Source organism: Methylobacterium terricola, from assembly GCF_006151805.1.
GTDB classification, from domain to species: Bacteria; Pseudomonadota; Alphaproteobacteria; order Rhizobiales; family Beijerinckiaceae; genus Methylobacterium; species Methylobacterium terricola.
Genome location: NZ_VDDA01000009.1, coordinates 1 through 221,976 on the forward strand (window position 1 = coordinate 1; position 221,976 = coordinate 221,976).

Annotated in this window: 215 protein-coding genes and 1 pseudogene (1 of these 216 only partly in view); 114 read left to right on the forward strand and 102 right to left on the reverse strand. The window is 71.6% G+C overall.

Annotated elements, in window-relative coordinates:
• Positions 1-431 precede the first annotated feature (431 nt).
• Entirely contained in the window at positions 432-1,055 is a 624-nt protein-coding gene (cysC, locus tag FF100_RS19185; protein ID WP_342779015.1) for an adenylyl-sulfate kinase, read from the forward strand.
• A gap of 114 nt (positions 1,056-1,169) precedes the next feature.
• Entirely contained in the window at positions 1,170-1,385 is a 216-nt protein-coding gene (locus FF100_RS19190; RefSeq protein WP_139037294.1) for a hypothetical protein, read from the forward strand.
• Between the two features lie 3 nt (positions 1,386-1,388).
• Here FF100_RS19190 and FF100_RS19195 read toward each other — a convergent pair whose 3' ends face one another.
• Positions 1,389-1,616 carry a hypothetical protein gene (locus tag FF100_RS19195; protein ID WP_139037295.1) on the reverse strand — a complete coding sequence of 76 codons (228 nt, stop codon included), beginning with the start codon at positions 1,614-1,616 and terminating at the stop codon, positions 1,389-1,391.
• A gap of 350 nt (positions 1,617-1,966) precedes the next feature.
• Between FF100_RS19195 and FF100_RS19200 the strand changes: the two genes are divergently transcribed.
• The 7 genes from FF100_RS19200 to FF100_RS19230 all read left to right on the forward strand — a co-directional run bounded on the left by FF100_RS19200 (position 1,967) and on the right by FF100_RS19230 (position 9,750).
• Positions 1,967-3,466 carry an ABC transporter substrate-binding protein gene (locus FF100_RS19200; protein ID WP_139037296.1) on the forward strand — a complete coding sequence of 500 codons (1,500 nt, stop codon included), beginning with the start codon at positions 1,967-1,969 and terminating at the stop codon, positions 3,464-3,466.
• A gap of 14 nt (positions 3,467-3,480) precedes the next feature.
• Positions 3,481-4,425, forward strand: coding sequence for an ABC transporter permease (locus tag FF100_RS19205; RefSeq protein WP_139037297.1), 945 nt, complete (start codon positions 3,481-3,483; stop codon positions 4,423-4,425).
• Positions 4,422-5,327 carry an ABC transporter permease gene (locus FF100_RS19210; protein WP_139037298.1) on the forward strand — a complete coding sequence of 302 codons (906 nt, stop codon included), beginning with the start codon at positions 4,422-4,424 and terminating at the stop codon, positions 5,325-5,327. The genes FF100_RS19205 and FF100_RS19210 overlap by 4 nt, the downstream gene beginning before the upstream one ends.
• On the forward strand, positions 5,324-6,346 hold the full coding sequence (locus tag FF100_RS19215; RefSeq protein WP_139037299.1) for an ABC transporter ATP-binding protein: 1,023 nt from the start codon (positions 5,324-5,326) through the stop codon (positions 6,344-6,346). The genes FF100_RS19210 and FF100_RS19215 overlap by 4 nt, the downstream gene beginning before the upstream one ends.
• The gene (locus FF100_RS19220) at positions 6,343-7,266 is read left to right on the forward strand and encodes an ABC transporter ATP-binding protein (protein WP_139037300.1); all 924 of its coding nucleotides are present in this window, start codon (positions 6,343-6,345) and stop codon (positions 7,264-7,266) included. The genes FF100_RS19215 and FF100_RS19220 overlap by 4 nt, the downstream gene beginning before the upstream one ends.
• A gap of 131 nt (positions 7,267-7,397) precedes the next feature.
• A complete protein-coding gene (locus FF100_RS19225; RefSeq protein ID WP_139037301.1) occupies positions 7,398-8,975 on the forward strand; it encodes a gamma-glutamyltransferase family protein in 1,578 nt (525 codons plus the stop codon).
• Between the two features lie 7 nt (positions 8,976-8,982).
• Positions 8,983-9,750, forward strand: a complete 768-nt coding sequence (locus FF100_RS19230) for a 2-keto-4-pentenoate hydratase (protein ID WP_139037302.1) — start codon at positions 8,983-8,985, stop codon at positions 9,748-9,750.
• A 160-nt stretch (positions 9,751-9,910) separates the two neighbouring features.
• Here FF100_RS19230 and FF100_RS19235 read toward each other — a convergent pair whose 3' ends face one another.
• A complete protein-coding gene (locus FF100_RS19235) occupies positions 9,911-11,155 on the reverse strand; it encodes an amidase (protein WP_139037303.1) in 1,245 nt (414 codons plus the stop codon).
• Positions 11,156-11,423: 268 nt separating this feature from the next.
• On the opposite strand from FF100_RS19235, the gene lptB reads away from it, so the two are divergent.
• The 5 genes from lptB (at position 11,424) to FF100_RS19260 (ending at position 16,265) form a co-directional block, all read left to right on the forward strand.
• Positions 11,424-12,242, forward strand: a complete 819-nt coding sequence (lptB, locus tag FF100_RS19240; RefSeq protein WP_139037550.1) for an LPS export ABC transporter ATP-binding protein — start codon at positions 11,424-11,426, stop codon at positions 12,240-12,242.
• A 628-nt stretch (positions 12,243-12,870) separates the two neighbouring features.
• Entirely contained in the window at positions 12,871-14,436 is a 1,566-nt protein-coding gene (rpoN, locus tag FF100_RS19245; RefSeq protein WP_139037304.1) for an RNA polymerase factor sigma-54, read from the forward strand.
• Positions 14,437-14,755: 319 nt separating this feature from the next.
• On the forward strand, positions 14,756-15,376 hold the full coding sequence (gene hpf, locus FF100_RS19250; protein WP_139037305.1) for a ribosome hibernation-promoting factor, HPF/YfiA family: 621 nt from the start codon (positions 14,756-14,758) through the stop codon (positions 15,374-15,376).
• A gap of 90 nt (positions 15,377-15,466) precedes the next feature.
• Positions 15,467-15,931, forward strand: a complete 465-nt coding sequence (ptsN, locus tag FF100_RS19255) for a PTS IIA-like nitrogen regulatory protein PtsN (protein ID WP_048451812.1) — start codon at positions 15,467-15,469, stop codon at positions 15,929-15,931.
• Between the two features lie 16 nt (positions 15,932-15,947).
• Positions 15,948-16,265: a hypothetical protein gene (locus tag FF100_RS19260; protein WP_139037551.1), complete on the forward strand. Its 318-nt coding sequence runs from the start codon at positions 15,948-15,950 to the stop codon at positions 16,263-16,265.
• A 170-nt stretch (positions 16,266-16,435) separates the two neighbouring features.
• On the opposite strand, the gene FF100_RS19265 is transcribed toward FF100_RS19260, so the two are convergent.
• The 3 genes from FF100_RS19265 to ftsE all read right to left on the reverse strand — a co-directional run bounded on the left by FF100_RS19265 (position 16,436) and on the right by ftsE (position 19,070).
• Positions 16,436-17,200, reverse strand: a complete 765-nt coding sequence (locus FF100_RS19265; RefSeq protein ID WP_139037306.1) for a YdcF family protein — start codon at positions 17,198-17,200, stop codon at positions 16,436-16,438.
• A gap of 176 nt (positions 17,201-17,376) precedes the next feature.
• Positions 17,377-18,333: a cell division protein FtsX gene (locus FF100_RS19270; RefSeq protein ID WP_139037307.1), complete on the reverse strand. Its 957-nt coding sequence runs from the start codon at positions 18,331-18,333 to the stop codon at positions 17,377-17,379.
• Between the two features lie 17 nt (positions 18,334-18,350).
• Entirely contained in the window at positions 18,351-19,070 is a 720-nt protein-coding gene (gene ftsE, locus FF100_RS19275; RefSeq protein WP_139037308.1) for a cell division ATP-binding protein FtsE, read from the reverse strand.
• A gap of 139 nt (positions 19,071-19,209) precedes the next feature.
• Here ftsE and FF100_RS19280 point away from each other — a divergent pair, with 139 nt between their 5' ends.
• From FF100_RS19280 to FF100_RS19290, 3 genes are all read left to right on the forward strand, one after another.
• Positions 19,210-19,950, forward strand: coding sequence for a zinc-ribbon domain-containing protein (locus FF100_RS19280; protein WP_139037309.1), 741 nt, complete (start codon positions 19,210-19,212; stop codon positions 19,948-19,950).
• Positions 19,947-20,516 (forward strand): hypoxanthine phosphoribosyltransferase, encoded by a 570-nt coding sequence (hpt, locus tag FF100_RS19285; RefSeq protein ID WP_139037310.1) that lies wholly within the window; start codon positions 19,947-19,949, stop codon positions 20,514-20,516. The genes FF100_RS19280 and hpt overlap by 4 nt, the downstream gene beginning before the upstream one ends.
• Positions 20,517-20,690: 174 nt before the next feature.
• On the forward strand, positions 20,691-21,071 hold the full coding sequence (locus FF100_RS19290) for a response regulator (RefSeq protein ID WP_139037311.1): 381 nt from the start codon (positions 20,691-20,693) through the stop codon (positions 21,069-21,071).
• A gap of 402 nt (positions 21,072-21,473) precedes the next feature.
• Here FF100_RS19290 and FF100_RS19295 read toward each other — a convergent pair whose 3' ends face one another.
• Positions 21,474-22,379 carry a LysR family transcriptional regulator gene (locus FF100_RS19295; RefSeq protein WP_139037312.1) on the reverse strand — a complete coding sequence of 302 codons (906 nt, stop codon included), beginning with the start codon at positions 22,377-22,379 and terminating at the stop codon, positions 21,474-21,476.
• Between the two features lie 110 nt (positions 22,380-22,489).
• Between FF100_RS19295 and FF100_RS19300 the strand changes: the two genes are divergently transcribed.
• Positions 22,490-23,473 carry a quinone oxidoreductase family protein gene (locus FF100_RS19300; RefSeq protein ID WP_139037313.1) on the forward strand — a complete coding sequence of 328 codons (984 nt, stop codon included), beginning with the start codon at positions 22,490-22,492 and terminating at the stop codon, positions 23,471-23,473.
• 310 nt (positions 23,474-23,783) lie between these two features.
• Here the strand turns inward: FF100_RS19300 and FF100_RS19305 are convergent, their stop codons facing one another.
• Positions 23,784-24,305 carry a TspO/MBR family protein gene (locus FF100_RS19305; RefSeq protein WP_139037314.1) on the reverse strand — a complete coding sequence of 174 codons (522 nt, stop codon included), beginning with the start codon at positions 24,303-24,305 and terminating at the stop codon, positions 23,784-23,786.
• Between the two features lie 103 nt (positions 24,306-24,408).
• Here FF100_RS19305 and FF100_RS19310 point away from each other — a divergent pair, with 103 nt between their 5' ends.
• Positions 24,409-25,563 (forward strand): trans-sulfuration enzyme family protein, encoded by a 1,155-nt coding sequence (locus FF100_RS19310; protein WP_139037315.1) that lies wholly within the window; start codon positions 24,409-24,411, stop codon positions 25,561-25,563.
• An 80-nt stretch (positions 25,564-25,643) separates the two neighbouring features.
• Complete coding sequence (locus FF100_RS19315; protein WP_139037316.1) at positions 25,644-26,108, forward strand: hypothetical protein; 465 nt, start codon at positions 25,644-25,646, stop codon at positions 26,106-26,108.
• A gap of 4 nt (positions 26,109-26,112) precedes the next feature.
• On the opposite strand, the gene mdoH is transcribed toward FF100_RS19315, so the two are convergent.
• Positions 26,113-28,035, reverse strand: coding sequence for a glucans biosynthesis glucosyltransferase MdoH (mdoH, locus tag FF100_RS19320; protein ID WP_139037317.1), 1,923 nt, complete (start codon positions 28,033-28,035; stop codon positions 26,113-26,115).
• Between the two features lie 206 nt (positions 28,036-28,241).
• On the opposite strand from mdoH, the gene FF100_RS19325 reads away from it, so the two are divergent.
• The 5 genes from FF100_RS19325 (at position 28,242) to FF100_RS19345 (ending at position 34,199) form a co-directional block, all read left to right on the forward strand.
• On the forward strand, positions 28,242-29,360 hold the full coding sequence (locus tag FF100_RS19325) for an SDR family NAD(P)-dependent oxidoreductase (protein WP_139037318.1): 1,119 nt from the start codon (positions 28,242-28,244) through the stop codon (positions 29,358-29,360).
• Complete coding sequence (locus FF100_RS19330) at positions 29,360-30,427, forward strand: NAD-dependent epimerase/dehydratase family protein (protein WP_139037319.1); 1,068 nt, start codon at positions 29,360-29,362, stop codon at positions 30,425-30,427. The genes FF100_RS19325 and FF100_RS19330 overlap by 1 nt, the downstream gene beginning before the upstream one ends.
• A 231-nt stretch (positions 30,428-30,658) precedes the next feature.
• The gene (locus FF100_RS19335) at positions 30,659-31,957 is read left to right on the forward strand and encodes a TIGR04295 family B12-binding domain-containing radical SAM protein (protein ID WP_139037320.1); all 1,299 of its coding nucleotides are present in this window, start codon (positions 30,659-30,661) and stop codon (positions 31,955-31,957) included.
• Positions 31,942-33,114 carry a glycosyltransferase family 4 protein gene (locus FF100_RS19340; protein ID WP_139037321.1) on the forward strand — a complete coding sequence of 391 codons (1,173 nt, stop codon included), beginning with the start codon at positions 31,942-31,944 and terminating at the stop codon, positions 33,112-33,114. The genes FF100_RS19335 and FF100_RS19340 overlap by 16 nt, the downstream gene beginning before the upstream one ends.
• Positions 33,111-34,199 carry a CgeB family protein gene (locus tag FF100_RS19345; RefSeq protein WP_139037322.1) on the forward strand — a complete coding sequence of 363 codons (1,089 nt, stop codon included), beginning with the start codon at positions 33,111-33,113 and terminating at the stop codon, positions 34,197-34,199. Before FF100_RS19340 ends, FF100_RS19345 begins: the two co-directional genes overlap by 4 nt.
• A gap of 273 nt (positions 34,200-34,472) precedes the next feature.
• Here FF100_RS19345 and FF100_RS19350 read toward each other — a convergent pair whose 3' ends face one another.
• Genes FF100_RS19350 through FF100_RS19360 form a run of 3 tightly spaced genes read right to left on the reverse strand, consistent with a single transcriptional unit; the run spans position 34,473 to position 37,794 of the window.
• Complete coding sequence (locus FF100_RS19350) at positions 34,473-35,594, reverse strand: M20/M25/M40 family metallo-hydrolase (protein ID WP_139037323.1); 1,122 nt, start codon at positions 35,592-35,594, stop codon at positions 34,473-34,475.
• Position 35,595: 1 nt separating this feature from the next.
• Positions 35,596-36,489: a polysaccharide deacetylase family protein gene (locus FF100_RS19355; RefSeq protein ID WP_139037324.1), complete on the reverse strand. Its 894-nt coding sequence runs from the start codon at positions 36,487-36,489 to the stop codon at positions 35,596-35,598.
• A 15-nt stretch (positions 36,490-36,504) separates the two neighbouring features.
• Positions 36,505-37,794 (reverse strand): MFS transporter, encoded by a 1,290-nt coding sequence (locus FF100_RS19360; RefSeq protein ID WP_139037325.1) that lies wholly within the window; start codon positions 37,792-37,794, stop codon positions 36,505-36,507.
• A 76-nt stretch (positions 37,795-37,870) separates the two neighbouring features.
• Here FF100_RS19360 and FF100_RS19365 point away from each other — a divergent pair, with 76 nt between their 5' ends.
• Entirely contained in the window at positions 37,871-38,653 is a 783-nt protein-coding gene (locus tag FF100_RS19365; RefSeq protein ID WP_171070254.1) for an IclR family transcriptional regulator, read from the forward strand.
• Between the two features lie 3 nt (positions 38,654-38,656).
• Here FF100_RS19365 and FF100_RS37200 read toward each other — a convergent pair whose 3' ends face one another.
• Entirely contained in the window at positions 38,657-38,797 is a 141-nt protein-coding gene (locus tag FF100_RS37200) for a hypothetical protein (protein ID WP_171070255.1), read from the reverse strand.
• Between the two features lie 248 nt (positions 38,798-39,045).
• Between FF100_RS37200 and FF100_RS19370 the strand changes: the two genes are divergently transcribed.
• Positions 39,046-39,309, forward strand: a complete 264-nt coding sequence (locus FF100_RS19370) for a hypothetical protein (RefSeq protein WP_139037327.1) — start codon at positions 39,046-39,048, stop codon at positions 39,307-39,309.
• A 54-nt stretch (positions 39,310-39,363) separates the two neighbouring features.
• Here FF100_RS19370 and FF100_RS19375 read toward each other — a convergent pair whose 3' ends face one another.
• The 4 genes from FF100_RS19375 to FF100_RS19390 form a co-directional block, all read right to left on the reverse strand.
• Positions 39,364-40,545, reverse strand: coding sequence for an alpha-hydroxy acid oxidase (locus tag FF100_RS19375; protein ID WP_139037552.1), 1,182 nt, complete (start codon positions 40,543-40,545; stop codon positions 39,364-39,366).
• A 195-nt stretch (positions 40,546-40,740) separates the two neighbouring features.
• Positions 40,741-42,291 carry a cation:proton antiporter gene (locus tag FF100_RS19380; protein WP_139037328.1) on the reverse strand — a complete coding sequence of 517 codons (1,551 nt, stop codon included), beginning with the start codon at positions 42,289-42,291 and terminating at the stop codon, positions 40,741-40,743.
• 91 nt (positions 42,292-42,382) lie between these two features.
• Positions 42,383-42,601 (reverse strand): hypothetical protein, encoded by a 219-nt coding sequence (locus tag FF100_RS19385; RefSeq protein WP_139037329.1) that lies wholly within the window; start codon positions 42,599-42,601, stop codon positions 42,383-42,385.
• A 329-nt stretch (positions 42,602-42,930) separates the two neighbouring features.
• Entirely contained in the window at positions 42,931-44,259 is a 1,329-nt protein-coding gene (locus FF100_RS19390; protein ID WP_139037330.1) for a flagellin N-terminal helical domain-containing protein, read from the reverse strand.
• Between the two features lie 187 nt (positions 44,260-44,446).
• Between FF100_RS19390 and FF100_RS19395 the strand changes: the two genes are divergently transcribed.
• Positions 44,447-44,854 (forward strand): flagellar biosynthesis repressor FlbT, encoded by a 408-nt coding sequence (locus tag FF100_RS19395; RefSeq protein ID WP_139037331.1) that lies wholly within the window; start codon positions 44,447-44,449, stop codon positions 44,852-44,854.
• Positions 44,855-45,128: 274 nt separating this feature from the next.
• Here FF100_RS19395 and FF100_RS19400 read toward each other — a convergent pair whose 3' ends face one another.
• The 3 genes from FF100_RS19400 to FF100_RS19410 are packed head-to-tail and all read right to left on the reverse strand — an operon-like array spanning position 45,129 to position 47,186.
• Entirely contained in the window at positions 45,129-45,443 is a 315-nt protein-coding gene (locus tag FF100_RS19400; protein ID WP_139037332.1) for a cupin domain-containing protein, read from the reverse strand.
• Positions 45,444-45,456: 13 nt separating this feature from the next.
• The gene (locus FF100_RS19405; RefSeq protein WP_139037333.1) at positions 45,457-46,485 is read right to left on the reverse strand and encodes a histone deacetylase family protein; all 1,029 of its coding nucleotides are present in this window, start codon (positions 46,483-46,485) and stop codon (positions 45,457-45,459) included.
• Positions 46,486-46,502: 17 nt separating this feature from the next.
• Positions 46,503-47,186 carry a GntR family transcriptional regulator gene (locus FF100_RS19410; RefSeq protein ID WP_246102172.1) on the reverse strand — a complete coding sequence of 228 codons (684 nt, stop codon included), beginning with the start codon at positions 47,184-47,186 and terminating at the stop codon, positions 46,503-46,505.
• Positions 47,187-47,421: 235 nt separating this feature from the next.
• On the opposite strand from FF100_RS19410, the gene FF100_RS19415 reads away from it, so the two are divergent.
• The 8 genes from FF100_RS19415 (at position 47,422) to FF100_RS19450 (ending at position 55,610) form a co-directional block, all read left to right on the forward strand.
• Complete coding sequence (locus FF100_RS19415; RefSeq protein WP_139037335.1) at positions 47,422-48,189, forward strand: class II aldolase/adducin family protein; 768 nt, start codon at positions 47,422-47,424, stop codon at positions 48,187-48,189.
• Positions 48,190-48,426: 237 nt separating this feature from the next.
• Complete coding sequence (locus FF100_RS19420) at positions 48,427-49,980, forward strand: ABC transporter substrate-binding protein (RefSeq protein WP_139037336.1); 1,554 nt, start codon at positions 48,427-48,429, stop codon at positions 49,978-49,980.
• A 54-nt stretch (positions 49,981-50,034) separates the two neighbouring features.
• Entirely contained in the window at positions 50,035-51,003 is a 969-nt protein-coding gene (locus FF100_RS19425; protein WP_139037337.1) for an ABC transporter permease, read from the forward strand.
• Positions 51,003-51,881 (forward strand): ABC transporter permease, encoded by an 879-nt coding sequence (locus FF100_RS19430; RefSeq protein WP_246102173.1) that lies wholly within the window; start codon positions 51,003-51,005, stop codon positions 51,879-51,881. The genes FF100_RS19425 and FF100_RS19430 overlap by 1 nt, the downstream gene beginning before the upstream one ends.
• Before the next feature lies 1 nt (position 51,882).
• Entirely contained in the window at positions 51,883-53,502 is a 1,620-nt protein-coding gene (locus FF100_RS19435) for an ABC transporter ATP-binding protein (RefSeq protein WP_139037338.1), read from the forward strand.
• Between the two features lie 228 nt (positions 53,503-53,730).
• Positions 53,731-54,672, forward strand: a complete 942-nt coding sequence (locus tag FF100_RS19440) for a 2-hydroxyacid dehydrogenase (protein WP_139037339.1) — start codon at positions 53,731-53,733, stop codon at positions 54,670-54,672.
• Positions 54,673-54,892: 220 nt separating this feature from the next.
• A complete protein-coding gene (locus FF100_RS19445) occupies positions 54,893-55,126 on the forward strand; it encodes a hypothetical protein (RefSeq protein WP_139037340.1) in 234 nt (77 codons plus the stop codon).
• Positions 55,127-55,379: 253 nt separating this feature from the next.
• Positions 55,380-55,610, forward strand: a complete 231-nt coding sequence (locus FF100_RS19450; RefSeq protein WP_139037341.1) for a hypothetical protein — start codon at positions 55,380-55,382, stop codon at positions 55,608-55,610.
• Positions 55,611-55,656: 46 nt separating this feature from the next.
• Here the strand turns inward: FF100_RS19450 and FF100_RS19455 are convergent, their stop codons facing one another.
• From FF100_RS19455 to FF100_RS19480, 6 genes are all read right to left on the reverse strand, one after another.
• Positions 55,657-55,872, reverse strand: coding sequence for a hypothetical protein (locus FF100_RS19455; protein ID WP_139037342.1), 216 nt, complete (start codon positions 55,870-55,872; stop codon positions 55,657-55,659).
• 76 nt (positions 55,873-55,948) lie between these two features.
• A complete protein-coding gene (locus tag FF100_RS19460; protein ID WP_139037343.1) occupies positions 55,949-56,713 on the reverse strand; it encodes an FkbM family methyltransferase in 765 nt (254 codons plus the stop codon).
• 31 nt (positions 56,714-56,744) lie between these two features.
• Complete coding sequence (gene araD, locus FF100_RS19465) at positions 56,745-58,541, reverse strand: L-arabinonate dehydratase (protein WP_139037344.1); 1,797 nt, start codon at positions 58,539-58,541, stop codon at positions 56,745-56,747.
• Between the two features lie 236 nt (positions 58,542-58,777).
• Positions 58,778-59,641, reverse strand: coding sequence for an ABC transporter permease (locus FF100_RS19470; protein ID WP_171070256.1), 864 nt, complete (start codon positions 59,639-59,641; stop codon positions 58,778-58,780).
• A gap of 35 nt (positions 59,642-59,676) precedes the next feature.
• Entirely contained in the window at positions 59,677-60,441 is a 765-nt protein-coding gene (locus FF100_RS19475) for an ABC transporter ATP-binding protein (RefSeq protein WP_139037345.1), read from the reverse strand.
• A gap of 17 nt (positions 60,442-60,458) precedes the next feature.
• A complete protein-coding gene (locus FF100_RS19480; protein WP_139037346.1) occupies positions 60,459-61,493 on the reverse strand; it encodes an ABC transporter substrate-binding protein in 1,035 nt (344 codons plus the stop codon).
• Between the two features lie 176 nt (positions 61,494-61,669).
• Between FF100_RS19480 and FF100_RS19485 the strand changes: the two genes are divergently transcribed.
• Positions 61,670-62,365: a GntR family transcriptional regulator gene (locus FF100_RS19485; protein WP_139037347.1), complete on the forward strand. Its 696-nt coding sequence runs from the start codon at positions 61,670-61,672 to the stop codon at positions 62,363-62,365.
• A 213-nt stretch (positions 62,366-62,578) separates the two neighbouring features.
• Here FF100_RS19485 and FF100_RS19490 read toward each other — a convergent pair whose 3' ends face one another.
• Positions 62,579-63,028, reverse strand: coding sequence for an Lrp/AsnC family transcriptional regulator (locus FF100_RS19490; RefSeq protein ID WP_139037348.1), 450 nt, complete (start codon positions 63,026-63,028; stop codon positions 62,579-62,581).
• Positions 63,029-63,197: 169 nt separating this feature from the next.
• Here FF100_RS19490 and FF100_RS19495 point away from each other — a divergent pair, with 169 nt between their 5' ends.
• The 5 genes from FF100_RS19495 to FF100_RS19515 all read left to right on the forward strand — a co-directional run bounded on the left by FF100_RS19495 (position 63,198) and on the right by FF100_RS19515 (position 69,285).
• Positions 63,198-64,463 carry a D-amino acid dehydrogenase gene (locus FF100_RS19495; protein WP_139037349.1) on the forward strand — a complete coding sequence of 422 codons (1,266 nt, stop codon included), beginning with the start codon at positions 63,198-63,200 and terminating at the stop codon, positions 64,461-64,463.
• A gap of 279 nt (positions 64,464-64,742) precedes the next feature.
• On the forward strand, positions 64,743-65,471 hold the full coding sequence (locus FF100_RS19500; protein ID WP_139037350.1) for a DUF429 domain-containing protein: 729 nt from the start codon (positions 64,743-64,745) through the stop codon (positions 65,469-65,471).
• A complete protein-coding gene (locus tag FF100_RS19505; protein ID WP_139037351.1) occupies positions 65,471-65,998 on the forward strand; it encodes an NUDIX hydrolase in 528 nt (175 codons plus the stop codon). Before FF100_RS19500 ends, FF100_RS19505 begins: the two co-directional genes overlap by 1 nt.
• A 35-nt stretch (positions 65,999-66,033) precedes the next feature.
• Positions 66,034-66,732 (forward strand): carbonic anhydrase, encoded by a 699-nt coding sequence (locus FF100_RS19510; protein ID WP_139037352.1) that lies wholly within the window; start codon positions 66,034-66,036, stop codon positions 66,730-66,732.
• Positions 66,733-67,002: 270 nt separating this feature from the next.
• Positions 67,003-69,285: a methyl-accepting chemotaxis protein gene (locus FF100_RS19515; protein WP_139037353.1), complete on the forward strand. Its 2,283-nt coding sequence runs from the start codon at positions 67,003-67,005 to the stop codon at positions 69,283-69,285.
• 124 nt (positions 69,286-69,409) lie between these two features.
• Here the strand turns inward: FF100_RS19515 and FF100_RS19520 are convergent, their stop codons facing one another.
• Positions 69,410-70,153: an aspartate/glutamate racemase family protein gene (locus tag FF100_RS19520; protein WP_139037354.1), complete on the reverse strand. Its 744-nt coding sequence runs from the start codon at positions 70,151-70,153 to the stop codon at positions 69,410-69,412.
• Between the two features lie 14 nt (positions 70,154-70,167).
• Positions 70,168-70,899, reverse strand: a complete 732-nt coding sequence (locus FF100_RS19525) for a GntR family transcriptional regulator (RefSeq protein ID WP_139037355.1) — start codon at positions 70,897-70,899, stop codon at positions 70,168-70,170.
• 289 nt (positions 70,900-71,188) lie between these two features.
• Here FF100_RS19525 and FF100_RS19530 point away from each other — a divergent pair, with 289 nt between their 5' ends.
• Genes FF100_RS19530 through FF100_RS19545 form a run of 4 tightly spaced genes read left to right on the forward strand, consistent with a single transcriptional unit; the run spans position 71,189 to position 74,532 of the window.
• Positions 71,189-72,175, forward strand: a complete 987-nt coding sequence (locus tag FF100_RS19530; protein ID WP_139037356.1) for an ABC transporter substrate-binding protein — start codon at positions 71,189-71,191, stop codon at positions 72,173-72,175.
• Entirely contained in the window at positions 72,159-73,019 is an 861-nt protein-coding gene (locus FF100_RS19535) for an ABC transporter permease (protein ID WP_139037357.1), read from the forward strand. Before FF100_RS19530 ends, FF100_RS19535 begins: the two co-directional genes overlap by 17 nt.
• Before the next feature lie 32 nt (positions 73,020-73,051).
• Positions 73,052-73,822: an ABC transporter ATP-binding protein gene (locus FF100_RS19540; RefSeq protein ID WP_139037358.1), complete on the forward strand. Its 771-nt coding sequence runs from the start codon at positions 73,052-73,054 to the stop codon at positions 73,820-73,822.
• A complete protein-coding gene (locus FF100_RS19545; RefSeq protein ID WP_171070257.1) occupies positions 73,819-74,532 on the forward strand; it encodes a maleate cis-trans isomerase family protein in 714 nt (237 codons plus the stop codon). The genes FF100_RS19540 and FF100_RS19545 overlap by 4 nt, the downstream gene beginning before the upstream one ends.
• A gap of 3 nt (positions 74,533-74,535) precedes the next feature.
• Here FF100_RS19545 and FF100_RS19550 read toward each other — a convergent pair whose 3' ends face one another.
• Entirely contained in the window at positions 74,536-75,045 is a 510-nt protein-coding gene (locus FF100_RS19550; protein ID WP_139037359.1) for a ferritin-like domain-containing protein, read from the reverse strand.
• A gap of 231 nt (positions 75,046-75,276) precedes the next feature.
• Between FF100_RS19550 and FF100_RS19555 the strand changes: the two genes are divergently transcribed.
• The 7 genes from FF100_RS19555 to FF100_RS19585 all read left to right on the forward strand — a co-directional run bounded on the left by FF100_RS19555 (position 75,277) and on the right by FF100_RS19585 (position 79,441).
• Positions 75,277-75,462 carry a hypothetical protein gene (locus tag FF100_RS19555; protein ID WP_139037360.1) on the forward strand — a complete coding sequence of 62 codons (186 nt, stop codon included), beginning with the start codon at positions 75,277-75,279 and terminating at the stop codon, positions 75,460-75,462.
• 19 nt (positions 75,463-75,481) lie between these two features.
• On the forward strand, positions 75,482-75,703 hold the full coding sequence (locus FF100_RS19560) for a hypothetical protein (protein ID WP_139037361.1): 222 nt from the start codon (positions 75,482-75,484) through the stop codon (positions 75,701-75,703).
• A gap of 166 nt (positions 75,704-75,869) precedes the next feature.
• Complete coding sequence (bla, locus tag FF100_RS19565; protein WP_139037362.1) at positions 75,870-76,772, forward strand: class A beta-lactamase; 903 nt, start codon at positions 75,870-75,872, stop codon at positions 76,770-76,772.
• Between the two features lie 22 nt (positions 76,773-76,794).
• Positions 76,795-77,265: a Cys-tRNA(Pro) deacylase gene (gene ybaK, locus FF100_RS19570; protein WP_139037363.1), complete on the forward strand. Its 471-nt coding sequence runs from the start codon at positions 76,795-76,797 to the stop codon at positions 77,263-77,265.
• A gap of 51 nt (positions 77,266-77,316) precedes the next feature.
• Entirely contained in the window at positions 77,317-77,667 is a 351-nt protein-coding gene (locus FF100_RS19575) for a hypothetical protein (protein ID WP_139037364.1), read from the forward strand.
• 30 nt (positions 77,668-77,697) lie between these two features.
• Positions 77,698-78,363 carry an aspartate/glutamate racemase family protein gene (locus tag FF100_RS19580; protein ID WP_139037365.1) on the forward strand — a complete coding sequence of 222 codons (666 nt, stop codon included), beginning with the start codon at positions 77,698-77,700 and terminating at the stop codon, positions 78,361-78,363.
• Between the two features lie 55 nt (positions 78,364-78,418).
• Positions 78,419-79,441 (forward strand): MerR family transcriptional regulator, encoded by a 1,023-nt coding sequence (locus FF100_RS19585; protein WP_139037366.1) that lies wholly within the window; start codon positions 78,419-78,421, stop codon positions 79,439-79,441.
• Between the two features lie 33 nt (positions 79,442-79,474).
• Here the strand turns inward: FF100_RS19585 and FF100_RS19590 are convergent, their stop codons facing one another.
• The gene (locus tag FF100_RS19590) at positions 79,475-80,047 is read right to left on the reverse strand and encodes an HD domain-containing protein (RefSeq protein ID WP_139037367.1); all 573 of its coding nucleotides are present in this window, start codon (positions 80,045-80,047) and stop codon (positions 79,475-79,477) included.
• A gap of 131 nt (positions 80,048-80,178) precedes the next feature.
• On the opposite strand from FF100_RS19590, the gene FF100_RS19595 reads away from it, so the two are divergent.
• On the forward strand, positions 80,179-80,352 hold the full coding sequence (locus FF100_RS19595; protein WP_139037368.1) for a type II toxin-antitoxin system VapB family antitoxin: 174 nt from the start codon (positions 80,179-80,181) through the stop codon (positions 80,350-80,352).
• Positions 80,353-80,657: 305 nt separating this feature from the next.
• The gene (panC, locus tag FF100_RS19600) at positions 80,658-81,524 is read left to right on the forward strand and encodes a pantoate--beta-alanine ligase (protein ID WP_139037369.1); all 867 of its coding nucleotides are present in this window, start codon (positions 80,658-80,660) and stop codon (positions 81,522-81,524) included.
• A 26-nt stretch (positions 81,525-81,550) separates the two neighbouring features.
• Here panC and dapD read toward each other — a convergent pair whose 3' ends face one another.
• The 3 genes from dapD to FF100_RS19615 all read right to left on the reverse strand — a co-directional run bounded on the left by dapD (position 81,551) and on the right by FF100_RS19615 (position 84,596).
• Positions 81,551-82,396: a 2,3,4,5-tetrahydropyridine-2,6-dicarboxylate N-succinyltransferase gene (gene dapD / locus FF100_RS19605; protein WP_139037370.1), complete on the reverse strand. Its 846-nt coding sequence runs from the start codon at positions 82,394-82,396 to the stop codon at positions 81,551-81,553.
• Positions 82,397-82,476: 80 nt separating this feature from the next.
• Positions 82,477-82,929: a Crp/Fnr family transcriptional regulator gene (locus FF100_RS19610; protein WP_139037371.1), complete on the reverse strand. Its 453-nt coding sequence runs from the start codon at positions 82,927-82,929 to the stop codon at positions 82,477-82,479.
• A 146-nt stretch (positions 82,930-83,075) separates the two neighbouring features.
• A complete protein-coding gene (locus FF100_RS19615) occupies positions 83,076-84,596 on the reverse strand; it encodes a GGDEF domain-containing protein (RefSeq protein ID WP_139037372.1) in 1,521 nt (506 codons plus the stop codon).
• A gap of 274 nt (positions 84,597-84,870) precedes the next feature.
• Between FF100_RS19615 and FF100_RS19620 the strand changes: the two genes are divergently transcribed.
• Positions 84,871-85,959: an alanine racemase gene (locus FF100_RS19620; protein ID WP_425463327.1), complete on the forward strand. Its 1,089-nt coding sequence runs from the start codon at positions 84,871-84,873 to the stop codon at positions 85,957-85,959.
• Between the two features lie 122 nt (positions 85,960-86,081).
• Here the strand turns inward: FF100_RS19620 and FF100_RS19625 are convergent, their stop codons facing one another.
• Positions 86,082-86,768, reverse strand: coding sequence for a response regulator transcription factor (locus tag FF100_RS19625; RefSeq protein WP_139037374.1), 687 nt, complete (start codon positions 86,766-86,768; stop codon positions 86,082-86,084).
• Between the two features lie 168 nt (positions 86,769-86,936).
• Positions 86,937-87,614 (reverse strand): 3'-5' exonuclease, encoded by a 678-nt coding sequence (locus FF100_RS19630; RefSeq protein ID WP_139037375.1) that lies wholly within the window; start codon positions 87,612-87,614, stop codon positions 86,937-86,939.
• 102 nt (positions 87,615-87,716) lie between these two features.
• Between FF100_RS19630 and FF100_RS19635 the strand changes: the two genes are divergently transcribed.
• A complete protein-coding gene (locus FF100_RS19635; protein ID WP_139037376.1) occupies positions 87,717-88,280 on the forward strand; it encodes a L,D-transpeptidase family protein in 564 nt (187 codons plus the stop codon).
• A 174-nt stretch (positions 88,281-88,454) separates the two neighbouring features.
• Entirely contained in the window at positions 88,455-88,655 is a 201-nt protein-coding gene (locus tag FF100_RS19640) for a hypothetical protein (protein ID WP_093568647.1), read from the forward strand.
• Between the two features lie 10 nt (positions 88,656-88,665).
• On the opposite strand, the gene FF100_RS19645 is transcribed toward FF100_RS19640, so the two are convergent.
• Entirely contained in the window at positions 88,666-89,361 is a 696-nt protein-coding gene (locus tag FF100_RS19645; RefSeq protein WP_139037377.1) for a YggS family pyridoxal phosphate-dependent enzyme, read from the reverse strand.
• Positions 89,362-89,527: 166 nt separating this feature from the next.
• Here FF100_RS19645 and leuS point away from each other — a divergent pair, with 166 nt between their 5' ends.
• From leuS to holA, 3 genes are all read left to right on the forward strand, one after another.
• Entirely contained in the window at positions 89,528-92,119 is a 2,592-nt protein-coding gene (gene leuS, locus FF100_RS19650) for a leucine--tRNA ligase (RefSeq protein WP_139037378.1), read from the forward strand.
• Between the two features lie 263 nt (positions 92,120-92,382).
• Positions 92,383-92,919, forward strand: coding sequence for an LPS assembly lipoprotein LptE (locus FF100_RS19655; RefSeq protein ID WP_139037379.1), 537 nt, complete (start codon positions 92,383-92,385; stop codon positions 92,917-92,919).
• 7 nt (positions 92,920-92,926) lie between these two features.
• Positions 92,927-93,955, forward strand: coding sequence for a DNA polymerase III subunit delta (gene holA / locus FF100_RS19660; protein ID WP_139037380.1), 1,029 nt, complete (start codon positions 92,927-92,929; stop codon positions 93,953-93,955).
• Positions 93,956-93,996: 41 nt separating this feature from the next.
• Here holA and FF100_RS19665 read toward each other — a convergent pair whose 3' ends face one another.
• The 9 genes from FF100_RS19665 to FF100_RS19705 form a co-directional block, all read right to left on the reverse strand.
• Entirely contained in the window at positions 93,997-94,884 is an 888-nt protein-coding gene (locus FF100_RS19665) for a ParB/RepB/Spo0J family partition protein (protein WP_139037381.1), read from the reverse strand.
• Between the two features lie 35 nt (positions 94,885-94,919).
• Positions 94,920-95,768 carry a ParA family protein gene (locus tag FF100_RS19670; protein WP_139037382.1) on the reverse strand — a complete coding sequence of 283 codons (849 nt, stop codon included), beginning with the start codon at positions 95,766-95,768 and terminating at the stop codon, positions 94,920-94,922.
• Positions 95,765-96,406, reverse strand: a complete 642-nt coding sequence (gene rsmG / locus FF100_RS19675; protein WP_139037383.1) for a 16S rRNA (guanine(527)-N(7))-methyltransferase RsmG — start codon at positions 96,404-96,406, stop codon at positions 95,765-95,767. The genes FF100_RS19670 and rsmG overlap by 4 nt, the downstream gene beginning before the upstream one ends.
• Positions 96,403-98,283 (reverse strand): tRNA uridine-5-carboxymethylaminomethyl(34) synthesis enzyme MnmG, encoded by a 1,881-nt coding sequence (gene mnmG / locus FF100_RS19680; RefSeq protein WP_139037384.1) that lies wholly within the window; start codon positions 98,281-98,283, stop codon positions 96,403-96,405. Before mnmG ends, rsmG begins: the two co-directional genes overlap by 4 nt.
• Positions 98,284-98,370: 87 nt before the next feature.
• A complete protein-coding gene (gene mnmE, locus FF100_RS19685) occupies positions 98,371-99,684 on the reverse strand; it encodes a tRNA uridine-5-carboxymethylaminomethyl(34) synthesis GTPase MnmE (protein WP_139037385.1) in 1,314 nt (437 codons plus the stop codon).
• 688 nt (positions 99,685-100,372) lie between these two features.
• The gene (gene rho, locus FF100_RS19690) at positions 100,373-101,686 is read right to left on the reverse strand and encodes a transcription termination factor Rho (protein WP_139037386.1); all 1,314 of its coding nucleotides are present in this window, start codon (positions 101,684-101,686) and stop codon (positions 100,373-100,375) included.
• 589 nt (positions 101,687-102,275) lie between these two features.
• Entirely contained in the window at positions 102,276-102,923 is a 648-nt protein-coding gene (locus FF100_RS19695) for a Smr/MutS family protein (RefSeq protein ID WP_246102174.1), read from the reverse strand.
• The gene (gene mltA / locus FF100_RS19700) at positions 102,920-104,137 is read right to left on the reverse strand and encodes a murein transglycosylase A (protein WP_139037387.1); all 1,218 of its coding nucleotides are present in this window, start codon (positions 104,135-104,137) and stop codon (positions 102,920-102,922) included. The genes FF100_RS19695 and mltA overlap by 4 nt, the downstream gene beginning before the upstream one ends.
• 222 nt (positions 104,138-104,359) lie before the next feature.
• Positions 104,360-105,079, reverse strand: coding sequence for a Tim44/TimA family putative adaptor protein (locus FF100_RS19705; RefSeq protein ID WP_171070266.1), 720 nt, complete (start codon positions 105,077-105,079; stop codon positions 104,360-104,362).
• A gap of 397 nt (positions 105,080-105,476) precedes the next feature.
• Here FF100_RS19705 and secB point away from each other — a divergent pair, with 397 nt between their 5' ends.
• Entirely contained in the window at positions 105,477-105,974 is a 498-nt protein-coding gene (secB, locus tag FF100_RS19710; RefSeq protein ID WP_109960693.1) for a protein-export chaperone SecB, read from the forward strand.
• A 97-nt stretch (positions 105,975-106,071) separates the two neighbouring features.
• Here secB and FF100_RS19715 read toward each other — a convergent pair whose 3' ends face one another.
• Positions 106,072-106,704, reverse strand: coding sequence for a LysE family translocator (locus FF100_RS19715; protein WP_246102175.1), 633 nt, complete (start codon positions 106,702-106,704; stop codon positions 106,072-106,074).
• Between the two features lie 265 nt (positions 106,705-106,969).
• Between FF100_RS19715 and FF100_RS19720 the strand changes: the two genes are divergently transcribed.
• On the forward strand, positions 106,970-107,383 hold the full coding sequence (locus tag FF100_RS19720; RefSeq protein ID WP_139037389.1) for an EVE domain-containing protein: 414 nt from the start codon (positions 106,970-106,972) through the stop codon (positions 107,381-107,383).
• A gap of 167 nt (positions 107,384-107,550) precedes the next feature.
• A complete protein-coding gene (locus FF100_RS19725; protein WP_139037390.1) occupies positions 107,551-107,799 on the forward strand; it encodes a hypothetical protein in 249 nt (82 codons plus the stop codon).
• 24 nt (positions 107,800-107,823) lie between these two features.
• Here the strand turns inward: FF100_RS19725 and FF100_RS19730 are convergent, their stop codons facing one another.
• On the reverse strand, positions 107,824-108,198 hold the full coding sequence (locus FF100_RS19730; RefSeq protein WP_246102185.1) for a PRC-barrel domain-containing protein: 375 nt from the start codon (positions 108,196-108,198) through the stop codon (positions 107,824-107,826).
• Positions 108,199-108,375: 177 nt separating this feature from the next.
• On the opposite strand from FF100_RS19730, the gene mepA reads away from it, so the two are divergent.
• Positions 108,376-109,326, forward strand: a complete 951-nt coding sequence (gene mepA, locus FF100_RS19735) for a penicillin-insensitive murein endopeptidase (RefSeq protein WP_139037392.1) — start codon at positions 108,376-108,378, stop codon at positions 109,324-109,326.
• 49 nt (positions 109,327-109,375) lie between these two features.
• Here the strand turns inward: mepA and msrA are convergent, their stop codons facing one another.
• Together msrA and FF100_RS19745 are read right to left on the reverse strand one after the other, a co-directional pair.
• A complete protein-coding gene (msrA, locus tag FF100_RS19740; RefSeq protein ID WP_139037393.1) occupies positions 109,376-110,038 on the reverse strand; it encodes a peptide-methionine (S)-S-oxide reductase MsrA in 663 nt (220 codons plus the stop codon).
• 154 nt (positions 110,039-110,192) lie between these two features.
• A complete protein-coding gene (locus FF100_RS19745) occupies positions 110,193-110,438 on the reverse strand; it encodes a hypothetical protein (protein WP_139037394.1) in 246 nt (81 codons plus the stop codon).
• A gap of 529 nt (positions 110,439-110,967) precedes the next feature.
• Here FF100_RS19745 and FF100_RS19750 point away from each other — a divergent pair.
• Entirely contained in the window at positions 110,968-112,011 is a 1,044-nt protein-coding gene (locus tag FF100_RS19750) for a PAS domain-containing protein (RefSeq protein WP_171070259.1), read from the forward strand.
• A 19-nt stretch (positions 112,012-112,030) separates the two neighbouring features.
• Here the strand turns inward: FF100_RS19750 and FF100_RS19755 are convergent, their stop codons facing one another.
• The 4 genes from FF100_RS19755 to FF100_RS19770 are packed head-to-tail and all read right to left on the reverse strand — an operon-like array spanning position 112,031 to position 115,612.
• Positions 112,031-112,495, reverse strand: coding sequence for a DUF3237 domain-containing protein (locus FF100_RS19755; protein ID WP_205824965.1), 465 nt, complete (start codon positions 112,493-112,495; stop codon positions 112,031-112,033).
• Entirely contained in the window at positions 112,492-113,712 is a 1,221-nt protein-coding gene (locus FF100_RS19760) for an ABC transporter substrate-binding protein (RefSeq protein ID WP_139037396.1), read from the reverse strand. Before FF100_RS19760 ends, FF100_RS19755 begins: the two co-directional genes overlap by 4 nt.
• Before the next feature lie 14 nt (positions 113,713-113,726).
• On the reverse strand, positions 113,727-114,608 hold the full coding sequence (locus tag FF100_RS19765; RefSeq protein WP_048432025.1) for a beta-keto acid cleavage family enzyme: 882 nt from the start codon (positions 114,606-114,608) through the stop codon (positions 113,727-113,729).
• A 32-nt stretch (positions 114,609-114,640) separates the two neighbouring features.
• Positions 114,641-115,612: a 3-hydroxyacyl-CoA dehydrogenase NAD-binding domain-containing protein gene (locus FF100_RS19770; RefSeq protein ID WP_139037397.1), complete on the reverse strand. Its 972-nt coding sequence runs from the start codon at positions 115,610-115,612 to the stop codon at positions 114,641-114,643.
• Positions 115,613-115,747: 135 nt separating this feature from the next.
• On the opposite strand from FF100_RS19770, the gene FF100_RS19775 reads away from it, so the two are divergent.
• From FF100_RS19775 to FF100_RS19790, 4 genes are all read left to right on the forward strand, one after another.
• A complete protein-coding gene (locus FF100_RS19775; protein WP_139037398.1) occupies positions 115,748-116,539 on the forward strand; it encodes a crotonase/enoyl-CoA hydratase family protein in 792 nt (263 codons plus the stop codon).
• A 383-nt stretch (positions 116,540-116,922) separates the two neighbouring features.
• On the forward strand, positions 116,923-118,137 hold the full coding sequence (locus FF100_RS19780) for an ABC transporter substrate-binding protein (protein ID WP_139037400.1): 1,215 nt from the start codon (positions 116,923-116,925) through the stop codon (positions 118,135-118,137).
• A gap of 4 nt (positions 118,138-118,141) precedes the next feature.
• Positions 118,142-119,947: a feruloyl-CoA synthase gene (locus FF100_RS19785; RefSeq protein WP_139037402.1), complete on the forward strand. Its 1,806-nt coding sequence runs from the start codon at positions 118,142-118,144 to the stop codon at positions 119,945-119,947.
• Positions 119,944-120,402 carry an acyl-CoA thioesterase gene (locus tag FF100_RS19790; RefSeq protein WP_139037403.1) on the forward strand — a complete coding sequence of 153 codons (459 nt, stop codon included), beginning with the start codon at positions 119,944-119,946 and terminating at the stop codon, positions 120,400-120,402. The genes FF100_RS19785 and FF100_RS19790 overlap by 4 nt, the downstream gene beginning before the upstream one ends.
• A gap of 3 nt (positions 120,403-120,405) precedes the next feature.
• Here the strand turns inward: FF100_RS19790 and FF100_RS19795 are convergent, their stop codons facing one another.
• From FF100_RS19795 to FF100_RS19815, 5 genes are all read right to left on the reverse strand, one after another.
• Positions 120,406-120,888: a MarR family winged helix-turn-helix transcriptional regulator gene (locus tag FF100_RS19795; RefSeq protein ID WP_171070260.1), complete on the reverse strand. Its 483-nt coding sequence runs from the start codon at positions 120,886-120,888 to the stop codon at positions 120,406-120,408.
• Positions 120,889-120,982: 94 nt separating this feature from the next.
• Entirely contained in the window at positions 120,983-122,527 is a 1,545-nt protein-coding gene (locus tag FF100_RS19800; protein WP_139037407.1) for an FAD-dependent oxidoreductase, read from the reverse strand.
• Between the two features lie 66 nt (positions 122,528-122,593).
• Positions 122,594-123,841, reverse strand: a complete 1,248-nt coding sequence (locus FF100_RS19805; protein WP_139037409.1) for a cytochrome P450 — start codon at positions 123,839-123,841, stop codon at positions 122,594-122,596.
• Positions 123,842-123,857: 16 nt separating this feature from the next.
• Positions 123,858-125,138 (reverse strand): NAD(P)/FAD-dependent oxidoreductase, encoded by a 1,281-nt coding sequence (locus FF100_RS19810; RefSeq protein WP_139037411.1) that lies wholly within the window; start codon positions 125,136-125,138, stop codon positions 123,858-123,860.
• A complete protein-coding gene (locus FF100_RS19815) occupies positions 125,135-125,344 on the reverse strand; it encodes a ferredoxin (RefSeq protein ID WP_139037412.1) in 210 nt (69 codons plus the stop codon). Before FF100_RS19815 ends, FF100_RS19810 begins: the two co-directional genes overlap by 4 nt.
• Before the next feature lie 307 nt (positions 125,345-125,651).
• Here FF100_RS19815 and FF100_RS19820 point away from each other — a divergent pair, with 307 nt between their 5' ends.
• Positions 125,652-126,218: a Ros/MucR family transcriptional regulator gene (locus FF100_RS19820; RefSeq protein WP_139037559.1), complete on the forward strand. Its 567-nt coding sequence runs from the start codon at positions 125,652-125,654 to the stop codon at positions 126,216-126,218.
• A gap of 13 nt (positions 126,219-126,231) precedes the next feature.
• On the opposite strand, the gene FF100_RS19825 is transcribed toward FF100_RS19820, so the two are convergent.
• Positions 126,232-127,866, reverse strand: a complete 1,635-nt coding sequence (locus FF100_RS19825) for a dihydroxyacetone kinase subunit DhaK (protein WP_139037414.1) — start codon at positions 127,864-127,866, stop codon at positions 126,232-126,234.
• Positions 127,867-128,138: 272 nt separating this feature from the next.
• Here FF100_RS19825 and FF100_RS19830 point away from each other — a divergent pair, with 272 nt between their 5' ends.
• Together FF100_RS19830 and FF100_RS19835 are read left to right on the forward strand one after the other, a co-directional pair.
• Positions 128,139-130,280 carry a PAS domain-containing hybrid sensor histidine kinase/response regulator gene (locus tag FF100_RS19830; protein ID WP_139037416.1) on the forward strand — a complete coding sequence of 714 codons (2,142 nt, stop codon included), beginning with the start codon at positions 128,139-128,141 and terminating at the stop codon, positions 130,278-130,280.
• A gap of 109 nt (positions 130,281-130,389) precedes the next feature.
• Positions 130,390-132,348, forward strand: coding sequence for a methyl-accepting chemotaxis protein (locus FF100_RS19835; protein WP_139037418.1), 1,959 nt, complete (start codon positions 130,390-130,392; stop codon positions 132,346-132,348).
• An 85-nt stretch (positions 132,349-132,433) separates the two neighbouring features.
• Here the strand turns inward: FF100_RS19835 and FF100_RS19840 are convergent, their stop codons facing one another.
• The 11 genes from FF100_RS19840 to mdeB all read right to left on the reverse strand — a co-directional run bounded on the left by FF100_RS19840 (position 132,434) and on the right by mdeB (position 145,600).
• Complete coding sequence (locus tag FF100_RS19840) at positions 132,434-133,711, reverse strand: NAD(P)/FAD-dependent oxidoreductase (protein WP_139037420.1); 1,278 nt, start codon at positions 133,709-133,711, stop codon at positions 132,434-132,436.
• A gap of 279 nt (positions 133,712-133,990) precedes the next feature.
• Positions 133,991-135,229 carry an allantoate amidohydrolase gene (locus FF100_RS19845; RefSeq protein WP_139037421.1) on the reverse strand — a complete coding sequence of 413 codons (1,239 nt, stop codon included), beginning with the start codon at positions 135,227-135,229 and terminating at the stop codon, positions 133,991-133,993.
• 99 nt (positions 135,230-135,328) lie between these two features.
• Complete coding sequence (locus FF100_RS19850; protein WP_246102176.1) at positions 135,329-136,612, reverse strand: hypothetical protein; 1,284 nt, start codon at positions 136,610-136,612, stop codon at positions 135,329-135,331.
• Complete coding sequence (locus FF100_RS19855) at positions 136,606-137,427, reverse strand: tetratricopeptide repeat protein (protein ID WP_246102177.1); 822 nt, start codon at positions 137,425-137,427, stop codon at positions 136,606-136,608. The genes FF100_RS19850 and FF100_RS19855 overlap by 7 nt, the downstream gene beginning before the upstream one ends.
• The gene (locus FF100_RS19860; protein WP_139037422.1) at positions 137,427-138,350 is read right to left on the reverse strand and encodes a vWA domain-containing protein; all 924 of its coding nucleotides are present in this window, start codon (positions 138,348-138,350) and stop codon (positions 137,427-137,429) included. The genes FF100_RS19855 and FF100_RS19860 overlap by 1 nt, the downstream gene beginning before the upstream one ends.
• Positions 138,347-139,315 (reverse strand): VWA domain-containing protein, encoded by a 969-nt coding sequence (locus FF100_RS19865; protein ID WP_139037423.1) that lies wholly within the window; start codon positions 139,313-139,315, stop codon positions 138,347-138,349. The genes FF100_RS19860 and FF100_RS19865 overlap by 4 nt, the downstream gene beginning before the upstream one ends.
• A 5-nt stretch (positions 139,316-139,320) precedes the next feature.
• Positions 139,321-139,746 carry a DUF4381 family protein gene (locus FF100_RS19870; RefSeq protein ID WP_139037425.1) on the reverse strand — a complete coding sequence of 142 codons (426 nt, stop codon included), beginning with the start codon at positions 139,744-139,746 and terminating at the stop codon, positions 139,321-139,323.
• Positions 139,733-140,659 carry a DUF58 domain-containing protein gene (locus FF100_RS19875; protein WP_139037427.1) on the reverse strand — a complete coding sequence of 309 codons (927 nt, stop codon included), beginning with the start codon at positions 140,657-140,659 and terminating at the stop codon, positions 139,733-139,735. The genes FF100_RS19870 and FF100_RS19875 overlap by 14 nt, the downstream gene beginning before the upstream one ends.
• A gap of 2 nt (positions 140,660-140,661) precedes the next feature.
• Positions 140,662-141,657, reverse strand: a complete 996-nt coding sequence (locus FF100_RS19880) for an AAA family ATPase (protein ID WP_171070267.1) — start codon at positions 141,655-141,657, stop codon at positions 140,662-140,664.
• 496 nt (positions 141,658-142,153) lie between these two features.
• Positions 142,154-142,405 carry a hypothetical protein gene (locus FF100_RS19885; RefSeq protein WP_139037430.1) on the reverse strand — a complete coding sequence of 84 codons (252 nt, stop codon included), beginning with the start codon at positions 142,403-142,405 and terminating at the stop codon, positions 142,154-142,156.
• A 462-nt stretch (positions 142,406-142,867) separates the two neighbouring features.
• Positions 142,868-145,600 carry an alpha-ketoglutarate dehydrogenase gene (gene mdeB, locus FF100_RS19890; RefSeq protein ID WP_139037432.1) on the reverse strand — a complete coding sequence of 911 codons (2,733 nt, stop codon included), beginning with the start codon at positions 145,598-145,600 and terminating at the stop codon, positions 142,868-142,870.
• A 364-nt stretch (positions 145,601-145,964) separates the two neighbouring features.
• On the opposite strand from mdeB, the gene gcvT reads away from it, so the two are divergent.
• From gcvT to FF100_RS19910, 4 genes are all read left to right on the forward strand, one after another.
• Positions 145,965-147,110 (forward strand): glycine cleavage system aminomethyltransferase GcvT, encoded by a 1,146-nt coding sequence (gene gcvT, locus FF100_RS19895; protein ID WP_139037434.1) that lies wholly within the window; start codon positions 145,965-145,967, stop codon positions 147,108-147,110.
• Positions 147,111-147,126: 16 nt separating this feature from the next.
• Entirely contained in the window at positions 147,127-147,489 is a 363-nt protein-coding gene (gcvH, locus tag FF100_RS19900) for a glycine cleavage system protein GcvH (RefSeq protein ID WP_139037436.1), read from the forward strand.
• Between the two features lie 249 nt (positions 147,490-147,738).
• A complete protein-coding gene (gcvP, locus tag FF100_RS19905; RefSeq protein WP_139037438.1) occupies positions 147,739-150,588 on the forward strand; it encodes an aminomethyl-transferring glycine dehydrogenase in 2,850 nt (949 codons plus the stop codon).
• 202 nt (positions 150,589-150,790) lie between these two features.
• Positions 150,791-150,976: a hypothetical protein gene (locus tag FF100_RS19910; RefSeq protein ID WP_139037440.1), complete on the forward strand. Its 186-nt coding sequence runs from the start codon at positions 150,791-150,793 to the stop codon at positions 150,974-150,976.
• Between the two features lie 18 nt (positions 150,977-150,994).
• Here the strand turns inward: FF100_RS19910 and dnaQ are convergent, their stop codons facing one another.
• The 5 genes from dnaQ to FF100_RS19935 form a co-directional block, all read right to left on the reverse strand.
• The gene (dnaQ, locus tag FF100_RS19915; RefSeq protein ID WP_139037441.1) at positions 150,995-151,708 is read right to left on the reverse strand and encodes a DNA polymerase III subunit epsilon; all 714 of its coding nucleotides are present in this window, start codon (positions 151,706-151,708) and stop codon (positions 150,995-150,997) included.
• 50 nt (positions 151,709-151,758) lie between these two features.
• Positions 151,759-152,358, reverse strand: a complete 600-nt coding sequence (gene coaE / locus FF100_RS19920; RefSeq protein ID WP_139037443.1) for a dephospho-CoA kinase — start codon at positions 152,356-152,358, stop codon at positions 151,759-151,761.
• Entirely contained in the window at positions 152,355-153,218 is an 864-nt protein-coding gene (locus FF100_RS19925; RefSeq protein WP_139037445.1) for a shikimate dehydrogenase, read from the reverse strand. The genes coaE and FF100_RS19925 overlap by 4 nt, the downstream gene beginning before the upstream one ends.
• Positions 153,219-153,493: 275 nt before the next feature.
• The gene (locus FF100_RS19930) at positions 153,494-154,114 is read right to left on the reverse strand and encodes a Maf family protein (RefSeq protein WP_139037447.1); all 621 of its coding nucleotides are present in this window, start codon (positions 154,112-154,114) and stop codon (positions 153,494-153,496) included.
• Positions 154,115-154,120: 6 nt separating this feature from the next.
• Positions 154,121-154,951, reverse strand: coding sequence for a pyruvate, water dikinase regulatory protein (locus FF100_RS19935; RefSeq protein WP_139037449.1), 831 nt, complete (start codon positions 154,949-154,951; stop codon positions 154,121-154,123).
• A gap of 622 nt (positions 154,952-155,573) precedes the next feature.
• On the opposite strand from FF100_RS19935, the gene hemE reads away from it, so the two are divergent.
• From hemE to FF100_RS19980, 9 genes are all read left to right on the forward strand, one after another.
• Entirely contained in the window at positions 155,574-156,662 is a 1,089-nt protein-coding gene (gene hemE / locus FF100_RS19940) for a uroporphyrinogen decarboxylase (RefSeq protein ID WP_139037450.1), read from the forward strand.
• 307 nt (positions 156,663-156,969) lie between these two features.
• Entirely contained in the window at positions 156,970-157,344 is a 375-nt protein-coding gene (locus tag FF100_RS19945) for a CopD family protein (protein ID WP_246102186.1), read from the forward strand.
• A 10-nt stretch (positions 157,345-157,354) separates the two neighbouring features.
• A complete protein-coding gene (locus FF100_RS19950) occupies positions 157,355-158,230 on the forward strand; it encodes an alpha/beta fold hydrolase (protein WP_246102178.1) in 876 nt (291 codons plus the stop codon).
• Between the two features lie 5 nt (positions 158,231-158,235).
• A complete protein-coding gene (locus tag FF100_RS19955) occupies positions 158,236-158,997 on the forward strand; it encodes an acid phosphatase (RefSeq protein ID WP_246102179.1) in 762 nt (253 codons plus the stop codon).
• Positions 158,998-159,289: 292 nt separating this feature from the next.
• A complete protein-coding gene (locus FF100_RS19960; RefSeq protein ID WP_139037453.1) occupies positions 159,290-159,793 on the forward strand; it encodes a response regulator in 504 nt (167 codons plus the stop codon).
• Positions 159,790-160,149, forward strand: a complete 360-nt coding sequence (locus tag FF100_RS19965; protein ID WP_139037456.1) for a hypothetical protein — start codon at positions 159,790-159,792, stop codon at positions 160,147-160,149. The genes FF100_RS19960 and FF100_RS19965 overlap by 4 nt, the downstream gene beginning before the upstream one ends.
• A gap of 20 nt (positions 160,150-160,169) precedes the next feature.
• Entirely contained in the window at positions 160,170-162,170 is a 2,001-nt protein-coding gene (locus FF100_RS19970; protein ID WP_139037458.1) for an OmpA family protein, read from the forward strand.
• Between the two features lie 3 nt (positions 162,171-162,173).
• Positions 162,174-162,698, forward strand: a complete 525-nt coding sequence (locus tag FF100_RS19975; protein WP_139037460.1) for a Rab family GTPase — start codon at positions 162,174-162,176, stop codon at positions 162,696-162,698.
• A 5-nt stretch (positions 162,699-162,703) separates the two neighbouring features.
• Positions 162,704-163,813, forward strand: coding sequence for a sensor histidine kinase (locus FF100_RS19980; RefSeq protein WP_139037462.1), 1,110 nt, complete (start codon positions 162,704-162,706; stop codon positions 163,811-163,813).
• 398 nt (positions 163,814-164,211) lie between these two features.
• Here the strand turns inward: FF100_RS19980 and FF100_RS19985 are convergent, their stop codons facing one another.
• Both FF100_RS19985 and FF100_RS19990 read right to left on the reverse strand, forming a co-directional pair.
• Complete coding sequence (locus FF100_RS19985) at positions 164,212-164,952, reverse strand: TerC family protein (RefSeq protein ID WP_139037463.1); 741 nt, start codon at positions 164,950-164,952, stop codon at positions 164,212-164,214.
• 15 nt (positions 164,953-164,967) lie between these two features.
• A complete protein-coding gene (locus FF100_RS19990) occupies positions 164,968-165,900 on the reverse strand; it encodes a lipid kinase (protein ID WP_139037465.1) in 933 nt (310 codons plus the stop codon).
• A gap of 377 nt (positions 165,901-166,277) precedes the next feature.
• Between FF100_RS19990 and FF100_RS19995 the strand changes: the two genes are divergently transcribed.
• Both FF100_RS19995 and FF100_RS20000 read left to right on the forward strand, forming a co-directional pair.
• A complete protein-coding gene (locus tag FF100_RS19995) occupies positions 166,278-167,087 on the forward strand; it encodes a hypothetical protein (protein ID WP_139037467.1) in 810 nt (269 codons plus the stop codon).
• Between the two features lie 235 nt (positions 167,088-167,322).
• Positions 167,323-168,441: a thermonuclease family protein gene (locus FF100_RS20000; protein WP_139037469.1), complete on the forward strand. Its 1,119-nt coding sequence runs from the start codon at positions 167,323-167,325 to the stop codon at positions 168,439-168,441.
• A gap of 1 nt (position 168,442) precedes the next feature.
• Here FF100_RS20000 and FF100_RS20005 read toward each other — a convergent pair whose 3' ends face one another.
• Positions 168,443-169,522: a helix-turn-helix transcriptional regulator gene (locus FF100_RS20005; protein ID WP_139037471.1), complete on the reverse strand. Its 1,080-nt coding sequence runs from the start codon at positions 169,520-169,522 to the stop codon at positions 168,443-168,445.
• Positions 169,523-169,670: 148 nt separating this feature from the next.
• Complete coding sequence (locus FF100_RS20010) at positions 169,671-172,532, reverse strand: phosphoenolpyruvate carboxylase (RefSeq protein ID WP_139037473.1); 2,862 nt, start codon at positions 172,530-172,532, stop codon at positions 169,671-169,673.
• 275 nt (positions 172,533-172,807) lie between these two features.
• On the opposite strand from FF100_RS20010, the gene FF100_RS20015 reads away from it, so the two are divergent.
• The 4 genes from FF100_RS20015 (at position 172,808) to FF100_RS20030 (ending at position 174,574) form a co-directional block, all read left to right on the forward strand.
• Positions 172,808-173,017, forward strand: coding sequence for a hypothetical protein (locus FF100_RS20015; protein WP_139037474.1), 210 nt, complete (start codon positions 172,808-172,810; stop codon positions 173,015-173,017).
• Between the two features lie 146 nt (positions 173,018-173,163).
• Positions 173,164-173,502: a hypothetical protein gene (locus tag FF100_RS20020; RefSeq protein ID WP_425463326.1), complete on the forward strand. Its 339-nt coding sequence runs from the start codon at positions 173,164-173,166 to the stop codon at positions 173,500-173,502.
• Positions 173,499-174,224 (forward strand): hypothetical protein, encoded by a 726-nt coding sequence (locus tag FF100_RS20025; RefSeq protein WP_139037478.1) that lies wholly within the window; start codon positions 173,499-173,501, stop codon positions 174,222-174,224. Before FF100_RS20020 ends, FF100_RS20025 begins: the two co-directional genes overlap by 4 nt.
• Positions 174,225-174,313: 89 nt before the next feature.
• Positions 174,314-174,574: a hypothetical protein gene (locus FF100_RS20030; protein WP_139037480.1), complete on the forward strand. Its 261-nt coding sequence runs from the start codon at positions 174,314-174,316 to the stop codon at positions 174,572-174,574.
• A 113-nt stretch (positions 174,575-174,687) separates the two neighbouring features.
• Here the strand turns inward: FF100_RS20030 and FF100_RS20035 are convergent, their stop codons facing one another.
• Together FF100_RS20035 and FF100_RS20040 are read right to left on the reverse strand one after the other, a co-directional pair.
• Positions 174,688-174,963: a hypothetical protein gene (locus FF100_RS20035; protein ID WP_139037482.1), complete on the reverse strand. Its 276-nt coding sequence runs from the start codon at positions 174,961-174,963 to the stop codon at positions 174,688-174,690.
• A 6-nt stretch (positions 174,964-174,969) separates the two neighbouring features.
• Positions 174,970-175,197 (reverse strand): hypothetical protein, encoded by a 228-nt coding sequence (locus FF100_RS20040; protein ID WP_139037484.1) that lies wholly within the window; start codon positions 175,195-175,197, stop codon positions 174,970-174,972.
• A gap of 350 nt (positions 175,198-175,547) precedes the next feature.
• Here FF100_RS20040 and FF100_RS20045 point away from each other — a divergent pair, with 350 nt between their 5' ends.
• From FF100_RS20045 to FF100_RS20060, 4 genes are all read left to right on the forward strand, one after another.
• Positions 175,548-176,291 (forward strand): Crp/Fnr family transcriptional regulator, encoded by a 744-nt coding sequence (locus tag FF100_RS20045; RefSeq protein ID WP_139037485.1) that lies wholly within the window; start codon positions 175,548-175,550, stop codon positions 176,289-176,291.
• Positions 176,281-177,267 carry a PAS domain-containing protein gene (locus tag FF100_RS20050; protein WP_139037487.1) on the forward strand — a complete coding sequence of 329 codons (987 nt, stop codon included), beginning with the start codon at positions 176,281-176,283 and terminating at the stop codon, positions 177,265-177,267. The genes FF100_RS20045 and FF100_RS20050 overlap by 11 nt, the downstream gene beginning before the upstream one ends.
• A 204-nt stretch (positions 177,268-177,471) precedes the next feature.
• Entirely contained in the window at positions 177,472-178,188 is a 717-nt protein-coding gene (locus FF100_RS20055; RefSeq protein WP_139037489.1) for an AzlC family ABC transporter permease, read from the forward strand.
• Positions 178,185-178,505, forward strand: a complete 321-nt coding sequence (locus FF100_RS20060) for an AzlD family protein (protein WP_139037490.1) — start codon at positions 178,185-178,187, stop codon at positions 178,503-178,505. The genes FF100_RS20055 and FF100_RS20060 overlap by 4 nt, the downstream gene beginning before the upstream one ends.
• 75 nt (positions 178,506-178,580) lie before the next feature.
• On the opposite strand, the gene FF100_RS20065 is transcribed toward FF100_RS20060, so the two are convergent.
• The 4 genes from FF100_RS20065 to FF100_RS20080 all read right to left on the reverse strand — a co-directional run bounded on the left by FF100_RS20065 (position 178,581) and on the right by FF100_RS20080 (position 181,509).
• Positions 178,581-179,003, reverse strand: a complete 423-nt coding sequence (locus FF100_RS20065; RefSeq protein ID WP_139037564.1) for an arsenate-mycothiol transferase ArsC — start codon at positions 179,001-179,003, stop codon at positions 178,581-178,583.
• Between the two features lie 133 nt (positions 179,004-179,136).
• The gene (locus tag FF100_RS20070; protein ID WP_139037492.1) at positions 179,137-179,625 is read right to left on the reverse strand and encodes a UPF0262 family protein; all 489 of its coding nucleotides are present in this window, start codon (positions 179,623-179,625) and stop codon (positions 179,137-179,139) included.
• Positions 179,626-179,727: 102 nt separating this feature from the next.
• Entirely contained in the window at positions 179,728-181,017 is a 1,290-nt protein-coding gene (gene hisD / locus FF100_RS20075) for a histidinol dehydrogenase (protein ID WP_139037494.1), read from the reverse strand.
• Between the two features lie 54 nt (positions 181,018-181,071).
• The gene (locus tag FF100_RS20080) at positions 181,072-181,509 is read right to left on the reverse strand and encodes a DUF2948 family protein (protein WP_171070261.1); all 438 of its coding nucleotides are present in this window, start codon (positions 181,507-181,509) and stop codon (positions 181,072-181,074) included.
• A 279-nt stretch (positions 181,510-181,788) separates the two neighbouring features.
• Here FF100_RS20080 and FF100_RS20085 point away from each other — a divergent pair, with 279 nt between their 5' ends.
• Positions 181,789-182,103, forward strand: coding sequence for a hypothetical protein (locus tag FF100_RS20085; protein ID WP_246102180.1), 315 nt, complete (start codon positions 181,789-181,791; stop codon positions 182,101-182,103).
• Between the two features lie 36 nt (positions 182,104-182,139).
• Here FF100_RS20085 and FF100_RS20090 read toward each other — a convergent pair whose 3' ends face one another.
• On the reverse strand, positions 182,140-182,991 hold the full coding sequence (locus FF100_RS20090) for a LysR substrate-binding domain-containing protein (protein ID WP_139037498.1): 852 nt from the start codon (positions 182,989-182,991) through the stop codon (positions 182,140-182,142).
• Positions 182,992-183,133: 142 nt separating this feature from the next.
• Here FF100_RS20090 and FF100_RS20095 point away from each other — a divergent pair, with 142 nt between their 5' ends.
• The 7 genes from FF100_RS20095 (at position 183,134) to cyoD (ending at position 192,246) form a co-directional block, all read left to right on the forward strand.
• Complete coding sequence (locus FF100_RS20095; RefSeq protein ID WP_139037500.1) at positions 183,134-184,171, forward strand: bile acid:sodium symporter family protein; 1,038 nt, start codon at positions 183,134-183,136, stop codon at positions 184,169-184,171.
• 456 nt (positions 184,172-184,627) lie between these two features.
• Positions 184,628-185,863: an O-antigen ligase family protein gene (locus FF100_RS20100; protein ID WP_139037502.1), complete on the forward strand. Its 1,236-nt coding sequence runs from the start codon at positions 184,628-184,630 to the stop codon at positions 185,861-185,863.
• A gap of 128 nt (positions 185,864-185,991) precedes the next feature.
• The gene (gene hisS, locus FF100_RS20105) at positions 185,992-187,527 is read left to right on the forward strand and encodes a histidine--tRNA ligase (protein ID WP_139037504.1); all 1,536 of its coding nucleotides are present in this window, start codon (positions 185,992-185,994) and stop codon (positions 187,525-187,527) included.
• A gap of 678 nt (positions 187,528-188,205) precedes the next feature.
• Entirely contained in the window at positions 188,206-189,108 is a 903-nt protein-coding gene (gene cyoA, locus FF100_RS20110; protein ID WP_246102181.1) for a ubiquinol oxidase subunit II, read from the forward strand.
• Between the two features lie 2 nt (positions 189,109-189,110).
• Positions 189,111-191,114 (forward strand): cytochrome o ubiquinol oxidase subunit I, encoded by a 2,004-nt coding sequence (gene cyoB, locus FF100_RS20115; protein ID WP_139037506.1) that lies wholly within the window; start codon positions 189,111-189,113, stop codon positions 191,112-191,114.
• Positions 191,111-191,803 carry a cytochrome (ubi)quinol oxidase subunit III gene (locus tag FF100_RS20120; RefSeq protein ID WP_139037508.1) on the forward strand — a complete coding sequence of 231 codons (693 nt, stop codon included), beginning with the start codon at positions 191,111-191,113 and terminating at the stop codon, positions 191,801-191,803. Before cyoB ends, FF100_RS20120 begins: the two co-directional genes overlap by 4 nt.
• A complete protein-coding gene (gene cyoD / locus FF100_RS20125; RefSeq protein ID WP_139037510.1) occupies positions 191,800-192,246 on the forward strand; it encodes a cytochrome o ubiquinol oxidase subunit IV in 447 nt (148 codons plus the stop codon). The genes FF100_RS20120 and cyoD overlap by 4 nt, the downstream gene beginning before the upstream one ends.
• Before the next feature lie 101 nt (positions 192,247-192,347).
• Here cyoD and FF100_RS20130 read toward each other — a convergent pair whose 3' ends face one another.
• The 3 genes from FF100_RS20130 to FF100_RS20140 all read right to left on the reverse strand — a co-directional run bounded on the left by FF100_RS20130 (position 192,348) and on the right by FF100_RS20140 (position 194,980).
• Entirely contained in the window at positions 192,348-193,184 is an 837-nt protein-coding gene (locus tag FF100_RS20130) for a class I SAM-dependent methyltransferase (RefSeq protein ID WP_171070262.1), read from the reverse strand.
• A 192-nt stretch (positions 193,185-193,376) separates the two neighbouring features.
• Positions 193,377-194,666 (reverse strand): UDP-N-acetylglucosamine 1-carboxyvinyltransferase, encoded by a 1,290-nt coding sequence (gene murA, locus FF100_RS20135; RefSeq protein WP_139037513.1) that lies wholly within the window; start codon positions 194,664-194,666, stop codon positions 193,377-193,379.
• A gap of 113 nt (positions 194,667-194,779) precedes the next feature.
• Complete coding sequence (locus tag FF100_RS20140; RefSeq protein WP_139037515.1) at positions 194,780-194,980, reverse strand: hypothetical protein; 201 nt, start codon at positions 194,978-194,980, stop codon at positions 194,780-194,782.
• A gap of 241 nt (positions 194,981-195,221) precedes the next feature.
• Between FF100_RS20140 and hemA the strand changes: the two genes are divergently transcribed.
• Positions 195,222-196,505: a 5-aminolevulinate synthase gene (hemA, locus tag FF100_RS20145; RefSeq protein WP_139037517.1), complete on the forward strand. Its 1,284-nt coding sequence runs from the start codon at positions 195,222-195,224 to the stop codon at positions 196,503-196,505.
• Positions 196,506-196,535: 30 nt separating this feature from the next.
• Here the strand turns inward: hemA and FF100_RS20150 are convergent, their stop codons facing one another.
• The 6 genes from FF100_RS20150 to FF100_RS20175 form a co-directional block, all read right to left on the reverse strand.
• On the reverse strand, positions 196,536-196,811 hold the full coding sequence (locus tag FF100_RS20150; RefSeq protein ID WP_139037567.1) for a type II toxin-antitoxin system RelE/ParE family toxin: 276 nt from the start codon (positions 196,809-196,811) through the stop codon (positions 196,536-196,538).
• A gap of 135 nt (positions 196,812-196,946) precedes the next feature.
• A complete protein-coding gene (gene hisG / locus FF100_RS20155; RefSeq protein ID WP_171070263.1) occupies positions 196,947-197,945 on the reverse strand; it encodes an ATP phosphoribosyltransferase in 999 nt (332 codons plus the stop codon).
• A complete protein-coding gene (locus tag FF100_RS20160) occupies positions 197,945-199,087 on the reverse strand; it encodes an ATP phosphoribosyltransferase regulatory subunit (RefSeq protein WP_139037518.1) in 1,143 nt (380 codons plus the stop codon). The genes hisG and FF100_RS20160 overlap by 1 nt, the downstream gene beginning before the upstream one ends.
• Before the next feature lie 111 nt (positions 199,088-199,198).
• On the reverse strand, positions 199,199-202,618 hold the full coding sequence (locus tag FF100_RS20165) for an acyl-[ACP]--phospholipid O-acyltransferase (protein ID WP_139037519.1): 3,420 nt from the start codon (positions 202,616-202,618) through the stop codon (positions 199,199-199,201).
• Positions 202,619-202,757: 139 nt separating this feature from the next.
• Positions 202,758-203,030, reverse strand: coding sequence for a YiaA/YiaB family inner membrane protein (locus FF100_RS20170; RefSeq protein WP_139037520.1), 273 nt, complete (start codon positions 203,028-203,030; stop codon positions 202,758-202,760).
• 40 nt (positions 203,031-203,070) lie between these two features.
• Positions 203,071-203,763 (reverse strand): PspA/IM30 family protein, encoded by a 693-nt coding sequence (locus tag FF100_RS20175; protein WP_139037521.1) that lies wholly within the window; start codon positions 203,761-203,763, stop codon positions 203,071-203,073.
• A gap of 119 nt (positions 203,764-203,882) precedes the next feature.
• Between FF100_RS20175 and FF100_RS20180 the strand changes: the two genes are divergently transcribed.
• Complete coding sequence (locus FF100_RS20180; protein ID WP_139037522.1) at positions 203,883-204,506, forward strand: TetR/AcrR family transcriptional regulator; 624 nt, start codon at positions 203,883-203,885, stop codon at positions 204,504-204,506.
• Between the two features lie 234 nt (positions 204,507-204,740).
• Here FF100_RS20180 and FF100_RS20185 read toward each other — a convergent pair whose 3' ends face one another.
• The 3 genes from FF100_RS20185 to FF100_RS20195 all read right to left on the reverse strand — a co-directional run bounded on the left by FF100_RS20185 (position 204,741) and on the right by FF100_RS20195 (position 209,386).
• Positions 204,741-205,427, reverse strand: coding sequence for an SDR family oxidoreductase (locus FF100_RS20185; protein WP_139037523.1), 687 nt, complete (start codon positions 205,425-205,427; stop codon positions 204,741-204,743).
• A 71-nt stretch (positions 205,428-205,498) separates the two neighbouring features.
• Positions 205,499-208,621 (reverse strand): PAS-domain containing protein, encoded by a 3,123-nt coding sequence (locus tag FF100_RS20190; protein WP_139037524.1) that lies wholly within the window; start codon positions 208,619-208,621, stop codon positions 205,499-205,501.
• A gap of 189 nt (positions 208,622-208,810) precedes the next feature.
• Positions 208,811-209,386, reverse strand: coding sequence for a MarR family winged helix-turn-helix transcriptional regulator (locus tag FF100_RS20195; RefSeq protein WP_139037525.1), 576 nt, complete (start codon positions 209,384-209,386; stop codon positions 208,811-208,813).
• A gap of 226 nt (positions 209,387-209,612) precedes the next feature.
• Here FF100_RS20195 and FF100_RS20200 point away from each other — a divergent pair, with 226 nt between their 5' ends.
• A complete protein-coding gene (locus tag FF100_RS20200) occupies positions 209,613-210,452 on the forward strand; it encodes a creatininase family protein (protein ID WP_139037526.1) in 840 nt (279 codons plus the stop codon).
• 75 nt (positions 210,453-210,527) lie between these two features.
• Positions 210,528-211,490, forward strand: a complete 963-nt coding sequence (locus tag FF100_RS20205; RefSeq protein ID WP_139037527.1) for a CobW family GTP-binding protein — start codon at positions 210,528-210,530, stop codon at positions 211,488-211,490.
• Positions 211,491-211,621: 131 nt separating this feature from the next.
• On the opposite strand, the gene FF100_RS20210 is transcribed toward FF100_RS20205, so the two are convergent.
• A complete protein-coding gene (locus tag FF100_RS20210) occupies positions 211,622-212,200 on the reverse strand; it encodes a ComEA family DNA-binding protein (RefSeq protein ID WP_139037528.1) in 579 nt (192 codons plus the stop codon).
• Between the two features lie 211 nt (positions 212,201-212,411).
• Positions 212,412-213,302: a C40 family peptidase gene (locus FF100_RS20215; protein ID WP_139037529.1), complete on the reverse strand. Its 891-nt coding sequence runs from the start codon at positions 213,300-213,302 to the stop codon at positions 212,412-212,414.
• Positions 213,303-213,575: 273 nt separating this feature from the next.
• Here FF100_RS20215 and FF100_RS20220 point away from each other — a divergent pair, with 273 nt between their 5' ends.
• From FF100_RS20220 to FF100_RS20245, 6 genes and pseudogenes are all read left to right on the forward strand, one after another.
• Positions 213,576-213,935, forward strand: coding sequence for a hypothetical protein (locus FF100_RS20220; protein ID WP_139037530.1), 360 nt, complete (start codon positions 213,576-213,578; stop codon positions 213,933-213,935).
• Positions 213,936-214,114: 179 nt separating this feature from the next.
• A complete protein-coding gene (locus FF100_RS20225) occupies positions 214,115-214,576 on the forward strand; it encodes a MarR family winged helix-turn-helix transcriptional regulator (RefSeq protein WP_139037531.1) in 462 nt (153 codons plus the stop codon).
• Between the two features lie 252 nt (positions 214,577-214,828).
• Positions 214,829-215,308, forward strand: a pseudogene (locus tag FF100_RS20230) (NUDIX hydrolase); the annotation flags it as partial.
• A gap of 227 nt (positions 215,309-215,535) precedes the next feature.
• A complete protein-coding gene (locus FF100_RS20235) occupies positions 215,536-216,252 on the forward strand; it encodes an MgtC/SapB family protein (RefSeq protein WP_139037533.1) in 717 nt (238 codons plus the stop codon).
• 354 nt (positions 216,253-216,606) lie between these two features.
• A complete protein-coding gene (locus FF100_RS20240) occupies positions 216,607-218,061 on the forward strand; it encodes a DUF6212 domain-containing protein (protein WP_139037534.1) in 1,455 nt (484 codons plus the stop codon).
• Positions 218,062-218,082: 21 nt separating this feature from the next.
• Positions 218,083-220,650 (forward strand): glycosyltransferase, encoded by a 2,568-nt coding sequence (locus tag FF100_RS20245; RefSeq protein WP_139037535.1) that lies wholly within the window; start codon positions 218,083-218,085, stop codon positions 220,648-220,650.
• Positions 220,651-220,806: 156 nt separating this feature from the next.
• Here FF100_RS20245 and FF100_RS20250 read toward each other — a convergent pair whose 3' ends face one another.
• Positions 220,807-221,703 (reverse strand): ABC transporter permease, encoded by an 897-nt coding sequence (locus tag FF100_RS20250; RefSeq protein WP_139037536.1) that lies wholly within the window; start codon positions 221,701-221,703, stop codon positions 220,807-220,809.
• Between the two features lie 3 nt (positions 221,704-221,706).
• Positions 221,707-221,976, reverse strand: the end of a protein-coding gene (locus FF100_RS20255; RefSeq protein WP_139037537.1) for an ABC transporter permease. Its footprint extends 678 nt past the window's final position; only the last 270 of its 948 coding nucleotides appear in the window; the start codon falls outside the window, past its right edge — the gene reads right to left on this strand; its stop codon occupies positions 221,707-221,709.

The following is a 221,976-nucleotide window of genomic DNA, read 5'->3' on the forward strand; positions in this document are numbered from 1 at the left end:
GGCGACGACAGGACCAGCGCCTGACCAAGGTCAGGCTCGCCGGCCCAGACTGTCGAAGAGATAGTTCAGCGCCCGGTCCGCTGTCGCGGCCGGCGCCGATGGGTGGTCGTATAGGCCCCCGATTTCGGCCCGTCAACCGGTTTGTGAAACTCTCGCGACAGGCCCTTCCACCGCCCGCTCCAACATACGGCCCAACGGCGACAACGCACGGGCATAGCGATGGAGGCGGATGCGCGCTCAACAGGATAAGAAAATCGTCCTGCAGCCCAATATCTGCTCTTACGTCAACCTACATCGACGGCTTGAAGAGCGCTTGACGGCCCGCGACAACTGCCGGAGAAGCGCTTTTATCGGCTGAATGGCTTAAGCCGAAGGGTAATTACACCGGATCTCGAAAGCGCGATTCCTGAATGGCACTCCGTGGAGACGTCGTGTCCCAACAGACCCCCGGCGATATGAACATCCGCCGAGCCGCCCTCACGCTCGGCAAGCGCGCGCGGGCGGAGCTGAAGGGGCAGAAGCCGCTGATCCTGTGGATGACCGGGCTGTCCGGCTCCGGGAAATCGACGATCGCCGACCGGGTCGAGGACAAGCTGTGGCGGTGCGGCTACCACACCATGCTGCTCGACGGCGACAACCTGCGCTTCGGATTGAACCGGGACCTGACCTTCACGGATAGCGATCGGATCGAGAACGTCCGCCGGACCGCGGAGGTCGCCAGGCTGATGCTCGATGCCGGTCTGATCGTCATCTGCTCCCTGATCTCACCGTTCCGACGGGAACGGATGCTGGCGCGGCAACTGGTCGGTGAGGACGAGTTCGTCGAGCTGTTCGTCGATACCCCGCTCGACGAGTGCATCCGTCGCGACCCGAAGGGCCTCTATGCCCGCGCCCTCGCCGGGGAGATCCCGAACTTCACCGGATTGACCTCGTCCTACGAGCCGCCGGATGCGCCGGAGATCCATCTGCGGACGGACAGGCACGACGTCGACACGCTGGCCGAGCAGGTCCTCGGCGAGTTGCAGCGCCGGGGCGCTATCGCCCGTTCGCGGTGATGCGCGCCTTGCCATCCTCGGATCGCATGCGGCCGATGTGCGGCGCACGCTGGCCGCAACCTTTTCTGGCCCCTATGTTGCAGCGCAACATAGGGGCCGGACGAGGAGCGAACGATGGTCGAGATGATACCCGTGGCGGAAGCGGCCGGTTTCACGGCGGGGTGCCTCGCCATTCACGCGGCCCAGGACTGGGCCGAGGCCTTGACTCCCCTGCTCGCCTACCTGGTCTTCGCGCTGGCGGTTTGCCTGATGATCGTCGCAGGGATCCAGCATGCCTCGGATCCCGAGCAGCTCGTCGCGATGATGACCCAGGCCATGGCGACGTATTGAGCCTCAGGCGGCAGGCGGCGTCTCGGAGGCTGCCTCGGCTTTGGCCTCCTCAGCGCATTTGAGGCAGAGCTGGCGCTTGGCGAGCAGCGCGGCGACCGCGTTCGCGCCCTCGAAGCTGACGACGTGGCCGCATTCGAGCACGTTGAGCACGCGCTGATCGGGATCGTCGCGCTCGCCGGACGGATAGCAGCGGATCGCCGTCACGCGGCGCATCGGGATCTCAGCCTGCATGGCGATGCCCTGGAACCTCGTCCCTGGGCGCGGCAAGAGCAGCCACGCCGCAAGGCCCGGCTCGCGTGCCGGGACCACATCTGGGGGCTCCATAGCACGGACAGGGGCGGCACGCATGGGGTTGCGCCCCGCGTCATGTCGCAGGGGCGGCCCGGACCGGCGTCAGGCTGGCCGGATACGGGGGTCCCCGACAGCGGCCTCGCGGCCGGCATTGCGTCCCGCCCCGATGAACGCGCAGAATACGGGGTGTGATCCGAGGACGCTCGCTGGCACGGATACTGCCTGACCGTAGGCACATCCGGCCGGGGGGATCGAGCTCCCCGTTCACGATCCCTGCACAAGGAAGCGCGATGCCGCGTCTCTTCACCGCCTGCCTGCTCGCGAGCCTCGGCGTCGCCGCCCCGCTGGCGGGGGCTCAGGCCCAGACCCTGCGATTCGGCCTGATGGAGGATCCGGACGCCCTCGATCCGACGCTCGCCCGCACCTTCGCCGGCCGCATGGTGTTCGCGGCGCTCTGCGACAAGCTCGTCGATATCGGGCCCGACCTGAAGCCGGTGCCCCAGCTCGCGACCGAATGGGCGTGGTCGGACGACCGCAAGACCCTGACGCTCACGTTGCGGCCGGGCGTGCGCTTCCACGACGGCGAGCCGATGAACGCCGCGGCGGTGAAGTACTCGCTGGAGCGCCACCTGAAGCTGCCGGGCTCGCAGCGCCGCGGCGAGATCGCGCCGATCGACACCGTCGAGGCGGTTGACGACCTGACCGTGAAGGTCACCCTAAAGACGCCGTTCGCGCCCTTGCTGGCGCAGTTCACCGACCGGGCCGGCATGATCGTCTCGCCCAAGGCCGCCGAGCGGCTCGGCGACAAGTTCGCCACCGCGCCGGTCTGCGCCGGGCCTTACCGGTTCGTCGAGCGGGTGCCGCAGGACCGCATCGTGGTCGAGCGCTTCGACGATTACTGGAACAAGGGCGCGATCCAGATCAAGCGGATCGAGTTCCGGCCGATCCCCGACACCACGGTGCGGCTCACCAACCTCCGCGCCGGCCAGCTCGACCTGATCGAGCGCCTGGCCCCCACCGATCTGGCGCAGGTGAAGCGCGATCCGAAGCTCAAGGTGGGCCAGGCCTACGAGCTCGGCTTCTCCGGCGTGGTGTTCAACACCGGCCGCGAGGGATCGCCGGTGGCCGATCCGCGGGTGCGCGCCGCCTTCGAGGCGGCGATCGACCGCAACGCGATCACGCAAGTGGTCTATAACGGCGAATACCTGGCCGGCAACCAATGGGTCTCGCCCAAGAACCCGAACTACGTGACGGACTACCCGGTGCCGAAGCGCGACGTCGCCAAGGCCAAGGCGCTCCTGAAGGAGGCCGGGATCGAGAAGCCCGCGATCACCATGATGGTCTATGCCAACAACGACGCGCCGCAGGTCGGCCAAGTGATCCAGGCGATGACCCGCGAGGCCGGCTTCGACGTGAAGCTCCAGGCCACCGACTTCACCACCTCCCTCGACCAGGCCGACAAGGGCAATTTTGAGGCCTACCTCTACAACTGGAGCGGCCGGCCCGACCCGGACGGCAACACCTACAGCTTCCTCGCCTGCAAGACGCCGCTGAACTACTCGCGCTACTGCAACCAGGACGCCGATTCGGCGATGAATGCCGAGCGGCTGACCACCGATCCGGCCCAGCGCAAGGCGGCGTGGAAGCGCCTCGCCGACCGGGTGCTCGCCGACAAGCCGCTGGTCTACCTGTTCCACCGCCGGCTGCTCTGGGCCTACTCGCAGCGGCTCACCGGCTTCGGCGAGTATCCGGACGGGCTGGTGCGCTTCACCGGCCTCAAGCTCGACTGATGCCGAGTCTCTAGATGTTGCGATTTCTCGCACGGCGCCTGGCGCTGGCGGTGCCGACCCTGGTCCTCGCCTCGATGATCATCTTCGCCCTGCAGCAATTGCTGCCGGGCGACACCGCCACCGCACTCTCGGGCGAGGAGCGCGACCCCGAGGTGATCGCCTTCATCCGCGCCAAGTACCACCTCGATCGGCCGCTGCCGGTTCGCTACGCCTATTGGGCGGCCGGAGTGCTCCAGGGCGATCTCGGCGAGTCGATCCGGCTGCAGAAGCCGGTGATCGAGCTGATCCGCGAGAAGCTGCCGGTCACCCTCGAACTCGCCTGCCTGGCGATGCTGGTGGCCCTCGTCATCGGCGTGCCGATGGGGATCCTGTCTGCGGTCCGGCCCGGGACCTGGATCGACGGGCTCGCCAACGGGGTCGCGCTCTGGGGCCTGTCGGTGCCCAATTTCTGGCTCGGCATCCTGATGATCCTGCTGTTCTCGGTGCAGCTCGGCTGGCTGCCGGCCTCCGGCTACGTGCCGCCGGGGGAGAGCTTGGCCGAGAACCTGCGCTCGATGGCGATGCCGGCCTTCGTGCTCGGCAACGCCATCGCGGCGGTGATGATGCGCCACACCCGCGCCGCCATGCTCGGCGTGCTGCAATCCGACTACGTCCGTACCGCGCGGGCCAAAGGCGTGCCGATGGCCCGGGTGGTCCTGCGCCACGCGCTGCCCAACGCCGCGATCCCGATCATCACGCTGGGCGCCCTCGAATTCGGCCAGCTCCTCTCCGGCGCGGTGCTGACCGAGCAGGTCTTTTCCGTGCCCGGCTTCGGCAAGCTGATGGTGGATGCCGTGTTCAACCGCGACTTCGCGACCGTGCAGGGCGTCGTGATCTGCACCGCCACGACCTACATCCTGCTCAACCTTGCCGCCGATCTCGCCTCGGCGCTGGTCAACCCGAAGCTCAGGCGCGCATGAGCGAGGCCGGCCTCTCCACCCCGGCCGAGATCGCGGCTCCCGTCGCCGCCCTGCCGCCGGAGCCGGGAGCGTTCCGCGCCTTCTGGCGCCGGTTTAGCCGCCGGCGCGGCGCGCTCGCCGGCCTCGTCGTCGTGGTGCTGCTCGCCGTGCTGGCGCTCGGGGCCGCGTGGATCGCGCCCTACGATCCCACCGCCACCGATTGGGGCGCGGTGCGGGCGGCGCCCGACCTCGCCCATCTCTTCGGCACCGACGAGGTCGGGCGCGACGTGCTCTCGCGCATCGTCTACGGCACAAGGGCCTCGCTCGGGGCGGGGCTGACCTCGGTGGCGCTCGCGGTCGCGCTCGGCCTGCCCCTCGGGATGCTGGCGGGCTATGCCGGCGGCGTCATCGACGGGGCGATCATGCGCCTCACCGACGCGCTGCTCGCGATTCCCTTCCTGATCCTCGCCATCGCGCTCGCGGCCTTCCTCGGCCCCAGCCTGACCAACGCCATGGTGGCGATCGGGCTCTCGGCGACCTCGATCTTCGTGCGGCTCACCCGGGCCCAGGTCCAGGCGGTGGCGGCGGAGGAGTTCGTCGAGGCGGCCCGCGCGATCGGCAACCCGCCCTGGCGCATCGCGCTCCACCACATCCTGCCGAACATCGTGCCGGCGATCCTGGTCCAGGCCACCCTCACCATCGCGGCGGCGATCATCGCCGAGGCGAGCCTGTCCTTCCTCGGCCTCGGCCAGCAGCCGCCCGAACCGTCCTGGGGCTCGATGCTCAACACCGCCAAGAACTTCCTCGACCAGGCGCCCTGGATGGCGATCTGGCCGGGCGTGTCGATCTTCCTCGCGGTGCTCGCCTTCAACCTCGTCGGCGACGGGTTGCGCGACGCCCTCGACCCGCGGGAGCGCCGATGACAGCCTCCCCTCCCCTGCTGGACGTGCGTGATCTGGCCGTCGCCTTCGACAGCGACGGCGGCACCGTCCACGCCGTCAACGGCGTGACTTACGCCTTGCGCGAGGGCGAGACCCTCGGGATCGTCGGCGAATCGGGCTCAGGGAAAAGCGTCCACGTGCTCGCCATGCTGGGTCTCGTGCCGCGCCCGCCGGGCCGGATCACGAGCGGGCAGGTCGATTTCGAGGGTCGCGACCTGCTGGCGATGCCGGAGCGGCTTTTGCGCCGGGTGCGCGGCGCCGAGATCGGCATGGTGTTCCAGGATCCGATGAGCTCGCTCAACCCGGCGATGACGGTCGGCGCCCAGATCGCCGAGCCCTTGCTCCTGCATCGCGGCCTCGATGCGAGCAGCGCCCGGGCCCGCGCCCGCGACCTCCTCGACCTCGTGCGCATCCCGGACGCCGGTCGGCGCCTCGATCTTTATCCGCACGAATTCTCGGGCGGGCAGCGCCAGCGGGTGATGATCGCGATCGGCCTTGCCTGCCGGCCGAAGCTGCTGATCGCCGACGAGGCCACCACCGCCCTCGACGTCACGGTGCAGGCCGAGATCGTCGCCCTGGTGCAGGAACTGAAGCGCGAGATCGGCATGGCGATCGTCTGGATCACCCACGATCTCGGCGTGGTCGCCGGCATCGCCGACACCGTGCAGGTGATGTATGCCGGACGCATCGTCGAGCGCGGGCCGGTCGACGCGGTGTTTTCCGATCCGCGCAACGCCTACACGCTGGGCCTGCTGCGCTCCCTGCCCGACTTGAGCCGTGGCCGGGCCGGACGGCAGCGCCTGCGCCAGATCGAGGGCAGCCCGCCCGACATGCGCCATCCGCCGCCGGGCGATCCGTTCGCAGCCCGCAACCCCTACGCCACGCCGCGCTGCCGCGCCGAGGCGCCGCCGCTGGCGCAGGTGGCGGGGAGCGTGCCGGGCCACCTCGCGGCGGCCTGGTACGACCTGCCGGCCCTGCTGAAGCAGGGAGCCGGGCGATGAGGCCGGTGAAGCCCGAGCCGCTGCTCGCGGTGCGGAATCTCAGCAAGCACTACCCGCTGCGGCACTGGTGGGGCGGCAAATCCTCGGTGTTCCGCGCGGTCGAGGATGTGAGCTTCGACATCGCCCCCGGCGAGACCCTGGGCCTCGTCGGCGAATCGGGCTCCGGCAAGTCGACGATCGGCCGGGCGGTGACGATGCTGAACCCGCCGAGTGCCGGCACCGTCGCGTTCGAGGGCACCGACCTGAGCCGCCTGCCGGCGCCGGAGATGCGGCGGATGCGGCGGCGCATCCAGGTGATCTTCCAGGACCCTTACGCCGCCCTCAACCCGCGGATGAGCGCCGGCGCCTACGTCGCCGAGCCGTTCCGGTTGCACCGGCCGGAGATGGGGTCGGCCGAGCGCCGCGACGCGGTGGCCGGCCTGTTCCAGCGGGTCGGGCTCGATCCGCGCTTTTCCGGGCGCTACCCGCACCAGTTCTCCGGCGGCCAGCGCCAGCGGCTCTGCATCGCCCGGGCGATCGCGCTGAAGCCGAGCTTCATCGTCGCCGACGAGCCGATCGCGGCGCTCGACGTGTCGATCCAGGCGCAGGTGGTCAACCTGCTGCAGGATCTGCAGGAGGAGCTGGGGCTGTCCTACCTGTTCATCTCCCACGACCTGCGGATGGTGCGCTACCTCTGTCACCGGGTCGCGGTGCTGCGGCGCGGGCGGATCGTCGAGCTCGCCGACAGCGACACCCTGTACGAGAATCCGCGCCATCCCTACACGCGGGCGCTGCTCGGCGCCGTGCCGGTGCCCGACCCGGCGGCCGAGCGGGCCCGCCTGCGGGCAACGCGCGAGGCGCCGGCCGTCGCCATCCCGGAGGCCGGGCCGTTGCAGGAGATCGCCCCCGGGCATTGGGTGGCGCAGGCGGTCGGCGCTTAAGCGCTTGCTCGAGCCGACGCGCAATTTCATACCCACCCCGTCATTCCGGGCTCCGCTGCGCGGCCCCGGAATGACGGGGAGGATGTCAGATCCGTCGATCGAACCGATCGACCTTTGAAGGAAACGTCACGGTGAGGGATTTCTCGAGGCCCGGGCGCTCGCCCGTCTACGCCGCCAACGCCGCCGTCGCGACGTCGCACCCGCTCTCGACGCTGGCCGCCATCGAGGTCCTGCGCTCGGGCGGCAACGCGGTCGATGCCGGCATCGCCGCGGTGGCGGTGCAATGCGTGGTCGATCCGCTGATGACCGGCATCGGCGGCGATTGCTTCGCCCTCTACGCGCCGAAGGGCGCCAAGGCGCCGATCGCGCTCAACGGCTCCGGCCGCAGCCCGGCGGCGGCGCACGATGCCTGGTTCCTGGAGCGCGGCATCACCCTCACCCCGACCTCGCCGCACAGCGTCACGGTGCCGGGCGCGGTCGCCGCCTGGGCGAAGCTCCTGGCGGATCACGGCACCCGCAGCCTCGGCGAGCTGCTGCAACCGGCGATCCGCTACGCGGAAGGTGGCTACCCGGTGCAGCCGCGCGTCGCCCTCGACTGGTCGCGCAGCGTCGAGCGGGTCGCCGGCGATCCGGCCTCGGCCGCGACCTTCCTGATCGACGGCCAAGCGCCGACCGTCGGCACGATCATGCGCCACCCGAAGCTCGCCGCCACGCTCCGGCGCATCGCGGAACACGGCCCGCGCGGCTTCTACGAGGGGCCGGTGGCCGAGGACATCGTGGGGCGCCTGCGCGATCTCGGCGGGCTGCACACGCTCGACGATTTCGCCTCGGCGGCGCCCGAGACCGTCACCCCGGTGACCACGCGCTACCGCGGCTACGACGTCTACGAATGCCCGCCGAGCGGCCAGGGCCTCGCGGTGCTGATGATGCTCAACGTGCTGACGCACACCGACATCGCGGCTCTCTCCGAGCTCGACCGGGTCCACCTGTTCGCGGAGGCCTGCAAGCAGGCCTATCACCACCGCGACGCGCTCTTCGCCGATCCGGTGCTGAACCGGGTGCCGGTCGAGCACCTGCTCTCCGAGGCCTGGCGGGCGACCGCCCACGGCGCCATCGACATGACCCGGGCCCAGGAGCCGGTGATCTGGCCCGAGCTCACCCACAAGGACACGGTGTACCTGAGCGTCGTCGACCGCGACGGCAACGCGCTCTCGCTGATCAACTCGATCTTCCAGGGCTTCGGCAGCGGCATCACCGCGCCGGAGAGCGGGGTGCTGCTGCACAATCGCGGCCTGTCCTTCCGCGTCGATCCCGGGCACCCGAACACGATCGGGCCGAGGAAGCGGCCGATGCACACCATCATCCCGGGCATGCTGATGCGCGACGGCGAGACGGTGGCGCCGTTCGGCGTGATGGGCGGGCATTACCAGGCGATGGGCCATGTCGAGTTGCTCACCGGCATCATCGACCGCGGCCTCGACGTGCAGGAGGCCCTCGATGCGCCGCGCAGCTTCGCCTATGGCGGCGGGATCGAGATGGAGGGGGGTTTCGCGGAGGACGTCGTCGCCGGGCTCGAGGCGCGCGGCCACCGCATCATCCCGGCCTCCGGCCCGATCGGCGGCGGCCAGATCATCTGGATCGACCGGGCGCGCGGGGTGCTCGCGGCGGGCTCCGACCCGCGCAAGGACGGCAGCGCGCTCGGCTATTGAGGTGACCATGTCCCAAGAGGTTCAGCCCTTCAGCGTCGACGCCGCGGCGGCGGCGCTTCTCGACGCCCGCCGCTCGGGCACCCGCCTCGACGCCCTCCCCGAGGGCGCCCGGCCGGGCAGCGAGGCGGAGGCCTACGCGGTCCAGGACGTGCTCATCCGCGCGCTCGGCCCGGTGGCCGGCTGGAAGGTGGGGGCGCCGAGCGCCACCGCCACCCCGGCCCGGGCCGCGCTCAATGCCGACACGATCTTCGAGACCGACGAGTTGCCGGCCTCGCTGTTCCACCTGATCGGGGCGGAGGCCGAGATCGCCTACCGCTTCGGCCACGACCTGCCCCCGGAGGCCGGGCCCTACGACCGTGAGGCGGTGCTGGCGGCGGTCGCCACGATGCACCCGGCGATCGAGATCGCCGATACCCGCTTCACGGTGTTCGGCGCCGTCGACGCCCACAGCCAGCGCGCCGACCAGCAGAATCACGGCGTCCTGGTGCTCGGGCCCGGGCTGAGCGAGTGGCGCGACCTCGACCCGGTGACGCAAGCAGTGCGGCTGACCGTCGACGGCCGGGTTCTCCACGACCATGCCGGCGGCAACTCGGCGGTGGACCCGGTGCGGCTGCTGGTCTGGCTCGCCAACGAGGGCGCCCGCTCGCTCGGGGGCATCAAGGCCGGCCAGGTCGTCACCACCGGCTCCTGCACCGGGACGGATTTCGTCGAGGCGCCGACGCGGATCGCGGCGGAGTTTCCGGGGCTGGGGAACGTGGAACTGAAGATCGGGTGAGCTGAACGTCGGCCGCAAGAAAAGGCGCGGGATCCCCTCTCCCGTGTGGGAGAGGGGAGGGCCGCGCATAGTCTTTCTTCGGACAGCCCGGCATCCGCGGAACGAAGAGATAAACTGTCTGAATCTTAATTCCAGCATCCCGTCCCACGACCGCCCTCCCCTATCCCCGCAACGCCCGCTCGATCAGCGCCGCCGCCGCCAGCGCCCGCCCGTCATCCCCGAATCGCGCGATCACCTGCACGCCGACCGGCAGCCCCTCGGCGGTGCGATCGACCGGCAGGGTGACGCAAGGCACGCCCATCAGGGTCCAGAGGCGGTTGAAGCGCGAATCGCCGGTGTGATCGAGGCCGGCCGGCGCCGCGCCAGGCGCCGCGTAGGTCAGGAGCACGTCGGGGCCGTCCTCGGAGAACACGTCCTTCAGGCTGCGGCGGGCGTGGTGGGCGGTGCGGCGGGCCGCATCGTAGGACGCGGTCTCGACCCCCTGCGCCGCGTCGAGGGCATCGCGCAGGCGTGGCGGCAGGGCGTCGCGGTGGGTGGCGTATTCCCAGGCGAGCGCCTGGCGCACCTCGTAATCCTGGATCGTGCCGTGGGCCGCGAAGGCCTCGCCGAACCGGGCGGGCAGGGCGACATCCGTCACCACTGCCCCGGCCCGCTCGGCGGCCCGTGCCGCCCGGGTCAGCGCGGCCTCCGCCTCCGGGTCGGGGGCCGCGCAGAACTCCTGCCGCACGAGGCCGATGCGCGGCGCACCCGCCTCGCCCACCCGCGCGAGGGCCGGGCGGTCGGCGAGCAGCGCGAGCGCATGGGCGGCATCCGCAACGCTCGCCGCGAACAGGCCGAGCGTGTCGAGGGCCCAGGAATAGCACTTCACCCCGACCGTCGGCAGCAGCCGGAACGACGGCTTGACCCCGACGACGCCGCAGAACGCCGCCGGGCGGATCACCGAGCCGCCGGTCTGGGTGCCGAGCGCCAGCGGCAGCATCCCGGCCGCCACCGCGGCGGCCGAGCCCGCCGAGGAGCCGCCGGGCGTGTGACCGGGATGGTGAGGGTTGCGGGTCGCGGTCGGGTCGAGGAAGGCGAAGGGCGTGGTGGTGGTCTTGGCGAGCGGCACCGCGCCGAGGCGCTTCAACCGCGACACGACCGGGGCGTCGGCAAGCGGGCGCCAGCCGTCGTAGATGGGCGAGCCCATCCGGGTCGGCAGGTCGGCGGTGTCGATGATGTCCTTGATCCCGACCGCGATGCCGGCGAGCGGCCCGCCCGTCGGGATCACCGGCGCCGGATCGACGCAGACCAGGGCGCCGATCTCCGGCTCGCGGGCGGCGATCGCCTCGCCGACGAGGCCGATCGCCCCGTCGGGGGTCAGCCGGCCGGCATCGATTCGGGCGCAGAGGTCGAGGAGCGAGAGCATCGGGCCAACCGGACGGGAGGAATCGGGCGAGCACCCTTGTAAGCGTAACGAGGCCGCGTGTTCCAGAACACGCGAGCGCGTGCGGGCCGCGTTGCGGGCAGGGCCCGGCTTCGGCTAAACCGGCGCCGTTCATCCGCTGCACGGCCGCCTGGGGCGGACAAGGCCGGCGCGGCGGAGCGCCGACGCGCCGGGATCCTTCGCCGGCCCCCTTCGCGAGAGAGCCTGCCCCGTGACCGTTCCCTTCGCCCTGCCGCTGCAAGCTCGCGCGATGCCGGCCGCCTCGCGCCTCGGCCGCCTGTTCGGCCGCGGGCGCCAGGCGGCCGAGGCGCTGGACCAGGACGGCGCCGTCGGCGGATTCGGCGGGCCCGGCATCCTGGCGGTGGCCGGCCTGAAGAAGAGCTACGGCGCCCGCACCGTGGTGCACGATGCCGGCCTGACCGTGCGCAACGGCGAGGCGGTCGGCCTGCTCGGCCCCAACGGCGCCGGCAAGACCACGATCTTCTACATGATCACCGGCCTCGTCTCGGCCGATCGCGGCACGATCAGCCTCGACGGGCACGACATCACCCGGCTGCCGATGTATCAGCGCGCGCGGCTCGGCATCGGCTACCTGCCGCAGGAGGCCTCGATCTTCCGCGGCCTCAACGTCGAGGACAACATCCGGGCGGTGCTCGAGGTGGTCGAGCCCGACCGCAAGACGCGGGAGCGCAAGCTCGATTCGCTCCTCGACGAGTTCAACATCACCCGCCTGCGCAAGTCGCCCTCGATCGCGCTGTCGGGCGGCGAGCGGCGGCGCTGCGAGATCGCCCGGGCGCTCGCCTCGTCGCCGTCCTTCATGCTGCTCGACGAGCCGTTCGCGGGCATCGACCCGATCGCGGTCGGGGACATCCAGGAACTGGTGATGCATCTCAAGGGCCGCGGCATCGGCGTGCTCATCACCGACCACAACGTCCGCGAGACGCTCGGCCTGATCGACCGGGCCTATATCGTGCATTCCGGCCGCATCCTCACCGAGGGCACACCCGACGAGATCGTGGCGAACGAGGACGTGCGCCGGCTGTACCTGGGCGAGGATTTCCGGCTGTAGCGGTCGGGGCACGACCGGCGGGACGTCCCCCCGACGCCTCGTCCCGCGGCCGCGCGGCGGAAACCGGGGCGCGATGAACGCTGACGCCGTCATACCCTCGCGCCTTGGCATCGACGCGTCGACGCCAAGGCGTCCGGCGCATCGGCGCCGGCGCCCGTTCGGGCTTAGCCAGCGCCGTCGAACGGATCCGTTCGACGGCGGGGCGGTATAAGATGACGCGGGAGGCGATGCGACCTCACGTCCGGCAGCGGCGGATCGAGATCCCGCATTCTCGCCTGCGGCGAGCCCCGCGATGACGTCGAGGGATATCGGCGCGGGCGGCTCGGGTCGTTCCGCGGCGAATGACAGAATCGGCGATCGTCAAGTTTCCGTTGATCCGACGCTCTGCTTCACCTGAATCCCGACACAACGCCCCTCCCCTGCGTCGCGGCGTGAAAGCGGTCAGGACAAGCCGTTTTTCCACTGGCGTCCCACCCCGCCCTGCGCCACCCTGAGAGAGAACCGCACGAGGGCACCACGTCCGCTTTGACGCGTGTCCCGCTTCGGTTTAAAGCTGCTATGAGATGTCCGAAGCAAGAGTTGTGCCGACCCCGGCGCGAACCGGGGCGTCGCAGGGCGGGGCTGGCTGATGGGTTTGCTGCAACGGCTCGAGATGCGCCAGGGCCAGGCCCTGGTGATGACGCCGCAACTCCTGCAGGCGATCAAGCTTCTGCAACTGTCCCACCTCGATCTCGCCGCCTACGTCGATGCCGAGCTGGAGCGCAACCCGCTCCTGGAGCGGGCCGAGATCGAGGCGCCGGAGCCCGGCGAGGCGCGGGGCGAGGCCGCCGATCCGGGGGGCGACGGCGACGGATTCGACGGCGGCGGGTTTGATGGGGATCCGGCGGCCGAGCCGTGGCTGTCCCACGACCTCAATCCGAGCCGCAGCGAGATCGAGGGCGATCTCGGCACCCGCCTCGACAACGTCTTTCCCGATGACGGCCCGGTCGGGCGCGAGGCGGCTGCCGCCGGGGGCGAGGCCCTGTCGCTCACGCCAGCGCCCTGGAGCGGCAGCGGCGGCAGCTTCGACGGCGAGACGCCGGATTTCGAGGCGACGCTGACCAGCGAATCGTCGCTGCATGAGCATCTCTCGGCCCAGCTCGAACTCGCCACCCGCGATCCGGTCGAGCGCCTGGTCGGCGGCTTCCTGGTCGATGCGGTCGACGAGGCCGGCTACCTGCGCGAGGACCTGGCGGCGCTGGCCGAGCGCCTCGGCGTCGGTCTCGCGGTCGTCGAGCGGGTGCTGGGACTCGTGCAGGGCTTCGACCCCTCGGGCGTCGGCGCCCGCGACCTCGCCGAGTGCCTGGCGATCCAGCTGCGCGAGCAGGACCGGTTCGATCCGGCGATGCAGGCGTTGGTGTCGCGCCTCGACCTCGTCGCCAAGCGCGACCTGGCCGGCTTGCGCCGCCTGTGCGGGGTCGACGAGGAGGATCTCGCCGACATGCTGTCGGAGCTGCGCCGCCTCGACCCCAAGCCCGGCCGTGCCTTCGGCGCCGGCCCGGTCGAGGTGCTGGTGCCCGACGTGTTCGTGCGGCCGGCGCCGGACGGCTCGTGGCTGGTCGAACTGAACAGCGAGGCCCTGCCCCGGGTGCTGGTCAACCAGAGCTACTATGCCACCGTCTCCCGCGGCGCCGCGACCGAGACCGACAAGGCCTTCCTGTCGGAATGCCTGCAGACCGCCAACTGGCTCACCCGCAGCCTGGAGCAGCGCGCCCGCACCATCCTGAAGGTGGCGAGCGAGATCGTGCGCCAGCAGGACGGCTTCTTCGTCAACGGCGTCGCCTTCTTACGGCCGCTCAACCTGAAGACCGTCGCCGACGCGATCGGCATGCACGAATCCACCGTCTCGCGGGTGACCTCGAACAAGTCGATCGGCACCAGCCGCGGCACCTTCGAGATGAAGTACTTCTTCACCGCGGCGATTCCCGGGGCGGCCGGCGCCGCGGCGCATTCCTCGGAGGCCGTGCGCCACCGCATCAAGCAGCTCATCGACGGCGAGGCCAACGACGTCCTGTCGGACGACGCCCTGGTCCAGCGCCTGCGCGGCGAGGGCGTCGACATCGCCCGCCGCACCGTGGCGAAGTACCGGGAATCCCTGCGCATTCCCTCCTCGATCGAGCGCCGGCGCGAGCGGGCGGCGATGCCGGCGCGATAAGGCGCGGGTTCGACTTTTCGGCAAGCTTGCCTCGCAAGGCCGCCTCGCGAGTTTCCCCGCCCGAGGGAAGCGGGCGGGCGGCGTCATGCTGCCCGAGACACGGCACACGAGCCGAAGGTCATTCCCTCGTCGTGACGCGAAGAACGGATGTGCGGCGGCGGGCCCGCGCCGGGCTCGCCGCCGCCGCGCCCCGCCTGCCGCAACTGAGCCGGCTTCGTTGACTTCGCCTTCGGGCGTTCCTAGCTCTTGAGGTGCTGGCCCTTGCGCCGGAGACGTCCCCGGGGCGCGGGCCGACGAACGACGAGATCGGAGGGAGCCGATGGCAGCGTTGCGCGTGTCAGGTCGTGGCATGGATCTGGGAGAGGCCCTGAGAACGCGGGTGGAAGAGCGGGTCTCCGCGGCCCTCGCCAAGTACTTCGACGGCGCCTATCACGGCCACGTGACGTTCGCGCGGGACGGCAGCGCCTATCGCACCGATTGCGTGCTGCACCTGCCCTCGGGCATCACCCTGGAAGCGTCGGGCTCCGCCCACGACGCCCATGCGAGCTTCGACCAGACCGCCGACCGGATCGAGAAGCGCCTGCGCCGCTACAAGCACCGCCTCAAGGCCCACCCGAACGGGCATGCCAAGGACGCCGTGGTCAACGGCGCGGCGGGACCGGTCGATCTCGGCCCGATCGAGGACGCCGCCGTGATGGAGGCGGCCTATTCGGTGTTCGAATCGCCCGAGGAGGATACCGGCGAGCACCCGCCGATCATCGCCGAGAGCACCCGCACCCTGCACCGGCGCACGGTGAGCGAGGCGGTGGTCGAGCTCGATCTCACCGGCGTCCCCGTCCTGGTCTTCGTTCACGCTGGCACCGAGCGGGTCAACGTCGTATATCGTCGGGGCGACGGCGCGATCGGCTGGATCGATCCGCCGGAACGCGGCACTCCGTGAGCGGGTTCTCCCCGCCCCCGGAAGGCCTCCGGTCCTGGAACAAGTGCGGGGCGCGCAGGCGCGTTCCCCGCCGATGAGGCAGCGGTCTCGATGCCATTGCTGGAATTCCTGAAGCCGGAGGCGGTCCTCCCGGCGCTGCGCGCGCAGGGGAAGAAACAGGTTCTGCAGGAGCTGGCCGCCCAGGCGGCCCGCCACCTGCCGGGCCTGGACGAGCGCGAGATCTTCGAGACGCTGCTGCAGCGCGAGCGCCTCGGCTCCACCGGCATCGGCGAGGGCGTGGCGATCCCGCACGGCAAGCTGCCGGGGCTCGACACGCTGTTCGGCCTGATGGCCCGCCTCGAGCGCCCGGTCGATTTCGAGGCCCTGGACGGCCAGCCGGTCGACATCGCCTTCCTGCTGCTGGCCCCCGAGGGTGCCGGCGCCGACCACCTGAAGGCCCTGGCCCGGGTCGCCCGGGTGCTGCGCGAGCCCGGCATCATCGACCGGATCCGCGCCGCCCGCGACGCCGACGCGCTCTATGCCCTCCTGACCCAATCCCCCGCCCAGGCGGCGTGACAAAGCCGGCGTGACGATGCGGACCTCCCTCCTCGCGGCGGCGCTTCTCCTCGCCGCGGCCGTCCCGGCGCGCGCCGTCGACGGCACCTGCGCCCGCGACCTCCTGGTGGCGCAATCCTCGCAGAAGACCGCGATCGAGCGCCTCGAGATGATCGGCGACAGCGACGCCGACCGCTGCCGCGGCTGGCGCCAGCACGTCGACACGATGCGCCGCGCCGCCACCGTCTACGGCCGCTGCCTGTCCGGCTCGGAGCGCAGCGAGCGCCTGGCCCAGGTCCAGGGCTCGGAGAAGGAGTTCTCGGAGTTGCTGCGGACCCGCTGCAAGGGGCGGTGAGGCGGCCGACCTCGATCCGCGCTGTTTGCCCCTGATCGACCGAACCGACACCCCGCATGGCAGTCCGGGGCCGCGACGGCGGAGCCCGGGACGATGCGGTGGGTGTGAATTTTGTCAGGGCAAACGACGCTGCTCGGACCGAAGCGTCACACGGCGGACAGCCGGATACGTCACCGCACCAGCGGCTCGGCCACCATCTTCACCGGGTGGCCGCGGCTGACCAGCACCGCCGCGCTCGAATGCTCGGGATCGGTCTCGAACCGGGTGCGGATCCAGGCGACCAGGAACTTCACGTATTCCGAGGCGAGCAGCCGCACCGCGGCCGGGTGGCGCCACCACTGGCCGGGGTCGATCCCCTCAGGCACGACGGGATGCGGGATCACCCGGTGGCCCTCGGCAAGCGCGTGGTCGAGCTCCACCAGCGTGCGCGGCATGTGGTAGTTCGAGGTGACCACCGCGACGCTGCGGAACCCGTTCTCGCGCATCCAGCGCCGGATCTCGATGGCGTTGCCGATGGTGTTGCGGGCGCGGTAGTCGAGGTCGACGCAGCAGGCGATCAGGTGCTGCTGGCCCGGGTTGAGCCGGGCGATCTCGTCGCGGCTGGTGCGCTCGTTGACGCCGGTGATGAGCAGGCGGCGGCCGTAGCCGCCGGCCAGCAGGTCCATCGCATCCTCGATGCGCTGGGCGCCCCCGGTGAGGGCCACGATGCCGTCGGACGGGCCGAGCGGCATCCGCTCCGAGCGGGCGAGACCGGACACGAAGGCGAGGAAGCCGAGACCGAGCACGAGGCCGCCGACCAGTCCCGCCCCGGCCAAACCGAGGGCCAGGCGGCGGCGCAGGCTCCGGGGCGCGGCCGGCGCTCCGGCCGGGCGCATCCCCGCGGGCTCCTCGCCCGACCAGGACCATCCCACCACGTCGCCGGTTCGCGTCTTCATTCGGCGCTGCATCCGCGAGGCCATCTCACACGTCTGTCGAGCATAGTGCCGATTGCGGCGACCGAGAGGCAACCGTCCCGGGCGCCGATTCGTTCACGGCCCGCCCCCGCCCCCTGTGAAGAGCGGGCACCGTCCGAGGCTAGAGGCCGTGGCTGGCGCCAGGCTGGCCCCCGGGCTCAGTCGAGGAAGCGCCGCACCGTCAGGCGCGAGACGAAAGCGGTGACCACCGAGGCGATGACCCCGATCAGCACCACGCTGGCATAGCCGCGCCAGCCGATGGCGAAGCCGCCGAACAGGGCCTCGATCTCGTCGCCGGCCGGGCCGGCGCGCCACAGTCGGGCGAGCGCCCCGCCGGCGCCGATCACCGCCAGCGCCGCCGCCGCGCCGATCGCCCCGCCGCGCAATCCTAAGCGGAAGAAGCGGCGCTGGAACTCGCGGGCGATGAAATCGGCATCGGCACCGACGAAGTGCAGCACCTCCACCACCTCGCGGTTGCCCGCCATGGCGCCGCGGGTCGCGAAGGTGACGGCGAGCCCGGTGGCGAGCAGCACCAGGCCCACCACGGCGACCCCGACGCCGACCACGGTGTTGGCCATGGTCGAGAGCCGCGACAGCCACAGCGCGTGGTCGTCGAGGCTGGCGACGCCCGGCAGGGCCTCGGCGAGACGTTGGCGCAACGCGCCGAGATCGGGCGTGCCGGCGAGGCGCACGGTGATCAGGCGCGGCACCGGCAGGTCGCCGAGGTCGAGACCGCTGCCGAGCCAGGGCTCGAGCAGGCGCTCGGATTCCGCCTTGGTGAAGGGCCGCGTCGCCGCGATGCCGGGGGTGGCGGCGGCCAACGCCGCCGCCTTGGCGACGTCGGCCTCGGTGTCGCGGCCCGGGCCCGGGCGGATCTGGATCGTCACCTCCTGGGCCACCGAGCCCTGCCACTGCGCCGCGCTCGAGGCGACGATCTCGGCGCCGCCGGCGCAGAGCGCGGCGAGGAAGGTCAGGATCGCGATCACCGCGGTGAGCGCCCGGCCGGCGCTGGTGTCGGTCGGCACCAGCGGTGCGTTGCGGCGCAAGGTGGGCGGCAGGTCGGCGGCCGGCGCCTCGCGCCGCTTGCCCCGCTCCAGGGTGGCCCCGTCGGACATGGGTGTCTCCCCGCGGCTCATCCCTCGATCCGCAGGCGGTTGTTGCCGAGCACGAACCGGCGCGCATCGACGAGGTCCATCAGGGCGAAATCGTGGGTGGCGATCAGCACCGAGGTGCCGAGGCGGTTGAGCTCGACGAACAGGCGCAGCAGGCGCCGGCCGAGCTGGGGATCGACGTTGCCGGTCGGCTCGTCGGCGAGCAGCAGCTCGGGCCGGGCGATCAGCGCCCGGGCGATCGCCGCGCGCTGCTTCTCGCCGCCCGACAGGAGCGGCGGGAGCACGTGCATGCGCTCCCCCAAGCCGACCCAGCGCAGGAGCTCCACCACCTCGGCCCGGTAGCTCGTCTCGGCCCGGCCCTGGACGCGCAGCGGCAGGGCGACGTTCTCGTAGGTGGTGAGGTGGTCGAGCAGGCGGAAATCCTGGAACACCACGCCCATGCGGCGGCGCAACGACGTGAGGGCACCGCTCGAGATGTCGCTCACCTCCTCGCCGAACACCGAGACCAGGCCCCGGCTCGGCCGCACCGACAGCAGGATCAGGCGGAGCAGCGTCGTCTTGCCGGCCCCCGACGGTCCGGTGAGGAACTGGAACGAGTGCGGCGCGATGGTGAAGCTGATGTCGCTCAGGACCTCGGGGCCGACCCCGTAGCGCATCCCGACATTCTCGAACCGGACCACCGGCTCGTCCATGCCGCCGAGCAGGCTGTTTCCGGTCCCCCGGTCCGTTCTCGCGTCCATCCGGTCTCCATTGCGGGTCGCCGCGGCCCGAGCCGCCGCGCAGCGGAATCTCGTGCGATCCGCGCCGCTTTACCACGCATTAAGGCTATCGCGAGAGGAGTCGTGGTCCGGCCCCGGTGCCGCGCCCGACTGATTCGCCATGCTGATCGTCTGCCCTGCCTGCGCAAGCGAATATACGCTCGATCCCGACAAGATCGGCTCGGCGGGGCGCACCGTGCGCTGCGCCGCCTGCCGCGAGCCGTGGTTCGTCTCCGCCCCGGCGGCCGAGCCGGCGCCCATGCTCTCCCCCCCCGGCGAGGCGGTGTTCAGCGCCTCGGAGGCGCCCGCCGCGCCGCCGCGCCGGGCCACGCCGCGCGGTGCGAAGGCGCGGGGCCCCGCCCCGCCCAGGCGCCGGCGCCTGGTCGCCGCGGCGGCCGGGTTGGCGGCCTGCGGCGCCCTCGTGGCCGCCCTGCTGCCGGCAGGACGCGCCGGGCTGGTGCGGGCCGTACCGGCGACCGCGCGGCTCTACGCGGCGATCGGCCTGCCGGTGAACCTGCGCGGCCTCGCCTTCCGGGACGTCGCCGCCTACTCGGTGCCGGACGCTTCCGGGACCGGCCGCCTCGTCGTCGAGGGCAACGTGGTGAGCGCGTCCAAGGATGCGGTGCCGGTCCCCCGGTTGAGCCTGGAATTGCGCGACGAGCACGGCCAGACCGTCTATCGCTGGACCGCCGAGGCGCCGCGCGATCGGCTCGAACCCGAGGAATCCGCCCGCTTCCGGGCCGAGCTGCCGGAGGCCCCGGCGAAGGGCCGCGAGGTGCTGGTCCGCTTTGCCGCGGTTGACAGCGGAGATTCTGCCGTCAGCCTGAGGGCTCCGATGAACGCCCACGACCGAGACCGATGAACTCGCCCCTGCCCCGCGTCCGCGTCCTGTTCGACGAATCCGCCATCGCGCAGCGCAACGAGGAGATCGCCCGCGCCATCGCGGACCAGCCGCTGGAGAACCTCCTGGTGGTCGCGGTGCTGAAGGGCAGCTTCATGTTCGCCGCCGACCTGATCCGGGCGCTGCACCGGGCGGGCCTTGCGCCGCAGGTCGAGTTCATCCACCTGTCGAGCTACCGCGCCGCCACCGTGTCCTCGGGCCAGGTCGCGATCCTGCGCGACGTCGAGAGCGAGGTGCGCGGGCGCGACGTGCTGCTGATCGACGACATCCTCGAATCCGGCCGCACCCTCGTCTACGCCAAGGACCTGCTGATGGCCCGCGGGGCGCGACGGGTGCTCACCACCGTCCTGCTGGAGAAGCCGGGCAAGCGCGCGGTGACGATGGATGCCGATTACGTCGGCTTCGTCTGCCCGGACGTGTTCGTGGTCGGCTACGGCATGGACGTGGCCCACGCCTTCCGGCAATTGCCCTATGTCGGCCTCGTCGATTACGGCGACGGCGAGCCGGACCTGTTCGACAAGGAATAACGGGCGGGGACCGGGGTGCCGGGGCGGTGGCGCGATTGCAACGCCGCCCGAACCTTCTGCCTCGGCGCGCACGAAAGAGGAACCTCGGCCGATGCCGCGGCTTGACCCGAGCCCGCGCGCCCGCTCACACTTGCCCGGTCCGCGGCGCTTCGAGCCCCTGAAAGACGAGAGGACATGGCGCGCATCCTGCTGGTCGACGACGAGGAACCGATCCGCGGCTTCCTGAAGCGCGGGCTGGAGATGGACGGCCACACGGTCGTGACCGCGGTCGACGGCAGCGACGGTCTCGACCGGCTGGCCGAGGCGGCGTTCGACCTGATGCTGACCGACATCCGCATGCCGCTGATGGACGGCATCGCCCTGGCCCTCGCCGCCAAGCGCGACTATCCCGATCTGATCATCCTGCTGATGACCGGCTTCGCCGACCAGCGCGAGCGCGCCCGCGGCCTCGACGCCATCGTGGCCGACGTGCTGACCAAGCCCTTCACCCTGGCCGACATGCGCGCCACGGTCTCCCGCACCCTGCGCGCTGCCGGGGCAGTGGCGGCACGCTAGGGTATTGCCTGCCGGGGCCGATGCCGGCTCGTCGCAGACACGACGGCAAAACCGACGATCGGGAGATCGACCGACCGCAGCGTCGCGGTACGCGACACGGAAGGCTGTTCGATGCGGGCGCGACGGCCGGAAGCCTACCCCTCCCCCCTGCGGAGCAGGCCGGGAGAAGGGCAGGGCGACGCCGATCCAGGGCGATCTGCCGTCATGTAGGGCGGTGACCTCCCCGGAAGCCGCGTCCCCTCTTCCGGCCCGCTCCGGGGGCCCCCCTTCCCCATCACGAATCCGGCTTGCCCACCGTGGATGCGGAACTCGGGCAAGCCCGCGTTCGGGGGGAGGGTTCGCGGCAGCCGTTGCTCCCGCACCCGCGCAGCCTCCCGTGTCGCGGCGTGACGGGCCGATGCGCTAAGGGGTCCCGTCGCGCGCCGAATCCGCGAAATGGGCGAGCGCGAAGTCGATGAACGAACGCAGCTTCGGGGTGATCCGCCGGTCGGGCGCATAGAGCAGGTGCATCGGCCGCGAGACGGGCCGGTAGGCCGGCAGCACCGGCATCAGATGGCCCGCCGCGACGGCATCGCGCATCAGCGCGGCCGGCTGCAGCAGCAGGCCGAGACCGGCAAGCGCCGCGGTCAGCAGGGCCTGGCCGTTATTGACCAGCAGGCGATACGTCACCTCGACCGCCTCGGGACCGTCCGGTCCGACGAAGCGCCACTGATCCCCCGTCGCCATGTAGGCAAAGCCCAGGCATTCGTGCTGCGCGAGATCGGCCGGTACCCGCGGGGCGCCCCGTCCCGCGAGGTAGGACGGGGCGGCGCAGAGGGTGAAGTCCATCGGCCGCAGGGGCCGGGCGATCAGGCCGCTCTCGGCCGGCGGGCCGACGCGGAAGACCACCTCGTACCCCTCCTCGATGAGGTCGACCTTCCGGTCCGAGAGGGTCAGCTCGATATCGACCTGGGGATAGGCCGCGAGATAGGCGGGCAGGACCCGGGCGAGGTCGTAGGCGCCGAAGGTGACCGAGGCGTTGACCCGGATCCGGCCGCGCGGCACCGCCTGGCTGCTCGCCGCGGCGGCCTCCACCGCCTCGACCTCCGCCAGGATGATGCGCACCCGCTCGTAGAGCGTGCGCCCTGCCTCGGTCAGGCTCTGCCGGCGGGTCGTGCGGTGGAGCAGGCGGACGCCGAGATGCTCCTCCAGCAGCCGCACCTGCTTGCCCACCGCCTGCGGCGAGAGCCCGAGCGCCTCGCCGGCGGCCGAGAACGAGCCGGTCTCGACCGCCTTGGCGAAGGCCTCCATGCCGGACAATCGGTCCATCGATTGGAAATCGCTCGTTTCAAATCTCGAATGCGCGGCCGGATTTATCACGCGGACCGGCGGGTTCATACCGGGCCGACGAACGGGGCAGACCAGAGGAGACGCCCACCATGTCGAGCCAGCAGCGCCGCGTCGTGATCACCGAATTCGGCCCGCCGCAGGTCATGCAGCTGCGGAGCGAGCCGCTCCCCGCCCCCGGCCCGGGCGAGGCGCTGATCCGCCAGACGGCGATCGGCTTCAACTTCATCGACATCTACCAGCGCCGGGGCATCTACCCGCTCGATCGGCCGACCGGGCTCGGCTTCGAGGCGGCGGGCGTGGTCGAGGCGATCGGGCCGGAGGTCACGGACCTCGAGGCCGGCGACCGTGTCGCTTACATGAATGCCGGCGTCGGCGCTTATGCCGACCGCCGCGCCCTGCCGGCGGGCAAGCTCGTGCGGCTGCCCGACGGTGTCAGCGACGAGGCCGCCGCCGCGCTGCTGTTCAAGGGGATGACGGCGCAGTACCTCCTGCGCAAGACCCATGCGGTGCAGGCGGGCGACCTCCTGCTGGTGCATTCCGCCGCCGGCGGCGTCGGTCAGATCCTGACCCGCTGGGCGACGGCGCTCGGCGCCACGGTGATCGGCACCACCGGCTCGCCGGCCAAGCGCGACGCGGCTTTGGCCGCCGGCTGCGCGGCGGTCGTCGACCTCAACGATCCCGATTGGCCGAAGGCGTTCCTGGAGGCGACCGGCGGCACCAAGGCCCGGGTCGTCTACGACGCGGTCGGCAAGGACACCCTGCTCAAGTCCCTCGACTGCGCCGCCCCGTTCGGCCTCGTCGTCTCGTACGGCGCGGCGTCTGGGCCGTCGCCGGCGATCGACCCGGAATTGCTGAACAAGAAGGGCTGCCTGTTCCTCACCCGCCCCTCGGTCTTTCCGCACAACGCCGACCCGGCCACCTTCCGGGCCAACGCCGCCGACCTGTTCGACGCGATCGGGCGCGGCCATGTCGCGGTCGATATCGGGGCACGCTTCCCGCTCGATCGGGTGGTCGAGGCGCACGAGGCGGCGGAGGCACGCAAGGTCACGGGCGCGATCGTGCTGGTGCCATGAGGCGACGCGCCGAGGAGGCCAGGCTCGATCGACGGGCCTGACACCCTCCAGATCCCACACCCTCCAGATCCTACACCTTCCAGGTCCTACACCTTCCAGGTCCTCCCGGGGCCGCGCAGCGGAACCCGGGATCCGTAGCCCCTGACGATCCAGTAGGAGGCGGGACGTCCACCGCCTCGTTCTCGAACGTCGGCGTTCATGGATCCCGGGTCCTCGCCTGCGGCGAGTCCCAGGATGGCGTCGAGGATGACGTCGAGGGTTGCAGATCGGCCGTGGTCCGGCCGGCTCCGGCAGCCGGCCGACCGCGACGTCAGTTCATCCACCAGATCGCCGCGTTGAGCGCCGTCGCGTAGGCGACCCAGGCGGCGTAGGGGACGAGGACGAGGGCCGCCACCCGGTCGAGCGGGAACAGGAGCCGGATCGTCCACAGGATCATCACCAGCAGGGCGACCACCACGACCAGGCCGCCGCCCAGGTCGTGGCGGGCGAAGAAGACCGGCGTCCAGGCGCCGTTGAGGGCGAGCTGCACGAAGAACGCCCACACAGCCAGCGTCCGGGTGCGCCGCAGGCCCCCGGTCGCCGGCATGGTGCCGAGCACCCGCCAGCCCGCGAACGCGATCAGCGTGTAGAGGATCGTCCAGGCGACCGGGAACAGCCAGTTCGGCGGGGTGAAGCCGGGTTTCGCCAGACCGGCATACCAGGTCGGGATGTTCGGCGTGGTCGCCAGGCTGCCGACCACGGCGACCGCCGCCACGGGCAGGATCGCGGCGAGGAGGCGCGGCAGCGGAGAGAGGACCGGCTCGGGGCGGGGAAGCGTTGCGGTGGACGGCATCTCGGGCTCGGGTGCTATACCGGGATGGAGGTTGCGCGGCGGCACCGGTTCTGCAAGGCCGGCGGGGCAGCAAAACGTCCCCGTCGCACCCTGGAGTCCCGGCATGAGCAGCGCCCCGCGCCCCTGGTCGAAGAAGAGCCTCGCCGCGCAGGCGCTCGGCCACATCGATCCGGTCACCAAGGCCGTGGTGCCGCCGATCCACGTCGCGACGACCTACCTCCGCGACCCCGACAACCAGTATTCCTCCGGCTACGTCTACGGCCGGCCCGACAACGCCACCGTGCGCGAGGCGGAGGCCGTGATCGCGATGCTGGAGGAGGCGGAGGCCGGCGCGCTGCTGTTCTCCTCCGGCATGGCCGCCGCCACGGCGGTGTTCGGCGCCCTCGATCCGGGCGACCACATCGTGGCGCCGACCGTGATGTACTGGGCCCTGCGGCGCTGGCTGTCCGAGGAAGCGACCCGCTGGGGCCTCAAGGTCGATTTCGTCGCCACCGACGACCTCGACGCCCTGAAGGCGGCCGTGCGGCCCGGACAGACCAAGCTCGTCTGGCTCGAGACGCCCTCGAACCCGCTCTGGACCATCACCGACATCGCGGGTGCCGCCGAGATCGCCCACGCGGCGGGCGCGCGCCTCGCGGTCGATTCGACGGTCAGCTCGCCGGTGGTGACCCGGCCGCTGTCCTTGGGCGCCGACGTGGTGATGCACGCCGCCACCAAGGTGCTCAACGGCCATTCCGACGTGATCGCCGGGGCGCTCGCCGGCGCCAGGGCCGACGACTTCTGGGCCCGGATCCAGCGCATCCGCTCCGGCAACGGCGCGATCCTGGGGCCGTTCGAGGCCTACCTGCTGATGCGCGGGATGCGCACGCTCCACGTGCGCATCGCCGCCCAGATGGCGAGTGCCGGCGATCTCGCCCGGCGCCTCGAAGCCCATCCGGCGGTCAGCCACGTGCTGTATCCGGGCTTGTCCCGGCATCCCGGCCACGCGGTGGCGGCCCGGCAGATGACCGGCGGCTTCGGCACCATGCTGTCGATCCGGGTGGCGGCGGGCGAGGCCGCGGCGATCCGGACGGCGGCGCGGGTGGGCTTGTGGAAGCGCGCCACCTCGCTCGGCGGCGTCGAGAGCCTGATCGAGCACCGCGCCTCGATCGAGGGCCCGAGCACCCCCTGCCCGCCGGATCTGCTGCGCCTCTCGGTCGGCATCGAGGAGGCCGACGACCTGTTCGCGGATCTGGACCAGGCCCTGCGCCAGGAGTGAGGCCGATCCGGCGGGAGCTTCTTGCGATCTCGGCGCGTTGAACCGGCGAAGCTTTTTTCTCCGGTTCACGGGAGATCGCCATGCCCGCCGCCATGCCCCTCGCGCTGCTCAGCGCGCAACTGATCCTCGTCGCGGCGGACGGCCCGCCGCGGCTCGACATCGAGGGCACCTGCAAGTCGCCCGGCCGCTCCTCGGTCAGCCAGGAATCCGGCTCCGACGGCTGCCTGCGCTCCGAGCGCTCGGCGGGCGACGAATTGCGCAAGCGCTGGGGCCAGTTCTCCGGCTCGGCCAAGACCCAGTGCTCGCAGCAATCGGTCGCCGGCGGCTTCCCGAGCTACGTCGAGATGCTGACCTGCCTCGAACTCGCCAGCGGCGCCGTGCCGGTGACGAGCCCCACCAACCGCGCCACCACCGGCCAGGGCAGCCCGACCTCCACCGGCAGCGTCCGCGGCCGACCGGAGGAGCGCGCCGACAGCCTCACCGCCGAGCCGGCCCCAAGCCAGCGCACCGACCCGCTCAAGGTGCTGGGCAAGCCGGCGCGGTGACGTCCTAGCGTGGGGGCAACGCCTTCGCGTCGTCCGTGGCGGTGGCGAGCCAGACCGGGGCCTCGCCGCGCATAAGCGGCAGGCGGACGGAGGCCGGCGGCGCCGCGCGGGCGGCGGCGAGGTCGCGCAGCTCCGGCGCCTGGGCGGTGTCGTCGACGGTGAGGAACAGGCCGCGCCGCCGCGCCGCCTGGCCGAGATCGGCGCGGCTGGTGAGCACGCTGAGCGCCGGGCTCGCCAGCAGGGCGAGGACGAGCGGCGCCATCCACAGCGCGAGCAGCGGATCGGCGGCGTAGGCGAGCGCCGCCGCCAGCATGAGGCCGGCGACCAGCGAATCGACCTGGAGCCGGCAGGCCTCGGACCACGGCACCCGGCGGTCGTCGCGCATCTGGGTGTCCCAGCGCACCACCCGGCCGGCGAAGGTCGTCGCCACGGCGCCGGCATTGAACAGGGTCATGACCGGCCAGAGCAGCACCCAAAGGGCCTGTTCGAGGGCGGCGCTGACGAGCAGGCTTCGGGTGCCGCCGAAGGCGGCGCGGCGCTCCGGCGACATCAGGACGTGGCCGAGGCTGAGGAGCTTCGGAGCCGCCAGCACGGCGAGGCTCACGCTGGCCAGGACCGCTGCCGCCGGTCCCTCGCCGGTGAGCCCGTAGGCGAGCAGCCCGAGATCGCCGGTGCGGATCGCCTGCCAGGTGCCGAGGCCCAGGAAGGCGACCCAGACCGGCGAGGCGAGGTAGGACAGGATGCCGGCGCCGAGGTGCCAGCGGCTGCCGGCGGTGAGGCCCGGCTGGCCGATGATGCCGAGATGCTGCAGGTTGCCCTGGCACCAGCGCCGCTCGCGGCCGAGGAGGTCGGTGAGGTTCGTGGGCATCTCCTCCCAGGTGCCGGGCTCCTCCGGCAGCAGGCGCAGCTCCCATCCGGCCCGCCGCAGGAACGCACCCTCGACCGTGTCGTGGCACAGGATCTCGCCGCCGAGCGGCGCCCGGCCGGGCAGCACCGGCAGCTCGGCATTGGCCGCGAAGGCCGCGATCCGCAGGATGGCGTTGTGGCCCCAATAGCCGCCGTCGGGTCCCTGCCAGGTGTCGAGCGCCCGGATCGACAGCGGCGCGTAGAGCCGCACGGCGAATTGCTGGATGCGGGCGAACAGGGTGTCGCGCCCGGCGGCGTAGCTGACGGTCTGGATCAGGCCGACCCGCGGGTTCTCCTCCATCAGCCGCACGAGGCGGCGCATGGCGGCGCCGGTCATCAGGCTGTCGGCGTCGAGCACGATCATGAAGTCGTAGTCGTGGCCGTAGGTCTCGCAGAACTCGCCGATATTGCCGGCCTTGCGCCCGGTATTCTCCCGGCGGCGGCGGTAGCGGATGGCCGGCAGGCCAGGGCCGGCGGCGTGTCGCCAGGCCTGGATGCGGGCGAATTCGCGCTCCTCGGCCGCGGCGATCTCGGGGTCGCGTGTGTCGCTGAGGACGAAGATGTCGAGGTCGCGCCCGTCGCCGCCGGTGCGGGCGAGCGACCGGGCCATCACCCGGATCGCCGCGAAGACCGCCGCCGCGTCCTCGGCGTGGATCGCCACCACGGCCGCCGTGCGGCTGCGGCCGGTGGCCTGCGGCGCGGTCTCGGCCGCCTGCCGTTCCACCGCCGACATCACCCGGGTCCCGAGGCCCGCCGCGACGGCGCCGTAAAGGTAGGTCCAGGCAATGTAGGATTGCCAGGCCATCGCCAGGCAGAACAGCACCAGCACCGCCGCTTCAAGCGGCCCGTCCGGCACGCCGGTGCTGGCGAGCGCCGCCGCCGCGAGGGCGAGCGCGGTCGCGACCGTCGGCAGGGCAAGCGCCAGGCGTCGCCGGCGCAGGGAGGCGGCATCCTCCCTCCGGGTGAGGTCCGCGCCGGGAGCAGCCGGCACCGCATCGTGCGACGAGGGTACGAAGGACATGGGGGTCGCGTGAACTCGGTGGAGGGGGGCCGGTTACGGGATGCGGCGCCGGACGCCTTGGCTGCGCTATCCCGCTGGCCGTCATGGATCAATCGGGCTGAATGACGCCAGAACGATGACACCTGTTCGCGGGCCCTCGCTCCCATAGATACAGCCCAGATGTATCTGGCCCGGCAGGGCCGGGGCGAGACGAGGGAGCGCGACGGGTGCCGCAGACCATCCTGATCACCGGCGGGGCCGGCTTCATCGGCCGGGCCGTGGCGCGGGCCCTCGTCGCCCGGGGCGACCGGGTGCGCGTGCTCGACAGCCTGATCGAGCAGGTGCATGGCGGCACGGCCCGGCCCGAGGGCCTGCCGGACGCGGTGGAGCTGCGCCGCGGCGACATCCGCGACGCGCGCGCGGTGGCCGATGCCGTGGCGGGCGTCGACGCGGTGATCCACCTCGCCGCCGAGGTCGGGGTCGGCCAGAGCATGTACGACGTCGACCGCTACGTCGCGGTCAACGACCACGGCACCGCGGTGCTGTTCCAGGCCCTGATCGAGCGGCCGGTGCGGCGGGTGGTCGTCGCCTCCTCGATGAGCGTCTATGGCGAGGGGCTGTATCGCGGCGCCGACGGGCGGGTGCGTGAGGAGGTGTTGCGCCAGCCGCGCTCCGGCCCCGACGCGCCGTGGGATCCCCTCGACGAGGAGGGACGCCCGCTGGTGCCGGTGGCGACCCCGGAATGGAAGCGCCCGGCGCTCGCCTCGGTCTATGCGCTGACGAAATACGCCCAGGAGCGCCTGACCCTGATGCTGGCCCCCGCCTACGGCATGGAGGGCGTGGCCCTGCGGCTGTGGAACGCCTACGGGCCGGGCCAGGCCCTGTCGAACCCCTATACCGGCGTGCTGGCGATCTTCGCCTCCCGGATCCACAACGGCGTCCCCCCGGTGATCTTCGAGGACGGGCATCAGCGGCGCGACTTCGTGCAGGTCGACGACGTGGCCCAGGCCTTCCTGCTCGCCCTCGACACGCCGCGGGCCGCCGGCCAGGTCTACAATATCGGCTCGGGCGAGGACCGCTCGGTGCGCGAGGTGGCGGCCCTGCTGGCCGAGGCGATGGGCCGGCCGGACCTGACGCCGGAGATCGCCGGCAAGGCCCGGGCCGGCGACATCCGCCACTGCATCCCCGACATCACCAAGGCCCGGGAGGAGCTGAGCTACCGCCCGGCCCGCGACTTCGCCGACGGCCTGAAGGAACTCGCCGCCTGGGTGGCGGCGCAGGAGGAGGCCCGCGACCGGGTCGAGGAGGCGCGCCGGGAGCTCGACCGGCGCGGGCTGGTGGCGTGATGGCGGATCCCCTCATCCCCGGCCGGCGGCCGGTCCTGATCACCGGCGGCGCCGGCTTCATCGGCGCCAACCTCGCGGATGCCCTCGCGGCGGAGGGGCGGGACGTCCTCGTCTACGACGCCCTGCTTCGCCCCGGCGTCGAGGCGAACCTCGCCTGGCTCAAAAGCCGCCACCCCGAGCGGATCTCGTCGGTCACGGCGGATGTGCGCGACACCGCGAGCCTCGCGGCGGCGGCGGCCGACGCCTCGGCGGTCGTCCACCTCGCCGCCCAGGTCGCGGTGACGACGAGCCTCGCCGATCCGGTCGCCGACTTCGCGGTCAATCTCGGCGGAACGCTCGCCCTGCTCGAAGCCCTGCGCCGGCGCCCCGCCCCGCCGCCGCTGGTCTTCGCCTCGACCAACAAGGTCTACGGCGATCTCGGCGACCTCGAATTCGGCCTGGAGGGCGACGCCTACATGCCGACCGATCCCGGAATCCGGGCCCTCGGCATCGGCGAGGACCGCCCCCTCGACTTCCACACCCCCTATGGCTGCTCGAAGGGCGGCGCCGACCAGTACGTGCTCGACTATGCCCGCAGCTTCGGGGTACCGGCCTGCGTCCTGCGGATGAGCTGCATCTACGGCCCGCGCCAGATGGGCACCGAGGACCAGGGCTGGGTCGCCCATTTCCTGATCCGGGCCCTCGAGGGACGGCCGATCACGATCTACGGCGACGGCTGCCAGGTGCGCGACGTGCTCGACGTCGGCGACGCGGTCGCGGCCTACCGGGCGGCTTTGGCGCGGATCGACGCGGTGAAGGGGCGGGCCTACAATCTCGGCGGCGGGCCCGGGAACGCCGTCTCCCTGCGTCAGGTGCTCGGCGTCATCGAGGCGATCGTCGGGCGGCCCCTCGACCTCGCCTTCGAGGGATGGCGCGCCGGAGACCAGCGCTACTACGTCTCGGACACCCGCCGCGTGACCGCCGATCTCGGCCTCAACGCCCCGCTGCCCTGGCAGCGCGGTCTCGCCCGCCTCGCCGCGTGGCTCGCCGAACACCGGGGCCTGCCCCGTCAGGCCGCCCTGGTCTGAGGCATCGGGCCCGGACCACGCGCGAGACGCGATTCGGTTCCAGACCCGAGCCTGCAGCCCGGGAATGATCAAAGTTGCGCCATGCGCTCGCGTCATGACGAAGGACCCTTTGGTATCCTTCGCTTAACTCTGCCCGGGCGAAAAGGCCTTGTCGTCCGGAGCGGCCCCGCCACTTCCCTCATAGTCGCCCCCAGTACCCGCGATGCCCGTTCCCGGTTCAGGACAGCCGCTTTGAGAATCGCCCTCGTCAACCCGACCTGGAGCTTCGAGAACAGCATCTATTTCGGGTGCCGTTCGCCGCACCTGCCGATCGAGCTCGGGGCCTGCAAGGTGCTCCTGGAGCGGGCGGGGCACCAGACGCTGATGCTCGACGGCGCCCTCGACGGCCTGACCCTGGACGAGCTGGCCGACAGGGTCGCGGCGTTCGCGCCGGCCATGACGGTGGTGACGACCGCCCCGACCTACCTGTTCTGGCGCTGCGCCCAGCCCGAGCTGCGGGTGCCGCGCGCCTTCCTCGACGCGCTCGCCGGCCGCGGCGGCCGCACCGTGGCGGTCGGCCCGCACGGCTCGGTCACGCCGGAGACGACGCTCGCCAAGCTCGCCTGCGAGCTCGTGGTACGGGGCGAGTGCGAGGAGGTGGTGACGATGCTCGCCGAGGGCGGCCTGTCGCGGCCCGGCACGGTCCCGGCCCTGGCCTTCCGGGACGGGGACGAGACCGTCATCACTGGCGGTCCCGCGGCGACCGCCTTCACGGACCTGCCGGCGCTCGCCTGGCCCGACGCGTGGGTGGCGCGCCACGCCCACCATCACCACCGCTTCGACCGCGCGCCGGAGGGGCCGGGAGCCGAGATCGAGGCCTCGCGCGGCTGCCCTTATTCCTGCACCTTTTGCGCCAAGATCGACTTCCGGGACAAGTACCGGCGGCGCGCCCTGCCGCTCGTCCTGGAGGAGGTCGACCGGTTGATCGCGCAGGGTGTCACCTACCTCTACTTCATCGACGAGATCTTCCTGCCGCAGAAGCCGCTGCTCGAGGCCCTGGCCACGCGCCGGGTCGAGTTCGGGGTGCAGACCCGGATCGACCTGTGGAAGCCCGACATGCTCGACCTGCTGGGAGAAGCGGGCTGCGTCTCGATCGAGGCCGGGGTCGAGAGCCTGACCGAGGCCGGCCGCGCGCTGCTCGACAAGAATTGCCGCGCCTCGACCGACGATCTCGCCGAGCGCCTGATCCATGCCCGCCGCTCGGTGCCGTTCGTGCAGGCCAACCTCATCAAGGTGGCGGGGGACGATCCCGAGCTGGTGGCGGCCTGGCGCGACCGCCTGCGCGCCGCCGGCGTCTGGGCCAACGATCCCGTGCCGCTCTACCCCTACCCGTCCTCGCCGGATTACCGCCGCCTGTGGGGCGAGCCGGACGGCGAGGCCTGGGAGCGGGCGCACGACCATTACCTCGGCCAGTTCGACCGCTTCAGCGACATCCAAGAGGAGCGGCCGGCCCCGTTGCGCGAGTTGGAGGCGGCATGCTGCCCAGCCTGACGGTCCCGGCCGGACGCCCGATCCCGCATCGCGGCGCGCCGGCCTTCCACCTGTTCATGACCGTCGATGCGGTCGGCGGCGTCTGGCAATACGGGCTCGACCTCGCCGAGGAGCTGATCCGCCAGGGCGTCGGCGTCACCCTGGCGGTGCTCGGGCCGGAGCCGAACCCGGACCAGTTGCGCGCGGCGCGGGCCATCCGCGGCCTCACCCTGTGCCCCCTCGGGACCAGCCTCGACTGGACGGCCCTGACCCGCCGCGAGGTCGAGGCCGCCGCCGCCATGGTGGCGCGCGAGGCCGAGCGGGCCGGCGCCGACCTGATCCATCTCAACAGCCCGGCGCTGGCCGCGATCACCGAGTTCTGCGCCCCCGTGATCGCGGTGGCGCATTCCTGCGTGGCGACCTGGTGGGCGGCGATGCGGCCAGGCCCGCTGCCGCCGGACCTGGCCTGGCGGGCGGCCCTGGTGGCGGAGGGCTACCGCCGGGTCGACGCGCTCCTGAGCCCGACCCGCGCCTTCGCGGAGGCGACCGCGGCGACCTACGGCGTCGCGCCGCCCCGGGTGGTGCCGAACGGCCGGCGCAAGCCCGCCGACCGCGGCCACCGCACCCCGGCGGGCGCTGCCGCCTCGCCCTTCGCCTTCACCGCCGGCCGGCTGTGGGACGAGGGCAAGAACGCCCGCACCCTCGACCGGGCGGCGGCGCGGATGCACCTGCCGCTGCTCGCCGCCGGCGACCTCAAGGGCCCGAACGCGGCGCAGTTCGCGCCCGAGCATTTGCGTCCCTTGGGCCGCCTGAGCGACCAGGACGTGGCGCGCTGGCTCGCCGGCGCGCCGATCTACGCGTCCGCCGCCCGCTACGAGCCGTTCGGCCTCGGCGTGCTCGAGGCCGCGAGCGCCGGCTGCGCCCTGGTGCTGTCCGACATCCCGACCTTCCGCGAATTGTGGGACGAGGCCGCGATCTTCATCGCCCCCGACGACGATGCGGGCTTCGCCCACGCCATCGAGATGGTGGCCGCCGATCCCGCCATCCGGGCCCGGCTCGGCGCCGAGGCGCGGGCCCGGTCCGAGGCCTTCACGGTCGAGGCAATGACGGCCGGCGTCCTCGACGCCTACCGGGCCGTGCTCGAGGCGCCGCCGCTGCGGGCCGGGGCGCTGGCGTGAGGATCGTCGTCTTCACGCATTCCCTGCGCTCGTGCTGGAACCACGGCAACGCCCATTTCCTGCGCGGCGTGCTGCGCGAGCTTCAGGCCCTCGGCCACAGCGTCGCGGCGCACGAGCCGGAGGGAGCCTGGAGCGTCGAGAATCTGGTTCGCGATCACGGCGCGGCGGGCCTCGCCTCGTCCCTCGCGCCCTATCCCGACCTCGAGCCGACCATCGACCGGCCCGGCTTCGATCTCGATGCGGCCCTCGACGGCGCCGATCTGGTGCTCGTCCACGAATGGAACGAGCCCGCCCTCGTCGCCCGCATCGGCGCGGCGCGGCGCAACGGCGGCCGCTTCACGCTTCTCTTCCACGATACCCACCACCGGGCGGTGAGCGAGCCCGACGCGATGCGGGCCTACGACCTCTCCGCCTATGACGGCGTGCTGGCCTTCGGCGAGACGCTGGCTGCGGTCTATCGCGGCTGGGGCTGGGGTCATCGGGTGTTCGTCTGGCACGAGGCCGCCGATACGCGCCTGTTCCATCCGCCGGACGTCGAGGGTCCCCGCGAGGGGCTGGTCTGGATCGGCAATTGGGGCGACGGCGAACGTAGCGCCGAGCTGGAGCGTTTCCTGTTCGCACCGGCCCGGACGGCGGGGCTCCCGCTCGACGTCTGGGGCGTGCGCTACCCCGATGCGGCGCTGGCGACGCTGCGCCGGTTCGGGGCCGATTACCGTGGCTGGCTGGCGAATGCCCGCGCCCCGGACATCTTCGCCCGCCATCTCGCCACCGTGCACGTGCCGCGGCGCTTCTACGTCGAGGCCCTGCCCGGCATCCCGACCATCCGGGTGTTCGAGGCGCTGGCCTGCGGCATCCCCCTGGTCTCGGCGCCCTGGCGCGACAGCGAAGCGCTGTTCACCCCGGGGAGCGACTTCCTGGTCGCGCCGGACGGGGCGGCGATGGAGCGGCATCTGCGTGACCTGGCGCACGATCCCGGGCTGCGCGCGGCACTGGCGGAGCGGGGGCTCACGACGATCCGGGCGCGGCACACCTGCGCGCACCGGGCGGCAGAGCTGCTGGCGGTGGCGGAGCGGCTGCGGGGGTGAGTGCGCGGCCCGCGCCCTGCGCAGGAACCCTCCCCCGCTGCGGGGGAGGGGACGCCGCTTCCGGAGAGGGCGCGACCCGCATGACGGCGGCTCCCTGGATCAGCGTCGCGCCATCCCTCTCGGCGGGACCTTGTCCCGCTGCGCTCACTCCGTCCGCCCCCCTTCCCGCAGAGGGGGGCTTGGGCGCGGCGCGCTCGTGAGCAATCCCTAACCCTTGTCTCATACCCTCGCGCCTTGCGCCTTCGGACGGATCCGTTCGAAGGCGCGGCGGTATCAGGGCAAAGCACCCAACCGCACCAGCAGGTTCGCCATCACCGCCACCCGCGGCCCCAGGCTGGCGAGATCCAAATGCTCGTCATGGGCGTGCAACCCCGCCCCGCACGGCCCGAGGCCGTCGAGGGTCGGCACGCCGAGCGCCCCGGTGAGGTTGCCGTCCGAGCCGCCGCCCGACACCTCCGCCGACACCGCCACCCCGAGTTCCGCCGCCACCGCCCGAGCGACCTCGTAGATCGCCAGATCGCCCGCCCCTGTCTTCCAGAGGGGGCGCTCGCTCACGAGATCCGCCGCCAGCCTGGCGTCGGTCTCCCCGGCGATGACCGCCGTGATCTCCGCCCGCCGCACCTCGTCGGCCGCGACGCACAGCATCTCGGCGGACGCCCGCTCCGGCACGCAATTGACCCAACGCCCGCCGCCGATCACACCGACGCTGAGGCTCGCGCCCGGCCGGCTCCGGCTCTCCAGGGCCACGATCGCCCGGGCGAGCCGGTGGATCGCCGAGACGCCCTGCCCGGGGTCGCGGCCGGCATGGGCGGGCCGGCCGGTCGCCGCGAGCGCGTAGCGCAGGATGGCGTGGCGGCCGACGACGAGGCCGCCATTGTCGCGGGCGGGCTCCGGCACCAGCACGCAGGCCGCCGCCTTCGCCCGGGCCTCGATCAGCCCGCGCGAGCGCGGCGAGCCGATCTCCTCGTCCGACGTGATCAGGAATTCGACCGGGCGGGCGAGGTGCGGGCCGGCCCGGCGGAGAGCTTCCAGCGCCAGCACGATCCCGCCCTTCATGTCGAGGATGCCTGGCCCGAAGACGCGGTTCCCCTCGATCCGCCACGGGTTGCCGGCGAGTTCGCCGACCGGGTGGACGGTGTCGAGATGGCCGAGGATCAGGACCGGCGGGCCGGCGAGCGCCCCGCCGCGGTCGTAGACCGCCCGCACGGCGCCGGCTGCGTCGAGGCCGGGATCGGCGGGGGCGAGCGCGAGCCCGTCCGCCGCGAATTCGGCCCGCATCAGGGCGAGCCCGGCGGCGAGCGCCGCGGGGTCGTAGCTCGGCGTCTCGCACAGGACGAGGCGGCGCAGGCGGTCGAGGGCGGCGTGAAGCTCCGCCGGGCTCGGGCCGGGAATCACCTCAGAGCGCCGTCGCCGCGTGGGCGGCGATGTCGGCGTGCGTAGCGAACCAGACGTCGCCCTTCGCCTTGGCGGCGCGGATCAGCTCCTCGACGATCCACAGGCGCGAGCGGTAGCCGATGATGTGCGGATGCATGGTGAGCTGGAACAGCCCGCCCTCGCGATAGGCGCCCTCGAACTCGCGCATGAAGATCGAGAGCACGTCCTCGGGGCCGATATGCGGGCGCAAGCCCTCGAACCGGCTCATCATGAAGTACGGCGCGTCGTCCCGGATCCACTCGACCGGGATCTCGACCACGCCAGTCGGCTCGCCGTCCTCCATCAGCTCGTAGCAGGCGTCGTCGGCCATCAGCGAGGAATCGTAGAGCAGGCCCATCTCGCGGATGATCGCCAGCGTCGCGTCCGAATAGTCCCAGGACGGGGTGCGCAGGCCGACCGGGCGCGTGCCCGTGATCCGCTCCAGGGCGTCGGCGCTGCGCAGCATCAGGTCGCGCTCGGCCTCCCGCGGCAGCACCGAGTTCAGCTCGTGGATCCAGCCATGGATGCCGATCTCGTGGCCGGCCGCCACCACGGCGCGCTGCTCGTCGGGATAGAGCATCGCCACCACCGCCGGCACGTAGAAGCTCGCCGGCACGCCGTGCTCGGCGAGCAGCGTCAGGATGCGCGGCATCCCCTGGCGGTGTCCGTACTGGCCCCAGGACAGCCGCCCGAGGGACTTGCCGCCGTCGCGCAGTTCGTTGGTCTCGTGGTCGACGTCGAAGGACAGGGCGACCGCGCACCGCTTGCCGTCGGGCCAGGCCGGCGCCAGGGTGCGGCCGGCCCGGACCTTGTTGACGCGCTGGCGCCAGTGGCTCTCGGGCCATTGCCACGGCTTGAGGGTGGAGGGATCGGTCATGGAGGGTGCTCCGGATCAGGCGAGCCGCGCCTTGCCGGTCTCCGGCATGCGCGCGAGGACGGCGAGCGTCACCGCCGCCATCGGGATCAGGTAGGCGGCGGCCGGCGCGAGCGCCGAGCCGGTCGCCGCGATGAGCCAGGTGGCGACGAAGGGCGCGAAGCCACCGAACACCGCGACCGCCAGCGTGTAGCCGATCGACATCCAGGTCGAGCGCAGGTGGCTCGGGAAGATCTCCGAGATCGCCGCCGGGCCGGGGCCGGAATAGAGCGCGACGATGATCCCGAACACGACCTGGATCGCCACCACGGTGGCGAATCCGGGACCGCCGGCGACGATGCGGAACAGCGGGTAGGACAGGAGAATCGCCGCGACCGCGCTCGCGATCAGCAGCGGCTTGCGGCCGATCCTGTCGGAGAGGTGGCCGAAGACCGGCACCGTCAGCACCATCGCGACGAGGCCGATCGTGTTCGACCACAGCGCCTGCGAGGCGGAGAGCCCGCCGTATTTCTGGGTGAAGGTCGGCATGTAGGACAAGAGCATGTAGTACGACACGGTCCAGAAGATCGTGAAGCCGAAGGCGCGCAGGCCCAGCCGCGGGCCGCTCTCGGTCGCGGGCGGGGTCGCCGCGGCCGTCGCGTCGAACACCGGCGTCTCGTCGACGCTGCGGCGGATCAGGATGCCGACGACGAGGAGCGAGGCGCCGAGCAGGAACGGGATCCGCCAGCCCCAGGCCAGCATCGCCTCAGGGCTCAGGAGCGAGGTCAGAAGGGCGGCGACGCCCGAGCCGAGCAGGATGCCGGACGCGGTGCTGACCTGCTGGAACGACCCGAACAGGCCGCGCCGCCCCTCGGGCGCCCACTCGATGATGAAGGCGGTGGAGGCGCCCCATTCGCCGCCCGCCGCGATGCCCTGGAGGATGCGCAAGGCCACCAGCAGGGCCGGCGCCGCGATCCCGATCTGGGCGTAGGTCGGCAGCAGACCGAGGCCGATCGTGCCGAGCGCCATCATCAGGAGCGTCAGGACGAGGGCGACCTTGCGCCCGCGCCGGTCGCCGAGCCGGCCGATCACCGCCCCGCCGAAGGGCCGCGCCAGGAAGCCGACGCCGTAGGCCGCGAAGGTCGCGAGCAGGGACGCGGTCGGGTCGCTGGACGGGAAGAACGCGGCCGAGATCGAGCCGGCCAGGAAGGCATAGACCCCGAAATCGTACCATTCGAGCATGTTGCCGATGCAGGCGGCGGAGATCGCCCGCCGCGCCCGCGGATCGAGGGTGGAGCGTGGTCCCGATCCGGCGACAATCCCGTGCATCCCGTCGTCTCGCGCTGTCTTGTATTGCCATGCAATACGCTGCATTGCATCGTATGCTGAGGCAGGGGGAGACGCGATGTCAACGGAGGACGGCCTCGAAACGGCACGAAGCCGGCTCTTTGTGCAGTCTGTCGAAAAATGCTTCAGCATCCTGGAAGCATTCACCGGCACCCGCTACCTCTCGTTGCAGGAGATCAGTCAACGCAGCGGTCACGACAAGAGCACCTGCCAGAGGATGACCCATACGCTGGCGCAAATCGGCTATCTGGAACAATGCCCGGCGACCCGGCGCTACGCGCTGTCCGATCGGGTGCTCGATTTGAGCTATCACCTGCTGCGCAACCACCCGCTGATCGAACGGGCGACGCCGATCCTAATGGAGTTGCGCCGCGCCTGCGACGCGCGGGTCGACCTGAGCCTGTTCTCGCAGGCGTCGCTGGTCTACGCGCTCCGGCTGCAGGCACGGGCCGAGCCCTACTACACCAACCTGGTCGGGCGCCGAATCCCGCTTTTCTGCAGCGCCGGCGGCCGGGCGGTGCTGGCAGCCCTTGCGGAACCGGAGGCGCGCAGGCTGGTGGAAGCCGAGGACCGCCGGCCGCTGACCCGGTTCACGCAGACGGAGGTCGCGGCGGTGATGGCCGCGGTGGACGCGGCGCGGCGCGACGGCTACGCGATCGCGGCCCATGAGGTGATCGAGAACGAGGTCGTGGTCGCGGTGGCTTTGCGCGACGCCACCGGGGCGCCCTTCGGCGCGCTCCACGTCGCCGGCGAGGCCGGTCCCTGGAACGACCCGGATGTCACAGGGCGGATCCTGCCCGCCCTGATGCGCGCCGCCGCCCTGGTGAGCGGCGCAGGGTGAGGCTCAGTACTCGACGAACTCGCCGAGCCGGCCGGCGAGGCGGTAGGCGCGCTCGCGGGTGAGGCCGCGCAGGATCACCCGAGACGCGCTGTAGAGCGTGAAGGTGCCGTCTGCATCGGCCTGGATCCTGATACCGTCCTGCATGGCGTCACGCTCCCCGTCGTCGTTGCGGCACCCCGTTCCGGAATGCGGGGGGAAACGCACCAGGATGCCGATGGGTACGGCGCCGGCTCACATTTTTTAAACCATCGGACGCGCGAAAAACGATCGTCCTGCCGGAACCTTCACGGTTGGATGAATCTTTCTCGTCACCCGCCCCGAGCGGGGAAAACCTCCCGCTCCGGCGGGCCGGCTTCGCCGCAAGGCCGCAGCCGTGCATGAGGAGACCAAAGATGAAGAAGATGACCCTGGGCCTCGCGGCGGCTGCCGTTCTCGGCACCCTCACCTTCGGCATCGGCGCGGCCTCCGCCGCCCCGGCGAGCCCGGCCGGCATCCAGGCCGCCCCGATGGTGGAGACGGTGCAGATGACCCGCGGCGAGCGCCGGATGATGCGCCACCACCGGATGCACCGGCACATGATGCACCGCCGCCACATGATGCACCGGCGGCACATGATGCGTCACCGCATGATGCACCGCCACATGCACCGCATGTAAGGATTTCCGCTCCGCCCGGCCCGGATCGTCCCAGGGTCGGGCGGAGCCTTTCTGTCAGAACGGCCGGTTGGCCAAGGCCGGCTTGCCGGCCAGGATCCGCTCGTCGACCTGCCGCACGTCGCGCAGGCCGCACATCGCCATCGTGACGTCGAGTTCCTTGCGGATGATGTCGAGGCACTGGGTCACCCCCGCCTCGCCGCCGGCCCCGAGCCCGTACAGGAAGGCGCGGCCGATGAAGACGCCGTGGGCGCCGAGCGCCAGCGCCTTGATCACGTCCTGCCCCGAGCGGATGCCGCCATCCATCAAGACCTCGATCCGGTCGCCGACCGTCCGGACGATCTCCGGCAGGGCCGCGATCGACGAGATCGCGCCGTCGAGCTGACGGCCGCCGTGGTTCGAGACGATCAAGGCCTCGGCGCCGCTCTGCGCGGCCATCTCGGCATCCTCGGGATCGAGGATCCCCTTCAGGATCAGCTTGCCGCCCCAGCGGTCGCGGATGCGCTTGACGTCGTCCCAGTTGAGGCGCGGATCGAACTGCTCGGCGGTCCAGGACGAGAGCGAGCGCAGATCCCCCACCCCCTGCGCGTGGCCGACGATGTTGCGGAAGGTGCGCCGCTCGGTGCGCAGCATGTTGAGGCACCAGCGCGGCTTCGTCGCCAGGTTGACGATGTTGGGGATCGTCATCCGGGGCGGGGTCGAGAGGCCGTTCTTCACGTCCTTGTGGCGCTGGCCAAGGATCTGGAGATCGAGGGTGAGCACCAGCGCCGAGCATTGCGCCGCCTTGGCGCGGTCGATCAGCCGGTCGATGAAGTCCCGGTCGCGCATCACGTAGAGCTGGAACCAGAACGGCGCGTCGCTGTTCTCGGCCACGTCCTCGATCGAGCAGATGCTCATGGTCGAGAGCGTGAACGGCACCCCGGCCTTGGCGGCGGCGCGCGCGGCCAGGATCTCGCCGTCGGCGTGCTGCATCCCGGTCAGGCCGGTCGGTGCCAGCGCCACCGGCATGCTCACCGGCTGGCCCACCATGGTGCTGGCGAGCGTGCGGTTCGTCATGTCGACGGCGACGCGCTGGCGCAGCTTGATCTGCGAGAAATCGTCCTCGTTCGCCCGGTAGGTGCCCTCCGAGTACGAGCCGGAATCGGCGTAGTCGTAGAACATCCGCGGCACCCGCCGCTCGGCGAGCACCCGCAGGTCCTCGATGCAGGTGACGGGGCCGCTCGTGAAGAACCGCGACATCCAGGATGGCGGCCGCGACGAGGGCATTCGGGTGGCGTGCATGGCGTCTCGCTCGTGCGTGTCTTGGCTCCCGCGCGGGCCATCGGTCGCCCGGGCGCAGGTTTTTCGTCTCAAGCCCGTACGGGATACAATCAACCGTTCCGGTCTGACCATCGTTTTTGCCGTGCGCCCGGCGCGGCCCGGCACCGCGTCCGGTCAGGAAGCCATTTCCTCCCGCGGCGTGGCGCTGAGCTCGGTCCAGTCCAGTTCCTCCTCGAGGCGGAAATAGGCGTCGTCGCCGATCTCCCCGCGCTCGCGCAAATCCAGGATGACGCCGCGGGCGGCCTCGACGGCGCGGCGGCGCAAGGCATCGGCCGGCAGGCTCGACGGGGCCAGCCCCTCGTCATGGGCCTCCGCCTCGCGGATGCCGGCCTCGAATTCCCGCCGCAGCGCCTCGGCATGGGGCGAGTCGTCCTCGGCCAGGCTGTCGCGGGCGGCCCGGTAGGCCGCCGCCCGGGCGCGGCCGATCTCGAGCCCGACCGGATCGTCGTCGCCCAGCGAGAACCAGGCGAGCAGCGGGCGCAAGGTCAGGCCCTGGATCACCAGGGTGCCGAGCACGACGCAGAACGCCGTCAGCACCACGAGGTCGCGATGCGGGAAGTCGCCCGGCAGCGCGAGCGCCAGCGCGATGGTGACCACGCCGCGCATCCCGCACCACGCCACCGTGGCGCCCGAGCGCAGGCCGATCGGGCGCGGGCCCACCGGCCCGGCGAGGCGGCGCCACAGGCGCGCGGCGGCCCGCGCGCCGAGCACCCAGCCGAGCCGCACCGCCACCGTGGTGCCGAACACCGCGGCGGCGACGACGGCGTAGTGGCTGCGCTCGGCCGGGCTCAGGCCTTCCAGGATCGGGCCGATCTGCAGGCCGATCAGCACGAAGGCGAGCACATTCAGCACGAACACCGCCGTCTCCCAGACGGTGTTGGAGGTGATGCGCAGGTGCGCCGGCATGGTCTGGGGCGAGAGCCGCGACACGGTGAGGCCGAAGCTGACGACCGTCAGCACGCCCGAGACCTCGACCCGCTCGGCGGCGAGCCACAGGCCGAAGGTGGTGACGAACTGGAGCACCACGGCGCTCGGCGGATCGGTGACCCGGCGCATCAGCCGGACGTAGAGCACGGCCAGCGCCGGCCCCGCGACGAGCCCGCCGACGATTCCGACGAGGAAGGTCGGCGCGACCTCGGCGGCCGAGAACGACCCGGTCGCGACGGCGCCGAGCGCCAGCCGGTAGATCAGCAGCGACGAGGCGTCGTTGAACAGGCTCTCGCCCTTGAGGATGGTGACGAGGCGGTGCGGCAACCGGAGATGGGCCAGCACCGAGAGCGCCGCCACCGCATCCGGCGGCGCCACGATGGCGCCGAGGACGATTGCCGCGGCAAGCGGCATGTCGGGCACGAGCCAGCGCGCGACGAGCGCCACCGCCGCGGTCGTGACGCCGACCGCGCCGACGACGAGGCCGGCGACCGGCAGCCAGTTGCGCTTCAGGTCGCGCAGGCTGGTATCGTAGGCGGCGTCGAGCAGGACGGGGGCGAGGAACAGGGCCAGCGCCAGGTCCGGATCGAGATCGAAGCGCGGCACCTGCGGCACGAAGGCGAGCCCGACCCCGCCGATGGCGAGGAAGGCCGGGAACGGCGCCCCGAGGCGCCGGGCCAGCCCCGCGAGCAGGACCGCGACGACGAGCACGCCGGCGGTCCATTCGAAGATCAGCATCACCCCTCCGGCTGTCGAAGGGAGGTAACGCGCGGAGGCGGGAGAGGTTGGCGGGCGATCCGTCGCCGGCGGTCGGCCCGGCGCCGTCACGTCAGTCCGAAGGCAGGACGGCCCGCAGCGCGGCGATCTGGCCCGGCCGCAGGATGCGCCCGTCGGCGAGCACGATCCAGGGCGTGCCGGTCGCGACGCGGCCCGCCTCCGCCACCGCCTCGCGCAGGGTCGTGGTCGGGCGCTCGTCGGTGTCGCGGTCGTCCGGCCAGACGACGAGCTGCGCCGGGGCGGTCCAGTCGGTGCGGATGCGGTCGCTCATGGACGCCAGGGGACCACCGCATTGCGGCCGGGCCTGGGCGAATTCTTTGCGGCGGCGTGTCATACCCTCGCGCCTTGGTATCGACAGGTCGATGCCAAGGCGTCCGGCGCATCGGCGCCGGTGCCCGTTCGGGCTTGCCGTGCGCCGTCGAATGGATCCGTTCGACGGCGCGGCGGTCTCAGGGCCAAGATGGGGCGTCGGCCGGAGGCGTCGGGCGCCCTGGAAGCTTTCGAGGCGCGGACTGGCCCGACCGGAGGGCGCCTCAAACGGGAACGGCCGGGGCGTGAGCCCCGGCCGCTTGACGTGTCGAACCGTGACCGACGTGTCGATCAGCGCAGGAGCTGCAGGATGCCCTGGTTCGCCTGGTTGGCGAGCGACAGCGCCGAGATGCCGAGCGACTGGCGGGTCGACAGCGCCTGCGAGTTCGCCGCCTCCTCGTTCATGTCGGCGTTGGTCAGGTTGTCGGCACCTGTGCTCAGCACGTTCGAGAGCTGCTTGGTGAAGTCCTGGCGAGTCTGGACGGTCGCGAGGTTCTGGCCGAGGGTCGAGCTCAACGCCGTGAGGCTCGTCAGTACGTTGGTCAGTGCATCCGCGGCCTTGGACAGATCCGAGTTGTTCTGAACGCCGTAATTGAGGCCAGCCTGCGAAGCACTGCTGTCAACCAGGGTGCCGATGCCAAGATTCGTCGAGGTGATCAACGTTCCCTGCACATCCAGCTTGCTGGCATTGCTACCAGTCTTCTCGTTGAATGCTACGGTCATCTTATCTCCCTGAAGGAGATTGGTGCCGTTGAAGCTCGCATCCTTGGCAAGCTGGTCGATCTGGGTACGAACGTCGTTAAACTGGTTAATCAGGCTCGACCGCACCGCTGAGGTCGTCGTCGCGTTCACGGCGGCGACCTGCGTACCGGTACCGAAGAGGGAGTTCGTGTCGGCTGCAACAGCGGTGAAGGCGCCAGCCGTTGTCTTCGTGCCGGACACCAGCGTCAGGGGATCGGAGCCTTGGCCCGTCACCACCAGCTGACCGTTGTTGTCAACGGACGCCGTCGCCAGACCCGACTTGTTGATGCCGTTGACGAGATCACTGACGGTGCTGGTCGCCGTCATGGTGATTTCGTAGGTGGTGGAACCGGACTGAATGCGGAACACGTTGGTGTCCGAGCCGGTCGCGGCGGCAATGCCAACCACACCAGCGGACCCAGAGGTCGCCTGAGCAGCAGCGCCAATCAGATTCTTGGCGAGCGCGGTATCACGCTGGCTCTTTCCGGTGGCGGCGGCTTCGGTGACGTTCGCGATACCGCTGGCGCCGCCGCTGACGGCAGCACCTTGAACCTTGGGCAGGTTCTGCGCCGCGTTGGACTGCGCCTGCTTGATCGTCGACTGAAGCTGCTTCACCTGCGAGGTGATCGCGTCGATACCCTTCGAGGCAGCCTGGATCGTCTGGATGTTGTTGGAAATGCCATCGAGCAGGCCGGACAGCGCGTCCGCCCGGTTGTTCAGGCCGTTCGCCGTGAAGTAGTTGACCGGGTTGTCGAGGGCCGAGTTGACCTTCTTCCCGGTCGACAGGCGGGTCTGGTTCTGAGCGGTCAGCGAGGCAGCGTCCTGCAGCGAGAGCAGGTTCTGGCGCGAGGCGGCGCTGAGCGTAACGTCGTAATTCATCTTGGCGATCCTATTCGATCTCGAGGCCTTCTATTTTCGAAGGCATGGTCACATTCGGACACGGGCCCCTTCCCATTTGTTACCGCGATCGCCGGAAAGAGCGTCGATCCCGACTTCTGGCTTTTATGATTTACGACTGATTAATCGAAGCGCCCTACTGTCCTTCCGAATTTGGAACGGCACCGGCATGGCCCTGCGCATTGATCTCAAACCGCATGAGCGGCTCATCGTCGGCGACGTCTCGATCCGCAACGGGGATCGCCGGGCGACGCTGACCTTCGAAACGAAGGCGAAGTTCCTTCGCGAGAAGGACATTCTCACCGAGAGCCAGGCCCGGACGGCCTGCGAGCGCCTGTACGTCCTGCTCCAGGCGATCTACCTGACCGACAACGACCAGTCGGTCGAGAACGTGTTCATGGCGCAGGCCAACGATATCATGAGCGCGGTGCCGACGATGACGCCATACATCTCGGAGATCTACGCCAAGATCAGCAGCCGGGATTATTACCCAGCGCTGAAGGCCGGCCAGGAGCTGATCCGGTACGAGCGGTCGTTGAGCGAGATCGCCGCGCAGCAAGCGGAGAGCCACGTATAATGCGCGGCGGGCCAGAGGCGTCGGACATATCCACCGCGGATATCTCAGACTCTCCTCGACCTGGGCGACACTCCTGACACCCTCGCCGTCATTCCGGGTCCGCGCAGGCGGAGCCCGGAATCCAGAACCGCAGGACTTCCAGGATGGGACCGACGGCGTTCCGCTTGATCCTGTCCCACCTGAGTGTCCGGATCCCGGGCTCCGCCTGCACGGACCCGGGATGACTTGGTGGGTGTCAATTCGGCCGGGGCAAGCCAAACGGGCCGTCAGCCCCCTACCCCGCCAACCCCTCGGGCCGCTTCACCTCGATCTCCACGAAGGCGATCGGGTGGTCGGAGCCGTTCTGGACGTCGTGGCGGATGCCGGCCGGGCGGCGGTAGGACTGGCCGTGGGCGAGCGGCACCTCGGTGACGGCGGTGCCGTCATGGACCCGGAGCGTGCCTTCGGTGATCATCACCACGAAGTAGGGCCAGCCGTGCTCGTGCCAGCCGGTGACGGCGCCGGGCGGGAAATCCCAGCGGGTGATGCGGACCGTGTCGTCGTCGACCTGGACGGTCGGGATTGCGGGAATCGTGCAGGCGAAGGCCATGGCGCGACGCTCCTCAGCGGGCGGATTCGAAGCCGGCGAGGACCGCCGTCAGGTTCTCGCCCAGCAGGTCCGAGAGGTAGCCGCCCTCCTGCACCAGCACCGTCGGGAGCTTCAGGGCAGCCAGCGCCGCGCCGATGCGGCGGAAGCCCTCCGTGGTGATGGCGAGCCCGGCGAGCGGATCGTGCTCCGAGGCGTCGAGGCCGAGCGCCACCACGAGCGCGGTCGGGGCGAAGGCCGCGATCGTGCGGGTGGCGACGCCCGTCAGCACGTCGAGATAGGCGTCGTCGCCGGTGCCGAGCGGCAGCGGCAGGTTGAGGTTGGCGCCGATCCCCTCCCCGTCCCCGCGCTCGTGGGCGTAACCCCAGACGAAGGGATAGAAGCCGCGCGGATCGGCGTGGAGCGAGACGGTGAGCACGCTCGGATCGCGGTAGAAGATCCCTTGCGTGCCGTTGCCGTGATGCACGTCGACGTCGAGCACCGCGACCCGGGCGTGCTTGCGGCGCAAATGGGCGGCGGCGACCGCGCTGTTGTTGAAGTAGCAATGGCCCCCGGCCCGGTCGCGATAGGCGTGGTGGCCGGGCGGGCGGCAGAGCGCGTAGGCCGCGTCCTCGCCGTCGAGCACCCATTGCGCCGCGCTCGCCGCGACATCCGTGGCGGCAGCGGCCGCCGCGTAGGTGCCCGGCCCGATCGGGCAGGCGGTGTCGACGGTATGCCAGCCCAGCCGCCCGACGATGTGGGTCGGGTAGGTCGCGGCCTCGCGCACCGGATGGATGTTGGCGATCATCTCCGCGCCGTGGTCGGGCAGGGCCTCCCAGGCCTCCCAGGCCTCGGCCAGGAAGGCGAGGTAGTCGGGGCTGTGCACCTGGGCGCGGGCGCCCTGGCCGTGGCCTTGCGGCGCCACCACCGTATGGTGGCCGGCCCTCAGCCCGGCGAGCAGGCGGTCGGCCCGCTCGGGCTGGTCGGCGGCAGGCTTCACCTGGCCGCGCACCAGGAAGAATTTCGGGTCGTGGCGACGGTGGTCCTCGGAATGGACGGCCTTCATGGGGGTTCCCGTATGTCTCAAGGGGTGAGGGTGAGGCTCCGCACCAGCCGGCCGACCTCCCGGCGGGCGACGCCGAGATGGTGGTCGATATGGGCGACGATCCGCTCCGGGTGGCCGGCCTCGATGGCCTCCAGCACCGGCTCGTGGGTACGGGCAATCTCGTCCGGGTCGTCGTAGAGCCGGCCGATCAGCCCGATCACGATCCGCAATTCCGAGGCCAGCCCGTCGAACAGGCGCAGCATCCGGGCATTGCCGGCAGCCTCGCAGATCAGCCGGTGGAACTGGTAATCGGCCTCGACGATGGCCGCCGGGTCGTCGCGCCGGGCGAGCTCCCGCATCAGGTCGAGCTGGCGGCGCAGGCCCTCCCGCATCGAGGGCGTCAGGCGCCGCGCCGCCTCGACCGCCGCGTGGCGCTCGACGCAGAGGCGAAGATCATAGAGCTCGTCGACGTCCTCCGCCGACAATTCCCGCACGAAGAAGCCGCGCCGCGGCGAGGCCATGAGCAGGCCCTGGCTCTCCAACAGGCGGGCGGCCTCCCGCACCGGCGCCCGGCTGATGCCGAGCTCGCGGGCCACCGCCGCCTCCGCGACCTTGGCGCCGGGCGCCAGCCGGCCCTGCACGATCGCGTCGGTGAGCCGGCGCGCGACCTGGCGCACGAGATCGCTCTCGGCCAGCACCGGCAACCCGACGGGTGGGGACATCGCGCGCATCGCACCTCCGTTGGGGGCCAATGTGCAATATGTGAGCGTCGATTGTCGACACTTTCAGCTTGATCGCCGGGCAGGGCCGGGCCAGTCTAGGCTCATGCCGGGTGATGTCGTGCTTCGCCCGGCCCAGCATCCGGCCGTCGGTGCGCGAGTGTTCGCGCCACGCCGCCCGTACACGCGAAGTCTTCGCGGCCCACGCCGCCGCGGACTTGGTCCGCGAGGAGGTCCGATGTCGTCATCCGTCCATCCGCACTCCGACGAGGTGCAACGCATCCGTGTCGATCTGGCGGCGGCCTACCGGCTGATCCATCGCCTTGGACTCGACGACAGCATCTACACCCACATCTCGGCCCGGCTGCCGGGGCCGGAGCATCGCTTCCTGATCAATCCTTACGGCTTGCGGTTCGAGGAGGTGAAGGCCGGCAACCTCGTCACCGTCGACCTCGAAGGCCGCGTGGTGGACGATCCCTGCGGGCTCGGCATCAACCCGGCCGGCTTCACCATCCACAGCGCGGTTCATGCCGCCCGGGAGGACGCCTTGTGCGTGCTCCACACCCACACGGTGGCGGGCGTCGCCGTGTCGTGCCAGGAGGAGGGGCTGCGGCCGCTCAACCAGTGGTCGATGCAGTTTCATGGCCGCCTCGCCTATCACGATTACGAGGGCATCGCCCTCGACCTCGACGAGCGCGAGCGCCTGGTGGCCGATCTCGGCGCCAAGCCGGTGATGGTCCTGCGCAACCACGGCATGCTGACCTGCGGCCGCTCGGTCGCCGAGGCGTTCAAGCTGATGCACAACCTGGAGCGCTCCTGCCGCGCCCAGCTCGCGCTGCAGGCCGCCGGCGCACCGCTGATCCGTCCCTCGGCGGCGGTGGCGACGAAGACCGCCGGGCAATACGCGTCGTTCTACGACAAGATGGAGACCGGCCAGCTGCCCGATACGGAGTGGGACGCGTTCAAGCGGATGCTCCAGCGCACCGACCCGGATTACACCGAGTAGAGCGATAGAACGCACCCGCTGCCGAATAGATCGCGGGATTCCCTCTCCTGCTTGGGAGAGGGGTAGGGGTGAGGGTGACACGCTTCCGTTCAAGTCTCGACCGTCGCGCTGCCAGCTCTACGCTAGGTGCTTTACACGGGACCGTAGCACCCTCACCCCTAATCCCTCTCCCACACGGGAGAGGGGAACCGCGCGAGTATTTCGATATCGCGACAGGGACCAAGGGGAATTCGACCGATGCTCAAGACGCTCATGGCCGGCACCGTGCTCTCCCTGGCGCTCGCCGGCGCGGCGCTCGCGCAAGGCACGCCGAAACCCGGCGGCACCGCCAACGCGGTGATCCAGCCCGAGCCGCCCGGCCTGATGCTGGCGATGGTGCAGAACGGCCCGACCCAGATGGTGGCCGGCAACATCTACGAGGGCCTGCTGCGCTACGATCCCGCCCTCAAGCCCCTGCCCGGCCTCGCCGAGAGCTGGAGCATGAGCGACGACGGCAAGACCTACACCTTCAAGCTCGTCAAGAACGCCACCTGGCACGACGGCAAGCCGTTCACCGCCGACGACGTGCTGTTCTCGGTCGAGCTCCTGCGCCAGACCCATGCCCGGGCCCGCGGCAACCTCGCTCGCGTCGCGAGCGTGACGGCGCCCGATCCCACCACGGTGGTGTTCACCCTCTCGGAGCCGTTCGGGCCGTTTCTCGGCATCTTCGAGGTCGGCTCGCTGCCGATGGTGCCGAAGCACATCTATGCCGGCACCGATTACAAGACCAACCCGGCCAACAACACGCCGATCGGCACCGGCCCCTACATGTTCAAGGAGTGGAAGAAGGGCTCCTACATCCGGCTCGTCAAGAATCCGAACTACCACGTCGCCGGCAAGCCCTATCTCGACGAGATCTACTGGCACGTGATCCCCGATGCCGCCGCTCGCGCCGTGGCGTTCGAGACCGGCAAGGTCGACATCCTGCCCGGCGGCTCGGTCGAGAATTTCGACGTCCAGCGGCTGTCCTCGCTCAAGGGCGCCTGCGCGACCACCAAGGGCTGGGAGTTCTTCAGCCCGCTCTCCTGGCTCTGGCTCAACAACCGCAAGGGCCCGACCGCCAACAAGGCGTTCCGCCAGGCGGTGTCCTACGCCCTTGATCGCGACTTCGCCCGCGACGTGGTCTGGAACGGGCTCGGCAAGCCGGCGACCGGCCCGTTCTCCTCCACCGTGCGCTACCACGACCCGAAGGCCGCGAAGTATTCCTACGATCCGGCCAAGGCCAAGGCGCTCCTGAAGGAGGCCGGCTACAAGGGCGAGACCGTGCGCCTGCTGCCGCTGCCCTATGGCGAGACCTGGCAGCGCTGGGCCGAGGCGGTGAAGCAGAACTTGGAGGATGCCGGCATCAAGGTCGAGCTGGTGGCGACGGACGTCGCCGGCTGGAACCAGAAGACCTCGGATTGGGACTACGACATCGCCTTCACGTATCTCTACCAGTACGGCGACCCGGCGCTCGGGGTCGGGCGCAACTACGTCTCGTCCCAGATCGCCAAGGGCTCGCCGTTCAACAACGTCGAGGGCTATTCCAACCCGGGCGTCGACGAGGCTTTCACCAAGGGCGCGGTCGCGGTCGGCGACGATCAGCGCCGGCCGATCTACGACGCGGTGCAGAAGACCCTGGTCGAGGACGCGCCGAATGCCTGGCTCCTGGAGCTGCAATTCCCGACCATCACCCGCTGCAAGGTCCACGACCTCGTCACCACCGGCATCGGGGTCAATGACGGGTTCCGCGATGCTTGGATCGAGCGCTGAGGGCTCTTGGATCGAGCCTGAAGGCTCCTGGATCGGGCGCTGAGGGATAACGGCATGGCGGGCTTCATCGCGCGGCGGGTGGGGAAGGGCATCGTGGTGCTCCTCGCCATCGTGGTCCTGAACTTCTTCCTGATCCGCCTTGCCCCCGGCGATCCGGCCCTGGTGATGGCCGGCGAGGCGGGGGCGGGCGACGAGGCCTTCATCGCCCAGCTCCGGGAGAAGTTCGCCCTCGACCAGCCGCTGCCGAGCCAGCTCGGCGCCTATCTCCGCAGCATCGTCGGGCTCGATCTCGGCTACTCGGTGCGCCAGCAGATGCCGGTGGCGACGCTGATCGGCGAACGGCTGCCGGCGACGCTGCTGCTGACCGGCACCGCCTTCGTGATCTCGCTCTCGCTCGGGGTCCTGCTCGGGTCGCTGGCCGCGCGGCGCGCCGGGACGCTCGCCGACACGGCGATCACCGGGCTGGCGCTCTTGTTCTACGCCACGCCGCTGTTCTGGGTGTCGCTGATGGCGATCATCCTGTTCTCGGTCCGGCTCGACTGGCTGCCGAGCTTCGGCTTCGAGACCGTCGGGGCCGGCTATACCGGGCTCGGTCGCGCCCTCGACATCGCCCGGCACCTGGTGCTGCCGGCCATGACCCTGGGGCTGTTCTTCATGGCGGTCTACGTGCGGATGACCCGCTCCTCGATGCTCGAGGTCTCGCGCCTCGACTTCGTGAAGACCGCGCGGGCCAAGGGCCTGACCGAGGGGGTGATCCAGCGCCGCCACATCCTGCGCAACGCGCTGCTGCCGGTGGTGACGCTCGCCGGCCTCCAGGCCGGGACGCTGGTCGGCGGCGCCGTGCTCACCGAGACGGTGTTCGCCTGGCCGGGGATCGGACGGCTGATGTACGAGGCCCTGCTCCAGCGCGACTACAACCTCCTGCTCGGCGTCTTCGTGGTCTCCTCCGCGATGGTGCTGGTCTTCAACCTCGTCACCGACGTGGTCTACCGCGCGGTCGACCCCCGCATCGAGGTGGCGTGATGGCGACCACCGTCCCCCTGGCCGCCCCGGCGGCGACCCGCCGTCGCGGACCGCTGGCCGCCTTCCTGCGCCACCCGGGCGCGGTGATCGGCCTCGTGATCCTGGTTCTCGTCGTCGCGGCGGCGCTCCTTGCGCCGGTCCTCTACCCGACCTCGCCCTGGCGGATGGTGCAGCGGCCCTTCGTGCCGCCCTTCACCCTGGAGCGGGTGCCGCTCGGCACCGACGCGCTCGGGCGCGACATCGCCGCCGGGCTGATGCACGGGGCCGGGGTCTCGCTGATCGTCGGCCTGGTCTCGACGCTGGCCGCCCTCCTGATCGGCGTGCCGCTCGGCGCGCTCGCCGGCTATCTCGGCGGCCGGGTCGACGACGCGCTGATGCGCTTCACCGAGCTGTTCCAGACCGTGCCGAGCTTCGCGCTCGCCATCGTGCTCGTGGCGATCCTGCAACCGTCGCTGTCCTCGATGATCTTGGCCATCGCGCTCGTGAGCTGGCCGCCGGTGACCCGGCTGGTGCGGGGCGAGGTGCTGTCGTTGCGCTCGCGCGAATACGTCCAGGCGGCGATCGTCACCGGCCAGACCACCTTCACCATCCTGCGCCGGGAGGTCCTGCCCAACACCCTCTCGCCGATCGTGGTCCTGGCCTCGCTGATGATCGCCACCGCGATCCTGCTCGAATCCTCGCTGTCGTTCCTCGGCCTGGGTGATCCGAACCGGATGTCCTGGGGCTACATGGTCGGGGCCGGCCGCACGGTGATCCGCCAGGCCTGGTGGATCACCGCCTTCCCGGGCCTGCTCATCCTGCTCACCGTGCTCGCCCTCAACCTGATCGGCGAGGGGCTGAACGACGCCCTCAACCCGCGCCTGTCCCGGGAGCGCTGAGATGGTTGCCGACACAAGACGGATCGCCGCCTCGGTCCGCGACTTGAGCCTCGCCCTGCCGGCAGGCGGCGACCGGGCGCATGCGGTCGACGGCGTGTCGTTCGATCTCGTGGCCGGCGAGATCCTGTGCCTCGTCGGCGAATCCGGCTCCGGCAAGTCGATGTGCGCCCATGCCCTGATGGGCCTGCTTCCCAAGGCGGTGCGGCCGGTCGGCGGCAGTATCCGCCTCGGCGAGACCGACCTGCTGGCGCAGAACGATGCCGGCTGGCGCGACACCCGCGGCCGGCGGATCGCGATGATCTTCCAGGAGCCGATGACGGCCTTGAACCCGCTGATGCGGATCGGCGACCAGATGGCCGAGATGTTCGAGGCCCATGGCCAGCTGACGCCGAAGGAGCGGCGCGCCCGCGCGGTGGCGCTCGCCGGCGAGGTCGGGCTGCCGAACCCGGAGCAGATCGTCCGCTCCTATCCGCACCAGCTCTCCGGCGGGCAGCGCCAGCGGGCGATGATCGCCATGGCGCTGGCGCTCGAACCCGCCGTGCTGGTGGCCGACGAGCCGACGACGGCCCTCGACGTCACGACCCAGGCGCAGATCCTCACGCTGATCCGCGACCTCCAGACCCGCCGCAACATGGCGGTCCTGTTCATCACCCACGATTTCGGCGTGGTGGCGGAGATCGCCGACCGGGTGCTCGTGCTCCGCCACGGCCGGGTGGTGGAGGAAGGCCCGGCCGCCGCCGTGCTCGGCCGGCCGCAGGCCGCCTATACCCGGACCCTGCTCGCTGCGGTCCCGACCATGGACCCGCCGAACCGCCCTCCCCTCTCGGGCCCGAAGGCGGTCGAGGTGGTGGGGCTGCAAAAAACCTACGTCACCGGCGGCGGCCTCTTCCGCGCCCCGCGGCGCACGGCGGCGGCGCGGGACGTCGCCTTCGCGCTGCATCGCGGCGAGACGCTCGGCCTCGTCGGCGAATCGGGCTCGGGCAAGTCCTCGGTCGCGCGCCTCGTCATGCGGCTGATCGAGCCCGATGCCGGGAGCGTCCGCCTCGCCGACACGGACCTGACGGGGCTGCGCGGGGAGGCCCTGCGCCAGGCCCGCAGCCGGATCCAGATGGTGTTCCAGGATCCCTTCGCCTCGCTCAACCCGCGCCGCACCGTCGGTCGGATCATCGCCGACGGGCCGGTGGCCCACGGGGTGCCGCCGGCGGAGGCGATGGACCGGGCGCGCCGCCTCCTCGGCCTCGTCGGCCTCGACGAGAAGGCACTGGAGCGGTTCCCGCACGAATTCTCCGGCGGCCAGCGCCAGCGCATCGGCATCGCCCGGGCGCTCGCCCTCGAACCCGAGGTGCTGGTCGCCGACGAGGCGGTCTCGGCCCTCGACGTCTCGGTCCAGGCCCAGGTGCTGGCGCTCCTCGAGGACCTGAAGGCGCGGCTCGGCCTGTCGATGCTGTTCATCACCCACGACCTGCGGGTGGCGGCCCAGATCTGCGACCGGATCGCGGTGATGCGGCAGGGCGAGATCGTCGAGCTGAAGACCGCGAGCGCGCTGTTCGCCAATCCCGAGCATCCCTATACCCGCGCGCTGCTCGACGCGGTGCCCGGGCGGGTGCGGCAGGCGGCGTGACCGTCGATGGATGTCCGCGACGATTCCGACGCCCCCGGCGTCATTCCGCGGCCGCGCAGCGCCACCCGAGTTCCATGATCGCTGACGATTCAGAACAGGACGGAGCGCAATCCGTCTTGTTCTTAGGATTTGGCGGCCATGAATCCGGGTCTCGACTGCGCAGCACCGGGATGACGGTGCGATTTGTTGATGTGAGTGCCAAGTTACCCTACTAGACAGGTCCCGACGATGAACCGCCTGCCCTGCGTGCTGCTCAGCGCCACGACCGACCTGCGCGGGCTGTTCGGCGCGGCCCTCGCCGAGATTGCCGACCGGGTCGAGATCCTGGATCACCCGGCGCCCGAACCCGAGCGGGTGCGCCTGGCGCTGGGCTGGCGCCCGCCCGCCGACGCGCTGGCGCGCTATCCCAACCTCGCGGCTCTGTGCTCGATCGCGGCCGGCGTCGACAACCTCCTCGCCTGCCCCGGGCGCCCGCCCGACCTGCCGGTGGTGCGGGTCATCGATCCCGACCAGGCGCGGGCGATGTCGGCCTTCGTGCTCTGGCACGTCATCGGCCATCAGCGCCGCTTCGACACCTACGCGGAGAACCAGCGCGACCGGGTCTGGCGCCGCCTCTATCCCCGGGAGGCGCGCGCGGTGCCGGTCGGGATCCTCGGCCACGGCCAGATCGGCCGGCGGGTTGCGGCGGATCTCGCCGCCCTCGGCTTCCCGGTGCGGGCCTGGAGCCGCACGGCGCAAGGCGCCGGTCCCGGCATCCTCCATCATCACGGCCCGGACGGGCTCGCGGCGATGCTCGCCGAGACCGAGGTGCTGGTGAACCTGCTGCCGCTGACGGCGGAGACGCGCGGCCTTCTCGACGGCGCCCTGTTCGCGCGGCTGCGCCCGGGCGGATACCTGGTCCAGGTCGGCCGCGGCGAGCACCTGGTCGAGGCCGACCTCCTGGCCTCCCTCGCCTCCGGCCATCTCGCGGGCGCCGCCCTCGACGTGTTCGCCGCCGAACCGCTGCCCGCCTCCCACCCGTTCTGGGGCCATCCGGCGATCCGCGTCACCCCGCACGAGGCCTGCGAAGCGAGCCCGCAGGCGGTCGCCCGCACCCTGCTCGCCACCGCCGAGGCCGTACGCGAGGGGCGGGTGCCGCCGGGCACGGTCGATGCGGCCCGCGGGTACTGAGGCGTTACGCTCCGTTAACCATCCGGGGCGCAGTCTCGGAACGGAAGGGGTCGTGTCCTCTGGCGGCATGGGACGGGCGCGGGGTCGTCGATCCCCCGGCCTCTCTCCCACATGGGAGAGGGGAGTACCCGCGTCATCTCGTCAGCCTGTGGGCGACTTCGCTTCGGCGTGTTGCGCGGCTAAGCTGTGCCACGGTGGCTCACTCTGAGGGGGATGGGGCATGCTCGGGACTGTATCGGCCTTCCTGGCGATCCTGATGGTTCTCGCCCTGCGCAACATGGCCAAGGCGGCGCTGATGCCGGTCTACGCCGTGCGCGACATCCACCGCGGCCGCTACGTCCGCGGGCTGGTGCTGCTCTCCTGCTCGGTGCTGGCCGCCTGGTCGATCTGGTCGATGAGCCATCCGGGCCGGACCAAGGCGGCCCCGGTGGCGGCGGTGATGTATACCGGCTGACCGCCGGCCCGCGTCACGGCTCTTTTCGCACTGCGGCATCGGCGCTGAGCGCTTCGCGCTGGCGTTCGGCGGCGTTCGGCCCCATATCCTCGCTCGCGTCGCGCGCCCGCCCGTTCGAGGCAGGCCCCCGACCTGGCGCCCGAAGGACCGCCATCGCCCGATCGATCCCCCCTCGCGGCGCGGGCCGCATGTCGCGCGGCCTCAAGCCGCGCTCCGACGCCGTGCGCCCCGCCGCCAAGAAGAGTCAACGACCATGCTGCGTTCGAAGCAGAAGCCGAAGGTGCAGGATACCGGCTTCGTCCTGTTCGACGTCTATTACGAGGACGGCTCGCGCCGCTCCAACCGGCGGGTGCCGCGCACCGCGACCCTCGAGCACGACGCCGATGCCGCCATCCGCCAGGTGATCGAGGAGCAGGACCGCGACATCGCCGAGAAGTCGGGCCGGCCGCCGCTCGCCATCACCAAGATCGTCCGCTCGGCCTGAGCGACCGCCAGGACGGGGCCGGCGGCTTCCCAGGCGACCGGCCCCGTTACCGCTTCGCTCCTCTGGCCGCCGCGGGCATCGTCGACAGCTGGCGGTGGAGCCGCCTCAAGCCGCGATCGTCCCGCGCGCACAGGTCGTGCTGCGTCATGGCGTCGAGCTGTCGTTGCAGACGATCCTGAGGGCCAAGCGCCCCAGCCAGAACCGCGTCGGCCCCCAGCAGGCTCAAGCCCGCCGCAACACAGAATCCGATGCGCCCGATCATGCTCGTCCCCGACCTTCGTGGGCGAAGCGTTGCCCGGAAAGGTAAAGGTCGCCGCAACGGAAGCGGCGCGGCGGTGTCACACCGTCAGGAGCGCGTAGACATCGCCCGAATTCGCCTCCCGCGGCAGCTCCATCAGGGCCGCCGCCATCTCTTCCCGGCCGACCCAGCGGCCGAAATGCAAGGTCTGGCTCTCCCCGAGAGCGACGTCGAAGCCGTAGGCGCCCAGGGCCGCCAGCCGGTCGAGGCAGCGCAAGGCCACCTCGCGGGCGATGGTGGTGAACTCGAAGGACAGGGCCGGCAGCGGCACCGACAATCCCGCCAGGACCCGGTCCTCGACCCCCTCGACGTCGATCTTCACGAAGGCCGGGCGCCCATGCGCTGCCACCAGCCGGTCGAGGGTCGTGGCCGGCACGGTGATCGCTCGGTCCCAGACCTGCCCCTCCCAGCCCGGCGCGCCCGAGGCCCGCGCGACGAAGTCGGCGGAGACCGACGACACGGTCGGGTTCGCCGCGTTGAGATGGAACACGACCTCGCCGGCCGCGTCGCCCACCGCCTCCGCGATCAGCGTCACCGCGGGATCGCGGCCGTGGAGCAGGCGCAGGGCCCGGGCCGGCCCGGGCTGCGGCTCCATCGCCACGACCCGGGCGCCGAGGCGGCGGAACGACGCCACCCGGTCGCCGACATGGGCCCCGACATCGAACACCAGGTCGCCCGGCCGCACGAAGCGGCGGTAGAGCGCGTCCATCGCGGCGCGGGGCGCGCCCTCGCCGCGATAGAGCCGCAGCGAGCGGCCGGTCGCGACGGCGGTTCCCTTGGGGCGGATCACCTTGGGACGGGTCATCGGATGCTCCGGGCTCTTCCCCGGAGCCCTATCAGTAGATCGCCGGCTCGGGCACCGGGGCGCCGTACTCGGTGCGCAGGAAGTCGAAGTCGCAGCCCTCGTCCGCCTGCTGGATGTGACGCGAGAACATCACGCCGTAGCCGCGCTCGTAGCGCGGGGCCGGCGGGGTCCAGGCGGCGCGGCGGCTCTCCAGCTCCTCGTCCGACACCTCCATGCGGATCGAGCGGGCCTCGACGTCGATGCTGACGATGTCGCCGGTGCGCAAGAGCGCCAGCGGCCCGCCGATGAAGGATTCCGGCGCGACGTGGAGCACGCAGGCGCCGTAGCTGGTGCCGCTCATCCGCGCATCCGACAGGCGCAGCATGTCGCGGTGGCCCTCCTTGAGCAGCTTCTTCGGCATCGGCAGCATGCCCCATTCCGGCATGCCCGGCCCCCCCTGCGGCCCGGCATTGCGCAGGACCAGCACGTGGTCGGCGGTGACGTCGAGGCTCTCGTCGTCGATCGCAGCCTTCAACGACGGGTAATCGTCGAAGACCAGGGCCGGGCCGGCATGCTTGAGGAAGCGCTGGTCCATCGCCGCCGGCTTGATGACGCATCCGCTCGGGGCGAGGTTTCCTTTGAGCACCGCGAGCGAGCCCTGGCCGTAGACCGGGTTCGACAGCGGCCGGATCACGTCGGGATTGTGGACCTTGGCGCCGTCGATCACCGCGCCGAGCGTCTGGCCGCTGACGGTCAGGCAGTCGAGATGCAGGTGCTCGCGGATCTCGTTCATCAGCGCCCGGATGCCGCCGGCGTAGAAGAAATCCTCCATCAGGTAGGTGTTGCCGCTGGGACGGACGTTGCCGATCACCGGGACGACCCGGCTGTAGCGCTCGAAATCGTCGAGGCCGACGGCGTGGCCGGCCCGGCGCGCCATGGCGATCAGGTGGATGATCGCGTTGGTCGAGCAGCCCATCGCCATGGCGACCGCGATGGCGTTCTCGTAGGCCTCGCGGGTCTGGATCCGCCGGGGGGTGAGGTCCTCCCACACCATGTCGACGATGCGCCGGCCGGATTCCGAGCACAGGCGGATATGGCCGGCATCCGCCGCGGGAATCGACGAGCCGCCGGGCAGCACCATGCCGACGGCTTCCGCGATCGCCGTCATGGTCGAGGCCGTGCCCATCGTCATGCAGGTGCCGTAGGAGCGGGCGATGCCGCCCTCGATCCCGAGCCAGTCCTGGTCGGTGATCTTGCCGGCGCGCAATTCGTCCCAGTACTTCCAGCTGTCGGAGCCCGAGCCCAGCACCTTGCCCTGCCAGTTGCCGCGCAGCATGGGACCCGCCGGGATGTAGATCGCCGGCAGGTTCATGCTGGTGGCGCCGAGGAGCAGGCCCGGCGTGGACTTGTCGCAGCCGCCCATCAGCACCGCGCCGTCGACCGGGTGGGAGCGCAACAGCTCCTCGGTCTCCATCGCCAGCATGTTGCGGTAGAGCATGGTGGTCGGCTTGACGAAGCTCTCGGAGACCGAGATCGCCGGCAGCTCCACGGGGAAGCCCCCCGCCATCAGGATCCCGCGCTTCACGTCGTCGACGCGATGCTTGAAATGGGCGTGGCAGGGCTGGAGGTCGGACCAGGTGTTGAGGATCGCGATGACCGGCTTGCCCGTCCATTCCTCGGGGGCGTAGCCCATCTGCATCGCCCGCGAGCGGTGCCCGAAGGAGCGCAGGTCCGCCGGGCCGAACCAGCGGGCGGAGCGCAAGGAGGCGGAATCGCGGCGCACGACCTGCGGGCCGTCCGGGATGGCGCCGGGCTCGAGGTCGGGCGGGGGGAGCGGATCGCGGGCCATTTTGTCCAAGGCTCCTGATGGGTGTCGTTCGTTCTATCGCCGGGGCACGCCGCCCTGAACCCTCCCCCCCCTCTGCGGGGGAGGGTGCCCCACGGAGTGGGGCGGGAGAGGGGACGCCGCTTACGGAGAGGTCGCGACCTTCATGGAGGCTGCGATCTGAACCAGCGTGGCGCTGCCCCTCTCCCGGCCCCCATTCGGGGGCCACCCTCCCCCCGCAGAGGGGGGAGGGTTGGGCCTCAGTGCTGCAAGCCCCATTTCTGCACCGTCCGCCGCTCCAGCGTGCGGAAGATCAGGTTCTCGACCACGAGGCCGATGATGATCACGGTCAGCAGGCCGGCGAACACCGCCGGAATGTCGAGGAGGTTGCGGTTCTCGAAGATGAACCAGCCCAGGCCTCCCGCCCCCGACGACACGCCGAAGACCAGCTCCGCCGCGATCAGGGTGCGCCAGGCGAAGGCCCAGCCGATCTTGAGGCCGGTGAGGATCGACGGGAAGGCCGCCGGGATCAGGATCTTGGTGACGTAGGGCAGGCCCTTGAGGCCATAGTTGCGCCCGACCATCCGCAGCGTGTTCGACACCCCGCGGAAGCCCGAATGGGTGTTGAGCGCCACCGCCCACAAGACCGAGTGGACCAGCACGAAGACCAGGCTGCCGTTGCCGAGGCCGAACCAGATCAGCGCCAGCGGCAGGAGCGCGATGGCCGGCAGCGGATTGAACATCGCCGTCATCGTCTCGAGGAAGTCGGTGCCGATGCGGGTCGAGATCGCCAGCATGGTCAGCGTCGCGGCGAGCAGGATGCCGGCGACGTAGCCCATCAGCAGCACCTTGATCGACGACAGCGCCCGGCTCGGGATCGTGCCGTCGATCGTCTGCTGCCAGAGCGTCGTGACGGTGTCGGAGAAGGTCGGGAACAGCAGCGGGTTGTCGAGGATCCGGGCATAGATCTCCCAGACCAGCGCCAGCACGACGATGATCACGGTCTTGCGGACGAAGCCGCTGTTCCACAGGATCTCGGCGGTGCCGAGCTGGCGCTCGACCGCGCCGTCGGCGGCGGGCGCCGCCTCGCTCATGATGATGCGGGCCGGCATGGTGGTGCTCATGGCTTGCCTCTCAGGCGCGATCGATGCAGGCGCGATCAATGATGGGCGGGCTCGTCGGCGAACAACAGGTCGTGGATCTGCTGCTCGAGCTGGCCGGCGCTGCCGTCCTGGGACGACACCTTGTCGACGTCGCGCACCTCGGCCTTGACCCGGCCGGGATGGGGCGAGAGCAGCAGGATGCGGTTGCCGATCTTGATCGCCTCGGCGATCGAGTGGGTGACGAACAGCACCGTGAATTTGGTCTCCTCCCAGAGCTGCAGCAGCTCGTCCTGGCAGGTGCGCCGGGTCAGCGCGTCGAGCGCCGCGAAGGGCTCGTCCATCAGCAGGATGTCGGGCTCCATCGCCATGCCGCGGGCGATGGCGACGCGCTGCTTCATGCCGCCCGAGAGGGTGTGGGGATAGCTGTCGATGGCACGCGTCAGCCCGACCTTCTCGATATAGGCCCGCGCCCGCTCCTCCGCGTCGCGGCGGGACATCTTGCGCGCGTTCAGCAGCGGGAAGGTGACGTTCTCCAGCACCGTCTTCCAGGGCAGGAGCTGGTCGAATTCCTGGAAGACCATCATCCGGTCGGCGCCGGGCTCCTTGACCACCCGGTCCTTGATGCGGATCTCGCCCTCGCTCGGATGCAGGTAGCCGCCGACCGCCTTGAGCAGGGTGGACTTGCCGCAGCCGGACGGGCCGAGCAGCACGAAGCGGTCCGACGTATCGACCCGGAAGCTGACGCGCTCGGTCGCGGTGACCAGCACGTTGGGCGTCTTGTAGCGCAGCGTCACGCCGCGGACGTCGAGGAGGGGGCTCATGATCTCGTGTCCTCCCGTCAGCTGCCGCTGAGGTCGTGGGCGACCGGCAGGTAATAGTCGGTCCAGGCCTTCGGCTTCGTGCGCAGGGTGCCGATGCGCGACAGGTGCTCGGCGAAGCGCATCGTGCCCTGGGGCTGGAGGTTGAATTCCATCATGCCGGGCTCACCCAGATAGCTCAGCAGGTCCTCGGTGCTGGTCTTGTCGCCGGTCACCTCGCGGTAGATCTCGACCGCCTTGCGGGTATCCTTCCGGATGAAGGCCTGCGCCTCCTCGGAGGCCGCACGGATCGCCTGGACGATCTTGGGGTTGGCGTCGGCGAACTTGGTGGTGGTGAAGAACTGGCCCTGCGTCAGCGGGCCGCCGATGATGTCGGGCGAGCGGGCGACGATGTGGGCGCCGGGCACGTTGCGCAGCTCGACGTACTGGAACGGCGGCGCGGCGAAATGGGTCTTGATCTCGTGGGTGGGGTTGGCGAGCGCGATCGCCGCGTCCGGATGGCCGAGCTGCACCGTATTGGCGTCGAGCCGGTTCGCCTGGTCCGCGCCGTAGGCCTCGCCCGCCGCCATCTGCAGGAGGATCGCCTGGGTCGAGACCTTCACGGTCGGCACCGCGACCTTGTCGCCGGGCGCGATGTCCTTGATCGACTTGATCTTCGGATCGCGGCTGACCAGCAGCAGCGGCAGCGCCGAGGTGGCGACGATGCCCTTCACCCCGCCGCGCGTCCGGTCCCAGAGCAGCAGCAGGTTGCCGACCCCGGTATTGACGATGTCGACCCCGCCGGCGAGCAGCGCGTCGGTCTGGCTGCCGCCGCCGGTGAAGGTGAGCCACTTCGTCTTGACGCCGGGCACGCCCAGCCGCTCGGCGTGCTTCTCGATCAGCCCCTGCTTCTCGATGATGTGGGTCGGCAGGTAGATGATGCCGGGCTGGCGCGTGATCGCGATCTCGCTCTTCTGCTGCGCCAGGGCCGGCCCGGGCATGGCCGATCCGGCCAGGAGCAGGCCGGCAGCGACGAGGCCCGCCGCGAAGGCGCGGCGCGCGGGCGAGTGGATCATGGGCGTTCTCCCGAGGCCGCCTCGTCGAGTGCGGCGATGCATGCCGGCCGATTGTTGTCGCGTGGCCTGACCCCCTCACTAAAATGGTAATGCATTAGTATGTCAACCGCGATGGGGCGTGCTAGGCTCCCACCCGGGGGCTGCGGCTCCCCGCGTCGTCTCCTTTGAGTTGAACCATGAACGCCGTCTTCGCCGGTGCCCAGCGTCTCCGCGACCGCTCGCGCCACGCCGCCCCGCAGGTCTTCGACCTCATCCGGGAAAAGATCGTCTCCCTCGATCTCGCGCCCGGCACGGTGCTGTCGCGGCCCGAATTGCAGGCGAGCTTCGGCCTCAGCGCCACCCCGATCCGCGACGCGCTGCTGCGGCTCCAGGAGGAAGGCCTGGTCGACATCTTCCCGCAATCGTCGACCGTGGTGAGCCGCATCGATCTCGCGGCTGCCCGCCAGGCGCAGTTCCTGCGCCGCGCCGTCGAGCAGGAGGTGGTGCGCACCCTCGCTCAAGCGCCCGATCGGGCGCTGGTCGCCCGCCTCCAGGCCTTCGTGAGCGAGCAGGCGGTCTTCGCCGAGGAGGGCGACTTCGCGCGGCTGTCGGCCAGCGACGAGGCCTTCCACCGCGCCCTGTGCGAGGCGGCCTCCGTCCCCGACCTATGGGACCTGATCCGCCGCCGCAGCGGCCATATCGACCGCCTGCGCCGCCTGCACCTGCCGGTGGAGGGCAAGGCGCAGCAGATCGTCGCCGATCACCGGCGGATCGTGGCGGCTTTGGCCGAGGGTGCGCCCGAGGCGGCGCAGGAGGCCCTGCGCGACCACCTGTCGAAGTCGATCGCGCTGGGCGACGAGATCCGGGCGCGGTGGCCGGCGTATTTCGCGTGACTGTTCCAGCATCCCACCCCTTTCCCGGACGACTGGAGCGTCAGCGGAACGAGATCCGGGAACCAGCGTAAAAAGTCGCGAAGCGCCTGCCTTATTACAACGTTGCAATATATAGAGCCGCTTCGCGGCACTTCTTGTGCTGGATCCCGGATCTCCTTCCACTTCGTTTCAGTCGTCCGGGAAAGGGGCCCGTGCAACAGCGGTGATGGCGTCCTACCCCCGCCCCACCACCGTCCGGATCGCGAAGCTCGACTGGATCCGCGCCACCCCCGGCAGGCGCGACAGCACCTCCTTGTGCAGGCGCTCGTAATCGCCGGCATCCGAGACCTCGATCCGCATCAGGTAATCGGACAGGCCGGTCATCAGGTAGCAGTCGCGCACCTCCGGGCAGCGCCGCACCGCCGCCTCGAAGCGGTTGAGCGATTCCTCGGTCTGCCGCTCCAGGGTGATCTGGGTCAGCACCACCATGTGGTGCTCGCGCTCGTCGGCCTCGATCAGGGCGGTGTAGCCGCGGATCGTGCCGTTCTGTTCGAGGAGCCGCAGGCGGCGCAGGCAGGCCGAGGGCGACAGGCCGACCTTGGCGGCGAGATCCGCATTGCTGATCCGCCCGTCGTCGCGCAGGACGCGCAGCATGCGCGCGTCGATCTCGTCCCGTCCGGCCATCGCACAAGTTCCTGTCGTCGTACGGCAGATCCTGGCGTGTCATAGCACGAAGTCGCAGATGCTGCGACGATCCGGCGGGACATTCGGCGATCCTTGCGCGACCATAGGGACACCGATCGGGCGCCGGATCGGGCACGGACACAGCAGGGCGCGACAGGGATTTTCGGCGATGCGCGTTCTGATCCTCGGCGGCGGCGTGGTCGGCGTCACCTCGGCCTACTACCTCGCCAAGGCCGGCCATCAGGTCACGGTGCTCGACCGCCAGCCGGGTGCCGGCCTCGAGACCAGCTTCGCCAATGCCGGCCAGGTCTCGCCCGGCTACTCGGCGCCGTGGGCCGCCCCGGGCATCCCGGTCAAGGCGATGAAGTGGCTGATGATGCGCCACCGGCCGCTGGTGCTGTGGCCGAGCCTGGAGCCGAAGCTCTACGGCTGGCTCGCGAAGATGCTGGCGAACTGCACCGAGGATGCGTATCGCCGCAACAAGGGCCGGATGGTCCGCCTCGCCGAGTACAGCCGCGACGTGCTGCGCGACCTGCGCACCGAGACCGGCATCACCTACGATCACCGCGAGAAGGGCACGCTCCAGCTCTTCCGCACCCAGAAGCAGCTCGACCATGTCGGCGACGACACCAGCGTGCTCGACGAGTACGGCGTGCCCTACGAGGTGCTCGACCCGGCGGGCTGCATCGCGGCCGAGCCGGCGCTCGCCCGGGTCGCCGGCAGCTTCGTCGGGGGCCTGCGCCTGCCGGGCGACGAGACCGGCGACGCGCATCTCTTCACCCAGCGCCTCGCCGCGATCTGCGAGAGCATGGGCGTCACGATCCGCTACGGCGCCACCATCACGTCCTTGCGCCAGGAGGGCGGCCGCATCGCCGGCGTCGGGCTCGCCGGCGGCGAGGTGCTGACGGCCGATGCCTACGTCGCCGCCCTGGGCAGCTACACCCCGATGATGCTGAAGCCGCTCGGCATCGAGCTGCCGGTCTATCCGGTGAAGGGCTACTCCCTCACCCTGCCGGTCATCGACGCCAAGGCCGCCCCGGTCTCTACCGTGATGGACGAGACCTTCAAGGTGGCGATCACCCGGCTCGGCGACCGCATCCGGGTCGGCGGCACGGCGGAGCTCGCCGGCTTCAGCCAGGCCCTGCGCGGCCCGCGCCGGGCGACCCTGGAGCGCTCGGTCCTCGACCTCTTCCCGGCGGGCGGCGACGTCTCCCAGGCGAAGTTCTGGACCGGCCTGCGCCCGATGACCCCGGACGGCACCCCGATCGTCGGCGCCACGAGCTATGCAAACCTCTACACCAATACCGGCCACGGCACGCTCGGCTGGACCATGGCTTGCGGCTCGGGCCGGCTGCTCGCCGACCTGATCGGCGGCCGGGCGCCGGAGATCGACCATCAGGATCTGGCCGAGTCGCGCTACGCCAAGGCGGCGTGACGCGAGCCGGCTCTCTCCGGCGTCAACGACACCTTCCTGATCATCCCCGGGGCCGCGCTAGCGGAGCCCGGGATCCGGACACGCAAGCGATGCAGAACGACGCGAAGCGCGTTCCGCCTCGTCTTGCGCCGCCCGTGGTTCTGGTCCCGGGCCCCGCTGCGCGGCCCCGGGAGGCCCCTGTGACGCGGGCCGCGGGCACACAGTCTGGTTTGCAGGCACGCGCACCACGACATTCGCCTCCCCTGCCCTAAATCCCGCTCCGGGCGGGAGAATCGGCGCATGACGTGGGTCGCGGGGGTGGACGGGTGCCCGGGCGGCTGGGTCGCGGTGTTCGCCCCGCGTGACGAAACCGTCGAACCTCTCTGCGCCCGCGTGCTCCCGAGCCTGGAGGCAATCTGCGACGCGCCCGAGGCCCCGGCCGTCGTGGCGGTCGACATCCCCATAGGCCTGCCCGACCGGGTCGGCCCCGGCGGCCGCACGGCCGAGGTGCTGGTCCGCGCCCTGCTCGGGCCGCGGCGCGCCTCGGTCTTCCCGACCTCGGCCCGCAGCGTCGTCTACGCGCCCGACTACACCGCCGCCATCGCCCTGTCGCGCCGGCCCGAGACCCAGCCCTTCGCCCCCTCCCCGCCCGCCAACGCCATCTTCCCCCGCATCCGCGAGGCGGACCGGCTGCTGCGCGCCCGGCCCGACTTGCAGGCGCGGGTCTACGAGGTGCATCCGGAACTGGCCTTCCAGGGTCTCAACGGCGGCACGCCCCTGCCCGAACCGAAGCGAAAGCCCGCGGGCGCAGCCCTGCGACGCGATCTGCTGGCCAAAGCCGGCCTGCCCGCCGGCCTCGCGATCCCGCGCGGCGCCAAGCCCGACGACCTCCTCGACGCGCTGGCGGCTTTGGCCGTCGCCCGGGCCATCGCCAACGGCCGCGGCGTGCCCTATCCCGATCCGCCGGAGCGCGACGCCCACGGCCTGCCGGCCGCGATCTGGACGCTTCCCGCCAGCGAGGCCCCCTGATGACCGAAGCTCCCCCCGCCCTTGCGACCCGCGACATCGCCCGCGCCCTGGTGCTCGACCCGGCTGGCCGGCTCCTGCTGATCGCCTACGAGGCCTCGCGCGACGTCGATCCCGGCCGGCCGGGCGACCGGACCTTCTGGTTCATGCCCGGCGGCGGCATCGAGCCCGGCGAGACGCCGGAGGAGGCCTGCCGGCGCGAGCTGGAGGAGGAGATCGGCGTCGCGGACGCGCCCCTCGGGCCCCAGGTCGCCCGCTGCGACGGCGCCTTCACGCTGTTCAACAAGCCGCGCTTCGCCCGCGAGCGCTACTTCGTGGTGCGCCTGCCCGACGACCGGGTCGATACCAGCCGGCTCGCCGAGACCGAGGACAACCCGGTCTACGGCACCCGCTGGTGGCCCCTCGACGAGCTCGCCGCCACATACGAGCGGGTCGAGCCGCAGGGGCTTGCCGATCTGGCCAAAAGGCTCGCAGCCGGCGAGACGATCCCCGAGGTGGTGACGTTGTCCTGGGGGCCTGGCGCGGCGTAAGCCTGTCGCAGACCTTTCTCAAGGAGCGCGAACCCATGGCCGACGCGACCCCGTTTCCCGAAGCGCTGACGGAGGGCTACCGCGCCTTCCTCGACGACCGGTTCGTGCGCGAGCAGGACCGCTACGCCAGCCTCGCCGAGGGGCAGAGCCCCGAGATCCTGATCATCAGCTGCTGCGACAGCCGGGTCTCGCCGGAGGTGATCTTCGACGCCCGGCCGGGCGAACTGTTCGTGGTGCGCAACGTCGCCAACCTGGTCCCGCCCTACGAGACCGGCGGCGAGTATCACGGCACCTCGGCGGCGCTGGAATTCGCCGTGCAGGCGCTCAAGGTGAAGCACATCGTGGTGCTGGGCCATGCCCGCTGCGGCGGCGTGCGCGCCTATGCCGACGATGCGGCGCCGCTCTCGCCGGGCGACTTCATCGGCCGTTGGGTCTCGCTGATCCGCCCGGCGGCGGAGGCGCTCGGCGACGAGCCGCGCGGGCCCGACTATCTCGAGCAGCTCGAATTCGCCACGGTGACGAACAGCCTCAAGAACCTGATGACGTTCCCCTGCGTGCGCATCCTGGTCGAGCGCGGCAAGCTCCAGCTCCACGGCGCGCATTTCGGCATCGCCACCGGGCAGCTGCGGATCCGCGACCCCGAGACCGGGGAGTTCCGCCTGGCCGAGCCCGACCGGGCGGCGGGCGCGACCAAGCTGATCCGCTGCCAGGACGAGGCCGGCAGCGGCGGCTGAGGCAGGGCGGCGGGCCGCCCCGGCACGGCCCGCCCGACCCTGCAACTGCCGCAGAGAAAGCCTGCCGAATCCGGGCAAGACCGGACATTTTTCCTCTACATCTGTCGTCGTTTTGATTTATCATTTCATCAATCAGTTTGTACTTATGGTCAGGACGAGGCCGACATTCGGATCGATTGACACGGTCCCGTCACAGGGGCGGATCGTCTACGGCATGGGTCTCTCGCAACAAGTCGAACAAGGCCATCCGGGTGGCCGCGAGGAACGCGCATGGCGATGGGTCTGACGATCAAGACGAAGCTGATCTCCACCGTCACCCTGTTCCTGGTGCCGGTGACGCTGCTGGCCGGCCTGTTCGTGAACCAGTCCAACAAGGACATCGATTTCGCCCGACAGGAGCAGGCGGGCGTCGCCTATCTCCAGGCGGCCTGGCCCCTCCTGCGTGCCGGCGTGACGGCCCGGATTCCTGCCGCAACGACCGGGGCCACGCCCGAGGCCGCTTGGGCGGCCTTCGACGCCGCGCGGGAGCGGCACGACCCGGCGATGGCCACGGCCGAGGCCGCCCGGGACCTCGCCCTCGCCCGGTCGAAGGGCGCCGCCGCCATCGTCGATGCGGCCCGGACCCTGATCGCCAGGATCGGCGACGGCTCCAACCTGATCCTCGATCCCGACCTCGATTCCTACTACGCGATGGACGCCGTCGTGGCGAAGCTGCCGGACCTGCTGCAGGAGGCCGGCACCTTGGCGGCCCTGGCGGCGGAGTTTCGCGCCAAGCCGGCGCTCACCCCGGGCGATGCGGCTCTGTTCCTGATCGAGCAGGGCAAGCTCCGGGCGAGCGCCGACAGCCTCCAGGCCTCCCTCAAGGCCGCGTTCAAGGCCAATGCCGACGGCACCGTCCAGGGCGCGCTCTCGGCGCCGGCCGCCGCCCTGTCCGGGGCGGTCGAGGCGCTCGCCCGGCACTCCGCCGCCCTCGCCGAGGCCCATGCGGCCGGCCGGCAGGGCACGGCCGACCTCGCGCCGTTCCAGCGCGCCTCGACCGAACTCGTCGTCGGCGCCGACCGGCTGTGGACGGGGAGCGCGGTCGCGCTCGACCGGCTCCTGGCCGTGCGGATCGCCGGCCTGCGCACTCACCTGGTGGCCGCCCTGGGCGTCGCCGGCTCGGTGACGCTGCTGGCCTTCCTGCTCGCCTTCCTGCTGACGCGCTCGGTCGTGCGCAGCCTGGGCGGCCTCGACCGGCGCGTGCGCAATCTGGCCGACCAGTCCCTCGACGCCGACGTGCCGGAGGCCCACGGCAGCGACGAGATCGCCGCGCTCGCCCGCGCCATCGTCCATTTCCGCGATTCGACCGTCGAGCGGATCGCCCGGGCCAGCGACGACGAACATCGTCAGGCGATGGTCGAGCAGGAGCGCCGCTTCATGGCGCAGGTCGCCGACCGCATCCGCGACAGGGTGGGCAACGGCGTGCGCCACTTCCAGGAGGTCGCCGGCGCGATGCAGGAGGCCACCACGGGCGTGCAGAGCCACGCCACGGAGACTCGGGAGCGGCTGTCGCACTCGGTCCTCGACCTGAACGGGACGGCCCAGGAGGTCGCCGGCGCGGCGAGCGCGGTGACGCAGCTCTCGGCCTCGATCAACGAGCTCGCCGGCCAGGCGGCGCAATCGACCGCGGCGATGCAGGAGGCCCGGTCGCAGGCCGCCACGGCACGCGCCCTGGCGACGCAGCTGTCGGACCTCAGCGACCGGATCGGCAGCATCACGGGGCTGATCCACGCCATCGCGGGACAGACCAACCTGCTGGCGCTCAACGCCACGATCGAGGCGGCCCGCGCCGGCGAGGCCGGAAGGGGCTTCGCGGTGGTCGCCGCGGAGGTGAAGTCGCTGGCCGGCCAGACGAGCCGGGCGACCGAGGAGATCGACCGGCAGGTCGGCGCGCTGCGGGTTGCCTCCGGCAGCGTGCTGGGGGCGGTGGACGGCATCGCCTCGACGGTGGGCGCGATCACCGACGTCGCCACCTCGATCGCCTCCGCGGTCGAGGAGCAGAACGCGGCCACCGGCGAGATCACCCAGATGATGCAAACGGTGTCGGATCGAACCCGGACGGTGATCCGCAGCATCTCGGCGCTGCCGACGCTGGCGACCGAGACCGATGCCCTCGCGACGCGCCTCGCCACCATGGCGGCGGGGTTGAGTGCAGAGGCGGAGCATGTCCACGGCGAGATCGACCAGCTCCTGATCGAGATCGCTGACCGGCGCGGGCGCGAGCGCTTTCCGGCCGCGGCCGAGACCTGGGTGACGGTCGCGGGCGTGCGCCACCACACGATCCTGCAGGACGTGAGCGAGGTGGGGGCACGCCTGGCGGCAATCGGTATTCCGCTGCCAGCCGGCACACCGGTCACGGTCGAGCTGGGCGGCCAGCCCTGTCGGGGGCGCGTGATCTGGAGCGACGAGAGCCAGTTCGGCCTCGCCCTGCCCGATGGGCCGGTGGAGGCCCGCCATCTCGCCGGCCTGCCGACGCATGCCGCCGACGGGCATGCGGTGAACGCTGCGGCGTGAGCCGCCCCCATCTCCCCGCGCCTTCGCATCGACACGTCGTTGAAGGCGTCCGGCGCATCGGCGCCGGCGCCCGTTCGGGCTTGCCTTGCGCCGTCGAACGAGTTCGTTCGAAGGCGCTGCGGTATCAGTCCACCGACCCGATCCGCGCCGCCAGCGCCGGCGCGAGCCCGGTGCTCGGCTTCGGGTCCGGCCGCCGGAACGTTCCGGCGGTCGCCTTCAGGGGCCGCTGCGCCACCAGGGCCTCGGCGAGCTTGACCGCCGCCACGACCTGATCGACCACCGGCACCGGCAGCCGCTCGCGCACCCGGGGGCCAAGGCCCGACAAGGGGGCGCCGGCGAAGATCAGCACGTCGGCGCCGTCCTCCTCGACCATCGCCCGGGCGAGGTCGATCAGCTGCGCCTCCTTTTCCTCCTGCACGCCGGAGAGGGTGGCGAAGCGCCCCTCCAGCGCCCGCACCCCGGCGCAGCGCTGCCCGAGACCGTGGGCGGCGACGGTCTCCTCGTACCAGGGCACGAGCGCCCGGGCGAAGGTGACGAGGCCGAAGCGGCGGCCGAGCATGCAGGCCGACAGCATCGCCGCCTCGGCGAGCCCGATCACCGGATGGTCGAACAGCTCGCGGGCGCCGAGCAGGCCCGGATCGCCGAAGGCCGCGATGATCGCGGCATCGACGGGCGGCGCCTCGGCCAGCATCTCGAGGACGAGGGCGCCGCCGATCTGCGCCTCGGCCCGCGTCGCGATGTAGGGCACGCCCCGGGGCGCGGTCGCCGTCAGGATCTCGGTGCCGGGCGCGGCAACGGCCGCCCCGGTGGCGGCCATCAGCGCGGTGACGTCGCGGCTGGTGTTGGGGTTGAGCAGGAGCAGGCGCATCGGATCTCTCGAGGTCAGGCGGCGTCGGGCTTGGTGTCCGGTCCGGCGAGGCCGGCGAGCAGAGCCGCGCCGGTATGGCCGACATGGTCGGCGAGCAGGCGTCCGGCGCGCTCCGCGTCGCGGGCCTCCAGAGCCGCCAGGATCGCCCGGTGCTCGGCGACCGATTCGTCCCAGCGCCCGCGTCGGTCGAGGGCGCGGCGACGGGCGATCTCGGCGCGCGCGTGCAGGGCCTCGTGCGCCTCGCGCAACGGGGCGTTGCGGGCCGAGGCCACGATCAGCGCGTGGATCTGCTGGTTGAGGGCGAAGTAGGGGGCGAGATCCCCGGCCGCGTGGTGCGCCTCCATCTCGGCCTGGAGCCGGCGCAGCCGCTCCAGCTCCGCCGGGCCGATGCGACCGGCCGCGAGCTCGGCGGCGGCCCGCTCGATGGCGGCGATCGCCTCGAACAGCTCGGTTACCGCGTCGGCTCGCAGCTCCGCCACCCGGGGCGAGCGGTTCGGGCGCAGCTCCACCAATCCCTCGACCGCGAGCAGCTTCAGCGCCTCGCGCACCGGCGTGCGCGAGATGCCGAGCGCCGCCGACAGCTCGGTCTCGACGAGCGCCGCGCCCGCCGGCAGCGTGCCGGCGACGATCAGCGCGCGCAGGCGCTCCACCGCCTGGTCGTGCAGGCCGCGCCGCGGGCCGAGGCCGGCGGATTCCAGCAGCACCGGCTTGCGCGGGCGCCCGCGGGGACGCCGAACCGGGTCCATGCCTGTCGTCTCCCTCATCGTCGGGTTCGAACCATAGCCGCTCGACGCCGCGGCGAGCGCATCAATTCAAGGCAATTCTGATGTCTCAATCGGCATTTGGCATGAATTGCATGCAGAGCACCAAAAATGCGTTGCGCTCGGCCCCCGGCCGGTCCCACCCTGATCCCGCGGCGCCCTTCGCCGCCCGCACCCATAGCCGCCGCGGCGTCCGGACCGATCCCGGCGCCCCCCACGAGCAAGGTCACCGACCATGCGCCGCCATCTCGGCCCCCGTTATCTCGGTTCCCTCATGGCCGCCGCCATCTGGTCCTTCTCGTCCGGGTCCCTCTCGCCGGTCTCCGCGCAGGAGACGCCGGTGAAGGTCGGCTACGCCAAATGCGCCCATTGCCTGCCGGTCGCCCTGCTACCGGGGCTCGCCAAGGGCGCGACGATCGACGCCACCGGCTTCAATTCCGGCAACGACGTGCTGACGGCCTTGATCGCGAAAAGCCTCGACGTGGCGCAGGTCACCTATCTCCACTACGTCACCGCCCTCGACAAAGGCTTCGACCTCGTGGCGGTGGCCGGCGAGGTGAATGGCGGCTCGGAATGCCTGTCGGCGAAGGCGCTGAACCTGAAGGCCGACGACTGGGCCGGGTTCAAGGCCGCGGTGGAGAAGGCGAAGGCGACGGGCACGCCGCTCAAGGTCGCGGCCTCCCGAGGCAACGCGCAGGACATCCACATGCGCGGCGCCTTCCTCAAGCAGGGCATCAACCCGAACAAGGACGTGCAGTTCGTCAACATCCCGAACCCGTCCGACCACCTCGCGGCGATGCAGCGGGGCGAGATCGACATGGTCTGCTCGGTCGAGCCCTTCGCCTCGCAGATCCGCATGGCAGGCGCCGCCGCGCATTTCGTGCGGCCCTACGACCAGGCCGCCGGCAACCTGACCAACCTCATCGTCACCCGCTCGGACGTGATCGCCAACCGCCGTGCCGCCGTTCAGGCGGTGGTCGATGCCGACGTGGCCTTGGTCGAGAAGCTCAAGGCCGACCAGGGCATCTGGGTCGACGTCATCAACCAGAAGACCGGCCTGTCGAAGGAGGTCGCCGCCGAGGCGATCAAGAACGCCGAGCCCGATTACCGCATGCACCGCGCCAAGACCCTGGCCATCGCCGCGATGATGAAGGACCTCAAGTACATCACCCGCGACGTCTCGGCCGACGTCGAGAAGCACATGGACTTCTCGTTCCTCGAGGCCGCGACCAAGAAGACCCGCGATGGCCTCGGCTACTGAGACGGCGCCGGTCGCCCGCGCGGCGGCCGCGCCCCGTCGGTTCCCCCGTCGGCTGATCGCCTTCGCCGAGCGGGCGGCCCTGCCGCTCCTCCTCGTCGCCGGCTGGGAGGCCTTCGCCCGTTCCGGCGCCCTGCCGGCGGCTCTGCTGCCCGCTCCCACCGCGGTCCTTCACGCCCTCGGCGACTGGCTGCTGGGCCTCGACGAGAGCACCCAGACCTATTCGGGCCATTGGGTGCCGGATGCGCTGGCGAGCCTCACCCGGGTCGCCGCCGGCTACGCCATCGCGGCGGTCTCGGCGATCCTGATCGGCGTCGCGATCGGCTGGTGGCGGTTCGTCGAGCGCACCGTCGAGCCGACCCTGCAGATGCTGCGGCCGATCCCGCCGGTCTCGTGGATCCCGCTCGCCATCATCTGGTTCGGCATCGCCGACAAGCCGGCGATCTTCCTGGTCTTCCTCGGCGCGTTCTTCCCCGTGCTGATGAACACCATCCACGGCGTGCGCGGGGTCGACCGCAACCTGATCCGGGCCGGCGCGATGATGGGCGCCTCCGAGCGCCAGCTCCTCACCGACATCGTGCTGCCGGCCGCCCTGCCGTCGATCTTTTCCGGATTGCGCATCGCCATCGGCTCGGCCTGGATGCTGACGGTGACCGCCGAGATGGTCGCGGTGAAGAGCGGCCTCGGCTACGTGCTGTGGGATTCCTACTATTTCCTGCGCTACGACATCGTGCTCGCCGCGATGATCTCGATCGGCCTGCTCGGTTACCTGTCGGATCTCGGCCTCAAGGCGCTGATGGCGTCGGTGCTGCACTGGCAGAAGGGCACGACGGTGCAGGGGCGGTGATCCGCCCCCTCCCCTTCCCCAAAGGAGATCCCATGAGCGCGATCGACCTCGCCGACGTGCAGAAAGTGTTCCGCGACCGCGACGGGCGCGACCTCGTGGCGGTGGACCGCACCCGGGCCACTATCGAGGCCGGCGAGTTCGTCTGCCTGCTCGGCCCCTCGGGCTGCGGCAAGTCCACCCTGCTCAACATGATCGCGGGGTTCGAAAGCCCGAGCGCCGGCGAGGTGCGCGTCGCGGGCCGGCGGGTCGAGCGGCCCGGGGCCGATCGCGGCGTGGTGTTCCAGCAGCCGACGCTGATGCCCTGGCTCACCGTCATCGACAACGTCGCCTTCCACCTCAAGCTGAAGGGCGTGGCGAAGCCCGAGCGCCACGAACGGGCCAAGACCTATATCGACCTCGTCGGGCTCACCGGCTTCGAGCGGCACTACCCGGCGGAGCTCTCGGGCGGCATGAGCCAGCGGGTCGGCATCGCCCGGGCGCTCCTGATGAACCCGGCGGTGATCCTGATGGACGAGCCCTTCGCGGCGCTCGACGCCCAGACCAAGATCGAGATGCAAGAGGAGTTGGTTGCGATCTGGCAGCGGGTCGGGGCCACGGTGGTGTTCGTCACCCATTCGGTCGACGAGGCGCTGGTGCTGGCCAACCGCATCGCCGTGATGAGCCGGCGCCCGGGCCGCATCCGCGAGTTCATCCCCTTCGATCTGCCCCGGCCGCGGGACGTGACGAGCCCGGATTTCAACGACATGAAGCGCCGGGTATTGGGAATGATCCGCGCGGAATCGAGCCGGAAGGTGGCCGCATGATCCGGCTCGGAATGCTGACCCCGTCGTCGAACACGAGGCTCGAGCCGGCGACCGCGGCGCTCCTGCGCGACGCGCCCGACGTGACCGCGCATTTCTCGCGCTTTCGCGTCACCGAGATCACCCTCTCGGCGGCGGGGCTCGGGCAGTTCGACGAGACGCCGATCCTCGGCGCCGCCGCGCTGCTCGCCGACGCCAGGGTCGACGCGATCGCGTGGAACGGCACCTCGGCGGCCTGGCTCGGATTTCCCCGCGACGAAGGGCTGTGCGCCCGAATCACGCAAGAGACCGGCATCCCGGCATCGACCGCGGTGCTGGGCTTCCGCGAGGCCTTCACCCGGGCCGGCATCCGGCGCGTCGGGCTCGTCACGCCCTATACCGGCGATGTGCAGGCCAGGATCCAGGCGAACTGGGGGTCAGCCGGGTTCGACTGCACCGCCGAGCGCCATTGCAACCTGTCGGACAATTTCTCCTTCGCGGAGGTGCCCGAGATGGAGGTGGCCGCCATGGCCCGGGCCGTCGCCGCGGAGGGCGCGGAGGCGGTCGCCGTCGTCTGCACCAACATGGCCGGGACGGCGCTCGTCGAGGACCTGGAAGCCGAGCTCGGCGTCCCGGTCTTCGATTCGATCGCCGTCACCTTGTGGGCGGCCCTGCGGGCGGCGGGCGCCGATCCCGGCCGGATCGCCGGCGCGGGTCGGCTGTCCCGGCTCTGAGGCCTACCGGTCGGCCTTGGTCCCGCTGAGCGTCAGTTCGAGGTAGCGCCGCGTCGTCGGCCGCACGAGGTCGGCCATCGTCTGGGCCATGGCCAGCTCCTCCTTCAGCGACATCTCGAAGGCCGGCAGCCGGGCGCTCTGGCCGGCGGCCTCGGCGAGCGTGATCAGCGCATCGTAGGCCGCCGCCTCGTAATTCTCGAAGGCGCGGTTGGCGAAGGCGTTCTTCAGGATCTCGTCCTGGGCCGGGGCGTGGGCGAGCGCCGCCATGTTGCCCATGAAGCCGAGCACGCCCTCCTTCAGGGCCGACGGGCTCTCGGACATCGCCGCCAGCGCCTCGTCGAGCCGGTCGCGCTGGCCGTGCGTCTCGGTGATGTGCCGGCGCAACGCCGCCTCCATGTCGGGGTAGCGCTCCAGCCGCTCGACCTGCCGCTCCATGATCTGGAGCGCCTGCAATTCGAGGGCGTGGGTGTTCTTCAGCGCGGTCACGTACAGCGAGCGGATGTCCTCGGCCATCGGGGGCTCCTTCGTGGCGTGGTGGGCGATTGCCCGTCGGCGGCAGATACTCAGCGGTGGTATACGCCGACCCGGGCAACGCGGACCGCAACCACCGGTTCACCCCCACTCCTCATACTGTGACAAAGTATCCACGCCGGTCGAATCGGCGCGGAACGCCGGGAGAAGGCTGGCGTTGTCCGCCCTCTAAGGGCGAGGGGCGCCACTCGCTCAACCTCAGGGAGAAATGCCATGACGACGTCACCGCCTCCCGTGCCTCCGGCCAACCGCTCCGACAAGGGCCCCGGCAGCGCCGAGCGCGCGCCGACCGAGACCGGGCCGAAGGGATCGAGCCAGGCCAAGGATCCCGACAAGGTCGGCCAGGCCGGCAACTCGAAGGTGAACACCACCAACCAGGGCTACCAGCAGGATCGGTGACCACAAGGATCGACAGCTTATGAGCACCTCGGACAAGACCGAAGCCGCCAACCGCCACCATGGCGGACCGGGCAGCAGCCATCAGGCGCCCGACCGGCCCGACCCCACCGCCGAGGGTGGTCCGAACCCGGGCTCGGCCACCAGCGACAGCCGCTCGCACGTTTCGGGCGGCGGCGGCGAGCGCGACCGGCACCACACCCACGATCCCGACCGCAAGGGTCACTCGCCGCGGTCGCATTGAGACGGTGCGGCACCCGACCGACCGCGGGATCGTCGGTTAACGATGTTTCCCGTGAAACACCGGATGGGTGCCGCCCGACCCCGTTCCCGTCACCGCCCCAGCGCAATCTCGCCAAGGTCTCCCAGCATGAGGACGTCCCTGACGATCCGCGCGCAGGGAGCCCGTGATGTCCCACCTCGCCCTTCTTCAGCCCGTCCCCGGCCTCACCCGCCGCGCCGCCCTGATCGGGACCGCGCTCGCGGCCTGTGCGATGCGGAGCGCGGCAGCCGCGGAGGATGCGGCAGCCCGGCTGGCGCAGCTCGAGCGGCGCGACGGGGGTCGGCTTGGCGTCGAGATACGCGACACCGCGACCGGCCGCCGCTTCGGCCATCGGGCCGACGAGCGCTTCCCGCTTTGCAGCACCTTCAAGGCGATCGCCGCGGCCGCGGTGCTGGCCCGGGCCGACAAGGGCCAGGACGACCTGAACCGGCGCATGACTTACGGCCGCGACGCCCTCCTCAGCTATGCCCCGGTAACGTCGAAGCACGTCGAGACCGGCATGACGCTGGCGGAACTCTGTGCCGCCGCCGTGGTGTGGAGCGACAACACCGCCGCGAACCTGATGCTCGACACGCTGGGCGGCCCCGCCGGCATCACCGATTTTGCCCGTGCCCACGGCGACACCGTCACCCGCCTCGACCGAACCGAGCCGACCCTGAACACCGCGCTGCCCGGCGACCCGCGCGACACGACGAGCCCCGCGGCGATGGTCGGCCTCCTCGATCATGTGCTGCTCGGCCGCGCCCTATCGGGCGAATCGCGGGCGAGGCTCCTCGGCTGGATGCAGGAGAGCCCGACCGGCCTGAAGCGCGTCCGCGCCGGCCTGCCGGAGGGGTGGCGCACCGCGGACAAGACCGGGACCGGCGACAACGGCACCGCCAACGTGGTGGCGCTGATTCACCGCCCGGACGGTGCGCCGATCCTCGCGGCGGTGTATCTCACCGGATCACCGGCCGAGCCCGCCGCGCGCGACGCCCTGCACGCCGAGATCGGCCGGCTGATCGCCCGGAGCTTTCCGGGCGGCGCCTGATTCCGCTCGCCCCCATCGCCCGATGTCGAAGACCACCCGCGCCACGCAAGCCCTGACCCGCGCCGGCATCCCGCACGGCGTTCACGCCTACGACTACGACCCGGAGGCGACCCGCATCGGCCTCCAGGCCGCGGAGGCGATGGGCGTGTCCCCGGGCGAGGTGTTCAAGACCCTGATGGCCGCCGTCGACGGCAAGCCGGTCTGCGTGCTGGTGCCCTCCGATCGCGAGGTGTCGCTGAAGAAGCTCGCCGCCGCCTTCTCGGGCAAGTCCGCCGCGATGATGCGCCCGGCCGAGGCCGAGCGGCTGACCGGCTACCATGTCGGCGGCATCAGCCCGCTCGGCCAGAAGCGGGCGGTGCCGACCCTGGTCGACGCCGCCGCGCTCGCGCACTCCGAGATCTTCGTCAATGGCGGCCAGCGCGGGCTGCAGGTCCGGCTGAAACCCGGCGACCTGGTGCGCGTGCTCCAGGCCCGGACCGAGGCCGTGACCTGACGGACACGCGGCGTTAACCACGATCCAGCCAAGGTCGCCCGGGATCGATGGATGGGGCGGGTTCGGATGGGTGGCGCTGTGAGGCTCCTGGCAGGCATCATCGCCTTCGGCCTCGCGGGGCCGGCTGCGGCCGCCGACCTGCCGGAGCCGGGTTACTGGCCGGAGCCGCGGCCCGCACCGGGTCCCGCCCCGGCCCCCCGCTACTTCCCGCGCGGCGACAGCGACGCCTCGCCAGCCACGCGGGGTCAGGCCGCCTGCCTGGACTTCGTGCCGACCAACGCGCCCGGCGACCCGACCTATGTCGGCTCGCCCTTCGGCCTCGGCAAGCCGAGCTATTACGGCTTTCCGCCTCCGCGCGGCGTCGACGACCCCTATGGCCGTCGTCTGTCCAGGCGCTGCTGAGCCCCGGGGCGCCGTCCAGGGTTTGCCCTCGTGACCCGCATCGCCTGCCTCCACACGGCCGACAGCAACGCCGCCGTCTTCGACGAGGCCCTGGTGACGGCCGGCCTGACCGGTGTCAGCCTGCACCACGCCGTGCGCGCCGACCTGCTCGCCGCCGCCGAGCGGCAGGGGCGGCTCACTCCCGAGATCGCTGCCGAGACCGTCGCGCTGCTGCGTGGCCTGTCCGCGGGGGCCGGCGCGGTGCTGCTCACCTGCTCGACCCTGGGCCCGGCCGCGGACGACGCAGCCCTGGACAGCCCGGTCCCCGTCCTGCGGGTCGATGCGGCCCTCGCCGCCGAAGCGGTGGAGGCGGGCGGGCGGGTCGTCGTGCTCTGCGCCGTCGAGACCACGGTCGGGCCGACCCGGCGCCTGTTCGAGGACGCCGCCCGGGCGACGGGCGCGACGATCGACGTGCGGGTCGTGCCGCAAGCCTGGGCCGCATTCAAGGCGGGCGACCGCGACCGATACCATGCACGGGTCGCCGAGGCGGCCGATGCGGCGTGGGCGGCAGGCGCGACACGGGTCGCCCTGGCGCAAGCCTCCATGACGGGCGCCGCCGCGCGGCTGCCCGCGGACCGGCGCCCGCTCACCAGCCCCGCGGTCGGCCTCGCGGCGGCGGCGTCCCGCGCGAGGACAGTCCCGCCGAAAGGCCCTTGACCCGGCCCCGGCGGCCGGTCCGATGAGGGACGGGTTCGACCAGCCGAGGTGACCCATGACCCCATCGCCCCGATGCCTCACGCCCGCGCAGGCCAGCGCGGCGCTCGGCGTCTCCGCCAAGGCCCTGCGCCTCTACGAGCAGCACGGCCTGCTCGCGCCCGACCGGACCCGCACGGGATGGCGCTGCTACGACGCCACGGCGATGGCGCGGGCGGGCGAGATCGTCTCGCTCCGTCGTCTCGGCCTGAGTCTCGCGCAGGTCGCCCGCGTCGTCGACGGGGAGCCGCGGGACCTCGCTGCGGGCCTCGCGGCCCATGAAGCCCGCCTGAGCGCCACCCTCCGGCAGACGGCCGCCGCCCTCGACCGCGTGAGAGGCCTGCGCGCCGACCTCGCTGAGGGTCGCGTCCCGGACGCCGCAGCGATGGCGCGGGCGCTGGCCGAGCAGGCCCCGCTCAGCGTCGGGTTCGCGCTGCCGTGGCCGTGGGACGGCGAGTGGTTCGCCCTCGACGACCTTCCCCGGTTGTCCTTCGTCACCGGACCGCTCGGGAGCGGCAAGACCCGGTTCGCGCGACGGCTCGCGGAGGCCCTGCCCGGTGCCGCCTTCCTCGGCCTCGACCGCCTGCGGGACGCATCCGCGGCGTGCCGCCTCGCCGGGGATGCGGCCCTGGCGGACCGCGTCGCCCGTCGGCTGGCATGGCTGGTCGAGGAGGGCGCGACGCGATCGGACGCATTGACCGCCCTCGTGGTCGCGCTCGACGCCGCGGGGCCGGCCTCCCTGGTGATCGACGCGGTCGAGGAGGGCCTGGATGCGGCGACGCAAGCCGCCCTGATGGCGCATCTGCGCCTGCGGGGAACGGACCTGCGCGCGCTCGTGCTGATGACGCGGTCCTCGTCCATCCTCGACCTCGACGCGCTGGAAGCGTCCGAACTCGTCATCCTGTGCCCGGCCAACCACAGCACGCCGCTCCTCGCGGTGCCGCATCCGGGCGGGCGCGGCTACGAGGCCGTGGCGACCTGCCTCGCCCCGCCGGAGGTCAGAGCCCGCACCGCAGGGATCGTCGCCCTGCGAACGGCCTGAACCGGGACGCGTGGCCGGCCCGCCCCCGGTTCCCTATTCGGCACGCGGCACCATCCGCGCCCGTGTCTCGTCGTCCAGCATGGCGCGGATCGCCGCCGTCAGCGGGTGGCGGGCGGTGTGCGTCGCGCCATAGGCGAGGTTGAAGCCGTAATCGAAGCCCGGCGGGTTGAGGCCCTGGTTGTGCTGGAGGATCGTCTCCAGCTTGTCGAAGGCCTTGGCCAGAACCGCCTCCGGCGAGGTACCGGCCTCGTACTCCTCCCACAGGCTCAGGATCTCGTCCCGCCGCGCCGGCGGCAGCGGAACCGTGATGGCGAGAAGGTCGCGCCGCTCCTGCGCGGCCTTGTCCGCCGACCGGGGATCGTTCGCGGGAATGTCGCCGCCGACCGCCTCGCCGAGATCGTGGACGAGGCACATCTTGAGGAGCTTCAGCACGTCGACCCCCGCGACGCCGCCGCCCAGCACCATCGCCATCAGGCACAGCCGCCAGCTGTGCTCAGCCGTGCTCTCCGGCCGGCCGGAGGCGGCGTGGCCGCTGCGCAATGTGCTCTTGAGCGCCTCCGCCCGCCGCAGGAAAGCGAGGGTGCCGGCGAGGTCGTCCGGGGTCATGGGCGCGTCTCCCTGATCGAGCCGGGCGGGCGTGCCGCTACCGGGCTCGCCCCGACGCCGCATCCCGCGGATTGCGGGCATCGATATCACGTTCCCCATCTCCGCAGCGAGATGGCCGGGCGACGAGCGGCATGGCGATCACCGTCAGCCATCCCGAGGCCGACGCGCTGACGCGCAAGTTCGCCGAGCTGGCCGGTGTCGGGATTACGGAGGCGCTCGTCATCACCATGAGAGAGGCGATGACGAGCGCCGAGACGCCGCGCGAGACGGCGGCGTGGCCCCGGGCCGAGCATGGCGTGGCCTGAGACCAAACCGCGCGCGAAGCGGCCCCGGCGCCGGCGCGCCTGGACGAGTCCCGCGATGACGCCTCACGATCAAACCACACCACGATTGCGCATCAATAATTCGTGCATCAATAATGGGATTTGCCCCTTGACCCAACGATACCGGCCTCCTCGCAAAGATGCCGGCAGTCAGGTCCGTCCCGGATGCCGTCGCGGCGAACCCTGCCTTGCCAAGGACGCGGCTGAACCTTCGCACAACGTCTCTCTTGGCGCCCTGCCGCCGCCCCGATTACCGTCCCGCCGGCCCGACCGACCGGAGATCCACGATGACGCCATCCCCCTCCCCTCCCGCCTCCGTCCTCCGGCTCGGCGACGTCGCCGCCTTGCGGGCGCGGGTCGGGGCCTGGCGGGAGGCCGGCGAGGGCGTGGCCCTGGTGCCGACCATGGGCGCGCTGCACGAGGGGCACCTGTCCCTGGTGCGGCGGGCGCAGGAGAGCTGCCGGCGGGTCGTGGTCAGCATCTTCGTCAACCCGACGCAGTTCGGCCCGAACGAGGACTTCTCCCGCTACCCGCGTGTCCTGGAAGCCGACCTCGCGCTGCTGGCGGAGGTCGGGGCGGATGCCGCCTTCCTGCCGGACGTGGCGACGATGTACCCGCCGGGCTTCTCCACCACCGTCACCGTGGCGGGGCTGACGGAGGTGCTGTGCGGGCCCCTGCGCCCCGGGCATTTCGCCGGCGTCGCCACCGTGGTGACGAAGCTGCTGCTGCAGGCCCTGCCCGACCGGGCCTTGTTCGGCGAGAAGGACTTCCAGCAGCTCCAGGTGATCCGCCGCGCGACCCGCGACCTCGACATCCCGGTCGCGATCGAGGGCGTCCCGACCTTGCGCGAGGCCGACGGCCTCGCGATGTCCTCGCGCAACCGCTATCTCTCGGACGAGGAGCGCCGGGCCGCCCCCGCGATGCACCGGGTGCTGCGGCAGGTGGCCGACTCCGTGCGCGGCGGCGCGCCGACCGGTCCCGCACTGGCCGAGGGCCGGGCCGCCCTCGCGGCGGCGGGGTTCACGCCCGTCCAGTATCTCTCGGCCAACGATGCCGAGAGCCTGGCACCGCTGGAGCGCGTCGAGGGTCCGGCCCGGGTGCTGGCGGCGGCCTATCTCGGCCGCACGCGCCTGATCGACAACGTCGCGGTCTGAGGCGACCGCGACGCAGGAGACTTTCCTCAGTCCCGCAGCAGCTCGTTGATGCCGGTCTTGGCCCGGGTGCCGGCATCGACGCGCTTGACGATGACCGCGCAGTAGAGCGACGGGCCGGGGCTGCCGTCCGGCAGGGCCTTGCCGGGCTGCGTGCCCGACACCACGACCGAGTAGGGCGGCACGCGGCCGTAGGTGACCTCGCCGGTCGCCCGGTCGATGATCTTGGTCGAGGCGCCGATATAGACACCCATCGAGAGCACGCTGCCCTCGCCGATGATCACGCCCTCGGCCACCTCGGCGCGGGCGCCGATGAAGCAATTGTCCTCGATGATGACCGGGTTGGCCTGGAGCGGCTCGAGCACGCCGGCGATGCCGGCGCCGCCGGAGATGTGGCAGTTCTTGCCAATCTGGGCGCAGGAGCCGACCGTGGCCCAGGTGTCGATCATCGAGCCTTCGCCGACATGGGCGCCGAGATTGACGAAGGACGGCATCAGCACCGCGCCCGGCGCGATGAAGGCGCCGCGGCGCACCACAGCGCCCGGCACCGCCCGGAAGCCCGCGGCGCGGAAGCGCGCGGCGTCCCAGCCCTCGAACTTCGACGGCACCTTGTCCCACCAGCCGCCGCCGCCGGGCCCGCCCTCGATCAGCGCCATGTCGTTGAGGCGGAAGGACAGCAGCACCGCCTTCTTGAGCCACTGGTTGACGTGCCAGTCGTGGTTGCCGGACTTCTCGGCGACCCGGGCCTTCCCGGAATCGAGCAGCGCCAGGGCGGCCTCGACGGCCTCGCGCACCGGGCCGCGGGTGTCGGCGCCGACGCCCGCGCGGTCCTCCCAAGCGGCTTCGATGGTCCGGGCGAGATCGGCGTGCGACATGGGAGGCGTCCAGGCAGGGAATGCGTTCGTTGCGGCGTCCCCTGTAGCAAAGCCCCTGGCGTGCTGTCACGTCGGGGTTGCTACGTCAGGTCGGCGGCGCGGCTGCCCGCGAAGGCCCGGGTCAGCGCCGCCAGCTCGTCGGCGAGCGCGTCGTGGATCACCGCGGCGGTGTCGGGAAACACCTCGAGCACCCGGCGCATCACCGCCTGGGTCACCACCATGACCTCGACCGGCCCGCCGCCGGCCCGCGCGGTGGTCGGCCGCTCCGAGGGGAAGAACAGGGCGGTCTGACCGATCAGCGCCGCGGGACCGGCCTCGACCGGTGCGCCGCGGGGCGAGCGCGGCGCGAGCACCACCGTGCCGCGGATCACCACGAAGCCGCCCTCGGCCATGTCGCCGCGGGAGAACAGCACGGCGCCCGGCTCCAGCCGCCGGCGCTCGGCCGCGAACGAGATCAGCCGCAGGGCGTCCCGGCTCATCAACCCGAACAGCGGCGCCGCCAGCAGGATCGCGATGTCGTCGTCGAGCGCCAACGGCCTCGCTCTCCCCTGAAGCGGTCACGCGGCTCGCCGCACCTGCGCCGTCTCGCGCAGCCGCGTCGCCCGGCCAAGCTCTAGCCGATCCGCCGGCGCCGCACCATGCGCGGGTGACGACCCTTTCGCGGGTCCTCGGGCCCCGCTCAGGCGACCTTGACGCCGTCCACGCCGCTCGGCCCCGCCACCACCCGGTTGCGCCCCTGGCGCTTGGCTTCGTAGAGGGCCGCGTCGGCGGCCGAGAAGCAGTGGCCGCCGCTCTCGCCCGGAACCGCCTCGGCGACGCCGAGGCTGAGCGTGACGATGCCGCCCTCATTGCCGACATGCGGGATCTGCAGCCGCGCCAGCGCCTGGCGGATCCGCTCGGCCCGGGCGGCCGCCTCGCGGACCGGGGCGCCCGGCAGCAGCACGGCGAATTCCTCGCCGCCGATCCGGCAGGCCGTCTCCTCCGGCTCGCGGATCTGGCGCTGCAGCACCCGGGCCACGGCGCGCAGCACCTCGTCCCCGGCGAGGTGGCCGTAGGTGTCGTTGTAGAGCTTGAACCGGTCGGCATCGAGGAGCACCAGCGCGAGCGGCGTGCCGTCCCGCGCCGCCTGCTCGCGGGCTCGCGAGAAGGCCTCGTCGAAATGGCGCCGGTTCGGCAGGCCGGTCAGCCCGTCGGTATGGGCGAGGCGGGCGAGGTCGTGGTTGGCCGCGAGCGCCTGCTCCTCGGCCCGGCCGCGGCGCTCGAGCTCGCGCTGGAGCACCAGGGTCAGGACGATCATGCCGCCGCACAGGAGTGTCACCAGGGCGACGATCGCCCCCGCCTTCGGCCGCCACAGGGCCGTGATCGCCTCCGTCGGCACCACCACCGTGGCCACGAGGGACCGGTCGCCGATCCGGCTGTAGGTGAACAGGCCCTCCATCGCCTCGGTATAGGCGGTCGCCACGAACTGCCCGGAATGGTGCTCGAAGAAGCGCGGGAAATGCGCCGCCTTCGTCAGGTTCTGGCCGATCGCGCTCTCGAGCATCGGGCTGCGCACGAGCAGCTCGCCGCTGTCGCGGAAGAACGCGATGCGGCTCCGGTCGCCGAGGCTGAGGCGGGCGAACAGGGCGTTGAAGTAGCCGATGTCGATCGTTCCGACGACGACGCCCGCGAAGGCGCCGTCGGCGTAGGAGAGGCGGCGGCTCAGCGGGATCACCCAGCGTGCCTCCGGCCCCATCCGGAGCGGCTTGCCGATATAGAGGCCGCCATCCTCCCGCGCCTTGTGGACGAGGAAGAAATCCGCATCGGGAAAGCCGAGCGGGCGGGGCACCACGGCGCTCGAATCGACGAAGGCCTGCCCCTGCGGGTCGAGGGCGAGGATCGCCCCGAGGCCGCTCGCGGTGGCGGCCCGGTCGAACAGCACGAGCTGCCGCAGCTCCGGGGCGATCCCGTCGGCCTCCGGGTTGCGCAGGCCGTCCACCACCGCCTGGAGCGACAGGTCGTAGAGCTCGATGTTGCGGTCGACCATGTGCTCGACCGATTCGAGCAGGTTCTGCGACACGCGTCCGACCTGGTCCCAGGCGCTGCGGCGCATCTGCATGACCATCAAGCCGGAGGTCGCGCCGATCACCAGGGTGACGCCGATGATCGACCCGGCCAGCATGCGGGACGCGGTGGGACGCCGGCGGGATCGGGGATGCATCGGCGCTCCGTTGCGCACTGCTTGCGATTCCCCGGTTCTAGGACGAGAAGTCTAAGATTGGGTTGCGCCCGAGCGATGACGGCCTGCCGTTGCGCAATATTCCTGCAGGCGACAGGCCCCCCGACAGGGACGCGGCATGCCGTTTCCGGTTAAGGTCCCGCCCCGGAGGCCGTCCGGCGCCGATGCGGATCCGGCGCGCAAGGCCCACCGCAGGAGGAACCACGATGCGATCAATGCGAGTTTCGGCCACGCTCCGGGCGAGCGGCCCGCGATGATCGCCCCCGCGCTCCGCGAGGAGATCGCCCGCCGCTACGGCACGCCGGCGGTCGTCATCGACCTCGACCGGGTGGCCCGCAACATCGCGCGGCTCCAGGCCGCCTGCGACGCCGCCGGCGTGGCCAACCGCCCGCACATCAAGACCCACAAGAGCCCGATCATCGCCCGGATGCAGATCGAGGCCGGCGCCCGCGGCATCACCTGCCAGAAGCTCGGCGAGGCCGAGGTGATGGCGGCGTCGGGCATCGACGACATCCTGGTGAGCTACAACCTCATCGGGCCGCACGTGGTCGAACGCCTCGGCCGGCTCCTGCGCGAGAGCCCGGCCCGGATCACGGTGGCGGCCGACAATCCGGTGACGGTGGCGGGCCTGCCGGACGCGGCCCAGGCCGGCGGGCGCACCCTCGACGTCGTGGTGGAATGCGACACCGGCCGCAAGCGCGCCGGCGTCGAGACCCCGGGCGAGGCGGTGGCGCTCGCCCGCGACATCGCGAGCCGGCCGGGCCTGGCCTTCGCCGGATTGATGCTCTACCCGCCGCCCGGCGGCGTCGCGGCGGCTCAAGCCTTCCTCGACGAGGCGCAGGCGGGGCTCGCGGAGCACGGGCTCTCGGCCCGCATCGTCTCGACCGGCGGCACGCCGAACATCCCGGAGATCGGGCAGATCCGCGGCACCACCGAGCACCGGGCCGGCACCGTGATCTTCAACGACCGCATGATGATCGAGGCCGGCGTCGCGACCCTCGACGATTGCGCGCTCGCCGTGCTCGCCCGCGTGGTGAGCCGGGCGGGAGCGGAGCGCGGCATCCTGGATGCCGGCTCGAAGACGCTGACCAGCGACACCGGCGGCGGCCTCGACGGGCACGGCCTGATGCCCGACCATCCGGGCGCCCGCATCGCGGGCTTCGCCGAGGAGCACGGCTTCCTCGACCTTCGGGCCTGCGCCGAGCGGCCTCCGGTCGGCACCCTGGTCGAGGTGGTGCCCAACCACGTCTGCGTCGTCGTCAACATGGTCAACGAGCTGGTGGCGGTGCGGGACGGCGCGATCGTCGGCACGATCCCGGTCGCGGCGCGGGGGCTGATCGCGTAGCGGGCCTGAAGCCCGCGATGTCATCCCGGGCTCCGCTGACGCGGCCCCGGGATGACCCGGAGGGTCGATGATCCATCGAAGCGGATCAAAGGCCCGATGACAACCTTTCGCCGCGAATACGGCTACGGCAGCAGCTTGTACCCGCCCCCCTCCGTCACCAGGATCGAGGCCGTCGCCGGGTTGGGCTCGATCTTCTGGCGCAGGCGGTAGATGTGGGTCTCGAGGGTATGGGTGGTGACCTGGGCGTTGTAGCCCCACACCTCGGCGAGCAGCGTGTCGCGACCCACCACCTGGCGCCCGGCGCGGTAGAGGAAGCGCAGGATCGCGGTCTCTTTCTCGGTGAGCTTCAGCTTCGACCCGCGCTCGCCGACGAGCAGCTTGGCGCCCGGCCGGAAGGTGTAGGGACCGATCTGGAACACCGCGTCCTCGCTCGCCTCGTACTGGCGCAGCTGCGCCCGGATGCGGGCGAGCAGCACCGCGAGCTTGAACGGCTTCGTCACGTAATCGTTGGCGCCGGCATCCAACCCCTGCACGGTGTCGGAATCCGAGACCTGGCCGGTCAGCATGATCACCGGGCCGCGAAAGCCGCCCTGACGCATCATCCGCACCGCCTCGCGGCCGTCGAGGTCGGGCAGGCCGACATCCATCACCACGAGGTCGACCCGCTCGGCCGCGACGCGGTCCATCGCCCCGCGGGCGGTCTCGGCGGTGACGACCTCGAACGCGTCCGACAGGGCGAGCTGCTCGGTCAGGGTGTCGCGCAGGGTCGGATCGTCGTCGACGACGAGCAGGCGGTGGGCGTTCGACATCGAACCGGCACTCTCGAGGAAGGCGGACGGGCGCGCGGTCCCGCCGCCGGCCGACGCCACGATCCCGGACGGATCGCAGCCTGGCAGCGTGCGGGGCAGAGTAGCGGAGCGTCAAGCCGCGGCAAGGGTCGCGGGCGCGACTGTCCACGGTGACGGCTCCCCCCGCCCTCAGCCGCGGGGCGGCAGCGGGCCCTCCGGACGGAGCGGCGCGGCGCGCAGGTTGGCGGGCGGGGCGAGGGTCGGACGCGCGACCGCGACCGGGCAGGCCTGAAGCCAGAGATAGGCGCGGAGCGCCAGCCAGGCATCCTCGAGGGCGCCGTGGCGGGCGCCGACCCGGCCGATTCCGATCCGCCGGCACACCGCATCGAGGGCCGCCCTCCCCTTCTCGCCCCGACGGCGATAGGCCTCCATGGTGCAGTAGACCTTGGTGGCGACCGGCGGCAGACCGGCCTCCCGCAGCTCGCGGTTGAGGAAGCCGAGATCGAACGCGGCGTTGTGCGCGACGACGAGGTCGGCCCCGGCGATGAGGTCGGCGAGCGCGCCGGCATGCCGCCCGGCCGGGTCCTGGTGGCGCAGCAGCCAATCGTCGTAGCCGTGCACCGCCTCGGCCCTCGGGTGGCTGGCACGGCCGGGGTCGAAGATCAGGTGATGGCAGGCGATGTCGGGCCGGCCGGCGGCGAGCGAGGCCGTGGTCAGCACGACGGCGCCGAAGCTCACCACCCGGTCGGTCTCGTGAAGGCCCGTGGTCTCGACGTCGAGGGCGACGAGGCGCGGCGGCAACCAGGCGAGCCAGTCGGGGCTCGAATCGGGCGACGGGGCAGGGTCGGCGGTCGGCAGCGTGGACATGACGGTCGGGCAGCTCATCGGATCGCGCGGCATTCTCGACCGGTCCGCCCCACCTGTCACGGTCTCGACGCCGCCGGCGCCGGCGCCCTACAGATGATCCGCATGAAGCTGATCCCCGTGAAGCCGGTCTCCGTGAAGCGCACCACCCTCCCGCACCTGCGGGTCCGCCCGAATCCCCTCGACCGCCGGCGCGGCACGCTGATCGCCGGCCCGGTCCTGGTCCCCTGCGCCCTCGGCAAGGGCGGCCAGACCCGCACCAAGCGGGAGGGCGACGGCGCCTCGCCCCGCGGGACGTTCCGCCTGCGCGGCGGCTTCTACCGGCCGGACCGGCTCGGGACCCGGCCGCCGACGGCTCTCCCCCTGCGCCCCCTCCGCCCGGGCGACGGCTGGTGCGACGACCCGCGCGACCGGCGCTACAACCGCCCGATCCCCCTGCCGGCGCCGGGCATCAGCGCCGAGGCGATGTGGCGCGACGACGGGCTCTACGACCTCGTGATCGACCTCGACTACAACCGCGGTCCGATCCGTCGCGGGCATGGCAGCGCGATCTTCCTGCACGTCGCCCGCCCGGGCTTCAAACCGACCGAAGGCTGCGTCGCGCTGCGCCGCCCCGATCTCGTCCGGCTCCTGCGCCGGCTCGGGCCCGGCACCCGGCTCACGATCTAAGGAAGGTCTCCGCTGATCTAACGGCCCTTTCGCGAAAAATTTTCTCGATCCGCATTGCTGCAGGGCACAATAAACTCTTTCATTTTGGTAACGCTACCACACTCGCGTCCCGCGACAACATGCGCTAGGGTCCGGCTGCCACATAAAAGCCTCATCGGACGCAGGGAGAGACGCATGCTCGACGCCTACACCGCGACCGAGATCGTTCGTGCTCGACAAATCCACGCGGCGGAGGGTGCTCGCGGCACCCTCTGGGACAGCACCGCCCGCTACCGGGACGGGTTGCCGAATTCGCCCATCTTGCTGACGGACGAGGACCGCGTCCGCTTCCTGGAGCAGGCGCGGGAAGAGATCCGCTGCCTGCACGCGAACTGAGCGTCGCGCGTCAGCCCGTTGCGATGTCCTTGGGCTGACGCGCCCCGAAGATGGCGCTGCCGACCCGCACATGGGTCGCCCCCGCCTGGATCGCCGCCGGATAGTCGGCGCTCATCCCCATCGACAGGAGCGGCAGGGCGTGGCGGCGGGCGATCGCTGCCAGCAGGCCGAAATGCGCCGAGGGCGGGTCCTCCGCCGGCGGGATGCACATCAGACCCGAGATCGTGAGCCCGTGCGTCTCCGCGCATTCACGCAAGAACGCCGCGACGGCGCCCGGCGCCACGCCGCCCTTCTGCGGCTCCTCACCGGTATTGACCTGTACCAGCAGGGCGGGGTGCCGGCCGCTGCGCTGGATCTCCTTCGCCAGGGCCGCGGCGAGCGAGGTCCGGTCGAGGGTATGGATCACGTCGAACAGCTCGACCGCCTCGCGGGCCTTGTTCGATTGCAGCGGGCCGATCAGGTGCAGCTCGATCCCCTCCGCCTCCTCGCGCAAGGCGGGCCACTTGGCCTTCGCCTCCTGGACGTAGTTCTCGCCGAAGAGACGCTGGCCCGCCGCGAGGGCCGGCCGGATGCCCTCGGGGGGAATCGTCTTCGAGACGGCGATGAGCGCGACGCCGGCGGGATCGCGCTCGCTGTCCTCGGCCGCCCGGGCGACGGCCTCCCGCACTTCGGTCAGATTCGCCGTGACGGTCTGCGGGTCGATCATGACCGACGCCTCTCTCGCTTGATTGTTGACCCTCGGGACCAAACCGTGTCCTAGTCCGCCGGCGCCGCGCCGAGCAAGCTCAACCGTTTGCGGCCGTGACGTTTTCCCTTCATCCCTGCCGCCGGTGCTCACGGCGCCGGCGCCGACCGGTCGCAAAGACGCCGCCATGGCCGAACGTTACAACGCGAAGGATTCCGAGCCCCACTGGCAGCAGGTGTGGGCCGAGCGCGAGATCTTCCGCACCCGCAACGACGATCCCCGTCCGAAATATTACGTGCTCGAGATGTTCCCCTACCCGTCGGGGCGCATCCATATGGGCCACGTGCGCAACTACGCCATGGGCGACGTGGTGGCGCGCTACAAGCGCGCCAAGGGCTTCAACGTCCTGCATCCGATGGGCTGGGACGCCTTCGGCCTCCCGGCCGAGAACGCCGCGATGCAGAACAAGGTCAATCCGCGGGACTGGACCTACGCCAACATCGCGACGATGCGGGCGCAGCTGCAATCGATGGGCCTGTCGCTGGACTGGAGCCGCGAGATCGCGACCTGCGATCCGGAATACTACAAGCACCAGCAGCGGATGTTCCTGGACTTCCTGAAGGCCGGGCTGGTCTCGCGCCGCACCGCCAAGGTGAACTGGGACCCGGTCGACCATACCGTGCTGGCCAACGAGCAGGTGATCGATGGGCGCGGCTGGCGCTCCGGCGCCCTCGTCGAGCAGCGCGAACTGACCCAATGGTTCTTCAAGATCACCGACTTCGCCCAGGATCTCGACGACCGGCTCGACACGCTGGAGCGCTGGCCGGAAAAGGTCCGGCTGATGCAGCGCAACTGGATCGGCCGCTCCGAGGGGCTGGAGCTGCGCTTCGCGCTCGAGCGCGCGCCCGAGGGCGCGAGCCCTGAGGTCACGGTCTACACCACCCGCCCCGACACGCTGTTCGGCGCCAAGTTCCTGGCGGTCGCCGCCGACCACCCGCTCGCCGCCGCGGTGGCGGCGGACAATCCGGCCCTGCAGGACTTCATCGCCGAGTGTCGGCGCATGGGCACCGCGCAGGCCGCGATCGACACGGCGGAGAAGCTCGGCTTCGATACCGGGCTGAAGGTGCGGCATCCGCTGGATCCGTCCTGGACCCTGCCGGTCTACGTCGCGAATTTCGTGCTGATGGAGTACGGCACCGGCGCGGTGTTCGGCTGCCCGGCTCATGACCAGCGCGATCTCGACTTCGCCAACAAGTACGGCCTCGGCAACACCCCCGTCGTCTGCCCGCCGGACCAGGATCCCGCTACCTTCGTGATCACCGATACCGCCTATGACGGCGACGGCCGGATGATCAATTCGCGCTTCCTCGACGGGATGACGACCGACGAGGCGTTCAAGACCGTCGCCGACCGCCTGGAGGCCGAGACGCTCGACGGCGCTCCCATCGGCCGCCGCCGGGTGCAGTTCCGCCTGCGCGACTGGGGCGTCTCGCGCCAGCGCTACTGGGGCTGCCCGATCCCGGTGATCCACTGCGAGTCGTGCGGCGTCGTTCCGGTGCCGGTCGCCGACCTGCCGGTGCGGCTGCCGGAGGAGGTCTCGTTCGACGTGCCCGGCAACCCGCTGGAGCGCGACGCCGCCTGGCGCAACGTGCCGTGCCCGTGCTGCGGCAAGCCGGCCCGGCGCGAGACCGACACGATGGACACCTTCGTCGATTCGTCCTGGTACTTCGCCCGCTTCACCGCGCCGTGGCTCGAGGACGCGCCGACCGACAAGGCCGTGGCCGATCACTGGCTGCCGGTTGACCAGTATATCGGCGGCATCGAGCACGCGATCCTGCACCTGCTCTATTCCCGCTTCTTCATGCGGGCGATGCGCCAGACCGGCTGGGCCGGGCTCGACGAGCCTTTCGCCGGCCTGTTCACGCAGGGCATGGTCGTCCACGAGACCTATCGCGACGAGGCCGGTGCCTGGGTGCAGCCGGTCGACGTCAAGATCGTGACCGAGGACGGCGCCCGCAAAGCGTTTCACGTGAAAACTGACGCACCGGTCGCCATCGGGGCGATCGAGAAGATGTCGAAGTCGAAGAAGAACGTCGTCGACCCCGACGACATCATCGCCTCCTACGGCGCCGACACCGCCCGCTGGTTCATGCTGTCCGACTCGCCGCCGGAGCGCGACGTGATCTGGACCGAGGACGGCGTGCAGGGGGCCTCGCGTTTCGTCCAGCGCGTCTGGCGCATGGTGAGCGAGGTCGCCGAGGGCGGCACCGTGCCGGCGGCGTCCGACAGCGAGGCGGCGCTGAAGGCGGCGCACAAGGCCCTGGCCGCGGTCGGCGAGGACATCGAGCGCCTGCGCTTCAACCGCTGCGTCGCCCATGTCTACGAGCTGGCGAACAGCCTGCAGGACGCGGTCAACGCCGAGCGTGGCCATGCCCCCTCCCCTGCCTTGCGGGAAGCGACGCTGATTCTGGTTCAGCTCATCGCCCCGATGATGCCGCACCTCGCCGAGACCTGCTGGACCGCGCTCCAGCAGGACGGCTTGGTGGCGGAAGCGGCCTGGCCCGCCGTGAGGCACGACCTCTTGGTCGAGGACAGCATCACGCTGCCGGTCCAGATCAACGGCCGCAAGCGCGCCGACGTGACGGTGAAGCGCGATGCCGATCAGGCGTCCGTGCAGGAGGCGGTACTGGCGCTCGAGGCCGTTCAGCGTGCGCTGGAGGGCAAGGCTCCCCGCAAGGTGATCGTGGTGCCGCTGCGCATCGTCAACATCGTGGTCTGACCGACCAGGTGACGAGCCAATAATCCGGGGCCCGGCGATCCGCTGATCGTCGGGCCCTTCTCATGTCATCCCCGCTTTTCACGGCGTTGCGGCGTCGCGGCCCTGCTGTCGCCGTAGAAAGTCTTTAGATCGATTCCCCTATCGTGACGGCCCCGACGGGCACGGCCCGAAAGGTCTCAGCCTCCCCCTTGGCAGGTCGGCGGCGGGGCGGTAACGGCGTCAGCGTAGCGGTCACGAGGCAAGCGGTGGCAGGACGGACCTTCATGGCAGGCAGCACGGCGAAGACGGCGCGGAACCTCACTCTCGTCGCCACCCTGGCGCTCGGCCTCTCGGCCTGTTTCCGGCCGCTCTACGGGCCGACCGCCTCGGGCGCGCCCCTGAGCGCAGTGCTCGCCTCGATCCAGGTCGAACCGGCGAAGACCGCTCAGGGCCAGGAGCGCCTCGGCCATTATCTGCGCAGCGAGCTGGTCTTCGATCTCGACGGCTCCGGCACCCCGTCGGAGAAGAGGTACCGCCTGACACTCACAGCCAGCGAGTCGGTGCAGACGCCGATCGTCAGCTCGCTCACCGGCCGCGCCGAATCGGCGACCCTGCTCGGTACCGCCTCCTACAAGGTCCAGACCCTGTCCGGCGACCGCACGATCACCGAGGGCGTCGCGCAGGGGACCGCCACCTACGACCGCTCGGCCCAGCGCTTCGCCAGCCTGCGCGCCGCGCGCGACGCCGAAATCCGCCTGGCCAAGCTTCTGTCCGAGCAGATCAAGACCCGCGTCGCCGCGATCCTGGCGACCCAGCCCTGAGCGCATCATGACTGCCGTGAAGGCCGGCGAGGTCGAGGGTTTGCTGCGTCGCGGCCCCGACCCGCGCATCGCCGTGATCCTGGTCTACGGACCCGATACCGGACTCGTCGCCGAGCGCGCCCGTCTGCTCGCCGAGAAGGCGGTCGACGATCCGTCGGACCCTTTCGCGCTGGTCAAGCTCGACGGCGATACGCTGGCGAGCGATCCCGGCCGCCTCATCGACGAGGCCGGCACGGTCGGGCTGTTCGGCGGCAAGCGTGCGGTCTGGGTCCGCCCGGGCAGCCGTAACTATGCCCCGGCGGTCGAGGCCGCGCTGAAGCAGGATGGCGCGGATACCCGGATCGTGGTCGAGGCCGGCGACCTCGCCAAGTCGGCGCCCTTGCGCGTCGTCTGCGAGCGCTCGCCCAAGGCGCTCGCGATCCCATGCTACCCCGACGATGCCGGCACCCTCGCCGACCTGATCGAGCGTACCCTGCGGGCCGACGGCTTGCGCATCACCCGTGAGGCCCGCGATCTGCTCGCGGGCAGTCTCGGCGGCGATCGACGGGCGAGCCTCGGCGAGATCGAGAAGCTCGCGCTCTACGCCCGCGGCCAGGCCGAGATCGGGATCGACGATGTCGAGGCGATCGGCAGCGACGTCTCGGGCTCGATGCTCAATGCCCTGATCGACGCCGCCTTCGCGGGGCGAATCGCTGAGACCGAGCGCAGCTACCGCCGCTTCCAGATCGAGGGCATGGACGCCTCGGTGATGCTGGGGGGTGCGCTCCGTCACGCCGTCACGCTGCTCGCCACCCGCCTCGACGGCGAGGGCAAGAGCCCCGCCGCGATGGTGGCGGGCTGGCGCGGCCTGCATTTCCGGCGGCAGCGGATCGTGGAGACGCAGCTCGCCCGCTGGAGCCCGGCCTCGTTGCGCCGGGCGGTGTCGCTGCTGCAGGAGGCGGTGCTCAATGCCCGACGCGCCGGCGGCGCGTTCTCGCACGCGATCGCCGGCGACCTGTTCCTGCGCCTCGCCAACGAGGCGGCACGGCGGGGTTGACCCCCCTACCCTGCCGGGCCCTGGGGCCCGGCGACTTGGCTCTACATCTCCAGGCGCCGGCACAGCCCGTCGAGCTGGTCGAGGCTGGCGTAGCGAAGGCGGACCTCGCCGCCGCCGCCCTTGGTCTCGATCGACACCGCCACGCCGAGAGCGTCCTCCAGGCGCCGCTCGAGGGCGCGAGTGTCGGCATCCTTCTCGACCGGGCTCTTGCGCGGCCGGCCGGGGCGCGGACCAGTGCCGGTCTGCTCGCCGGCAGCGAGCGCCTCGACCTCGCGCACCGTCATCCCGTCCTCGATCACCCGGCGGGCGATGCCCTCCGGATCCTTGACCGCGAGGAGCGCCCGGGCGTGACCAGCCGTGAGGCTGCCGGCGATGACGTGATCCTGGACGCCCGGCGGCAATTGCAGCAGGCGCAGCGTGTTGGCGAGGTGGCTGCGGCTCTTGCCGATGATCTCGGCGAGTTCGGTTTGGGTGTAGCGGAACTCGCTCATCAGCCGCTCGTAGCCCGCCGCCTCCTCGATGGCGTTGAGATCCGCGCGCTGGACGTTCTCCAGGATGGCGTATTCGAGCGAGGTGCGGTCGTCGATCTCGACCGTGACCACCGGGACCTCGTGCAGGCCGGCGCGCTGCGCCGCGCGCCAGCGCCGCTCGCCGGCGACGATCTCGAACGCGTCCGGCAGGTTGGCCAGCGCCCGGACGACGATCGGCTGAATCACCCCGCGGGTGCGGATCGACGCCGACAGCTCCTCGAGTTCGGTCTCGGCGAAATGGCGGCGCGGGTTGCGGGGGTTCGGCCGCAGGAACTCGATCGGCACCCGCCGCTGTCCGGCCTTCGTCTTCTCGGGGGCAGCAGGGGCCTCCTCGCCGAAATCGCCGATCAGCGCCGCGAGACCCCGCCCGAGGCGCGGCCGCGCTCCCTCCTCCGCCATGCCCTTCATCCTCTCATCGACTCCCATACGCTGGTTCAGGCCGCGGCCGGCAGGCGGCCTTCCCGTTGGATGACCTCGGAGGCGAGCCGCAGATAGGCCTGCGACCCGGCGCATTTGAGGTCGTAGAGCAGCACCGGCTTGCCGTGCGACGGTGCCTCGGACACGCGCACATTGCGGGGGATCATGGTCTCGTAGACCTTGTCGCCCATGAATTCGCGCACATCGGCGACGACCTGCGCCGACAGGTTGTTGCGCGGATCGAACATCGTCAGCACCACGCCCTGGATCGCCAGGCGCGGATTGAGGGCGCCCTTGACCTGCTCGACGGTGCGCAGCAGCTGGCTCAGACCCTCAAGCGCGAAGAACTCGCATTGCAGCGGCACCAGTACTGCGTGGGCCGCGGCGAGCGCGTTGAGCGTCAGCAGGTTGAGCGAGGGCGGGCAGTCGATCAGCACGTAGGTGTAACGCTGATCCGCCGGCATCTCGCCCCGGTCGAGGGGCTCGAGCGCCCGGCGCAGGCGCTGCGCCCGGTCGGGCGCGCTCGCCATCGCCATTTCGAGGCCGAGCAGGTCCATGGTCGAGGGGACCAGCGAGAGGCGCGGCACCGCGGTGACCTGCACCGCTTCGGCCAGGAGCGCCTCGCCGGCGAGCACGTCGTAGGTCGAGAGGCGGCGCTGGCGGCGGTCGATCCCGAGACCGGTCGAGGCGTTGCCCTGCGGGTCGAGATCGACGATCAGCACGTGCTCGCCGATAGCTGCCAGTGCGGTACCGAGGTTGATCGCCGTGGTGGTCTTGCCGACGCCGCCCTTCTGATTGGCGAGCGCGATGATGCGCAGGGGCCGCGGGCTGCCGCTCACCTGCGACTCAGGGGGTTCCGCGATCATGGGAGAAGGCCGCTCACTGTGGAGACGCGGACGATTCTGGCCTCAGAATCGGTCCGGCTCGGGATCAGATCCGCGGTAAATCTCCACCTTTCCTCCGCATCGGTCAATTCGGTTAAGACATCACGCCCTTTCGGAAAAAGCCCGGTGGCTCCGTTTTTCAACAGCGGTTCGGTCCAGGCGAGCAGCTGGGACAGGGGCGCCAGCGCCCGTGCGGTGACGATCTGCGAATCGGCGAAGCGCTCGATCACCGTTTCGATGCGGGCGACGTGGATGCGGGCCGGCGCCCCCGTCAGGCGCGCAGTCTCTTGCAGAAACGCGCCCTTGCGGCCGTTGCTCTCGACCAGATCGACGCGGAAACCCGGCCGCTCGCGCCCGGCGATCGCCAGGATCAGTCCTGGAATGCCGGCGCCGCTGCCGAGATCGAGCCAGCGCGTCGCCTCGGGGGCGAGGGCCAGCAGTTGCAGCGAATCGGCGACGTGGCGGCTCCAGACCTCGCGGAGGGTCGAAGGGCCGACGAGGTTCTTGATCGATTGCCAGCGGTTGAGCTGGGCAACGTAAAGATCGAGGGCCGCCGCTGTTTCACGTGAAACGCCGGCCTGGCGCAGGACGGCATCGCGGCCGGGAGCATGATCCGTCATTCGGCCGGGACCTGAGCTGGGATGCTGCGGCGGGCATGCGCCGCGAGAAGGGTGAGGGCGGCAGGGGTGACGCCCTCGATGCGGGCGGCCTGGCCGAGGGTGAGGGGACGCACGATGTCGAGCTTCGCGCGGAGTTCGTTCGAGAGACCCGCGATGCTGCCATAATCGAGCCGGGCGGGCAGCGTCACCGCCTCGTCACGTCGGAAGGCAGCGATATCGGCCTGCTGCCGGTCGAGATAGACCGCGTAGGTCGCGTCGGTGCAGAGCCGGTCGGCGAGGGCAGGCGCGATATCCCCGAGCTGCGGCCATACCCCCACAAGGCGATCCCAGCCGATCTCGGGATAAGAGAGGAGCTGGAAGGCCGAGCGGCGAATGCCGTCGCGGTTGAGGGCGATGCCGTGGCGCTGTGCTTCCGTCGGGGTCAGACTCAACGCGTCGAGCGTCGCTCGGGCTGCGAGCAGCATTTCGCGGCGGCCGGCATCATGCGCGGCGCGGGTGGCGGAGACGCAGCCGAGGGCGAGACCGCGTCCGGTCAGGCGCTCGTCGGCATTGTCGACCCGAAGGCTCAGCCGGTACTCGGAGCGTGAGGTGAACATGCGGTACGGCTCGCTGACCCCATGGGTCACGAGGTCGTCGATCATCACCCCAAGATAGGATTCGGCTCTGTCGAACACCGCCAGGTCGGCGTGGCCGGCGCGTCGGGCCGCGTTGAGACCGGCGACCAGCCCCTGACCCGCGGCCTCCTCGTAGCCGGTCGTGCCGTTGATCTGGCCAGCCAGGAACAGGCCCGCGATACGGCGGGTCTGGAGAGTCGGATCGAGCTCGCGTGGATCGACGTAATCGTATTCGATGGCGTAGCCCGGCCTCAGGATCACCGCGCGCTCGCAGCCGGGGAGAAGGCGGACGATGCCATGCTGCACATCCTCCGGCAGGGAGGTCGAGATGCCGTTCGGATAGACGGTTGGATCGTCGAGGCCTTCCGGCTCCAGGAAAATCTGATGGCCGTCACGATCGCCGAAACGGACGACCTTGTCCTCGATCGACGGGCAGTAGCGCGGACCGCGGCTGGTGATGCCGCCGGAATACATCGCCGATCGCTGCAGGTTGGCGCGGATCAGGTCATGGGCCGCTTGCGTCGTGCGGGTGACGCCGCACTCGACCTGAGGCGTGGAGATGCGCTCGGTCAAGCTCGAGAACGGCACCGGCTCATCGTCAGCGGCCTGCTTGTCGATCCCGTGCCAATCGATGGTGCGGCCGTCGAGCCGCGGCGGCGTGCCGGTCTTGAGGCGGCCGAGAGCAAAGCCGTGCCGGTCGAGGGTCGCGGACAGGCCGAGCGCCGGACCTTCGCCCATCCGGCCGGCGGGCATCGTGACCTCGCCGATATGGATCAGCCCGCGCAGGAACGTCCCGGTGGTGAGCACGACGGCGCGGCAGGGGAGGGCCCTCCCATCGGCGAGATGTGCACCGGCGATCCACCCATCTACGACCGTGAGATCCGCAACCTCGCCTTCGACGATGGTCAGGTTGGGCGTTTCGGCCAGGGCGGCCTGCATCGCGCGAGCATAGAGTTTTCGGTCGGCCTGCGTCCGCGGGCCGCGCACCGCCGGTCCCTTGCGACGGTTGAGCAGGCGGAACTGGATCCCGGCGCGATCGGCAATCCGACCCATGAGACCGTCGAGGGCATCGACCTCGCGCACGAGATGCCCCTTGCCGAGGCCGCCGATGGCGGGGTTGCACGACATCGCTCCGAGCGTGTCGCGGCGATGGGTGACGAGGGCAGTACGAGCCCCGTAACGGGCAGCAGCCGCGGCCGCCTCGGCGCCCGCGTGCCCGCCGCCCACGACGATCACGTCGAAGGAGGATTCTCTGGAGTGCATGAGGTGATTAGGCGGCACCAGGCCGCGGCGTCAATCGGAGGTTCGGGCCGATCCGCGTTTCACGTGAAAACACCCGGGAGCGGCATCCTACTTGCCGATGCAGAAGCTGGAGAACAGCCGATCCAACATGTCCTCGACTCCGACGCGGCCGGAGACCTCCCCGAGGGAACGAACGGCGAGGCGAAGATCCTCGGCGACGAGCTCGACGGGAAGACGGCCGCCCTGGGCCACGACGCGGTCGAGATGTCCGGCGCACCGCTCGAGCGCCAGGCGCTGGCGCTCCCGGGTGATCAAGGCCTCGCCCGCGCCGAGCGACATCGCGGCATGCCGCTCGATCTCGGCGAGCAGGCGATCGAGACCGAGGCCGGATGCCGCCGAGATGGCAAGTTCACCCGCCGGGGCAAGGCCCGCCATGTCGGCCTTGGTGGCGACGTTGAGAAGGGGAACGGAGAGGGGAGGGTGGGACGGCCCGCCGGGCTCGCGCAGCCACAGAACGAGATCGGCCTGATCCATGCGGCGGCGGCTGCGTGCGACGCCCTCCGCCTCGACCGCGTCGGCACTGTCGCGCAGGCCGGCGGTGTCGACCAACAGCACGGGCAGTCCGCCGAGGTCGCACCGCACCTCGATCGCGTCCCGGGTCGTCCCGGGGATCTCGGAGACGATCGCCGCATCGCGTCGGGCGAGCGCGTTGAGCAGGGTCGATTTTCCGGCATTGGGCGCGCCGGCGAGCACGACCGTGAAGCCATCGCGCAGGCGCTCGCCGCGACGGCCATCGGCAAGGGCGCCGCGGATCTGGTCGCGCACGTGCGCAGCCGCGATGCGGCCGGAGGCCGTCAACGCCTCGTCGTCGACATCGCCCTCATCGGAGAAGTCGAGCGCCGCTTCCGTGCCGGCGAGCACGTCGAGGAGCGTGTCCCGCCACCCTTCGACCGCTCGGCCGAGAGCGCCGTCGAGTTGACGTACGGCCTGCCGCCTTTGCGCCTCGGTCTCGGCCTCGATCAAGTCGGCCAGTCCCTCGACGGCGGTCAGATCCATGCGGCCGTTGAGGAAGGCCCGGCGCGTGAAGGCGCCAGGCTCGGCCGGCGCGAGGCCCGAGAGTTGGCCCAGGCTGCGCAAGACGGCTGCCCGCACGGCCGGACCGCCATGGAGGTGGAGTTCCACCATGTCCTCGCCGGTGGCGGTGCCGGGGCCTGGCAGCCAGGCGACCAGGGCGCGATCCAGGATCTCCCCACTCCCCGGCTCACGCAAGCTGCGCAACGACAGCCGCCGTGCGTGCGGCAGCGGTGCCCGGATCAAGGCGGAAAGCGCAGGGCCGGCCTGCGGACCGCTGATCCGCACGACGGCAACGGCAGTGCGGCCATAGCCAGTGGCGGGCGCGAAGATCGTATCGGAGGAGAGCATTGCGTCGGGGCAGTCGAGGCTGAGGGTCGGGCAACGTGGCTAGCACGATCCGGGACCGGGGCCGAACGGGGTCGAAAGGGTGACCCGCCGGTGCCACGACGCAGGATAGGCCGGCAGTCGATGATGGGCACACGCGCCGGAGCGCGACACCGGCGGATTTACCGGCATGAGCGGCGATGGCTCTACGATCGACCGCCTTCGATCGGCGCGCCCTGTCGGGACGGCACTGCAGGCCGGCGTTTTGGTTCCCATCGGTCGCCGGCTGGCATGGCCATACCCCGCGACCTCGCTTGATCGCGCCCCGACCGACGTGATGAGTGGCGATGCGTCCGGGTGCCCTCCCGCGAGGCCCGAGCGGATGGAATATCTCGACGACACGCGTCGGACCTCCCGGCACGCCCGGAGAGCGCTGCTCCCCATTCCGTGGCTTTCGGCTCCCCCGGCAGCGAGGGACAAGGATTCGGGATCCGGGGCAGGGGAGGGCGGCAGGCCCGGCATCCAGCGCGCCGGCCGTGGCGCGGGATCGTGCGGCTTCGTCGGATCTCGGAGCGACGTGGTCGCGGGCCGCTCGGCATCTCACAGCACTCCGCGAGACAAGCACGGCCCGATGCCGCGACGCTTCCCCCAAACGAGAACGGCGCCCCTCCCGGGGCGCCGCGCATCGAGCCACTCGCGATCGTCGGTCGCGTCAGGTATTCATCGAGTCGAAGAAGTCGCTGTTGCTCTTGGTCTGGCGCAGCTTGTCGAGCAGGAACTCGATCGCGTCGGTGACGCCCATCGGGTTGAGGATGCGGCGGAGCACATAGGTCTTCTTGAGCGCGTCCGGCGGGACCAGCAGCTCCTCCTTGCGGGTACCGGAGCGGGTGATGTCGATCGCCGGGAAGATGCGCTTGTCCGAGACCTTGCGGTCGAGAATGATCTCGGAGTTGCCGGTGCCCTTGAACTCCTCGAAGATCACCTCATCCATGCGCGAGCCGGTATCGATCAGTGCGGTCGCGATGATGGAGAGCGAGCCGCCCTCCTCGATGTTGCGGGCGGCACCGAAGAAGCGCTTCGGCCGCTGCAGGGCGTTGGCGTCGACGCCGCCGGTCAGCACCTTGCCGGAGGACGGCACCACGGTGTTGTAGGCGCGGCCGAGGCGGGTGATCGAATCGAGCAGGATGACGACGTCACGGCCGTGCTCGACGAGGCGCTTGGCCTTCTCGATCACCATCTCGGCGACTTGGACGTGGCGGGTCGCCGGCTCGTCGAAGGTGGAGGCGATCACCTCGCCCTTCACCGAGCGCTGCATGTCGGTGACCTCTTCCGGCCGCTCGTCGATGAGCAGGACGATGAGGTAGCACTCGGGATGGTTCAGGGTGATCGACTGGGCGATGTTCTGCATCAGCACCGTCTTGCCGGTGCGCGGCGGCGCCACGATCAGGGCGCGCTGCCCCTTGCCGATCGGCGCGACAATGTCGATGATCCGGGGCGAGAAGTCCTTGCGGGTCGGCTCCGACAGCTCGAGCTTGAAGCGCTGCGTGGGAAACAGCGGCGTCAGGTTGTCGAAGTGGACCTTGTGCTTGATCTTGTCCGGGCTCTCAAAGTTGATCGTGTTGACCTTGAGCAGCGCGAAGTAACGCTCGCCGTCCTTCGGGCCGCGGATCGGCCCCTCGACGGTGTCGCCGGTGCGCAGGCCGAAGCGGCGGATCTGCGTCGGCGAGATGTAGATGTCGTCGGGACCCGGCAGGTAGTTCGAGTCGGAGGAGCGCAGGAAGCCGAAGCCGTCCTGCAGCACCTCGACGGTGCCGGCGCCGATGATCTCGACGTCCTTGGCAGCGAGCTGCTTCAGGATCGCGAACATCAGCTCCTGCTTGCGCATGGTCGAGGCGTTCTCGACCTCGACCTCCTCGGCGAAGGCGAGAAGCTCGGTCGGCGTCTTCGACTTGAGGTCCTGCAGCTTCACCTCGCGCATGGCGGGGGCGGCCGAGGTCTCGAGCGGGGCGAGAGTGTCTTCGATCATGGGATTTCGGGGTGCGGGGGCGAAGCGGGGAGCGTCATGTCCGGGAGGATCCGGCCGCCGCTGGACGCGGCGGTGAGCGGGAGCAACGGGGTGGCCGAGGCGGGCACCGGTCGCGAAGTCGTCGCCTGATATGTCCCGGAGGTCGCGAGGGGGAGCCGGACGGCTCTGGATGCGACGTGACGTGACGATGGAGGAGGGAACGACTTTATGTAACGGGTCCTCGTCGTCGACTCAAGTCCCCGGTGGGGAAAAGTGGGGCGAGCGGCGGTGCGGCGGCAGAGGAAGTGACGGCGGGACCCGGCGCGGATGCTCCGGCCGCGACCCGAAGCACGCCCGAACTATCGGCGCCCCGAAGGCGGCCCCGCATTAACATTTGGAACGTCCAACCCCGATTGTACAACCGCTGATCATCAATCTTGCGGCCAAGGCAGAGTAGTTCGGGACCGGCCGTCGCCGTCGTTGCAGTCTGGCGCATTGTCTCTGTGTTGCGGATGCGGCCACGTCCGATCGAAACGGCTGACCCGACCGGAAGACCGGCGCGCGATCACCGAAGCGACAGATCACCGGAGCAAAACCTGGGTGTCCGGCGTCAGCGCCGGCGCAGCCGAATGTAGAGCGCGCCGCCGCCGCCATGGTGATGCGCGGCCTCCTCGAAGCCGACCACCAGCGGGCGCAGCTCGGGCATGCGCAGCCAGTGCGGCACGCTGCGGCGCAGCACGCCGCGCTCGGCGTAGGGATCGTCGCCGCGGCCGCCCTTGCCGGTGACGACCAGCACGACCGCGTGGCCGGAGGCCCGGGAGCGGTGCAGGAAGCCGATCAGGGCGGCATGAGCCTCGGCTTGGCGCATCCCGTGCAGGTCGATCGCCGCGTCGACGCTGCGGGAACCGCGGCGCAGGCTCGTGCGCACCCGGCGCTCCAGGGGAGCGAGGGGCGGCAGGGCCAGCGGCGGGGCCGGACTCTTCGGAGTGCTGGTCTTTTGTGTGCCAGTCGTTTGCGTGCCGGTGGTTTGCATGCCGGTCTTGGCGGCGATGCGCGGTGCCGGGCGGATCGGCCGCACCGCCATCGGTTTGGGCGGCGCGGGCACCGGTGCCGGGTCCGGCTCCGGGGGAGGGGAGGGCGCGACCGGGGCCGGCGCCCGGCCGCGCAGGGGGGTGATCAGGCGGGAGATCTCGGCCCAGAGCCGGCTCTCCTCCGAGGAGAGCCGGCGCATCCGCCGGGGACGACGCGGCTCGGTCACGGGGCGGCTCCCGTGCCAGCGGCGCCCTGTTTCGGCAGCAGCACGACGAAGCGCGCGGGATCGCGCAGCAGGCCGGCGACAGCGCCGGCCCGGGCGCCGGTGCCGAGATAGAGGTCGCCGCGGGCCGGGCCGAGGATCGCCGAGCCGGTATCCTGCGCCACCACCAGGCGGCGAAGGGGCGTATTGCCGCTCTCCGGCTCCGGCAGCGAGCCTTCGAGCCAGAACGGTAGCCCGTAGCGCCACAGGGTGGCATCGACCGCGAGGCTGCGCCCGGCGGTGAGCGGCGCCCCGGCGGCGCCCCTGGGACCGACGCCCTCCGGGGTGCCGTCGTCGCGGCGGAAGAAGACGTAGGAGGCGTTGCGGCGGATGAGGTCGCGGGCGATGTCGGGATTGGCCCGCAGCCAACCGGTCCAGCGGGCCAGCGTCAGGCCCTCCAGCGGCAGGTGGCCGCCGCTGACGATCAGGCGGGCGACCGAGGTGTAGGGCCGGCCGTTGCGGCCGTCATAGGCGAGGCGCACGGAGCGGCCGTCGGTCAGGCGCACCCGTCCGGAGCCCTGGACCTGCAGCACCAGGAGATCGACGGCGTCGCGCAGCCAGAGCAGCGGGCGGGCGCGGGCGCCGAGCGCGCCATCCTCGATCGCCGCCCGGTCCGGATAGGGCCGGAAGGCGTCGCCGTCCTGGCGCGCGGCGCGCAAGGACGGGTCGAGGCCGGGCCGGGTCTCGCCGGGGTCGAGGGAGACGAGGTCGTCGGGGCGGGCGAGCGCCGGGACGGTGAAGTCGGGCGTCGGCACCGGCGAGCCGACGAGCTCCGGCTCGAAATAGCCGGTGAGGAAGCCGGCCTTGCGCTCGAGGGGAGCGTCGCGGTTCGGTCGCAGGACCCGGTAGGCGGAAAAGTTCTGCTCGAAGAACGCGCGGGCGCCCTCCGGCGCCACGCCGGCAGCGGCGGCGCAAGGTCCCGCGAGGTCCTGGCTCGGCGCGCCCGGCGCCGCCTCGGCGAGGACCGGGGCGGCGGGCGTCGCGCAGGTCGCCCGGAAGGTCGCGAGGGCGGCCGCGAGATCGTCGTCGGCAAAGCCCGGCAGGGCCGAGAAGGGAAGCGGCTCGAGCACGGCCTCGCCGATCGTCAGGGGCGCGGCACCGGACGGGCCGGCGGCGCAGCTGAGGAGGAGGGCGGCGAGGCAGCGAGCGGGAAAGGTGAAGCCGGGGGCCGGCGGCATGGGCTTGATGGGCTCCGGCCCCGGAATGTCAGCGTCTGGTCGGGCCGCAGGGAGGAGGTCTCCCGGCGGCCCGTCATTGTCTCCGATGGTCGGCGGCCGATCAAGCCGCCGGGACCTTCCTGCGATGTCCGATCGATTGCTCCGCACCGCGGAAATCGGCTTCGCTCGAGCGCCGCACGGGCTGGCGATCCCAGGTCCGGACGGCCTCTTCCGGAGCTGCGATCACTGCCCGGCTTCGGTAGCAACGAGCTGCCAGTTGGGATCGCGGCTGCCGAGGGTGCGGGCGAAGGTCCAGACGTCGGTCACGTCGACGACCTTCTCGGGGCTGCCGTCGATCACCTGGCCTTGCGGGCCGCGGGTGGCGGTGATCAGCTTCGAGAGGTAGCGCACGGTGACCTGCGCGACGCGGTTGCGCACGTCGACCCCGACGATCTCGGCCCGGTCGATCGACACGAAGGTGGTCTCGACGGTCTGGCCGGCGCGCTCGCGACCCTGGATCGCCCGCTCGAACCCGTCCGCGACCTCCCGCGAGAGCAGGGTCTTGAGGGTCTTGCGATCGCCCTTGGCGAAGGCGGTCACGATGGTCTCGTAGGCGACCTTGGCGCCGTCGGTGAACCCGCGGGGGTCGAAGCCCGGTTCCTGCTGGAGGATCAGGTCGAGGCCGCGGGCGGCAGGCGAGTTCGGCTCGACCACGCCCTTCCAGTTGCGCGGCACCGCGGTGGCGACCGGCGCGGTGGCGGCGCGCTCCGGGCCGGCGCCGGGCAGCCGCACGACGTTGTCGCCGTCGCGGGCGGCGGCCGGCGGCTCCTCGCGCCGGGCCATCGGGTTGAACGGCGGCCGCTCGTTCCCGGTCTTCTGGCCGAGAACCGAGCGCAGCTTCCAGATCACGAAGACCGCAAGCCCGAGGAAGATGAGGGTCGTAAGGTCGAGGGAATCCTGCATCATCGATCCGATCGTGGCGGCTTTACGCGGAGCATCCCTGACCGCGCCGGCACAGCTTGCGACGTCTCCGGCACCCGCGACGGCTGTGGCACCGGGACCGGGACGACGCAAGCGCCCGGCCGGCGCCGCGTCGCGGGCCCATGGAACGATATGGGGCCTGAACCCCGCCGTATCCAGGCATCGTCGCGCGACGACGCACCGGTCCCGGCGCTGGCTGCGGCCACTCGTCGGCCGGGGTGGGATATCGCTGGGTCAGGGCGGCGGGCGATGGTTGACGGCTCTGCTTGTTCGCGCAGTGTGGGCATGATAGCCGCAACGCCGCCGTCGCGCGCGCCGATTTGCGCGCCAGCATGCGGCGGTTCGTCGTTACGTCCAGCCCTCGAAGGAACCCTCCGCCATGGCCGACTCCCCGGTCCCGAACGGCAACGGTGGCGCCGCGGCGCAGCCCGACGACTTCACGCCGACCCTCAACGCGCTGGCGCAATACGCCAAGGATCTCTCCTTCGAGAACCCGAACGCGCCGCGCTCGCTGCAGCCGCAGCAGCAGGGCCCGCAGATCAACATCCAGGTCAACGTCAACGCCAAGCAGCTCGCCGAGGAGGATTTCGAGGTCGACCTGCGCCTCGAGGGCGATGCCAAGATCGGCACCGAGGTGCTGTTCGCGTTCGAGCTGACCTATTCGGGCATCTTCCGCCTGCGCAACATCCCGCAGGACCAGATGCACCCGGCCGTCATGATCGAGTGCCCGCGGCTGCTGTTCCCGTTCGCCCGCCAGATCATCGCCGACGCAGTGCGCAACGGCGGCTTCCCGCCTCTCTACATCGACCCGATCGACTTCGTCGGCCTCTACCGCCAGAAGGCCGCCGAGGCCCAGGCGCAGGGCGGCATCGCGTAAGCCGCGGCATCGTGTCGGGTCGCGGGACCGGCGCGGGCCTTCTCCATGGCCCATGCCGGTCCCGCGGATATGTTTCACGGGAAACGCGGCCGTTTCCTCACTCCCGCAGGGCGGGCACGAGCGAGGCCACCAGCAGCCCGGCCATCGCGAGGTTGAACAGCCGCACGGCGCGGCGGGTCCGCAGCACCCGCGCGGTGCCGACGCCGATCAGCGTCCAGAGGCCGATGCAGGGCAGGGCGACGATCCCGAACAGCAGAGCCAGCGCCAGCGTCGCGGCGAGCGAGGTGCTGTCCGCCCCGGCCGTGTAGGTGGCGAGCGCCCCCGCGGCGATGACCCAGGCCTTGGGGTTCACCCACTGGAACAGCGCTGCCTGCACGACGCCGAGGGGCCGCCCGCCCGTGCCGCCTGCTCTCGCCATCGGAGCCTTGGCGGCCGGGTCCGCGGGGTCCGGATCGGCGGTGGCGATCTTCCACGCGAGCCATAGCAGATAGGCCGCACCGACCCATTTCAGCACCGCATGGACCCGCGGATCCGTCAGGAGCGGCAGGCCGACGGTGCCGAGGATGATCAGCATCACCGGAAAACCCACCGCGATGCCGAGCATGTGCGGCACCGTGCGGGAAAAGCCGTAGGTGGCGCCGGAGGCCACCACCATGGTGTTGTTGGGGCCGGGCGTGGCCGACATCGCGACCGCGAAGGCGCCCGCCGAGAGAAACCAGGTCCAGTCCACGTTCATCCCTCCGGCCACCGCCCAGCGGCCACCGGCACGAGGATACATGGTTCTTCACCGGGCGTGTCCGGCCAGAGGAGCAGGACGGGACGGTCTCGCCCTCACTTGCGGGGCGATCCGGCCATGCACGCCGCGGGTTCTCGCCCCGGCATCGAACCCTGGGTCAGGCGACCGCAGGAGCGTCGGGCCTCTGCCCCCTGGACTCCCGACCCCGGATCGGGCGATGGGCCTTCTCAGGCGAGTGACGAGTTGGGAAGACGACGGGATGGCGTACTGGCTCTACAAGTCCGAGCCCTCGGTGTGGTCGTGGGACGATCAGGTCGCCGCGGGCGAGGCGGGAACGTACTGGAACGGGGTGCGCAACCACGTCGCCCGCAAGAACCTCGAGGCGATGCGGCTCGGCGAGCAGGGCTTCTTCTATCACTCGAACGAGGGCAAGGCGGTGGTCGGCATCGTCGAGGTGATCCGCACCTACTATCCCGACCACACCGACGAGAGCGGCCGCTTCGGCATGGTCGATCTCAAGGCGGTCGCCGCCCTGCCGAGGCCCGTGACCCTGGAGGCGATCAAGGCCGAGACGGCCCTGCGCGAGATGGTGCTCGTCAACAACTCGCGCCTGTCGGTGCAGCCGGTGACCGAGGCGGAGTGGGCGCTGGTGCGCCGCATGGGTGGTTTGTGAGTTGGGGGACCCGTGCGTCGGCGAGCGGGGCTTCGCCTGCGGGGCGCCTCCTTGGCGGTGTCTGCCTCCCGGGCGGGACCTGCCTGGTCCTGCTGCTGCTCGCCGGTCCGGCGGAGGCGCAGAAGGCCCGGCCTCCCGCCGCGTCGAAGCCCGTCTCCGAGAGAATCGTGACCTGTTCGGCCCTGTCGAACCTGCGCATCCTGATGGCTGAGACCGGCGGCGATCCGGCGGCGATCAAGACCCGGCTCGCCGACCCGAAGGCCGATCACCTCGGCTGCACGCGGGTCGGCCGCGACCGGATCGAGGGCAACGCCGAGCGGGTGGTGATCGGCGGCACGGCCTATGATTGCCTGAAGGTCAAGGAGTCGAGCCTGTGCCGCTGGACCGTGTCGGGCGTGCCGGCGGAAGCGCCGTGAGGGGCGCTTCCGCCGGACGGACGCTCAGACGCTCCAGTAAGGCGTGGCGTTGAAGTAGCGGTGGACATGCTCCTCCCAGTTCCGGTCGTAGGAGGGGTCGTTGCCCTCGGCGGAAGACGGCGGGGCGGCGCGGAGCTGCTCGTCCGAGACGTCGAGCACGTAGGCGTCCAGCTCGGGCGCGAAGCGCAGGGTCGACCACGGGATGATGTAGTAGCCCTCGCCGATGCCGAGGAAGCCGCCGAAGCTCATCACGGCGTAGACCACCTGGCCGGTGGCCTTCTCGATCATCAGGCGCTCGATGCGGCCGATGCCGTCGCCGTTGGGGCGGCGCACGCTGGTGCCCTCGACGCGGTCGCTGGCGATCAGCGTCCTGGTCTCGTTGGTGGTGGTGCTGCCCATATCGGAACGGTCGCCGATGGTCGGTGCGACGGTGCTCATCGGATCTCCTCCGGTTCGGTTGTCTCCACCGGGGAAACGCTGCCGTAGGGGAGCCGTTCCGGCCGGCCGCCACTGCGGCGAATGGCGGAGGCAGCGGGGCGGTTCCCCCCGGGCGCCGGGGGCGCTAGCCTGCACTCCATGCCTCTGCGTCCGATTCCCCTGCGCCCCTCGCCGATTCGCCGGACCGCTCTCCTGACGGTCCTTCTCGCGCTCGCCGGTCCCGCCCTCGCGCAGGATCGCGGCACCCTCACCCCGAAGCCGCTGCCGCCGCTCGCCAACCCGGACGATCCGTCGACGCCGGCCAAGGCCCTGTTCGGCCGCGCCACGACGCCGGCGGCGCTGCCGCCGCAGGCGATCGGCGGGTACGCCCGTGGCTGCGTCGCCGGGGCCGAGGCCCTGCCGATCGACGGCGCCAGCTGGCAGGTGATGCGGTTGTCGCGCAACCGGAACTGGGGCCATCCGCGCCTCGTCGCCTTCCTGGAGAAGATCGCGACGGACGCCCCGCGCAAGGCGGGCTGGCCGGGGCTCCTCGTCGGCGACATGTCCCAGCCCCGCGGCGGGCCGATGCTGACCGGCCACGCCTCGCACCAGCTCGGCCTCGACGCCGACATCTGGCTGACCCCGATGCCGGACCGGCGCCTGACCCGGGCCGAACGCGAGGAGATGTCGGCCACCAACGTGGTGCGGCCGGACCGGCGCGACATCGACCCGGCGGTCTGGCGACCGGAGCACCTGCGGCTGATCAAGATGGTATCGCGCGAGCCCGAGGTGGCGCGGATCTTCGTCAACCCGGCGATCAAGCTGGCGCTCTGCCGCGAGGCCGGATCGGACCGGAGCTGGCTCACCAAGGTGCGGCCGATCTACGGCCACAACTACCACTTCCATATCCGGCTCGAATGCCCGGCGGGCGACGCGGCCTGCCACGACCAGGACCCGCCGCCCTCCGGCGACGGCTGCGGCCCGGAGCTCGATTACTGGTTCTCGGACGCGGTGCTCAATCCGAAGCCCCGTCCCCCCGGCAAGCCGCGCCCGCCGATGACCCTGGCGGGCTTGCCCGACGCCTGCCGCACGGTGCTGAAGGCGCGCTGATCGTCGGGGCGGGACCGGCCCGGTGCCGATCCCGCCCCGCCGCGAGGGCCTACTCGGCCGCGATGCCGATCCCGACCGGGCAGGACACGCCGGTGCCGCCCAGGCCGCAATAGCCGCCGGGGTTCTTCGCCAGGTATTGCTGGTGGTATTCCTCGGCGAAGTAGAACGGGCCGCCGTCGCGAATCTCGGTGGTGATCGGGCCGTAGCCCCGCGCCTTCAAGGCCGCCGCGTAGGCGTCGCCGGAGGCCTCGGCCTCGGCACGGCGCGGGTCGCCGTCGGGCAGATAGATGCCGGAGCGGTACTGGGTGCCGACGTCGTTGCCCTGGCGCATGCCCTGGGTCGGGTCGTGGCTCTCCCAGAAGGTCTTGAGCAGGGCACCGAACGAAATCAGCGTCGGATCGTAGGCGACGAGCACGACCTCGTTGTGGCCGGTCAGGCCGGAGCAGGTCTCCTCGTAGGTCGGGTTCGGCGTCGTGCCGCCGGCATAGCCGACCGCCGTGGCGTAGACGCCGTCGCCGAGCTGCCAGAACTTGCGCTCGGCGCCCCAGAAGCAGCCGAGGCCGAACACCACCGTCTCGATGCCGTCCGGATAGGGGCCCTTGATCTCATGGCCGTTGACGAAGTGCCGCTCGGCCGTCGGCAGGGGCGTGGACCGCCCCGGCAGGATCTGGTCGGGGCTCGGCATCTCGGCACGCTTGCGGAAGAACAGCATCGGGTCGCTCCGGTCTCGGAACGGAGCCTCACGGCTCCGGAGGCGAGGGCCTCTCACGCGACAGGATGTGGGGTACCGAGGGCGGTTCCTGAAGGGGAGGGGCCTGAGCCAGGTCGGCGCAGGGTGCCCCGGGGTCTCAACGCGTCGAGAGGTCTCAGCGCAGGACGGTCACGTCCTTCGCGGCGACGCGGGCAGGCGCGTCGGGCCCGAAGGCGGTGCTGGGATCGAAGAAGGCGCCGCGGGCCGTGATCAGGCCGGCCGCCAGCGCCCAGAACAGCACGGCTGCGACCACCCGGCGGGTGCGGACCGGCCGGCGGCGGGATGCGGAGGCGCACGCAGCCTCCTGCCCGGATCGCAGGTCGAGGCGCTCGCCGAACGGATCGAAAGTGGCTGGACGCATGGTTGGATCCGGGATGACGCGCAGCTCCGGAGGCCGGAGCGCCATGCCAGTAAATAGGTCTGTCGCAGGCACCGCAGCAATAGACGCGATTTTCTATTTTTCGTACCGAGGGAGAAGATGTTTGCTGTGAGACAATTCACGTGGAGAAATTTTATCTTCGTTCCCCGTCGCCATGACGAACCTCTGCAACGTGGTGACGCAGGAGGGGTCGCGGACGGCCCGATTCCGTCCGCCGCGCCCTCGGGAGATCCCACTTTGGTACGGCGCCGCCTTGCGCGCGGCCGGGCGCCGGGCTCGCCCGAAGCACGCGGCGATTGATCCGCAGGTAATCGATGGCGTACAACCAGATATCGCTGCGGCAGAGAGCAATCGCCGTGGGCCACGAATCTCGACTTGGGAACTTGAGCTTGTTGTTCGGATCACGAACGCTCGGAAGGCGGACGCATGCCGGCCTGCGTCACAGGCCCGGCGCGGAGATGCCGCCGGCCGTGGCGTGGGCAGGGGAACCCGGCCCTTCAGGGAGCGCCCGGTGACTGGTTCCCTGACCGATTCCCATCCCGGCCCGCTCCCGGCGGATCCGTCCTCCGACGATTTCATGCGGCTGATCGAGGCGTTCGGCCTGACCGGCGCCTGGCGCTGGGATTTCGTCACCGGCCGCCAAGTCTGGTCGTCGGGCCTGTACCGTCTGCTCGGCCTGCCGGAGACCGAGCCGGCCAGCTACGAGCGGCTGCTCAGCCTCGTCCACCCGGCCGACCGCGACGTGCTGGAGGATGTCGCCCAGATCGTCCAAGCCGGCATCTTCGGCAGCCACACGGTCCGGCTGATCCGGCCAGACGGGACCGCCCGCACGGTGGTGAGCCGCGGCGAGGTCTTCTTCAGCGCGGACGGGCGTCCGGTCGCGGTGACGGGCGTGCTGCTCGACGTGACCGACCGCGAGCGCCTCGCCGAGATGCACCGGCTCGAGCAGCAGCGCCGGGTCAGCCTGGCGCGTCAGGCGCAGGTCTTCATCTACACCGAGCCGACGCTGCCGCTGACCGAGTACGGTCCCGACTTCCTGGCCCTGGTGGGCCTGCGCCGCGAGGAGGTGCGGGCGAACTGGCTCAGCCCGATCGTCCCGGAGGAATGGCCGCGCTGGCGCGACGAGCTGCCGCGTCTCGCCGCCCTCGGGCGGCCGTGCAGCATCGCCCCCACGCTGCGGCTCGCCGATGGCGGCACGGCACCGTTCCGGATGACCCTGGTGCCCTTGCGCGAGGGGGCCGCCGATCCGGTCTGCTGGACTGCCGTGATCACGCCGCTCGAGGCCGAGACCGCCCCGCGGGACGCCCTGCCGCGGCAGGTCGCGCAGGCGATCGAGGGCTGTCACCTGCGGGCGGCGCGCGGCCTCCTGGATTGGACCCTGAACGATCTCGCGCGGGCGAGCGGGCTGTCGCTCTCGACCGTCCGGCGCCTCGAGGAGGAATCCGAGGGCCCGTCCTCGCGCTCGCGCCCCCATGTCCTCGCGGCGTTGCGCGAGGCGGGAATCGTCTTCACCCTGGTCGATGGCGGCGTGGTGGCGGTGGCACGGCCGGAGTGACGGGATCCGCAGGCCGGGGTCACCCCACCCGGTAGACGCTCAGCGCCACGTGGTCGGGCGCCCTTGCGCCGGTGGCGAGAAACAGGCTGGTCTGCATCCAGGCCAGCTGCGGGCACGCGGTCTCGAACACCGGCGCGGTGCGGAAGTAGATCAGGCCGGGATCGACCGGCTCGCCCCGGCGCAGGCGCTCCAGCGCCTCGGGCGGCCCGAAGCGCAGGCCGGTATTCTCGACATAGATGAGAGCGCCGCCCTCGGTCTCGATCACGTAGCGGGCATGCAGCCGGGTGAGGCCGTCCGCGGCGATGGTCTGGTAATCGGCCCCGCCGGGCACGATCCGGCCCGTGAGGCCCGGACCTGTCACAAGGCCGCCGGTGATGGCGATGACCCGCCGGCTGCCTGCCGCGGTGACGCCGACCTCGACCGGCACCGCGACGTCGATGCGCGCGTCGAAGACGTGCTCCAGGGTTGGGGCGGGAATGCTCACGGCTTGTTCCTCACCAGGGGACAGTCGCTCTCGGAGAGCGGCCGGAACGCCTCGTCGCCGGAGAGCGTCGCCACCCGCTCCATCACGTCCCACTCCCCCTTCGAGTCCTCCGGGCGCTTGACCCGGAACAGCGAGACCTCGCGGATCACCCGCCCGTCCGGCCGCAGGCGGCCGCCCCTGGTCATGACGTCGTCGATCGGGGTCTCGCGCATCTTGGCCATCACCGGCTCGGCCGCGTCGGTGCCGGCGGCCTTCACGGCCTTGAGGTAATGCGTCACCGCCGAATAGACGCCGGCCTGGTAGCTGTTCGGCATCGCGCGCTGGCGCTCGTAGAACCGCCTGGCGAAGGCGCGGGTGGCCTCGTCGGTGTCCCAGTAGAAGGCCTCGGCCAGGTAGAGCCCGCCCGCCACCGTGAGCCCCAGGGCATGGACGTCGACCGCCGTCATGTAGAAGCCGGCGAGCTTCTGCTTTCCGCCGAGCACGCCGAACTCGGAGGCCTGCTTGACCGCGTTGATCGCGTCGCCGCCGACGTTGAACAGCGCGATCACCCCGGCGCCGGAGGCTTGCGCCTGGAGGATCTGCGACGACAGGTCGGGCGAGAGCAGGGGGTGGAAGACCTGGCCCGCCACCTTGCCGCCGCCCGTCGTCACCACCGGCGTCACGTCGGCGACGAAGGATTTTCCCAGTGTGATGTCGGCGACGACGTAGAACCAGGTCTTCTCGCCGGCCTCCACCAGCGGCTTGGCGATGGCGCGGGACAACGCGTGGGTGTCGATGACCCAGAGCGCGCCGTTGGGCGAACACTGCGCCCCGGTGATCACCGTCGAGCCCGATCCCGTGATCAGCGCGAGCCGGCCCTTCTCCTTCGCCAGCGCCTGGACGCCCAGCGCCACGGCCGAGTTGCCGAGGTCGGTGATCATGTCGACCCCCTCGACGTCGTACCAGCGACGCGCCAGCGTGCTCGCCACGTCGGGCTTGCTCTGGTGGTCGGCGGCGACGATCTCGATCGGGCGGCCCAGCACCGTCGGGCCGAAATCCTCGACGGCGAGGCGCGCCGCGGTGACGCTGCCGGTGCCGTAATTGTCCGACATCGCGGTCGACATGTCGGCCAGCACGCCGATCTTGACGCGGTCGCCGGAGACGGCGCCCTCCGCCCGGACCATGGTCGGGGCGAAGGCGATCAGGCCCGCGAGCAGGGCGGAACGGAGGGCGCGCATCGTCGTCCCTCCCGTCAGACGGCCTTGAGGCCGAGGATCTCCCGGGCCTCGGCCGGGCTCGCCGGCTCGTGGTTCAGCTCCTTGACGATCCGCACCGTGCGGGCGACCAGCTGCTCGTTGGTCGCGAGCTGGCCGCGGGAATAGTAGTTGTTGTCCTCCAGCCCGACCCGGACGTGGCCGCCGAGCAGGATGGCCTGCGTCGTCGCCGGCAGCTGCGCCGGGCCGATGCCGGAGACGCAGAAGATCGATTGCGGCGGCAGCATCCGGATCATCGCCGCCAGGATGTCGTGCGAGTAGGGCATCGCGCCCTGGAAGCCCTTGTCGGCGCCCAGCACCATGTTGATGTAGTAGGGCGGCTTGTCGTAGCCCTTCTCGATCAGCCGGGTCACGTCCTGCAGGATGTGCTGGGGGCCGAACACCTCCCATTCCGGCTTGATGCCGCGCTCCTGCATGCGCTTGGCCAGGGCCTCGCAGCGGCTCGGCGTGGTGACCACCAGGATCTCGCGGCCGCCATGCACGTCCGCGAAGGTCATGCCGTCGAAGGTCGCCATCTCGGCGCCGGCCTCGCAGCCCTTCAGCCGCTCCTCGAAGCTCGATTCGAACAGCCCGTCGGGGCGCGGCACCAGCATGTCGCCGCTCGATCCGCCGCCGGTCGAGTTGTTGAGGATGATGTCGCAGCGCTCGCGGATGCGCCGGTTGATGTCGCGGTAGATCTCGGCGTTGCAGGTCGCCTCGTCGTCGGGCCGGCGGGCGTGGAGCGCCGCGATCGCCGCGCCCTCCTTCCAGGACTTGTGCACCGATTCGGCGATTTCGGCCGGCTGGGTCGGCAGGTTGTGGTTCTGCGCCTTCGACGCCATGCCGCCGGTCGGCGCCACCGTCACGATCACCTTGGCCATGCTATCCTCTCCCTGGGTTGGTCGACTTGTGATTACGGCAGGTCCGGCGCCGCGCGCTTCTGCCGGACGAGGTCGACGAGGAGCCGGTCGCGCTGCGCCAGCATCGCGTCCCGGTCGCGCCCCGCCAGCGCTTCGTCGAGGCCCCGGACGAGGGTCGCCTTCAGCTCCGGCGTCAGGCGCGGGTCGCCGAGATCGGCCCACATCGCCTCCATCAGCGGCCCGAGATGGTCGAGGGTGTGGGAGAGCCCGCCCGGCCCGCCCGAGAGGTGGTTGAGCAGGCACGGCCCCATCAGGGCCCAGCGCAGGCCCGGCCCGTGGGCGATGGCGGCGTCGATATCGGCCACCGTGGCGGCGCCCGAGCCGACGAGGTGGAACGCCTCGCGCCAGAGCGCCGCCTGGAGCCGGTTGGCGACGTGGCCGACGAGCTCGCGCCGCAGGCGGATCGGCCGCTTGCCGATCCGTGCGTAGAACGCCATCGCGGCGGCGACCGCGCCCTCGTCGGTCCGCTCGCCGCCCAGCACCTCGACCAGCGGCACCAGATGGGGCGGGTTGAAGGGGTGGCCGAGGACGACCCGGCTTGGGAAGCGGCAGGCGGTCTGAACCGCGCTCGGGGTGAGGCCCGACGAGCTCGTCGCCAGCACCACGTCGGGCGCCGCCGCGGCGTCGAGACGTCGATAGGTCTCGCGCTTGATCTCCAGGCGCTCGGGGCCGTTCTCCTGCACGAAATCGGCAGATGCCGCGGCGTCTTCGGGCTCGCTCACGAAGGTCAGGCGCTCGGGCGAGGCGCCGGACGCAAGGCCGATCTGTTCGAGGACCGGCCAGTGCCGGGCGACCGTCTCGCGCAGTCGCGCCTCGGCCCCGGGGGCCGGATCGGTGGCGACGACGTCGAGGCCGGCACCGAGGAACTGCGACACCCAGGACGCCCCGATGACGCCGGTGCCGATCACCGCCACCCGTCCGATGGCCGTACGGTATCCGCCGGCCTGATCGCTCGCGTCGTGCATCGCGGCGCCCTCCCTGGTCGGGTCGTTGTCAGGGCTTTTCGCCCGATTGACCCGTTGAGATAGTTATATCACATTACAATTCAGGTTTGGCAATCCGGCGTGAACAGCCGGAGCGAGAATCGGAGGAGCGCCACGATGGCGGAGGACCTGTCGGGCCTCGGCACCGAGTCCCTGGTCGTCACCCGGCGGGAGGCCGTGGCGATCGTCACCCTGAACCGCCCACACAAGCGCAACGCCCTCGACGACGGCATGGTGCTGGGGCTGGAGCGCATCGCCCGGGGGCTGCCCGACGACGTGCGGGCGCTGGTCATCGCCGCGGAGGGCCCGCATTTCTGCGCCGGCCTCGACCTCGCCGAGCTGACCGAGCGCGACGCGCCGGCCGGGATGCTGCATTCGCGGATGTGGCACCGGGCCTTCCACGAGATCGAGTTCGGCCGGGTGCCGGTGGTGGCGGCGCTCAAGGGCGCGGTGATCGGCGGCGGGCTCGAACTCGCGCTGTCGGCCCATCTACGGGTCGCCGAAACCTCGGCTTTCTACGCCCTGCCGGAGGGCCAGCGCGGCATCTTCGTCGGCGGCGGCGCCTCGGTGCGGCTGCCGCGGCTGATCGGCGTCTCGCGGATGCGCGACATGATGCTGACCGGCCGCGTCCACGATGCCGAGAGCGGCGAGCGGCTCGGCCTGTCGCATTACGTGACGCCGCCGGGCGAGGGGCTGGAGCGGGCGATCGCCCTCGCCGCCCGGGCGGCCGAGAACGCACCGCTCACCAACTACGCCCTGATCCACGCCCTGCCGCGCATCGCCGAGGCCGACCCGGCGACCGGCTACCTCACCGAGGCGCTGATGACCGCGGTGGCGCAGAGCGACGCCGAGGCGAAGCGCCGGCTGGCCGAGTTCCTGGAGGGGCGGGCGAAGAAGGTGCGGGAGTAGGGCATTGGTTCGCCCCGCGACCCGCCCCGCATCCTAACATCCTCGGCGTCATCCCGGGCTCCGCTGCGCGCCCCCGGGATGACCCTGAGAGGCTGAAACGCAGCGAGCAACAAGTAAAGCACAGTTCCTTTCTCCCGTTCGGGAGAGGGGTTAGGGGTGAGGGTGACACGTTTCAGTGTAAGTCGCTGAGCGTTGTGCTGGTAGCGGAACGTTCAGTGCTTCATTCGGCACCGTCTCCACCCTCACCCCTACCCCTCTCCCACACGGGAGAGGGGATCCCGCGTCTCGTTTTTACTCGGCACGATGAAGACAAACGCCGACGTCCCGACCCCGAATCTCAAGAACCGGCACCAAGACCGGCCACCCCACCCCCGGAGGAAACCATGCCCCATCACGCCGTCCGCCGGCTCGCGCCCGCGCTCGCCGCTCTCCTGTCGCTGCTGGGCCCCGCCAAAGCCGCCGAGCGGCCGGTGAAGATCGGCGTCCTCAACGACATGTCGGGCCCCTACGCCGATTATCAGGGCCAGGGCTCGGTTATCGCCGCGCAGCTCGCGATCGAGGATTTCGCGAGGCAGGCCGGGCGGCCGGTCGAGCTGGTCTCGGCCGACCACCAGAACAAGACCGATATCGGCGCCTCGATCGCCCGGCGCTGGTTCGACCAGGACGGCGTCGACCTGATCGTCGACGTGCCGAACTCCGCCGTGGCGCTCGCGGTGTCGAACCTGGCCCGGGAGAAGAACAAGGTATTCATCGGCTCGGGCGCCGGCACCGCCGAGCTCACCGGCAAGCAATGCTCGCCCAACACCGTGCACTGGACCTACGACACCTGGTCGCTCGGCCATGCTCTCGCGAAGGCGCTGGTGCAGCAGGGGGCGAAGTCCTGGTACTTCCTCACCGCCGACTACACCTTCGGCAAGGATCTCGAAGGCTCGGCGGCCGAGGAGGTGAAGGCCAGTGGCGGCAGCGTGAAGGGCGCGGCGCGCCATCCGCTCGGCACCTCCGACTTCTCGTCCTTCCTGCTCCAGGCGCAAGGCTCGGGCGCCGACGTGATCGGGCTGGCGAATGCCGGCGACGACACCTCGAACGCCCTCAAGCAGGCGGCGGAGTTCGGCATCGCCCCGGGCCAGCGCCTCGCCGGGCTGATCCTCAACATCACCAACATGCCGGCGCTGGGCCTCAAGGCGACGCAGGGCGTCTACATCGTCACGCCGTATTACTGGGATACCAACGACGACACCCGGGCCTTCGCGGCACGATACAGCGCGCGCCACCCGCGCCATGCCATGCCGAACGACATGCAGGCCGGCGTCTACTCGGCGGTGGAGCACTACCTGAAGGCGGTGGGCACCGTGAAGGACGCGGGCGACGGCCGGGGCGTCGTCGCCGCCATGAAGGCGATGCCGACCGACGATCCGATCTTCGGCAAGGGCCGCATCCGCGAGGACGGCCGCAAGCTCCACCCGATGTACCTCCTCACCACCAAGACCCCGGCGGAGAGCAAGGGCGGCTGGGACTACTTCAAGCCGGTCCGCACCGTGCCGGCCGAGGAGGCGTGGCGCCCGCTCGCCGAGGGCGGCTGCCCGCTGGTGAAGGGGTAGGGCGATGGAGACGCATCGTTTCGTCCAGCGCGACGACGGCAGCCTGCTCGTCACCGCGACCGCGGCGCTGCCGCCCTACCCGGAGCGCCTGACCGCGCATCTGACGCGCCACGCCGCCGAGGCGCCGGACAGAGCCTTCCTGGTCCGGCGCGGACCGGAGGGCGCCGAGCCGCTGACCTACGGGGCGGCGCTCCGAGCCGTCGAGCGGATCGCGGCGGCTTTGCTGACGCGCGACCTCTCGGCCGAGCGGCCGGTGATGATCCTGTCCGGCAACGGCTTCGAGCACGCGCTGCTGTCGCTCGCCGCCCTCCATGTCGGCATCGCGGTGGCGCCGGTCTCGCCCGCCTACTCGACGGTGTCGCAGGACCATGCCCGCCTGCGGGCGATCGTGGACCTGCTCACCCCCGGCCTCGTCTTCGCGGCCGAGGGCGCGACCTACGCCGCCGCCCTCGCGGCCGCCGTGCCGGCCGGGACCGAGGTGGTGATCGCCGACGGCGCCGCGATCGGCCGGCCCGCGACCCCGTTCGCCGACCTGATGACGGCCGAGAACCCCGAAGCCGTCGCGGCCGCCCACGCCGCGGTGACGCCGGAGACGGTGGCGAAGCTCCTGTTCACCTCCGGCTCCACCGGCGTACCGAAGGCGGTGGTGAACACCCACCGGATGCTCGCAGCCAACCAGGCGATGCTGCAGGCGCGCTTTCCCGCGCTCACGGCCGCGCCGCCGGTGATGGTCGACTGGCTGCCCTGGCACCACACCTTCGGGGGCAACCACAACTTCAACCTGGTGCTGGCGAATGGCGGCACGCTGCACATCGACGAGGGCCGGCCGACCCCCGCCGGCATCCGCGAGACCGTGCGCGCCCTGCGCGAGGTGGCGCCCACCCTCTACCTCACGGTGCCGAAGGGCTTCGAGGCGCTGGTGCCGCACCTGCGCGACGACGAGGCGCTGCGAACCAACTTCTTCAGCCGGCTCCAGGTCACCTTCTTCGCCGCCGCCGGCCTGCCGCAGCCGGTCTGGGACGCGATCGACGACCTCGCCCGCCGGACCATCGGCCGGACGGTGCCGATGGTGACGGGGCTCGGGGCCACCGAGACCGCGCCGCTCGCCCTCGTCACCGACGACCGTCCGGCCAAGGCCGGCCAGGTCGGCCTGCCGGCACCGGGCGTCGCGCTGAAGGTCGCGCCCGTCGGGGCCAAAAGCGAGGCGCGGGTGCGCGGGCCGAACGTCACCCCGGGCTACTGGCGCCGGCCGGACCTGACCGCGGCGGCCTTCGACGCGGAGGGGTTCTACCGCCTCGGCGACGCCCTGGTGCCGGTCGATCCGGACGATCTCCACCGCGGCTTCACCTTCGATGGCCGCCTCAACGAGGATTTCAAGCTCACCACCGGGGTCTGGGTCAGCGTCGGCCCCCTGCGCGCCGCCTTCCTCGACGCGTTCCAGCCCCTGGTGCGCGACGTCGCCATCGCGGGCGAGGCCCGGGACGAGGTCGCCGCCCTGGTCTTCCCCGACCTCGCCGCCTGCCGGGCGCTCTCCGGCGGGACCGGCGACGACGCGGCCGTCCTCGCCCATCCGGCCCTGCGGCGGGATTTCGCCCGGCGCCTCGGGGCCTTCGCGCAGCGGGCGACCGGCTCGTCGAACCGCATCGCCCGGCTGCTGCTCGTGGCCGAGCCCCCGGCCCTCGACCGCGACGAGGTGACCGACAAGGGCTCGATCAACCAGCGCGGCGTGCTGCGCAACCGGGCCGAATCGGTCGCCCGCCTCTACGCCGCGCCGCTTCCCCCCGACCTCATCCTGCCGGAGACCGCATGACCTCGCCGCACGAGCCGACCGCCGACCACGAGGGCTTCAGCCACGCCCGCACCCTGACGGTGGAATGGGGCCATTGCGACCCCGCCGGCATCGTGTTCAACCCGCGCTTCTTCGATTTCTTCGACTGGTCGACGGCTTTGCTGTGCGAGGCCGCGACCGGGCTGCCGAAAGCCGGGATGCTGGCACGCTACGACCTCCTCGGCATCCCGCTGGTCGAGACCGGGGCGCGGTTCCTCAAGCCCTCGCGCTACGGCGACCGGGTCGAGATCGTCTCGACGGTGGTGGATGTCGGCCGATCCAGCTTCGCGGTGCGCCACCGCATGCTCAATGCCGGGGATCTGGCCGTCGAGGGCCGGGAGCGGCGGGTCTGGGCCGGCCGCCATCCCGACGACCCGGCCCGGATGAAGGCGGCGGCGATCCCGGAGGACTTGGTCAGGCGGTTCCGGGGCGAGTGAGGCTCAGTCGCTCTCGTCGACCGTCTCGTCCCCCGTCACCTCCCGCGCCCCCTGCTCCAGGCGGCGCAGCAGGTCGAGGAGCGCCCCCCGCTCCTCCGGGTCCAGGAAGGCGGCGATGCGCTCCTCGTGGGCGGCCTCGCGGCGGTGCAGCTCCGCCATCAGGGCCTCGCCGGCCTGCGTCAGGAACAGGCTGTGCGAGCGGCGGTCGGAGGGGTCGGGCGCGCGGCGGACCAGGGCGCGGGTTTCCAGCTCGTCGAGGAGGGGGCCGATATTCGCCCGCTTGATCCCGATCGCCGCGCCGACCTGGCTCGGCCGCAGGCCGGGGCTGCCCTCGATGACGGTGAGCACGCCGAGCTGGCTCTGGCGCACGTCGAGATCGGCGAACAGTTCGACGAAGCTGCGCGACACCGAGACCTGCGCCCGCCGCAAGGTGTAGCCGATCAGGCCTTCGAGACGGGCGAGGCCCGGGGAATCGTCACGCGGCAACGCTAGACAGGCCCTTGTTCGACTGGGGAAACCTGTCCCGCCACCTGCCCGCGATCGGGCCCGGGCGCAAGCCGGAGCGAGCGCCCCCGCGCGATCAGCCCCGGGCCTCCCGGTCCCACGTCGCCTCGACCTCGAGCGAGCGCGTGTCCCGCTTGCAGGTCGCGAGCGCGGCGTCGCGGCCGTCCTCGCGGTAGGTGACGGCGAAATCGCCCTTGCTCACCTCCCCCTCGACGCGGACGTCCTCCGCTGAGCCGGCATGGCCGACATAGCGCAGGCTGGTGCCGTAATGCCCGCTCCAGAAGAACGGCGTCTCGGCAAACGGCGCCGTCTCGCCGAGCAGCGCGCGGGCGACGTGCTGGCCCTGGCGCTGGGCATGGACCCAGTGCTCGACCCGCAAGGACCGCCCGCTGCGCGGATCCGGATAGGCCGCCACGTCGCCGATGGCGTAGATGCCGGGGGCCGAGGCGCGCAAGCCCCCGTCGACCGCGATGCCGCCGCCCTCGTCCTTCGCCGCCACTGTCAGCCCGGCCCCCTCGGCGAGGTCGGTGCGGGGCGCGACGCCGGTGCCGAGCACGACGAGGTCGGCCTCGATCCGGCTGCCGTCGTCGAGGGTGAGGGCCGTCCCGTCGAAGCCCGCGACCTCGCGGCCGAGGCGGAAGGTCACTCCCTTCTCCTCGTGCAGGCCCTGGACGAAGCGGCCGACCGCCTCGCCGAGGATTTTTGCCAGCGGCACGGCGTCGGGCGCCACCACCGTGACGGCCTTCTCGCGCGCCACCATCGCGGCGGCGACCTCGAGGCCGATGAAGCTCGCCCCCACCACCGCGACCGTGCGGGCGGTCGCGGCCGCGGCGATCAGCGCATCGGCATCCGCGAGGCTGCGCAGGGTGTGGACCTTGGGATCATCGAAGCCCGGCACGTCCGGCCGCTGCGGCGCGGCGCCGGTCGCGATCACCAGGGCGTCGTAGGGCAGCCGCTCGCCGCCGGCGGTGACGGCCTCCTCGGCCCCGAGATCGAGGGAGACCACCCGGTCGCGCAGGAGGCGCGGGCCCTCGCCCCGATAGAAATCCTCGGGGGCGAGCAGCGTCGCCTCCCGCTTCGCCTTGCCGGAGAGATATTGCTTCGAGCAGAAGGTGCGGTCGTAGGGCGGATCGGGATCGTCGCTCACCAGGGTCACGGCGGCGCCGTGGCCGGCCCGGGTCAGCCACTCGGCGCAGGCATGGCCGCCGGCGCCGCCGCCGACGATGACCACCCGACCCGGAGCCTTGGTCTCAGGCGTCGCGGCAGCCTTCCGCCGCCCGGTCACGGTGATGCGGCCGTCGCGCTCCTCGGCGCGGTAGCACGGCAGCGGGTCGAAGGCCGGGGCGCCGACCGCCTCGCCGGTCTCGATGCTGAAGCGGGCATGGTGCCAGGGGCAGCGGATTTCACCCTTGGCCATGATGCCCTTGGCTATGATGCCCTTGGCCATCGGTGCGCCGAGATGGGTGCAGCGGGCGCCGATCGCCTTGACCTCGCCGTTGCGGCGCAGGAGCAGCACCTTGTCCTCGCCGAGCACGCCTTCGAGCATCGCGCCCTCGGGCAGGTCGCCCGAGGAGATCCCGCGGGCGAAATCCGGCTTCTGTTCGGAATTCGTGTCGGCCATGGCCTGCCTCTTCGTCAGTCGGCGCATTCGTCGGCAGGCAACGCGCCCATGCCGTAACGGTGCCCCTCAGGCGATGGCGTCGATAATCAGTCGCAGGCGTTTCGGCCCCCTCAGGGAGGAACCGTCCCGGTAGGGCGGCGGGTCTTCGGCGAGGCGGGGCGCCCGCAGGCGCGCGGCGAGCGCCGTCAGCGCCGCCTCGGCCTCGATGCGGGCGAGCGGCGCGCCGACGCAGTAATGCAGGGCGCCGCCGAAGCCGAAATGCTGGTTGTCCGCCCGGTCGGGATCGAAGCGGTCGGGGTGGGGGAAGCGCGCCGGATCGCGGTTGCCGGCGGCAAACAGCAGCACCAGCGGCGCGCCTTCGGGGATCACCGTGCCGGCGAACGGGATCGGCGCCCGGGCGAGCCGGGTGCGGTAATGCACCGGCGGCTCGTAGCGCAGGAGTTCCTCGATCACCCGCGGCGCCCGCTCCGGATCGGCCCGCAGGCGCGCGAACTCGTCGGGGTGGCGCAAGAGCGTCAGCATCCCGTTGGTGATGAGGTTCACGGTGGTCTCGTGGCCGGCGATCAGCAGCAGGATCGCGGTGGCGATGAGGTCCGGGTCGCTCATCCGGCCGGCCTCGGGATCCTTGGCGGTGGCGAGCCCCGAGAGCATGTCGTCGGCCGGCGCCCGACGCTTCTCGCGGATCAGGTCGCGCATGTAATCGGCGATGGCGTCGAAGGTCTCGGTGTTGCAGGCGCGCAAGGTCTCGTCCTTGCGGCTCTCGGGCTCGAGTGCGGTGGCGAGCTGGGTCGCCCAGGCGTGGAAGCGCGCCTCGTCCTCCCGCGGCACGCCGAGCAACTCGCAGATCACCGTGACGGGCAGCGGATAGGCGAGGTCCTCGACGAGGTCGAAGGTGCGGTTCTGCGCGCACCGCTCCAGGCACTCCGCCACCAGGGCCTCGGTCCGTTGCTTCATGCCGCGCACCCGTGCCACGGTGAACTGCGCCATCACCTGGCGGCGCAGGGCGCCGTGGTCGGGCGGATCGCGGAAGATGAAGGGGCGGTGGCGGTCGGCGATCCGGTCCTTCAGCGGGTTGACGATCCAGTCCTTGACCGGGTTGCCGGTCGGCGGATGCTCGGCCGGCGGCAGGTCCTCCGAGCTGACCCGGGGATCGTGCAGCAGGGCGCGGATCGCCGCGTACCCGCTCGCCACGACGGTGCCGTCGTCCTGGCGCGCCACCGGATGGGCGCGCAGGCGGGCGTAGAGCGGGTAGGGATCGGGGCGGTTCGCCGGATCGCGAACCTGCGCGAACAGCGTGCCGTCGGCGTCGGACATGGTGGGATCCCTCGGATCACGCGGGCTGCGGGGCCGGCAGGCCAGGCGGCACCGGCTTCGGACGCGGCTGGTCGGCCCCGCCGGTGATCGGCGGGAAGGGCGCGCCTTCCCGGATCGCGCCCTCGTAGGCGGGCAGCCAGCGCCCGGCATTGATCGAGACCGCCGCGACCGTGCGACCCTCCCGGCCATAGGCCGCCAGGAAGCGGGCCGACCGTGGATCGCCCTGGACGATCGCCACCGCGTCGGCCCCCTCGGTCAGCCCGAGGGACTTGATGGTGAGCCCGAACTGGTTCGACCAGAAGGCCGGCACCTCGGCGTAGGGACCGGCGGCCTCCGGCCCCGCCAGCATGGCGCGGGCGGCGTGGGCGGCTTGCGCGACGGCGTTGCCCCAATGCTCCAGGGCGACCGGACGGTCGCCGTCGAGCGGGTGGGGGAAGCGCGCCACGTCGCCGGCCGCGAAGATCGCGTCGTCGGGCCGGCCGGCCTCGTCGAGGGCGCGGCAGGCGCGGTCGCAGGACAGGCCGCCCTCGTCCGCGTCGAGGCCGGACCCGGCGAGCCAGTCGGTGTTGCGCACAGCCCCGAGCGCCACCACGACGAGGTCGGCGGGAATCGTGCCGCCATCCGCGAGCCGGGCGCGCCGCACCCGGCCGTCCTCGCCCTCGAGCCGCGTCACCTCGGTGCCGGTGCGCAGATCGATTCCCGCCCCCTCCATCCGCCCGGCGACGAAGCCGCCGATCACCTGGCCCAGGGCCCCGGCGAGGGGCGAGGGCGCCGGATCGACCACCGTGACCGGCAGGCCGAGGGCGCGGATGCTGGACGCCGCCTCGCAGCCGAGGAAGCCGGCCCCCAGGATCAGCACCCGCTCCGGCCGGGCCGCCAGCGCGGCGGCGAGCGCCGCCGCGTCGTCGCGGCTGCGCAGGGTGTGGACGCCCGCCAGGGCCGCCGCGGCGGGCTCCGGCCAGGGCCGGGCGCGGGCCCCGGTGGCGATCAGCAGGCGGTCGAAGGGCAGGCGTTCGCCCCCCGCCAGGAGGAGGACCCGCCCGGCGCGGTCGAGGCCGACGGCCGGCGTGCCGAGGCGCCATTCGGCCGCGAGGGTACCGACGCCCGGCAGGGTCGTGCGCTCCGGCGCGATCTCGCCGGTGAGGACGTGCTTCGACAGGGGCGGACGGTCGTAGGGCAGGTGGGGCTCGTCGCCGACGAGGACCAGCCGGCCCGAGAAGCCGCCGGCCCGCAGCGCTTCGGCGCCGCGCAACCCCGCGAGCGAGGCCCCTGCGACGACGATCGTCCCGTCCCTCACGCCGTGCCCTCCGCGGCCGCGGGCTCGACCCGGATCGCCCGGACCGGGCAGGCCAGAACCGCCCGGTCGATCGCCGCGCGCTCCGCCTCCGGCGGGGCCGGGTCGTAGACCAGCATCTCGTCGCCCCGCAGCACGAAGCGCTCCGGCGCCGCGTAGCAGCACTGGGCGTAGGCTTGGCAGCGATTCAGGTCGACGACGACGCGCATCCTCGGCTCCTCGGCGGTCGGTTCACGCGGAAGAACCGCAGCGGCACGGCCGGGTTCCGGCCGCGGCCGTCGGGCGCTGCTCTAGGTCTCTGATTTCACCACGTTTTCCGCGACGAACCCACCTCCGCCGCGTCGGACAACGCGCAAAGGGGACGATGCCGCCGCAAAGGTCACAGGCGCCTGTTGAGTCTAACACAGCGCCTTCCGATGGGAAATCGATTTCTACCCACGGATAATCCTTGCATTTTTGGGTAACACTAACCTAAGGATGTTAAACCGATTTGCAATGACCGCAGAGCGTGCCGGCATGGACGAGACCGCAGACCCTCACGACCAGATCGTTACGTTAACGGCGGATATCATTTCTGCCTATGTCAGCAGCAATCATTTGCAAAGCGCCGAGCTGCCGAAGCTGATCGCCGATGTGTACGCTGCATTGAACGACATGGCGCAGGGCGGAAAATCCGCCCCGGAGCCAGTCCATCCGAAGGCGACGCCGGGGGAGATCCGCCGCTCGATCACCCACGACTTCCTGATCAGCTTCGAGGACGGCAAGTCATACAAGACCCTGCGCCGCCACCTCACCTTGCGCGGCCTGACGCCGGAAGCCTATCGCCAGAAGTGGGGCCTGCCCCACGATTATCCGATGACCTCGGCGAGCTATTCCGAGCAGCGCTCCGAGCTGGCACGCTCCCTCGGCCTCGGCCAGCAGCGCCGCCGCAGCGCCGTGCGGCTCGAGGCGGAGAGCGCGGACGAAACCGGCGATGCGGGCGAGATCGTCGCCCCGCCCGCTCCCGAGCCGGAGGCCGGGCCCACCCCGGCGCCCGAGAGCGGGGGCGAGGGCAAGCCCCGGCGCGGCCGGCGCAGCACCTGAGCAAGGCCGCGACTCAGGCCCGCGCCAGCGCCGCGAAAGCCCGGGCGACCGCGACGGCGCCCGGATCCTCCACCCCGGCGAGGTCGGCGGCGGCGAGGTAGCTCGACCGGCCGGTCGCGGCCCGGGTCATCCGGGCGGTGGCGGCGGCGCCCGCTTCGGCCGCCCGCGCCGCCGCGGCGAGGCCGCCGGTGGGCAGGGCCTGGAGCGCCGGCACCAGGGCGTCGAGCAGGGTGCGGTCGCCGGGACGCGCCCCGCCATGGGCCTGGAGCCGCACCACCCCGGCCTCGAGCGCCGCCGGCCAGCCCTTCCCTTGAGCGAGGCCGGAACCGGTCGCCTCGGCGAAGATCGCCATCAGGACCCCGCTCGATCCGCCGGCCACGCGGGCGAGGCGGTCGGCAAGGGCGCGGCACAGGGCGGCGGGCTCGGCCTGGGGCAGCCGGTCGCGCTCGGCGAGCACGGCGCGCGCCGCCGACGCGAAGGTGGTGCCGGTATCGCCGTCCCCGACCCGGGCGTCGAGGGCGTTGAGCTCGGCTTCCGCCGCGATCAAGCCGCCACAGAGGGCGTCGAGCGCGGCAGCCACCGCAGGATCGTGCGAGGGCGCCGGCGCCGGGCCCCGGTCGAGACGGTCGGGCAGGGGCCGCGTCGCCGCCGGGGCCGCGACGGGCACCGCTTGCGGCCAGGCCGGCACCTCGGTCGGGGCGGTGAGCGCGCGCTCCATCGCCGCGTCGAGGGGCATCAGCGACAGGGAGGCGCCGTGCATGTCGAGGGCCGTCATCGCGGCGGCCGGGCCGAGGAGCAGGCGCACCCGCGCGCCGAGCGGCGTCGCCAGCACCGCCCCCGTCAGCACCTGCATCTCCAGGGCCGTGGTGCCGCCGAGGTTGTTGACCAGGAGGGCGAGCGGTCCGTCCTGCGGCAGGGCCCCGGCGAGGCGCGCCGTCATCAGGCGGGCGAGGTCGCCGGCCGGCGGCAGGGCGATGCGCTCGATGCCGGGCTCGCCGTGGATGCCGAGGCCGAGCTCGGCCTCCCCCGGGGCGAGCCGGGCTTCCGCCGCCCCGCCCGGCATCGTGCAGCCCGAGACCGCGATGCCGAGCGACCTCACCCCGGCGGCGGCGGCCCGCGCCGCCTGCGCCACCTCGGCGAGGGGGCGCCCGCTCTCCGCCGCGAAGCCCGCCGCCTTGTGCACCAGAAGCGTGCCGGCGATGCCGCGAGGCTGCGCCGCCCCGGGAATCGCGACGTCGTCGGCCACCGTCACCGTCTCGACCGCGAGCCCGCGGGCCCGGGCCCGCTCGGCCGCGAGCCCGAAATTCAGCCGGTCGCCGGCATAGTTCTTGATGATCAGGAGGCAGCCGGCTGGCCCGGTCACCGCCAGGATGCCGGCCAGCACCGCGTCGACGGAGGGCGAGGCGAAGACGTCGCCGCAGACGGCCGCCGTGAGCAGGCCCGGCCCGACGAAGCCCGCATGGGCCGGCTCGTGGCCCGAGCCGCCGCCCGAGACCACCGCGACCCGGTCGGCCCGCCAATCGGCCCGCAGCACGACCCGGATCGACGGGTCCCCGTCGAGGCGGGCGAGCCGCCCGCCGCTGCCGGCGACGAGGCCGTCCACCGCCTCCGCCACCAGGGCGGCGCGGTCGTTGATGAAGTGGGCCATCCGATCCTCCCCTGGCACGGAGCCGCCCCGGGTCATGCCGCGATCGGCCGTGCCGGATCGATCCTGCCAAACGCGCGGACGGACCGCCATCGCGGGCGGCGCCTGCCCCTATGGACGGCTTTGCCGAATCGCCCGCGTTCGGCAATAAGACGCGACTCTCCCCGTCGGGCAGGTCGCACCGAATCGCCAGATCCGCCGGGGCCGTGTCGCAGCGGCGCCGAGCCGACCCGTCCCGATCGATGCCCGCCCCTGGTGAACCCGCCGCCACGCCGATGACCGACCCCCTCCCGTTCCTGGCCGGCGGCGGCCGCGCGGCCGAGATGATCCGCGCGCGCGACTGGTCCGGCCACCCGCTCGGGGGCCCGGAGACGTGGCCCGAGGCCCTGCGCACGGCGCTCTCCCTGGTGCTGAACTCGCCCGAGAGCATGATCCTGGCCTGGGGGCCGGAGCTGCATTTCTTCTTCAACGAGACCTATTTCCCGCTGCTCGGCCCCCGCCTCGGCTGGGCGATGGGCGAGCGCTTCGACAAGGTCTGGGCCGACGGCTGGGAGCAGGCGAAGCCGATCATCGACGACGCCCTGGCGGGGCGCAGCCGGCGCTTCGTCGACCTGCCGTGGAAGCTCGGCACCGACCGGGGCGAGGCCGAGACCTGGTGGACCTTCTCCTATTCGCGAGTCCTCGATGGCGCGGGCCACGTCGCCGGCCTGTTCATCCTGACCAACGAGACCACCGCCCAGGTGACCGCGACCCGGCTCCTGCGCGAGAGCGAGGCGGTGGCGCGCGAGAACATCCAGCGGGTCCAGCTCGCCCTCTCGGCCGGGGCGATCATCGGCACCTGGTTCTGGGACTTGCCGACCGACCGCTTCACCGTCGACGAGGCCTTCGCCCGCAGCTTCGGCCTCGATCCGGCACTCGGCCGCGAGGGCCTGAACCTGGAGCAGGTGATCGAGACGGTGCATCCCGACGACCGGGCCGGCCTGATCGCGGCGATCGACGCGGTGGTGATCCGCGGCGGCGCCTACGCGCATCAGTACCGGACCCGGCGAGCCGATGGGAACTACTACTGGCTCGAAGCGAACGGGCGGGTCGACCACGCGCCGGACGGCACCCCGCTGAGCTTCCCCGGCGTCCTGATCGACGTCGAGGAGCGCCGCGCCGTCGAGGCCGAGCGCGACCGCGCCACCACGATGCTGCGGGCGCTGACCGAGACGCTGGAGCAGCAGGTGGCCGAGCGCACCGCCGAGCTGATGCGGGCCGAGGAGGCCCTGCGCCAGTCGCAGAAGATGGAGGCGGTGGGCCAACTCACCGGCGGCCTCGCCCACGACTTCAACAACCTGCTCGCCGGCATCTCCGGCTCGCTTGAGCTGATGCAGACCCGCATCGGCCAGGGCCGGCTCAAGGACGTCGACCGCTATGTCAACGCCGCGCAGGGCGCGGCGAAGCGCGCCGCGGCGTTGACGCATCGGCTGCTCGCCTTCTCGCGCCGCCAGACGCTCGACCCGCGCCCGACCGACGTCAACCACCTCGTCGCCGGGATGGAGGAGCTGATTCGGCGCAGCGTCGGCCCGGCGAACGAGATCGCCGTGGAGGGATCCTCCGACCTCTGGACCGTGCTGGTCGATCCGCCCCAGCTCGAGAACGCGCTGCTCAACCTCTGTCTCAACGCCCGCGACGCGATGCCCGACGGCGGCCGCATCGCCATCGCGACCGGGAACCTCGTCCTCGACGCGGCGGCGGCCCGGGACCACGGGATCCCGCCCGGCGAGTACCTGTCGCTCGGCGTGACCGACAGCGGTAGCGGGATGGCGCCCGAGGTGATCCAGCGTGCCTTCGACCCGTTCTTCACCACCAAGCCCTTAGGACAAGGCACGGGCCTCGGCCTGTCGATGATCTACGGCTTCACCCAGCAATCGGGCGGGCAGGTGCGGATCGCCTCGGCGGTCGGGCGCGGCACCACGGTGCGGCTGCTCCTGCCGCGCCACTACGGCGCCTCCGAGGCCGAGGCGGAGCAGGCGCGCCCCGCCGACGCGCCCCGGGCCGAGCAGGGCGAGACCGTGCTGATCGTCGACGACGAGCCGACCGTGCGGATGCTGGTGACCGAGGTGCTGGAAGACCTGGGCTACACCGCGATCGAGGCGGTGGACGGCGCGGCCGGCCTCAGGGTGCTGCAATCCGACGCGCGCATCGACCTCGTCGTCACCGATGTCGGCCTGCCCGGAGGGATGAACGGCCGCCAGATGGCGGATGCCGGCCGGGTGCGGCGGCCGGGCCTCAAGGTGCTGTTCATCACCGGCTACGCCGAGACCGCGGCGCTCGGCTCCGGCCAGCTCGAGCCCGGCACCGCGGTGCTGACCAAGCCCTTCGTGGTCGAGGCCCTGGCGCTGCGGATCCGCGAGATGATCGGCCGGGCCTGAGGCGGGACGGGAATGCGGCGTTCGGACGCGGGATTAGCCGATGTCACGTCGCGTTAAATCCCGTCGTGCTCAATTGATGGGACGCCCAAAAGTGTCCTGAGTCATCCCCATGTTCGCCACCGCGCGCCACTCCAGCACCGCCGCCAAGCTGGACGCCATCGAGCGCTCCCAGGCCGTCGTCGCCTTCGACCTGGACGGGATCCTGATCGAGGCGAACGAGAATTTCCTGAGGCTGATGGGCTACGACCTCGCGGAGGTGCGCGGCCGTCACCACCGCCTGTTCGTCGACCGTGCCGAGGCGGCGGATCCCGCCTACGAGGCGTTCTGGAACACCCTGCGCCGAGGCGAGATCCACAGCGCCGAGTTCCGGCGCCTGGCCAAGGGCGGGCGCGAGGTCTGGATCCGCGCCAGCTACAACCCGGTGCTCGACGCCCGCGGCCGGCCGGTCCGGATCGTGAAGTTCGCCCTCGACATCACCGCCGAGAAGCAGGCGGCGACCGATGCCGCCGGCCAGATCACGGCGATCAACCGCTCGCAGGCGGTGATCCACTTCGCCCCCGACGGGACGATCCTCGACGCCAACCCGCATTTCCTCGCCGCGATGGGCTACGGCCTCGACGAGATCGCCGGTCGCCACCACCGGATGTTCGTCACCGCGGACGAGGCCGAGGCGCCGGATTACCGCGACTTCTGGGCTCGGCTCGCCCGCGGCCAGTACCATGCGGGCGAGTTCAAGCGCCGGGGCAAGGCGGGCAACGAGGTCTGGATCCAGGCGACGTACAACCCGATCCTCGACGCGGCCGGCCGCACCCTGAAGATCGTCAAGTACGCCACCGACATCACCGCCGCCAAGCAGCACGCGGCCGACACCGCCGGCAAGATCGACGCGGCGCTGCGCTCGCAGGCGGTGATCGAGTTCGACATGGACGGCGTCATCCTCGATGCCAACGGCCATTTCCTGAAGGCGATGGGCTACGGCCTCGACGAGGTCGTCGGTCGCCACCACCGGATGTTCGTCACCCCCGATCAGGCCGAGAGCCGGAGCTACGCCGAGTTCTGGGAGGGGTTGCGGGCCGGGCGCTACTCCGCGGCGGTCTACCAGCGCCTCGGCAAGGGCGGCCGGGAGGTGTGGATCCAGGCGACCTACAATCCCGTGCTCGACCTCAACGGCCGCCCCTGCAAGGTGATCAAGTTCGCCACCGACGTCACCCACAGCATGAATGTGCGGTCCCGGGCGATCGCCGCGGCCGAGACGACCCTGACCCGGGTCCAGGCGGTGGCGACGGCCTCCGAGGACCTGCACCGCACCTCGACGGCGATCGCCGACCGCATGGGACAGTCGCGCGAGGCGGTCGAGGCGATCCAGGAGCGAATGGGATGGGCGGGCAAGGCCACGGCGCGCCTCGACGAGGCCGCCCAGTCGATGAACGGCGTGGTCGAGGCGATCACCGCCATCGCCGAGCAGATCAACCTCCTGGCGCTGAACGCGACGATCGAGGCGGCGCGCGCCGGCGCGGCGGGCCGCGGCTTCGCGGTCGTGGCGGCCGAGGTGAAGAACCTCGCCGGCCAGGCCCAGGCGGCGACGAGCCGGATCTCGGGCGAGATCGGCGCGATGCAGGCGGTGTCGCGCGAGGTCGCCGAGGCCCTGGGCTCGATCAGCGGCGCGGTCGATGCCGTGCAGGGCTTCATCGCCGAGACGACCGTCGCGAGCGAGCGCCAGCGCAGCACGAGCGGCGACGTCAGCACCAACGTCCAGGTCACCGCGGCGGGTGTCGCCGACATCGCCGGCAACCTCGACGAATGGCTGGTCGGCCTGGAGGAGCGGCGGATCCAGGACCGGGTCCGCACCTCGCTGCCCGCCCGGATCGTGCTACCGGACGGGGCGGGCCCGGTCGGGTCGATGGGGTGCGTCGTCCTCAACCTCTCGGCCTCGGGCGCCAAGATCGCGCTCGAGCGGCCGGTGCGGCTCCCCACCCGCCTCGTGCTGCAGGTCGAGGACAAGCCGGCGCGCCCCTGCGAGGTGGTGCGACAGCACGGCTGCGAGGTCGGCCTGCGCTTCGTGGAGTGAGGCCGCCGCGATGCTTTCCACTGGAAAGCATCTGATTAGCCGGCTTATCGAAGCGTCTGCCGGGGTGTGCGGGGCTGACGACCCCCTATAGCCGCGGCCATCCGAGCAGCCGTCCCGGCGCGAACGGCTCCACCGGGACCGCCGGCATTCGCCCGGTGGCGAGGTCGGCGACGAGCTGACCGGTGATCGGACCGGTCGAGAGGCCGATATGGCCGTGGCCAAAGGCGAAGATCAGGCCGTCATGGCGCGGCGCGGGACCGATCACCGGCAGGCCGTCGGGGGTCGAGGGGCGCGAGCCGAGCCAGGGCCGGTTGTCGAGCGGCTGGCCGAGGCGCACAGTGCCGGCGGCCTCGCGGGCCGCCGCCTCGATCTGGCGGTAATCCGGAGCGGCGTGGCGGTCGGCGACCTCGACGCCGGAGAGCACCCGCACCCGCCCCTCGCCCATCGGCGACAGGATCGAGGCGGCACCGGTGTCGTAGATCGGCCGGTTCAGGGCCGGGCTGCCGGGCTGAAGCGCGTAGTGGCGGTGGTAGCCGCGCTCGGCCGCAAAGGCGAAGCGGTAGCCGAGGGGCCGGGCGAGCTCGTGCGCCGCTGCCCCCGTCGCCAGCACCACGTGGCGCGTCCGCACCGTCCCGCCCGGATGGACGACGCGCCAGACCTCGGCATCCGGCTCCAGGCGGGTCACGGTGGTGCGCAGACTGCGCCCGCCGAGGCCGGCGAACAATTGCTCGCACGCCTCGACGAGCCCTCCCGGATCGGCGACGGCCCCGGTTTCCGGCAGCAGCATCGCCCGGGCGAAGGGACGGATCAGCGCCGGTTCCAGCGCCTGGATCGCCGGCCCGTCGAGAATGTCGAACGGCACGCCGTGATGGCTGAGGATCTCGCGCTCCAGGGCCGCCCCCGCGAAGGCGTCCTCGGTGCGGTAGAGCTTCACCCAGCCGCATTCGCGCAGGAGATGGGGGACGCCGGCCCGCGCGGAGAGGCGCCGGTGCTCGGGGTAGGCGGCACTCGTCAGCGGGGCGAGCGCGGCGGCGGCCCGGCGCCAGGCCGAGGTGCGGGCGCTCGCCAGGAAATGCGCCGCCCACGGCATCACCCTCAGGAGGTGGAGGTGGCGCAAGCGAAGGCCCGCATCGGCGTTGCGCAGGTAGGCCGGCAGCTTGCCCCACAGGCCGGGGCCCGCCATGGGCAAGATCGAGCCGCGGCTGACCACCCCGGCATTGCCGTAGGAGGTACGGGCCCGCGCCTCGCCGGGATCGCACAGCACCACGTCCCGCCCCCGGTCCTTCAGGGCAATGGCGCAGGACAGGCCCACCATCCCGCCGCCGACCACCACGATGTCGGCCGTCTGTTCGTCCTGGTGCATCAGTCTTGTCTCATTCGGGTTACGCCGTGCCGTCCGGGGATGCCGACGGGCGCGGGTTCTCTCCTCTCCCCGCGGGCGGGGGCCACCGCCCCCTTGTCGTTGCCGTGACGAGCCGAGAGCAAGGGTGAGGAGGTCTCGACGGGGGAGATTCCACCGCCCCCCTCGCCCGGCGGGCTCGCTGCCGACCCGGCAGGGGGTCGGCCGCCCTCTCGCCACCGTGGGAAGAGGAGAAACCCGCGCCCGTCCACACGATGGAAACGTCTTCCGAGAATCCTGTGATCAGGGTGCCAGCCCCGCCAGATCCCGCACCGCGCCGAGCAGCACCCGGGTCGCGGCGTCGGCATCCTCCAGGGTGATCGATTCCGCCGGGTTGTGGCTGATGCCGCCGCGGCAGCGCACGAACAGCATCGCCGAGGGGCCGAGCGCCGCCATCGCCACCGCGTCGTGGGTGGCGCCCGAGGGCAGCAGCAGGGGCGCGTGGCCGAGCCGTCGCGCCGCCCGGTCGAGGGCCGTCCGCAGGCCCGGATCGAGGGCGACCGCCGGGTTGTCCATGTAGGTCTCGGCGGTGAAGCTGACCCCGCGCCGCTGCGCGATCGCCCGGCACTCGGCCTGGATCGCGGCGAACAGGGCATTGCGGTCCGCATCCTCCGGGGCGCGCAGGTCGAGGCTGAAATCGACCCGGCCGGCGATCACGTTGACCGCACCCGGCACCACGGCGAGCGCGCCCACCGTCGCGACCGCGCCCGCCGCGCCCTCGCCCAGGCGCTCGACCGCCAGCGCCATCTCGGCCGCCGCCGCCAGCGCGTCCCGGCGCATCCCCATCGGCACGGTACCGGCGTGGTTGGCCTCGCCCGTCACGGTGCAGCGCCCCCGGGTGAGCCCGACGATGCCCGAGACGACGCCGACCGGCTGCACGGCCGCTTCGAGGGCCGGCCCCTGCTCGATATGGACCTCGAGGTAGCCGGCGATCTCGCCCGGGCGGCGGGCCAGCGCCGGGATCCCGTCCGGATCGCCCCCGAAGGCGAGAAGCGCCTCGCGCAAGGAGGTCCCGGCGGCGTCGCGACCCTCCAGCCACTCGGGCCTGTACTGCCCGGCCCAGGCCTTCGAGGTCGAGAGCGAGGTCGGGAAGCGCACGTTCTCCTCGTCGCCGAAGGCCACCACCTCGAGGGCGAAGGGCAGGGACACGCCGCGCAGCTCCTCGGCGACGACGAGGCCGGCCGCCACCCCGAGCGGGCCGTCGTAGCGCCCGGCATCGACCACGCTGTCGATGTGCGAGCCGAGCACCAGGGCCGGCAGGCCGGGCTCACGCCCCTCGATCCGCCCGACCACGCTGCCGGCGGCGTCGATCCGCGCCGCCATCCCGGCCGCCCGCATCAGGCCGAGCACCGCCTCGGCCGTCGCCCGGTGGGCCGGAGACAGGTAGAGCCGGGTCAGCCGGCCGGGCTCGTCGGTGTGGCGGGCGAGGTCGTCGATCAGCGCCATCACGCGGGCGCCGAGGCGGGGATTGGTCTCGGTCATGGCAGTCCAGCGACCCTGCGGGCTCTTCGGACGGGCGATATGCAGGGTCGGTGCCGGTCGGGGCAACCGGGTTGCGGCGCATGCCGCCGCCCCGTCAGGTCAGGGCTTCGCGTGCCACGGCCCGTCGAGCGGCGCCAACGCGTCCCGAGCCGCGGCGCGCGGGCGACGGCGGTCCCGCTCGCGGGCGAAGCCGGACAGGCGGCGGGCGAGGCCGGGGAGGTCAGGCCTGAGGTCAAGCCTCTTGGCGCTCCCGTCGCCGAACAACGCCGCATCGAGGGCGGTCAGCCGCGAAGCGAGGCCCGGATCGGCGCGCCATGCCGCGGCGAGGCCCGGGTCTCGACGGGCCGCCTCCGCCAGGGCGGCGTGGAACCCGGCCGCGTCGCGGCGCCGGGCCGCCCGGGCGATCGCCCGCAGGGCCGGCGCGGCCGGCCTCTCCCGGCGGCGCAAGGCGCCCCAGGCCCCGAGGCCGAGGCCGAAGGCGGCGAGACCCGCGAGCAACGCCCGCCAGGGCGAGATCGGCGGCGGCGGGGGCGCCGCGTCGGCAGGCTTCGCGGCGCGGCCGCCGATGATGCGGGCCGGGATCTCAGCCTCGCGCATCACCCGCGCCCTGGTGTCGAACCATGGGATCGAGATCGCCGACAGGGTGACCGGCTCGGGCACGCCGGGGCGCACGTCCCAGCGATAGGTGACGCTGGCCACCGGCCCCGCGGGGGTGATGCGGGTCTGGCGCTCCACCGGCCCGGCGAAGGTGAGGACCCCGCGGGTACGCAGCACCGGCCGCGGCGGCAGGGCGTCGGCGGTGACGCCGCGCACGTCCAGCGTCACGGTGCGCCGGGCCGGCTCGCCGAGCCTCAATCCCTCGGGCTCGGGCTCCCACTGGTCGGTCACCGTCACGTCCTGCGCCGCCAGCCACCACGGCTCCGGCGCGTCCGGTCCGCCCGGTCCCTGCCAGGCCGCGACCGCCAGCGGCAGGGGCGGGGAGCGCACCTCGACCACCCGGCGCTCGCCGCCGTCGACGAGGGTCAGGCGGTGCACGAACGGATCGATGACGAAGCGGCCGGGCCCTTGCGGGAACACCGCCACGGTGCGCTCGAAGCCGCGCGCCTCCTGGCCCTGGATCGTGACGCGGGACCAGTGGTCGCGGCCGAGCTGGGTCCAGCCGAAATGCGGCAGGCTCGGCTGGCGCAGCTCCTCGAGGGCGATCTGCGCCCGGTAGGTGCCGCGGATGCGCAGCAGCACCATCTCGCGCGGATAGGGCGTGGCGTTGCCGGGCACCTCGGCGGTGACGGTCAGGCTGAGGTCGCCATCCTCCAGGGCGAAGGCCGGGGACGCGGCGAGCGCCAGCGCGACGAGACATCCTCCCATCATGGGCTGCCTCACCATGGGTTGCTCCCGGGCTGCACGGCGGTGCCGGCCTCGCGCCGGCGGGTCTGCTCGGCGAGGATCCGCAGGCGGACGAAGCGGCCGGGATCGTCGGTCAGGGTGGCGAGCCAGTGCCGGTCGGGGCGGACTTCCCGCGCCTCGAAGCTCTTCGAGACCCGGCGGACCTCGCGCTCGACCACCTCGGACACGCTGGCATTGCCGCCGCCCCGGCGCCCGCCACCCTCGGCGTCGCTCGCCGAGCCGCGGGCCTGGCCGCGGCCGGGATCGACCGAACGCTGCTCGGCCCGGCCGGTGCGGGCGGCCTTGGAATTGCCGGGCGAATCGGCGGCCGAGGAGGCCTCGCGGTGGCCGGCCAGGCCCTCGCCGCTGGAGGCGGTGCCGGGATCGTCGGCATCCGATTCGGTCTTGGTGGCGTAGCGGGTGGCAGCGTCGGCCTGGGCGTTGGCCTGGCCGGCGGTGCGGCCGCCAGGGGCGTCCGGCGTGTCGAGGAGGCGGGCGATCAACTCGCGGTTGGCCCTGGCGTCCTCGTCCGACGGGTCGCGGGCGAGGGCCGCCTCGTAAGCCGCGAGCGCCCCCTTGAGGTCGCCGGCGAGGGCCAGCGCGTTGCCGCGGTTGTAGGGAGATTTCGAGAAGGCGTGCGCGGCGTCCGCGTAGCGGCCCGCCGTGTAGAGGGCGGTGCCGCGCCAGTCCGGATCGTCGCTGATGCGCGCGGCCAGCCCCGGCAGCCCGGCGCCGAGCAGCAGGCGGGCAAACGCCGCGGGCTCGACGGCGAGCCCCGCCAGGACGATCGCACCGGCGGCGAGGAGGATCCGCATCAGGCGCTCCGCCGGAACAGGAGCAGGACCGGGACGAGCGCGAGGCCGGCGAGGAAGCGGCCGAGATCCTGCCAGGCCAGCACCGCGTACCCCCCCTCCGCGAGGTGGCGGGCGACGCTCTCCGACACGGCCGCGACGACCGCGGCCGGGGCGTCGAGGCTGCCGGCCGCGCCGCCGCCGAGAGTCGCGAGGCGCGCGAGGCCGGTGCCGTCCGGCCGGGCTGCATCGGGCGGCAGGGCGGTGCCCGCCGGGACCAGGATCGTGTGCAGCCGATGGCCGTCGCTCCGAAGGGCCGCCGCCTCGCGCGACGCGGCCTCGTCGAGGCCGCCGCCATCGGTCACCAGCACCACATCGCCGGTCACGATGGCGCCCTCCGCGAGGGTGCGGCGGGCGAGCGCCAGGGCCCGGGCCGGATGGCTGCCGCGGTCGGGCACGGTGGTGCCGTCGAGGGCGAACAGGATCGTGCCGAGGCTGTCGCGGTCGGTGGTCGGGGTTGCCGCGAGATAGGCGTCGCCGGCATAGGCGATGACGGCCACGGCCTTGGTGCCGGCGGCCTCGGCCAGCCCTTGCGCCAGGGACCGGGCCTCGCCGAGGCGCCCCCCTTCGGCGACCGAGCGCGACAGGTCGAGGGCGAGGATCGTCGCGTCGAGGTTGCGGAAGCCCGCGGTGTCGCGGCGCTCCACGGCCGGCCCGGCGAGGCCGAGGGCGAGGAGAGCGCCGGCGAGCACCAGCAGCCATTGCCCGCCGCTCCGCCCCGGCCGCACCGCCCCGCGGGCCCGGAGCGCCGCCATCAGGTGCGGCTCGACCGCCCGGACCCAATCGCCGAGCGGCGCCGAACGGTGGGCGGCGCGCCAGGCGAGCAGCCCGAGGACCGGCAGGGCGAGGAGCCACCAGGGGCGCAGGAGGGTGAAGGCCTCGGTCATGCCGCCCGCCGGGTCAGCAGGAGCACGAGGCCGGAGAGCAGCGCCAGCCCGCCCGGCCACGGCCAGAGATCGCGCCGCAGCGGCACCGGCGGGGCGCGGTCGCGGCCGCCTTCCAGCGCATCGATGCTGTCGGCGACCCCGGCGAGGTCGTCGGTGGTGCGCACGCGGAAGAACCGGCCGCCGCTCGTCGCCGCGACGTCGCGAAGAGCCTCGGAATCGACCACGTCCTGCTCGCCATTCGCGTCGGCGAGGTCCCGGGGACCGAGCGCGATGGTGTGGACGCGAATGCCGAGGTCGCGGGCCAGCACCGCGACGTCCCGCGGCGCGGTCTGGCCGGCATTGTTGGCGCCGTCGGAGAGCAGCACCACCACCTTGGACGGGCCGGGGAGCGCGTCGAGGCGCTTCAGGGCGAGGCCGAGCCCGTCGCCGATGCCGGTCGAGCGGCCGACGAGGCCGATCTGCGCCTCCTCCAGGGCCCGGGCGACGGCTTGCGTGTCGAAGGAGGGCGCCGCCGCCACGTCGGCCTGGTCGGCGAAGATGACGAGGCCGATCCGGTCGCCGGCGCGGCGGCGGATGAAGTCGGCACCGACGCGCTTGACCGCGGCGAGCCGCGAGGAGTTGCGCCCGTCGAGCGAGAAGTCGATCCGCTCCATGCTGCCCGAGAGATCGAGGGCCAGCACGATGTCCCGCCCGGAGGCCGGCAGCGCCGCACCCGGCAGGACCAGCCGCGGGCCGGCGAGCGCCGCCACCAGGGCGACCCAGACGAGCCAGGTCAGGGCGGCGCGGCCCCGGGTCCCGAGGTTGAGCGGCCCGCCGCGGTCGAGCCCGGCGACGAGCGAGGCGGGCACCGTCAGGGCGCCGCTGGTGCCCGGGCGCGGCGGCAGCAGCCGGGCGGCGAGGAGCGGCAGCGGCAGGAGCAGGCCGGCGAGCGGTGCCGCGAAATCGAGGGAGGCAAGGCCGGCCATCGCCGTCAAGCCCGCAGCCGCGCGACGAGGCGGGCGAGCCCGGCTTCCGCCGCGGCGAGGTCCGGCGCCGGGCCCGGGGCGTAGAGGTGCTCGGTCAGCGTCCGGCCGGGGCCGGTGCGGAAGAAATCGGTGCCGAGGCGCGCGTCGAGCCCTGCCGCCCCCTCGACCCCGAGGCTGCGGGCGAGGCGCCGGCTCAGGCGTGCGAGGGCGACCTGCCGCTCGCCCGGCGGCAGGTCGCGGGCGGCGGCGAGCTCGGCGAGGGCCGCGCGGCGGATCGGCCGGCCGCGCCAGCGCGGCAGCAGCCAGGCCGCGAGGGCGGCGAGCGCCAGGCCGGCGCCGATCGCCGCCAGCATGTCGAGCCGGACCAGCCCCGGATCGGGTGGGGCGTGCAGCCCGCGAAGCCCGGCGAGCGCCTCGTCACAGCACGGCATCGAGCCGCTCCATCAAGGGGGCGAAGCCCTCCGGCCCGGTCTCGGCATCGAGGCGCACCACCGTGACGCCGAGGCGGGACAGGCCCGCGACCCGCTCCTCCGGCGCCGGCCGCCTCGGCCCGGTCCGCGCGGTGCCGCGCCGCCCGTCCGGCGTGACGTAGGGGTAGAGGCCAGGCGGGGCCGCCCGCTCGAAGGCGTCGCTCACCAGGATCAGGCTTATCGACATCCGCTCCGCGAGCACCGCCAGGGTCTCGGGGAATCCGTCGCCCGGGGCGTCGAGGGCGCTCGCCACGACCAGATGCCCGCCCGCCGGCAGCAAGGCGCGGGCCCGCTCCAGGGCCGGTCCCAAGGGAGGATCGGCTTGCGCGGCGGCCGTCAGCGCCGCGTCGTGCGCCCGGGCGAGACCCTGGCAGAGAGCCGCCATGCCGCGCCCGCCGCTCCTCGGCGGCAGCAGCACCGGCTCGGGGCCGGCAGCGCACAGGCCGATCCGGCCGCCATCGCCGGCGATGCGCCAGCCGAGCAGCGCCAGCGCCTCGGCGGCCGCGACCGAGCGCAAGGAGCGGCGGGTGCCGACCAGCATCGAGGGTCGGAAATCGGCGAGCAGCACCACGGCGCGGTCGCGCTCCTCGTGGTGGGTGCGGACGTGGAGCGTGCCGGTGCGGGCAGTGGCGTTGCGGTCGACGTGGCGCACGTCGTCGCCCTCGGCCCAGAGGCGCACGTCGTCGGGCTCGCTGCCGCGCCCGCGCCGCCGGGTGACGATGCCGCCGGGCAGCCCCGAGCGGGCCCGGTTCGTCGCCCCGGCGCCGCGGCGGGCGAGGTGGCGCAGGCCCATCAGCGCGCCGGCCTCGACGGCGATGCCGGGGCCCTCGAGCGGATCCGCGCCGGGACGGGGCCGTGATGCGGTCGGGAGCATGGTCAGAGCGGCCGCACCCGGTCGAGCAGGCCGGCCACCAGGGCGCGGGCGGTCTGCCCCTCGGCGGCGGCGCGCCAGGTGAGCGCAAGGCGGTGGGCGAGCGCGTCGCCGGCGAGCGCCACGATGTCGTCCGGCACGACGTGGTCGCGCCCGTGCAGGTAGGCCCGGGCCTTGCCGGCGAGCATCAGCGCCAGGGTGCCGCGGGGCGAGACCGGGTGCTCGATGGCACCGCGCAGGTCGGCCGCCGCCGGACCGCCGCGCGTGGCGGCGACGAGCCGGACCAGAAAATCCTTGAGGGCCGGCGAGACGTGGGTCTTGAGCGCGGCCGTGCGGGCGGCGCGCAGTTCCTCGGCGGTGAGGCGCACCGGCATCGGCGCGGCCTCCTCGTTCATCTCGCCCTCGACGAGGTCGAGGATGCGGCGCTCCGAAGCCTCGTCCGGCATCTCAACCACGACGTGGAGCAGGAACCGGTCGAGCTGCGCCTCCGGCAGCGGGAAGGTGCCGGCATGCTCGATCGGGTTCTGGGTCGCCACCACCATGAACGGATCGGGCAGGGGGTGGGTGGTGCCCGCCACCGTGACCTGCCGCTCGGCCATCGCCTCGAGGAGCGCCGATTGCACCTTGGGCGGCGCGCGGTTGACCTCGTCGACCAGCACCAGGGAGTGGAACAGCGGGCCTGCCAGGAACTCGAACCGGCCGCCATCGGGCCGCCAGACCGTCGTGCCGGTGAGGTCGGCGGGCATCAGGTCGGGGGTGCACTGGATGCGGGCAAAGCCGGTGTGGAGCCCGTCGGCGAGGCGCTTGACCGCCCGGGTCTTGGCGAGACCCGGCGCGCCCTCGATCAACAGATGGCCGCCGGTGAGGAGCCCGATCAGCAGCCGCTCGACCAGGCCGGACGCGCCGATCAGGCCTGCCTCCAGGCCGGTCCGCAGGGCATGAAGCCGCGCGCGCACCGGATCGTCGGACGCCAGGGGGTCGGCTCCCACGATGCTCCGCATCGCGGCCTGCTCAGCGCCTCGCGCCATCCGGTGCGTCTCCCCTCGGGCCGGTGCTTCGCGTGCCGGCGTTGCGGGGATCAGGCCGCGTCTTCTCGGATGCGTCAATCCCGCGGGTAGCGGGGGTGGGGTGTGCTTAAGTCCGCGGTGGCGGGTGAGAGTGCCCGATGCCGGGCGTATCGCCCGCGCGCATCGCCACCGGACGCTGCTCCCGCTCGCTGATTTTGCGGCCTTGCTTGCGGCGAACCGGTACCCGCTCCATCGGACGATCCCGTAGCAGGCTACCTGACCCAGCGGGGGGCCGCTTGCCGCCCCGCGCGATCATCGTTGCTGTCCGGACCAAGATCTGGGCACGCGACGGATTGTCAGACGCGCGAACTTGGGAAGTTCGAGCGTCTGACAAGTCTCGCACCGGCCAGTCAGCCAACAAGGTCATGAACCGGTCGTTTCGATCCAAGCGTCGGGGCTGCGGAGCCGCTCCTGGCGCGACAGCCTTCCCCTAACCGCACATGCGGCGGTAGCGGCGGCAGTTGCCCTGCCCTTCCTCACCGTACACGTCCCTGTTCTCGCAACGGTCACGAAGCTCACGACACATGCGGCGGTGACGACGCTCGTCGCGGTCTTCGCGATAGCCTCGTCCATCATCGATCTCCACGCCGCCAGGCCCGATCCGGATACCTTGGGCAAAGCTCGGAGCACCTGAAATCAGCAGCACGGCAGTCGTGGCGGCGGCGAACACCCAGTTGCGCATGAGAGCCTCTCCCTCGTTCGGTATTGCCTCAATGGGAGACAGGAAACGGCTGAGGCTCGAAATGGTTCGAGAGAGTGCGGACAGGCCGCCTTGGTTTGATGCATTCAAGCAAGTTAGCGGTTACGAGCCGCCTCGCAGGCGGAACCTTCAAGCTTCGGTCTTCAGGTCTTTCGCGCTGACACGGGCCCGGGGATATGGTCCATGAATAACCCTGGACAGCCCTTCGCACGGTCAAGCTGACTGGGTTCGGTGCTGGAGCGCCGGCCGATCGCGCGGCCATCGGATACCGCTCCATCTCCCTCATTCTGCGGCGTTTTTACCGACGAGCGAGTCTCCACCCGTCGCGAAACGCTCGATCCCCTCTCACCCGGCGTCGATCGGACGTGCGGGATCCTTTCTCCCATATGGGAGAAGGGGGAGGGCGCTCCGCGGAGGAGCGCCCTCCTCACGTCATGAGATGCGTCACACCGTCCAGGGCGCCGGCCGGTTCGGGCTGATCCCGTAGCGGGCCACCGCCTCCGCCACCCTCGCCCGGTCGAGCTTGCCGTCGTCGGCCAACGCCGCGAGCGCCGCCACCACGACGTGGTGCCGGTCGACCTCGAAGAAGGCGCGCAAGGCGCTGCGGGTGTCGCTGCGGCCGAAGCCGTCTGTGCCGAGCGTCACGTAGCGGGCCTGGATCGCCGTCGCGATCAGCTGCGGGTAGGCCCGGACGTAGTCGGTGGCGGCGACGACCGGGACGGAGCCGGACAGCGACTCCTCGACGAGGCTGCGCTTCGGCGGCAGGCCGGGGTTCAGGCGGTTGGCGCGCTCGACCTCGCGGGCCTCGCGGGCGAGTTCGCTGAAGCTCGTGACGCTGTGGACCTCGGCGGCGATGCCCCAGTCCTCGGCCAGCAGCGTCGCGGCGGCGATGACCTCGGGCAGGATCGCCCCTGAGCCGAGGAGACGGAGAGCCGGCTCACCATCTCCGTAGCCGGCAAACCGGTACATCCCGCGAATGATCCCGTCCCGCACGCCCTCCGGCATCGACGGCTGGGCGTAATTCTCGTTCATCGCCGTGACATAGTAGAACGCGTCGACGTCGCGCTCCATCATGTCGCGGGCGCCGTGATCGAGGATCACCGCCATCTCGTAGGCGAAGGCCGGGTCGTAGGCGCGGCAATTCGGGATCGTCGCGGCGACGAGGTGGCTCGACCCGTCCTGGTGCTGCAGGCCCTCGCCGCCGAGCGTGGTGCGGCCGGCGGTGGCGCCGATCAGGAAGCCGCGGGCGCGCTGGTCGGCCGCCGCCCAGATCAGGTCGCCGACGCGCTGGAAGCCGAACATCGAGTAGTAGATGTAGAACGGCAGCATCGCGAGGCCGTGGACGCTGTAGGACGTCGCGGCCGCGGCCCAGGACGAGATCGCCCCGGCCTCGGTGATGCCCTCCTCCAGGAGCTGCCCGTCGCGCGACTCCTTGTAGTAGAGCATCGAGCCGGCATCCTCCGGCTCGTAGAGCTGGCCGAGCGGCGAGTAGATGCCGACCTGCCGGAACAGGTTGGCCATGCCGAAGGTGCGGGCTTCGTCGGCGACGATCGGCACGACGCGCGGACCCAGCTCCTTGTGCTTGATCAGGCTGCTGAACAGCCGCACCGCCGCAGTGGTGGTCGACATCTCCTTGCCGTCGGCCTCGAGCGCGAAGCCGGCGTAAGTGCTGAGGTCCGGCACGGCGACGTGGGCGGCGGTACGCCGACGCTTGGGCAGGAAGCCGCCGAGCTTTTCGCGGCGCTCGCGCAGGTAGCGCAGCTCGCGGCTGTTCTCGTCGGGCTTGTAGAATTCCAGGCGCTCGACCTGCGCATCGGTGAGCGGCAGGGCGAAGCGGTCGCGGAAGGCCTTCAGGGCGTCGGTGTCGAGCTTCTTGGCCTGGTGGGCGGTCATGCGCGACTCGCCGGCGCCGCCCATGCCGTAACCCTTCTTGGTCTTGGCCAGGATCACCGTCGGGCGGCCCTTGGTCGCCTTGGCGGCGGCGAAGGCGGCGTAGAGCTTGCGGAAATCGTGGCCGCCGCGCTTCAGCTTGTCGACGTCGGCATCCGACATGTGGGAGACCAGCGCCTTCACCTCCTCGTCCTCACCGAAGAAATGGGCGAGGTTGTAGGCGCCGTCCTTCGCGCCCAGCGTCTGGTACTTGCCGTCGACCGTGGCGGCGAAGCGGCGCAGCAGGGCGTGGTTGGTGTCGCGGGCGAAGATCGCGTCCCATTCCGAGCCCCACAGCACCTTGACCACGTTCCAGCCGGCGCCGCGGAAGACGCTCTCCAGCTCCTGGATGATCTGGCCGTTGCCGCGCACCGGGCCGTCGAGGCGCTGCAGGTTGCAGTTGATGACGAAGGTGACGTTGTCGAGTTTTTCGCGGGCCGCCAGGGTCAGGGCGCCGATCGATTCCGGCTCGTCCATCTCGCCGTCGCCGAACACGCCCCAGACGTGCTGGCCGGCGGTGTCGGCGAGGCCCCGGTCGCTCAGGTAGCGCATGAAGCGCGCCTGGTAGATCGCGTTCATCGGCCCGATGCCCATCGAGCCGGTCGGCACCTGCCAGAACTCGGGCATCAGCCAGGGATGCGGGTAGGAGCACAGGCCCTCGCCGGCGATCTCCTGGCGGTAATGCTTCAGGTTCGTCTCGGAGAGCCGCCCCTCCAGGAAGGCACGGGCATAGACGCCGGGCGCCGAATGCGGCTGGAAGAACACGAGGTCGGCGCCGGCCCCGGACGCGTCGCCGGCCTGGAAGAAGTGGTTGAAGCCGAGCTCGAAGATCTCGGCGGCGGAGGCGTAGGAGGCGACGTGGCCGCCGAGCTCGCCATAGGCCATGTTGGCCCGCACCACCATGGCGAGCGCGTTCCAGCGCATGATCGAGGTGATGCGCTCCTCGACGCCGAGGTCGCCGGGATAGGGCGGCTGCTTCTCCAGCGGAATCGTGTTGCGGTAGGGCGAGTAGGGCGGCGCCTCCTCGACGACGCCGATCTCCCGCGCCTTCTGCTCCAGCCGGTCGAGCAGGAAGCGGGCGCGGGCCGCACCGCCGTGGCGGAGCACCGATTCGAGCGAGGCGAGCCAGTCCGCGGTCTCGGCCGGATCCGGATCGGCCACGCCGCGGGGACCCAGGATCGGCTGCCCATTCGGGCGCTCGTTCTCGTTGACCGGCACGGCCGGGATCGGCTTGGCGCTCGCGCTCATGGCGTCGTGTCTCCCATCGATGGCGCCAGGGTAATCCCCCGGTCGCGGCAGAGGCTGCTTCGTTTGCCGGCGTTTCAGGTGGAAGTGGAAAACATTTTCGCGAGAGCAGGGAGCGGCGGTCGTTTTTGCCTGACGCACCCGCCACGCCGCGCCGAGATGCCCATCCGACCCGTCCCGGCGCGGGATGGGCGTCCGGCATCACCGTCGGGTAGCGTCAATGGCACTTTTGTCCTAAGCTCACAGCCAAAGTCGGGCCGTGCGGGGCCGGCCTTCCCGTCGAACTTCCCTCGCCGAAGCGGCGTCGGCAAGGGCACGTGGTCGTCGGCCCGCTCAAGCCCGGACGCGCTCGGGAGCCCTCATTCCGATGACCGCCGATACGGCCTCCAGCCTGCTCCAGACCCCCCTACACGCGCTGCACCAGGAGGCCGGCGCCCGGATGGTGCCATTCGCCGGCTACGCGATGCCGCTGCAATATCCGCTCGGGCTCCTGAAGGAGCACCTGCACACCCGCAAGGCGGCCGGGCTGTTCGACGTCTCGCATATGGGCCAGATCGCCGTGCGGCCCCGCTCCGGCGATCTCGCGGACGCCGCCCGCGCCCTGGAGACGGTGCTGCCGATCGATGTCGTCGGCCTGAAGCCCGGCCGTCAGCGCTACGGATTCTTGACGACACAGGGCGGCGGCATCCTCGACGACCTGATGATCGCCAATCTGGGCGACCATTACCTCCTGGTGGTCAACGCCGCCAACAAGGCCGCCGGCCTCGTCCACCTCCTCGACGCGATCGGCACCCCGTGCAGCGTCGAGCCGATCGACCGGGCGCTGATCGCGCTCCAGGGGCCGGGGGCGGAAGGCGCGCTCGCCCGCCATCTGCCGGCGGCCGCCGAGATGCGCTTCATGGATGCGCGCCCGATCGCCTTCGCGGACGGGGAGGGCCTCATCGTGCGCGCCGGCTATACCGGCGAGGACGGGTTCGAGATCGCGCTGCCGGCCGAGGCCGCCCTGGCGCTCGCCCGCGCGCTGCTGGCCGATCCCGAGGTGAAGCCGATCGGCCTCGGCGCCCGCGATTCCCTGCGCCTCGAAGCCGGCCTGTGCCTGCACGGCTCGGACATCGACCTCGAGACCTCGCCGGTCGAGGCCGGCCTGTCCTGGGCGATCCCGACGGTGCGCCGCCGCGGCGGCGACCGGGAGGGCGGGTTCCCGGGGGCCGAGCGGATCCTGGCCGAACTCGCCGACGGGCCGGCACGCTTGCGGGTGGGGTTACGGCCGGAAGGGCGTACCCCGGTACGGGCGGGCGCCCCGCTCTATCCCGCCGGCGACGCGGCCGAACCGGCCGGCCGGGTGACCTCCGGCGGCTTCGGGCCGAGCCTGGACGGGCCGATCGCCATGGGGGTGCTGCCGAGCGCGCTCGCCGTACCGGGCACCCAGGTTTTCGCCGAAGTGCGCGGCCAGCGCCTGCCCTGCGCGGTGGTGCCGCTGCCGTTCCGCCCCGCCGGTTTCAAGCGGTCCTGACGCAAGGAGTTTGTCCATGCTGAAATACACCGACGAGCACGAGTGGCTGCGCCTGGAGGGCGACGTGGCGACGGTGGGCATCACCGACCACGCCGCCGAGCAGCTCGGCGACCTCGTCTTCGTCGAGTTGCCGAAGGTCGGCGCCACCCTGGCCAAGGGCGCCGCCGCCGCGGTGGTGGAATCGGTCAAGGCGGCCTCCGACGTCTATGCGCCGGTCGACGGCGAGGTGACCGAGATCAACGACGCCGCGGTGAGCAGCCCGGAGAGCGTCGGCACCGATCCGCAGGGCGCCGGCTGGCTCTACCGCGTCCGCCTCAGCGACCCGTCGCAGCTCGACGGGCTGATGGACGAGGCGGCCTACCGCGCCTTCGTCGGCTGACATGATGTCCGCCTGATCCGTTTCGACACCAGTCAAGCGCGGGATCCCCTCTCCCGTGTCGGAGAGGGGTAGGGGTGAGGGTGATACGCCGCCGAGTAAAGCTCCGGCCGTCACGCTGCCGGCACGACGCTCAGTGCTTCACGCTGAAGCGTGCCACCTTCACCCCCGACCCCTCTCCCACACGGGAGAGGGAGCCGCGCTCCACCTTTCGAGCCGCCTCGCAACGGCTCCCGACCGGGGCATCTCCTCATGCCGATGGACAAGTACGACCCCTACGACTTCGCCAACCGCCGCCATATCGGCCCGTCGGTGGACGAGATCGCCCGGATGCTGGAGGTGGTCGGTGCCGAGAGCCTCGACGCCCTGATCGACGAGACCCTGCCGGCGGGCATCCGGCAGACGGAGGCGACCGAGTTCGGCGCCGCCCTGTCGGAGCGCCGGGCGATCGAGCGCCTGCGGGCGACCGCCAACAAGAACAAGCTCCTGACCTCGCTGATCGGCCAGGGCTACCACGGCACCACGATGCCGCCGGCGATCCAGCGCAACATCTTCGAGAACCCGGCCTGGTACACGGCCTACTCGCCCTACCAGCCCGAGATCAGCCAGGGCCGGCTCGAGGCGCTCCTCAACTTCCAGACCTGCGTCGGCGACCTGACCGGGCTCGACATCGCCAATGCCTCGCTCCTCGACGAGGCGACGGCCGCCGCCGAGGCGATGGGCATGGCGCGCCGGATCGCGACCGCGAAGCCCGACACCTTCTTCGTCGACGCGCAATGCCTGCCGCAGACCATCGCGGTCCTGAAGACCCGGGCCGAGCCGTTCGGCTGGCGGATCGTCGTCGGCGACCCCTTCACCGACCTCGATCCGGCCTCGGTGTTCGGCGCGATCGTCCAGTATCCGGGCGTCGAGGGCGCGGCGCACGACTTCACCGACGTGTTCGCCAAGCTGCACGAATCCGGCGCCATCGCCGTGGTGGCGGCCGATCCGCTGGCGCTGACGGTGCTCAAGCCCCCGGGCGAGATGGGGGCCGACATCGCGGTCGGCTCGATGCAGCGCTTCGGCGTGCCGATGGGCTATGGCGGTCCTCATGCCGCCTACATGGCGACGCGGGACGCCCACAAGCGGGCTTTGCCCGGGCGCATCGTCGGCGTCTCGGTCGATTCCCGCGGCAACCGCGCCTACCGGCTCTCGCTCCAGACCCGCGAGCAGCACATCCGGCGCGAGAAGGCGACCTCGAACATCTGCACCAGCCAGGTGCTGCTGGCGGTGATCGCCTCGATGTACGCGGTGTTCCACGGCCCGCGCGGGCTCAAGGCGATCGCGATGCGCATCCATCGCGATGCGACGCGGCTCGCCGCGGGCCTGAACCAGCTCGGCTTCGAGACCCATCCGGACGCGTTCTTCGACACGATCACCGTGACGGTCGGGCCGTTCCAGGGCGTGATCCTGAAGAACGCCGTCGCCAACGGGATCAACCTGCGCAAGGTCGGAGCTGACCGCATCGGCATCACGGTCGACGAGCGCACCCGGCCCGACATCGTCGAGGCGGTGTGGCGCGCCTTCGGCGGGGACGGCCTGGCTTACGACGAATCCTGGCCCGAGCCGCGGCTGCCGGCGGACCTCATCCGCACCTCGGAGTACCTGACCCACCCGATCTTCCACATGAACAGGGCCGAGAGCGAGATGACGCGCTACATGCGCCGCCTCGCCGACCGCGACCTCGCCCTCGACCGGGCGATGATCCCGCTCGGCTCCTGCACGATGAAGCTCAACGCCACCGCCGAGATGCTGCCGGTCTCGTGGCCGGAATTCTCGGAGCTGCACCCCTTCGTGCCGAAGGACCAGGCCGAGGGCTATGCCGAGATGATCGCCGATCTCTCGCAGAAGCTCGCCGACATCACCGGCTACGCGGCGATCTCGATGCAGCCGAATTCCGGCGCGCAGGGCGAGTATGCCGGCCTCTTGGCGATCCGCGCCTACCACCTGTCGCGCGGGGAGGGGCACCGCACCGTCTGCCTGATCCCGTCCTCGGCCCACGGCACCAACCCGGCTTCGGCCCAGATGTGCGGCATGACCGTGGTGGTGGTAGGCGCCGACCGCAGCGGCAACGTCGACGTGGCGGATTTCCGCGCCAAGGCCGAGACGCACGCAGACAACCTCGCCGCCTGCATGATCACCTACCCGTCGACCCACGGGGTGTTCGAGGAGGCGGTGCGGGAGATCTGCGACATCACCCACGCCCATGGCGGCCAGGTCTATCTCGACGGCGCCAACCTCAATGCCCTCGTCGGTCTCGCCCGGCCGGGCGACATCGGGGCGGATGTCAGCCACATCAACCTGCACAAGACCTTCTGCATCCCGCATGGCGGCGGCGGGCCCGGCATGGGGCCGATCGGCGTCAAGGCGCACCTGATCCCGTTCCTGCCCGGCCACGTCGAGACCGACGGGCGCCCGTTCTCGGTCTCGGCCGCGCCGTACGGTTCGGCGGCGATCCTGCCGATTTCGTGGAGCTACTGCCTGCTGATGGGCGGGCGCGGGCTGACGCAAGCCACGCGCATCGCGATCCTCAACGCCAACTACATCGCCAAGCGCCTAACGGGGGCCTACGAGGTCCTCTACACCGGCACCCACGGCCGGGTGGCGCATGAATGCATCATCGACGCCCGCCCGCTGATGAAGAGCGCCGGCGTCAGCGTCGAGGACATCGCCAAGCGCCTGATCGATTGCGGCTTCCACCCGCCGACGATGAGCTGGCCGGTGGCCGGCACGCTGATGATCGAACCGACCGAGTCCGAGACCAAGGGCGAGATCGACCGCTTCTGCGACGCCATGCTGGCGATCCGGGAGGAAATCCGGGCGATCGAGGAGGGCCGGATGGACCGGGCCGACAACCCGCTCAAGAACGCCCCCCACACGGTGGAGGACCTGATCGGGCCGTGGGAGCGGCCGTATTCCCGCGAGGCGGCGTGCTTCCCGGCCGGCGCCTTCCGGGTCGACAAGTACTGGCCGCCGGTCAACCGGGTCGACAATGCCTATGGCGACCGGAATCTCGTCTGCGCCTGCCCGCCGGTGGAGAGCTACATGAAGGCGGCGGAGTAGACATACGATCGGGGTGCTTCTCCCGCCCTTTCCCGGACGACTGAAACGAAGTGGAAGGAGATCCGGGATCCAGGGGGAGAAGTGCCGCGAAGCGGGTCTGCTTCCTGCAACGTTGCAGACGGACGGACGCTTCGCGATGTCTTGTGCTGGATCCCGGATCTCCTTCCGCTATCGCTTCCGTCGTCCGGGAAAGGGGAGCTTCATGAAGACTGTTCGGCCGCACGACATCAGGACCGAGGTTCTTCCCGGCGAGACCGAGAGCAGGAAGGACAAGCTCGATCTCGTCGCCCAGTCGATCGCCTTCGCGCGTGGGCTCCGGGAACGCGCCGGCCCCGATTCCCGGCCCGTCACAAACGCTTTCCTCGACGGCCTCTATGAAGATCCGTGACGGCCGCCCAAGGCCAGCTTATCCCGCCTCCCCGACATAATCCCGCCAGATCGCCTTCTCTCCCAACCCCGCCGCGAACGCCGCATGCGCCGCGCGCTCGGCATCGGTGAGGCGGCTGCGGGTCGGGCGGGGTCCGTGCTCGACCGGGGCCGCGCGCAAGGAAGGACCGGACGGGCCGGCATTGCCCTCGACCGTCAGCCCGAGCGTCGTCTGCTTGCCGCCGAGCAGCTCGATATAGACCTCGGCGAGGATCTGCGAATCGAGCAGCGCCCCGTGCTTGGTGCGGCGGGAATTGTCGATGCCGTAGCGCGAGCACAGGGCGTCGAGGTTGTTGGCCGCGCCCGGATGCTTGCGGCGGGCGAGCGCCAGGGTGTCGACCACGGAGGCCAGTTCGATCAGGGGCGGGGACTTGTCGCCCAGCCGCGCGTACTCGGCGTTGAGGAAGCCGACGTCGAAGGCGGCGTTGTGGATCACCAGGGTGGCGTCGCCGCAGAACTCCAGGAAGTCGGGCAGGATCTGCGCGAAGAGCGGCTTGTCGGCGAGAAAGGCGTCGGAGAGGCCGTGGACCCGGAACGCCCCCTCCGAGACCGGCCGCTGCGGGTTGATGTAGCGGTGGAACTCGCGGCCCGACGGGATGTGGTTGAGGAGCTCGATGCAGCCGATCTCGATCAGCCGGTCGGTCTTGGCCTCGGTGCCGGTGGTCTCGGTGTCGAGGACGATCTCGCGCAGCATCGTGCGGCTCCCTGTGAGAGAAGTGTTTCGACCGGTGTAGCGAGGAAGCGTTAACCGGCCCGCTTCGCTGCCGCGATCACCGCGTCGACCTGCGCCTCGGCGTGGGGAAAGCCCCGGTCGGTCTCGATCAGGTGGTCGGCGCGCCGGCGCTTCTCGGCATCGGGCATCTGCTTGGCGAGGATCTGCGCGAAGGCCTCCTCGTTCATGCCGGGGCGGGCGAGCACCCGGGCACGCTGCACCTCCGGCGGGGCGGTCACCACCGCGACGGCGTCGCATCCCGCCTCGCCGCCGGTCTCGAACAGCAGCGGCACGTCGAGCACGACGAGCGGCGCAGCGTGGTGGGCGGCGAGAAAATCGTCCCGCGCCTGGCGCACCAGGGGATGGACCAGGGATTCGAGGCGGCGCAGGCGCTCGGGATCGCTGAGCACGGCGTTGCGCAAAGCGGCGCGGTCGACCGACCCGTCGGGACTGAGGGTGCCGGGGAAGGCCTCGCCGATCGCAGCCGCGGCGGCGCCGCCCGGCCCGTAGAGGGCGTGGACGCAGGCATCGGCGTCGTGGACCGGCACGCCGCGTGCCCGGAACATCGCCGCGGTGGCGCTCTTGCCCATGCCGATCGAGCCGGTCAGGCCGAGGACGAACGGCCGGCTCATCGGTGACTCTCGAGATCGGCGACGATGCGGGCGCGCAAGGCCGGCGACACGTCGGGCCTGCGGCCGAACCAGCGGGCGAAGCCCGGCACCGCCTGGTGCAGCAGCATGCCGAGCCCGTCGACCGCCGGCAGCCCCCGCGCCCGGGCGGCGGCGAGCAGCGGGGTCTCGAGCGGCACGTAGACGATGTCGGCCACCGCCGCCGCCTCGGGCAGCGGCGCGAGGTCGAGGGCGAGCGGATCCTGCCCGGCCATGCCGAGGGCGGTGGTGTTGATGAGGAGCCCTGTCTCCCGCAGGTGCATCGGCACCGCGTCCCAGGCGATCGCGGTGATCCGGGTGGAATCGAGGGCGGTGAGCCCCTCGGCCCGCTCGGCGCTGCGGTTGGCGACGACCAGCCGGTCGAGGCCGCGCTCGAGGAGCCCGACCAGGATCGCCCGGGCCGCCCCGCCGGCGCCGAGCACCAGGGCGCTGCGCCCATTCGAGGCACCCGTCGCTTCCGGCCAGCCCACGCCGAGGCTGGCATCGAGATGGGCGAGGAAGCCCGGCGCGTCGGTGTTGTCGCCGTGGAGGCGCCCGTCCTCAAACCACAGGGTGTTGACGGCGCCGATCCGCCCGGCCCGCGGCGTCAGCACTTGGGCGAGGCGGAACGCCGCCTCCTTGTGCGGGATCGTGACGTTGCCCCCGACCCAGCCCTCGGCCTGAAGGCTGCGGACGAAGTCCGGGAAGGCGTCGGGATGGACGTCGACGCGCTCGTAGGCGCCGGGCAGGCCGTGCTCGGCGAGCCAGTGGCCGTGGATCAGCGGCGAGCGCGAATGGCCGATCGGGTGGCCGACCACGAAGGCGCGGGGGTGCGGGGTCGTCATCGGGAAGTTACGTCTCGGAACCTGCTCGACGGCAGGGGAAAGAGGGACAGGCACACACGTCTACGCTTCACAGGGTCGTCCCGGGGCTCGCCGCGGGCGAGGGCCCGGGATCCAGAACCGCAGCGGGCGAAGGACAGGGCGGAATGCGCGCCGCCTTCATCCTGGGCACCTGCGGTTCGGGATTGCGCTTCGCACCCCTTCGGGCTCGGGCTCCGCTGCGCGGCCCCGGAACGACACGGGGGGTGTCGGTACGGTCGCAGACCATCGAACGCGCCTCAGACCGCCAGCAACCCCCGCCCGCGCAACCGCGCGAGCAGCGGCAGCAGCGGCAGGCCCAGGATGGTGGAGTGGTCGCCCTCGATGCGGTCGAACAGGTGGATGCCGACCCCTTCGAGCTGGTAGGCGCCGACGCTGCCGGTGACGGCGGGCCCGGCGGCGTCGAGATAGGCGGCGATGCCCGCCTCGCCGAGCGGCCGCATCGTCAGCCGCGCCGTCACGACGAAGCTCTCGGCTACCGTGCCGTCGACGGCGAGCGCCACGGCCGAGTGGAGCGCGTGGGTGCGCCCCTGCAACCGCGCGAGATGGGCGGCGGCCCCCGCCCGGTCGGCGGGCTTGTGGAACACCGTGCCGTCGAGATCGAGCACCTGGTCGGCCCCGATCACCACCCGGTCGGGCGCCTGCGCGGCGACGGCACCGGCCTTGGCGGAGGCCAGGCGCTCGGCCAAGGCCAGGGGAGAGAGGCCGGCGCTAGCGGCCTCGACGGCCCGCTCGTCGACGCCCGGGGCCCGGGTCTCGACGGCCAGGGCGGCCGATTCGAGCAGCCCGCGCCGGGTCGGGCTGGTCGAGGCGAGGAGGAGCGGCGCGGGGCCGCGCCAGAGGGAAGGGGCGTGCGGCATCGATCGTCAATCGGCGAGGAATTTCAGCCGGTGCTCCCGGTGGAGGTCGACGATCGCCGCCGCCGTCTCCTCGATCGAGCGCCGGGTGACGTCGATCACCGGCCAGCGGTTGCGGGCGAAGAGCCGGCGCGAGGTCGCGATCTCGTTCGCCACCGCGTCGCGGTCGACGTAGGACGAGGAATCGTCGGCCTTGAGGCTGAGCAGGCGGTTCTGCCGGATCTGGACGATCCGCTCCGGCGAGGCGATGAGCCCGACGATGAGGGGCTGGCGCAGGGTCTCCAGCACCGCCGGCGGCGGCACGCCGGGGATCAGCGGGATGTTGGTGGTCTTGAGCCCGCGATTGGCGAGGTAGATCGCCGTCGGCGTCTTGGAGGTGCGGCTGACCCCGAGCAGGATCACGTCCGCCTCGTTGAGGTCGTGCGGCAGGTTGCCGTCGTCGTGGGCGAGCGTGAAGTTCATCGCGTCGATGCGCTTGAAGTACTCCGCGTTCAGCATGTGCTGGGCGCCCGGCCGCGCCGTGGAATGGGTGCCGAGATAGGATTGCAGCAGCCGGTGCACCGGCTCCAGCACCGAGAGCAGCGGCGAGCCGGTGGCCCGGCAGGCCTCCTCCAGCCGCTCGGTCAGCTCGCGCCCGACCAGGGTGTAGAGCACGATGCCGGGGGCCTGCTCGATCTCGTTGATCACCCGCTCGAGCTGGGTGCCGGAGCGCACGAGGGGATAGACGTGCTCGATCGCCGAGACCCCCTCGTACTGCGCCGCCACCGCGCGGCCGACATTGATCAGAGTCTCGCCGGTGGAATCCGACACGAGGTGGAGGTGGAAGTAGCTGCGGACCACGCGGACTCCCCGGGCTCGCCGCGGGCGCGGCGGACGCTGGAGCATCGTCTCGACGAAGCCGGGACCGGCTCGTCGCAGACATGCTGCACAATCAAAGGCTTGAAGCAGCGCCCGATCGCGCGCCGCCCCGGCGATCCCGGCGCGCGGCCGATCGTCCACCGATCGGCCGCGCGGAGTCGATGAGTGTGGATAATGCGCCGGCGAAGCGAGGTCCAGGCACCAGGGGTGTGGGTTAATGGCTTTGCGCCTCAACAGGCGCGCCGTTAACACTCGTGGCGGACCGCCCGTGGGAGAATCCGGGACGTGCGACGCCCGAGTCGGGTCCGACGAGGGCCAAGCCCCTCGCGACTCTCGTCATCCTTCGACAATGGAGCAAATCTGTTAAAGGCCTCTTAACGCACCCGCGGTGGGGACGGCCTGTGGACGGCGCTGGAGGCCCGCGATGCCTGCCCCCAATAGAAAAAACAGATTCCTAGAATCTCTCTTTTCTTTTCAGAGGCCTGGGTGGGGATGGGCCTCGCCGCGGGTCGCGACGACGCGCCGGGCTGGCGCCGGAAGGCGGTTCTCGGCATAGGGAAGCGGGCTGCCGGCGTGGCGGCGAACGGTTTTCGGGGGACGAAGGATGAGCGGGACCGCGGGAGCCGGACGGGGAGCCGCTGAGCGGCCGATCCTGCGGGTGCTGAACGGCGAGGCGCTCTCGCCGCCGCCCGCCTGGATGATGCGCCAGGCCGGGCGCTACCTGCCGGAATACCGGGCGGTGCGGGCCGAGGCCGGCTCGTTCCTCGACCTGTGCTACAACCCGGACTTCGCCACCGAGGTCACCCTGCAGCCGATCCGCCGCTTCGGCTTCGAGGCGTCGATCCTGTTCTCCGACATCCTGGTGGTGCCGCACGCGCTCGGCCAGGACGTGCGCTTCGTGGAAGGGGAGGGGCCCCGCCTCGACCCGCTGGCCGGCCGGCCGGAATTCGAGCGGCTGATCGAGGCGGGCGATCCGCGGATCATGCGCCATCTCAGCCCCGTCTTCGAGACCGTCGGGCGGCTGCGGGCGGAGCTGCCGGCCGAGACCACGCTGCTCGGCTTCTGCGGTGCGCCGTGGACGGTGGCGAGCTACATGATCGGCGGGCGCGGCACGCCCGACCTCGCGCCGGCCCGGGCGCTCGCCGCCCGCGACCCCGCCCTCCTCGACGCCTTGATCGACCGGCTGGTCACGGTCTCGACCGAGTATCTGGTGCGCCAGTTCGAGGCCGGCGCCGACGCGGTGCAGATCTTCGAGAGCCATGCCGGCAGCCTGCCGGACGTGCCCGCCGGCGAAACCGGCGATGCGCTGGCGCGCTGGAGCCTCGCACCCATCGCCCGGATGGTCGCCGGCATCCGCGCCCGGGTGCCGGGCGCCAAGATCATCGTCTTCGCCCGCGGCTCGGGGCTCGACGGCCATGCCCGCGTCGCCGAGGAGACCGGCGCCGACGCGGTCGGGGTCGATTGGGCGGTGGATCTGAAGGCGCTGCGCGCCCGCCTGCCGGCCTCGGTGGTCACGCAAGGCAACCTCCACCCCGAGACCCTGATCGCCGGCGGCGAGGCCCTGGACGCGGCCGTGGACGCGATCCGCGCGGCGACCGCCGGCACGCCCCACATCTTCAACCTCGGCCACGGCATCACCCCGCAGACGCCGATCGCCCATGTCGAACGGATGCTGGCGCGGCTGCGGGGGTGAGGGGAGGGGACGTCGGTTCGTCCCCGCGACGGATCCGCCACCCTCCGCGCCATCCCGGGGCCGCGCGGCGGAACCCGGGATCCATCACCGCCGACGATGCCGGGTGAAGCGGGACGCGCATCGCCCCGTCCGTGAGCCTCGACGGTGACGGATCCCGGGCTCCCGCCTGCGGCGAGCCCTGGGGCGACGTGCAGACTGGCCCATACGTCGGTCCTGTCTCATCGATCCGGTCAACCATCCCCCACAGGAACAACTCCCCGTGTATCTCTGGATCAAGTCCGCCCATATCATCTCGCTCATCGCCTGGATGGCGGCGATGCTCTATCTGCCGCGGCTGTTCGTCTATCACGCAGGGCTGCCGGCGGGATCCGGCCAGGGCGAGACCTTCAAGGTCATGGAGCGCCGGCTCGCCAAGGCGATCATGCTGCCGGGGATGATCGCCACCTGGATCTTCGGCATCGCGCTCGCGGTGATGAGCGGCGCCTATACGCAAGGCTGGATGCACGCCAAATTCGCCCTGGTGCTGGCGATGAGCGGCATCCACGGCTGGCTGTCGCGGATGGTCAAGGACTTCGCGGCCGACCGGAACACCCGCAGCCCCAAATTCTACCGGGTGCTCAACGAGGTGCCGACGCTGCTGATGATCCTCATCGTGATCCTGGTGGTGGTGAAGCCGTTCTGAAGGAGCCGTGATGGCGCCCGCGATCGAGACCCAGTCCCTCTCCCTCACCCTGGCCGGGCGCTCGCTGAGCCTGCCGGCCGACCGGATCGGCCAGGGTCCGCCGGCCCTGCTGCTGCCGGCCCTGTCCTCGATCTCGACCCGCGAGGAGATGCGGCCCCTGGCGACGCGGCTGTCCGCCCGCCATGCCTGCCTGGTGCCGGACTGGCCCGGCTTCGGCGCGCAACCCCGGGCGCGGGTGCCGCTCGCGCCCGACACGCTGCACCGCTTCCTCGACGCGTTGCTGGCCCAGGCGCCCGGCCCCTACGCCATCGGGGTCGCGGCCGGCCACGCCGCAGGCTACCTCGTCGCCGCGGCCGCCCGGCACCCGAAGGCGTTCTCCCGCCTGGTCCTGGTGGCGCCGACCTGGCGCGGGCCGCTGCCGACGGCGATGGGCGAGGAGCGCCGGCCGCTGTTCGAGCGCCTGCGGCGGGCGGTCGAGGCCCCGGTTCTCGGCAACCTGCTCTACCGGCTCAACGTCAGCACGCCGATCGTGGCGCGGATGATGCAGGCCCACGTCTATGCCGACCGGGCCCGGGTCACCCCGGCGCTGCTCGGCGAGAAGCGCCGGGTGACGCACCAGCCCCGCGCCCGCTTCGGGACCGCCGCCTTCGTCACCGGCGGCCTCGATCCGGTCCGGTCCCGCGAGGAGTTCCACGCCCTGTTCGGCCCCGGCCTGCCGCCGGTGCTGATGCTCCGCCCGAAGGGCGCCCCGCGCCGCTCGGGCGCCGAGATGGCGGCGCTCGCCGAGACCGGGCACGTGCGCAGCGTCGAGATCCCGGGGGCGCTCGCCGCCCACGAGGAATGCCCCGAGGCGGTCGCCGCCGCGATCCTCTCCGCCGAGGCGTGAGGCCGGTGCGGGCGCTCCTCGCCGCGGCGCTCGCCCTGATGACGGCCGGGGCCGCGGCCGAGCCGGCGCCCCGGCCCTATCTCGCCGAGGGCGCCCTCGACGCCGCCGCGATCCTGCCCCCGCCGCCGCAGCCCGGCAGTGCCGCGCACGCGGCCGACGCGGCGACCTACACGGCGACCCGGGCGCTCGCCGGGACGCCGCGCTGGCAGCTCGCCGTCGCCGATGTCCCGTCGGGCGTCGCCCGGCTCCTCGACAACTTCTCCTGCGCGGCCGGTCGGCGCCTGGATCCCGCCCGGATGCCGGCGCTGGCTGCGCTCCTCGCCCGTGCCCGCCGCGACGTGGTGGTGACGGTGCGGGACGCCAAGGCGCGGTTCGCGCGGGGACGGCCGCATCTCGGCAACGACGCGCCGCTCTGCGTCGCGCGCAGCGAGGCGCTGGACCGGAGCCTCGCCTACCCGTCCGGCCATGCCACCGAGGGCTGGACCTTCGGCCTTGTCCTCGCCGCCCTGATGCCGGAGCGCGCCGCTCCGATCCTGCGCCGCGCCCGGGTCTACGGCGAGAGCCGGGTCGTCTGCGGGGTACACTGGGCGAGCGACGTCGAGGCCGGCCGCCTCACGGGGGCGGCCCTGTTCGCGGCGCTCGTCGGCGATCCCGCCTTCCGGGCCGACCTCGACCGGGCCCGGGCCGAACTCGCCGCTGCCCCGGCGGAGGCAGGCCCCGAGCCCGGGCTCTGCGCCCGCGAGGACGCGGCGTCGGCCCTGCCCTGACCTGCCCGCGTCGCGCGAAGACAGGACGACGTTCCCGAATTGTCACGCTGCGTCAGCGCGTTGGAATCCGGCCCGGCCCGGCGCCCCTGGTGTCGTGTGGCAAGCCCTCAACTTCCAGTCGAATATTCGCTCACAATTCGATCTCGCAAATGGTTGACGAATCGCTACCGCAGGGATAACGAGTCGTTGATTTCGGTGACCGAATCGTTATCACTTCGATCGATGCCGATCGGGTGACCAGATCTGCTTCCCCAAGACTTGTATCCCGGTAGACGGGTCGGATCGCTGTCGCATGCGTGCTGTTCGACATGAAGGCGGTTGTGGACGCGCGCCGGTCCGCACGATCAACACGCTTCTGCTCGAGGACGACGACGTCGATGCCAAGCTGATCGCCCTCCAGGCGGCCGGTTTCCGGCGGCTCGACATGCGCGTGCTTCGCGCCCGCTCGGCAGTTGAGGCGCGGGCGCATGTCGAGGCCGAGCGGATCGACCTCGCGATCCTGGATTTCTGGCTCGGCTGCGAATCGAGCCTGCGTTTCCTGGCCGAGCTCGACGCCCGGCTGCCCGGCCTGCCGGCGGTGGTGCTGACCGGGCTCAGCATGCCGGACGTGCGCGAGATGTGCCTGAGCGCCGGCGCGGTGCGCTTCCTCGACAAGGCTTCCCTCACCAGCGAGGCGTTCGAGGCCGCGATCCTGGGCGTGCTTGGCCCGCGCATCGTCCGCACCCCTGCCGCCGAGCCCGTCCGCTACGGGCGGCCCGGCCTCACCGTGATATCCAACGAGAGATGCGACCGATGAACGGCCAGATCACCTATCTCAACGCCGGATCGGGCAACGAGCAGACCGCCCTGGACCCGGTCCAGGCCCCCGCCACTCCCTCCGCCCCCGACGCCGCCGCGAACACGATCGACAAGGTCCGCGAGCTTCTCTACGGCGACGCGATGCGCTCGCACGAGCGCCGGCACGACGACCTGCGCGAGGCGGTGACCGACCTCGAGCAGCGCATGGTCCAGCGCTTCAACGACATCCAGAAATCGATCGACGCCCTCGCCCTGTCGCTGCGGATGGAGCAGAGCAACGCCGTGCGGGCGATCGGCGGCGCGGTGACCGAGATGGGTCGGCAGATCTCCGCCCTGGCCGACCGCAACCCGTGACGGCCGGGGCCTGACCGTCGATGGGTGCGGCGGCAACCGAGGGTCCGGCCGAGGATCTGGCCTTTCGCGACCTGAAGCGGCTGCTGCTGCGCGACGAGCACCGCGACCTCGCCGGCCTGCGGGACGAATTGGCGCGGCTCGACCGGCGCGTCGGCTCCGAGGACCGGTTCTCCCGGGCGGTGGCCGACAGCCTGGTGGTGGCCCTCAAGGTCGTCGAGGTCGAGAACCACCGCGCGCTCACCGAGGTGATCGCGCCCCTCGTCGTGGCCGGCATCCGGCGCGAGATCGCGGAATCCCGCGACCTGATGGTCGAGACGCTCTATCCCATCGCCGGCCGCATGGTGACCGCGGCGATCGCCGCGGCCTTCCGCCAGCTCTCCGACGAGATCAACGAGACCCTGAGCCGGACGCCGCGGCGGCTGTGGCTGCGCCTGAAGGCCCTGCTCACGGGGCAGTCCTACGCCGCCCTGGTCCTGGCCGAGCTGGTCCAGGGAAGGCTCGAACGCCTGATCCTGATCGACCGCGGCACCGGCGCCGTGCTCGCCACCACCGACCGCGACGGGCGGCCCGACGCCGATCCGGACGGCCAGCTCCACCTGATCGGCGGCCTCGTCACCGCCATCGTCGAGTTCGCCGGCCAGGCGTTGAGTGACGTCAACGGCGAATTGCGCTCCCTCGATTTCGGTGGCCGCACCGTGCTGCTGCGGGCCTCGCCCCTGCTGATCGTCGCCGGCCTGACCGAGGCCGGCCGTGGCGCCGGGCGGCTCGCCGCGCGCGTCGATGCCGAGTTCCTGCCCTTCCTCGACGCCGTCCGACAGGGGGAGGAGCAGCGGGACGGGGCCGGGCACGCCGCGCCGCTCGCCGCGCTCCACCGGGCCATCGCCGCCCGCCTCGCACCGCCGCAGCGGCGGCGCCTGCGGCCGGTGGCGGTCGCCGGCGGGCTCGTGGCAGCCCTCCTCGCCGCATGGGCCACCACGGCCATCGCGTCGGCCCGCCAGCGCGCCGCCGAGGCCGCGGCTTTGGCCCGGATCGAGGACGCGCCCGACTGGCGCGACGCTCCCCTCCGGCTCGCCTTCGACCGCGAGGCCGGCGTGATCCGGGCGACCGGCGTGCTGCCGACCCGCGAGGCCGCCGCCTCCCTGCGCGGCCGCCTCGCCGCGGCGTTTCCCGGCTGGCCCGTCGTCGCCCGGATCGCCGTGGCCTCCGATGCCGATCCCGGCCGCGAGGCGGTCGCCACCCTCGACCGGCGCACCGAGGCGCTGACCGGCCGGACCGAGGCGGTCGCCCGGCAGACCGAGGCCCTCGCGCACCGCGCCGAGGCGCTGAGCGACCGGACCGCGGCGACGGCCCGGCAGACCGAGGCGCTCGCCCTGCGCACGGATGCGCTGACGGCGCGGGCCGAGACGGCCGCGCGGCAGGGCGACAGGCTCGACGCGCGCACCGACGCGGTCGCCCGCCAGGCCGCGACGCTCACCGCGCGCACCGAGGCGCTGACCGGCCGGACCGATGCGCTGGCGCGGCGCACCGAGGCGACCGAGGCGATGGCCGGCGAGGCGACGGCGCGGCTCGCCACCCTCGAGACCCGCACCGCCGCCGTCGAGGCGGTGGTGCCGAGCCTCGCGCCGCGGGCGGAGGTGGCGCGGCTGGAGGCCCGCACCGACACGCCGCTGCATCGGCTCGAGGATGCAGCGATGCGCACGGCGATCTTCTTCGGCCCCGACGCGGCCTATCGCGACCCGGAGCGGGCCGAGCGCGACCTCGCGACCCTGGCTTCGGCGCTGGCGGCGGTGGAGGGCGCGCGCCTGCGCATCGTCGGCTATGCCGACGGCACCGGGACGCCGCGGGCCAATCTCGAAGCGGCGCGGCTGCGCGCCGATCGCATCACCGCCGACCTGGAGCGCCGCGGCATTCCCCGCACCCGCCTCGTCGTCGTCAACTCGCGCCCGCCCTTCCCGATCACGGAGGAGCGCGTCACCGGCAACCGGCGCGTCGTGTTCGAGCTCGCCTACGGTGCGGAGTAGAATGTGGCAGCGCGCAAGATCATGATCCTGGGGGCGATCGGCGTGGGCAAGACCTCGCTCGCCAACCGGCTCGCCTTCGACCGGTTCGAGACCAGCTACAAGGCGACCATCGGGGTCGACATCTACACCACGACGGCGATCCCGCCGGACGGCGCGACGCCGATGCCGCTGGTCTTGTGGGACACCGACGGCGATTTCGGCCTCAGCATCTTCCGCACCGTGTACCTCAAGGGGGCGAGCGGGGCGCTCATCGTCGCCGACGTCACCCGGCCCGCCTCCCTCGACCAGATGGCCGCCCTGATCGCGGGGTTTCGCGAGGCGCTGCCCGGCCGTCCCTGCGCCGCGGTGCTCAACAAGAGCGACCTCGTGGCGGGGGGATCGGGCGAGCCCGGCTCCGGCCCGCCGCCGGACGTCCTGGCGAAGGCGCGCGGCGCCGACGTCGTCGCCCTGGCGAGCGCCCGCACCGGGCACGGGGTCGCCGGCCTGTTCGCCGACCTCGCCGCCACGATCGCGCGCCGGAGCCTGTGAGCGCCATGCGCGCCGCCCTCGCGCTCCCGTTCGGAGCAGACCTCTCCCGCACCCTGACCCATCTCCTCGAGGCCGGCCTCGTCGGCGTCGCGGCGCTTCGGCCCGACGGCGCGGTCCTCGCCCGCACCGGGCCCTTGAGCGACTGGCTGCCCGAGCCGGGGCGCTCCGCCTTCGACAGCCCGATCCTGTCGGGGCTCGAGGAGGACATGCGGGCCCAGCAGCGGCCCGGAGCCGAGCCGATCGTGCTGCCGGGCATCCGCCTCGCCATGGTGGCCGGCGCCCCGCGCTGCGACATCGCGATCTCGTGGGACGCCGCACGGGGCGAACACGCGGTCCTCACCACCGTCGACCAGGTCGACCGGCCGATCGACCATTGGGTGCTCCAGCAGCGCCGCGAGCAGCGCCTGCTGGAGGAGAAGATCATCGCCGCGTCGCGCGAGCTGGAGCGGATGAACCGCAACCTGCGCGACTTTGCCTCCGTCGCCGCCCACGACCTGCGGGCGCCCCTGCGCCAGATCGCGGCCTTCACCGACATCCTGCGCCGCACCCTCGGGGACGAGGCCGGGCCCGTCGTCGCCGACAGCCTCGACACGATCGAGGGCTGCGCCGCGCGGCTCAACCGGATGACCATGGGCCTCCTCGACTATGCCCGCCTGAGCGCCGAGAGCCACGCCTTCGCGCCGGTCGATCTCGGCCGGGTCGTCCTGGACGCCTCCCGCAACCTCGACCTCGACCTGCGCGCCGCCGCAGGCGTGCTCGATGTCGGGCCGCTGCCGGTGGTGAACGGCGTCCCGGCCTTGCTGGTGAACCTGTTCCAGAACCTGATCGCCAACAGCCTCCGCTATCGCGAGCCCGGGCGGCCCCTGGCGATCGAGATCCGGGCCTGGCCCGGCGAGCCCGGCCGGATCACCGTGCGCGACACCGGCATCGGCGTGCCGCCGGCCTTCCACGAGACGATCTTCGAGACCTTCGCCCGGGTCCCGAACGGGGTCGCGCCGAACGGCGTCGGATTGGGCCTGAGCATCTGCCGGCGGATCGCCGAGCTGCACGGCTGGCGCATCGGCGTCCAGGCGGAGGAGGGGCCGGGGGCGTGCTTTCGGATCGATCTCGGATAGGTGCCGTTGAACGTGGTCACGGTCCGCGCCCTCGCTCAGGTCCCGATGTACTCCGGAGCCATACGAGCGGGTCGAGCCTTCGCGCGCTGCCGGGACACGGGACGGCTGGGCCGTGCCGGAAGGCAGCCGGGGAACGGTGGTGGAGGTCTTGGGCGACCGGGAGGCCTTCATGGTCGAGCCTCGGCAGCCTTTCACGGCGCTGGTGACCGTGGATGCCTCGAGTCTGCGTCGGGCTGCGGGAGTGAGAACCCGTTCGACATTCCGGGCTCCGCTGCCGCGGCCCCGGGATGACGCGGTGGGCGTCAGGTCCGTGCGAGCGAATTCGGCGGATCGAACGAAGACAGCGCCCGGTCGCATCGCGACCGGGCGCTGTCGTCAACGCCTCACGATCACCGGCTTCAGGCCGCCTTGCGCTTGGCCTGCTTGGCCCGCCGGCCGAGGATGTTCAGCACCTCGACGCCGGCCGAGAACGCCATCGCGGTGTAGATGTAGCCCTTCGGCACGTGCGCCCCGAACCCCTCGGCGATCAGCGTCATGCCGATCATGATGAGGAAGCCGAGCGCCAGCATCACCACCGTCGGGTTGGCGGCGATGAAGCGCGACAGCGGATCGGCGGCGAGCAGCATCACGGTCACGGCCGTCACGACGGCGATCACCATGATCGGCACGTGTTCGGTCATGCCGACCGCCGTGATGATGCTGTCGATCGAGAAGACCAGATCGAGGATCAGGATCTGGCCGATCGCCGCGGCGTAGCCGAGCGAGGCGCCCCCGCCCGCCTTCACCTCGGGGTCCGGGTCGAGGCTGTGGTGGATCTCCTTGGTGGCCTTCCAGAGCAGGAACAGGCCGCCGGCGATCAGGATCATGTCGCGCCAGGACAGGCCCTTGCCGAAGATCTCGAAGACCGGCTGGGTCAGGTGGACGATGTAGGCGACGGTGCCGAGCAGCGCGAGGCGCAGGATCAGCGCGAGCCCGATGCCGATGCGCCGGGCCCGCGATTGCTGCTCGGCCGGCAGCTTGTTGGTGATGATCGAGATGAAGATCAGGTTGTCGATGCCGAGCACGACCTCCATGACGACCAGGGTCGCGAGGGCGGCCCAGGCCGTCGGGTCGGCGGCGAGCTGAACGAGGGACTCCACGGCGGATGCTCCTCTCTACGGGAAGATCGAGGGGCGGCCCGCCGATGCCGCCGACGGCGCGTCCCGCTCCGGCGCGTGGACCTGCACCGCCTTCGGCAGCACCCGGACATGGGCGGGGGTGTAGGTCGTCAGCTCGCCGTCGGTGTTGACCGCGCGCGGCTTCTTGGTGCGCAGGATCACTTCCGTCGTCTGGAAGGCGCGCACGTCGGCGGCCTTGCCCTGCGTGCCCCGGCGCAGGGCCGGCAACAGGGCGAGCAGCCGCCACCAATGGGCGACCTCCAGGCTGTAGAAGTTGAGCAGGCCGTCATCGACGGTGGCGTTCTCCTCCACCGTCATGCCGCCGCCGTAATGGCGGCCGTTGCCGACCGAGACCTGGATGGTCCGCACCGTCTCCACCGTGCCGTCATGCTCGATATAGACCGTGAACGGCCGCGCCCGCCGCAGCAGCCGGAACGCCGCGACGCCGTAGCCGACCGTGCCGAGGCGGCGCTTGAGATCCGCCGTCAGCTCGCCGGCGAGATCGGCCGAGAAGCCGATGCTGGCGACGTTGAAGAAGTAGTGGCCGTTGACGCAGCCGAGATCGATCGGCCGCGCCGGCACGGTCGCGATCACCTCCGCCGCCTCGAGCGGATCGGCCGGCAGGCCGAGGCTGCGGGCGAGGTCGTTGGCGGTGCCGAGCGGCAGGATGCCGAGCGGCAGCTGCGCCTCGGCCAACGCCTGGGCGGCGGCGTTGAGGGTGCCGTCGCCGCCGCCGAGGATCACCATGTCGCAGGTCGACGCGTGGGCGTGGATCAGCGCCTTGCAGTCGGTCTCGTCCGGCGGCGGCTCGACCGGTTCGATGCCGCCGCGGCGCAGGACGCCCTTCACGGCATCGAGGTCGAGCCCGCCGTTGCGGGCCTTCTTGTTGACGACGAGCAGGGCCCGGCGCGCGGTATCAGCGCCGGCCATCGGCACCTCCTGCGAGGACGGAGAGGATCGGAGGAGAAACGGGAAGGGGGATGACGCGCAAGGATGCGGGCCCTCCAGTGCGATCGTGCCGCGTCAGCACAACGGCAGAGAAGAGGTCCGACATCGCGGTCGACGCCTCGAACCGCCAGAGGGGCCCGGACCCGGCAAGACCCTGGAGGTGGGGTCGCGGCCGCGCTTGGCAAGAGGGCCCGGGAGTTCCGTGGCGCGAGACGTGCGGCCGGCCGGCCTCCCGGCATGGGTTTTCGGGTGTGCGCAACGGGGGTAGCGGGGAGGGCGGGGCGCGCGCAATGGAACCGTAACGGCAGCGACGAACGTTCCTTTCCCTGATCGTGGTCCTGCCCCCGGTGCCGCTCCCCATGTCGCGCCTTTTCACGTCGCCGCTTCCGCTCTCCCGCCTGCGCCCCCACCGCGCCCGGGCCCTCCTCGCCGGCTTCGGGCTCGTCCTGTCCTCGGCCGCCCTGGCACAGGGCTGGGTCGATCCGCCCGTCCGCGGCACCGGGTCGCCGGCGCCCGCATCCGGGACGGCTCCCCCATCCGAGCCGGCGCCGGCCGCCCGGGCCGAGGCGCCGGCCCCGCCGAAGGCCCACGCCGCCCCCCGCCGGGTCGCCGAGGAGGCGCGCCGGCCGGCCCGCAGCGGCCTCCACGCCGCCACCGAGGCCCGCCGCGCCGCGCGGATCGCCCGCGCCGAGCGGCCGCCGCTTCCGGTCTCGATCCCGGCCCGCCCGCCGGTCGCGGTGTCGGACGGGCAGATGCGCGACTGGGCGGTGGCGTCGCAGCGCCTCACCCGCGACTACCTGGCGTCGATCTCGGGATCGAACGGCGCCACCCTGGCGGCCGCGCCCGGCTTCTACGGCGACCAGGTCGTGTTCCATGGCCGCACGATGACTGTCTCCCGGCTGATGTCCGAGAAGCGCCGCTTCGTGCAGCGCTGGCCCGAGCGGCGCTACCGGCCCCGCCCGGATTCCCTGCGCACCGCCTGCAATGCCGGGCTCGCCGTATGCCGGGTCCAGGCCACCGTCGACTTCTCGGCCTTCAGCCCCGATCGTGGCGCCCGCTCGCAGGGGACCGTCGACCTGGAGCTCACGGTCAGCCTGGCGGGGGCCCGCCCGGTGATCATCGCCGAGACCAGCCGGGTGGTCAGCCGCGCGGCGGTGGCAAGCCGCTGAGCGGGGGCGAGTTGTCCACGGGACCCGTGACGGACCGCCGGTCGGCACCTGGGGCCCTCGTCCGACGGCGTGGGGACGGGGTCGTTCGAAGACAATGCGGAACATCAAAGACCTAGAGCAGCGCCCGATTGCCGCGCGATCGGGCGCTGCTCTAGATGAGGAGGGCGAGGCGCGTGCCGCAGGGGCGGGCGCCTCGACGGCCCCGCGGTCGGGAGCGATGGGATACGATGCGGACATGACCTCGCGTGAGCAGTTGCAGGCGCTGATCCGGGCCGAGATCGACCGGCAGCGACCCGTCGCGGTGGCCCGTCGCACCCTCGAGCTGCTGGTGGAATCCGCGACCCGCCGCCACGACGCGCCCCCGGGCTACCAGGTGGTCGATCGCGACGGGCGCCCGCGCACCCGGATGGTCGCCGGCGAGGCGCTGCCGCTCACCCTGGGCGACCTCGTCGACGAGCTGCGGCGCCAGCATCCGACCCTGTTCCAGCCTCCCGCCGCGCCCGCGGCCCCGGCCGAGGCGCCGCGGGACTGGATCGTGGTGCAGCCGGCGACCTCGCCGGCTCCATCGCCGGCCCCCGCCCCCCGGCCCGATCGGCTCGCGCGCCTGCGGGACGCCCTCGGCACCCTGCCGGAGCGCCTGCGCCTGCCGCGGCGGGAGCCGGCGGCCCCCTCCGTCGCGGCGATGCCGGCCCCCCCGCCGCCCGCCGGCGAAGGGCTGAAGCCCGGCCTCGCCCGGCCCCGGCCGCTGCCCGGCGGCGGCCTGCCGCGCCGCCCGCTCTACGCCGCCCTCGGGACACTGGCCGTGCTGGGTCTCGCTTACGCGACCTTGCGCGGCGGCGAGCCCACCCGCGAGGCGGCGGTCGCGCAGGCGCCCGCCCCGGGCGCCGACCGGTCGGCCGGCAAGCCCGCGGAGGCGGGACAGCTCGAGCGCCGGACGGCCGAGACGAGACCCGCGGAGGCCAGGACCGCGCCCGCGAGGCCCGCCGAGGGAAGGCGCGAGCCGGTCGAGACCGGGGCCCTGGTACCGGAGGCGGCCGGCCCCGTCGCCGGCGTCGCCGAGGTGCTCGACACTGCGACCCTGCGGCTCGGCGGCCGGACCCTGCGCCTCTACGGCGTCGAGGCCGCAAAGGGCGCGCAGGCCGGCGACCTGACCGGCTACCTCGCCGGCCGGCCGGTGAACTGCCAGCCCAATCCGGGCCGCACCGCCTGGATCTGCACCGTCGATGGTCACGACCTCTCCGAGGTGGTGCTCTACAACGGCGGCGGCCGCGCGACGCCCGAGGCGACGCCGGACCTCGTCGAGGCCGAGCGCCACGCCCGCGCCGGCAAGCTCGGGATCTGGGCGAAGCCGTAACTCACCGCAGGCCCGGCGCGCCGAGGAGCGCCACGAGGGCACCCTGCCGCCCGGTGCCGGTCTTGGCGAACACCGCCTTGATGTGGCTGCGCGCGGTCTCCACCGCGATGCCGAGGGTGTCGGCGGCCTCGTCGAGCGCGGCACCGCCGGCCAGGATCGCGGCGAGCCGCGCCTCCGCCGTGGTGAGGCCGAAGACCTGGGCCAGCAGGGCCGGATCGGGCCGCCGCTCGGCCTCCAGATCGGTGACGAGGAGGAGCGCGCTGGCCCCCAGGAACGGCGAGCGCGCGGCCTCGATCACCGGCAGGACGCGCAGGATCAGGGGACGGCGCTCGCGCCGCGGCACCAGGATCGGGCCGGACCAGCGCGGCGGCGACGCCTCGGCGAGGCCGGCCACCTCCTCCCGCGCCCGCGGGTCGGCGATCCGCAAGGTGCCGTCGACGACCCGGAAGCCGGTCTCGAACAGGGCCTCCGCCCGCGCATTGGCGCCGATCACCCGGCCGGCCGCGTCGAGGGCCAGCGCCGCCTGGGCGACCTGTTCGAGCCCGCCCAGGGCGCCGTCGAGGGCGGCGCGGCCGAGGGCCTGCGACAGGGCGGCGGCCCGGCCGATCCGCGGCATCAGGCCGGCGAGGGGCTGGACCTGCGCCGCCTCGAACGGGCCGTTCCGCGTCCGGCGCTGCACCGACACCGCCCAGTGCTCGGGCCCGGCCTGGAACCCCGCGACCGCGAACCAGTGATAGCCGTGCGGCCGCAGCAGCTCGGCGTAGAACGGGGCGCGGGCCATCTCCTCGGTGCTCAGGATGTCGTAGTCGGTGACGACCTCGCCGCGCATCACCCGCGGCACGGCGCGGGTGCGCAGGTCGTTCACGTGCCAGCCGTGCCGGAAATAGTCGGCCACCAGATCGTCGACCTCGGGCGTGCACGGCACGCCGGGCGTCCGGCGGTGGCTCTGCAGCAGCATCGCCCCGTCGCCGCCGATGAGGGCCGAGACGGGCTCCAGCACCGCGCCCCAGCGCGACGGATCGAAGACCGCTTCGCCGAGACGGTCGTCGAGGCGCCGGAGCAGGTCGTCGGTCGGGCCCATGGCGGCACGGCTCTCCGGGTGATCCAACGGGACTTTAGGTCATGGATCGCCGATTGCCGCCGGTTCTTTGGCCCGATCGACAGGAATTCTGTCCGGGCCGGTGGCGGGGGCGGGCTTGTGCCTCTCGTGCCGCCCCCGCCCCCTCGCGTCAGCCGAACGCCCCGACCTCGTGCTGGATCATGCCGCTGATCTCGCGCACGAGGTCGAACAGGCGGCGGATCGGCGCGATCAGCGTGCGGTGCTCGGCCTCGTAGGTGCCGACGCCGCGGGGGCCCGCCGGCTCGCCGAAATTGAGGCCCAGCGTCGGGTCCGGCGTCACCGGGAAGATGTCGTCGAGGAGCTTCAGGCAGCTCTCGATGTCGAGGCGCAGGATGCGCTCGATCAGGGCCTCGCGGGTGATGCCGTTCTGCGGCCGGAAGCCCGGGATGTGCACCGCCAGGAACCAGATCCGGTGGATCAGCGCCAGGCGCAGCGCGTGCAGAAGCGCGAGCCGCGGCGTCATCGCGGGCAGGTCGGGAGCGATGCCGTGCAGCATCAGGTGGTCGTGGGTCAGCCGGCCGAACAGGCGGCGCAGGTGCGGCGCCAGGTTGAGCCGGTCGAGGGCGACGGCGACCGCGACGATCTCCTCGCGCCGCCCGTCCCGGGTGGCGCGCCGCGCCCGCTCCAGCCAGACCGAGGGGTCGAGGGTGTCGATATAGGCGCGCAGCACGTCGAGGTCGCCGACGGCGGTCGCCTCCTGCACCAGCCGGAAGGCGCGGGCGAAGCGCTCGGAGCGTTCGCGCATCTCGACGAACAGGTCCGGCGCGCGGCCCGCCGCCCGCCCGACCCCGTGCAGGGAATTGGCCAGGAAGCCGAGCTGCTGCAGGATCGCGTTGTTGGGAATCGCCCGCATCTGGCGCGGATGGGTGATCGTGACGGGCCCGCCGCCGTCGGATTGCCGCGCCACCGGGCGCGAGCCGGTGCGGTCGATCAGGTTCGGCCCGAAGGTGCCGAGCAAGGCCGCGTAGCCCGGATCGTTGACGAGCGTCTCCATGTCCTGGCGCACGCCGGTGAAGAACTCGGTGGCGAAATCGGCCTCGGCGTAGATCGGGTCGGGCGCGGGCTGGAGCCGGCTGTAGACGTGCTCGCCGATGCGCGCGACGGTGGCCTCGGCCAGCACCTTCGTGCCGAACATCAGGTAGCCGTCGCTGCCCTGGAAGCTGGATTCGAGGCTGGTGCGGATGCCGGCCTCGCGGTTGCGCCGCCGGGCGTGGTCGGGCGCGAGGTAGGCCAGGCGGTCGGCGAGGCTGGTCGGGTGCGCGCCCCGCCCGATCGATTCGCCGTGGGTGTCGAAGATCACCAGCTCGATGTCGGTGAGGTCGTGCGCCGCCATCAATTCGGTGATGCGGAAGCGCAGGCGCTCGATCCAGAAGGTCGCGGCGAGCTGGCCGACATAGCGCCCGGAATCCGAGTAGCCGAACTGCACCACCAGGCGCCCGATGCGCTTGAGGTAGGCCCGCCACTGGGGCGAGCGCAGCGCGTCCTCGATCACGTGGATGCCCTGTTCGAGGGCGGAGGCCGTCTCGAACAGTGGCGTGATCTCGACCTTGTCGCCGATGCCGAAATGCTGCGCCAGCCAGAGCGCGGCGAGCAGGGTGTAGCCGGTCTCGGTCTCGGCGATCAGGAAGCGGACCGGGTGGGTGCCGTCGACGTGCTTGAGGATCTGGGCGATCGTCATCATCAACCGGGCGGCCGAGGCCCGCTCGGCGGCGAGCGCCCCGAAATCCACCGGCACCGCCGCGACCGCGTCGAGGAGCGCGTTGATCGAGGCGAGGTGCGAGCGGCGCTGGGCCGGATCGGTCGGGTCGCCGTCCTGGTCGAGTTCGCGGCGCACCGCGTTGTGGACCTGGCTGGCGTTGAGCCGGAAATGCGGCAGGCCGTTCTGGAGCCCGTGCGCGGCGACGCCGGCCCGCAGGACGCAGAGCCCGAGCCGCGCCGCGTCGTCGGCGGCCCCCTCCACCGCCCGGTCGAGGAGGGCGAGGAGCGGGCCGGCCTCGGTCTGGGCCCGGTCGCGCTCGATGATCAGCGCCAGCGCGAAGCGGTGCACCGCCTCGAGGCTCGGCTGCTCGCCGAGCTTCGGCGCCACCGCGAGCTGGCGCAGGACGGCCGCCTTCGCCTCCTCGGCGAGCCGGCGCGCCGGGTCCGCGGCGGGATCGTCGGGGAGCTGCGCCAGCACCCGGTCGAACTGGGTGCGCTTCGATTCGAGCCGGTAGCGCAGGGTGTCCCACCAGCCGATATCGGTGCGCCCGTCGGTGTCGCAGCCGACCCAGGAGGCCAGCACCACCGGCATCGGGACGAGCTCGCTCCAGCGATCGGGCCAGCGCTCCCGGGCGGCGAGCAGGATCGCCTCGTTCAGCCCGTCGAGGGCGGCGCGGCCGTGCTGGACCGCGTGCCGGGCCTGGTCGAACTCGTCGTTGAGGGTGATGACCGGGTCGGCCCGGGCGGAGAGTGCCGCCGCTTCCGCGATCGGGGCGTGACGTGCCGCCGGATCGGGCTCGGACGCGGCCTCGGCGAGCAGGCGCGCCACCGCCTTCGGCATGCCGAAGGTCGGGTGGGCGGTGAACACCGCGGCGAAGCGGGTGCGCTCGACCCGAGGGCGGGCGGTCTCGAACGCGGTCTCCGGGTCGCCGAGGGCGGCGGCCGCCACGGCCTCGGTCGCCTCCCGCGAATCGTCGTCCGATCCGAGGCCGAGATAGGCCCTGAGCCGCGCCGCCCGGGCCTCCAGCGCCTCGGCCCGCAGGCGCACGAACAGGCCGTTCAGGTCGTCCTCGCCGATGTCGCCGCGGTCGAAGCGGCGGCTGATCGCCAGCGCCACGGTCAGGACCGGGTTGCGGAACGGATCCTGGCTCGCCTGGTTGCGGGCCTCCTCGACCAGCCCGAGCAGGTCCGCCTCGAGGCTTTCGGGGGTGGCGTACGCGTCCGGGCCCTGATTGCCGGAGCCTTGGTTGCCGGAGCCTTGAAGCCTGTCCATCGGGTCGCTTCGTCCTGTGGCCGGATCCCCGTCCGGATCGCGCGGCGCGCGGTCTCGCGCCTTGAGGCCGGTGACGCAAGGAGCGTTCCGCGGCCCGGCCACGCTCTATCCCGGTCGCCCCGGCGTGGCGAGGCTCCGCCTGCGGCCCCGGCGACACGGGCCGGCCCGGAAATACGGCGTCCCGCCCGCATCCAATGGTTAAGATTTCGTCAATGCGCCATCATGCGGTCCGGGAGACGATGACGGCCGGATGTCGATTCGAGGAGGAACGCGCCATGATGTCGATCGGAGCCGCCCTGAGCGCGGCCACCACCCTCGTCGGCCATGCCCTGCCCGCCGGACGGGCCGGGGAGCGCACGCCGCCGCGGACGACCCGGGAGGCCGGGGCCGAGGAGGTCCGCGAGACGACGCGGGAGGATGCGACGCTCCTCGTCGCCATCGAGGCGGGCCTGCGCGAGGCGGGCTACCTGTCGAACCGGCCGTGACGAGGCGGCCCTGGCGAACCGGCACGGGATCCCGGGCGATCTCTTCCGCCAGGATCGCGTGAGCCCCGGCGCGACCGCATGCGGCATCGGCGCTGCACGACCGGACACGGCGCCGGAAATGCTCTAAGGCTGGCATCACGATGGAGATGATCGTGATTCTGGCTGCCGTGGCAGCCCTGGTCTTTGCAGGTTTGGTGCTCGTGTTCGGGTATGGCCGCGCGCGTCCGACCCTGCGGCTTCCGCACGAGCAGGAACTGGAGGAGCGGGGCGACGAGCTGTTCCGCGACTTCGACCAGGACCTCGCCGGGGTGCTGGAGCAGGCGGCGCGGGAGCCGGAGGCGCCCCACGCCTTTCCGGAGCGGCTGGCGGTGCCCGATGCGCCCCGTCCCCGGCCGCAGGGCCGCCTGACCATCGATCACGATCCGGCGGAACCCGGCCTGGCTCCCGGCCGGTCCGGGGCCGGCCGCGACGGAGAATCCCGGTGACGCGTCACGCCGTGCTGGCCGCCCTCCTGCTGGCGGCGCTTCCGGCTTTCCCGGCCCAGGCTGTCCCCGATCAAGCGGCGCCCGAGAAGGTGGCTCTCGACGAGGCGGTGCCGGCCTGTCCGGCGCCGCGGGCCCCGGAATTCGCCGGGGGCAAGGGGTTCGCCCTCTTCGTCACCCGGCAGGGGACCATGACCGTGAGCAATCCGCTGCGGCCGCTCTCGCCCGAGACCGTGCAGGTGCTGCAGGTGGTGATCCGCAGCAAGCTCGCCACCGCCTACGGCGCCGACCTGTCGGGCCTTCGCCGCGGCCCCTCGCCGGCGGCCCTGGAGGCGCAGAACGGCGCGACCATCCAGTGGGCCGGCAGTCCGGAACACCTGCCGCCGACCCTGCGCATCCTGGCCGATGACGGCGGGCAGGTCCTGGCCGAGCTGACGTTCAAGGCCTGCGGCGATCCCCCGAAGGTGGCGGAGCCGAAGCCGCCGAAACCCGCCCCCGTCGCCCGCAAGGCCGGTCCGAAGGCGGCCAAGGCCGATCCGTCGAAGGCCGATCCGGCCCAGGATGGGGCCAAGGCCGATCCGGCCCGGGCGGAGGCGGCCGACCCCGCCGCCACGGTGCCGGCACAGCGGGCGCCCCGGCCCCGGCGCGAGAAGGCGGCGGCGCCCGAGAGCGGACCGGCCCGGACGCCGGGCGGCCTCATGCTGCCGCAGGGTGCGATTCCCTGACCGCCTGACGAACCACCTCGGCCGTCGCGGCGTTTGCGTGAGCCCGACGGCCCGCCCCTCATTCCCCCGATTATCGGAGACGCTCGACGATGTACGATTCCTGGCTGCGCCTCGGCCTCGACACCGTTCGCCTCGGACTGGAGGCGCAGACGGTCGTCGCCCTGCGGCTGGCCAAGCTCTCGCTCGGCGGCACCGCAGCCCAGATCGAGGCGGAGCGCATGGTGACCGAGAAGATGGAGGCCGCCGCGGAGGCCGCGATGACGCTCGCCAGCGGCGGCACGGCCGAGCGGGTGGTGCGGGATTACCGTCGGAAGGTGCGGGCCAACGCCGTGCGCCTCAGCCGCAGCTGAGGCGGTGCCAGGCGTCACGCAAGAGGAGACCGCTCCAGGGCTGTGACCCGATCGCCGTCACTGGGTGGGAGGCATCCGGGGACGATCGCTCGGCCCCCGTCACCCGGCCACCGTCACTTGCGGGCGGCCATCATGTCGTGGGTCAGCACCGTCAGCTTGCCGATCAGGCTGGTAATGTCGCCGTGGGTGCAGGACCATTGCGTGCCGATCGCCCCGCCATCGGAGGAGACCGAGACCACCGCGATCGAGCGCAGCTTGCCCTCGCGGGCCAGGCGCAACTGCTCCTGCAGCACGTCGATCATCGAGGCGGTGTTCTCGTCGACCGGCGCCGCGGCCACGGCCTGCGGGAAGGCGACGATGCGGTGGGTGTCGGCGGCGGTTTCGCTCATGGGACTCTACGAACGCTTGCGGGGAATCGAAGGGGTGGAACGGTCGAGCCGTGCCACGAGAGTGGCGAGGTCCGCCGGCAGCGTCTCGGCCAGGCAGCCATCGAACGCGGCATGCAGGCCCGGCGCCAGAACGGCGTCGAGGGGGCTCGTGCCCGCCGCGGACCGGACGGCCTGCGGCAGGATGGCGGGAGCCGGCCCGCCGGGTCGATCGTGCATCGCCCGTGGTGACATCATCGCAGCCTCGCGCTTCAGGAGCCGCCCTCGTTCTCAAAACTGCCTATTCGGGCGCGGATCACAATCCCTGCTCTGTGGCCGAGCTTTCACTTCGAAACCTGATGTTGTCGGGCAGCAACACCGCGCCGAGCGCCGGGAACCCGTCCGGGAGGACCGGTCGCGGCGGCCGCCGGCCGTCATGGAGGGCCGTCATGGGGCCGTCCGGCCGTGCCGGACGGAACTGCGAATTACAGAAAATTTCACAGTAATAACTCGAAATGCGGACCTGTTCCGAACGTATATAACTTTTGATAGAACAATCACCAGTAGAAATGTGTTAGCGCAACCGCGGTGTGACGTGGCGGGGCGCCTTGGCCGAGTTTCTCATCCGCAAGCTTGAGCATTTCACGAGCCTGTCCGGCGAGGACAGGCAGGCGCTCGAACACGCGTCCCGGCAGCGTACGCGCCGGATCCGCTCGCGGGACGACATCGTCCATGAGGGCGACCTGCCGCAAGGGGTGAACCTGATCCTCGAGGGCTGGGCCTGCCGCTACAAGACCCTCGAGGATGGCCGCCGCCAGATCATCGCCTATCTCCTGCCCGGCGACCTGTGCGACCACAACGTCTCGATCCTGCGCGAGATGGATCACTCGATCGGCACCGTGACCGCCGTGACGCTGGCGGAGATCCCGACCGAGACCATGCGCCAGCTTACCGCCGGCCATGCCCGGCTGTCGCAGGCCCTGTGCTGGGAGGCCCTGGTGGCGGCGGCGATCCAGCGCGAGTGGACGGTGAATATCGGCCAGCGCACCGCCTTCGAGCGCCTCGGTCACCTGCTCTGCGAACTCTACGTGCGGCTGCGCGCGGTCGGGCTCACCCAGGGCAATGCCTGCGAGCTGCCGCTCACCCAGGCCGAGATCGCCGATACGATCGGGCTGTCGGTGGTGCATGTGAACCGCACGTTGCAGGAGCTGCGCAGCGTCGGGTTGATCTCGCTCCGCGGCCGCGAGCTCACCATACACCGCCTCGAGGCCTTGCAGAGGGCGGTGCAGTTCAACCCGAACTACCTGCATCTGTGCCGGGAAGGGCGGCATCTGGATTCCAATGAGGCCTGAGGCCGACCCGTTCGAGACCGACGACCCGGCAGGCGACGAGCCCGATTTCCGCGGGATGGTCGAGACGATCCCGCACTTGGTCTGGCAATCGAGCCCGCGCGGCGACTGGATCTGGGCCAGCCGGCAATGGGCCGCCTTCACCGGCCAGAGCCCTGCGCGCAGCCGCGGCTGCGGCTGGCTCGACGCGGTGCATCCGGAGGATCGCGCGCGCACGCGCGAGGCCTGGCGGATGGCCTCGCGCCGCGGCCACGTCGTCATCGAGCACCGCTTGGCCCGGCACGCGGCGGACGGGCCGGCGGGCGACCCCTATCGCTGGTTCTCCACCCGGGCGATGCCCCGGCGCGACGGTGACGGCCGGCCGGAGACCTGGTTCGGCACCTCGACCGACATCCACGACCTGTACCTGATGCGCGAGGCACAGGTGCATCTGCTTCAGGAATTGCAGCGCCGGGGACGCAACAACCTCGCGGTGGTCCGCGGCATCGTACGCCGTGTCGCCGCGACCGCGGCCAGCGCCGAGGAGGCGGCGGCCTATGTCGACGACCGCCTTGCCGCGATGGCGCGGATCCAGACCAAGGTCTCGCGCGACGAGCCGCTGACCGGGGTCGCCCTCGACGTCCTGATCCGGGACGAGCTCTCCGCCCACGCCCTGCCGGAGCCGAGCGAGCTGTCCGGCCCGCCGGTGCGGCTGCCGGTCGAGGTGGCGGAGAAGCTCGGCCTCGCCCTGCACGAGCTGGTCCGGGGCGCCGTGCTCAACGGCCACGACCGGATCGCCGTGACCTGGAGCGCGACGGCGACCCAGCTGGCCCTGACCTGGCGCGAGCGGGCACGGCCGGGCAGGGGCCGCACCGGTGACGGGGCCCTGCGCGGCGAGATCCTGGAGCGGATGCTCGCCTACGACCTGCGGGCCGCGACCAGTATCTCCGAGACCGAGCGCGACCGCGCCTTCGTCATCGTGCTGCCGCTGCCGCGCTGAGCCACGACGGCGGGATGTTTCACGTGGAAACGCCCGGCGATGCGCCGACGTCAGATTTCGTCAAGCATGACCGAGCCCGGAGGGCTCCCGATTTCGCAACCCAGTCCAAGCTCATCCGTGGATTGACGCCGGCCGGACCGGCTTGCGACAGACGGGGGGACGCCCGCCTTCCGGGCCCCCTCTCTTCGAGCCTCCTGCTCTTCCATGTCTCATGCTTCCGCCGCGCCGTTCACCCGCGCCGGCATACTCAGGGGCATTCGGCTCAGCCTGCCGCTCTGGCCCAGCATCGCGGTGTTCGGCGCTGCGTTCGGGGCCGCTGCGGCGCAAAGGGGCGTGAGCCTGGCGGAAGCCGCCGGTGCCAGCGCGCTGGTCTATGCCGGCTCGGCCCAGATGGTCACCCTGGAGGTCTGGGGCCAGCCCTGGACGGTGAGCGCGCTGCTCGCCGCCATGACGGTGACCGGGCTCATCAACGCCCGCATGATCCTGATGGGTGCGACGATCCAGCCCTGGATGCGCGGCGCACCGCTCTGGCGTACGGCGATGACGCTGTTCGTCCTCGTCGATGCGAGCTGGCTCATCGGCGTGCGCCACCGCTCGGAGGGCGGCCGCGACCTCGGGGTCCTGTTCGGCGCCGGCATCGGCCTGTGGCCGCTCTGGGTCGCCTCGACGGTGGCCGGCCACCTCGCCGGCGCCCTGGTCACCCAGCCCCGGGTCTACGCCCTCGACATGATCCTGCCGGTGTTCTTCGCCGCCATGCTGGCTCCGCTCTGGCGCGGGGTGCGGCCGGCCCTGCCCTGGCTCGCCTCCGGCCTGGTGGCGCTCCTGGTGCAGCGGCTGGTGCCGGGCTACGCCTTCATCGCGGCGGGCGCGGTGGCGGGCCTCGTCACCGGCCTGCTCGTCGACGATGGGGCGCCGCGGTGATCGACGCCGTTCTCGCCGGCCCCGCCGGCCCGTGGATCGCCATCCTGGCGCTCGCCCTCGTCACCTATCTCTGCCGCGCCTCGGGCGTGGTGCTGATGAGCCGGGTGCGGCTCACGCCGCGGGTCGAGCGGGGCTTGCGCGCCCTGCCGGGCTCGATCGTGGTGGCGACGGCGCTCCCCACCGGCCTTTCCGCCGGCCTGCCGGGCCTGCTCGGCCTCGTGACGGCGGCCGGCGTGATGGCGCTGACCCGGTTCGAGCTGGCGGCGGTGCTGGCGGGGCTGGGAGTCGTGGCGGTAGGGCGGGCGCTGGGGCTGTAGCGCCACGCGCATCGCGGGACGAGGTTGCGGGCCGGACAAGGCGAACGTTCGAACCGGGCCGAGCCGGTTCCACCCTCACCGCAACCGCTGCCGGATCCGATATCCGAGCCCGTCGCGCACGTCGCGATAGGCGTCCAGGCGCTGCTCGCGCGAGCCCTGCGACACCGTCGGGTCGGGAGTCGGCCAGTACTCGACGTCCGCCGCCACCGTGCGGGTGAGTTCCAGGGCGGCGTGATGGGCCTCCGGCGAGAGCGAGACGATCAGGTCGAAGTTCAGCCCCTCCCACTCCTCCAATTCCTCCAGGGTGCGGGGGCGGTGGCGCGAGGCATCGATGCCGACTTCGTCGAGGGCCGAGACCATGAACGGGTCGGTCGGCTCGCCGCTGCGCACGCCGGCGGACTGCACGTAGACCGACTTGCCGAAATAATGCCGCGCCAGCGCCTCGGCGCAGGCCGAGCGCACGGCGTTGAAGTTGCAGACGAACAGCACCGACTGCACCCGCCGCCCCGGTCTGGACGGGTCGGGCTTCGCAGGATCCGTCGTGGCGAGATCCGTCTTGGCAGGATCCGCCTTGGACGAATCGGCCCCGGCCGGGGCCGCGCTGTCCGGAAGGGGGCTTCCGGACACCGGATCAGCCCTTCCAGTGAAGGGCGAAGATCAGGGTGAACAGCCGGCGGGCCGTGTTGTGGTCGATCTCGACCTTGCCCTCCAGGCGCTGGCGCAGCAGCTCGGAGGCCTCGTTGTGGACCCCGCGCCGGCCCATGTCGATCGCCTCGATCTGGCTCGGCGAGGCGGTCCGGATCGCCTTGAAGTAGCTGTCGCAGATCATCTCGTAGTCGCGGATCACGCCGCGGAACGGCGTCAGCGACAGGAGATGGGTCATCACCGGCTGGCCGTCGGCCGTCGCGATGGCGAAGGACAGCTTGTTCTCGACGAGGCCGAGCCCGAGCGCGTAGGGGCCGCCGTCGTGGTTGGCGACGCGAAAGTGGTTCGATTCCAGGATGTCGTAGATCGCGATGGCGCGCTCGTGCTCCTGGTCCGGGTTGCCGCGCCCGATCGATTCCTCGTCGAGCGTCACCGCCGCCAGGCGCTGTCGCGGATCGGGAGCCTCGCTCGCCATCGGATCTCCTCTCCCCAGGTCGTCTCGCGGGTTGTCAAAGGACGTGCACCAGAGGCGAGCGCGGCCCCGCGCGCAAGCCCGACGTAGGGTGACCCGGACCGGTTAAAGGTTCAGGCGGATCGCCACCGAGCGGGCGTGGCCGTCGAGCCCTTCCGAGCGGCCGAGCGCCACCGCGGCGGGGCCGAGGGCCCGCAACGCCTCGGGCGTGCAGGACAGGAGCGAGGTCCGCTTCATGAAGTCGAGCACGCCGAGGCCGGAGGAGAACCGGGCCGAGCGCGCGGTCGGCAGGACGTGGTTGGGGCCGCCGACATAGTCGCCGATCGCCTCCGGCGTGTGGGCGCCGAGAAAGATCGCGCCGGCATTGCGCACCCGCGCCGCCAGCGCCTCGGCATCGTGGGACTCGATCTCCAGGTGCTCGGGCGCGAGCCGGTCGACGAGCGGAATCGCGTCGCCGAGGCGCTCGACCCGCACGATCGCGCCGTAATCGCGCCAGCTGGCGGTGGCGATCGCGGCCCGCTTCAGGGTCTTGAGCTGGCCCTCGACCGCCGCCGCCACCGCATCGGCGAGGGCGTCGCTGTCGGTGACCAGGATCGCCTGGGCGGCCGTGTCGTGCTCGGCCTGGGCCAGCAGGTCGGCGGCGACCCATTCGGGATTGGCGGAGGCATCGGCGAGGATCAGCACCTCGGAGGGGCCGGCGATCATGTCGATGCCGACCTGGCCGAACACCCGGCGCTTCGCCGCCGCCACGTAGGCGTTGCCCGGGCCGACGATCTTGGCGACCGGCCGGATCGTCGCCGTGCCGTAGGCTAACGCCGCCACGGCCTGGGCGCCGCCGACGCGAAACACCTCGTCGACGCCCGCGAGCTTCGCGGCGGCCAGCACCAGGGGATTGGTGACGCCGTCCGGCGTCGGCACCACCATGGCGATGCGCGGCACGCCCGCGACCTTGGCCGGGACCGCGTTCATCAGCACCGACGAGGGATAGCTCGCGGTGCCGCCCGGCACGTAGAGGCCGACCGATTCGAGGGCGGTCCAACGCCAGCCGAGGGTGACGCCGAGCGCGTCGGTCTCGCGGTGATCGGCCGGCACTTGGGCGCGGTGGTAGGTCTCGATCCGCGCGCGCGCGAGCGCCAGGGCGTCGAGGGCCTCGGCCGAGCAGGCGGCGGTCGCGGCGTCGATCTCGTCCGCGGAGACCCGGATGGTCTCCGGTGCAAGGTCGAGCCGGTCGAAGCGCGCCGTGTAGTCGATCAGCGCCGCGTCGCCCCGCGCGACCACCTCCCCGATGATGTCGCGCACCGCGACGTCGACATCCTCCGCCACCTCGCGCTTGACCGAGAGCAGACGGGTGAACTGCGCCTCGAAGTCGGGGTCGCGGGAATCGAGGCGCTGCATGCGGGATCCGGTCTCGTGGTCGGCGGGCTGTCGGTCCGCCGACTGCCAAAAATTTCAGGCCGCGTCGAGGGGGGCGTGGAGCGGCTTGCTGTCGGCCTTCCAGACGGGGCCGAGATCCTTCATCGCCGCCTCGATGCATTCGAGCTCGAGCCGGATCGCGCCGCCGCCGGAGAAGACCAGGGTGGCGGTGCCGGACGGCGCCTCGCCGGGCTCGAAGGTGATGGCGAGGAGTTCCAGCGGCGCGTCGGGCTCGTCGCGCGAGAGGTTGCGGCAGCGCACGGCGAGCACCCGCTCGAAGTGAAGGCCGGTCAGCCGGCGGCGCGGCGGGGCGCCGTCCGGGCATTCCCAGTCGAAGCGCCGCGCCACGAGGGCGAAGCGGCGCTCCCGGGGCAGGTAGGCGAGGTCTCCGGTCCGCAGGACCGCATCCTGAAGGTGGGTCGAGATGACCGCGAGATCGTCGGCGTCGAGGGCAGCGAGCTTCAGGAGCTCCATCTCCGCGTCCTTCACTGTCGGCGTCCCTGTGCTGGGGGGCCGGCCGTGAGGGCGGCGCGGCCCGTTCTGTCGGAATGATACCAAGGGTAGGTAGCGATGCCCCCCGCCGACGACAACCGCCGGCCGGCGACCGGCATGCGCCCGTGGCTCTTCACCATGTCCGGCTGTCGCTACGGCACCGAATCGCCTCAGCCGGCGTTCATGTCCGATCGCCTAGCGTGGCCATCAGACACGCCCGGTTCGACCCGGGCCCTTTACAGTCGATCGACGGAGAGTTTCGTGAAGACCGTGATGACCGCGGCCCTGGCCGCCCTGACCCTCGGCCTCGGCGTCGCGCCCGCCTTCGCGCAATACGGCTACGACGAGGATTACCGTCCGCGCCGCCGCTACGAGGAGCGCTACGACTACGACCGGCCGCGCTACCGCGACGAGTACGAGCGCCCGCGCTACCGCGGCGAGTATGGCGGCGGCCGCATCGGCCGGATCTGCGTCACCGCCCGCGGCAATTGCCCGACCCGGCCGGCACCGCTCAACACCTCCTGCGGCTGCGAGGTCCCGGGCTTCGGCTTCAAGCGCGGCGCCATCGGCTACTGACGGCGCGAGCCGGCCTGGCGGCGATGTCGCCAGGCCTCAATCCCAGATGTCCGCGTTCAGGATCTCGTGCGCCAGCGCCCGGCTCGGCTCGCGGTGCAGTCCCGGGCCGGACAGCACGAACTCGACATCGGCGAGGCGCGGCAGGTCGGGATGGGCCAGTTCCTGCAGGCCGTCCGGGATCAGGCTGCGGGGCTGGGCCATCACGCCGACGCCGGCGAGCGCGGCGGCGCGCAGGCCGCTGAGGCTGGCGCAGGTGCAGGTGACCCGGAACGCCCGGCCCTCCTGCGCGAGCGCGGCGAGCGCGATCGCCCGGGTGATGCTGGGGGCGGGAAAGCTCGCCAGCGCCACCGGCTCGCCCCGTTCGGGCAGGGCGGTGGGGAGACCGACCCAGACCAGCCGGTCGCGCCGCACCAGCATCCCTTGGGTCTCGCCGACATGGCGCTTGCCGAGCACGAGGTCGAGCTCGCCGCGGGACAGCGCGTCGTTGAGGAAGCCGGTCAGCGCGACGCTCAATTCGAGATCGACCGACGGGTAGGCTTCGCGGAAATCGCGCAGCACCTCCGACAGCCGGCTCTGCACGAAATCCTCCGAGGCGCCGAACCGCACCTTGCCTCGCACCGGGCCGCCGGCGAGCGTCCGCTCCAGCCGCTCATGCGCGTCGAGCACCGTGCGGGCGAAGCCCAGGACCGTCTCCCCCTCCGGGGTCAGCGCCACCGAATGGGTGTCCCGCGCGATCAGCCGGCGCCCGAGCTGCGCTTCGAGCCGCTGGACGTGCTGGCTCACCGTCGACTGGCCGAGGCCGAGCTGCTCGGCCGCCCGGCTGAAGCTGCGGCTGCGCACCACCGCCGCCAGGGTGCGCAGCAGCACGGGATCGATCAGGCGGGTCATGGCGGCTCTCCGCATCCTGCATGAGCAGCACTGAGGTTATCGCAGATCACGATAACTGTAATCCTCGTGTCCTGCGTACCCTTCCCGGCCCCGGCCGCTTAGGGTGAGGCGCACACCTCCCCGATCGCGATTGCGGACCTTCATGTTCTCCCGATTCCGCCCCGACACCTTCACGCTGATGATCGTCGGCGCCCTGATCCTCGGCAGCGTCCTGCCGGTGCAGGACCGGGCGGCCGAATGGCTCGGCCTGTTCGCCAACGGCATGATCGCCCTGCTGTTCTTCCTGCACGGGGCGCGCATCGACCGGCAGACGGCACTCGCCGGCCTGGTCCACTGGCGCCTGCACCTCGTGGTGTTCGCCTCGACCTTCGTGCTGTTCCCGATCCTCGGCCTCGCCGCCGGCCTGCTCAGCCCGACCCTGCTGACCCCGGCCCTCGCCGCCGGCGTGCTGTTCCTCTGCGTCCTGCCCTCGACGGTGCAATCCTCGATCGCCTTCACGTCGGTGGCGGGCGGCAACGTGCCGGCGGCGATCTGCTCGGCCTCGGCCTCGAACATCCTCGGGATGTTCATCACCCCGCTCCTCGTCGCGGTGCTGCTGAACTCGCAAGGCGGCCACCACGAGTTCGACTGGGGGGCGGTGGCGAAGATCATGGCGCAGCTGCTCCTGCCCTTCATCGTCGGGCAGATGCTGCAGCCGCGCCTCGGCCCGTGGCTGACCCGGCACAAGCCGCTGACCATGGTGGTCGATCGCGGCTCGATCCTGCTCATCGTCTACATCGCCTTCAGCCACGCGGTGGCGACGGGCCTGTGGTCGCGCACGCCGCTGCCGGCGCTCGCCACCATGCTGGTCGTCGACCTCGTCCTGCTCGCCCTGGTCCTGTCGATCACGACCGCGGCCAGCCGCCTCCTCGGCTTCTCGAAGGAGGACGAGATCACCATCGTGTTCTGCGGCTCGAAGAAGAGCCTGGCCTCCGGCGTGCCGATGGCGAACGTGATTTTCGCCGGCCAGGATGTCGGCGGCATCCTGCTGCCGCTGATGCTGTTCCACCAGGTCCAGCTCATGGCCTGCGCCGCGCTCGCCCGCCGCTACGCCGAGCGGACGCTGGCGGTGCTGGCCGCCGAGGAGGGCCCGGCCCGGGCCGGCGTGGCGCCGGCGGAGGCGAAGCTCGCGGCGCGTTGACCAGGCTCGCGGCGCGTTGATCCGGCTCGCGGCGCGTTGACGAAGAATTCACGTCGTCGCGTCATTCTCCACGTCGAGCCAAGTTGCGTACCGGCTCTCTTGAGTATCCGGCCCCGTCGTGCGTTCCGCGACGGGGCCGTGCTATTTTCGGTCGGTCCGCTCGCTCGACGCGACGATCCTCCACCGCGTCAGGCCGGAGCCGCGCAGCGGAGCCCGGCATCCAGGACCGCTAAGTGTTCAGGATCGAGCGGCGAGCGGTCCGCCTTGTTCGTCAATGCCGGCCTGTCTGGATCCCGGGCTCCGCTGCGCGGCCCCGGCCTGACGATGGCGGATGGGAAGCGCCGTCGCGGGTCGCCGGCAGGGTCTCCTTTAGGATTTCATTCACCCTGTCGCTTCAGCCGGCGCATACCCTTTCCCCAATAATCTCCCGGGTGCCGTCACCCGAGGAGGCGCCCGATGACCACGTTCGTCCTGCCGCGCCGCGATCTCGCGGGCATGCCGTTCCTGCATCTCCTGCGCGGCGTCGGCCTCGTCCTGATGGCGGCGTTCATCTTCTTCGCCTGCTTCGCCTTCTCGGACACCTCGCCCTACGACATCGTGGCGATCCCCACGATCGTGCTGTGGGTCCTGCTCGGCGTGCGGCTGTACCGGGGCGCGGTGCCGCTCGTGATGGTGCTGCTCGTCTATGTCGGTGCCACGGTGGTGGCCCTGATGCCCTATCTCGACGAGGAGCTGCCGCCGGTCTGGACCCTGCAGCTGTGCTACCTCGCCGTCACCGGCATCTTCTTCACCATGTTCTTCTCCGACGAGTCCGACCGCCGGGTCGAGCTCGCCCTCAAGGTCTACACCGCCAGCGCGCTGTTCTGCAGCGCCCTCGGCATCGGCGGCTATCTCGGGCTGATCGGCAACGAGGACCTGTTCAGCAAGTACGGCCGTGCGTCGGGCACCTTCCAGGACCCGAACGTGTTCGGCTCGTTCCTGACGCTCGGCGCCTTCTACCTGCTGCACGACCTGCTCACCGGCCGGGCCCGGCGCCCGCTCCTGTCGGGCCTCGGCCTCGCGATCCTGCTCGCCGGCGTGTTCCTGTCGTTCTCCCGCGGCTCCTGGGGCGGCACCGTGCTGATGGGCGCCCTGATGGTGGTGATGCTCTACCGCGCCAGCGCCCCGGCCCTGCGCCGCCGCATCATCCTGCTCGCCGGCCTCACGGCGGGGTTCGGGGCGGTGGCGCTCGTCGGCCTCCTCTCGGTCGGCGAGGTCCACGAGACCTTCGCCAAGCGCGCCGCGGTCACGCAGGATTACGACGAGGGCGAGACCGGGCGCTTCGGCAACCAGCTGCGCGGCATCGGCATGCTGATCGAGGATCCGCTCGGCATGGGCCCCCTGCGCTGGCGCCGCGTCTTCAACCTCGAGCCGCACAATTCCTTCATCGGCGCCTTCTCCAACGGCGGCTGGGTCGCCGGCGTCGCCTTCGTGTTCCTGGTGCTGATGACGACCTGGGTCGGTTTCCGGCTGATGAGCCAGGACACGCCGTATCGCCGCCACGCCCAGATCGTGGTGCCGGCGCTCCTGATGTTCTTCCTCCAGGCGATGCAGATCGACATGGAGAAGTGGCGCCACGTCTACATGATGCTCGGCATCGTGTGGGGGCTCGAGGCGGCGCGGATGCGCTGGCTGGCGTCCGGGCGGGAGTGAGGGCATCGGTTTGCAGGCGCCGGCAAATGGGCTAGAGCCCGGCGCACGCCGCGCCCGCCCCTCGGCCCAGCCCATCCCGGCGATGGGCGCCCGGGGCCGCGCCGCCCGAACGCTTCTTGCGAGACCCGATGTCCAAGCCCGCGAAGGCCGCGAAGGCCGCCACCCTCAAGCCCCGCCTGCCGCGCGGCCTCGTCGACCGCGGGCCGGCCGAGATCGCCGCCACCCACCGGATGCTGGAGAAGATCCGCGAGAGCTTCGAGCTCTACGGCTTCGAGGCGGTCGAGACCCCGTTCATCGAGTACACCGAGGCGCTCGGCAAGTTCCTGCCCGACCTCGACCGGCCGAACGAGGGCGTGTTCTCGTTCCAGGACGACGACGAATCCTGGCTGTCGCTGCGCTACGACCTGACGGCGCCGCTCGCCCGCTACGTCGCCGAGCATTTCGACGCGCTGCCGAAGCCCTATCGCAGCTACCGCGCGGGCTACGTCTTCCGCAACGAGAAGCCGGGCCCGGGCCGCTTCCGCCAGTTCATGCAGTTCGACGCCGACATCGTCGGGGCGCCGACCGTCGCGGCGGATGCCGAGATCTGCATGATGGCCGCCGACACCCTGGAGCGGGTCGGCATCGGCCGCGGCGACTACGTGGTGAAGGTGAACAACCGCAAGGTCCTCGACGGCGTGATGGAGGCGATCGGCCTCGGCGGCGACGACCAGGCCGGGCGGCGCCTCACCGTGCTGCGGGCGATCGACAAGCTCGACCGGCTCGGGCCGGACGGCGTGCGCCTGCTGCTCGGCCCCGGCCGCAAGGACGAGAGCGGCGACTTCACCAAGGGCGCCGGCCTCGCCGACGAGGCGATCGAGCGCATCCTGCGCTACGTCGCGTTCCAGGCGAGCCCCACCGAGGGCGGCGACCGCCTCGCCTTCTGGGAGAGCTTCTTCGGCGGCTGGGGCGAGGTCGTCGGCGCGTCCGAGACCGGGCGCCAGGGCATCGCCGAGCTGCACGCGATCATGAAGCTGTGCGAGGCGGCGGGCTACGGCCACGACCGGGTCCGGGCCGATCCGTCCGTGGTGCGCGGCCTCGAATACTATACCGGCCCGGTCTTCGAGGCCGAGCTGACCTTCCCGGTCGTCAACGAGGACGGCCAGACCGTGCGCTTCGGCTCGGTGGCCGGCGGCGGGCGCTATGACGGCCTCGTCGGCCGCTTCCGCTCCGAGCCGGTGCCGGCGACCGGATTCTCGGTCGGCGTCTCGCGCCTGTTTTCCGCCCTCCAGGTCGTCGGCAGCCCGATCGTGTCGGGCCAGGCCGCCCCCGGGCCGGTGGTGGTGCTGGTGCTCGACCGCGAGGAGACCGCCGCCTACCAGGCCCTCGTCGCCGCCTTGCGCCAGGCCGGCATCCGCTCCGAGCTCTATCTCGGCGCCTCCGGCATGAAGGCGCAGATGAAGTATGCCGATCGCCGCGGCTCGCCCTGCGTGGTCATCCAGGGCAGCGACGAGCGGGCGAGGGCTGAGGTCCAGATCAAGGACCTGATCGAGGGCGCGAAGGCCGCCGAGGCGATCGCCAGCAACGCCGAGTGGAAATCCGCCCGGCCGGCCCAGTTCTCGGTGCCGGTGGACGAGATGGTCGCCCGGGTGCGCGAGGTGCTGGCGCGGCATTACGGCGGGTGAGGGCGCGCGCCCTCCGCGGGCGGGCGAGGCCGGAATGCAGCCCCCGGCATCGCCAGGGCGGCGCGGCGCTCGCGCGAGCACGATCCGGCTGGTCTCGCGCCTGCTTCCTCTGAGGCGCAGCCGGTGAAGCCGAGACCGGTTCGTCGCGGACGAGGCGGTCACATCGAGGATCAAGAGCAGCCCCCGGTCGCCACACGACCGGGGGCTGCTCTCGTATGATACCCTCGCGCCTTGGCATCGACACGGCGATACGAAGGCGTCCGGCGCATCGGCGCCGACGCCCGTTCGGGATTGCCTTGCGCCGTCGAACGAGTTCGTTCGAAGGCGCTGCGGTAGAGAACCCCGGCGCGCCGACCCGGTCCGCTGCCGGGGGCGCGGAGCCGGTGCGAAGGATGCGTCCGGCCCGCCGTCGGCACGATCGAGCGCGGGACGCCCCCGGTCGTCGCCGGCGCTGAGCAACCGGGCTTCTTCACGATCGCCTTGCGAACGCCAAGACCGCCTTGGGTTGCAGGAGACCGCTTCTACTCGATTTCGAGAAACAAGATATATACATCAATTGAAAGTTGTATAGGCGCCCGCAAAGATCCGCACTTTCCGACCCTGATTTTCGCTCTAGCTTCCGGAATATCCGGAAACCGGGCGGCGTCACGCCGGTTTCGCTACGGTAGAGGAGCGACCGTGTCAGACATTCCGCGTCGTCTCGCCAGGATCGGCGCGACGATCACGCTCGGCTGCGGCCTGTCCGGCTGCACGCTGAGGGTGGTCGATCCCGCCGGCCCGGTCGGAATGCAGGAGCGGACGATCCTGCTCAACGCGTTCGTCGTCATGCTCGTCATCATCGTCCCGACGATGGTGGCGACGCTCGCCGTCGTCTGGTGGTACCGGCCCGGCAACCCCAAGGCCGTGCGCCGGCCGCGCTGGAGCTTCTCGGGCCGCGTCGAGATCGTCACGTGGTCCATCCCGCTGCTGACGGTCATGTTCCTCGGCAGCATGGCGTGGATCGGCAGCCACGATCTCGATCCGGGCAAGCCGTTGTCCAGCACGGAGACGCCGCTCGAGGTGCAAGTCGTCTCGCTCGACTGGAAATGGCTCTTTCTCTACCCCGAGGCGCGCGTCGCGAGCCTCAATCAGCTGGTGATCCCGGTCGGCCGGCCGGTCCGTTTCAGCCTCACCTCGGCGAGCGTCTGGAACGGGTTCTTCGTGCCCCGGCTCGGCTCGATGATCTACACGATGAACGGGATGGCGACCCGGCTCACCCTCCAGGCGGACCGGGAGGGGAGCTTCCGCGGCCTGTCCTCGCACCTGAGCGGCGACGGCTTCGCGGACATGACCTTCGAGACCCGCGCGGTTCCGCAAGCCGCCTTCGCCGCCTGGATTGGCGGTGCGCAGGCCTCGACGGACACGCTCGACGACGACGCCTACCGGGCCCTGTCGCGGCAGAGCAGCAAGGTTCCGCCGAAGACCTACCGGCTGGCCGATGACGGCCTCTTCGACCGCATCGTCACGCAGGCGCTCCCGCCGGGACCCGGGCCCGTGGCCGGCCGGCCCGATCCGACCGTGTCCCCCCGCCAAGGAAACTGATCGTGCTCGGCAAGCTCTCCCTCGCGGCGATCCCGCTCGATCAGCCGATCCCGCTGTTTGCCGGCGCCTTCGTCGGTCTCGTCCTCCTCGGCGTCATCGCCTGGATCGTGATCGCCGGGCACCTCCCTTACCTCTGGCGCGAGTGGATCACCTCGGTCGACCACAAGCGCATCGGCATCATGTACGTGCTGTTCGCGCTCGTGATGCTGCTGCGCGGCTTCACCGACGCGATGATGATGCGCTCGCAGCAGGCCCTCGCCCTCGACGCCCCGGGCTACCTGCCGCCCGAGCACTACAACCAGATCTTCTCCGCCCACGGCACGATCATGATCTTCTTCGTGGCGATGCCGTTCATGATCGGGCTGATGAACTTCGTGCTGCCGTTGCAGCTCGGGGTGCGCGACGTCGCCTTCCCGACGTTGAACTCGGTGTCGTTCTGGCTCACCTGCACCGGCGCGCTGCTCGTCAACCTGTCCCTGGTCGTCGGCGAGTTCCAGCGTACCGGCTGGCTGCCCTATCCGCCGCTCTCCGAGATCACCTACTCGCCCGGGGTCGGGGTCGATTACTGGCTGTGGGCCTTGTCCATCTCCGGCATCGGCACGCTGATGACCGGCATCAACTTCGTCACCACCATCCTGAAGATGCGGGCGCCGGGCATGAGCTACCTGCGCATGCCGATGTTCTGCTGGACCGCGCTCGCCACCAACCTCCTGATCGTCGCGGCCTTCCCGATCCTCACCGCGGTCTCCGCGATGCTGATCCTCGACCGCTATCTCGGCTTCCATTTCTTCACCGACACGGCCGGCGGCAACTCGATGCTGTTCATGTCGCTGATCTGGGCTTGGGGCCACCCGGAGGTCTACATCCTGATCCTGCCCGCCTTCGGGATCTTCTCGGAGGTGGTCTCGACCTTCTCCGGCAAGCCGCTGTTCGGCTACCGCTCGATGGTGCTCGCCACGATGGCGATCTGCATGCTCGCCTTCATGGTCTGGCTGCATCACTTCTTCACCATGGGCGCCGGCGCCGACGTCAACGGCATCTTCGGCGTCATGTCGATGATCATCGCGGTGCCGACCGGCGTGAAGATCTTCAACTGGCTGTTCACGATGTATGGCGGCCGGGTGCGCGTGAGCGCCGCCATGCTGTGGTCGATCGGCTTCATGCTCACCTTCGTGGTCGGCGGCATGACCGGGGTGATGCTGGCCATCCCGCCGATCGATTTCGTGCTTCACAACTCCACCTTCCTGATCGCGCATTTCCACAACGTGATCATCGGCGGCGTGCTGTTCGGGGCATTCGCCGGCTACACCTACTGGTTCCCGAAGGCGTTCGGCTTCCGGCTGCACGAGGGCTGGGGCAAGGCCGCGTTCTGGTGCTGGCAGATCGGCTTCTGGCTCGCCTTCGGGCCGCTCTACGTCACCGGCCTCGACGGGATGACGCGCCGGCTCCAGCATTACGACGTGCCGGAATGGCGGCCCTGGCTCCTCGTCGCGCTGCTCGGGGCGGTGACGATCCTCGCCGGCATCGGCTGCCAGATCGTGCAGCTCGTCGTCTCGATCCGGCACCGCGACGCCCTGCGCGACACGACCGGCGACCCCTGGGACGGGCGCTCCCTCGAATGGTCCACGGCCTCGCCGCCCCCCGCCTTCAACTTCGCGGTGCTGCCGGACGTCCACGGCGAGGAGCCCTACTGGACGGTCAAGGAGCGCGCCCGTGAGCAGCACGCCATTCCGGACCGGCCGCGCTACGCGGCGATCGCGGTGCCGCGCAACAGCCCGACGGGCGTCGTCTGCGCCTTCTTCGCGACCCTGATCGGCTTTTCGATGATCTGGCACATCTGGTGGCTCGCGATCGCCGGCTGCGTCGGCGCCTACCTCACCTTCGTGGTCTTCGCCTGGCGCGACCGCACGGAGGACGAGATCCCGGCCGACGAGGTGGCCCGGATCGACGCCGAGAACCGCGCCGCGCGGCGCGACATCTACGCCACGATGGAGACGGTCCGATGAGCGCCGCGACCGCACCCCTCACCGCCGGCACAGGGACGCCGGCGCCGCGCCCCGCCGATCCCTACCGCCTCGGCCGCAACCCGGGCGGGGAGAACCCGGCCACCGGCCACGGCAGCGGCGGGCCGTCGCCGACCGCGATCGTCGTGAGCTACGGCTTCTGGATCTTCATCCTGGCGGACGTCATCACCTTCGCGACGCTGTTTGCCGCCTTCGCCGTCCTGAAGGACGCGACGGCGGGCGGTCCTGCCGCGGCCGACATCGTCGATCGCGGCACCCTTGCCCTCGAGACCGCCTGCCTGCTCCTGTCGAGCTTCACCTGCGGCCTCGCGACGGTGGCGATGCGGGTGCGCAGCCGGCTCTGGTTCCAGGTCGCGATGCTGGCGACGGTCGCCCTCGGCGCCGGATTCCTCGTCCTGGAGGCCCGGGAATTCGCCGTGCTCGTCGCGCAAGGGGCGGGACCGACCCGCTCCGCCTTCCTGTCGGCCTTCTTCACCCTGGTCGGCTGCCACGGTGCCCACGTCACGGCCGGCCTCCTGTGGGCGCTGACCATGATGGCCCAGGTCGCCGCCAAGGGATTCCGGGACGACGTCGTCCGCCGCACGTCCTGCTGGAGCCTGTTCTGGCACGCCCTCGACATCATCTGGGTGGGCGTCTTCACGGTGGCGTACTTGATGGGAGTGACCGCATGACCCGGCTGCCGCAGGCCACCCTCGGACAGGGCGGGGAGGGGCACCGAACGGGCGATGCCGCGCCCGGAGACCATGGGCAGGACGGGGCGGGCGTCACCGCCGCCATCCGCTCCTACCTCGTCGGCCTCGCCCTGGCGGCGCTGCTGACGGCGGGCTCGTTCTGGCTCTCGTACACCCACGTCATCTACGGGCCGGCCGTGAACGTCGCCCTGATCGTGCTCGCCATCGCGCAGATCGGAATCCACCTGGTCTTCTTCCTGCACCTGACGACGGCGCCGGACCACATCAACAACGCCCTCGCGCTCGCCTTCGGGATCCTGGTCGTCGTGCTCCTGATCGGCGGCACCCTGTGGATCATGGGGCACATGAACGCCAACATGATGCCGGCGGGCGGGATGATGCACACGGGCCCGATGCCGCCGGGTTCCGGCATGAAGCCCTGACCGGGCGCCGCTCAAACAGGCTTTGGATCTCTCGCATCGTCGTCGCGGAAGCAGGCCCTGCTTCCGCGACGACTCCGCGCGGCACGGCCTCCCGGCAGGCCTCAGCGCTTGCGGTAGACGAACACGTCCTGGTGCGCGTCGAGCTGCATCGGCCGGTAGGAGACCGGCTCCAGCTCCGGCGCCGCCTCGGCCACCAGCCGCGCGACCGCGTCCTTGGTGAACCAGGTCAGGCCGTACTCGTCGGTGTAATACGGGTAGCGGGCATAGTAGTATCCGTCCTGCGCCATCGCGTTCAGCACCGCCGGCTTGTCGAGCCAGTACTGCTCGTAGCGCTCCGCCGTCTCGGCCGAGCCCTGGCCGTGGATGGTGAACACCGCGACGCCGCCGGGCTTGAGGGCGCGAGCGACGTCGCGCAGGTTCGAGACCACGAAGTCGCGCGGCAGGTGGGTATAGACCGAGAGCAGGTAGATGAGGTCGTAAGTGGCGGACGGCTTGACCGCCGCCTGCTCCATCACCGGCACCTTGGTGGCGCCGAACTCGGACGCCGTGAAGCGGGCGCCCTCGTCGATCACGTCGCAGACCGCGATCCGCTCGCCCGGCAGCCGGCGCGACAGCTCGCGCACGATGCGGCCGTAGCCGCAGCCGATCTCCAGCGCCCGGCCGACCGAATCCCAGTCGCGCCCGGCCTCCTTGAGCGCCGCCTCCAGGATGTCGACGAACTGGCGCGCGCCCGTCATGTAGCTCGCGACCCGGTCGGGGGCGGTCGAGGTCAGCATGAAGTCGTTGTAATGGGCCCGGCCGATGCCGGCGACCGGCCGTGCGCCGAGGCGCGAGCCGAGCGCGAAGCGGGCCTTGCGCCCGACGGCGTAGAGGGCCGGCGAGCGCTTGATGACGTTCAGCATCCCCGGCGGGATCAGCTTGGTCGAGAGAGAGGGCACGGCTTCGCTCCGCGTGGGGCCACTCTCGCCCGGGCTGGTCGAGAGTGGCCGCACGATGCCGCGCCCCGGCCGCAGCGACAACGATTGACGCGGTTCAAGCCTAACGGAGGCTTGAGCCCGGCGGAGACTTCCGCCGGGCCGCCGCGACGCCGGTTCCATTAGGCGAGTTCGACGGATCGTCTGATAGTGAACCTACACCCGCTCGCGCCGGATCTCGGCGCCGCAGCGCACGAGCTTGGCCTCCAGCGCCTCGAAGCCGCGGTCGAGGTGATACACTCGGTTGATCTGGGTCTCGCCCTCGGCGGCAAGCCCCGCGATCACCAGCGACACCGAGGCGCGCAGGTCGGTCGCCATCACGGGCGCGCCCTTCAGCCGCTCGACGCCCTCGACCACCGCCACGTCGCCCTCGAGCCGGATCTTGGCGCCGAGGCGGGCCAATTCCTGCACGTGCATGAAGCGGTTCTCGAAGATCGTCTCGCGGATGCGCGACTGGCCCCGGGCCTTGGTCATCAGGGCCATGAACTGGGCCTGGAGGTCGGTCGGGAAGCCTGGGAACGGATCGGTGGTGATGTCGACCGCCGCGATGCCGTGGCCGTTGCGGCGCACCCGGATGCCGTGGTCGAGGGGCGTCACCTCGGTGCCGGTGGTGCCCAGGATGTCGAGGGCGCTGTGCAGCAGATCGGCCCGGGTGTTCTCGAGCGTCACGTCGCCGCCGGTCATCGCCACCGCCATGGCGTAGGTGCCGGTCTCGATCCGGTCGGGCAGCACCGCGTGCCGGGCGCCCGAGAGGCGCGACACGCCCTCGATCACGATGCGCGGCGTGCCGGCGCCCTCGATCCGCGCGCCCATCCGCGCCAGGCAGGCGGCGAGATCCACCACTTCCGGCTCGCGGGCGGCGTTCTCGATCACCGTGGTGCCGTGCGCGAGCACCGCCGCCATCAGGGCGACGTGGGTGCCGCCGACCGTGACCTTGGGAAACTTGATCTCGCCGCCGCGAAGCCCGTTCTTGGTGCGGGCCACCGCGTAGCCGCCGTCGATCTCGATCGTGGCGCCGAGGGTCTCCAGCGCCATCAGCAAGAGGTCGACCGGCCGCGTGCCGATGGCGCAGCCGCCGGGCAGCGACACCCGCGCCTCGCCGAAGCGGGCGAGCAGCGGCGCGATCACCCAGAAGCTCGCCCGCATGGTCGAGACCAGGTCGTAGGGCGCCGTGGTGTCGATGACGTTCGAGGCGGTGAGCCGGATGGTCTGGCCGGCCTCGGTGGTCTGGCCCGGGCGCTTGCCCACCACCATGTGGTCGACGCCGTGATTGCCGAGGATGCGCAGCAGCGACGCCACGTCGGCGAGCCGGGGCACGTTCGACAGTTCCAGCGTCTCGCCGGTGAGCAGGCTGGCGATCATCAGCGGCAGGGCCGCGTTCTTGGCGCCCGAGATCGGGATGATGCCGTGAAGCGGCTGGCCGCCGACGATGTGGATGCGATCCATGATGACAACGTCCCTCGCGCCTCGTCCGGCGCGTCCCGCGCGCCGTTGAAGCGCGCCTCGATTCGGAAAACCCGTTTATTGCACCGCAGCGATGCTACCGCTACGCTTGCCCGTCAACGCCGATCACTGCCGGTTCGATCCGCGGATTGTTCCGACGGTGCGTCGCCGGGCAACGCCGCCGCGGTCGCCTGCGCCCCGGCTGCCTCCACCTCGGCCGACTCGCGGCCCCGCGCCTGCGCCTTGCGTCGCTTGAGGTTGTCCCGCAGGGCGGCTTTCAACCGCTGCTCCCGGGTTCCGCCATCCTGCCCGCTCATCGCGCGCGACCCTTCGTCGCCATGACCAATTTCCAGCTTCCGTGCCCGCGCGGGAGGCGTCAGAACGCCCGCCTCGCCCTCGACTTCTTCTAAAGACAAAGCCGTCGCATTCGAGCGAGATCAAGGCGCGACCAGCGGTGGATCGGCGATTCGGCCCCTCCGCCGCGCGGACCGGCTCCCCCCGGGGCCAGGCCCGGTCCCGCCCCGGACGCCACGTTCGGCCAGACCGCGAAGGACCACGATGCCCGAGACCCGGCCCGAGACCCGCCCCGCGACCGTTCAGGGCGCGACCGATTACCAGGCCCTCTTCCGCGGCGCCATCGAGCGCCTGCACGGCGAGCGCCGCTACCGCGTCTTCGCCGATATCGAGCGCATCAACGGCCGCTTTCCCACCGCCCGGTGGCGCCGGCCGGACGCCGCCCCCCGCGAGATCACCGTGTGGTGCTCGAACGACTATCTCGGCATGGGCCAGCACCCGGCGGTGGTGGGCGCGCTGACCGAGACCGCGCAGCGCTGCGGCGTCGGCGCCGGCGGCACCCGCAACATCGCCGGCAACAACTCGCCGCTGGTCGACCTGGAGCGCGAGCTCGCCGACCTGCACGGCAAGGAGGCGGGCCTCGTCTTCACCTCCGGTTACGTCTCGAACCAGGCCGGCATCTCGACGATCGCCAAGCTGATCCCGAACTGCCTGATCCTGTCCGACGCCTTCAACCACAACTCGATGATCGAGGGCGTGCGCCAGTCGGGCTGCGACAAGCGCATCTTCCGCCACAACGACCTCGCCCATCTCGAGGAGCTGCTGATCGCGGCCGGCGACCGGCCGAAGCTGATCGCCTTCGAGAGCGTCTACTCGATGGACGGCGACGTGGCGCCGATCGGGAAGATCTGCGACCTCGCCGAACGCTACGGCGCCCTGACCTATCTCGACGAGGTCCATGCGGTCGGCCTCTACGGCCCGCGCGGCGCCGGCATCGCCGAGCGCGACCGGGTGATGCACCGGGTCGACGTGATCGAGGGCACGCTCGCCAAGGGCTTCGGCTGCGTCGGCGGCTACATCACCGGCTCGGCGGCGCTTTGCGACGCGGTGCGCAGCCACGCCCCCGGCTTCATCTTCACCACGGCGCTGCCGCCGGCCATCGCCGCCGCCGCCATCGCGTCGATCCGCCACCTGAAGCAATCCGGCACCGAGCGCGAGGCGCATCAGCGCCAGGCCGGCCGCACCAAGGCGGCGCTCCTCGATGCCGGCCTGCCGGTGCTCGCCACCGACACCCACATCGTGCCGGTGATGGTCGGGAACGCGGAAGCCTGCAAGGCGGCGGCCGACCGGCTGCTCGAGCGCCACGGCATCTACATCCAGCCGATCAACTACCCCACCGTGCCGCGCGGCACCGAGCGCCTGCGCATCACCCCCTCGCCGTTCCACGGCGAGGCGCATATCGCGGCCCTGCGCGAGGCGCTGGTGGAGGTGTGGGACGCGCTGGACCTGCCGCGGGCCGGGACGGTGTTCGTGGAGGCGGCAGAGTAGGCCCTTTAGCTGGAGCGCTGGCGGTGCCCGTCAGTGCTCCTCCCGGCGGGCGGCGTGGCGGATGGTCAACACACTGACTTCGTTGAGCGCCAGATCGATGCCGGAGAAGATGAGGGATGGGCAGCGCGGCACGGCGAAACGCCGCCCATCGTGTTGCTTGCGCTCGCCTATTCCCGGGTAAGCGGAAACGGGCCGAAGTGCGGCCTGAAGCCGCCTTTCGACACGCAAAGCCGCACCTGGATTGCGGGCGTGGAGATCGTCGGCGATGTGCTCAAGATCCGCCTCAGCCCGGAGCGTGAGCCGCAGTGGCTTGCCGAAGCCGTTCCGTCATCGCTCAGGGCCTCTTTGCGTGCCACCCGCTCTCAGAGCACGGATGGCACACAGGTCCCATCGCCTCGCGGCCGGCGGCGGTACCCGAGGCGTGACGCTCTCTGACCGCCGTCAGATCCGCCCCAGCAACCGCTCCACCAGCGGGTTCTCCGCCGCGAAGGCGTAGTCGATCCGCCGCACGCTCACCGCCTGGGCGCCGGCCTGCACCAACGCATCGGCGAGGCCGAACACGGCGTCGGTGGGGCAGCGCAGCACGATCTCACCCCGCCCCTCCGGCGCGCCGTAGGGCAGCTCGGCCTCGTGCAGGGCGGCGAGGCCCGCGAGGTCGATCTCGCCCGAGACCGGCATGCCGGCCCTGACCTCGCGGGTGGTGCGGGCGCGCTCCTCGGCGCTGATCCGGCCGAGCACCGCCTGGACGGCCCGGCGCGGGGTCTCGCTCCACGAGGCAGCGAGGGAGGCGACGAGGTTCGCCTCCGAGCGCAGGATCACCCCGTCGTCGAGGATCTTGAGGGCGTTCGCCGCGAGCGTGGCGCCGGTCGTCGTGATGTCGACGATGATCTCGGCGCTGCCGGAGGCGGGCGCGCCCTCGGTGGCCCCTAAGCTCTCGACGATGCGGTAATCGGCGACGCCGTGCTCGGCGAAGAAGCGCCGGGTCAGGTTGACGTACTTGGTGGCGATGCGCAGGCGACGGCCGTGGCGCACCCGCATGTCGCTCGCCACCTCGTCGAGGTCGCTCATCGAGCGCACGTCGATCCAGGCCTGGGGCACCGCCACCACCACGGTGGCCTGGCCGAAGCCGAGCGGCGTCAGGAGCTCGACCTGGCCGGCGGCGTCCGGCAGGGTCTCGCGGATCAGGTCCTCGCCGGTGATGCCGAGATGGGCCGCACCGCTCGCGAGCTGGCCGGCGATCTCGGAGGCCGAGAGGAAGCGCACCTCGACCCCGTCCACGCCCTTCAGGCGGCCGCGATAGTCGCGGGCGCCGCTGGTCTGGGCCAGCGTCAGGCCGGCGCGGCCGAAGAAGGCGGCGGCGTTCTCCTGCAGACGGCCCTTCGAGGGCACCGCCAGGACGAGCGGACCGTCGAGGGAAGCCGCATTCATCGTGTCGCTCATCAGCGCGCCCCCTCCAGGCGTTCGAGCCAGAACGAGCAGCCGACGGCGGGCAGGGCGTCCCGGCTGCCGAGATGCTGGAGCAGGCCGTCGTAGCGACCGCCGCCGACCACCGGCTTCTCGCCGTCCTGCCCGACCTCGAAGATGAAGCCGGTATAATAGTCGAGGTTGCGGGCGAAGCTGCCGGTGAACACGAAGCGCTCGAGCGGCAGGCCGCGGGCGGCGATGAAGCCGTTGCGCTCCTCGAACAGGGCGAGCGCCGCCTCCAGCCGCGGATCGTCGAGCCCGGCCCGGCGGGCGAGGTCGCGGGCGGCGAGCGCCGCGGCGTCGGGATCGCCGGTGAGCGCGAGATAGGCGTCCAGCACCTCGCGGGCCTTCGATCCGAGGCCGGCCCCGCCCTCGGCATGGGCCGCGGCCTTGGCGAGGAAGCGCTCGGCGATCTCGCCGGCGGTGCGCCCGCCGACCCGGCTGATGCCCGCGATGGCGAGCACGTCCTCGACGAAGGCGCGCACTCCTTGCGGGTCCTGGCCCTGGATGGCGGCGAGGAGGCCCGCATGGGCGGCATCGACCGCGACCGGCGCGGCGATCGCGTCGAGGGAGCGCCCGGCGGCGACCGCCCGCAGGGTCCGGCGCTTGGCCGCCGGCTGGACGTTCAGCGCGTCGAGGAGCGCGGTGATCAGCCCCATGTCGCCGAGGCGGACCTGCGCGAAGGGTCCTTGGTGCTCGCGGCGCCCGAGGCGGTCGAGCCCGTCGAGGGCGAGCCCCAGGATCTCGGCATCGGCCGCCGGCACGTCGGTCCGGCCGATCGACTCGATGCCGGCCTGGTGGAACTCGTCGGGCTCCGCCGCCCGCAGGCGGAAGACCGGGCCAAGATAGCTGTAATCCGCCGCCTGCCCGTCGGCGACGGCGCGGTGATGGCGCCCGACCGGAATCGTGTATTCGGGCCTGAGGCAGAGTTCCGCCCCGGCACCGTCCTGGGTGATGAAGATGCGGCGGCGGATATCCTCGCCGGACAGCTCCAGGAAGGGCTCGACCGGCTGCAGCACCGGCGGCTCGACCCGCGCGTAGCCCCGGTCCTCGAACAGCGCCAGAAGCGCCTCGTGCGCCGCCGCCGGCCGGGGGGCCGCGGCTCCGTTACCCGTCATTGGTCCCAATACCCAAATTGCTTGGGCCGCCCTGTAGCAGCACCGGGCGGGCTTGGCGACCATGGGGCGCGACGGCTCTCTGCCGAGGCGCGCCGACGCTCCAAGGCTCCGTCAGGCCGCCACCTCCGCCGGCCGGGTCCGCTCCGTGGCAAGCCGCGTCACGGCGGCGAAATCGACCTTGCCGGAGCCGAGCTGCGGCAGCCTGTCGACGGTGACGATCTCGGCCGGCACCGCCAATTCGCTCAGGCCCCGGGCGCGGGCCTCGGCCTGGAAGGCGCTGCGGCTCGCGTCCTTCTTCTCGGTCACCAGCACCAGGCGCTCGCCCTTGCGGGCATCCGGCACCGCGGCGACGGCGCTCGCCGCCTCCGGGTAGAGCTCGGCGGCCAGCGCCTCGACCGTGGCGAGCGAGATCATCTCGCCGCCGACCTTGGCGAAGCGCTTGGCCCGGCCGCGGATGGTGACGAAGCCGTCGGCGTCGATCGTCACGATGTCGCCGGTATCGTGCCAGCCCTCCGCGGGCGTTTCCAGCACGCCGGGATTCTCGGCGCGCAGGTAGCCCAGCATCACGTTCGGCCCGCGCACGAACAGGCGCCCGCCCTCGCTCACGCCCGGGACCGGCTCCAGCCGCGCCTCCATGCCGGGCATGATCCGCCCGACCGTGCCGAAGCGGTTGAACATCGGGGTGTTCAGCGCCAGCACCGGCGCCGTCTCGGTGACGCCGTAGCCCTCCAGGATGCGCAGGCCGAACTTCTCGGCGTAGGCCTTGCGGGTCGCCGGCTTCACCGGCTCGGCCCCGGCCAGGATGTAGCGCAGGGAGCGGAAATCGTAGGCGTGGGCGGCGCGGGCATAGCCCGCCAGGAAGGTGTCGGTGCCGAACAGGATGGTCGCGTTCGAGCCGTAGACCAGCTCCGGCACCACCCGGTAATGCAGCGGGGAAGGGTAGAGGTAGACCGGCACGCCGGAGACCAGCGGCAGCACCAGCCCGACGGTGAGCCCGAACGAGTGGAACACCGGCAGGACGTTGAACACCTTGTCGGTGCGGCCGAAATCGATCCGCGCCTGGGCCTGGGCGGCGTTGGCCAGCATGTTGCGGTGGGAGAGCACCACGCCTTTCGGCGTGCCCTCGCTGCCCGAGGTGAACAGGATCGCCGCCGGGTCGTCCGGGCGGCGCGGGTGGAGCGACCGGCGCCACCCGAACAAGCCGCGCAGCTTGTCGAGCCGGCCGATCCGGCCGCGGACATCCTCCAGGTACACGATGGTCAGGCTCTGGCTCAACGTCTCCAGGAGAGCATCGAGGCGGCCCTTCTGCACGAAGGCCCGGGAGGTGACGATCGTGTCGATCTCCGCCGCCTTGCAGGCGTTGAGGATGTTGGCGGCACCCGCCGTGAAGTTGATCATCGCCGGGACCCGGCCGGCCGACATCACCCCGAGCACCGTGACGGCGGCGGCGTTGGCGTTCGGCAGCATCACGCCGAGCGCCCGGCCGCGCGGGGCCAGCGGCCCGAGCTTGCCCCCCAGCACCCGGGCGCCCATGAGCAGACGGCGGTAGGAGAGCTTGCCGGTGACCGGATCCTCGACGGCGACCCGGGAGCCGCCCTCGCGCTCGGCGGCGTCGACCACCGCCTCGAACACCGTGCGGTCGATCGGCGCGGTGCGGAAGATCAGGTCCGACATCACCCCGTAGAGCGCGGCGCCGGCGGCCTGGCGGCGGGCCTTGCCCTTCAGGCCCGCATCGACGTCGAGCCGCACCGGCTCCAGCACGGTCACGGTGAATTTCGGCCACCAGCGCCGGCGCATCTGGGCCCGCGACAGGCGCGAGAACACCGTCTGCTCCGGCCCCTCGATCTTCACCGGCACCACCGGCACGCCGGACTTGTCGGCGATGAGGCCGGCGCCGTCATAGACCTTCATCAGGCTGCCGGTGACGGTGAGCCGCCCCTCGGGGAAGATGATCAGGGTCTCGCCGGCCTTGACGGCGTTGATGAGCGTGCGCGTCGCCATCGGCTTCGTCGGGTCGAGGGGAAGCGCCCGGGTCATCCACAGGAACGGACGCACCCACCATTTCTGCGCGATGGTGTGGTCGATGGCGAAGGTCGGGTCGCGCTCGGTCAGCGACAGGGCGAGGCCTGCATCCAGGAAGCTGACGTGGTTGAGGGCGATGATCGCGTTCGGTCCCGCCTTCTCGATGTTCTCGAGCCCGTGCACCTCCAGCCGGTAGAAGGCCCGGAACACGATCGACAGGAAGTCGCGAAACCCGCTGGTCGGCAGGACCGCCAGGATGGCGATGCCGGCGGCGAGGTTGGCGAGGCCGACGATCAGGAACTGCCCGGCGGAGGACAGGCCGGCCTTCTGGAGAAGCGCAAGGCCGACGGCGCCGAGCACGATGAGCGCCGCGGCGAGCACGTTCGAGGCGGCGATGACCCGGGCGCGGCGCTCCTTCGGCGTCCAGGCCTGGAGCGCGGCGAAGGACGGCACGATGAACAGGCCGGCGGCGGCGGCGAGCAGCACGAAGTCGAGGGCGATGCGGACGCCGCGCCAGGAGCCCAGGAAGTCGAGGGCGCCGATCGCGGAGGGGGGCGGCACGCTGGTGGCGGCGACGTGGGCGAGGTCGAGCGAGACGAGGCCCATGACGAGCGCCGCGACCGGCGTCGGCAGCATCACGATCCGTCCGGCGCAGAGCCAGGAGGCGAGGCCGGAGCCGAGCGCCACGCCGACCGAGAACATCGCCAGCAGCGCCGTCACCACCGTCTCGTCGCCGCCGAAGGTGCCCTTCACCAGGGCCGGCAGCAGGGCGAGCACGACCGCGCCGACGAGCCAGAACCAGCTGGTGATGAGGCCGGTGCGCCACAGCCGCGTGTCCTCGTAGAGGTCGCGCATCAGGTTGCCCGTCGAGCGCAGCACGTTGCGGTTCACCTGGAGGTACGGCGCCGCCTCGCCGGTCTTCGGGATCAGCAGGCTCGACAGCCAGCACAGGACGGCGAAGCCCATCACCAGGAGGCCGAAGGCATGCGCCCCGCCATGGGTGACGGCGAGCCCGCCCGCGATGGTGCCGGTGAGGATGGCGAGGAAGGTCGCGGCCTCGATCAAGGCGTTCCCGGCCGGCAGCTCGGCGCGGGCCAGGTGATCGGGCAGGATGCCGTACTTGATCGGCCCGAACAGGGCCGCCACGATCCCGAACAGGATGAGGGCCACGAACAGGACCGGCACCGAGGCGAGCCAGAAGCCCAGCACCGCGACGCCCGCCGCCAGGATCTCCGCCGCCTTGAGGCGCTTGGCGATGAATGCCTTGTCGTAGCGGTCGGCGAGTTCGCCGCCGAGGCCCGAGAGGAAGAAGAACGGCGCGATGAACGCCGCGCCGGCCAGCGTCACCAGGGCCGCCGAGCCGCCATCCGCCCCGCCGCCGACCCCGCCCGCCCCGAACATGATCAGGAACACCAGGGCGTTCTTGAGGAAGTTGTCGTTGAAGGCGGAGAAGAACTGGCACCAGAACAGGGGCGCGAAGCGCCGGCTGGCCATCAGCTTTCCGGACATGGGGGCGTTCCTCGCTCGGTGACGGGTCGTGCGGGCGAAGCCGCGTCGGGAGACCGCTTAGCCGGTAAACCCTAATCGGTTTTCTTGTTGCGATCTGCGGCGATCCGATGTCGAGGCGCCGTCTCCCCCGTCGGGGCGGCTACTCCTTGCCCATCTCCATCAGCAGGCGCTCGGCCCGGGCATCCTCGATGCGGTTGACGAGGCGCTTGCCCTCGTGGTTGTCGCGCACGGTCTTGACCAGGGTGATGCAGGACTGGACCAGCATCGTCACGCCCATGGCGAGGTAGCCCTTGGTCCAGAGGTCGAGGGGCAGGAACAGGATGCCGCCCGCCACCATGGTGGCGGCGCCGATGAAGGAGGCGTAGGTGAACGCCACCCAGGCGGAGGTGTGCTGCGGGTTCTGCGGGGTCATGATGGGGTTTCCTCGAACGGGTAGAACGGGATGGAGGCGGTCAGGCCGCCTTGGCCTCGGCCTGTGCGCGCAGGCGTTCCATCACGCTGCCGGCGCTCGGCCGGGTGCGCGGGCCGAAGCCGGCCTCCTCCAGGCGCTCGCACAGCGAATCCGGCGCCGCCGCCTCGATGATGGCCAGGGCCTCGTCGGAGGCGGCATCCGCGGCCTGGGCCTCGCGCAGGCGGCGCAGGGTGGCCTGCGCCTCGGCGAGCGCCGCCGGGCTGCCCAGCCCCGTGCCGCGCCGGGCCCGCAGGTGGCGCACCGCCTCCGCCGCCCGGGCGATGCGCTGGCCGCGCTCCAGTTCGGCGAACTGGCGGGTGCCCTTGCGGACCGCCCGGCGCAGGGCCGCGACCTCCGCGGCGCAGGCGGCGCGGGTCGTCTCAAGGGCTCGCGCGTCCTCCTCCATCTCGGCGATCGCCTCGGCGGCCTCCGCCGCCAGGTCCTCGCGTCCGCCGGCGAGTGCCGCGACGGCCCGGGCCTCCAGCTCGGCGATCCGGCCGGCGAGCGCTCCTTGCGCCTTCGCGTCCGCGGTCTCCTGGGCGATCGCCCGCGCCAGGGTCCGGCGGCTGTCGTCGAGGGCGGCCGCGGCGTCGCGCAGCTGCTGCTCCAGGATCAGGAAGGCGTGCTGATCGTGCAGGTCCTCGGCGGCGCGGGCGGCGGCGCCGCGGACGAGGGTGGAGAGGAGGTTGAGCATCGGGGGCTCCGGGTCGGCGGGCGCCAGGTCTGTGAACGTTGTTCACAAACGCATCCTTCCACAGGCTTGAACGTTGTTCAAGCGCAATTTTGAACGTTGTTCAGGGAGGCGGCCGGCGCATGCGCAACGATGATCGGCGGGAGCGGCTGAAGGCGGCCCTGCTCGACGGAGCCGAGCGCACCATCGCGGAGAGCGGCCTGTCGGGACTGAAGGCCCGCGACCTGGCGAAGGAGGTCGGCTGCGCGCTCGGCGCGATCTACACGGTGTTTCCCGACCTCGACGCGCTGATCCTGTCGGTGAACCTGCGCACGCTCGCCCTGTTCGACCGGGTGATCGCCACCGTCCCGCTGCCGCCGGAGCCCGACGGCCCCCCGACCCCGGCGCAGCGGGACGCCGCGGTGGCGACCCTGGTGCGGCTGGCGGTGGCCTACCTGCACTTCGCCGCGCAGAACACGACGCGCTGGCGCGCGCTGTTCCAGCACCGGGTCACGCAGGCGCTGCCGGACTGGTACCTCGTCGAGCAGGTGCGGCTGTTCCGGTACATCGAGGCCCCGTTGCGGGTGCTGCGCCCGGATCTCGGCGAGCGGGAGCGGGCGCTGCTCGCCCGATCGCTGTTCTCCGCCACCCACGGCCTCGTCAGCCTCGGCCTCGACGAGAAGCTGATGGTGCTGAGCGAGCCGGTCTTGCGCGGGCAGATCGAGGTCGTGGTGGGGGCATTGGGGCGGGGGTTGGCGGAGGGGTGAAACAGGCATTCCCCGGACCGGCCGGATGGTCGCTAGCGTTCCGCCTCACGGGCGCATCCCGGGGCCGCGCAGCGGAGCCCGGGATCCCGAAGCGCTTGAGCGTCCGAGGCGAGGCGGGATGGATTCCGCTCATTCCTGGACCTTCGGCGCGTCTGGATTCCGGGCGCCGCGGTGCGGGCCCGGAATGACGAGGAGCGTGTCAGGGCCGGCAGGTCGGTCGGCAGGGCCGGACGCTCACCACGCCACCGTCTCGCCCCGATAATCCAGGTACACGCAGCCCCGCTGCCCGAGCCGCCCCTCGACCACCCCGACCATCCCCTCGGCGCTGGTCGCCACGTCGATGTCGGCCTCCGGCCCGCCCATGTCAGTGCGCACCCAGCCCGGATGCATCAGCACCGTGCCGAAGGGGGCGTCGCGGTGGCGGGCGGCGAAGGAGCGGGCGAGCGTGTTGAGGGCGGCCTTGCTCGCCCGGTAGCTCTCCCAGGTGCCGCCCTCGTTGAGCGAGACGCTGCCGAGGATCGAGCTCATCAGCACCATCACGCCGCCGGGAGCGATCCTGTCGGCGAAGGCCTCGGCGAAACGGATCGGGCTCACCGCGTTGGTCTCGTAGACCTTGAGCGCGCTCGCCCGGTCGCCCTGCGGCAGCGGCACATGGGCGCCGTCGGCGACCCCTGCGACGACGAAGACCACGTCGAAGCTGCGGCCCGCGAGGGACTCGCGCAAGGACGCCACCCCGGCATCGTCGTCGATGTCGACGCGGGCGATCTCGGGCGCGATCGGGCTCAAGGCGGCGAGCGCCGGCGCCTCGCCGCGCGCCGTGGCGGTGACCGCCCAGCCGCGGGCGAGGAAGGCCCGTGCGAGCCCCAACCCCAAGCCCCGCGAGGCCCCGACGATCAACGCGCTGCGGTCATGCTTGGCCATGCGAGCCTCCGATCGGTATCAGTGGGTGATGAAGTAGGGCCCGCACCGCCCCGGCAAGCGCCCGCAATCGGTCAGGCCGCGGCGGCCCGCGCCGCGCTCCAGCGCTCCACCGTGGCCAGCAGCTCCTCGGGCCGGAACGGCTTGCCGAGATGGTCGTCCATGCCGGCGGCGCGGAACTGCGCGACCTGCTGCGGCAGGACGTTGGCGGTGAGCGCGACGATCGGCAGGCGGCCGAGGGGCGGGCCGAGCTCGCGAATGTGGCGCGTCGCGGTCAGGCCGTCCATGCCGGGCATCTGCACGTCCATCAGCACGAGGTCGTGGCCGCCCGCCTGCACCGCCGAGATCGCCTCGGCGCCGTCGCCCACCACCGTCACCCGGTGGCCGCGGCGCTCCAGGATGGCGCGGGCGATCTCCTGGTTGATCGGACTGTCCTCGACGAGGAGGATCCGGGCCGGCCGCGCGAGGGGCGCCGCGGTGCCGCCCTCCCGGGCCGTAGCCTCGGCGGCGGCCTCCGCCAGCGGCACGGCGAACCAGAAGGTCGAGCCCTCGCCGGACCGGCTCTCGACCCCGATCTCGCCGCCCATGGTCTCGACGAGCCGGCGGCTGATGGCGAGGCCGAGGCCGGTGCCGCCGAAGCGGCGCTGGATCGAGCCGTCGACCTGCGAGAAGCGCTGGAACAGGCGGCCGAGCCGGTCGGCCGGGATGCCGATCCCGGTATCGCGGACCGCGACCCGCAGGGCGTGGCGTCCGTCGGCGAGCGGCACGCTCGCGAGGCTCACGGTGACGCTGCCGGCGGGCGTGAACTTGATCGCGTTGACCAGGAGGTTGAGCAGCACTTGGCGCAGCCGGTCGACGTCCCCGACGAGGCGGGGGGCGATCCCGGCCTCCAGCCGCACCGCGACGGCCAAGCCCTTGCCGTCGGCCGCGGTCCGGACGATCGAGACCGCGTTGTCGGCGAGCGCCGCCGGCGCGAAGGGCTGCGGGTCGAGGTCGATCTGCCCGGCCTCGATCTTCGAGAAGTCGAGGATGTCGTTGACGACCGTGAGCAGGGCCTGGCCGGCCTCCTGGATCCGCTCGGCGCTGCGGCGCTGCTCGGCCGGCAGGCCGCCCTCGCGCGCCAGGAGATCGGCGTAGCCGATCACGCCGTTGAGCGGCGTGCGGATCTCGTGGGACATGGTGGCCAGGAACTCGGTCTTGGCGGCGCTCGCGGCCTCGGCCTGGGCCTGGGCCGCTTCCGCCTGGGCTCGCGCCGCCTCGGCGACCCGGTTGGCCTCGAGCACCGCGAGCTCGCGCCGCTTGCGCTCGGTCACGTCCGAGAAGGTGCGGATCGCCCCGCCCTCGGCGAGGCGCACGGTGCGCACCTCGAGGACGGTGCCGTTCGGGCGGGCGCGCTCGTAGACCGGGGGCGCGGCGAGGAGGTCGCCCCGGAGCTTGAGCCAGGCATCGCGGTCCGGCCGCGCCGCGCCGAACTCGCCGCCCGCCTCCTGCCAGGCCACGAGATCGGCGAAGGGCCGCCCGGCGTGGCGGTCGCCGGGCGGCAGGCCGAGGAGGTCGATCGCCCGCTCGTTGCAGAGCTGGATGATCCCGGCGGCGTCGATCACCAGCACGCCCTGGTCCATATTGGCGAGCGTCGCGTCGAGGAGCGCCGTCTCGCGCCGCAGGGCGGCCTCGGCAGCGCGGCGCGCCGTGATGTCGGAGACGGTGCGCAGCACGCCGCCGCCGGCGGTCGGCGCGGCGTGGACCTCCAGGACCGTGCCGTCCGGCCTCACGCGCTCGTAGCGCCTGCCGATCACCGCGAAATCGGCCATCGCGATTGCCTGCGCGATGGCCGGGTCGAGCCCGTCATATTCCCCCGCCGCGTCGAGCACCCGCCGCATCTCGGCCCGGGTCGGCCGGGCCGCCAGGAAGCCTGGGTCGAGGTCCAGCAGCGCGGCGAACCGCCGGTTGGCGACCGCGACGGTGCCGTGCGCGTCGACCATGATCAGGCCCTGGTCCATCGCGTCGAGGGTGGTCTTGAGCACCGCCTCCTGGGCCATGAGTTCGCGGGTGCGCTCGGCGATGCGCTCTTCCAAGTCGGCGTTGCTCTTGCGCAGGGCGTCGGCCTGCCGGTGCAGGGTGGCGGAAGTCTGCGCCAGCACCGCCCCGACCTCGTTCACCTCCCGGACCGGCGTCACCGGGCTCGCCAGCGGGATGCCGCGGCTGAGGTCGGCGGCGGCCCGCGACAGCAGGGCCTTGGCGAGCAGGATGCGCCGCCCGATGAGCAGCGAGGCGAGGAGCGCGACCAGGCCGAGGCCGAGGATCACCGGCGCCAGCACCATGACGGAGGTGACGAGCGGCGCCCGCAGGGCGGCCTGCTCGATGCCGATCGTCACCGTCCAGCCCGAGAGGCCCGAGCGGTGATGGGTGCCGAAGACCGGGATGCCGCTGAGGTTGCGGCCGGACCACCGCCCGGTATCCCCCGTCGCCGTCTCGAAGCCCGGCAGCAGCCGGCCCGCAGCCATGCCGGTGGCGACCGAGCGGCCGATGATGATCCCCGCCCGGTCGGCGACCGAGCCGGAATAGGGCGCGGTGACGCCGGCCTCGCGCAACAGGTCGCCGAACAGGCCGGCCGGCAGGCTGGCATCGAGGAGATAGGCGGTCGCGCCGTCGCGCATCACCGGTACCGTGACGGCGACGATCGGCTTGCCGGTGATGGCTCCGATCATGAAGTCGGAGATCGCCGGCGCGCCGGTCTCCCGCACCCGGTGGTCCTCGGGGAGGACGACCTGGGGCAGCGGCTCGCCGCGGGGAAGCCGGGTGTTGACGCGCTCCCGGCCGTCGAGCTCGCGCAGGACGATCTTGATGCCCTGGAGGCGCACGAGTTCGCGGACCTGCCGGTCGAACCGGGCGAAGTCGCCGGCCTCGAGGGCCGGCGAGGTGGCGAGCGCCTGCAGCATCGCGATCTGGCCGCTGAGGAAGCGGTCGATCTGCTCCACCGCATGCGCGTTGAGCGTCGCGGTCCGCTCCTCCATCCGCGCCTGCTCGGCCTGGACCCAGCGCTGCGCCAGGAGGGCCATGATGAGGAAGGCCGGCACCAGCAGGGCGACCGCGAGCCCGGCGATGTAGGTCCGGAGCCGCCGCGCCGGCACGCCGGACGGCCGCGCCCCGCCGTCGCCGCCCTGCAGGTCTTCGCCGCTCTGATGGCGATCGGACACGATTCACCCGGCCCCACGTGCTTGCGATCCGCCGCAAGCTGAACGTGTATAAGGCATGACCGAGGACACGTCGTCCCGTCGCGACGGTGATCGGGGGGTGACGCGCGCCCGTCCGCGGCGGGACCGGGCGGAGCCGGCGGGTGGGGCGGGACCGCCCGGTGCGAGCCCTGCCCCGGCCCAGGCCCTGCCTCAATCCATGTCCCGGCTCGAATCCCCGTCGAGCCCGCCCTCGAGGTCGTCCTCGGCCTCGGCGTCGGAGTCGTGGGCCTCCAGGCCGGCGGCCTCGGCGAGGTTGCGGGCGGCGCGGCGCAGGAGCTTGCGCAAGCGCCGGCGCTCCTTGTTGTCGAAGCCCTCCAGCATCTCGGCCTCGACCTCGTCCCAGATGCCCTCGATCGCCGCGGCCTTGGCCAGGCCCGCCTCGGTCAGGCGCACCCGGACGATGCGGCCGTCCCCGGCCTCGGTCCGGCGCTCGACCACCCCCATGGCGGCGAGCCGCGTGATGGTCTTCGAGGCGGTGGGGGGGCGCACCCGCAGGGTGGCGGCGAGATCGCCCATCGTCATCGTGCCGGCGGTGGCCAGCGCCTGCACCACCTGCTCCTGGCCGGCGAAGAGGTCGAGATCCGCCAGACGGTCGCCGATGCGGCCGCGATGCAGGCGCGCCGCCTGCATCAGGGCCCAGCCGACGCTCTTGGCGCCGGGAGGCCGGTGGCGCTTGGCCGCCCGGCGCGGCACGTCCACGGCCAAAGCCTGCTCGCCCGCTGCCATGGCCCGACGCCCCTGTTCTCGAGACAATCCTGCCGCGCAGGCCCTGTGAGCGCAAGCGCGGGAGGGGGAACCGCCCTCGGTGCCCAGGCGCACATGCCAGTTCCTCCATGACGCCTGGATGACGGAGGGCGCCCGGAGGACGGATGCCCGGAGGATGCTCGCCGGTTTCGGTCCCTGCCCCCGCGGCCTATGCTGGGGCGATACGAACGAGAGCGGAGCGACGCGGATGCCGGCCCGGCCCTGGGGCGACCTGACCACCGAGGAATGCCGCACAGGCGGCGTGAGCGCCGCCGTGGCGGTGCTGCCGGTCGCGGCCGTCGAGCAGCACGGGCCGCACCTGCCGCTCTCCACCGACGTCGTCATCGCCGAGGGCTACCTCGCGCGGGTCGTCGACCTCGTCCCCGGCGACCTCGACGTGCGGGTGCTGCCGGTGCAAGCCGTCGGCCTGTCGCCCGAGCACACCGATTTCCCCGGCACCCTGACGCTCACGCCCGAGACGGCGCTGAAGGCCTGGGGCGAGATCGGCGACGGGGTGGCGCGGGCCGGGTGCGGCCGGCTGGTGATCGTGTCGTCGCATGGCGGCAACAGCGCGCTCATGGATCTGGTGGCGTTGGGGCTGCGCGGCCGGCACGGGATGGTGGCGGTCACCACCGCCTGGAACCGCTTCGGCACCCCGCCGGGGCTGTTTCCCGAGGACGAGCTGCGCCACGGCATCCATGGCGGCGGGATCGAGACCGCCCTGATGCTGGCGCTCCGACCCGACCTGGTGCGGCGCGACGCGATCCGGGATTTCGTGCCGGCGACCCGCGCCATCGCCCGCGAGTTCACCCATCTGCGGGCCGGGCGCCCGGCCGCCTTCGCCTGGCACGCCCAGGACCTCAATCCGGCGGGCGCGATCGGCGACGCGCGCCTCGGGACGGCCGCGGCCGGCCGCGCCCTCCTCGACCACGGCGCCCGCGCCTTCGTCGAACTGCTCGGCGAGGTCGCCCGCTTCCGCTTGACGGGAGACGCGACAGGCGTTCCGGCCGGGGGTTGGCCCGGGCCGGTCTCGCGCCGGGCGGAGTGACACACTATATCACCCTCCGCGGCGCCGCCCCGGCGGCGCCCCCGTGCCCGGTTTCGCTGCAAGAAGACGCCTCCCATGTCCGACAAGATCCCCGTCACGGTGCTCACCGGCTATCTCGGCGCCGGCAAGACCACGCTCCTCAACCGCATCCTCACCGAGCCGCACGGCAAGCGCTACGCCGTGATCGTCAACGAGTTCGGCGAGATCGGCATCGACAACGACCTCGTCGTCGGCGCCGACGAGGAAGTGTTCGAAATGAACAACGGCTGCATCTGCTGCACCGTGCGCGGCGACCTGATCCGCATCATGGACGGGCTGATGAAGCGCAAGGGCAAGTTCGACGCGATCATCGTCGAGACCACCGGCCTCGCCGACCCGGCGCCGGTCGCCCAGACCTTCTTCGTCGACCAGGATGTCGGCGAGGCCGCCCGCCTCGACGCCGTGGTGACGGTGGCCGACGCCAAGTGGCTGTCCGAGCGCCTGAAGGACGCCCCGGAGGCCAAGAACCAGGTCGCCTTCGCGGACGTGATCCTCTTGAACAAGGCCGACCTCGTCGACGAGGCCGGGCTCGACGCCGTCGAGCGCCAGATCCGCGCCATCAACCCGTCCGCCGAGATCCACCGCACCCAGCATTGCGCGGTGCCGATCGACACGGTGCTCGACCGCAAGGCCTTCGACCTGTCCCGCATCATCGAGGTCGAGCCCGAGTTCCTGGAGGAGGGGCACCACCACCACCATTCCGACGAGATCCAGTCGGTCTCGGCCCGGCTCCCCGGCGCGGTCGATCCCAACAAGTTCATGCCGTGGATCTCCGACCTGACCCAGGTCCAGGGCCCGGACATCCTGCGCTGCAAGGGCATCGTCAGCTTCCCGGACGAGCCGCGTCGCTTCGTCTTCCAGGGCGTCCACATGATCCTCGACGGCGACCTGCAGGACGAGTGGAAGCCGGGCGACCCGCGCGAATCCCGCGTCGTCTTCATCGGCCGCCACCTCGACCCGGAGGCGATCCGCAAGGGCTTCGAGGCCTGCCGGGCCTGAGGATCCGTCGGTCTCCTCGATGAAGCCGGTCGTCCTCCGCACCTCCCCGGGCCGCGAAAGCGGGTCCCGGGAGGCGCGGAAAGAGTGCGGCAACCGCCGCGGGGCGCGCGGGAACCGTCCCCGGCGAAGCGCTACCGCGCCGTCACCTGGCTCTTGATCTTCTCGTAGGTCGCCCGGCTCAGCACCCGCTTCGACAGCAGCTCTCCCGGCGAGGCGTAGGGGCGCTTGGCGATGATCGCCTTGCCGATCATGCCGCCGCCGAGCCCGTTCAGCTCCGCCAGGCTGGCGGTGTTGAGGTTGACCGTGCCGGCCGCGGGTGCGTCGGCGGTGGTGTCGACCTGGGGCAGCGGCGCCGAGGGCGCGGCCGGGGTGAAGACCGGGGGAGGGGAGGGCGCCGGGGCCGGAACCGGGGCGGCGCTCGGGGGCGGCACGGGGGCCGGAGCCGGCGCTGCCTCCGCGACCGGCGGCTGGCGTGGCGCCGGTGGGTCGGCCGGGCGCGAGCCCGGATAGACCGAACGCACCGGATCCCCGCTCTCGCCCGCCGGCGCGATGCTCCGCGCGGGCTCGGCCCGCTTGGCGGCATCGACCTTGGGCGGCTCCGACACGTGCGTGCCGGTGGTGCGCGGCATCAGCACCTGCCATAGGCCGGCGAGGCCGGCCGCCAGCACGACGATGACGAGGGCGCGGGTGATGGCCGAACCGGTCAGCATCGCGGGTGTGTATCCTTGAAGGCGCGGGATCGTGGGCCGCCTTGCGGCGCGGTCCTCATTCTACATCGGGTGATGGCCGGCGCGAGGCGCGAAGGCCGGCGCAGGACGGGCATTCTGCCAGATGTCCACGGTTTCGCGCGGCGATGCACGGTCCAACGGACCGGTTTTCCCCAGAGTTACGACGGCCTTCGACGGGCGAAGACCTCGCCCGTCAGGCAAGGGCGGCCAGGCGCCGGATCGACCGGATCGCGCCGTCGCCGGTGCCCGGCCCGGTCCGGCCGGCGCGGATGCGGCGCTCCGCCTCCGCCAGGGGCTCGATCGCCACCGCCATGTGGTGACCGTTGGCGTGAATCAGCTGCGTCGCGTCGAGCATCATCCCGACATGGCCGCGCCAGAACACCAGGTCGCCCCGGCGCAGGCCCGCGAGATCCGGGGTCACCGGCACCGGCGCGCCGAGGGCCGCCTCCTGCTGGTCGCTGTCGCGGGGGGCCGGGATGCCCGCAGCCGTGAGCGCCGTCTGCACCAGGCCGGAGCAATCGAGCCCGAGGCTGCTACGGCCGCCCCAGAGATAGGGCGTGCCGAGGAAGCGCAGGGCGGTCGCGGCGACATCCGGCGCGACGGACTCCAGGGGCGCGAGATGCCCGGCGAAGGCGAAGCGCCCGTCGGCGAGCCGCGCATAGGCGCCCTCGTGTCCCGCCACCGCCACCTGCGCGCCGAGGCTGAGGGCGTCGAGCACCGGCCGCTTCAGGTCGGCGGCCGGGTACAGGAAGGTGCGCAGGGCCGCGACCCGGTGGGTCGGGGCGGGATCGACGGGGGCCAGCGCCTCGGCCGGGAGATAGCCGACATAGGAATCGGCCGCGAGCTGCGCGAAGGCCCAGCCGTCGCGCAGGTCATAGACCGTCGCGGCCTCGCCGAAGAGCGCCTCGCTGTCGAGGGCGGCACCGGCATCGGGCGCACGCCGCAGGGGAGCGACGGCCGAACCGATCCGGTGCGGCCGGCCGGGAACGTAGCGTGCCGCCTCGACCCGCCCGCGCAGGCGCTCGTCGGCAAGGTCGGGCCGGGCCGGGGTGAGGCGCGGGTCGAGGCGGGGGAGATCGGTCATGGGCGACGGGCGGATGAGGGGCGCCGATCCTCTCAGGCGGGCCGCGTTCCGGCAAGCCGCCTCGCCGGGCCGCCCCGTCCCGTGCGGGGACAGGTCCCGGTGCGGGATGCTGCGACTTTTTGCCCGGGCGCGCGAGAACAACGCACACGAACCGAATTCCGCTGCCGCCGCCGCGGCCTACCCGGAAACACGGCGCAACCATTCCAGTCGCGCCGGGTTGGACATGCGCGTGTTGCACTGCAACAATCGCCGTGCCTGCGCTATGGTCAGCCCATGATGATGAGCCGTACCGTGAAGAAGCCGACCGACAAGCCCCGCAACCTGCCGCCGATCCGGGTGCGCAAGGAGCCCCCCACCATCTCCGAGGCGGTGGCGGCGGCCCAGGACCTCGCCGACGATGTCGAGCAGCAGGTCGAAATCGCCGCCGGCCTGATCGGTTTGCCGCCCGACGAGGTGCGCCCGCACGTGCTGCAGGCGGCCAAGACCCTGGCGTCCAAGCCGAAGGCCGCGCCCGAGCGGATCATCAGCACCGGCAGCGGCCTGCGCGGCCCGCGGACGGTGATCGTCGAGCGCAGGGCCGGCCGGCCCCTCGTCGAGCGCCGCACCCGCCCGCCGCTCGACGGGCGCCGCTGAGGCGCCCGCAATCCTGTTACCCATCTTATGCTGTTGCGCCTAGGACCGCATCCGAGAGATTATTGTTCGCCATCGAACGCTTCGGTGCGGTTTCGGTGTCCCGCCGGCCCGTGTTAGGCTGACGGCATGAAGTTCCTGCGGCGAGGGCGACGTCCGGTTGCCGTCGGTATGGTGTGCACATGAATTCTCTCGAGCCTGTCCAGACAGGCGTGGAAGCGTTGCGGCTCGACAATCAGCTCTGCTACGCGCTCTATGCCGCGTCTCATCGCATGACGAAGTGCTACCGGCCGCTGCTCGAGCGGCTGGGACTGACCTATCCCCAGTACCTCGTGCTGATCGTGCTCTGGGAGAGCGACGGGCTCACGGTCTCGGATATCGGTCGCCGCCTGCGCCTCGATTCCGGCACGCTGACCCCGGTGCTCAAGCGCCTGGAGGCGGCCGGCTTCGTGCGCCGCACCCGGCGCCAGGCCGACGAGCGCGAGGTCGAGATCAGCCTGACCGAGGCGGGCCACGCCCTCCAGGCCGAGGCCGTCGAGGTCCGCCGCTCGGTGGTCCAGACGCTGCAGATGTCCGAGGCCGAGATCGCCGACCTGCGCGCCCGCCTCGACACGCTGATCGCCACCCTGGGCAGCGAGGGCTGACCCCAGCACGGCGATTGGTTAGCCGGTTAATAATTCCTGCTTGAGCGCCACGGCCCATCCCGCTTAAAGGGACGGGCGAGATATGCCGTCCGCCGCAAGGGAGGCCGGACCGCGGATCCGCATGCCGACGGCCGTAACGGCCTCCCGCTCAAGACCGGACCAGCGAGTGCGCCCCGTCGTGACACCCGTGACCTGCCCCCGCGTTCGAGCCGGCCGTCCCGGACACAGCGCCTGCGCGGGCCGGGCCGGCTCATGAAAAGCCTGCGGGCCCTCGCGGGTCTCCTCACCGGATGGTCGGAGCGCAACGGCGAGCCCCGCCGCCAGGTCGCCGTGCTGCCGGTCCGCGCGGGCCCGGACGGTGCCCTGCAGGTCATGCTCATCACCTCCCGCGAGACCCGGCGCTGGGTGGTGCCGAAGGGCTGGCCGATGAAGGGCCTGAAGAACTACGAGGCTGCCGCCCGCGAGGCCTACGAGGAGGCGGGCCTGATCGGTCGGGTCGGCCGGCGGGCGCTCGGAAGCTACTTCTACCACAAGCGCCTGAAGAGCCGCGACACGGTCCTGTGCCAGGTCCAGGTCTTTCGCCTCGACGTGCGCAAGCAGCTCAAGACGTGGCCCGAGCAGAACGAGCGCGAGGGGCGCTGGTTCAGCGTGCCGGAGGCCGCCGAGGCGGTGACCGAGGCCGGGCTCGCCGCCCTGATCCGCGCCGCCGGCGCCGAGGGCGCGAAGGCCCGCAAGGCGAAGGCCAAGGTTGCCGTCAAGATCCCGCCCAAGGCGCCATCCGACCAGCCGTCGTCCAACAAGCCCGCCTCCGGCAAGCTCCCGTCCGGCAAGCCCCCCTCCAAGACCCCCTCCAAGGCCCCCTGACGCCGTCGCTAACCGACCGTCACATAGGCCCAGTACAGGATGGGGGTCGGCGGGCCTCGGGACGGTCCGCATCCCGGGCGGCGAGCGGCGACACGATGGCGATCATCCAGGCCTTCCAGGCCGGCGAATTCCTGAACTCGGTCTTGAGCCTGCTCTGCGCATTCGTGCTCGGCACCCTGATCGGCGCCGAGCGCCAGTACCGGCAGCGCACCGCGGGCCTGCGCACCAACGTGCTGGTGGCTGTGGGCGCGGCGGCCTTCGTCGATCTCGGCATGCGCATCGGCCATGGCGACGGCGCGATCCGCATCGTCGCCTACGTGGTGTCGGGCGTCGGCTTCCTCGGCGCCGGCGTCATCATGAAGGAGGGCATGAACGTCCGCGGCCTCAACACCGCCGCGACCCTGTGGTGCTCGGCCGCCGTCGGCGCCCTCTCGGGGGTCGATCTCGCGGCGGAGGCCGCCCTCGTGACCGTCGCGGTGCTCGCCGGCAACACCCTGCTGCGCCCCCTCGTCAACGCCATCAACCGCATCCCGATCGACGAGCGCGACACCGAGGCGACCTACGAGGTCCGCGCCGTCACCGAGACCGGCCGCCTCTCCGAGGTCCGCGATCTCCTGGTCGAGCGCCTGGAGGCGGCCCACTACCCGGTCGGCGAGGTCGACATCGAGGAGCGCGGCGAGGACGATGTCGAGGTGGTCGCCACCCTGGTCAGCACGGCCATCGAACCGGACGAGATCAACGCAGTGATCGCACGCCTGGGCGCCGCGGAAGGCATTCGGCGGGCGACCTGGACGGTGCGGACGACGGATTGAGGTCGGAGCGCGGCTCTGCCGCAGCAGATCCGTCGGCCGAAAGTTCCCCTGATGAAGCAGAGCGGCCGGGCCCGCGCGTGGAATCGTCCGGCATGTACACTTCGCGGTGCGTGGCTCTTGGGTCGGATCGTCTCGATATAGAGGGGAAGCTGAGACAGTCCCGGTGCTGTCGAACGCCAGATGTTACCCCTGAGTGCCACCTGTGACAGTTTGAACTGGCGGGCGGGTTAGCCGGTAGTTCGCCATAGCCTTCCGATGAACGGTAGGCTAAAGGTGTCGCCGGATTCAAGTCACCCCTTACCTGTCGGTAAAAAGCAACCTTTGGTTGCAACGCCGCTAATGTAGCGAAATGCAATGAAGAGCGACCGTGACGCCCCCACCCGCTTCTGCGTGATGGTGGAAGACAAGATCTTCGACACAGTCAAGGATGTCATACCGGGGGCCATCCAGGCCGAGCCGTTTCGTCTCGAGAACCAGGGAAAAGTCAATCTTCCGTTCGGATTGCAGAAATTTTCGAGTGGGTCGGACGGCCAGAGAAGCAACAGCTTCACGATCGGTTTCATCGTCACGTCGAACCTCGACGAGGATCTAAAGGACCGGATCGAGGCCGTGCTGCCCGAGATTGCCAGGCCCGGATCGATCCTGTCGGTGAGCAAGGCCGAGATCGTGCGGTCGACCATCGAAAGCTGGTGCTGGGAGCGTATCGGGTCGCTCTTCACCAACGTCATGAAGAGCTACGCGCGGTCGAACCTGGCGCAGGCCGCGTTGCGGTCGAACAATCACCGTCTCGAGCGGGTCATTCAGGCACTCGAGGACCCGATCCGCGCAATCGGGCAGATGCCGGACCGGCTGGTCTACCGCGTCGAGCCGGCAGCCTACCCCGTCCGCGGCCCGTCGCACGGCGGCGACGAGGGGATCAGGATCTCCCAGAACCTAACCGCCGGCATTCCCAGCATCAAGTCGATCGAACTGTTCATGAGCCGCGACGCGGCCGACGACGACGGCATCGTCAACGTGAAGGTGACACGGCTGTATTGTGGAAACGTCATCTGTGATGCCCGGATCCCGCTGTCTTCGATCCATCGAGGATGGAACAACGTCCAGTGCTCGGAAATCTACGGTGGCAACCGGGAACCCGTCCATGTCGAGGTGACCATTAGTGGAGCGGATGCGCGGTCCGTCTTCCCGGCTCTGGGGCGGCCCAATCCCATCCGCGAGGAATGCGCGAGCATCGGCGGTGATGACGCGAACGATCGCCCCCTGGCGATCCAGGTCTGGTCCGGCCTGCCGGCCTTCCTGCCGCTGGCCGGAGCACGCCCGACGGCGGACAAGCCCGACATGGCGCCGAAGAGCGTCTCCGCGGCGATCATGTCGCGGGCCGAGTTGTTCCATCAGGCGAGCGGCATCGCGGATTTCAACACGGTCGGCTACGAGGAGGACACCAAGTCCCTGCTGGTTCATCCCTTGGGAACTGAGCCGACGATCAGCCGCCTGCGATCCGTCAATGTCTCTGGCTATCGCAAGGTCCTCGCAGTGGTCGAACTTCGGAACAAGGACGCCCAGACGACCGAGTTCGCCGTGTGCGCTGCCTCGAAGATCTCCGCGCCGACCCTGCTCGACGTGGAGAAGTTCGAGTTCATCAATTCACTCGACTGGCACGTCTTCAAGGCCGGAGAGTGGGGCGAGTTCGAGGTTGACATTTCACATTTGAATGAAGATGAGGTCGATATCTATTTGATGACGCGAAATCGGACGGACAACTATAATTTGTCTTGGGCTTACTTTCGCAGCCTCACGCTGCTGCCTTGATCTTTGAACGGGAGGGCAGACATGCGCATTGTTTTCGTGGTGCCGACGTTTCGGCACAGCCTTTTGCTCCATGAGGCCATTCAATCCGTCCTGGACAGCAGTGGTGGATACGTCGTCGACATCGTCATCGTTGACGACGGCTGCCCGGATTTCGAGACCCTGTGCGGCGGCGTCGGGCTGTCGATCCTTCACGACAATGTGCATTACTGCAGGAGCTTCAACCGGGGTCTCAGCGGCGCTCGCAATGTCGGCATCGAATACTGTCTGAAAAATATCGACTTCGATGGAATATTTTTCCTGGACGCTGACAATCGTGTCTCGGACTATTCCGTCGCTCAAATGGTCGAACTGTTGCGGCACAACCCTGAGAGCGACTGGTTCTATCCCGACATCAGGATGTTCGGGATCGAGTGGAGCGGGAGCTACGAAGGCCGGTTCTCGCCGTTCGTCGAGGCGCTGCAGAACATCTGCGAGGCCGGCAGCCTCGTACGCCGCGAGGTGTTTGATCGCGGCATCCGCTTTTCCGAGACGCTCAAGCACGGATTTGAGGACTGGGACTTCTTCCTCACTGCCTCCGAAGCGGGGTTCCAGGGCCTCCATGCGCCGTCGCTCGGGTTCATGTACCGCAAGCGGCCGGAAAGCATGCTGGCGAACTCGCACCGTGATCAGCAGTTCGTTCTCAAGCAGCTGGAAGACCGCCATCCATGGATGCGAAATCCGCGCTGGCTGACCCACGCCGAGCACGTCTACAATCCGCGCTACGCTATTTTCATTTATGACTTGGGCGTGGTGCGCCTATCGTCCTCAATCGAGTGCTTCAGCGAGGAGGTTTCCTGGGACGAGTACGTTCGTCGGTTCTGGGCATCGGACGTCAAGCCGAACGTCTACAATATGGGCCTGACGGTCGTCGTCATGAGCAGCGCGACGTTGTCGCTGCTGAAGTCGTTCATGCTCGGGTCATGGGTGATCTTCGATCTGGAGCGCGGGCTGCACCGTGCGCATCTCACCTCGATCGAGATCGGCCATTCCACAAGCCACGACCTCACCATCAAGACACCGACGCCCCATGCCGGATCGAACCTCGACTGCCTGGCCGTCTCGTCCCGCGTGTTGAAGGAGATCGCCGGCGACAGCAGCGAAGACTGGGTGAGGGGTCTGGTCGCCGGCGCGCGAGGCGGCGCCCACATGACGAGGACCATTCACCTCCCCAAGGATAGTCCGATCAGCTTGCTTCCGAGCCGGGCGAGCGAGAACTTCCTGCACATGTGCCGTGATCTGGCGACATCGGATTACTCGCAGTCGAACAAGTTCCTGCGTCCGCGGGATGACTTGGGCACCCCCAACCGATCGGCGGCCGCTCTCATCCTGCGGGAGAAGTTCGGGCACAGCGTGCTCGCGCCGCATCTGAAGCGGAAGCCGATCGAAGTCGGGTTCGTGCTGCCGATCGTCGATTTCGGCGGCGTCGAGAAGGTGACGATCGCGGTCGCCGACCAACTGAAGAAGCTCGGCTACGGGACCAGTCTCTTCATCGCCAAGCGGCAGGAGATCAAGCGCTTCGATCACGTGACCGCAGCGTTCGATCGCGTGTTCTTTCTCGACAACGATAATTTCGACGATTGGACCGGTCCGGATTATCTCGGGACCAATCTGGCGAAGTGGTCCGTCAGCGGGTCGCACATGGAGGAAGCCAATCTCCTCTCTGCGATGGATGTCCTGATCTCCTGCCACTCCGGCGACATCATGGGGGTGATGGGCCAGCTGAAGCGGACCGGCACCGTCACGGCGTCCTACCTGCATCTGTTCGACAAGACGTATCTCGATCGCAGGTGTGGCCACCCGTTCATCGCCGTCGCCTTCGAGCACGCGCTCGACCTGCTCATCGGGTGCTCGGAGGCCATCTCTGCGGAGCTTCAGGCGGAAGGTGTCCCCCCCTCGAAGCTGGTCGTCGTGCCTAACGCTCCGTCGATCCGCAAGCCGAAGGTCTCGCGCCGCCAGCGCGGCCACGCCGGTTCGGCGTCAGGCAAGCTGAGCGTGCTGTATATGGGCCGCCTCGACCGCCAGAAGGGGGTCGAGCGGCTCGAAGCGATCATGCGGGAGCTGAGCCAACGCGACGACATCGTGTTCAGGGTCGTCGGCAAATCGATCATCGGCGACGGAATGAGCCTGCCCTTCGTCGAGCAGATCGCCGAGCCGCCCCGCTACGGCGAGAAGGAGATCGCGAAGCTGTACGATTGGGCCGATGTCATCATCATGCCGTCCTACTACGAAGGACTGCCTCTCACGATCCTGGAGGCGATGCTGATGGGCGTGATTCCGCTCGTGACGGATGTCGGGGCGGTCCGGGAAGCCGTCGACCACGACGTCGACGGCTTCGTGGTGGCCGAGGACGAGTGCGTGCCCGAGATGGCGGCGATCCTGAAGCGGCTCGCGAGCGATCCGAAGCGGGTGGCGGACCTGTCCGGAGCGGCTGCGGCGAGTGGGCAACAGCGCAGCTGGGCGCGATCCGTCGAGGATCTCGACGCGGTGTTGCGTGCCTCCGTCGCGAAGAAGCAGAAGCAGTTCGCCAAGGCTCCGAAGCTGGATTCCTGACAGACCCATCCATCGTAGCATTCGGCGACGAAGCGGGTCCCCGCTTCGTCGCCGCGCCATGCAGCCCGACTGGCTGCAGGCGAACCAGAGAGAGGCTCGGGACGATCCCCGGTCGCGACGCGATCGGGCGGGAGCCCCGGGGCTCGCGGCGTGCCCTCAGGTCCCGGGCAGCGTCACCCGCCGGGCGCGGCGGCGCTGGATCGCCAGGAAGCTGCCGAAGGCGAGGCCGATGACCAGAAGCGAGACGCCGGTCGTCACGGTGCCGAGCGCGTAGATCTCCGGCGTCGTGACCGTGGTGGTGAGGCCCTGGAGTTCCAGCGGCAGGGTGTTGCGCCCGCCGATCGCCTGGCTGGTGCGGGCGAGCTCGTCCCAGGACAGGGTGAAGCCGAACAAGGCGACGCCGACCAGCGAGGGCAGGATGATCGGCACGACGACGTGGCGGAGCGCCTGCGGCCCGGTGGCACCGAGGTCGCGAGCCGCCTCCTCGTAGGCCGGGTTGAAGCGGTTGAACACCGCGAACATGATGAGGAGGCCGAAGGGCAGGGTCCAGGTCAGGTGGGCGCCGAGCGCCGACGTGAACAGCCCCATCACGGTGCCATGGTCCTGGAGGAACGCCCAGCCGGTCCGGGCAGCCAGCATCTTGATCGCCTCGTCGATCAGCCGGAACTCGAGGCCGATGCCGAGCGAGACCACGATCGAGGGCACGATCAGGCTCGCCACCGCGACGTAGAACAGCGGCGTCTGGCCGAAGAAGCCCTTGCGGAAGGCCAATCCGGCGAAGAACGCGATGGTGACGGTGAGCCCCATCACCACGAGGCCGAGCGCCAGCGAGCGCCGGAACGCCGCCCAGATGTCGACGACGCCGAGGCCCGCCCAGAGGCGCGAGAACCAGAAGGTCGAGACCCCGTTCATCGGGAAGGTCAGGCCGCCCTGCGGGCCCTGGAAGCTGAGCACCAGGATCGTCAGGGTCGGCCCGTAGAGGAACAGCACGAACAGCCCGAAGAAGGCCGCCAGCACGTAGAACGAGAAGGGGCGGGGCCCGTCGCGGCGCATGCCTCAAAGCTCTCGGCGCAGGTCGATCAGGCGGGTGAGCGCGGCGATCAGCACCATCACGGCGCCGAGCAGCACCACCGCATTGGCGGCGGCCGCGGGGAATTGCAGGTAGGCCATCTGCACCTGGATTACCTTGCCGACCGAGGCGATCTGCTGGCCGCCCATGACGCCCACAGTCACGAAGTCGCCCATGATCAGGGTCAGCACGAAGATCGACCCGATGGCGATGCCGGGCTTGCACAAAGGCACGATGACGTTCCACAGGGTCTGCCA

Excerpts from the sequence above, each read along its gene's own strand:
- FF100_RS19455 (WP_139037342.1), bottom strand. The coding sequence starts at position 55,872 with ATGATCGGGCGCATCGGATTCTGTGTTGCGGCGGGCTTGAGCCTGCTG.
- FF100_RS19270 (WP_139037307.1), bottom strand. The coding sequence starts at position 18,333 with ATGTCCGACGGGGCCACCCTGGAGCGGGGCAAGCGGCGCGAGGCGCCG.
- FF100_RS19670 (WP_139037382.1), bottom strand. The coding sequence starts at position 95,768 with ATGATCGCGGAACCCCCTGAGTCGCAGGTGAGCGGCAGCCCGCGGCCC.
- FF100_RS19840 (WP_139037420.1), bottom strand. The coding sequence starts at position 133,711 with ATGCACCAGGACGAACAGACGGCCGACATCGTGGTGGTCGGCGGCGGG.
- mdoH (WP_139037317.1), bottom strand. The coding sequence starts at position 28,035 with ATGTCCTTCGTACCCTCGTCGCACGATGCGGTGCCGGCTGCTCCCGGC.
- FF100_RS20140 (WP_139037515.1), bottom strand. The coding sequence starts at position 194,980 with ATGAGCGGGCAGGATGGCGGAACCCGGGAGCAGCGGTTGAAAGCCGCC.
- FF100_RS19400 (WP_139037332.1), bottom strand. The coding sequence starts at position 45,443 with ATGGCCTTCGCCTGCACGATTCCCGCAATCCCGACCGTCCAGGTCGAC.
- ybaK (WP_139037363.1), top strand. The coding sequence starts at position 76,795 with ATGTCGAAGACCACCCGCGCCACGCAAGCCCTGACCCGCGCCGGCATC.
- FF100_RS20050 (WP_139037487.1), top strand. The coding sequence starts at position 176,281 with ATGAGGCCTGAGGCCGACCCGTTCGAGACCGACGACCCGGCAGGCGAC.
- gcvT (WP_139037434.1), top strand. The coding sequence starts at position 145,965 with ATGACCGCCGATACGGCCTCCAGCCTGCTCCAGACCCCCCTACACGCG.
- FF100_RS19535 (WP_139037357.1), top strand. The coding sequence starts at position 72,159 with ATGGCCTCGGCTACTGAGACGGCGCCGGTCGCCCGCGCGGCGGCCGCG.
- FF100_RS19925 (WP_139037445.1), bottom strand. The coding sequence starts at position 153,218 with ATGACGACCCCGCACCCCCGCGCCTTCGTGGTCGGCCACCCGATCGGC.
- FF100_RS19970 (WP_139037458.1), top strand. The coding sequence starts at position 160,170 with ATGGGTGCGGCGGCAACCGAGGGTCCGGCCGAGGATCTGGCCTTTCGC.
- FF100_RS20220 (WP_139037530.1), top strand. The coding sequence starts at position 213,576 with ATGATGATGAGCCGTACCGTGAAGAAGCCGACCGACAAGCCCCGCAAC.
- FF100_RS19590 (WP_139037367.1), bottom strand. The coding sequence starts at position 80,047 with ATGACCCCGGACGACCTCGCCGGCACCCTCGCTTTCCTGCGGCGGGCG.
- rpoN (WP_139037304.1), top strand. The coding sequence starts at position 12,871 with ATGGGTTTGCTGCAACGGCTCGAGATGCGCCAGGGCCAGGCCCTGGTG.
- FF100_RS19440 (WP_139037339.1), top strand. The coding sequence starts at position 53,731 with ATGAACCGCCTGCCCTGCGTGCTGCTCAGCGCCACGACCGACCTGCGC.
- FF100_RS19960 (WP_139037453.1), top strand. The coding sequence starts at position 159,290 with ATGCGTGCTGTTCGACATGAAGGCGGTTGTGGACGCGCGCCGGTCCGC.
- FF100_RS20090 (WP_139037498.1), bottom strand. The coding sequence starts at position 182,991 with ATGACCCGCCTGATCGATCCCGTGCTGCTGCGCACCCTGGCGGCGGTG.
- FF100_RS19585 (WP_139037366.1), top strand. The coding sequence starts at position 78,419 with ATGACCCCATCGCCCCGATGCCTCACGCCCGCGCAGGCCAGCGCGGCG.
- FF100_RS19540 (WP_139037358.1), top strand. The coding sequence starts at position 73,052 with ATGAGCGCGATCGACCTCGCCGACGTGCAGAAAGTGTTCCGCGACCGC.
- FF100_RS19550 (WP_139037359.1), bottom strand. The coding sequence starts at position 75,045 with ATGGCCGAGGACATCCGCTCGCTGTACGTGACCGCGCTGAAGAACACC.
- FF100_RS20205 (WP_139037527.1), top strand. The coding sequence starts at position 210,528 with ATGTCCGACAAGATCCCCGTCACGGTGCTCACCGGCTATCTCGGCGCC.
- FF100_RS19370 (WP_139037327.1), top strand. The coding sequence starts at position 39,046 with ATGAAGAAGATGACCCTGGGCCTCGCGGCGGCTGCCGTTCTCGGCACC.
- FF100_RS19360 (WP_139037325.1), bottom strand. The coding sequence starts at position 37,794 with ATGCACGGGATTGTCGCCGGATCGGGACCACGCTCCACCCTCGATCCG.
- FF100_RS19965 (WP_139037456.1), top strand. The coding sequence starts at position 159,790 with ATGAACGGCCAGATCACCTATCTCAACGCCGGATCGGGCAACGAGCAG.
- FF100_RS20055 (WP_139037489.1), top strand. The coding sequence starts at position 177,472 with ATGTCTCATGCTTCCGCCGCGCCGTTCACCCGCGCCGGCATACTCAGG.
- FF100_RS20020 (WP_425463326.1), top strand. The coding sequence starts at position 173,164 with ATGATCGTGATTCTGGCTGCCGTGGCAGCCCTGGTCTTTGCAGGTTTG.
- FF100_RS20250 (WP_139037536.1), bottom strand. The coding sequence starts at position 221,703 with ATGCGCCGCGACGGGCCCCGCCCCTTCTCGTTCTACGTGCTGGCGGCC.
- FF100_RS19665 (WP_139037381.1), bottom strand. The coding sequence starts at position 94,884 with ATGGCGGAGGAGGGAGCGCGGCCGCGCCTCGGGCGGGGTCTCGCGGCG.
- FF100_RS19365 (WP_171070254.1), top strand. The coding sequence starts at position 37,871 with ATGTCAACGGAGGACGGCCTCGAAACGGCACGAAGCCGGCTCTTTGTG.
- FF100_RS19280 (WP_139037309.1), top strand. The coding sequence starts at position 19,210 with ATGCTGATCGTCTGCCCTGCCTGCGCAAGCGAATATACGCTCGATCCC.
- cyoD (WP_139037510.1), top strand. The coding sequence starts at position 191,800 with ATGACCCGGCTGCCGCAGGCCACCCTCGGACAGGGCGGGGAGGGGCAC.
- hisG (WP_171070263.1), bottom strand. The coding sequence starts at position 197,945 with ATGAGCGACACGATGAATGCGGCTTCCCTCGACGGTCCGCTCGTCCTG.
- FF100_RS19910 (WP_139037440.1), top strand. The coding sequence starts at position 150,791 with ATGAAGACTGTTCGGCCGCACGACATCAGGACCGAGGTTCTTCCCGGC.
- rho (WP_139037386.1), bottom strand. The coding sequence starts at position 101,686 with ATGATCGAAGACACTCTCGCCCCGCTCGAGACCTCGGCCGCCCCCGCC.
- FF100_RS19845 (WP_139037421.1), bottom strand. The coding sequence starts at position 135,229 with ATGACCGAGACCAATCCCCGCCTCGGCGCCCGCGTGATGGCGCTGATC.
- mdeB (WP_139037432.1), bottom strand. The coding sequence starts at position 145,600 with ATGAGCGCGAGCGCCAAGCCGATCCCGGCCGTGCCGGTCAACGAGAAC.
- FF100_RS19200 (WP_139037296.1), top strand. The coding sequence starts at position 1,967 with ATGCCGCGTCTCTTCACCGCCTGCCTGCTCGCGAGCCTCGGCGTCGCC.
- FF100_RS20245 (WP_139037535.1), top strand. The coding sequence starts at position 218,083 with ATGCGCATTGTTTTCGTGGTGCCGACGTTTCGGCACAGCCTTTTGCTC.
- hpt (WP_139037310.1), top strand. The coding sequence starts at position 19,947 with ATGAACTCGCCCCTGCCCCGCGTCCGCGTCCTGTTCGACGAATCCGCC.
- dnaQ (WP_139037441.1), bottom strand. The coding sequence starts at position 151,708 with ATGCTGCGCGAGATCGTCCTCGACACCGAGACCACCGGCACCGAGGCC.
- FF100_RS20015 (WP_139037474.1), top strand. The coding sequence starts at position 172,808 with ATGATGTCGATCGGAGCCGCCCTGAGCGCGGCCACCACCCTCGTCGGC.
- FF100_RS19430 (WP_246102173.1), top strand. The coding sequence starts at position 51,003 with ATGGCGACCACCGTCCCCCTGGCCGCCCCGGCGGCGACCCGCCGTCGC.
- FF100_RS19615 (WP_139037372.1), bottom strand. The coding sequence starts at position 84,596 with ATGCATCCCCGATCCCGCCGGCGTCCCACCGCGTCCCGCATGCTGGCC.
- FF100_RS20000 (WP_139037469.1), top strand. The coding sequence starts at position 167,323 with ATGACCTCGCGTGAGCAGTTGCAGGCGCTGATCCGGGCCGAGATCGAC.
- FF100_RS19720 (WP_139037389.1), top strand. The coding sequence starts at position 106,970 with ATGGCGTACTGGCTCTACAAGTCCGAGCCCTCGGTGTGGTCGTGGGAC.
- FF100_RS19745 (WP_139037394.1), bottom strand. The coding sequence starts at position 110,438 with ATGCGTCCAGCCACTTTCGATCCGTTCGGCGAGCGCCTCGACCTGCGA.
- FF100_RS19445 (WP_139037340.1), top strand. The coding sequence starts at position 54,893 with ATGCTCGGGACTGTATCGGCCTTCCTGGCGATCCTGATGGTTCTCGCC.
- rsmG (WP_139037383.1), bottom strand. The coding sequence starts at position 96,406 with ATGACGGATCATGCTCCCGGCCGCGATGCCGTCCTGCGCCAGGCCGGC.
- FF100_RS19510 (WP_139037352.1), top strand. The coding sequence starts at position 66,034 with ATGGCCGACGCGACCCCGTTTCCCGAAGCGCTGACGGAGGGCTACCGC.
- FF100_RS19560 (WP_139037361.1), top strand. The coding sequence starts at position 75,482 with ATGAGCACCTCGGACAAGACCGAAGCCGCCAACCGCCACCATGGCGGA.
- FF100_RS19630 (WP_139037375.1), bottom strand. The coding sequence starts at position 87,614 with ATGTCCACGCTGCCGACCGCCGACCCTGCCCCGTCGCCCGATTCGAGC.
- FF100_RS19340 (WP_139037321.1), top strand. The coding sequence starts at position 31,942 with ATGCTGCCCAGCCTGACGGTCCCGGCCGGACGCCCGATCCCGCATCGC.
- FF100_RS19805 (WP_139037409.1), bottom strand. The coding sequence starts at position 123,841 with ATGTCCGACGCCGACGGCACGCTGTTCGCGCAGGTTCGCGATCCGGCG.
- mnmE (WP_139037385.1), bottom strand. The coding sequence starts at position 99,684 with ATGCTCTCCTCCGATACGATCTTCGCGCCCGCCACTGGCTATGGCCGC.
- FF100_RS19260 (WP_139037551.1), top strand. The coding sequence starts at position 15,948 with ATGCGGACCTCCCTCCTCGCGGCGGCGCTTCTCCTCGCCGCGGCCGTC.
- FF100_RS19980 (WP_139037462.1), top strand. The coding sequence starts at position 162,704 with ATGCGCGCCGCCCTCGCGCTCCCGTTCGGAGCAGACCTCTCCCGCACC.
- FF100_RS19480 (WP_139037346.1), bottom strand. The coding sequence starts at position 61,493 with ATGATCCACTCGCCCGCGCGCCGCGCCTTCGCGGCGGGCCTCGTCGCT.
- FF100_RS19990 (WP_139037465.1), bottom strand. The coding sequence starts at position 165,900 with ATGGCCGGCGCTGATACCGCGCGCCGGGCCCTGCTCGTCGTCAACAAG.
- FF100_RS20165 (WP_139037519.1), bottom strand. The coding sequence starts at position 202,618 with ATGTCCGGAAAGCTGATGGCCAGCCGGCGCTTCGCGCCCCTGTTCTGG.
- FF100_RS19855 (WP_246102177.1), bottom strand. The coding sequence starts at position 137,427 with ATGCGGATCCTCCTCGCCGCCGGTGCGATCGTCCTGGCGGGGCTCGCC.
- FF100_RS19835 (WP_139037418.1), top strand. The coding sequence starts at position 130,390 with ATGTTCGCCACCGCGCGCCACTCCAGCACCGCCGCCAAGCTGGACGCC.
- FF100_RS19310 (WP_139037315.1), top strand. The coding sequence starts at position 24,409 with ATGAGCAGCGCCCCGCGCCCCTGGTCGAAGAAGAGCCTCGCCGCGCAG.
- FF100_RS19555 (WP_139037360.1), top strand. The coding sequence starts at position 75,277 with ATGACGACGTCACCGCCTCCCGTGCCTCCGGCCAACCGCTCCGACAAG.
- hpf (WP_139037305.1), top strand. The coding sequence starts at position 14,756 with ATGGCAGCGTTGCGCGTGTCAGGTCGTGGCATGGATCTGGGAGAGGCC.
- FF100_RS20035 (WP_139037482.1), bottom strand. The coding sequence starts at position 174,963 with ATGAGCGAAACCGCCGCCGACACCCACCGCATCGTCGCCTTCCCGCAG.
- FF100_RS19495 (WP_139037349.1), top strand. The coding sequence starts at position 63,198 with ATGCGCGTTCTGATCCTCGGCGGCGGCGTGGTCGGCGTCACCTCGGCC.
- FF100_RS19295 (WP_139037312.1), bottom strand. The coding sequence starts at position 22,379 with ATGGACCGATTGTCCGGCATGGAGGCCTTCGCCAAGGCGGTCGAGACC.
- holA (WP_139037380.1), top strand. The coding sequence starts at position 92,927 with ATGACTGCCGTGAAGGCCGGCGAGGTCGAGGGTTTGCTGCGTCGCGGC.
- FF100_RS19705 (WP_171070266.1), bottom strand. The coding sequence starts at position 105,079 with ATGCAGGATTCCCTCGACCTTACGACCCTCATCTTCCTCGGGCTTGCG.
- FF100_RS19815 (WP_139037412.1), bottom strand. The coding sequence starts at position 125,344 with ATGCGCGTCGTCGTCGACCTGAATCGCTGCCAAGCCTACGCCCAGTGC.
- FF100_RS20120 (WP_139037508.1), top strand. The coding sequence starts at position 191,111 with ATGAGCGCCGCGACCGCACCCCTCACCGCCGGCACAGGGACGCCGGCG.
- FF100_RS20210 (WP_139037528.1), bottom strand. The coding sequence starts at position 212,200 with ATGCTGACCGGTTCGGCCATCACCCGCGCCCTCGTCATCGTCGTGCTG.
- FF100_RS19775 (WP_139037398.1), top strand. The coding sequence starts at position 115,748 with ATGGCGGAGGACCTGTCGGGCCTCGGCACCGAGTCCCTGGTCGTCACC.
- FF100_RS19995 (WP_139037467.1), top strand. The coding sequence starts at position 166,278 with ATGTCGCGCCTTTTCACGTCGCCGCTTCCGCTCTCCCGCCTGCGCCCC.
- FF100_RS19640 (WP_093568647.1), top strand. The coding sequence starts at position 88,455 with ATGCTCGACGCCTACACCGCGACCGAGATCGTTCGTGCTCGACAAATC.
- FF100_RS19830 (WP_139037416.1), top strand. The coding sequence starts at position 128,139 with ATGACCGACCCCCTCCCGTTCCTGGCCGGCGGCGGCCGCGCGGCCGAG.
- FF100_RS20095 (WP_139037500.1), top strand. The coding sequence starts at position 183,134 with ATGTTCTCCCGATTCCGCCCCGACACCTTCACGCTGATGATCGTCGGC.
- FF100_RS19820 (WP_139037559.1), top strand. The coding sequence starts at position 125,652 with ATGGACGAGACCGCAGACCCTCACGACCAGATCGTTACGTTAACGGCG.
- FF100_RS20005 (WP_139037471.1), bottom strand. The coding sequence starts at position 169,522 with ATGGGCCCGACCGACGACCTGCTCCGGCGCCTCGACGACCGTCTCGGC.
- FF100_RS19870 (WP_139037425.1), bottom strand. The coding sequence starts at position 139,746 with ATGCCGTGCTGTGACGAGGCGCTCGCCGGGCTTCGCGGGCTGCACGCC.
- FF100_RS19945 (WP_246102186.1), top strand. The coding sequence starts at position 156,970 with ATGGCGGCGATGCTCTATCTGCCGCGGCTGTTCGTCTATCACGCAGGG.
- FF100_RS19420 (WP_139037336.1), top strand. The coding sequence starts at position 48,427 with ATGCTCAAGACGCTCATGGCCGGCACCGTGCTCTCCCTGGCGCTCGCC.
- FF100_RS20200 (WP_139037526.1), top strand. The coding sequence starts at position 209,613 with ATGCCGGCCCGGCCCTGGGGCGACCTGACCACCGAGGAATGCCGCACA.
- ftsE (WP_139037308.1), bottom strand. The coding sequence starts at position 19,070 with ATGGACGCGAGAACGGACCGGGGGACCGGAAACAGCCTGCTCGGCGGC.
- FF100_RS19410 (WP_246102172.1), bottom strand. The coding sequence starts at position 47,186 with ATGTCCCCACCCGTCGGGTTGCCGGTGCTGGCCGAGAGCGATCTCGTG.
- FF100_RS20235 (WP_139037533.1), top strand. The coding sequence starts at position 215,536 with ATGGCGATCATCCAGGCCTTCCAGGCCGGCGAATTCCTGAACTCGGTC.
- lptB (WP_139037550.1), top strand. The coding sequence starts at position 11,424 with ATGCCGGCCGCCTCGCGCCTCGGCCGCCTGTTCGGCCGCGGGCGCCAG.
- FF100_RS20215 (WP_139037529.1), bottom strand. The coding sequence starts at position 213,302 with ATGACCGATCTCCCCCGCCTCGACCCGCGCCTCACCCCGGCCCGGCCC.
- FF100_RS19860 (WP_139037422.1), bottom strand. The coding sequence starts at position 138,350 with ATGACCGAGGCCTTCACCCTCCTGCGCCCCTGGTGGCTCCTCGCCCTG.
- FF100_RS20080 (WP_171070261.1), bottom strand. The coding sequence starts at position 181,509 with ATGGAGCTCCTGAAGCTCGCTGCCCTCGACGCCGACGATCTCGCGGTC.
- bla (WP_139037362.1), top strand. The coding sequence starts at position 75,870 with ATGTCCCACCTCGCCCTTCTTCAGCCCGTCCCCGGCCTCACCCGCCGC.
- FF100_RS19300 (WP_139037313.1), top strand. The coding sequence starts at position 22,490 with ATGTCGAGCCAGCAGCGCCGCGTCGTGATCACCGAATTCGGCCCGCCG.
- murA (WP_139037513.1), bottom strand. The coding sequence starts at position 194,666 with ATGGATCGCATCCACATCGTCGGCGGCCAGCCGCTTCACGGCATCATC.
- FF100_RS19460 (WP_139037343.1), bottom strand. The coding sequence starts at position 56,713 with ATGACCCGTCCCAAGGTGATCCGCCCCAAGGGAACCGCCGTCGCGACC.
- FF100_RS19635 (WP_139037376.1), top strand. The coding sequence starts at position 87,717 with ATGAAGCTGATCCCCGTGAAGCCGGTCTCCGTGAAGCGCACCACCCTC.
- FF100_RS19315 (WP_139037316.1), top strand. The coding sequence starts at position 25,644 with ATGCCCGCCGCCATGCCCCTCGCGCTGCTCAGCGCGCAACTGATCCTC.
- FF100_RS19190 (WP_139037294.1), top strand. The coding sequence starts at position 1,170 with ATGGTCGAGATGATACCCGTGGCGGAAGCGGCCGGTTTCACGGCGGGG.
- FF100_RS19760 (WP_139037396.1), bottom strand. The coding sequence starts at position 113,712 with ATGCGCGCCCTCCGTTCCGCCCTGCTCGCGGGCCTGATCGCCTTCGCC.
- FF100_RS19330 (WP_139037319.1), top strand. The coding sequence starts at position 29,360 with ATGGCGGATCCCCTCATCCCCGGCCGGCGGCCGGTCCTGATCACCGGC.
- FF100_RS20040 (WP_139037484.1), bottom strand. The coding sequence starts at position 175,197 with ATGATGTCACCACGGGCGATGCACGATCGACCCGGCGGGCCGGCTCCC.
- FF100_RS19575 (WP_139037364.1), top strand. The coding sequence starts at position 77,317 with ATGGGGCGGGTTCGGATGGGTGGCGCTGTGAGGCTCCTGGCAGGCATC.
- FF100_RS19265 (WP_139037306.1), bottom strand. The coding sequence starts at position 17,200 with ATGAAGACGCGAACCGGCGACGTGGTGGGATGGTCCTGGTCGGGCGAG.
- FF100_RS20175 (WP_139037521.1), bottom strand. The coding sequence starts at position 203,763 with ATGCTCAACCTCCTCTCCACCCTCGTCCGCGGCGCCGCCGCCCGCGCC.
- FF100_RS19290 (WP_139037311.1), top strand. The coding sequence starts at position 20,691 with ATGGCGCGCATCCTGCTGGTCGACGACGAGGAACCGATCCGCGGCTTC.
- FF100_RS19800 (WP_139037407.1), bottom strand. The coding sequence starts at position 122,527 with ATGGCCGACACGAATTCCGAACAGAAGCCGGATTTCGCCCGCGGGATC.
- FF100_RS20185 (WP_139037523.1), bottom strand. The coding sequence starts at position 205,427 with ATGGCCAAGCATGACCGCAGCGCGTTGATCGTCGGGGCCTCGCGGGGC.
- msrA (WP_139037393.1), bottom strand. The coding sequence starts at position 110,038 with ATGCTGTTCTTCCGCAAGCGTGCCGAGATGCCGAGCCCCGACCAGATC.
- FF100_RS19450 (WP_139037341.1), top strand. The coding sequence starts at position 55,380 with ATGCTGCGTTCGAAGCAGAAGCCGAAGGTGCAGGATACCGGCTTCGTC.
- FF100_RS19210 (WP_139037298.1), top strand. The coding sequence starts at position 4,422 with ATGAGCGAGGCCGGCCTCTCCACCCCGGCCGAGATCGCGGCTCCCGTC.
- FF100_RS19355 (WP_139037324.1), bottom strand. The coding sequence starts at position 36,489 with ATGACCGATCCCTCCACCCTCAAGCCGTGGCAATGGCCCGAGAGCCAC.
- FF100_RS19885 (WP_139037430.1), bottom strand. The coding sequence starts at position 142,405 with ATGCGCAACTGGGTGTTCGCCGCCGCCACGACTGCCGTGCTGCTGATT.
- FF100_RS19205 (WP_139037297.1), top strand. The coding sequence starts at position 3,481 with ATGTTGCGATTTCTCGCACGGCGCCTGGCGCTGGCGGTGCCGACCCTG.
- FF100_RS19470 (WP_171070256.1), bottom strand. The coding sequence starts at position 59,641 with ATGAGCACCACCATGCCGGCCCGCATCATCATGAGCGAGGCGGCGCCC.
- FF100_RS19490 (WP_139037348.1), bottom strand. The coding sequence starts at position 63,028 with ATGGCCGGACGGGACGAGATCGACGCGCGCATGCTGCGCGTCCTGCGC.
- FF100_RS19195 (WP_139037295.1), bottom strand. The coding sequence starts at position 1,616 with ATGCAGGCTGAGATCCCGATGCGCCGCGTGACGGCGATCCGCTGCTAT.
- FF100_RS20030 (WP_139037480.1), top strand. The coding sequence starts at position 174,314 with ATGTACGATTCCTGGCTGCGCCTCGGCCTCGACACCGTTCGCCTCGGA.
- FF100_RS20070 (WP_139037492.1), bottom strand. The coding sequence starts at position 179,625 with ATGGCGAGCGAGGCTCCCGATCCGCGACAGCGCCTGGCGGCGGTGACG.
- FF100_RS19765 (WP_048432025.1), bottom strand. The coding sequence starts at position 114,608 with ATGGCCAAGGTGATCGTGACGGTGGCGCCGACCGGCGGCATGGCGTCG.
- FF100_RS19780 (WP_139037400.1), top strand. The coding sequence starts at position 116,923 with ATGCCCCATCACGCCGTCCGCCGGCTCGCGCCCGCGCTCGCCGCTCTC.
- FF100_RS19395 (WP_139037331.1), top strand. The coding sequence starts at position 44,447 with ATGGCCCTGCGCATTGATCTCAAACCGCATGAGCGGCTCATCGTCGGC.
- dapD (WP_139037370.1), bottom strand. The coding sequence starts at position 82,396 with ATGTCGCACGCCGATCTCGCCCGGACCATCGAAGCCGCTTGGGAGGAC.
- FF100_RS20160 (WP_139037518.1), bottom strand. The coding sequence starts at position 199,087 with ATGACGGGTAACGGAGCCGCGGCCCCCCGGCCGGCGGCGGCGCACGAG.
- FF100_RS19380 (WP_139037328.1), bottom strand. The coding sequence starts at position 42,291 with ATGCTGATCTTCGAATGGACCGCCGGCGTGCTCGTCGTCGCGGTCCTG.
- FF100_RS19520 (WP_139037354.1), bottom strand. The coding sequence starts at position 70,153 with ATGCGCCTGCTCCTGCTCAACCCCAACACCAGCCGCGACGTCACCGCG.
- FF100_RS19415 (WP_139037335.1), top strand. The coding sequence starts at position 47,422 with ATGTCGTCATCCGTCCATCCGCACTCCGACGAGGTGCAACGCATCCGT.
- FF100_RS19875 (WP_139037427.1), bottom strand. The coding sequence starts at position 140,659 with ATGCTCCCGACCGCATCACGGCCCCGTCCCGGCGCGGATCCGCTCGAG.
- hisS (WP_139037504.1), top strand. The coding sequence starts at position 185,992 with ATGTCCAAGCCCGCGAAGGCCGCGAAGGCCGCCACCCTCAAGCCCCGC.
- FF100_RS19930 (WP_139037447.1), bottom strand. The coding sequence starts at position 154,114 with ATGCCGCACGCCCCTTCCCTCTGGCGCGGCCCCGCGCCGCTCCTCCTC.
- FF100_RS20225 (WP_139037531.1), top strand. The coding sequence starts at position 214,115 with ATGAATTCTCTCGAGCCTGTCCAGACAGGCGTGGAAGCGTTGCGGCTC.
- FF100_RS19595 (WP_139037368.1), top strand. The coding sequence starts at position 80,179 with ATGGCGATCACCGTCAGCCATCCCGAGGCCGACGCGCTGACGCGCAAG.
- ptsN (WP_048451812.1), top strand. The coding sequence starts at position 15,467 with ATGCCATTGCTGGAATTCCTGAAGCCGGAGGCGGTCCTCCCGGCGCTG.
- FF100_RS37200 (WP_171070255.1), bottom strand. The coding sequence starts at position 38,797 with ATGCAGGACGGTATCAGGATCCAGGCCGATGCAGACGGCACCTTCACG.
- FF100_RS20170 (WP_139037520.1), bottom strand. The coding sequence starts at position 203,030 with ATGACCCCGCAGAACCCGCAGCACACCTCCGCCTGGGTGGCGTTCACC.
- FF100_RS20100 (WP_139037502.1), top strand. The coding sequence starts at position 184,628 with ATGACCACGTTCGTCCTGCCGCGCCGCGATCTCGCGGGCATGCCGTTC.
- FF100_RS19730 (WP_246102185.1), bottom strand. The coding sequence starts at position 108,198 with ATGGGCAGCACCACCACCAACGAGACCAGGACGCTGATCGCCAGCGAC.
- FF100_RS19950 (WP_246102178.1), top strand. The coding sequence starts at position 157,355 with ATGGCGCCCGCGATCGAGACCCAGTCCCTCTCCCTCACCCTGGCCGGG.
- FF100_RS19425 (WP_139037337.1), top strand. The coding sequence starts at position 50,035 with ATGGCGGGCTTCATCGCGCGGCGGGTGGGGAAGGGCATCGTGGTGCTC.
- FF100_RS19235 (WP_139037303.1), bottom strand. The coding sequence starts at position 11,155 with ATGCTCTCGCTCCTCGACCTCTGCGCCCGAATCGATGCCGGCCGGCTG.
- FF100_RS19785 (WP_139037402.1), top strand. The coding sequence starts at position 118,142 with ATGGAGACGCATCGTTTCGTCCAGCGCGACGACGGCAGCCTGCTCGTC.
- panC (WP_139037369.1), top strand. The coding sequence starts at position 80,658 with ATGACGCCATCCCCCTCCCCTCCCGCCTCCGTCCTCCGGCTCGGCGAC.
- FF100_RS19790 (WP_139037403.1), top strand. The coding sequence starts at position 119,944 with ATGACCTCGCCGCACGAGCCGACCGCCGACCACGAGGGCTTCAGCCAC.
- FF100_RS19375 (WP_139037552.1), bottom strand. The coding sequence starts at position 40,545 with ATGTCGCGGTTCTTCACGAGCGGCCCCGTCACCTGCATCGAGGACCTG.
- FF100_RS19530 (WP_139037356.1), top strand. The coding sequence starts at position 71,189 with ATGGCCGCCGCCATCTGGTCCTTCTCGTCCGGGTCCCTCTCGCCGGTC.
- FF100_RS19390 (WP_139037330.1), bottom strand. The coding sequence starts at position 44,259 with ATGAATTACGACGTTACGCTCAGCGCCGCCTCGCGCCAGAACCTGCTC.
- FF100_RS20010 (WP_139037473.1), bottom strand. The coding sequence starts at position 172,532 with ATGGACAGGCTTCAAGGCTCCGGCAACCAAGGCTCCGGCAATCAGGGC.
- gcvH (WP_139037436.1), top strand. The coding sequence starts at position 147,127 with ATGCTGAAATACACCGACGAGCACGAGTGGCTGCGCCTGGAGGGCGAC.
- FF100_RS19880 (WP_171070267.1), bottom strand. The coding sequence starts at position 141,657 with ATGCGGAGCATCGTGGGAGCCGACCCCCTGGCGTCCGACGATCCGGTG.
- FF100_RS20240 (WP_139037534.1), top strand. The coding sequence starts at position 216,607 with ATGAAGAGCGACCGTGACGCCCCCACCCGCTTCTGCGTGATGGTGGAA.
- FF100_RS19770 (WP_139037397.1), bottom strand. The coding sequence starts at position 115,612 with ATGCACGACGCGAGCGATCAGGCCGGCGGATACCGTACGGCCATCGGA.
- FF100_RS19525 (WP_139037355.1), bottom strand. The coding sequence starts at position 70,899 with ATGGACCCGGTTCGGCGTCCCCGCGGGCGCCCGCGCAAGCCGGTGCTG.
- mnmG (WP_139037384.1), bottom strand. The coding sequence starts at position 98,283 with ATGCACTCCAGAGAATCCTCCTTCGACGTGATCGTCGTGGGCGGCGGG.
- FF100_RS20180 (WP_139037522.1), top strand. The coding sequence starts at position 203,883 with ATGCGCAACGATGATCGGCGGGAGCGGCTGAAGGCGGCCCTGCTCGAC.
- hemA (WP_139037517.1), top strand. The coding sequence starts at position 195,222 with ATGCCCGAGACCCGGCCCGAGACCCGCCCCGCGACCGTTCAGGGCGCG.
- FF100_RS19500 (WP_139037350.1), top strand. The coding sequence starts at position 64,743 with ATGACGTGGGTCGCGGGGGTGGACGGGTGCCCGGGCGGCTGGGTCGCG.
- mltA (WP_139037387.1), bottom strand. The coding sequence starts at position 104,137 with ATGCCGCCGGCCCCCGGCTTCACCTTTCCCGCTCGCTGCCTCGCCGCC.
- coaE (WP_139037443.1), bottom strand. The coding sequence starts at position 152,358 with ATGAGCCGGCCGTTCGTCCTCGGCCTGACCGGCTCGATCGGCATGGGC.
- FF100_RS19435 (WP_139037338.1), top strand. The coding sequence starts at position 51,883 with ATGGTTGCCGACACAAGACGGATCGCCGCCTCGGTCCGCGACTTGAGC.
- gcvP (WP_139037438.1), top strand. The coding sequence starts at position 147,739 with ATGCCGATGGACAAGTACGACCCCTACGACTTCGCCAACCGCCGCCAT.
- hisD (WP_139037494.1), bottom strand. The coding sequence starts at position 181,017 with ATGCAGCGCCTCGATTCCCGCGACCCCGACTTCGAGGCGCAGTTCACC.
- secB (WP_109960693.1), top strand. The coding sequence starts at position 105,477 with ATGGCCGACTCCCCGGTCCCGAACGGCAACGGTGGCGCCGCGGCGCAG.
- FF100_RS19405 (WP_139037333.1), bottom strand. The coding sequence starts at position 46,485 with ATGAAGGCCGTCCATTCCGAGGACCACCGTCGCCACGACCCGAAATTC.
- FF100_RS19645 (WP_139037377.1), bottom strand. The coding sequence starts at position 89,361 with ATGATCGACCCGCAGACCGTCACGGCGAATCTGACCGAAGTGCGGGAG.
- FF100_RS19305 (WP_139037314.1), bottom strand. The coding sequence starts at position 24,305 with ATGCCGTCCACCGCAACGCTTCCCCGCCCCGAGCCGGTCCTCTCTCCG.
- FF100_RS19505 (WP_139037351.1), top strand. The coding sequence starts at position 65,471 with ATGACCGAAGCTCCCCCCGCCCTTGCGACCCGCGACATCGCCCGCGCC.
- FF100_RS19215 (WP_139037299.1), top strand. The coding sequence starts at position 5,324 with ATGACAGCCTCCCCTCCCCTGCTGGACGTGCGTGATCTGGCCGTCGCC.
- FF100_RS19865 (WP_139037423.1), bottom strand. The coding sequence starts at position 139,315 with ATGGCCGGCCTTGCCTCCCTCGATTTCGCGGCACCGCTCGCCGGCCTG.
- FF100_RS19475 (WP_139037345.1), bottom strand. The coding sequence starts at position 60,441 with ATGAGCCCCCTCCTCGACGTCCGCGGCGTGACGCTGCGCTACAAGACG.
- FF100_RS19625 (WP_139037374.1), bottom strand. The coding sequence starts at position 86,768 with ATGTCGAACGCCCACCGCCTGCTCGTCGTCGACGACGATCCGACCCTG.
- FF100_RS19230 (WP_139037302.1), top strand. The coding sequence starts at position 8,983 with ATGTCCCAAGAGGTTCAGCCCTTCAGCGTCGACGCCGCGGCGGCGGCG.
- FF100_RS19850 (WP_246102176.1), bottom strand. The coding sequence starts at position 136,612 with ATGGTGAGGCAGCCCATGATGGGAGGATGTCTCGTCGCGCTGGCGCTC.
- FF100_RS19485 (WP_139037347.1), top strand. The coding sequence starts at position 61,670 with ATGAACGCCGTCTTCGCCGGTGCCCAGCGTCTCCGCGACCGCTCGCGC.
- mepA (WP_139037392.1), top strand. The coding sequence starts at position 108,376 with ATGCCTCTGCGTCCGATTCCCCTGCGCCCCTCGCCGATTCGCCGGACC.
- FF100_RS19825 (WP_139037414.1), bottom strand. The coding sequence starts at position 127,866 with ATGGCCCACTTCATCAACGACCGCGCCGCCCTGGTGGCGGAGGCGGTG.
- FF100_RS19655 (WP_139037379.1), top strand. The coding sequence starts at position 92,383 with ATGGCAGGCAGCACGGCGAAGACGGCGCGGAACCTCACTCTCGTCGCC.
- FF100_RS20195 (WP_139037525.1), bottom strand. The coding sequence starts at position 209,386 with ATGGCAGCGGGCGAGCAGGCTTTGGCCGTGGACGTGCCGCGCCGGGCG.
- FF100_RS19385 (WP_139037329.1), bottom strand. The coding sequence starts at position 42,601 with ATGAGCGACCGCATCCGCACCGACTGGACCGCCCCGGCGCAGCTCGTC.
- FF100_RS19545 (WP_171070257.1), top strand. The coding sequence starts at position 73,819 with ATGATCCGGCTCGGAATGCTGACCCCGTCGTCGAACACGAGGCTCGAG.
- leuS (WP_139037378.1), top strand. The coding sequence starts at position 89,528 with ATGGCCGAACGTTACAACGCGAAGGATTCCGAGCCCCACTGGCAGCAG.
- araD (WP_139037344.1), bottom strand. The coding sequence starts at position 58,541 with ATGGCCCGCGATCCGCTCCCCCCGCCCGACCTCGAGCCCGGCGCCATC.
- FF100_RS19515 (WP_139037353.1), top strand. The coding sequence starts at position 67,003 with ATGGCGATGGGTCTGACGATCAAGACGAAGCTGATCTCCACCGTCACC.
- hemE (WP_139037450.1), top strand. The coding sequence starts at position 155,574 with ATGAGCGGGACCGCGGGAGCCGGACGGGGAGCCGCTGAGCGGCCGATC.
- FF100_RS19220 (WP_139037300.1), top strand. The coding sequence starts at position 6,343 with ATGAGGCCGGTGAAGCCCGAGCCGCTGCTCGCGGTGCGGAATCTCAGC.